The organism is Rurimicrobium arvi, assembly GCF_039540495.1.
Taxonomy (GTDB): Bacteria; Bacteroidota; Bacteroidia; order Chitinophagales; family Chitinophagaceae; genus Rurimicrobium; species Rurimicrobium arvi.
The window spans coordinates 57,672-288,357 of the sequence record NZ_BAABEZ010000001.1 but is presented as its reverse complement, the minus strand read 5'-3'; the positions used below and the strand labels follow the sequence as shown (position 1 = coordinate 288,357).

At 48.7% G+C, this 230,686-nt stretch carries 196 protein-coding genes and 2 tRNA genes (2 of these 198 only partly in view); 85 read left to right on the top strand and 113 right to left on the bottom strand.

The window, feature by feature from the left end:
* Window positions 1-1,152, bottom strand: the 5' portion of a protein-coding gene (metH, locus tag ABD846_RS01235; RefSeq protein ID WP_344821852.1) for a methionine synthase. The gene continues 1,539 nt to the left of window position 1, outside the view; the window shows 1,152 of its 2,691 coding nt (coding positions 1-1,152); it begins with the start codon at window positions 1,150-1,152; its stop codon lies off the left edge, out of view.
* Between the two features lie 81 nt (window positions 1,153-1,233).
* The gene (gene dcd / locus ABD846_RS01230; RefSeq protein ID WP_344821850.1) at window positions 1,234-1,770 is read right to left on the bottom strand and encodes a dCTP deaminase; all 537 of its coding nucleotides are present in this window, start codon (window positions 1,768-1,770) and stop codon (window positions 1,234-1,236) included.
* Window positions 1,771-1,914: 144 nt separating this feature from the next.
* Between dcd and ABD846_RS01225 the strand changes: the two genes are divergently transcribed.
* The 3 genes from ABD846_RS01225 to ABD846_RS01215 all read left to right on the top strand — a co-directional run bounded on the left by ABD846_RS01225 (window position 1,915) and on the right by ABD846_RS01215 (window position 3,386).
* Window positions 1,915-2,640, top strand: a complete 726-nt coding sequence (locus tag ABD846_RS01225) for a pyridoxine 5'-phosphate synthase (protein WP_344821848.1) — start codon at window positions 1,915-1,917, stop codon at window positions 2,638-2,640.
* On the top strand, window positions 2,641-2,937 hold the full coding sequence (locus ABD846_RS01220; RefSeq protein ID WP_344821846.1) for a helix-turn-helix domain-containing protein: 297 nt from the start codon (window positions 2,641-2,643) through the stop codon (window positions 2,935-2,937).
* A gap of 155 nt (window positions 2,938-3,092) precedes the next feature.
* Window positions 3,093-3,386, top strand: a complete 294-nt coding sequence (locus ABD846_RS01215; protein ID WP_344821844.1) for a hypothetical protein — start codon at window positions 3,093-3,095, stop codon at window positions 3,384-3,386.
* A 642-nt stretch (window positions 3,387-4,028) separates the two neighbouring features.
* Here the strand turns inward: ABD846_RS01215 and ABD846_RS01210 are convergent.
* The 3 genes from ABD846_RS01210 to ABD846_RS01200 form a co-directional block, all read right to left on the bottom strand.
* The gene (locus ABD846_RS01210) at window positions 4,029-5,192 is read right to left on the bottom strand and encodes a PepSY-associated TM helix domain-containing protein (protein WP_344821842.1); all 1,164 of its coding nucleotides are present in this window, start codon (window positions 5,190-5,192) and stop codon (window positions 4,029-4,031) included.
* Window positions 5,193-5,194: 2 nt separating this feature from the next.
* Window positions 5,195-7,591: a TonB-dependent siderophore receptor gene (locus ABD846_RS01205; RefSeq protein WP_344821840.1), complete on the bottom strand. Its 2,397-nt coding sequence runs from the start codon at window positions 7,589-7,591 to the stop codon at window positions 5,195-5,197.
* A 123-nt stretch (window positions 7,592-7,714) separates the two neighbouring features.
* Window positions 7,715-8,323: a sterol desaturase family protein gene (locus ABD846_RS01200; RefSeq protein WP_344821838.1), complete on the bottom strand. Its 609-nt coding sequence runs from the start codon at window positions 8,321-8,323 to the stop codon at window positions 7,715-7,717.
* A gap of 518 nt (window positions 8,324-8,841) precedes the next feature.
* On the opposite strand from ABD846_RS01200, the gene ABD846_RS01195 reads away from it, so the two are divergent.
* Entirely contained in the window at window positions 8,842-10,179 is a 1,338-nt protein-coding gene (locus tag ABD846_RS01195) for a chloride channel protein (RefSeq protein ID WP_344821836.1), read from the top strand.
* An 8-nt stretch (window positions 10,180-10,187) separates the two neighbouring features.
* Here the strand turns inward: ABD846_RS01195 and ABD846_RS01190 are convergent, their stop codons facing one another.
* The 8 genes from ABD846_RS01190 to ABD846_RS01155 form a co-directional block, all read right to left on the bottom strand.
* Window positions 10,188-10,946, bottom strand: coding sequence for a 4-hydroxy-tetrahydrodipicolinate reductase (locus ABD846_RS01190; protein WP_344821833.1), 759 nt, complete (start codon window positions 10,944-10,946; stop codon window positions 10,188-10,190).
* Window positions 10,947-11,158: 212 nt separating this feature from the next.
* Window positions 11,159-18,610, bottom strand: a complete 7,452-nt coding sequence (locus tag ABD846_RS01185; RefSeq protein WP_344821831.1) for a T9SS type A sorting domain-containing protein — start codon at window positions 18,608-18,610, stop codon at window positions 11,159-11,161.
* Between the two features lie 247 nt (window positions 18,611-18,857).
* Entirely contained in the window at window positions 18,858-20,018 is a 1,161-nt protein-coding gene (locus tag ABD846_RS01180) for a T9SS type A sorting domain-containing protein (RefSeq protein ID WP_344821829.1), read from the bottom strand.
* Window positions 20,019-20,052: 34 nt separating this feature from the next.
* Entirely contained in the window at window positions 20,053-20,211 is a 159-nt protein-coding gene (locus ABD846_RS01175) for a hypothetical protein (protein ID WP_344821827.1), read from the bottom strand.
* A 439-nt stretch (window positions 20,212-20,650) separates the two neighbouring features.
* Entirely contained in the window at window positions 20,651-21,466 is an 816-nt protein-coding gene (locus tag ABD846_RS01170; protein WP_344821824.1) for a hypothetical protein, read from the bottom strand.
* Window positions 21,467-21,676: 210 nt separating this feature from the next.
* Window positions 21,677-21,763 (bottom strand) — tRNA-Ser (locus ABD846_RS01165).
* A 14-nt stretch (window positions 21,764-21,777) separates the two neighbouring features.
* Window positions 21,778-22,575, bottom strand: a complete 798-nt coding sequence (locus tag ABD846_RS01160) for a TatD family hydrolase (RefSeq protein ID WP_344821822.1) — start codon at window positions 22,573-22,575, stop codon at window positions 21,778-21,780.
* A 14-nt stretch (window positions 22,576-22,589) separates the two neighbouring features.
* Window positions 22,590-23,261 carry a DUF4294 domain-containing protein gene (locus tag ABD846_RS01155; RefSeq protein ID WP_344821820.1) on the bottom strand — a complete coding sequence of 224 codons (672 nt, stop codon included), beginning with the start codon at window positions 23,259-23,261 and terminating at the stop codon, window positions 22,590-22,592.
* Between the two features lie 197 nt (window positions 23,262-23,458).
* On the opposite strand from ABD846_RS01155, the gene mscL reads away from it, so the two are divergent.
* Window positions 23,459-23,893: a large-conductance mechanosensitive channel protein MscL gene (mscL, locus tag ABD846_RS01150; RefSeq protein WP_344821818.1), complete on the top strand. Its 435-nt coding sequence runs from the start codon at window positions 23,459-23,461 to the stop codon at window positions 23,891-23,893.
* Window positions 23,894-23,963: 70 nt separating this feature from the next.
* Entirely contained in the window at window positions 23,964-24,707 is a 744-nt protein-coding gene (locus ABD846_RS01145; RefSeq protein WP_344821816.1) for a phosphoglycerol geranylgeranyltransferase, read from the top strand.
* Here ABD846_RS01145 and ABD846_RS01140 read toward each other — a convergent pair.
* Window positions 24,704-25,891, bottom strand: a complete 1,188-nt coding sequence (locus ABD846_RS01140; protein ID WP_344821814.1) for an exo-beta-N-acetylmuramidase NamZ family protein — start codon at window positions 25,889-25,891, stop codon at window positions 24,704-24,706. The genes ABD846_RS01145 and ABD846_RS01140 overlap by 4 nt on opposite strands.
* Before the next feature lie 84 nt (window positions 25,892-25,975).
* On the opposite strand from ABD846_RS01140, the gene ABD846_RS01135 reads away from it, so the two are divergent.
* Window positions 25,976-26,404, top strand: a complete 429-nt coding sequence (locus ABD846_RS01135) for an FKBP-type peptidyl-prolyl cis-trans isomerase (protein ID WP_344821812.1) — start codon at window positions 25,976-25,978, stop codon at window positions 26,402-26,404.
* 67 nt (window positions 26,405-26,471) lie between these two features.
* On the opposite strand, the gene ABD846_RS01130 is transcribed toward ABD846_RS01135, so the two are convergent.
* From ABD846_RS01130 to ABD846_RS01105, 6 genes are all read right to left on the bottom strand, one after another.
* On the bottom strand, window positions 26,472-26,867 hold the full coding sequence (locus ABD846_RS01130) for a hypothetical protein (protein WP_344821810.1): 396 nt from the start codon (window positions 26,865-26,867) through the stop codon (window positions 26,472-26,474).
* Window positions 26,868-26,942: 75 nt separating this feature from the next.
* On the bottom strand, window positions 26,943-28,112 hold the full coding sequence (locus tag ABD846_RS01125) for an efflux RND transporter periplasmic adaptor subunit (RefSeq protein ID WP_344821808.1): 1,170 nt from the start codon (window positions 28,110-28,112) through the stop codon (window positions 26,943-26,945).
* Between the two features lie 5 nt (window positions 28,113-28,117).
* A complete protein-coding gene (locus tag ABD846_RS01120; protein ID WP_344821806.1) occupies window positions 28,118-32,464 on the bottom strand; it encodes a CusA/CzcA family heavy metal efflux RND transporter in 4,347 nt (1,448 codons plus the stop codon).
* Window positions 32,465-32,588: 124 nt separating this feature from the next.
* A complete protein-coding gene (locus ABD846_RS01115; protein WP_344821805.1) occupies window positions 32,589-32,981 on the bottom strand; it encodes a hypothetical protein in 393 nt (130 codons plus the stop codon).
* 77 nt (window positions 32,982-33,058) lie between these two features.
* A complete protein-coding gene (locus tag ABD846_RS01110; RefSeq protein WP_344821804.1) occupies window positions 33,059-33,679 on the bottom strand; it encodes a carbonic anhydrase family protein in 621 nt (206 codons plus the stop codon).
* Between the two features lie 25 nt (window positions 33,680-33,704).
* The gene (locus ABD846_RS01105; protein ID WP_344821803.1) at window positions 33,705-34,595 is read right to left on the bottom strand and encodes a bestrophin family protein; all 891 of its coding nucleotides are present in this window, start codon (window positions 34,593-34,595) and stop codon (window positions 33,705-33,707) included.
* 146 nt (window positions 34,596-34,741) lie between these two features.
* Between ABD846_RS01105 and ABD846_RS01100 the strand changes: the two genes are divergently transcribed.
* Window positions 34,742-35,416 (top strand): TetR/AcrR family transcriptional regulator, encoded by a 675-nt coding sequence (locus tag ABD846_RS01100; RefSeq protein WP_344821802.1) that lies wholly within the window; start codon window positions 34,742-34,744, stop codon window positions 35,414-35,416.
* Window positions 35,417-35,514: 98 nt separating this feature from the next.
* On the opposite strand, the gene ABD846_RS01095 is transcribed toward ABD846_RS01100, so the two are convergent.
* Both ABD846_RS01095 and ABD846_RS01090 read right to left on the bottom strand, forming a co-directional pair.
* Window positions 35,515-36,120 carry a thioredoxin family protein gene (locus tag ABD846_RS01095; RefSeq protein ID WP_344821801.1) on the bottom strand — a complete coding sequence of 202 codons (606 nt, stop codon included), beginning with the start codon at window positions 36,118-36,120 and terminating at the stop codon, window positions 35,515-35,517.
* Window positions 36,121-36,122: 2 nt separating this feature from the next.
* Window positions 36,123-37,826, bottom strand: coding sequence for a multicopper oxidase domain-containing protein (locus tag ABD846_RS01090; protein WP_344821800.1), 1,704 nt, complete (start codon window positions 37,824-37,826; stop codon window positions 36,123-36,125).
* 169 nt (window positions 37,827-37,995) lie between these two features.
* Between ABD846_RS01090 and ABD846_RS01085 the strand changes: the two genes are divergently transcribed.
* The 4 genes from ABD846_RS01085 to ABD846_RS01070 all read left to right on the top strand — a co-directional run bounded on the left by ABD846_RS01085 (window position 37,996) and on the right by ABD846_RS01070 (window position 42,208).
* Window positions 37,996-39,876, top strand: coding sequence for a sensor histidine kinase (locus ABD846_RS01085; RefSeq protein ID WP_344821799.1), 1,881 nt, complete (start codon window positions 37,996-37,998; stop codon window positions 39,874-39,876).
* A complete protein-coding gene (locus tag ABD846_RS01080) occupies window positions 39,869-40,537 on the top strand; it encodes a response regulator (protein WP_344821798.1) in 669 nt (222 codons plus the stop codon). Before ABD846_RS01085 ends, ABD846_RS01080 begins: the two co-directional genes overlap by 8 nt.
* 119 nt (window positions 40,538-40,656) lie before the next feature.
* Window positions 40,657-41,196, top strand: a complete 540-nt coding sequence (locus tag ABD846_RS01075; protein ID WP_344821796.1) for a hypothetical protein — start codon at window positions 40,657-40,659, stop codon at window positions 41,194-41,196.
* A 268-nt stretch (window positions 41,197-41,464) separates the two neighbouring features.
* Window positions 41,465-42,208: a hypothetical protein gene (locus ABD846_RS01070; RefSeq protein ID WP_344821794.1), complete on the top strand. Its 744-nt coding sequence runs from the start codon at window positions 41,465-41,467 to the stop codon at window positions 42,206-42,208.
* Between the two features lie 222 nt (window positions 42,209-42,430).
* Here the strand turns inward: ABD846_RS01070 and ABD846_RS01065 are convergent, their stop codons facing one another.
* The 8 genes from ABD846_RS01065 to ABD846_RS01030 form a co-directional block, all read right to left on the bottom strand.
* Entirely contained in the window at window positions 42,431-43,201 is a 771-nt protein-coding gene (locus tag ABD846_RS01065; protein ID WP_344821792.1) for a metallophosphoesterase family protein, read from the bottom strand.
* Window positions 43,198-44,283 (bottom strand): ACR3 family arsenite efflux transporter, encoded by a 1,086-nt coding sequence (gene arsB, locus ABD846_RS01060; RefSeq protein ID WP_344821790.1) that lies wholly within the window; start codon window positions 44,281-44,283, stop codon window positions 43,198-43,200. Before arsB ends, ABD846_RS01065 begins: the two co-directional genes overlap by 4 nt.
* A gap of 16 nt (window positions 44,284-44,299) precedes the next feature.
* Window positions 44,300-45,148 (bottom strand): arsenite methyltransferase, encoded by an 849-nt coding sequence (locus ABD846_RS01055; protein WP_344821788.1) that lies wholly within the window; start codon window positions 45,146-45,148, stop codon window positions 44,300-44,302.
* 59 nt (window positions 45,149-45,207) lie between these two features.
* A complete protein-coding gene (locus ABD846_RS01050; RefSeq protein ID WP_344821786.1) occupies window positions 45,208-45,540 on the bottom strand; it encodes an ArsR/SmtB family transcription factor in 333 nt (110 codons plus the stop codon).
* Between the two features lie 170 nt (window positions 45,541-45,710).
* Window positions 45,711-45,965 carry a hypothetical protein gene (locus ABD846_RS01045; protein ID WP_344821784.1) on the bottom strand — a complete coding sequence of 85 codons (255 nt, stop codon included), beginning with the start codon at window positions 45,963-45,965 and terminating at the stop codon, window positions 45,711-45,713.
* A gap of 208 nt (window positions 45,966-46,173) precedes the next feature.
* Window positions 46,174-46,716 (bottom strand): DUF4142 domain-containing protein, encoded by a 543-nt coding sequence (locus tag ABD846_RS01040; RefSeq protein ID WP_344821782.1) that lies wholly within the window; start codon window positions 46,714-46,716, stop codon window positions 46,174-46,176.
* Window positions 46,717-46,741: 25 nt separating this feature from the next.
* Window positions 46,742-47,431 (bottom strand): YciE/YciF ferroxidase family protein, encoded by a 690-nt coding sequence (locus tag ABD846_RS01035; protein WP_344821780.1) that lies wholly within the window; start codon window positions 47,429-47,431, stop codon window positions 46,742-46,744.
* 74 nt (window positions 47,432-47,505) lie between these two features.
* The gene (locus ABD846_RS01030; RefSeq protein ID WP_344821778.1) at window positions 47,506-48,759 is read right to left on the bottom strand and encodes a KGG domain-containing protein; all 1,254 of its coding nucleotides are present in this window, start codon (window positions 48,757-48,759) and stop codon (window positions 47,506-47,508) included.
* Window positions 48,760-49,124: 365 nt separating this feature from the next.
* On the opposite strand from ABD846_RS01030, the gene ABD846_RS01025 reads away from it, so the two are divergent.
* Window positions 49,125-49,964: a 2OG-Fe(II) oxygenase gene (locus ABD846_RS01025; RefSeq protein WP_344821775.1), complete on the top strand. Its 840-nt coding sequence runs from the start codon at window positions 49,125-49,127 to the stop codon at window positions 49,962-49,964.
* A 10-nt stretch (window positions 49,965-49,974) separates the two neighbouring features.
* The gene (locus ABD846_RS01020; RefSeq protein ID WP_344821773.1) at window positions 49,975-50,724 is read left to right on the top strand and encodes a TylF/MycF/NovP-related O-methyltransferase; all 750 of its coding nucleotides are present in this window, start codon (window positions 49,975-49,977) and stop codon (window positions 50,722-50,724) included.
* Between the two features lie 70 nt (window positions 50,725-50,794).
* Here the strand turns inward: ABD846_RS01020 and ABD846_RS01015 are convergent, their stop codons facing one another.
* The 8 genes from ABD846_RS01015 to ABD846_RS00980 all read right to left on the bottom strand — a co-directional run bounded on the left by ABD846_RS01015 (window position 50,795) and on the right by ABD846_RS00980 (window position 60,228).
* On the bottom strand, window positions 50,795-51,961 hold the full coding sequence (locus ABD846_RS01015) for an acyltransferase family protein (RefSeq protein WP_344821771.1): 1,167 nt from the start codon (window positions 51,959-51,961) through the stop codon (window positions 50,795-50,797).
* A 78-nt stretch (window positions 51,962-52,039) separates the two neighbouring features.
* The gene (locus tag ABD846_RS01010) at window positions 52,040-54,487 is read right to left on the bottom strand and encodes a TonB-dependent receptor domain-containing protein (protein ID WP_344821769.1); all 2,448 of its coding nucleotides are present in this window, start codon (window positions 54,485-54,487) and stop codon (window positions 52,040-52,042) included.
* A gap of 71 nt (window positions 54,488-54,558) precedes the next feature.
* Window positions 54,559-55,845, bottom strand: coding sequence for a sensor histidine kinase (locus ABD846_RS01005; protein ID WP_344821767.1), 1,287 nt, complete (start codon window positions 55,843-55,845; stop codon window positions 54,559-54,561).
* A 1-nt stretch (window position 55,846) separates the two neighbouring features.
* Window positions 55,847-56,527 (bottom strand): response regulator transcription factor, encoded by a 681-nt coding sequence (locus ABD846_RS01000; protein ID WP_344821765.1) that lies wholly within the window; start codon window positions 56,525-56,527, stop codon window positions 55,847-55,849.
* Window positions 56,528-56,675: 148 nt separating this feature from the next.
* Entirely contained in the window at window positions 56,676-57,188 is a 513-nt protein-coding gene (locus tag ABD846_RS00995; protein ID WP_344821763.1) for a hypothetical protein, read from the bottom strand.
* 439 nt (window positions 57,189-57,627) lie between these two features.
* Window positions 57,628-57,786 carry a hypothetical protein gene (locus tag ABD846_RS00990; protein WP_344821761.1) on the bottom strand — a complete coding sequence of 53 codons (159 nt, stop codon included), beginning with the start codon at window positions 57,784-57,786 and terminating at the stop codon, window positions 57,628-57,630.
* A gap of 3 nt (window positions 57,787-57,789) precedes the next feature.
* A complete protein-coding gene (locus tag ABD846_RS00985) occupies window positions 57,790-58,269 on the bottom strand; it encodes a DUF6934 family protein (RefSeq protein WP_344821759.1) in 480 nt (159 codons plus the stop codon).
* Window positions 58,270-59,013: 744 nt separating this feature from the next.
* On the bottom strand, window positions 59,014-60,228 hold the full coding sequence (locus ABD846_RS00980; RefSeq protein ID WP_344821757.1) for an AbiH family protein: 1,215 nt from the start codon (window positions 60,226-60,228) through the stop codon (window positions 59,014-59,016).
* Window positions 60,229-60,318: 90 nt separating this feature from the next.
* Between ABD846_RS00980 and ABD846_RS00975 the strand changes: the two genes are divergently transcribed.
* Both ABD846_RS00975 and ABD846_RS00970 read left to right on the top strand, forming a co-directional pair.
* Window positions 60,319-61,191, top strand: coding sequence for a helix-turn-helix domain-containing protein (locus tag ABD846_RS00975; RefSeq protein ID WP_344821755.1), 873 nt, complete (start codon window positions 60,319-60,321; stop codon window positions 61,189-61,191).
* 85 nt (window positions 61,192-61,276) lie between these two features.
* Window positions 61,277-62,377, top strand: coding sequence for an FAD-dependent monooxygenase (locus ABD846_RS00970; RefSeq protein ID WP_344821753.1), 1,101 nt, complete (start codon window positions 61,277-61,279; stop codon window positions 62,375-62,377).
* On the opposite strand, the gene ABD846_RS00965 is transcribed toward ABD846_RS00970, so the two are convergent.
* From ABD846_RS00965 to ABD846_RS00945, 5 genes are all read right to left on the bottom strand, one after another.
* Window positions 62,374-63,291: a helix-turn-helix domain-containing protein gene (locus tag ABD846_RS00965; protein ID WP_344821751.1), complete on the bottom strand. Its 918-nt coding sequence runs from the start codon at window positions 63,289-63,291 to the stop codon at window positions 62,374-62,376. The genes ABD846_RS00970 and ABD846_RS00965 overlap by 4 nt on opposite strands.
* Window positions 63,292-63,361: 70 nt before the next feature.
* Window positions 63,362-64,225, bottom strand: a complete 864-nt coding sequence (locus tag ABD846_RS00960) for an SDR family NAD(P)-dependent oxidoreductase (RefSeq protein ID WP_344821749.1) — start codon at window positions 64,223-64,225, stop codon at window positions 63,362-63,364.
* Between the two features lie 119 nt (window positions 64,226-64,344).
* Entirely contained in the window at window positions 64,345-65,610 is a 1,266-nt protein-coding gene (locus ABD846_RS00955) for a type II toxin-antitoxin system HipA family toxin (protein WP_344821747.1), read from the bottom strand.
* Window positions 65,611-65,613: 3 nt separating this feature from the next.
* Window positions 65,614-65,877: a helix-turn-helix transcriptional regulator gene (locus ABD846_RS00950; RefSeq protein WP_344821745.1), complete on the bottom strand. Its 264-nt coding sequence runs from the start codon at window positions 65,875-65,877 to the stop codon at window positions 65,614-65,616.
* A gap of 84 nt (window positions 65,878-65,961) precedes the next feature.
* Complete coding sequence (locus ABD846_RS00945) at window positions 65,962-66,855, bottom strand: hypothetical protein (protein ID WP_344821743.1); 894 nt, start codon at window positions 66,853-66,855, stop codon at window positions 65,962-65,964.
* Window positions 66,856-66,973: 118 nt separating this feature from the next.
* Here ABD846_RS00945 and ABD846_RS00940 point away from each other — a divergent pair, with 118 nt between their 5' ends.
* Window positions 66,974-67,405 (top strand): hypothetical protein, encoded by a 432-nt coding sequence (locus ABD846_RS00940; RefSeq protein ID WP_344821741.1) that lies wholly within the window; start codon window positions 66,974-66,976, stop codon window positions 67,403-67,405.
* 111 nt (window positions 67,406-67,516) lie between these two features.
* Here the strand turns inward: ABD846_RS00940 and ABD846_RS00935 are convergent, their stop codons facing one another.
* The 3 genes from ABD846_RS00935 to ABD846_RS00925 all read right to left on the bottom strand — a co-directional run bounded on the left by ABD846_RS00935 (window position 67,517) and on the right by ABD846_RS00925 (window position 72,907).
* Entirely contained in the window at window positions 67,517-69,127 is a 1,611-nt protein-coding gene (locus ABD846_RS00935; protein WP_344821739.1) for a tail fiber domain-containing protein, read from the bottom strand.
* Window positions 69,128-69,276: 149 nt separating this feature from the next.
* Window positions 69,277-70,017, bottom strand: a complete 741-nt coding sequence (locus ABD846_RS00930) for a LytR/AlgR family response regulator transcription factor (protein WP_344821737.1) — start codon at window positions 70,015-70,017, stop codon at window positions 69,277-69,279.
* Window positions 69,983-72,907 carry a sensor histidine kinase gene (locus tag ABD846_RS00925; protein WP_344821735.1) on the bottom strand — a complete coding sequence of 975 codons (2,925 nt, stop codon included), beginning with the start codon at window positions 72,905-72,907 and terminating at the stop codon, window positions 69,983-69,985. Before ABD846_RS00925 ends, ABD846_RS00930 begins: the two co-directional genes overlap by 35 nt.
* 695 nt (window positions 72,908-73,602) lie before the next feature.
* Here ABD846_RS00925 and ABD846_RS00920 point away from each other — a divergent pair.
* Window positions 73,603-74,376, top strand: coding sequence for a hypothetical protein (locus tag ABD846_RS00920; protein WP_344821733.1), 774 nt, complete (start codon window positions 73,603-73,605; stop codon window positions 74,374-74,376).
* Window positions 74,377-74,846: 470 nt separating this feature from the next.
* Here ABD846_RS00920 and ABD846_RS00915 read toward each other — a convergent pair.
* Window positions 74,847-74,930, bottom strand: a tRNA-Leu gene (locus ABD846_RS00915).
* A gap of 88 nt (window positions 74,931-75,018) precedes the next feature.
* Here ABD846_RS00915 and ABD846_RS00910 point away from each other — a divergent pair.
* From ABD846_RS00910 to ABD846_RS00900, 3 genes are all read left to right on the top strand, one after another.
* On the top strand, window positions 75,019-76,059 hold the full coding sequence (locus ABD846_RS00910; protein WP_344821731.1) for a DUF3810 domain-containing protein: 1,041 nt from the start codon (window positions 75,019-75,021) through the stop codon (window positions 76,057-76,059).
* 76 nt (window positions 76,060-76,135) lie between these two features.
* Window positions 76,136-77,602 (top strand): MBOAT family O-acyltransferase, encoded by a 1,467-nt coding sequence (locus tag ABD846_RS00905; RefSeq protein WP_344821729.1) that lies wholly within the window; start codon window positions 76,136-76,138, stop codon window positions 77,600-77,602.
* 4 nt (window positions 77,603-77,606) lie between these two features.
* On the top strand, window positions 77,607-78,566 hold the full coding sequence (locus tag ABD846_RS00900) for an SGNH/GDSL hydrolase family protein (protein ID WP_344821727.1): 960 nt from the start codon (window positions 77,607-77,609) through the stop codon (window positions 78,564-78,566).
* Here the strand turns inward: ABD846_RS00900 and porU2 are convergent.
* The 5 genes from porU2 to ABD846_RS00875 form a co-directional block, all read right to left on the bottom strand.
* Complete coding sequence (gene porU2, locus ABD846_RS00895; protein WP_344821725.1) at window positions 78,563-83,677, bottom strand: putative type IX secretion system sortase PorU2; 5,115 nt, start codon at window positions 83,675-83,677, stop codon at window positions 78,563-78,565. The two genes, ABD846_RS00900 and porU2, sit on opposite strands and share 4 nt — an antisense overlap.
* Window positions 83,678-83,705: 28 nt before the next feature.
* The gene (locus ABD846_RS00890) at window positions 83,706-84,851 is read right to left on the bottom strand and encodes a putative type IX sorting system protein PorV2 (RefSeq protein WP_344821723.1); all 1,146 of its coding nucleotides are present in this window, start codon (window positions 84,849-84,851) and stop codon (window positions 83,706-83,708) included.
* Window positions 84,852-85,019: 168 nt separating this feature from the next.
* Window positions 85,020-85,478 carry a DUF1573 domain-containing protein gene (locus ABD846_RS00885; RefSeq protein ID WP_344821721.1) on the bottom strand — a complete coding sequence of 153 codons (459 nt, stop codon included), beginning with the start codon at window positions 85,476-85,478 and terminating at the stop codon, window positions 85,020-85,022.
* 44 nt (window positions 85,479-85,522) lie between these two features.
* Window positions 85,523-86,011, bottom strand: coding sequence for a DUF1573 domain-containing protein (locus ABD846_RS00880; protein ID WP_344821719.1), 489 nt, complete (start codon window positions 86,009-86,011; stop codon window positions 85,523-85,525).
* A 94-nt stretch (window positions 86,012-86,105) separates the two neighbouring features.
* Complete coding sequence (locus ABD846_RS00875) at window positions 86,106-86,579, bottom strand: DUF1573 domain-containing protein (protein ID WP_344821717.1); 474 nt, start codon at window positions 86,577-86,579, stop codon at window positions 86,106-86,108.
* A 164-nt stretch (window positions 86,580-86,743) separates the two neighbouring features.
* Here ABD846_RS00875 and ABD846_RS00870 point away from each other — a divergent pair, with 164 nt between their 5' ends.
* From ABD846_RS00870 to pyrH, 9 genes are all read left to right on the top strand, one after another.
* Window positions 86,744-88,162, top strand: a complete 1,419-nt coding sequence (locus tag ABD846_RS00870; RefSeq protein WP_344821715.1) for a CCA tRNA nucleotidyltransferase — start codon at window positions 86,744-86,746, stop codon at window positions 88,160-88,162.
* Window positions 88,163-88,230: 68 nt separating this feature from the next.
* Window positions 88,231-89,463 carry a hypothetical protein gene (locus tag ABD846_RS00865; protein ID WP_344821713.1) on the top strand — a complete coding sequence of 411 codons (1,233 nt, stop codon included), beginning with the start codon at window positions 88,231-88,233 and terminating at the stop codon, window positions 89,461-89,463.
* Window positions 89,464-89,465: 2 nt separating this feature from the next.
* Window positions 89,466-90,308 carry a hypothetical protein gene (locus ABD846_RS00860; RefSeq protein WP_344821711.1) on the top strand — a complete coding sequence of 281 codons (843 nt, stop codon included), beginning with the start codon at window positions 89,466-89,468 and terminating at the stop codon, window positions 90,306-90,308.
* Between the two features lie 12 nt (window positions 90,309-90,320).
* Entirely contained in the window at window positions 90,321-90,887 is a 567-nt protein-coding gene (locus ABD846_RS00855; RefSeq protein ID WP_344821709.1) for a T9SS type A sorting domain-containing protein, read from the top strand.
* Window positions 90,888-90,949: 62 nt separating this feature from the next.
* Window positions 90,950-91,633, top strand: a complete 684-nt coding sequence (ccsA, locus tag ABD846_RS00850; protein WP_344821707.1) for a cytochrome c biogenesis protein CcsA — start codon at window positions 90,950-90,952, stop codon at window positions 91,631-91,633.
* A 23-nt stretch (window positions 91,634-91,656) separates the two neighbouring features.
* Window positions 91,657-91,860: a CcmD family protein gene (locus ABD846_RS00845; protein WP_344821705.1), complete on the top strand. Its 204-nt coding sequence runs from the start codon at window positions 91,657-91,659 to the stop codon at window positions 91,858-91,860.
* A 29-nt stretch (window positions 91,861-91,889) separates the two neighbouring features.
* Entirely contained in the window at window positions 91,890-93,299 is a 1,410-nt protein-coding gene (locus tag ABD846_RS00840; protein WP_344821703.1) for a Glu/Leu/Phe/Val family dehydrogenase, read from the top strand.
* A 250-nt stretch (window positions 93,300-93,549) separates the two neighbouring features.
* The gene (gene gcvT, locus ABD846_RS00835) at window positions 93,550-94,635 is read left to right on the top strand and encodes a glycine cleavage system aminomethyltransferase GcvT (protein ID WP_344821701.1); all 1,086 of its coding nucleotides are present in this window, start codon (window positions 93,550-93,552) and stop codon (window positions 94,633-94,635) included.
* A 23-nt stretch (window positions 94,636-94,658) separates the two neighbouring features.
* On the top strand, window positions 94,659-95,369 hold the full coding sequence (gene pyrH, locus ABD846_RS00830; RefSeq protein ID WP_344821699.1) for a UMP kinase: 711 nt from the start codon (window positions 94,659-94,661) through the stop codon (window positions 95,367-95,369).
* 163 nt (window positions 95,370-95,532) lie between these two features.
* On the opposite strand, the gene ABD846_RS00825 is transcribed toward pyrH, so the two are convergent.
* The 7 genes from ABD846_RS00825 to ABD846_RS00795 form a co-directional block, all read right to left on the bottom strand.
* Window positions 95,533-98,319 carry a zinc-dependent metalloprotease gene (locus tag ABD846_RS00825; protein WP_344821697.1) on the bottom strand — a complete coding sequence of 929 codons (2,787 nt, stop codon included), beginning with the start codon at window positions 98,317-98,319 and terminating at the stop codon, window positions 95,533-95,535.
* Between the two features lie 104 nt (window positions 98,320-98,423).
* Window positions 98,424-99,269 (bottom strand): T9SS type A sorting domain-containing protein, encoded by an 846-nt coding sequence (locus tag ABD846_RS00820; RefSeq protein ID WP_344821695.1) that lies wholly within the window; start codon window positions 99,267-99,269, stop codon window positions 98,424-98,426.
* A 19-nt stretch (window positions 99,270-99,288) separates the two neighbouring features.
* Window positions 99,289-101,631, bottom strand: coding sequence for a hypothetical protein (locus ABD846_RS00815; RefSeq protein ID WP_344821693.1), 2,343 nt, complete (start codon window positions 101,629-101,631; stop codon window positions 99,289-99,291).
* Between the two features lie 101 nt (window positions 101,632-101,732).
* Window positions 101,733-102,986 (bottom strand): methionine adenosyltransferase, encoded by a 1,254-nt coding sequence (gene metK, locus ABD846_RS00810; RefSeq protein WP_344821692.1) that lies wholly within the window; start codon window positions 102,984-102,986, stop codon window positions 101,733-101,735.
* Window positions 102,987-103,129: 143 nt separating this feature from the next.
* Window positions 103,130-104,968 carry a glutamine--fructose-6-phosphate transaminase (isomerizing) gene (gene glmS / locus ABD846_RS00805; RefSeq protein WP_344821690.1) on the bottom strand — a complete coding sequence of 613 codons (1,839 nt, stop codon included), beginning with the start codon at window positions 104,966-104,968 and terminating at the stop codon, window positions 103,130-103,132.
* Between the two features lie 35 nt (window positions 104,969-105,003).
* Window positions 105,004-106,419 carry a DUF4270 family protein gene (locus tag ABD846_RS00800; RefSeq protein WP_344821688.1) on the bottom strand — a complete coding sequence of 472 codons (1,416 nt, stop codon included), beginning with the start codon at window positions 106,417-106,419 and terminating at the stop codon, window positions 105,004-105,006.
* A 36-nt stretch (window positions 106,420-106,455) separates the two neighbouring features.
* The gene (locus ABD846_RS00795; protein WP_344821686.1) at window positions 106,456-107,283 is read right to left on the bottom strand and encodes a glycogen/starch synthase; all 828 of its coding nucleotides are present in this window, start codon (window positions 107,281-107,283) and stop codon (window positions 106,456-106,458) included.
* A 121-nt stretch (window positions 107,284-107,404) separates the two neighbouring features.
* Here ABD846_RS00795 and panC point away from each other — a divergent pair, with 121 nt between their 5' ends.
* Together panC and ABD846_RS00785 are read left to right on the top strand one after the other, a co-directional pair.
* The gene (gene panC / locus ABD846_RS00790) at window positions 107,405-108,259 is read left to right on the top strand and encodes a pantoate--beta-alanine ligase (RefSeq protein WP_344821685.1); all 855 of its coding nucleotides are present in this window, start codon (window positions 107,405-107,407) and stop codon (window positions 108,257-108,259) included.
* A 6-nt stretch (window positions 108,260-108,265) separates the two neighbouring features.
* Window positions 108,266-108,766: a GNAT family N-acetyltransferase gene (locus ABD846_RS00785; RefSeq protein ID WP_344821683.1), complete on the top strand. Its 501-nt coding sequence runs from the start codon at window positions 108,266-108,268 to the stop codon at window positions 108,764-108,766.
* Window positions 108,767-108,768: 2 nt separating this feature from the next.
* On the opposite strand, the gene ABD846_RS00780 is transcribed toward ABD846_RS00785, so the two are convergent.
* Entirely contained in the window at window positions 108,769-109,398 is a 630-nt protein-coding gene (locus ABD846_RS00780; RefSeq protein WP_344821681.1) for a YiiX/YebB-like N1pC/P60 family cysteine hydrolase, read from the bottom strand.
* Window positions 109,399-109,503: 105 nt separating this feature from the next.
* Between ABD846_RS00780 and ABD846_RS00775 the strand changes: the two genes are divergently transcribed.
* From ABD846_RS00775 to ABD846_RS00755, 5 genes are all read left to right on the top strand, one after another.
* Window positions 109,504-109,848 carry a HesB/IscA family protein gene (locus ABD846_RS00775; protein WP_344821679.1) on the top strand — a complete coding sequence of 115 codons (345 nt, stop codon included), beginning with the start codon at window positions 109,504-109,506 and terminating at the stop codon, window positions 109,846-109,848.
* Window positions 109,848-110,513: a toxin-antitoxin system YwqK family antitoxin gene (locus tag ABD846_RS00770; RefSeq protein WP_344821677.1), complete on the top strand. Its 666-nt coding sequence runs from the start codon at window positions 109,848-109,850 to the stop codon at window positions 110,511-110,513. The genes ABD846_RS00775 and ABD846_RS00770 overlap by 1 nt, the downstream gene beginning before the upstream one ends.
* 99 nt (window positions 110,514-110,612) lie before the next feature.
* Window positions 110,613-112,547: a BatD family protein gene (locus ABD846_RS00765; RefSeq protein ID WP_344821676.1), complete on the top strand. Its 1,935-nt coding sequence runs from the start codon at window positions 110,613-110,615 to the stop codon at window positions 112,545-112,547.
* Window positions 112,544-113,311 (top strand): tetratricopeptide repeat protein, encoded by a 768-nt coding sequence (locus ABD846_RS00760; RefSeq protein ID WP_344821675.1) that lies wholly within the window; start codon window positions 112,544-112,546, stop codon window positions 113,309-113,311. The genes ABD846_RS00765 and ABD846_RS00760 overlap by 4 nt, the downstream gene beginning before the upstream one ends.
* 5 nt (window positions 113,312-113,316) lie before the next feature.
* Window positions 113,317-113,928 carry a polysaccharide deacetylase family protein gene (locus tag ABD846_RS00755; protein ID WP_344821673.1) on the top strand — a complete coding sequence of 204 codons (612 nt, stop codon included), beginning with the start codon at window positions 113,317-113,319 and terminating at the stop codon, window positions 113,926-113,928.
* A gap of 75 nt (window positions 113,929-114,003) precedes the next feature.
* On the opposite strand, the gene ABD846_RS00750 is transcribed toward ABD846_RS00755, so the two are convergent.
* Entirely contained in the window at window positions 114,004-117,081 is a 3,078-nt protein-coding gene (locus ABD846_RS00750) for a T9SS type A sorting domain-containing protein (RefSeq protein WP_344821671.1), read from the bottom strand.
* A gap of 146 nt (window positions 117,082-117,227) precedes the next feature.
* Here ABD846_RS00750 and ABD846_RS00745 point away from each other — a divergent pair, with 146 nt between their 5' ends.
* Genes ABD846_RS00745 through ABD846_RS00735 form a run of 3 tightly spaced genes read left to right on the top strand, consistent with a single transcriptional unit; the run spans window position 117,228 to window position 119,621 of the window.
* Entirely contained in the window at window positions 117,228-117,770 is a 543-nt protein-coding gene (locus ABD846_RS00745) for a hypothetical protein (RefSeq protein ID WP_344821670.1), read from the top strand.
* Complete coding sequence (locus tag ABD846_RS00740; RefSeq protein WP_344821669.1) at window positions 117,739-118,920, top strand: M20 metallopeptidase family protein; 1,182 nt, start codon at window positions 117,739-117,741, stop codon at window positions 118,918-118,920. Before ABD846_RS00745 ends, ABD846_RS00740 begins: the two co-directional genes overlap by 32 nt.
* A 2-nt stretch (window positions 118,921-118,922) precedes the next feature.
* Window positions 118,923-119,621: an SAM-dependent methyltransferase gene (locus ABD846_RS00735; protein WP_344821667.1), complete on the top strand. Its 699-nt coding sequence runs from the start codon at window positions 118,923-118,925 to the stop codon at window positions 119,619-119,621.
* 4 nt (window positions 119,622-119,625) lie between these two features.
* On the opposite strand, the gene ABD846_RS00730 is transcribed toward ABD846_RS00735, so the two are convergent.
* The 3 genes from ABD846_RS00730 to ABD846_RS00720 form a co-directional block, all read right to left on the bottom strand.
* The gene (locus ABD846_RS00730; protein ID WP_344821665.1) at window positions 119,626-121,083 is read right to left on the bottom strand and encodes a glycine--tRNA ligase; all 1,458 of its coding nucleotides are present in this window, start codon (window positions 121,081-121,083) and stop codon (window positions 119,626-119,628) included.
* A gap of 120 nt (window positions 121,084-121,203) precedes the next feature.
* The gene (locus tag ABD846_RS00725) at window positions 121,204-121,905 is read right to left on the bottom strand and encodes a DUF4397 domain-containing protein (RefSeq protein WP_344821664.1); all 702 of its coding nucleotides are present in this window, start codon (window positions 121,903-121,905) and stop codon (window positions 121,204-121,206) included.
* A 102-nt stretch (window positions 121,906-122,007) separates the two neighbouring features.
* A complete protein-coding gene (locus tag ABD846_RS00720) occupies window positions 122,008-123,102 on the bottom strand; it encodes a lipase family protein (protein ID WP_344821663.1) in 1,095 nt (364 codons plus the stop codon).
* Window positions 123,103-123,244: 142 nt separating this feature from the next.
* Between ABD846_RS00720 and purL the strand changes: the two genes are divergently transcribed.
* From purL to ABD846_RS00695, 5 genes are all read left to right on the top strand, one after another.
* Window positions 123,245-125,467: a phosphoribosylformylglycinamidine synthase subunit PurL gene (gene purL, locus ABD846_RS00715; protein WP_344821662.1), complete on the top strand. Its 2,223-nt coding sequence runs from the start codon at window positions 123,245-123,247 to the stop codon at window positions 125,465-125,467.
* 83 nt (window positions 125,468-125,550) lie between these two features.
* Window positions 125,551-126,546, top strand: a complete 996-nt coding sequence (locus ABD846_RS00710) for a tetratricopeptide repeat protein (RefSeq protein WP_344821660.1) — start codon at window positions 125,551-125,553, stop codon at window positions 126,544-126,546.
* Between the two features lie 38 nt (window positions 126,547-126,584).
* Window positions 126,585-127,337, top strand: a complete 753-nt coding sequence (locus ABD846_RS00705; protein ID WP_344821659.1) for a glycosyltransferase family 2 protein — start codon at window positions 126,585-126,587, stop codon at window positions 127,335-127,337.
* A gap of 1 nt (window position 127,338) precedes the next feature.
* On the top strand, window positions 127,339-128,568 hold the full coding sequence (locus tag ABD846_RS00700; protein WP_344821657.1) for a DEAD/DEAH box helicase: 1,230 nt from the start codon (window positions 127,339-127,341) through the stop codon (window positions 128,566-128,568).
* Entirely contained in the window at window positions 128,568-128,861 is a 294-nt protein-coding gene (locus ABD846_RS00695; RefSeq protein WP_344821656.1) for a rhodanese-like domain-containing protein, read from the top strand. The genes ABD846_RS00700 and ABD846_RS00695 overlap by 1 nt, the downstream gene beginning before the upstream one ends.
* Here ABD846_RS00695 and ABD846_RS00690 read toward each other — a convergent pair.
* The 3 genes from ABD846_RS00690 to ABD846_RS00680 all read right to left on the bottom strand — a co-directional run bounded on the left by ABD846_RS00690 (window position 128,858) and on the right by ABD846_RS00680 (window position 134,465).
* Window positions 128,858-132,619: an ATP-binding protein gene (locus tag ABD846_RS00690; RefSeq protein ID WP_344821655.1), complete on the bottom strand. Its 3,762-nt coding sequence runs from the start codon at window positions 132,617-132,619 to the stop codon at window positions 128,858-128,860. The two genes, ABD846_RS00695 and ABD846_RS00690, sit on opposite strands and share 4 nt — an antisense overlap.
* A gap of 8 nt (window positions 132,620-132,627) precedes the next feature.
* On the bottom strand, window positions 132,628-133,392 hold the full coding sequence (gene mazG / locus ABD846_RS00685; RefSeq protein ID WP_344821653.1) for a nucleoside triphosphate pyrophosphohydrolase: 765 nt from the start codon (window positions 133,390-133,392) through the stop codon (window positions 132,628-132,630).
* A 77-nt stretch (window positions 133,393-133,469) separates the two neighbouring features.
* On the bottom strand, window positions 133,470-134,465 hold the full coding sequence (locus ABD846_RS00680) for a Smr/MutS family protein (RefSeq protein WP_344821652.1): 996 nt from the start codon (window positions 134,463-134,465) through the stop codon (window positions 133,470-133,472).
* A gap of 414 nt (window positions 134,466-134,879) precedes the next feature.
* On the opposite strand from ABD846_RS00680, the gene ABD846_RS00675 reads away from it, so the two are divergent.
* The 5 genes from ABD846_RS00675 (at window position 134,880) to ABD846_RS00655 (ending at window position 138,613) form a co-directional block, all read left to right on the top strand.
* Window positions 134,880-135,875, top strand: coding sequence for an L-threonylcarbamoyladenylate synthase (locus ABD846_RS00675; RefSeq protein ID WP_344821651.1), 996 nt, complete (start codon window positions 134,880-134,882; stop codon window positions 135,873-135,875).
* A gap of 90 nt (window positions 135,876-135,965) precedes the next feature.
* Window positions 135,966-137,249: an NAD(P)/FAD-dependent oxidoreductase gene (locus ABD846_RS00670; protein ID WP_344821649.1), complete on the top strand. Its 1,284-nt coding sequence runs from the start codon at window positions 135,966-135,968 to the stop codon at window positions 137,247-137,249.
* A gap of 93 nt (window positions 137,250-137,342) precedes the next feature.
* Window positions 137,343-137,588, top strand: coding sequence for a hypothetical protein (locus ABD846_RS00665; protein ID WP_344821648.1), 246 nt, complete (start codon window positions 137,343-137,345; stop codon window positions 137,586-137,588).
* A 46-nt stretch (window positions 137,589-137,634) separates the two neighbouring features.
* Window positions 137,635-138,039, top strand: coding sequence for a hypothetical protein (locus tag ABD846_RS00660; protein WP_344821647.1), 405 nt, complete (start codon window positions 137,635-137,637; stop codon window positions 138,037-138,039).
* A 22-nt stretch (window positions 138,040-138,061) separates the two neighbouring features.
* Window positions 138,062-138,613 (top strand): ferritin, encoded by a 552-nt coding sequence (locus tag ABD846_RS00655; protein ID WP_344821645.1) that lies wholly within the window; start codon window positions 138,062-138,064, stop codon window positions 138,611-138,613.
* Here the strand turns inward: ABD846_RS00655 and ABD846_RS00650 are convergent, their stop codons facing one another.
* From ABD846_RS00650 to ABD846_RS00630, 5 genes are read right to left on the bottom strand one after another with little or no spacing between them, the layout of a single operon-like run.
* On the bottom strand, window positions 138,614-139,195 hold the full coding sequence (locus tag ABD846_RS00650) for a chemotaxis protein CheB (protein WP_344821644.1): 582 nt from the start codon (window positions 139,193-139,195) through the stop codon (window positions 138,614-138,616).
* The gene (locus ABD846_RS00645) at window positions 139,177-139,998 is read right to left on the bottom strand and encodes a CheR family methyltransferase (protein WP_344821642.1); all 822 of its coding nucleotides are present in this window, start codon (window positions 139,996-139,998) and stop codon (window positions 139,177-139,179) included. Before ABD846_RS00645 ends, ABD846_RS00650 begins: the two co-directional genes overlap by 19 nt.
* Entirely contained in the window at window positions 139,995-140,366 is a 372-nt protein-coding gene (locus tag ABD846_RS00640; RefSeq protein ID WP_344821641.1) for a response regulator, read from the bottom strand. Before ABD846_RS00640 ends, ABD846_RS00645 begins: the two co-directional genes overlap by 4 nt.
* A gap of 3 nt (window positions 140,367-140,369) precedes the next feature.
* Window positions 140,370-144,008, bottom strand: a complete 3,639-nt coding sequence (locus ABD846_RS00635; protein ID WP_344821639.1) for a response regulator — start codon at window positions 144,006-144,008, stop codon at window positions 140,370-140,372.
* Between the two features lie 13 nt (window positions 144,009-144,021).
* Window positions 144,022-145,584, bottom strand: coding sequence for an ATP-binding protein (locus tag ABD846_RS00630; protein ID WP_344821637.1), 1,563 nt, complete (start codon window positions 145,582-145,584; stop codon window positions 144,022-144,024).
* 394 nt (window positions 145,585-145,978) lie between these two features.
* Between ABD846_RS00630 and gyrB the strand changes: the two genes are divergently transcribed.
* Window positions 145,979-147,955: a DNA topoisomerase (ATP-hydrolyzing) subunit B gene (gene gyrB, locus ABD846_RS00625; protein WP_344821636.1), complete on the top strand. Its 1,977-nt coding sequence runs from the start codon at window positions 145,979-145,981 to the stop codon at window positions 147,953-147,955.
* Between the two features lie 135 nt (window positions 147,956-148,090).
* On the opposite strand, the gene tsf is transcribed toward gyrB, so the two are convergent.
* The 4 genes from tsf to rplM all read right to left on the bottom strand — a co-directional run bounded on the left by tsf (window position 148,091) and on the right by rplM (window position 150,872).
* Complete coding sequence (gene tsf, locus ABD846_RS00620) at window positions 148,091-148,930, bottom strand: translation elongation factor Ts (protein ID WP_344821634.1); 840 nt, start codon at window positions 148,928-148,930, stop codon at window positions 148,091-148,093.
* 112 nt (window positions 148,931-149,042) lie between these two features.
* Window positions 149,043-149,924, bottom strand: a complete 882-nt coding sequence (gene rpsB, locus ABD846_RS00615) for a 30S ribosomal protein S2 (RefSeq protein ID WP_344821632.1) — start codon at window positions 149,922-149,924, stop codon at window positions 149,043-149,045.
* Window positions 149,925-150,011: 87 nt separating this feature from the next.
* Window positions 150,012-150,401: a 30S ribosomal protein S9 gene (gene rpsI / locus ABD846_RS00610; RefSeq protein ID WP_344821631.1), complete on the bottom strand. Its 390-nt coding sequence runs from the start codon at window positions 150,399-150,401 to the stop codon at window positions 150,012-150,014.
* 30 nt (window positions 150,402-150,431) lie between these two features.
* Window positions 150,432-150,872: a 50S ribosomal protein L13 gene (rplM, locus tag ABD846_RS00605; protein WP_344821629.1), complete on the bottom strand. Its 441-nt coding sequence runs from the start codon at window positions 150,870-150,872 to the stop codon at window positions 150,432-150,434.
* A gap of 368 nt (window positions 150,873-151,240) precedes the next feature.
* On the opposite strand from rplM, the gene ABD846_RS00600 reads away from it, so the two are divergent.
* The 4 genes from ABD846_RS00600 (at window position 151,241) to ABD846_RS00585 (ending at window position 153,010) form a co-directional block, all read left to right on the top strand.
* Window positions 151,241-151,669, top strand: a complete 429-nt coding sequence (locus ABD846_RS00600) for a VOC family protein (RefSeq protein ID WP_344821628.1) — start codon at window positions 151,241-151,243, stop codon at window positions 151,667-151,669.
* Between the two features lie 37 nt (window positions 151,670-151,706).
* Window positions 151,707-152,120, top strand: a complete 414-nt coding sequence (locus ABD846_RS00595; protein ID WP_344821626.1) for an SRPBCC family protein — start codon at window positions 151,707-151,709, stop codon at window positions 152,118-152,120.
* 113 nt (window positions 152,121-152,233) lie between these two features.
* Complete coding sequence (locus ABD846_RS00590; RefSeq protein WP_344821624.1) at window positions 152,234-152,644, top strand: VOC family protein; 411 nt, start codon at window positions 152,234-152,236, stop codon at window positions 152,642-152,644.
* A gap of 18 nt (window positions 152,645-152,662) precedes the next feature.
* Window positions 152,663-153,010: a bleomycin resistance protein gene (locus ABD846_RS00585; RefSeq protein ID WP_344821623.1), complete on the top strand. Its 348-nt coding sequence runs from the start codon at window positions 152,663-152,665 to the stop codon at window positions 153,008-153,010.
* Between the two features lie 53 nt (window positions 153,011-153,063).
* On the opposite strand, the gene ABD846_RS00580 is transcribed toward ABD846_RS00585, so the two are convergent.
* Window positions 153,064-153,588 (bottom strand): hypothetical protein, encoded by a 525-nt coding sequence (locus ABD846_RS00580; RefSeq protein WP_344821621.1) that lies wholly within the window; start codon window positions 153,586-153,588, stop codon window positions 153,064-153,066.
* A gap of 113 nt (window positions 153,589-153,701) precedes the next feature.
* On the opposite strand from ABD846_RS00580, the gene ABD846_RS00575 reads away from it, so the two are divergent.
* Window positions 153,702-155,435 (top strand): VWA domain-containing protein, encoded by a 1,734-nt coding sequence (locus ABD846_RS00575; RefSeq protein ID WP_344821619.1) that lies wholly within the window; start codon window positions 153,702-153,704, stop codon window positions 155,433-155,435.
* Here the strand turns inward: ABD846_RS00575 and ABD846_RS00570 are convergent, their stop codons facing one another.
* The gene (locus tag ABD846_RS00570; RefSeq protein ID WP_344821617.1) at window positions 155,436-156,059 is read right to left on the bottom strand and encodes a WbqC family protein; all 624 of its coding nucleotides are present in this window, start codon (window positions 156,057-156,059) and stop codon (window positions 155,436-155,438) included.
* Window positions 156,060-156,106: 47 nt separating this feature from the next.
* Between ABD846_RS00570 and ABD846_RS00565 the strand changes: the two genes are divergently transcribed.
* From ABD846_RS00565 to tyrS, 5 genes are all read left to right on the top strand, one after another.
* Window positions 156,107-157,612: a GWxTD domain-containing protein gene (locus tag ABD846_RS00565; RefSeq protein WP_344821615.1), complete on the top strand. Its 1,506-nt coding sequence runs from the start codon at window positions 156,107-156,109 to the stop codon at window positions 157,610-157,612.
* A gap of 11 nt (window positions 157,613-157,623) precedes the next feature.
* Entirely contained in the window at window positions 157,624-158,400 is a 777-nt protein-coding gene (gene dapF, locus ABD846_RS00560) for a diaminopimelate epimerase (protein ID WP_344821613.1), read from the top strand.
* A gap of 140 nt (window positions 158,401-158,540) precedes the next feature.
* On the top strand, window positions 158,541-159,215 hold the full coding sequence (locus ABD846_RS00555) for a DUF4290 domain-containing protein (RefSeq protein WP_344821611.1): 675 nt from the start codon (window positions 158,541-158,543) through the stop codon (window positions 159,213-159,215).
* 35 nt (window positions 159,216-159,250) lie between these two features.
* Entirely contained in the window at window positions 159,251-160,558 is a 1,308-nt protein-coding gene (gene murA / locus ABD846_RS00550; RefSeq protein WP_344821609.1) for a UDP-N-acetylglucosamine 1-carboxyvinyltransferase, read from the top strand.
* A gap of 33 nt (window positions 160,559-160,591) precedes the next feature.
* Window positions 160,592-161,872, top strand: coding sequence for a tyrosine--tRNA ligase (gene tyrS, locus ABD846_RS00545; protein WP_344821607.1), 1,281 nt, complete (start codon window positions 160,592-160,594; stop codon window positions 161,870-161,872).
* A gap of 1 nt (window position 161,873) precedes the next feature.
* Here tyrS and ABD846_RS00540 read toward each other — a convergent pair whose 3' ends face one another.
* On the bottom strand, window positions 161,874-162,416 hold the full coding sequence (locus ABD846_RS00540) for a YfiT family bacillithiol transferase (RefSeq protein WP_344821605.1): 543 nt from the start codon (window positions 162,414-162,416) through the stop codon (window positions 161,874-161,876).
* 82 nt (window positions 162,417-162,498) lie between these two features.
* On the opposite strand from ABD846_RS00540, the gene ABD846_RS00535 reads away from it, so the two are divergent.
* A complete protein-coding gene (locus ABD846_RS00535) occupies window positions 162,499-162,906 on the top strand; it encodes a hypothetical protein (RefSeq protein WP_344821603.1) in 408 nt (135 codons plus the stop codon).
* Between the two features lie 66 nt (window positions 162,907-162,972).
* On the opposite strand, the gene fabD is transcribed toward ABD846_RS00535, so the two are convergent.
* Both fabD and ABD846_RS00525 read right to left on the bottom strand, forming a co-directional pair.
* Window positions 162,973-163,836, bottom strand: coding sequence for an ACP S-malonyltransferase (fabD, locus tag ABD846_RS00530; RefSeq protein WP_344821601.1), 864 nt, complete (start codon window positions 163,834-163,836; stop codon window positions 162,973-162,975).
* A gap of 85 nt (window positions 163,837-163,921) precedes the next feature.
* Window positions 163,922-165,049 (bottom strand): sensor histidine kinase, encoded by a 1,128-nt coding sequence (locus ABD846_RS00525; protein WP_344821599.1) that lies wholly within the window; start codon window positions 165,047-165,049, stop codon window positions 163,922-163,924.
* A 108-nt stretch (window positions 165,050-165,157) separates the two neighbouring features.
* On the opposite strand from ABD846_RS00525, the gene ABD846_RS00520 reads away from it, so the two are divergent.
* The 5 genes from ABD846_RS00520 to ABD846_RS00500 all read left to right on the top strand — a co-directional run bounded on the left by ABD846_RS00520 (window position 165,158) and on the right by ABD846_RS00500 (window position 170,676).
* Entirely contained in the window at window positions 165,158-165,376 is a 219-nt protein-coding gene (locus ABD846_RS00520) for a hypothetical protein (protein WP_344821597.1), read from the top strand.
* Between the two features lie 11 nt (window positions 165,377-165,387).
* On the top strand, window positions 165,388-166,443 hold the full coding sequence (locus ABD846_RS00515; RefSeq protein WP_344821595.1) for a glycosyltransferase family 2 protein: 1,056 nt from the start codon (window positions 165,388-165,390) through the stop codon (window positions 166,441-166,443).
* Between the two features lie 76 nt (window positions 166,444-166,519).
* Complete coding sequence (locus ABD846_RS00510) at window positions 166,520-167,293, top strand: tyrosine-protein phosphatase (protein WP_344821593.1); 774 nt, start codon at window positions 166,520-166,522, stop codon at window positions 167,291-167,293.
* Window positions 167,294-167,345: 52 nt separating this feature from the next.
* Window positions 167,346-168,155 carry a polysaccharide biosynthesis/export family protein gene (locus ABD846_RS00505; protein WP_344821591.1) on the top strand — a complete coding sequence of 270 codons (810 nt, stop codon included), beginning with the start codon at window positions 167,346-167,348 and terminating at the stop codon, window positions 168,153-168,155.
* 55 nt (window positions 168,156-168,210) lie between these two features.
* A complete protein-coding gene (locus ABD846_RS00500) occupies window positions 168,211-170,676 on the top strand; it encodes a GumC family protein (protein WP_344821589.1) in 2,466 nt (821 codons plus the stop codon).
* Between the two features lie 32 nt (window positions 170,677-170,708).
* Here the strand turns inward: ABD846_RS00500 and ABD846_RS00495 are convergent, their stop codons facing one another.
* Entirely contained in the window at window positions 170,709-171,014 is a 306-nt protein-coding gene (locus ABD846_RS00495) for an eCIS core domain-containing protein (RefSeq protein WP_344821587.1), read from the bottom strand.
* Window positions 171,011-171,691: a hexitol phosphatase HxpB gene (hxpB, locus tag ABD846_RS00490; protein ID WP_344821585.1), complete on the bottom strand. Its 681-nt coding sequence runs from the start codon at window positions 171,689-171,691 to the stop codon at window positions 171,011-171,013. The genes ABD846_RS00495 and hxpB overlap by 4 nt, the downstream gene beginning before the upstream one ends.
* A gap of 96 nt (window positions 171,692-171,787) precedes the next feature.
* Here hxpB and ABD846_RS00485 point away from each other — a divergent pair, with 96 nt between their 5' ends.
* From ABD846_RS00485 to ABD846_RS00470, 4 genes are all read left to right on the top strand, one after another.
* Window positions 171,788-173,167 carry a M16 family metallopeptidase gene (locus ABD846_RS00485; RefSeq protein WP_344821583.1) on the top strand — a complete coding sequence of 460 codons (1,380 nt, stop codon included), beginning with the start codon at window positions 171,788-171,790 and terminating at the stop codon, window positions 173,165-173,167.
* Window positions 173,168-173,216: 49 nt separating this feature from the next.
* Window positions 173,217-175,292, top strand: a complete 2,076-nt coding sequence (locus ABD846_RS00480; protein WP_344821581.1) for a M16 family metallopeptidase — start codon at window positions 173,217-173,219, stop codon at window positions 175,290-175,292.
* Window positions 175,293-175,467: 175 nt separating this feature from the next.
* Window positions 175,468-175,899, top strand: a complete 432-nt coding sequence (locus ABD846_RS00475; RefSeq protein WP_344821579.1) for a QcrA and Rieske domain-containing protein — start codon at window positions 175,468-175,470, stop codon at window positions 175,897-175,899.
* Window positions 175,900-175,922: 23 nt separating this feature from the next.
* Window positions 175,923-176,999 carry an imelysin family protein gene (locus ABD846_RS00470; RefSeq protein ID WP_344821577.1) on the top strand — a complete coding sequence of 359 codons (1,077 nt, stop codon included), beginning with the start codon at window positions 175,923-175,925 and terminating at the stop codon, window positions 176,997-176,999.
* Between the two features lie 88 nt (window positions 177,000-177,087).
* Here the strand turns inward: ABD846_RS00470 and ABD846_RS00465 are convergent, their stop codons facing one another.
* The 7 genes from ABD846_RS00465 to ABD846_RS00435 are packed head-to-tail and all read right to left on the bottom strand — an operon-like array spanning window position 177,088 to window position 182,509.
* A complete protein-coding gene (locus tag ABD846_RS00465; RefSeq protein ID WP_344821575.1) occupies window positions 177,088-177,786 on the bottom strand; it encodes a lycopene cyclase domain-containing protein in 699 nt (232 codons plus the stop codon).
* On the bottom strand, window positions 177,776-178,255 hold the full coding sequence (locus ABD846_RS00460; protein WP_344821573.1) for a sterol desaturase family protein: 480 nt from the start codon (window positions 178,253-178,255) through the stop codon (window positions 177,776-177,778). Before ABD846_RS00460 ends, ABD846_RS00465 begins: the two co-directional genes overlap by 11 nt.
* A complete protein-coding gene (gene idi, locus ABD846_RS00455) occupies window positions 178,252-178,761 on the bottom strand; it encodes an isopentenyl-diphosphate Delta-isomerase (RefSeq protein ID WP_344821571.1) in 510 nt (169 codons plus the stop codon). Before idi ends, ABD846_RS00460 begins: the two co-directional genes overlap by 4 nt.
* Window position 178,762: 1 nt before the next feature.
* On the bottom strand, window positions 178,763-179,281 hold the full coding sequence (locus ABD846_RS00450; protein ID WP_344821569.1) for a hypothetical protein: 519 nt from the start codon (window positions 179,279-179,281) through the stop codon (window positions 178,763-178,765).
* Window positions 179,278-180,114: a phytoene/squalene synthase family protein gene (locus ABD846_RS00445; protein WP_344821567.1), complete on the bottom strand. Its 837-nt coding sequence runs from the start codon at window positions 180,112-180,114 to the stop codon at window positions 179,278-179,280. The genes ABD846_RS00450 and ABD846_RS00445 overlap by 4 nt, the downstream gene beginning before the upstream one ends.
* On the bottom strand, window positions 180,098-181,594 hold the full coding sequence (locus ABD846_RS00440; RefSeq protein WP_344821565.1) for a phytoene desaturase family protein: 1,497 nt from the start codon (window positions 181,592-181,594) through the stop codon (window positions 180,098-180,100). Before ABD846_RS00440 ends, ABD846_RS00445 begins: the two co-directional genes overlap by 17 nt.
* A gap of 51 nt (window positions 181,595-181,645) precedes the next feature.
* Window positions 181,646-182,509: a MerR family transcriptional regulator gene (locus ABD846_RS00435; RefSeq protein ID WP_344821563.1), complete on the bottom strand. Its 864-nt coding sequence runs from the start codon at window positions 182,507-182,509 to the stop codon at window positions 181,646-181,648.
* Between the two features lie 117 nt (window positions 182,510-182,626).
* On the opposite strand from ABD846_RS00435, the gene ABD846_RS00430 reads away from it, so the two are divergent.
* Together ABD846_RS00430 and ABD846_RS00425 are read left to right on the top strand one after the other, a co-directional pair.
* Complete coding sequence (locus ABD846_RS00430; protein ID WP_344821561.1) at window positions 182,627-183,334, top strand: porin family protein; 708 nt, start codon at window positions 182,627-182,629, stop codon at window positions 183,332-183,334.
* A 76-nt stretch (window positions 183,335-183,410) separates the two neighbouring features.
* Window positions 183,411-183,818: an OsmC family protein gene (locus ABD846_RS00425; protein WP_344821560.1), complete on the top strand. Its 408-nt coding sequence runs from the start codon at window positions 183,411-183,413 to the stop codon at window positions 183,816-183,818.
* On the opposite strand, the gene ABD846_RS00420 is transcribed toward ABD846_RS00425, so the two are convergent.
* Together ABD846_RS00420 and ABD846_RS00415 are read right to left on the bottom strand one after the other, a co-directional pair.
* On the bottom strand, window positions 183,801-185,090 hold the full coding sequence (locus ABD846_RS00420) for a DUF2851 family protein (RefSeq protein WP_344821558.1): 1,290 nt from the start codon (window positions 185,088-185,090) through the stop codon (window positions 183,801-183,803). The genes ABD846_RS00425 and ABD846_RS00420 overlap by 18 nt on opposite strands.
* Window positions 185,091-185,144: 54 nt before the next feature.
* Window positions 185,145-185,978, bottom strand: a complete 834-nt coding sequence (locus tag ABD846_RS00415; RefSeq protein ID WP_344821556.1) for a glycosyltransferase family 2 protein — start codon at window positions 185,976-185,978, stop codon at window positions 185,145-185,147.
* Window positions 185,979-186,029: 51 nt separating this feature from the next.
* On the opposite strand from ABD846_RS00415, the gene ABD846_RS00410 reads away from it, so the two are divergent.
* Window positions 186,030-186,653 carry an L-threonylcarbamoyladenylate synthase gene (locus tag ABD846_RS00410; protein ID WP_344821554.1) on the top strand — a complete coding sequence of 208 codons (624 nt, stop codon included), beginning with the start codon at window positions 186,030-186,032 and terminating at the stop codon, window positions 186,651-186,653.
* Here ABD846_RS00410 and ABD846_RS00405 read toward each other — a convergent pair.
* The 10 genes from ABD846_RS00405 to lepA form a co-directional block, all read right to left on the bottom strand.
* Window positions 186,642-187,022 carry a hypothetical protein gene (locus ABD846_RS00405; RefSeq protein ID WP_344821552.1) on the bottom strand — a complete coding sequence of 127 codons (381 nt, stop codon included), beginning with the start codon at window positions 187,020-187,022 and terminating at the stop codon, window positions 186,642-186,644. The genes ABD846_RS00410 and ABD846_RS00405 overlap by 12 nt on opposite strands.
* A 9-nt stretch (window positions 187,023-187,031) precedes the next feature.
* Window positions 187,032-187,745, bottom strand: coding sequence for a nucleotidyltransferase family protein (locus tag ABD846_RS00400; protein WP_344821550.1), 714 nt, complete (start codon window positions 187,743-187,745; stop codon window positions 187,032-187,034).
* Between the two features lie 181 nt (window positions 187,746-187,926).
* Window positions 187,927-189,150, bottom strand: a complete 1,224-nt coding sequence (locus tag ABD846_RS00395; RefSeq protein WP_344821548.1) for an S-adenosylmethionine:tRNA ribosyltransferase-isomerase — start codon at window positions 189,148-189,150, stop codon at window positions 187,927-187,929.
* Between the two features lie 24 nt (window positions 189,151-189,174).
* Entirely contained in the window at window positions 189,175-190,575 is a 1,401-nt protein-coding gene (locus ABD846_RS00390) for a deoxyguanosinetriphosphate triphosphohydrolase (protein WP_344821546.1), read from the bottom strand.
* 82 nt (window positions 190,576-190,657) lie between these two features.
* On the bottom strand, window positions 190,658-191,323 hold the full coding sequence (locus ABD846_RS00385; protein WP_344821544.1) for a protein-L-isoaspartate(D-aspartate) O-methyltransferase: 666 nt from the start codon (window positions 191,321-191,323) through the stop codon (window positions 190,658-190,660).
* Between the two features lie 46 nt (window positions 191,324-191,369).
* Window positions 191,370-191,963, bottom strand: a complete 594-nt coding sequence (locus ABD846_RS00380; protein ID WP_344821542.1) for a DUF5683 domain-containing protein — start codon at window positions 191,961-191,963, stop codon at window positions 191,370-191,372.
* A gap of 20 nt (window positions 191,964-191,983) precedes the next feature.
* Window positions 191,984-192,874, bottom strand: coding sequence for a transglutaminase family protein (locus tag ABD846_RS00375; RefSeq protein WP_344821540.1), 891 nt, complete (start codon window positions 192,872-192,874; stop codon window positions 191,984-191,986).
* Window positions 192,875-192,876: 2 nt separating this feature from the next.
* Window positions 192,877-195,522, bottom strand: a complete 2,646-nt coding sequence (gene topA / locus ABD846_RS00370) for a type I DNA topoisomerase (protein WP_344821538.1) — start codon at window positions 195,520-195,522, stop codon at window positions 192,877-192,879.
* Window positions 195,523-195,725: 203 nt separating this feature from the next.
* The gene (locus tag ABD846_RS00365; RefSeq protein WP_344821536.1) at window positions 195,726-199,166 is read right to left on the bottom strand and encodes a pyruvate carboxylase; all 3,441 of its coding nucleotides are present in this window, start codon (window positions 199,164-199,166) and stop codon (window positions 195,726-195,728) included.
* Between the two features lie 169 nt (window positions 199,167-199,335).
* The gene (gene lepA, locus ABD846_RS00360) at window positions 199,336-201,132 is read right to left on the bottom strand and encodes a translation elongation factor 4 (protein ID WP_344821534.1); all 1,797 of its coding nucleotides are present in this window, start codon (window positions 201,130-201,132) and stop codon (window positions 199,336-199,338) included.
* 265 nt (window positions 201,133-201,397) lie between these two features.
* Here lepA and ABD846_RS00355 point away from each other — a divergent pair, with 265 nt between their 5' ends.
* Window positions 201,398-203,716: an efflux RND transporter permease subunit gene (locus tag ABD846_RS00355; RefSeq protein WP_344821532.1), complete on the top strand. Its 2,319-nt coding sequence runs from the start codon at window positions 201,398-201,400 to the stop codon at window positions 203,714-203,716.
* A 19-nt stretch (window positions 203,717-203,735) separates the two neighbouring features.
* On the opposite strand, the gene ABD846_RS00350 is transcribed toward ABD846_RS00355, so the two are convergent.
* From ABD846_RS00350 to ABD846_RS00320, 7 genes are all read right to left on the bottom strand, one after another.
* Window positions 203,736-204,626 (bottom strand): Ppx/GppA phosphatase family protein, encoded by an 891-nt coding sequence (locus tag ABD846_RS00350; protein WP_344821530.1) that lies wholly within the window; start codon window positions 204,624-204,626, stop codon window positions 203,736-203,738.
* The gene (ppk1, locus tag ABD846_RS00345; protein ID WP_344821528.1) at window positions 204,623-206,695 is read right to left on the bottom strand and encodes a polyphosphate kinase 1; all 2,073 of its coding nucleotides are present in this window, start codon (window positions 206,693-206,695) and stop codon (window positions 204,623-204,625) included. Before ppk1 ends, ABD846_RS00350 begins: the two co-directional genes overlap by 4 nt.
* Window positions 206,696-206,762: 67 nt before the next feature.
* Window positions 206,763-207,590 carry a hypothetical protein gene (locus tag ABD846_RS00340; RefSeq protein WP_344821527.1) on the bottom strand — a complete coding sequence of 276 codons (828 nt, stop codon included), beginning with the start codon at window positions 207,588-207,590 and terminating at the stop codon, window positions 206,763-206,765.
* Between the two features lie 84 nt (window positions 207,591-207,674).
* The gene (gene rfaE2, locus ABD846_RS00335; protein ID WP_344821526.1) at window positions 207,675-208,166 is read right to left on the bottom strand and encodes a D-glycero-beta-D-manno-heptose 1-phosphate adenylyltransferase; all 492 of its coding nucleotides are present in this window, start codon (window positions 208,164-208,166) and stop codon (window positions 207,675-207,677) included.
* Entirely contained in the window at window positions 208,132-209,151 is a 1,020-nt protein-coding gene (locus ABD846_RS00330; protein ID WP_344821525.1) for a lysylphosphatidylglycerol synthase transmembrane domain-containing protein, read from the bottom strand. Before ABD846_RS00330 ends, rfaE2 begins: the two co-directional genes overlap by 35 nt.
* A gap of 22 nt (window positions 209,152-209,173) precedes the next feature.
* Entirely contained in the window at window positions 209,174-209,518 is a 345-nt protein-coding gene (panD, locus tag ABD846_RS00325; RefSeq protein ID WP_344821521.1) for an aspartate 1-decarboxylase, read from the bottom strand.
* A gap of 77 nt (window positions 209,519-209,595) precedes the next feature.
* Window positions 209,596-210,498 (bottom strand): ribonuclease Z, encoded by a 903-nt coding sequence (locus ABD846_RS00320; RefSeq protein WP_344821519.1) that lies wholly within the window; start codon window positions 210,496-210,498, stop codon window positions 209,596-209,598.
* Between the two features lie 55 nt (window positions 210,499-210,553).
* Between ABD846_RS00320 and ABD846_RS00315 the strand changes: the two genes are divergently transcribed.
* Window positions 210,554-211,600 (top strand): cytochrome-c peroxidase, encoded by a 1,047-nt coding sequence (locus tag ABD846_RS00315; RefSeq protein ID WP_344821517.1) that lies wholly within the window; start codon window positions 210,554-210,556, stop codon window positions 211,598-211,600.
* A gap of 2 nt (window positions 211,601-211,602) precedes the next feature.
* Here the strand turns inward: ABD846_RS00315 and ABD846_RS00310 are convergent, their stop codons facing one another.
* Together ABD846_RS00310 and ligA are read right to left on the bottom strand one after the other, a co-directional pair.
* Window positions 211,603-212,628 carry a threonine aldolase family protein gene (locus tag ABD846_RS00310; protein WP_344821515.1) on the bottom strand — a complete coding sequence of 342 codons (1,026 nt, stop codon included), beginning with the start codon at window positions 212,626-212,628 and terminating at the stop codon, window positions 211,603-211,605.
* Window positions 212,629-212,650: 22 nt separating this feature from the next.
* A complete protein-coding gene (gene ligA, locus ABD846_RS00305; RefSeq protein ID WP_344821513.1) occupies window positions 212,651-214,759 on the bottom strand; it encodes an NAD-dependent DNA ligase LigA in 2,109 nt (702 codons plus the stop codon).
* 206 nt (window positions 214,760-214,965) lie between these two features.
* Here ligA and ABD846_RS00300 point away from each other — a divergent pair, with 206 nt between their 5' ends.
* Genes ABD846_RS00300 through ABD846_RS00285 form a run of 4 tightly spaced genes read left to right on the top strand, consistent with a single transcriptional unit; the run spans window position 214,966 to window position 223,062 of the window.
* On the top strand, window positions 214,966-217,311 hold the full coding sequence (locus ABD846_RS00300; protein ID WP_344821511.1) for a TonB-dependent receptor: 2,346 nt from the start codon (window positions 214,966-214,968) through the stop codon (window positions 217,309-217,311).
* 14 nt (window positions 217,312-217,325) lie between these two features.
* Window positions 217,326-220,394: a tetratricopeptide repeat protein gene (locus tag ABD846_RS00295; protein WP_344821509.1), complete on the top strand. Its 3,069-nt coding sequence runs from the start codon at window positions 217,326-217,328 to the stop codon at window positions 220,392-220,394.
* Window positions 220,394-222,025 carry a hypothetical protein gene (locus tag ABD846_RS00290; protein ID WP_344821507.1) on the top strand — a complete coding sequence of 544 codons (1,632 nt, stop codon included), beginning with the start codon at window positions 220,394-220,396 and terminating at the stop codon, window positions 222,023-222,025. Before ABD846_RS00295 ends, ABD846_RS00290 begins: the two co-directional genes overlap by 1 nt.
* 44 nt (window positions 222,026-222,069) lie before the next feature.
* Window positions 222,070-223,062, top strand: coding sequence for a hypothetical protein (locus ABD846_RS00285; protein WP_344821505.1), 993 nt, complete (start codon window positions 222,070-222,072; stop codon window positions 223,060-223,062).
* Window positions 223,063-223,113: 51 nt separating this feature from the next.
* Here the strand turns inward: ABD846_RS00285 and ABD846_RS00280 are convergent, their stop codons facing one another.
* Window positions 223,114-224,628 (bottom strand): GH3 auxin-responsive promoter family protein, encoded by a 1,515-nt coding sequence (locus tag ABD846_RS00280; protein ID WP_344821503.1) that lies wholly within the window; start codon window positions 224,626-224,628, stop codon window positions 223,114-223,116.
* An 80-nt stretch (window positions 224,629-224,708) separates the two neighbouring features.
* The gene (lptB, locus tag ABD846_RS00275) at window positions 224,709-225,551 is read right to left on the bottom strand and encodes an LPS export ABC transporter ATP-binding protein (protein WP_344821500.1); all 843 of its coding nucleotides are present in this window, start codon (window positions 225,549-225,551) and stop codon (window positions 224,709-224,711) included.
* A gap of 107 nt (window positions 225,552-225,658) precedes the next feature.
* On the opposite strand from lptB, the gene ABD846_RS00270 reads away from it, so the two are divergent.
* The 5 genes from ABD846_RS00270 to ABD846_RS00250 form a co-directional block, all read left to right on the top strand.
* On the top strand, window positions 225,659-226,372 hold the full coding sequence (locus ABD846_RS00270; protein WP_344821497.1) for an outer membrane beta-barrel protein: 714 nt from the start codon (window positions 225,659-225,661) through the stop codon (window positions 226,370-226,372).
* A 118-nt stretch (window positions 226,373-226,490) separates the two neighbouring features.
* Window positions 226,491-227,909, top strand: coding sequence for an oligosaccharide flippase family protein (locus ABD846_RS00265; RefSeq protein WP_344821495.1), 1,419 nt, complete (start codon window positions 226,491-226,493; stop codon window positions 227,907-227,909).
* Window positions 227,910-227,920: 11 nt separating this feature from the next.
* On the top strand, window positions 227,921-229,225 hold the full coding sequence (locus ABD846_RS00260; RefSeq protein WP_344821493.1) for a hypothetical protein: 1,305 nt from the start codon (window positions 227,921-227,923) through the stop codon (window positions 229,223-229,225).
* Window positions 229,226-229,278: 53 nt separating this feature from the next.
* Window positions 229,279-230,484 carry a glycosyltransferase family 4 protein gene (locus tag ABD846_RS00255; protein WP_344821490.1) on the top strand — a complete coding sequence of 402 codons (1,206 nt, stop codon included), beginning with the start codon at window positions 229,279-229,281 and terminating at the stop codon, window positions 230,482-230,484.
* Window positions 230,471-230,686, top strand: the start of a protein-coding gene (locus ABD846_RS00250) for a hypothetical protein (RefSeq protein WP_344821488.1). Its footprint extends 1,413 nt past the window's final position; the window shows 216 of its 1,629 coding nt (coding positions 1-216); it begins with the start codon at window positions 230,471-230,473; the stop codon falls past the right edge of the window. Before ABD846_RS00255 ends, ABD846_RS00250 begins: the two co-directional genes overlap by 14 nt.

Here is a 230,686-nt window from a genome sequence, read left to right as displayed (position 1 = left end):
CACCACCTGCGGCAGGAACATTTTCCCGGAACCGAACAGGTCTCCCACTACATTCATACCGTCCATCAACGGACCTTCGATCACATGCAGGGGACGCGGGTACTTCAGGCGCGCTTCTTCCGTATCCTGATCTATATAATCGGTGATACCATTTACCAGGGCATGCCTGAGCCTTTCCTCCACAGAAGAATGGCGCCAGGTTTCGTCCTTTACAGATTCTTTCGCAACGGCCTTTACCGTTTCAGCGAATGTCACCAGCCGTTCCGTTGCATCGGGCCGGCGGTTCAGCACCACATCCTCGCACAATTCACGCAGCTCGGGCTCTATCTGGTCGTATATCTGCAACTGACCCGCATTGACAATACCCATGTCCATACCCGCCTTGATGGCATGCAGCAGGAACACACTATGGATCGCTTCGCGCACATGGTCATTACCACGGAACGAGAAGGACACATTACTTACTCCTCCGCTCACTTTACACAGCGGCATTTTTTGCTTCACGATACGCGTGGCTTCGATAAAATCGACTGCGTAATTATTATGTTCTTCAATACCTGTCGCAATCGCGAAGATGTTCAGGTCGAAAATAATATCCTGCGGATCGAACCCAGCCTTTCCGGTGAGCAGCCCGTAAGCGCGTTCACAGATGTTCACCCGGCGTTCCAGAGTATCGGCCTGACCATCCTCGTCAAACGCCATTACGATCACCGCAGCTCCGAAGGAACGGCAGATACGCGCCTGTTGCAGAAATTTCGCTTCTCCTTCTTTCAGTGAAATAGAATTCACGATGCACTTACCCTGTACACATTTCAGACCGGCCTCAATGATCTCGAATTTAGACGAGTCGATCATGATCGGTATACGGGCGATGTCCGGTTCGCTCTGAAGCAGATTCAGGTAGGTGGTCATTGCCTGAACACCGTCGAGCAAGGCATCATCCATATTCACGTCCAGCACCTGGGCGCCGCCTTCCACCTGCTGCCGGGCAACAGAAAGCGCTTCTTCGTATTGATTTTCTTTAATAAGCCGTGCAAACTTCCTCGACCCGGTGACGTTGGTTCGTTCACCGACATTGACAAAGTTCGTCTCGGGGCGCAGCACGAGCGGCTCCAGGCCGCTCAGGCGCAGGAATGGATGAATTACAGACATGTTGGTTTGTATATACATTCAATGCTTGCTGCATTCCGGCAACAAGCATTGAGGTTACTTTATTAAACAGTATCGGTCGCCTTAGAACTTGTTCTTCCACATCATGCTCTCTACAGGGCGGATGGTGCGGTCGTTGTACTTGGCGTTTTGCTTTGTATTGTATTTGTTGATGATCTCACCATCCACAGGGAAGTAGATCAGCTGTCCGATGGGCATACCCGCATATACGCGCACGGGGTGCACACAGGATATCTCGAGTGTCCAGGTGTTACAAAAGCCTACATCACCCTTTCCGGCCGTAGCATGTATATCGATACCCAGACGCCCTGTGGAAGATTTCCCTTCAAGGAACGGCACATGCGCGTGGGTTTCAGTGTACTCTTCAGTAACTCCGAGATACAGCACACCCGGCTGCAGTACAAAGCCCTCTTCCGGTATATCGAAATGATCGATTTCGTTGTGCTTCTTTGCATCCAGCTCTTTGTCCCTGTAGGTAGCCAGATGCTTTCCGAGATGCACATCGTAGGAGTTGGTCCCGAGGAAGCTGCGATCGAAAGGCTGGATAACGATTGTGCCTTTTTCGATCTCCTCCAGGATCCTTTTATCAGAAAGTATCATAATAGTTTGCGAAAGATTGCGCAAATATACAGCCGGCACGCCTTAACTCAAGGCGCGGCGACTGCTGATTTTAGAAAAATATTAAAGCGTCGCGGTTTCCGGCCGTTCCGCTATTCCTGCCTATTTCAATACCTTTGTTGCGTTATGACGAAGCTTTCGGTAAACATCAACAAAATAGCCACCCTGCGCAACAGCCGCGGCGGCAACAACCCCAGCGTGTTACAGGCTGCAATTGATTGTCAGCAGTTTGGGGCAGACGGCATCACTGTTCACCCCCGTCCGGATGAGCGGCATATCCGCTACAGCGACGTCCGCGAAATGCGCTCTTATATCACCACAGAGCTGAACATCGAAGGAAATCCGACGGAAGATAAATTTGTGCAGCTGGTGCTCGAGACCAGGCCACATCAGGTTACGCTGGTTCCGGATGCATTGGATCAGCTTACCTCTAACCATGGATGGGACACGATCAGACATGTTACCTACCTGCGCGACATCGTCGGTGTATTCAAACAGGCGGGTATCCGGGTGTCGATTTTTGTAGATCCGGACCCGAAACTGGCGGCAGCAGCGGCTGATACCGGAACCGACCGCGTGGAACTGTATACCGAACATTACGCACAGCATTTTGCAGCCGATCCGCACGAAGCGATAAAAAACTATGTGCAGGCAGCGGGTGCAGCGGCAGATCAGGGACTCGCTCTGAATGCGGGCCATGATCTGGATCTTAAAAATCTGCGCTTTTTCGCCGAACATATTCCGGGACTGGCGGAAGTATCGATCGGCCATGCCCTGATCTCCGATGCCCTGTACTATGGTCTGCACAATACCATACAGATGTACCAGCGTTGTCTCAAACCTTTAGCATAAATGGCCAAACGCAAGCAACTGACCTTTGAGGAATTACTGGACCGTGAACTCGGAAGAGAGGGTACGGAAGGCAGGCAGGCTTTCGAGATGAAGGCCCGGTTGTTCGAGCTCAGTGAGATGATCAAGTCGGCGAGAAAGGAAGCGGGGATGACACAGCAACAACTTGCCGATAAAATCGGAAGTCAGAAAAGCTATATTTCGAGAATAGAGAACGGAGATTGCGACCTGCGCTACTCCACCCTTATACGCATCTTTGAAGATGCATTCGGCAAGAGCCTGAATATTGTGGCGGAATAAGCAACTTGGCTATATTCAATTACTCAACCCAAATCAACTATTTAATTTAGCGCTTAAAACCTAGCAGTACATTTGTCTTTTTTCTTCAGATTTTTGATACCCCCGTCGACTACTTAGCAAATATTAGTTTTAACCTCACAAATAATTTTCACTCTATGGAAGAAAAGCAATTTGATTTTACATTCAGTTTTTTAGGAACGGGCTACGAAGCGCGCTGTACAATAAGAGCCGGAAAGACAAAAGAAAATCATGAAGAATTGAAGTATTATGTAGACTTTGACGATTTGGAAGATTCCGGATTCTTTTTAGAAAATGAGCACCTGCTTAGCTATGATACAGTAAGAAAAATTTTAGTTTTCTCTGCTGTGCAGCCGTCGGAATTTGAGTTCGTCAATGCCATTACATCCGCAATAATAACGCTCGAGTTTCTAAACCCTTTAAATCAATAAATTAACTCTTTCACTTCATGAAAGATATCATGCATTTTTTTAGAGAAACGGATCTTAAAGGATGGCTGAGTATAGCAGCTATTATTATTTCTCTAGTGAACTTATACAGGTCGATCCGAGAAAAAAAGATTAATGTTGATGCTTCAGTCGAGATTGGAAATAATACTGTTGATCTCGTTATCTATAATAATTCGACGAGAAAAATTACTATCTCATATTTCAAAATATACTCATCGCGCTTTAGATGGCTTACTAAAAGGAACTACGCCCATACATGGTATGATGACGGGGAATCTCCTAAGTATCTAATTGCTCCTCACGAATACATTTCAATGAGATTTGAAGACGAATATTCTATAGGAGACAAATTCTTTTTTAGAGGTAAATTAAGAACCTACGTGACGGTTATTGTGGCTGGTAGAATAACTAGAACAATTAAGTTGTAAATCGGTTTCAAAAGTAAGCTGACTGCAAAAAACAAGTAATCATGAAACTTGTAAATCAATTTGTCATTTCGTAGAGTCTGCGCATATTTTTAGATATTAGGTCGCCTTCGAAGTCGAAAATTGAATTTATTTCAGTGAGCAATAACGCTCGCTTGTATAAAACAAATTAACTCTATTTGCTTTAATCTGCGCAACCCTATTTAGTATAAGGGACGTATTTTTTCTTTTTCCTGCGCCCCAGCCAGATCAGGAAACCGGTGACCGGGAGTCCTGCCGCGATCAATCCTGCGACAAATGCGATGATCTTCCCGGGTAATCCCCAGATGGCGCCTACATGAATATCGTAGTTCATGCCGATGAGCTTCTCGCCACGGTTCTTTGCCGCATAAGGCTTACTGTAGAGCAGCCGGCCGGAATACTGATCAAAACGCAGTTCATCGAAATGATAATACACTTCTTTCCCTGCATACGCAGATATGTCGTATACAGCGGTGCCGGAAAAGGGCATACTCACTCCTATCCTGTCTGCCTGCGGATACAAAGAGTCGGCATAATGAAATGAACGGTCGAGTGCATTTACCGTTACCACCTTGCCCGAATCGAGCGAACTGATCTCCTTATTCTCGGGTGCGGCGGTACTGAGCGCTGCACTTACGTACACCAGTTTCTGAAACCAGTCGAACGCCCATACCAATCCGGTTAAGGCAAGTATCGCCGTGAACAACAATCCGTAAAAGCCGGAAACATTATGCAGGTCGTAATTCACGCGTTTCCGGCCTGCACTCCATTTTACCCTGAAGCTTTTGTTGACATTGGTCTTATTCCACTTTTTGGGCCACCATAAAATCATCCCGGAGATCAGCATGATCACGAAGATCAGCGTTGCAATGCCTACTATGGGCTGTCCGTAGGGTGTGTTCAGCAGCAGGCTCCAATGCAGGTATTTGACGATGTTGAAAAATTCATACTTGTGATCCACCACGCCTGTCACCTCTGCGGTATAGGGGTTAATGAGCACGGAACGATAATATCTGATGGCACTGAAATAGGTAAGTGCATCAGGGTCTCCCGCTTTAAATGCTGAAAATTCCCAGGCTCTGTCCGGCTGCCGGTGCGCAACAAAAAAATTCAATGGCTGACCGCTGCCCAGTGCTGCCTGTGCCGCTTTTGTGAGACGGGATACAGGAAGAGGCCTGGCTGAAGCAGGCACTGTTACAAAATAAGTATCGTGGTGCACTGCTTCGGTGATCTCTTTCTGAAATACATATATGCAGCCGGTGAGCGCTACTATAAAAACAACCAGCCCGGACGATAGTCCGAGCCAGAGGTGTATTTTTCCTATTGCCTTCTTAAAGGTCATTGTCAGAATTTATAAGCAATCGTCAGGCGTATATTACGCGGTGCTTCTGCCTGGTAATAGTAGAAGCTGCCGTATCCGTAGTAGGATCCGCTGTAAAGGAATTTGTTCATCACGTTGAACATATTCGCAGTGATGCGTGTATTTCCTTTTTCCCAGAACAAGCCTGCGTCTACGCGCAGATAGTCCGGCAGTTGAGCCAATCCGCTCTGTCCCCATGTCCATGTATCCCGATCTTTCTGGTAGCTGATCCCGCCGCTTACACCTACGCCTTTCAGGAAGCCTTTCTGAACGCCATAGCTCAGCCAAGCGTTTATGTTGTGTTTTGCAAAACCCGGTATACGGTCATTTACCTTCATCGCGGTTACACCGGGAGTCACTTCCGTTACGCGCGCATCCGTGTAAGCATAGTTCGCTATGAGGTTCAGTCCTCTTACGATCTGGCCTTTGAGATCAAACTCCAGCCCCTGCGCACGTTTCTGGCCCAGTACGACAGAGAAGGATTCCCCGGCGGTATTCGCGGGATCGCCGGTGAGCTCGTTGTTTTTCAGAATGCGGTACACTGATACAGTTGTATTCCATTTACCATCAAACCAATCCTTTTTCAAGCCCGCTTCCATGTTATTACCGGTGATAGGTTTAACCTCTGCACCACTTCTGATGATTCCGGACTGTGGCGTAAATGCCTGGTCGTACAAAGCATAGACGCTGAAATCTCTCGTAACGGAAACGCTCAGGCCGATACGCGGTGTGAATTGCTTTGCCGTTTTGGCTGTGCCACCGTAAGAAGCCTGACTCACATCGGTATATCTTCCGGCCAGCGTCAGACGCACACGGTTATCGAGAAAACCAAGTTCGTCCTGTACATACACCGCGGAGTAACGCTGATCAATGTTTCCGTAAACAGCGCGGGTGGCAAGACTCTGACTGCGATCAAACACAGGATAACCATTGGCAGGAGCAGCGGCATTATTTGTGTAAATATTATAGCTTCCCGGAGTGTCCAGGTTGTGCGACTGATTCCAATCGGCCAGGTAATTCTTGTTACCCATATCCAATCCTGCAAGTATGCGGTGACGAACCGGGCCTGTGTGCACATCACCGTTCAGGAACACCTGTCCGAGTTTCATAGTCGACGCGGCATCCCAGATACTTACCGAACGAATCATATTTCCTGCGGAATCGACGCTGGAGGGCCACATGGACGATCCGATCTGGTTGTAGGAAAAGTAAGCGGCCTGCGCAGTAAGCTTCCAGTGATCGTCGATCTTGTGCTGAAAATTCAGAAAGGCACTGTGATCGTTGATTTTGGTCGGATCGAGTCCCGGACTCATGATGGAATAACCAACCGGGAATTCACCATATCCTTTCGGAGAGTATACGTAATAGCTACCCACGTTCGACATTTTTGCATGTTGCAGGGTGTATTCAAATGTCAGACTGGTTTTATCATCTATCTTATAGGTGATCACCGGTGCAATACTATAGCGGTCGTTGAATTCATAGGGGCGGAAAGAACCTTTGGTCTGATTCATCAGGTTAAGGCGATAAAGCACTTTCCCTTTTTTATCGAATTTACCATCAAGATCCACGGTCGCACGGTAGAGGTCAAAACTTCCGAGCGTTAATGAGGCCGAACCGTTAAAATCACTACCTGTAGGCTTCTTCGTCACCACGTTATACAGTCCGCTCGGATCGCCGTTTGCAAGCATAAACCCTGCAGGTCCTTTAACGAATTCAATATGATCCACAAAGCTCATGTCCTCGGTAAGCGGTCCCCATGCCGAATTCACTACGTTGAAGCCATTGCGGAATGCTGACAGCTGAGAACCACGAGCATTGATACGGGTGTACATATCCCCCCAGTGCTCGAGACGCGTAACACCGCTCACATTACGGATCACACCATCACTCATGCTTGTCACCTGCTGATCTTTCAGAGCTTCTGCCGATACCACCTGTACGTTCTGGGGAATTTCCAGCAAAGGTTCGTTCAGCCTGAGACTTTGTGAAGGCTTATCTGTTTTGTATTTATTGCGGGTGGATTGGATCACCACTTCATGGAGCAGCTGCTGTGCAGAAACATTCAGTTGCAGGGTTGTGCTGCTTGTTTTACCCGCCGCCACCAGCACGGATTCCGATACTTTCGCATAACCGGGAATGTCTACTTCCAGCATCCAGGTACCATCCGGTATGTTTTCAAAATTAAATGCGCCGCTGTTATCTGTTAACGCAGCCTTGTGCAGCGCTTTGATGATCACCTCGACATTTTCAGCCGGTCGCTTGTCTGCGGTAATTACGGTGCCTTTTATGCTTCCGGATTTATCTTCCGCACGAACGGACAAAGACACGCAGAGCATCAATGCGCATAATTGCAGGAATTTGGGTATTGCTTTATTCATCTTTCCGATTTTGCGCGCAAAACTCCGGCATCCGGAAAAGTCGGGCTTTCAGAATCGGGAAAATGTGTTTACAAAAAGAGGAATTAAGCAAAGCGTCATATAAACACGACGCGGTGCGTTGTGTTATTCGGAACGGAATACTTTGTCCCAAAGCACCGAACTCACGCCATATCGTTTGTGGTCGTCCTGATAATGATGGAGCATATGGTGTCGCTTCAGCTGTTTCCAGAATTCGGATTTAAAATTGTAATGGTGCATCGCATAGTGGCACATGTCATATGCGAGGTAGCCGGTTACAAATCCCGGAAAAAACGCGTAAAGGTGAGCCGGACTCAGCAACAACCCGAAGAGGAAATAGAATACCACTGCCAGCGGAAGGCTTGCCGAGGGCGGCATTACCAGTCTTTTGGTATCGTTCGGATAATCATGGTGCACACCATGAAAAATGAAGTGGACTCGTTCCATCAGTTTTCCTTTGGGCGTAAAATGAAAGACATAACGGTGTAACACGTATTCTGCCAGCGACCAGAGCAGGACTCCGAGAACGAAGTAGGATAATACTGTCCAGAACGGGGTTGCAAATTTCAACTGACCCTGGAAAAGAAAATATCCGATAATCGGAATGTAGATAAAAAGAGGAACGGAGAAATGCACTTTGGAAAGTGATTCAAGCAGATTACTGCGGAACATCCGCACAGATTCTTTTGAGTTGGAGACAAAATTCTTTGCCATACGGTTTGGTTGAGTCCTGTGAATAAAAGTGAGCTGAGCGAAGGCGGGTTTACCCTGCAAAAGTAGCATGCCGCCCATCGCAGATGCATTACAAAAAAACAGTATTAACACAGTGCTCACAATAACCGTGGATTGTGCTGATACTACTATAACACCTGCAAATAGTACACTTTCATGAGAGATAGCGTATTGTGCAACATATACCCGTGGCTTTGGGTGGATGCTTTACACAAAACATTAGGATATTATATGTTATTACCCATAGTAAACTTACCGCGACGACGGAAAGCGGACTGCCGTATTGCTTATGTACTGGTCTGGCGGGAATATGTTTTTAACGGCGCACTTTTCTCAACGAGTGAACCGCGCAAAAAAATTAAAAATGTCACTTATCGACACATTAGCGCAGTTGGCCTTTCATCATTGCATTTCGATAACAGATGCCGCGTCTATGAATACTACCTTTGCAGTTGTTCTTCAACCGTATATCAGCGGGCGTCTCCGCCAGTCAGTTAAAAATGTTCCACTATCTAGCCAGTAACATCAAGGCTTATCTGAATGCCGCATCTAACCGGCATCTTAAAAAGTCGATTCTGAATGCGCTCCCCTTCTGGGTGGGAGCCCTTCTGACAGGTCTTGTAGCTGTGGCCTACGCACGTTTGTTCGGTATGGCAGAAGCCGCCAGCATCTATCTGTTCAAAAAACTGCATTGGTATTTTTTACTTGTTACGCCGGCGACTTTTGTACTCGCCTGGTACCTGGTAAAGCGGTTTGCTCCGTTTGCACGGGGTTCGGGTATTCCACAAGTGAGCGCCGCCATTGCCTTATCTAACCCTAAGGATTATTCCAGGGTAAACCGGCTGCTCAGCATCCGGCTTGCGGTTACCAAGATCATCTCAAGCCTAACAATGGCCCTGGGGGGTGGCGTAATCGGGAGAGAAGGACCCACGATCCAGATTTCCGCATCCATATTCAAAGCGATCAATGAACGGCTGCCGGCATGGTACCCCCGTGTATCGCGTCAAAATATGATCATCACCGGTGCCGCAGCGGGACTTGCCTCTGCGTTCAATACTCCGCTGGGCGGTATTGTATTTGCGATCGAAGAGCTTACGACCACTCATTTCAGTTATTTCAAATCGGCGCTGCTCACAGGAGTTATCCTGGCAGGACTTACCGCACTCACGCTATTGGGACCTTATTTATATCTCGGCTATCCGCGACTGCAGGGATTGCATTCGGGAATCGTTGTAGGGGTGGTTTTTGTAGCATTACTTTCGGGAGCTGCTGCAGCGGTGATGGGACAGGCCATTTTATGGCTTACAGCGCGCAAGAAGCAGTTGCAGCGGCGGATTCCGGAATGGATCATTGTGGCATTTTTCGGATTGCTCATTGCCGCAACAGCTGTGCTGATCAATCCGGATGTGCTGGGTTCCGGCAAAGAGCTGATGATGCACGGGTTATTTTCTGCTGACAAAGACATCAGTTGGGAAACGCCGCTGCTGCGCTTTTTAGGTCCTGTGATTTCTTTTTCATCGGGTGCCGCAGGCGGCGTGTTTGCACCTGCTTTAAGCGCCGGATCCAGTATAGGAAATCTTACGGCACAGCTGTTCCATATAGGCGGGTCCGAAGCCAATCTGCTGATACTCGCGGGCATGACGGCCTTTCTTACAGGCATTACAAGAAGTCCGTTTACGTCGGCCATTCTTGTTATCGAAATGACGAACAGTCACAGTGTCATCTTTTACATCATGATCTCTGCGCTGGTAGCCAGTCTCATTGCCAAAATACTGGCCCGGCACCCGTTTTATGAGCACCTGAAAGACCAGTATCTGAGAGAGGTGGAACAGGATTAACTGCTCCCTTACGCGATCTGCTGCGCGAAGTAAGGTGCAAGCAGGTCTTCAAATTTGTAAAATCCGGCCGGTTTACCCGACAGGTGCCTTGCTGCGAACAACGCTCCGTTACCAAATGCTTCACGGGAAATAGATTCGTGAACAAGACGCACGGTCTGAAACGGAAAACCGAAGATTACCTCATGCTTACCTACAATTCCCCCCGCCCGGATGGAGTTGATCTTCTCATGCTCCAGTTCAAGCGCATTTGCAATCTTTACTGCGGTTCCGGATACACCCTGCTTATTGCTAAAATGTTCTTCCACAATCTCAATATCCACTTCCGGGGCAATCTTCTGAAGCAGGCGTGCAGAAAACAATAGGTAATTTACGCCGAGCGTGATATTGGGTGACCAGAAAACAGTGGTGAGCAAGGCAAGTTTCCGCAAAAAGCCGATCTCTTCGGAATTATAATGCGATATGGCCGATACAATGGTGATACCCCTTTCTGCGGCCTGGTCCCCATAAGTCCATATACCTTCAGAAGAGGAAAAATCGATAATGATATCCACCGGGTGCTGTTCCAGTAAAGTGTCCACATCAATTGAGGATGGTGAAAGAATGGTTGCGCGATCTGCAGATTCAATTCCGAGGAATTCGGATGCGGAACGATGATCAAGCGCGCTGCCGCGTCTGTAGATCCATTCGAGTGAACAATCTTTGGCTGCCAGGATAACTGATGCCACGGAACGACCCGTTTTGCCAAAACCCATCAATCCTACTTTCATAAGCAAGTCAAATTTAAAAGTGAGTAAATAGCCGCAGGACAACCAAAAGAAGTGTGCGTTGCACACAGAGATACTGAAAAATGGTTGCGGCGTGTGAACATCGCAAAGATACGGCTTTATTTCTTGAGGGTCTGACAGCCATCTCCGTGCATAAAAAAAAGCACCCGGCCTGTGCAGGCCGGGTGCTTCTGAAATCAGCAGTTTCAGACTGCCTATTTATTTGTCACCTTGGTAACACGCTGTTGAGCGATCTGCTGTATGCCCTCTTTATCGAGGATCACAAACATATACACACCATCTGCGAGTTTGCTCAGGTCTACTTCTTTTGTTTGCTGACTCTGGATGATCACACGACCACTCAGATCTTTCACCTGTACCTGGACAGGCATAGGGCTTGCGATGGTTACCTTGCCGCTGGTTGGGTTCGGGAACACTTTGATTTCCGCGTTACCCAGAGAAGATTGATCAATGCTCAACCAATCGTCCATAGCTTCAAGCGGTGTCGATTCACCTTCACAGTTGTTCGTAGCCGTAACACGTACTTTATACAAACCTTTCAATGTGATATCGTAGAAGCTGGCAGTACCTCCTGCGGCAGCAGGAATATCCAATCCGTTACGTATCCATTGATAAGTCGGGTAAGAGATCGTCGTTGTCAGTCGGTCTCCTGTACGTACAATTACCGGAACCGGTGAAGGCAGGATGTTCACGGTTATTGAAGAAGAGGTGGTTGCACATCCGTCTGCATTACGCACTTTAACGGAGTAAACACCACTGTTCTTAATCAGCACCGCGCTGTCGATCAGTCCGTAAACGGTAGTACCGCCGCGCATCCATTCGTAAGAGAATCCACCGGTACTGGCCTGCAGCAATATACCTTCGTTTTCACATGCGGTGGTCGTACCGCCTGGTACGGTGATCACTGCCGGAGGATTCGGTTTTACAACCATTTCCACGTTACGGCTTGCTGCCGCACAGGTAGAAGTTCCGTCGGAAGCCATCACACGGTAGTAGCCGCCTGTGGTCACCAGGTAAGTTGCGCTTGTGGCGCCAGGGATAGCAACGTTGTCTTTACGCCATTGGAACGTAACACCGGGTTTACTTGCAACCGCAGTCAGGAGCACGGAAGAACCGGCACAAAGAATGCTGTCTGCAGGCTTCGTAATGGTTACGGAATATCCGGGGTCATTAACGATCATTTTCACCTGGTTACTGTATGCAGGACAAGGAGACAAAGCAGAAGTTACTTTCACCATGTATGTTCCCGGTTCTGTTGCACCCAGATCGCTGAATTTCCATCCCGGAATAACAACGCTGTCCAGCATCCAGTCATAAACCGCTCCGGTGTAATTAGTCGCATTGAACTTCACCGTATCCCCGAGACAGTAAGTGATCGGTGTGGTGGAAGGAGCGACAGTAACGCTCGGATGCGGCGTCAGTTGCGGAATCTGGAACGCAGATGAATAAGCGGTATCATGTGTATTGTTACAGATTACTGCGAATTTGTACTCATAGCCTACGAGCGTGTCGGCAGCAATAGTAGTATCCACTGCACCCGCTATCACCGTCCATGGTGCCAACGGAGTAGAAAGATCGCGGCGCATCCAGAGGTATTTGATTCCTGGTACCAGACTGATTGTCGCACCGGTGTCGGTAAGCTGCAGGTAGGTCCCTTTACATTTACCCGTTCCCGAAGCCATGGAACTGCGGATGTTACCTGCCATAGGCGTACCATCACAAGGTGCATAGTTCAGGTTGATGTCATCGAAACCAACACCCGGATAAGCATAGGCACCTGAAGGAGAAACCGTTTTCTGGAATCCGATGTAGTAAGTGCCGGATGTACTTGGTTTGAACGTTGTGTCGAACTGTGCGTAAGTTCCGTTAGAAACCTGGCGCAACGCGAGCAGCGTGTTGGTCATACCTCCCACGGTCTGGGTTTTACCATATTTAACGGCCATACGGTTTTGTGTATAGCTGGAAGTGGAAATGTACCAGAAGCTCAGTTCATATTTGTAACGGGAATCCAAAGCCAATCCCGGGGTAAACCAGTAGTTGTCATCAGTTACAGTAGGGTAACCATAGGATGCCGTAGCATAATATCCGAGCATGTATCCGCCGATCAGGTAAGATTTACCGCCCGGTGTGTGGTTGGTAATCGGACTGATTGCACCTTTACGAACGCTCCAGATATAACCGTAAGTGGATCCGTAGCTCATACCCCAGTCGGTAGCTTCGGAACACAGTGGTTTCGTATCAAACGGTGTGGATTCGAAATCTTCGGTATAAGGAACAGAGAATGCTCCAACTTCCACGAGTACCGGACTGGTGGTATCCGTTATACCTGTAGCAGTACACTTAACAACTGCGCGGAACCAGGTATCGGTAAACAGAGGATCCGTTACGTAAGGAAGCGATGTTCCACCGGTTGTCGTCCACGGGCCGGTTGCTGAAGGAGCAGAAAGCCATTCGTAGGAAAGACCGGTAGCAAGTGTGGTACCGTCGAGATTAAGTGATGCAGATCCACCGGCAGAACAAACGTGTGCCGGATCGCTGTTGATCGTTCCCGCAACTACAGAAGAGGAACAAGGAGGTACTTCCTGCAGTCCGATATCGTCGATAGCGGTTCCGCCGTAGTAGTCGTACCCTGCCAATCCTGTTTTGATTCCGAAATAGAAATTACCGGAAGCAGTTGGAGTGAATTGCGCCTTGTACTGTTTGTACATGGTTGTTTTAATTCCGGTAAGATCAGGACCGAGCGCTGTCGTCATGGCAGCTTTTGTCTGTGCCGTACCATAGTATACGCCCAGGGTTGCAGCAACCGAAGGGTCATATCCGCTACGAACATACCAGAAACTGAATTGGTAAAGGCTGCCTGCCGTGAGCTTGATTGCCGGTGTGAACCAGTATTCATAAGCGCCGGAGTAATACAGCGGATAATATCCGGTAGACAGATAACGGCTTCCTCCCGGAGTATGGTTATCCATAGACGGAGCATACATCGGACTCAGCGGAGCACCGTAAGTGTACCAGTATGAGTAAGAACCCCAACCGTAAGTGTATCCCGCACAAGGAGCATTGGTTCCAGGTGCAACGGTCTCAAACGTTTCAATATAAGGAGGAATCACAACGCCTACATCTACTTTAATAGTGGAAGAGGCAACGGTGTCTCCCGTATAGCTACAGGTTACCACGCACTTGTACCAGGTTGTCGCACTGGCAGAAGTGGAATAGCCCGGGCTGGTGAGCAGGCCGCTTAAAGTAGTAAATCCGGACGTTGGTGACGTTGTGGAGGAATACCACTGATAGCGTAACCCGGCAGCCCTGGATGCCGTAGACATATCCATAGACAGACTCACAGCGCCGGCAGAACACAACATGGTAGGTGTTGCGGCAACAGTGCCTGCAACCGGTTTAGCCGTACATGGAGGTAACTGCTCGAGGTTGATATCGTCAATGGACGTTCCGTAATAGTTATATGTATTGTTGTTCATCTTGATACCTAAGTAGAAGGTACCTGTAGATGGTGCGACGAAACGGCCGATCAGCTGTTTGAAAGAAGAGCTGGAAGCAGTAAAGTCGGGAATGATCGCGGTAGTCATACCGGCAGAAGTCTGCGCCGTACCATAATACATACCGAGTATACAGGTTGCTCCGTAAGAAGACAGTGAATACCAGTAAGAGAATTCATACGTAGAGTCTTTCGTGAGCAGGATGCCCGGTGTAAACCAGTAGTTGGTTGCATAGCTGGAACTGTAATAGCTACCTACTGCATAACCTGCAGACAAGTGCATTACACCGCCCGGAGTGTGGTTGGTATTACCCGCATAATACGGATACGTGTCGCCCGCTCTGATACCCAGGTAATAATAGCTGCTTGCGGTGTTGGACCATCCGTAAGGTGAATAATACGAAGCGCAGGGTGTATTGTAGCTGGCTGTTGTACGTTCGAAATCCTCTTTATAGGGAGGAATCACATATCCTACATTCACCACTGCTGCTGTTGATGTGTCGGACAAACCTGTAGCCGAACACGTCACGATACAACGATAGTAATATCTGCCGGGTGTGGACAACGTAGGTGTCGTGTAATCTGCATATGTAGCGCTGGTACCGGTAGCTCCACCGAAGCCGCTTGTGGCGGATGTTGTGGAAACCTGCCATTGATAGGTAAGACCTGATGAAGCGGAGGTTCCGCTCAGGCGCAATACGCTGGTACCGGAACTGCAGATCATGGTATTGGTAGCGTCTGCTTTTCCGGCAGTTGGTCGTCCGGTGCAGGCGGCATTTTCAACCAGTGACATATCATCAAGCGCAATACCGGGGTAACAATAACCCTGCATATTTACTTTGATACCGATATAGTATGCAGCCGTGATAGGAGCCGTGAAGCTGCGGGAAAGCTTGCGGTAAGTTCCGTCGCTGGCCAGGATGTTGGTGTCCAGACCTCCGAGACGGTAAGTCATACCCGCCGCTGTCTGAGCCGTTCCGGCGTACAGACCGAGCTGAACCCAGGGTTGGTTATTATAGTCGGAACTATAACCGGATCCGCTGAACCACATGCTGAAATTATATGATTTACCCGCGGTCAGATTCATAGAAGGAGTAAACCAGTAGTTACCGGTAGTGGATGAATAATAACCTCCCAGGTAATAACCCGCATAGAGGAATTTCTTACCGCCTGTGGTATGATTCGCGATACCTGCGTAGGAACCGGTCATAGCAGCATCATACAGCCACCAGTAGGATGTAGAGCTCCAGGAACCGGTATAAGATGCACAAGGAATGTTGATACCGGCTTTAGCAGCTTCGAAGTCTTCGTAGTATGGTGGATTCAGCGGTGTGATCTTCACCTCTACAGAAGCTGAAACATCTGAATTAGGTGTCGGTATCAGACCGCAGGTAACGCGGCAACGATACTTTCTCGAAGTCGTAAGTGTAGGCGTTACGTAAGAAGGTAATGTTGCACCGGAGATGTCGTTCCATCCTGTGGAAGAAGAGTCCTGCCATTGGAAGGAAAGATCCGAAGCAAGAGAGGTACCGGAAAGACTTACTGTCGTAGATCCCGAACCGCAGATAACAGAAGGCGTTGCAACTGCTTTACCGGCTGTTGGCTTAGCCGAGCAGGGAGGCAATTGATCCACTCCGATATCATCGATCGCAAATCCGTAGTAACAGTAGTTTTTGTGGTTCACCTTAATACCGACATAGTAAGTACCTGTAGCCGGAGCGATGAATCCACGCTGGAACTTATCGTAGGTAGCTGTACTCAGTGCATCGATATAAATGGTGGTATCGTCCCCGGTTGTAATGGTCATTGCAGCAGCGTTCTGCGCTGTTCCTGCGTAGATGCCCATATCGGTCGGATAGGAAGAATAATAAATCGGATAATACGCACTGTTACTATACCAGTAAGACACATTATATGCTTTTCCGGCAGTAAGCGCGAGTCCTGGTGTGAACCAGTATTCTGCATTGCCGGTTCCGTAACCGAGGTAGTACCCTGCATGCAGGTAGTTCGTACCACCGGCAGTATGGTTTTTAATACCCGGTGCGTAAGTCGCATCGTAAGGAGAATTGGCCAGGTTCCAGTAGTAAGGGCGCGTATTCCAGTAGGTAGATCCTGCACAAGGCATATTTGTACCAGCTGTTCCGCTTTCAAAATCCTCAAGATAAGGAGGAGTAATCGGCGTCGTGATCACTTTCACCGTATCGGAGTAGGCAGAGAGACCGGAAGCCGTACAAGTGATCTTACAACGGAAATAGTAGGTGTTAGCTGCAGTAATCGAATAGGAACCGCTTAAAGTACTGATACCTGCCGATGAGAAAGAAGTAGGTGTACCGCTTGCCACTTCCCAGCTATAGCTCAGACCAGAGTATGCCGGAGTGGAAGACAAAGACAGTGTTGTGGATCCCGGAACGGAACAAATAGCGTTCGGGGAAACTGCTGCCTTGGAACCGACTTTCAGATCAGCCGCCGTAACAGCAGTAGAACATGCAGGCAGCTCGATCAGGTTAAAGTCGTCGAAAATACCTCCTCCGTAATAAGCGTAGGACATATTATCGCTTTTCGCAGCCATATAGTAGGTAGCGGTAGTGGTCGGTGTAAAGTCCACCACAGCCTGCTTGTAGGTATTATTAGCATCAACCCAGTCTGTCTTCAGCGCAGTCATGCCGGAAGGTGTCTGAGTGGTACCGTAATACATCCCGAAACGGATACCGGTTGTGGAGTAATATGAAGACACATACCCTGCAACCCGGTACCAGTAGGAATACCGGTAAGTCTTACCCGCTTCCAGCCTGATACCTGGTGTAAACCAGAATCCGGACTGACTCGAATAAGAACCCGTATAATACACATAATAACCTGCAACGAGATAGTTTGCACCTCCCGGAGTATGGTTAGAACCTGCATAAGGATCGTAAGTGGCACTGATCATTTTCCAGTAATCTGTACCGTAAGCAGAAGTAACGCCGGTACTGAACAGAGGAAATGCACCTGCACAGGTAGCATTGTTACCAGGAGTCAGACTTTCAAAAGTTTCACTGTAAGGTGGCAGCAGCGCTGTACCAACGGCAACGGCAACTTTCGTTGAGGTATCGGCAGAACCGCCTGCAGAGCAGGTAACCCAGCAACGGTAGTACAGAGTACGGCCCGTGGGAGGTATGTAAGAGTATGTTCCGGGATAGGTCGTTGCCGTACCCAGAGCGTTCCAGGTACCTGCAGCACCCGTAGAAGAAGTATCCCAGTGATAAGTGAGTGAAGAAGCTACCGTAGTACCGCCGGACAATGACAGCGATACGGGAACACCCGCACAGGCAGTTGTGGAAGACGCTACCGCCGTACCTGCCGTAGGCGTACCGGTACATGCGGGAGGATCGATGTTGAACTGCATGTACGGACGATACGACGTCGTTGAGCTCGTAAGCGACAATGTGGAAGGGGTGGAACTACCGGTATTGATCCAGTTGGTCCAGGTGGTGGACGCATTGTACTGGTAACCGACGTTGTATCCCGATCCGTATGCGTAAGAAAGATAATAGTATTCAAACTGGCCACTGGAAGAGCTTCTGCGATGGGTTACGATGATGCAGAGGTTACCGGTTCCCGAATACACGAACGGTGTGGTGAGTGTAACGGTTTGCCATCCGCTGGCAGTGCTGTTGGCAAAAGTACCGCGGAATACTTCCTGGAATCCGTCCAGTGACAAAGGTGAAGAAACCGCTTTTGTGGTTCCCACTTCTTTCATGAAGATGTAGGTGGAATCCAGCGTAAGCGAGGGGGAGGTACTTCCGGAATACTTATAAATGGCGTAGGAGTTGATGGTCCCAGCGATTCCGATTTCCGAAGCGCCGTAAATAGCGGCATTCGCTCCATATTTATAATAAGAATAAATACCGCTGTACGCGCTCGAGTACGTATACATGTCGCTCATGGTACTCGAACCGGGAGGCGAACCAAAAGTCTTTATGATGGCCTGCGCCTGTCGGGGCGTAAAGCCCGCTGCAAGGAATACAAGCAGCATAAAAGGAGCCAGCAGCGTCCTTCCGGAAAAAGACCGGCGGTGATCCGGTTTGCCGGGAGAACCCGAACACGCATGGCCCGGAAATGAGGGTCCGGTTTCGTTCCATGGAGGGGTTAATAGAGTTAATACTCGTTTCATAGGCTAAGTTTTCGTTAAATCCGAAAATACCACTATCATATAGATTTTAAAACCCATTTGTGGTAAACAGCATTTTTTGAGCGATAAACGACACCAAAAAGTGACGAACGGAGTTTATCCGCAAGCCTGCCATACAGCAGTTGGTTCTGTCAATCCGTAAAGAAATATAGGCAGATCCGTGCCGTCCGTATATGCAAAAAAGCCCGGGAACCATTGCGGCGCCCGGGCTTTACGAAAAGACATCGTATTATTTTATCACTTTAATCGGTTCCAGGTGCTGTCCGTCGCTGGTAATGCTTATAAAATAAACACCGGCGGGCCAATCTCTTGTATCAAGCGTACATATTCCCTCTTTCCCGTCGAAAGTCCTGCTAACATTTATGATTTCGCGTCCGTAAAGATTCGATACAGAAATGCCTCCGCTTCCCTGAAGGGTTGCAGGCAACTGTATATTCAACTGATCGGAAAACGGGTTTGGCTGCGCACTGATAGCATTGCCTTCTTCAAACGACAGCGTCTTCACGCCCAGGTAAGTCCGCTTTTTATCAAAGTCTACCTGTGATAAACGGTACATATTTTTTCCTGCTGAAGGTTTTGCATCGGTGTAAGAATAGTCATAACCAAAAGTGGTGTTCCCTTTGCTTTTCAGGGTTGCGAGCGTAGTATAATTTTTGCCGTCGCTGCTGCGTTCCACCAGGAACTGGTCGTTATTCTCCTCAACACCGGAGCGCCAGTTGATAAGTGCGGCGCTTCCGTTGCGGCTCACATTATAGCTGATAAGGGATACAGGTAGTACGGTACTGCTCGAACTTAAAGAATTACATTCCGTAGTGATCGAATAAGAACTGGAGGCGTTACGCGTACCGACAGCCGTACCATTTACCCCATCGCCTGCTGCAATACCCATAGTCCCGGTTCCACCAAATCCTGTAAGACTCGCCACAACCAGGCGAATTTCGTTTGTAGTTTCATACAGTTGGATCTCTCCGGTTATAACGTCGCTACCTCCTAGCTCCTGTACATTTTCATAATGCACGACGAATATGCGATTAGGGCTGGTACCGACTGTACCATAAAATAATTCTCCGGGATCGACAAACCAATCCAATTGCGTAAGACCAATAAACGGTTCGGAATATCCGGAAGGAATAACCCTTCCGGAACAGCAACCCGCATCAGACGAGGTACCCATCCAGATGAAACCATTGGTGGATAGTGTTGCACTGGTGTAAGCGGTTCCGTAAAAGTTGAAAGTAAAAGGCATTGATACCGTAGATATGTTATCATCGCCTGTAGGCCCTGCGGTACCGGACGACAAAAGCATACCTGAATAGGTACAGGAACTGGATTGCGCATAAACGCTGGCTACTCCTGTCACGAGGAACAGGCTCAGTAAAAGTTTTTTCATTTTATATGAATTATGGTAGGTATTGGTAAACAAATCAGATGCCGGAAATCAGCCGCTCAATCAGCTGAAGGCGGATTTCTATCGGGTAAAGCAATAATTCCTGTAGGGAGGGCCCTGAAGGGATGGAACCGGAAAGATTCAGGTTGGCGACAGCATTAAGCGGCCCCAGAAGCGTTTCATTTGATTTCGACATAACGGATTGGTTTGTGGCACTGTCCGGCATTACACCCTACAGATGATGCAAATGTATACAATTCAAAATAGTTTTCAAATATATTTTTTTAATAATAAAAATATATTTATACATAAAAATACAAGGATTGCTGGAATATTTTAGAATTCAATATAATACGGTTGGTTATATTATGCAATCACAGGTTACCACAAAAAGGCCCTGACGTAAGACTTTTAGAAAAACATTGTTGCCGGGAACGCCTGAGCCGGCGAAGCGGTGCGGGGATGGCGCAAGTGATCCCTTCTTTGCGGTCCTATTTTTTTCCGGACTTTGCAGAAACGATCTCCGTAAATTCCGGAAAACAAGAAACCCCGCCAGAAGCGTTTTTTTTTTATTTACTCAGCGAAGACGGGCGGAAATACGGTTTCTAAGGCAATAACTCTCAATCTAATAAGTGTCAAAGTAGTGGCTTCTGCTTTGATAGCGTATCCTTAGATGTAAACCGCGAATGTGGAGCTTTATATTTTCGAAATACCTGACAGTTCAATTCCTCCAGCCGAACAAGCACAAAATTTGAGTTATCGAACGTAGACAAAAATGCTAAACCTTCTGAAAAAGTGATTACCTTCAAAAACCTTGATTTAGAGGTCATTCTGACTGTTTTAGGCAGAGTCGCAGTTTCAACATAAAGTACGTCAAGATTAAGGTATACATCGTACGCATCACTCAATGCTGTTGTTGCCGTCTGTCCAGGAAGACAAAGTAAAAAAGTGAAAAGGTAAAATCTGCGTTGGTCTTTAACAAGAGAAGGAAAATTTTGCGAAAAAATCGTAACCGCGGAGAAACATACAAAATATACAATGGCAGGAGAAAAATTTGAGGGAGCGCCAAAACTCTCATACGCATAAGAAGGGCTCTCAATATAAGTCAGAAACCCTATTACAGACAAAAATAAAAATAACCGAACAAATATCTTGGCGAGCGTATTCTCCCAAGGCTTTTCAAAAATAGGTTTGTGCATAGGCTTACTAAGTACTTGGTAAATACCTCCGCCTTTCCCGAATATGAACAAAATAATAGTATAAAGAATAAAGTAAAAAACACCTATCAAAAAAGGTTTTGTAGCGTTTTTGTAGACATCTGTAACCGACATTAACGGGAAAGCATCTACATCTATAACAGTCCAGAAGACAAAATGATATACAACTGCACAGAAAACCAAATAGAACAATGAAAACCAAGCTGCGTTACGCAAATTTTCCGAAGTAAACATATTGATATCAATTAACGCTTATCATTTACTTACTAGCCAGCTTAATATCAAGTTTAATATAAATTGGCAATAAATAGGCTAGATATAACAATTGCCGTAAAGTTAGACAAATATATCAAATAAAAACAGCTACTACAAATGCTTATGTAATTCTGTTAATGGATGGATTACAACATAAAACCCCGCCAGAAGCGGGGTTTTATTTGTTAGCGGAGACGGGCGGATTCGAACCCCCGATACGGTTGCCCGTATACACACTTTCCAGGCGTGCTCCTTCAGCCACTCGGACACGTCTCCAGGTTGTCTGTTTTTCAAGACGGCTGCAAATGTAAGGAATCCATTTTTGTGTTACCAAATATTTTTTCTGCATTCTCAGAAGTGATCCTTGCCACATCCGCGAGACTCATTTCATATAATTCCGCCACTTTCTCTGCAATAAGCGGGATATAGGTGCTCTCGTTGCGCTTGCCGCGGTAAGGAACCGGCGCCAGATAAGGTGCATCCGTCTCCAGCACAATACTGCTGATCGGCACGGCTCTCAATACATCCGGCAGGATACTTTTTTTGAATGTTACTACACCTCCAATCCCGAGGTATCCGCCCATATCGCAGATACGCAATGCTTCTTCCACCGTGCCGCTGTAACAATGAAATACCGTAACGAGTGATCCGTTCTGTTTGCGCGCCACGATGTCTGAACATTCTTTGGTAGAAGAACGGCTGTGAATGATCACCGGCAAGCCCAACTCCATGGCCCAGTCGATCTGCTGCTCAAATGTCACTTTCTGTTCCTGCGCATGCGTCCTGTCCCAGTAAAAATCCAGCCCCACCTCCCCTACTGCAACATAGGGGCGCGTCTCCAGCTCCTGCTTTACGCGGGCAAGTTCTTCGCGGAAATTTTCTTTAACATAACACGGATGCAGCCCTGCCATAGGGAAACAATTGCCGGGGAAACGTGCTGCTATATCCAGCATGCCCTCCACGGTGCCGCTATCACAATTGGGCATATACATTTTATTTACGCCGGCAGCAAGCGCCCTGCGTATATGAGCATCCTGCGCTTCGATCGTCTCCTCGTCGTACAGATGGGTATGGGTATCAATAAACATAAGAAGGCGCAAAGTTAACTCCTTTTGGCCGCTGCGGCTGCATTGGCCTCGAGCTCCCGCACGATCTGCTCTATATCGTGATCGCGGCCTTCCGGCTCGTACTCCCGGCGCAGGTTGTTCCCGAACACCAGCGCGACACCCTGCCAAACCACAGCATTAAAGCCTCCTTTCACTTCGGATATAATATCAAAACAGTTGCGCCCCGTTTGCCGGTTGATCAGCTTTACCAGCACGATACCCTGGGATATGGTAAATTCCTGCAACTCTCCCTTGAAACGCTTGTTCAGCTCTTTCTCCAGGCCTTTCAGGTATTTCTTACGACCTTCTTTGGAAGGAATTGCGGCGAGCTTTTCATGTACGTCTTTCAGCAAATAGGCAGCTGTATTCGCATACGGGTATACTTTGTAAACGTTATACTTCAGGCGCGCATATTCCGCGTCGTACTTCGACTGCCGGCGCTCCTCTCTCCTGGCCTGCCGGCGCAGCCTTCGCCTGTCGGCCGGACTCAGATGTTCGTATATAAGCACCTCATTCAGGTACACGATCGGGAACGTATCGGTACCCACCACCACTGCAGGCAGCTTAATGCCATCCTCTTCCGTGTCCTGGGCATAAGCACCCGCACCACACAGGAGAAAAGCAAGACTAAGCAACAATAAACGGATGTACAAGGCTGTCTGTTTCACGGTCTATGCAAATTAAGCATTAGGCTATTCATAAAGGCGCATCTGATAAACAATTTAACAATGCGTCCGCCTGAGGATTTGGACCGGAAATGTACCGGGAAGATTAATCCTGCCGAATGAGAAGATCGAACTAATAATACGGTAATACCCTGTTTTTGACAATAAAGTATATTTTTACGCCCATAAAATTAGCTGCTATGGGATTTTTAAAAGAGTTCAGAGAATTTGCCGTTAAAGGAAACGTAGTTGACCTCGCTGTGGGTGTGATCATCGGTGGTGCATTCGGCAAAATTGTCACTTCACTGGTTTCGGACATTATGATGCCGTTGATCGGGACATTAACCGGCGGTGTTGACTTTAAAAAACTGAAATACGTGATCACTCCCGGCACACCGGAAATAGCCGCCACCGCCACCAGCCCTGCAGTTCCCGCGGTACCGGAGAATGCTATTCTTTACGGAAGCTTTATCCAGAATGTATTTGATTTCCTGATTATCGCACTGTGCATTTTTGCGATGGTGAAAGCCATCAACGCAATGAAACGCAAAGAGGAAGCAGCCCCGGCAGCTCCTCCGGCGCCTTCTCCTACAGAGACGCTGCTGACTGAAATCCGTGATTTGCTTAAAAAGTAATTGTATGTAGCAGGTGGCGGAAGTAATAAAACTTCCGCTGCCTCATTTTTGCGTACTTTCGCCAGACTTTATGAAGCCTTCAAAGGTTTATCAACAGATAGCAGCGCTGAAAAACGAGAAGCGGCACGGTTTTGCCGTACTGCTGGATCCCGACAAGATATCCTCCGGTAAGATGGAGCACTTCGCCCGGCTTTGCAACGACGCGGGCGTACACTTCGTATTCGTGGGTGGCAGTCTCGTACTGGACCATGAGATCAGCAAATGCATCCACATTTTTAAAGAGCACAGCTCTATTCCCGTGCTGCTGTTCCCGGGAAATCCTGCGCAGGTTTGCCGGGAGGCGGATGCACTTCTGTATCTGTCGCTGCTTTCCGGTCGCAATGCAGATCTGCTGATCGGCCAGCATGTGGTATCTGCACCAATGGTGAAAGGCAGCGGACTGGAAGTATTATCCACCGGGTATATGCTGATCGATGGCGGCGTGCCGACAACGGTTTCCTACATGAGTAACAGTCATCCGATACCGGCCGATAAATCCGATATAGCCCTATGTACCGCCTGGGCCGGGGAAATGCAGGGTAAGCATCTTATTTACATGGATGCCGGCAGCGGCGCACAAACGCCTATTTCAGCACAGATGATCCGTAAAGTAAGCAGCAACATCAGCATTCCGCTGATCATCGGTGGCGGTATTAAAACACCGGAAAAAGTAAGAGAGAACTGTGAAGCGGGCGCAGACCTGATCGTTGTGGGTAATGCGATTGAAAAAGAAGAATCGCTGATCCGCGAACTGGCGGCTGCCACGCGCATTTAATCTTTGTAGAGCAGGTACACTTCACGTATCGTCCTGAACCGATCCAGATTTTCTACCCAGGATTTTCTGATTTCTTCCTCGGAAATGCCTTGCTGGATCTGCTCCTTCAATTCCCTGTTACCGGCCAGCTTATCGAAAAAATCATTGAAGAAATGCTGCTTATCCTCGCTCCAGTTGTACGCGGTAAGCAGCGGTTTCAGGTCCAGACCTCCTTTTGTCATCTCGTAAGCTTCTTCCGTATTTGCAGCTACGAGCTGACCATAACATTTCTTATCCTCCCATAACGGGTGTTGCGCACCTTGCCTGCCTTTCGGTTCGAAATGATAGCGGCTTTTCGCTTTAAAACCGGGATGTCCCCATTGTTCAAACGGCTTGTCGGTGCCTCTGCCCACGCTCACTTCCGTACCCTCAAACAGGCATAAGCCGGGATACAGGTAAATAGCGGTCATGGATTTCAGATTGGGGGAGGGTGAAACGGGCAGCGCGTAGCGCGTTTTGTGTGTGTAATTTTCGCAGGGAATCACCTGCATAAACAGTTTTCCGGCATTCGGTATCCATCCCTCTCCACGCAGCATCATGGCGTATTCTCCGCAGGTCATTCCATACAGTACGGGTACCGGCTGCATTCCCACGAAAGAGCGCAGGGAGGTGTCCAGTACCGGTCCGTCTATGAGATGAGCATTCGGGTTAGGGCGATCGAGCACCATCAGGAAAACACCGCTTTCCGCACAGGCTTCCATTACGTATTGCAACGTGGAGATATACGTATAAAAACGCACGCCCACATCCTGCAGATCATATACCACTACATCAATCCCCTGCATCTGCTCCCGCGAGGGCTTTTTATTTTTGCCATACAGCGACACAACAGGCAGACCCGTTTTTGCATCGGTTGCATTGTCGATATGGGCACCTGCATCAGCTGTTCCACGGAACCCATGCTCCGGCACAAACACCGTGCGCACATCTATCTTCTCCTCTATGAGCTTATCGAGTAATGAAACGCCTTTCCATTCTGAAGTCTGATTGATAACCACAGCTACATGTTTACCACGCAAAGCAGGCAGGTATTCGCTGCTGCGCGCAATACCGGGCAACACATTTTCCTGTGCCGCTGCGGAAAATGATATTATGGCGCACACAATTACTTTCAAAACAAACCGGATAGGGGCTATCTTCCACATATGATTATTTAACATTGTATAAACCAGAAAATGAAACAGAGACACAATAATAAGCTTACCTTGTGGCCTTAACAAAAAAAGTATATGACACAAGTAAAAAATGGAGACCGTGTGCGCGTTCACTATCATGGCCGTTTAACGGATGGCAGCACTTTTGACACATCCGAAGGCAGACCGCCACTGGAATTCGAAGTGGGAAGCGGACAGGTAATTAAAGGTTTCGATGATGCATTACAAGGAATGAATGTAGGTGATAAAAAAACAGTAACGATCCCTGCGGCTGATGCATATGGCGAGTCTTCTCCCGAAAATGTTATCGCTTACCCGATTTCCGACTTTCCGGACGATATGCAGCCTGAAGTAGGAATGGAACTCCATATGAGCGATAACCAAGGCAATAATTTCCCTGTAGTGATCGCTGAAGTTCTTGAAGACTCTGTGATCCTCGATGCCAACCATCCGCTGGCAGGCAAAGATCTGACTTTCGATATTGAACTGGTAGAGATCATCTAAACCGATATACGGTACTATAAATAAAAAAACGTTGTCCGATGACAACGTTTTTTTTATTGGAGAAACATCAACGTAACTCATTCCAGCGTTCGCGTATGGTATCCGAACCCGGACCGCTGACGCTCTGCATCATTTCATTCCCCACATAACGTTTGAGTGATTCATACGCCAGCACACTCACATTACAATCCCTGATCAGCCGGTAGAATTGCGGGTCTGACTTATTCGCGTCCAGATACTGCCTGCTGAAGCCATATCCACCCGACGGAAGCGGAACAACGTGGTGAATCGCCTGCGCATCGCGCAGCAATACAGCTGCTTTAAGTGAATCTGAATACTCTGCCGCCGTTTCAAGCCGCACGATCATTTCGGACGCAAGCATGACGCTATTGGTACGCATCACCTTACGATTGCAGCTGCAGGCAATAACAATGCCTGCGACTACGATAAGCCACCTTCTCATTTTATATACGGTTGTTTCCTGTAATGTACGCACACAGGGTTCCGTATCATGCAAAGGATATCTTAAAAGAGCCGCTTACTCTTCCGGTTCTGCCGTATTTTTCAGTTTCATCAGCAGCGTATACGCATTTTTTGTCACCAGCTCTTTGCCTTCAAAGGCATCATGATTCACGATCTGAACGAAGCCGTTATCGGCTGTCCCGAGCTCAACTGCGTACATACGGAACACATTCTGTGCCTGCCGTACAAATACGAAATCCTTTCCTTCAAAATTCACAATGCTTTGCTCCGGAACCGCATAAGCGAGTGTTGCATGGGTAGCGATCTCCGCATTCATATACATACCGGGTAGTAAGCTACGGTCATATTGATCGAAATGACAATGCACTTCGGAAATACCGTCACTGCTGATGTCGCGACTGATCAGGATAATCTCCCCGGAATGCTTTTGTTCCGGGTTTGCATTGGTGTAAGCCACGAGCCGCTGACCGATGCTCAGACGCTCCACATCCTTTTCATAGACCTTCAGGTTTAAATGTATGTCCGAAGGATTGATCAGCTCGAACAGCACGTCTGAAGGCGTTACGTACTTCCCTATATTCACATTCACCTTACTCACAAAACCGTCGATGGGGCTGTAAACGGAAATACTTTTCGTAATGGTGTTTTCGTTCAGTCTTTCCGGGTTGATATTGATGAGCCGCAATTGCTGCGCAAGCGCCGTTGTTTGTATACGCAGGCTGTTACGCTCAGCCTGGGCCTGCTGCATCACTTTATCGCTGCTGGCCTGGCTTTGATTCAGATCCCGCTGACGCTCGAAATCCAGTTCGGAATACTGAAGTTTTGCTTTTGCCTGGAGATAATCCTGTTGGAGCTGCACGTAACGCGGATCTTCCATTACCGCAATCACCTCGCCTTTCCTCACCTGCATGCCGGGCAAAAGCTGAGAGGTTTTCAGATACCCACCCAGCGGAACACTGACAGATACAAGACTTTGCGGCGGAACATCGATTTTGCCATTGAGCCGCAATACAGTCGCGAGTTGCTGCTCACCGAGCACAGCGGTCTCAATACCTGCATTTTTGAGCTGCGCAGGAGTAAGCGTAATTACGTCACTGTCGTTTACGGGAACAGCCTTTTCCTCCGTAGCGGGATGGCGGCTGCAACCGAGCAGTTGCAGCGATAAAAACAATATTGCAATACGACAGCCTGCCGTAGTACCTGTAATTCTGAATATATTTTGCATGACTATTAATTGGTGGTTAAAAATTGCAGCTGAACAGCAAACTGATTCAGCTGGTATAGTGCGTCTGCGTAACTGCTGCGCACGCTGATGGCCTGGTTGATCAACATCACATATTCGAGGTAATTGATCTCTCCGTTGACGAACTGCCGCTGAGCGGTCTGCATAATCAGTGCTGCATTATTCAGTCCGGTTGTTTCATAATAGGCAACAGATTGCTGCTGCGTTTCGAAGTTCATCCTTAACTGTTCGGAACGGGTCTGCAGTTGTGACGCAACATTATCGCGCTCGAGAGTTGCAATCTGAACAGCACTATTCGCAGCTTTTATGCGGGCGACCTGCGCCATTGGAAAAAGCGGAACCGTTATGCCCAACTGCACCGAATGAAAACGGTCATAACCGTCATAGGTATTGTTATCCGGACCCACCCCTTTAAAACTGTTGTTATTGTATGCAACACTGAAGCCCGGTAACAAACGCGATTTTTCCAGCCGGTATTTCATGCCCGCAATGCGCAGTTGTTCATCAGCAGCAAGCAGTACAGGATTTTCCGTTGCCGGTACGGCGTCAACTGATCGCCTGATCGCGGTATTGCTGCCGATTGCTTTGTAAGCAATATCCGTATGCAGCAGGTAACGTAATTGCCATGAAGCGGAACTCAGTTCCCGGCGCACTTCCCGGAGTTGCACGGAAATCGAGGCCTGCTGATTTTCAGCTGTCGTCTTCTCGAGAACATTACTTTCACCCCTGCTCAGTCTTAAAGCCGCCTTGCGTGCGAAATCGTCATAGAGCGAATCCGCCTGCAACAGGAGAGCTTCCTTCTGCTGCCAGTACAGCAGTGCGTAGTAAGTGAGCATAACCGAGCGGCGCACTTCCCAGTCTTTGGTACGCACGCCCGTCTCGGCAAGTGATACTTCCTCCTGCAATACTTTTTTCTGCCGGTGATACACCGTTGGGAAAGCAACGCTTTGCATCACGCTGAAACGTGTATCGTTAAATGCACTGTTTACCTGACCGTAATCAACTGAGAAATTTGTCTGCGGCAGGTCGGCAGCTGAATGCAGCATGTGCTTCGCATATTCGGTCTTTAACCGTTCGGAACGAAGCGATAAATTCTGACGCGCCGCCATCGCCAGTGCAGAATCAAGGCTCAGCGGCACCTGCGCGTGCAGCGCTGTTACAGGGAAAGCAAGCAGCAACAGCAATAATACAGTCTTGGGAACGCGCGCAGCTTTGCGTGCGGAGCGTTGCTCCAGTAACAGGTATAACATAGGGAGTACAAAAAGTGTGAGGAACGTAGCGAGTATCAGTCCGCCGATCACCACCGTAGCCAACGGCCGCTGCACCTCCGCTCCGGCACCGTGACTCAACGCCATCGGGAGGAAGCCGAGCGACGCAACGCAAGCAGTCATTAGTACAGGCCGCAGTCTTGATTCCGCTCCTTCAGTGACCACACGGAGCAGGTTTTTACGGCCCGACTTCCGGAGGCGGTTAAATTCGGCGATCAGGACAATTCCGTTGAGCACCGCCACCCCGAACAATGCGATGAAGCCTACGCCTGCACTGATGGAGAACGGCATTCCGCGTGCAGCAAGCAGGAATACGCCCCCGATTGCAGAAAGCGGTATTGCAGTGTAGATCAGTAAACTTTCGCGGATTGAACCAAATGCAAAAAACAACAGGATAAAGATCAATACAAGCGATACAGGTACGGCGATTCCCAGTCGTGCTTTTGCTTCGTTCAGGTTTTCAAAGGAACCTCCATAAGTGACGTAATACCCCTCCGGAAGACGTATCTGCTTTTCCACCTTCGATTTCAGTTCTTCCACTATACTCTGCACATCCCGGCCTTTAACATTGAAGCCGACTATGATGCGCCTTCTTGCATTTTCACGCTGTATCTGGTTGGGACCCAACTGTACGGACACATCTGCCAGCTGCGACAACGGCACCTGTAAACCTGTCGGCGTAGACACAAGCAGCTGACGGATGTCTTCCACTCTTTGCCTTTTACGCGCATCCATACGCACCATCATATCAAAACGGCGCTCGCCCTCAAACACCAGGCCTGCGCTTTGACCCGCAAATGCGGCGTTCACCGTACGATTCACATCCGCGATGCTCAGATGATACTGGGCGATCATCGAACGATTGTAGCGGATCACCACCTGCGACATACCCGTAACCGGTTCGACATATAAGGCGGTAGCACCCTGAACGGTATTGGTCAGTCTACCGATACGGCCTGCAATTGCAGCAAGCGAATCCAGATTATCGCCAAACACCTTGATCACCACATCCTGTCTTGCTCCGGTCATCAGTTCGTTAAAGCGCATCTGAACCGGGAACTGAAAACTCACCGTAATACCCGGAACATCTTCCAGTGCTTTAGACATTTTCGCAGCAAGCTCCGGAAAGGTACCGGCCGACACCCATTCCTTTTTGTCTTTCAGGATGATCATCATATCGCCCGCTTCCATAGGCATCGGATCCGTCGGCACTTCACCACTACCCACCTTACTGACTACCTTGGTCACTTCAGGGAACCTCGTCTTAAGAATATGCGCCGCCTGTTGCATACTGTTCATAGTAGTTTCAAGGTTACTGCCGGTAAGCACGCGGGTTTCCACCGCAAAATCCCCTTCCTCAAGCGACGGGATAAATTCACCACCGAGATTCATCAGGATGACAAGCGCCGCAACAAACAGCAGCAATACAGCAGTGATGATTTTTCCGGGAATCCGCAATGCGTGGTGCAGCATCTTCTGGTAGGTCGCACCGATACGCCGCATCCATCTGTCTGAAAACGACTCCTTCCGATCGAGCTTACGGCTCAGCACCAGTGAGCTCATCATCGGAATGTAGGTAAGCGACAGTAAAAAGGCACCGAGCAATGCAAACGCAACCGTTTGCGCCATAGGCTTGAACATTTTGCCTTCAATTCCGCGCAGGCTCAATATCGGCAGGTAAACGATCAGGATAATGATCTGACCGAACACCGCGCTGTTCATCATTTTGCCGGCGGAACCCACAACCGTTTCGTTCATTTCGTCGCGGGACAGCAATTTAAGCTTCCGGTGCCGGGCATCCATATCCAGGTGATGCATTACCGACTCAACGATAATGACCGCACCATCGATGATCAGCCCGAAATCCAGCGCTCCGAGGCTCATCAGGTTGCCACTTACGCCAAACAGGTTCATCATACAGATCGCAAACAGCATGGCCAGCGGGATAACCGATGCCACCAACAAGCCGGCCCGTATATTGCCGAGGAACAATACCAGTACGAAAACCACGATCAATGCGCCCTCCATCAGATTCTGTTCCACTGTGCCGATCGCGTTATTCACCATTTTCGTACGATCCAGGAAAGGTTCAATCACCACTCCTTCAGGGAGCGTCTTCTGAATTTCCGCAACACGCTCTTTTACATTACGCACCACTTCGCTGCTGTTCTCGCCTTTGAGCATCATCACCACTGCACCCGACACCTCTCCCTGGTCATTATATCCCATAGCTCCGTACCGTGTGGCATAACCGATTTTCACATCGGCAACGTCCCGTATAAACAGCGGTACTGCCGATTGCCTGGAAGCAATCGCAATAGAACCGATATCCTCTATCGAACCTACCAACCCTTCGCTGCGTATAAATAATACCGTTGGTCCTTTCTCAATGTAGGCGCCCCCGGTGTTCTGATTGTTCGCTTCAAGCGCAGCAAACACATCCTGAACTGTTATGCCGTAAGCATTCAGCTTATCAGGCTGAATGGCGATCTCGTATTGCTTCAGCTTTCCGCCAAAGCTGCTCACTTCCGCCACTCCTTTCACACCAAGCAATTGCCGGCGCACGATCCAGTCCTGTATGGTACGCAGATCTGTAAGACTGTATTTACCTTCATATCCTTTCTTCGGACGGACGACATACTGATAGATCTCGCCCAGGCCGGTGGAAATAGGACCCAGCTGCGGCGTACCGATCCCCTGGGGAATCTGGCCCTGCACCTGCTGCAATCTTTCGGCAACCTGTTGTCTGGCCCAATAGATATCTATACCATCTTCAAAAACGATAGTAACAAGTGAAAGTCCGAAGCGCGAAAAGCTACGGATCTCTTTGAGGCCGGGAATATTGTTATTCGCCTGTTCAACGGGAAAGGTAACCAGCCGTTCTATATCATTTGCACCAAAAGACGGAGCAACAGTGATTACCTGCACCTGGTTATTCGTAATATCCGGTACTGCGTCTACCGGCAGACGCGTGGTCTGGTATATACCTACGATCACCAATGCAATGACCATCAGACCGATTATGAGTTTATTCCGTACGGAAAACCCGATAATTCTGTAAAGCATACATGTATTTATGTGATGAATAATAAAGACCTGCAGCAAACGGCATCAGAAGCGCGTTTTGCTGCAAAGCTTTTTGGAACCGGATATCCGCGCTGTAAGCGGACAGACCGGTCCTGTCAAAACATTATGCTACAGTTCGGGGCGGCTGCCAGATAAAAGACAGATATTGGGAAGACCAGGCTTCTTCTTTGGGAAACAGCATTTTTTGTTCCGGTGCAATAACCGGACGCGTGTGCAGCGTGATTTGCGCCGATGGAACGATGCAACCTACCCAGATCATCGGAGAATGGCTGAGCGTTTTGAAAGGTAGTTGCATATCGCGCTCGTAGTCGCTATCCTTCACATTCTGCTCCGTATAATGCATACAGAGAAACTGTATGAAGGTAACCTGGGGATTGCGTTGCCGGTGTTCGGCGAAATGCTCCATCAGTACCGGAAGCTTCATCAGCTCCAGCACCTGCACATGCGTGGACAGCAGATACACCGTGAAAAAAAATATGGCAACGAATCGCTTCACTCTTACAAAAATAGGAATTTCCGGATTACGGTATGATGTAAAAAAATATCCCGGCACCTGTGATGCCGGGATATTGCTTATGCGAATGTCACTTTTCCCGTTTCCACGTCGTACATCGCGCCGACGATACGGATAGTACCCTCCCGCTCCAGTTCGGCAATGATCGGACTTTCACGGCGGATGCGTTCTATAGTGAGGTTCACGTGAATATCAGTCACCTTCTTTACAAACGCTTCATTTTTGCCGTTGCGCTCTTCTTTAATACTGGTTTCCTGGAAAATAGCAGGTTGTATCTTATTGAGCAATGTAGTAAGGTTACCCATTTCCACATGGTTGCAGGCGCCTACAATTGCACCGCATTTGGTGTGCCCGAGTACGACGATGATTTTCGTGCCCACCACTTTTGTGGCAAACTCCATGCTGCCGAGGATATCTTCGTTCAGGATATTGCCCGCTATACGGATACTGAAGATGTCACCCAGTCCCTGATCGAAGATCAGTTCGGCAGAGGTACGGCTGTCGATACAACTCAGGATGGTTGCGAAAGGGAATTGTCCTTCCGATGTTTCATTCACCTGTTGCAGCAGGTTACGATTAGCCTTCAGGTTGTTTACAAACCGTTCGTTTCCTTCTTGCAGGATCTGCAACGCCATTTCCGGCGTGAGGTTTTGCTGTGTTTCTTTAGAATGTGTATGCATAAGTCAGGATTTTTAGAAGTGAAGGTCAAAGTGCGTAAAACGACTCGGGCGGATACGGATTCGGAATATCGTTATCGCCGATCAATTGTCTCAGGTTGATCTCTATATTGGTTGCAATGGTTGTCACCGCTGTATCGGTTGGGAGATTACTGAAGGGATCCTGCAGGTGCGTAGCGGATTTTTCCAGCAGAAAGAAGGCTCCGGATATTGCAACCAGCAGCGGCAGTTCGAAATAAGTGTCGATACCGTTCAGCGAAATAGCCAGTGTAACACAGAACAGATAAATCACCCAATGAAGGAAATGCCGGTAGGTCGTCGGGAACACAGTCGCTTTGATCCGTTCGCACATACCCATCGCATTGGAAAAATTGACCATCGTATTGTTGATCTGTACATGCGCAAACAACTCCAGCCGGCCCTCGCTCCGAAGCCGGAGCAGGTGCAGCGTATTCAGTTGCAGAATGGCCAGAGGCTTATTTGACTGACTACGCAGATGATTCATATCGTTTTCATCGAGGTAGCGTTCGAGACCCGGCATGGGGTCCAGACCGCGTAATGAATTGCCGAGGGCATAATTCCAGGCGATCTGGCGCAGGGTCAATTGCCGCACCGACGCTTCATCATCTTTTATAAAAGACTGAAGCTGCAATACGAAGCTCCGGCTTTCATTCACAATACTGCCCCATATCTTGCGTGCTTCCCACCATCGATCGTACGACTGATTCAGCTTAAAAGATAAAAGCACGGAAATCGCTGTTCCGATAAATGCAGGTATCGCGATGGGCATTTCCGGGATATATTTCCGGAACAGATGCGTGGCAAGGTTGGTGAGCAGACCGATGATCAATACATACATCACTTCTACCCTAACCTTTTTGAAAATATACCTGGCCGGAATGTGCGTATTCAATAACATATTATCCCCGATCGTTTCGGACAAAAGTAAGGGACGAAGAAGAAATAATAGTAATACTATTGTTAAGAATAACAAAACAATTATTAACAAAGCAAACGCTATTACAAGTAGGAATTACAGTTTATCTTTGTACAAAGGCCGCAGATATGGAATATCAGCTCAGTTTCAAAGTCAACAACAAAATATACTTAAGAGATCCGGAAAGCACGGAGCTGGGACGTCAGATCGTGAAAACAGCTATCGACCTGATTTACACTTTAGGATTTGAGCAATTCACTTTTAAGAAACTTGCGCTCGAACTTAAGAGCACTGAGGCGACCGTATACCGCTACTTCGAAAATAAACACCGCCTGCTTCTGTACATTCTGAATTGGTACTGGAGCTATATGGAATACCTGTTGGAAATGAAACTGCAGACTATTTCCAGCAAAAAAGAAAAACTGAAAGCGATCGTGGCCCTGCTCACGCACGAGCTGCCGGAAAGTGCTGGGCAATTCGACTACAATAAGAAATACCTGAATGAGATTGTGATTGCGGAAAGCAGTAAGGCTTACCTCACAAAAGAAGTGGCGGAGATCAATAAAAACGAAGTATTCAAACCCTATAAAGACCTTTGCGCGCGTATCGGCGAATGTATCAGCGATTTTAATCCCAAATACAAATTTCCCCGTTCCCTGAGCACAACACTCATCGAAGCCGCGCATCATCAGCAATTCTTCAGTGTAAACCTGCCGCGCCTGACGGACAATGCACAGGGAAGAAAACGTACCGACTTTGCATATGATTTCCTGCAGGACCTTTTATTTAAATCCCTCGCCTGATCCTGTTGAGTGGGTTGGCATTTCAATAATGCGTTTTCCCACAGCAACGATCGTGTAACTGCAGAAAGAGGTGAATGTCCGGGTATTGCGATTACCCGTCACTTACGGTAATTGATCTCACAGCCCAGCGACAGTCGCTCCGGTTGTGCAATGGTATCGCCCCTCAATAAGGCATCTACGGCCTGTGCGACAAAAGGAGCGGCTAGTTCCGGGTGCTGGCCGTTATTATCGATAGCACCCTGATACCGGATAATCCATTTGCTGTTCTCCCGCCATAATACAAACACCTGTGGTGTATGTGTGGCATGAAAAGCCGCCGCCACCTGCTGCGTGCGATCCTGCAGGTAGGAAAAATGATACTGCATTGATGCTGCAAAAACACGCATGCCCTCGAGCGTCTCCGTTTCGTACAATAAAGAGTCCATCGGATTGATCGCGATCAACGGCACCTTTAAAGGTGTATAGCGATCTGCAAGCGCATTGAAACGGTCTGTGTATAAACGCGCAAAAGGACAGTGATTGCAGGTAAACACCACAATCAGTCCTTTCGCGGAATCAAAATCATGCAACTGCACGATACGCCCGTCTGTGGCTGTCAGCGAAAAAGCAGGAGCCTCCTTACCCAGCATCACGATACGCTTTGGCTCTGTACGGAAAGATGCCATCAAAAGCAACGATAATATCGCGGTGCAGTAACGTTTCATCATCAGTTTTTGAAAAAAGTAGCGTTTGTTTTAGCCTTGGTCTTTTCGTCGGTGATCTGCATGATATATGTTCCCGGCGGGAGGCAGCTAATATCTATCCCCGCCGAAAGTTCCGGTCGCGGCAACATCATAAGCGTACGGCCGGCCATATCGATCACACTGATATAATAAACCTGGCTGCTGCCGTCCTGCGCCTTCAGGTAAATATGGTCGCCGGCGGGATTCGGATACAACGTATATCCCTTTGCCGGTAAAGATGCAGGGTCAATGCTGCTGGTGTTATTCACCACGAATTGCCCCATCATACCTCCATCTTCATGCAAAGCGATATGACAGTGGTACATAAACGGATGAATGGCATCTGCATAGTCTTCAAATCTGGCAATAAAGCGAACCGTCTGATTTGCCTTTACCAGGACCACATCCTTCCAGCCTGCCTGCTCGGCGGGTGGTGCAGCGCCGTTAATGCTCAGGATATTAAATGCCACATCGTGGATATGGAACGGATGGGCAAAAGTGGATGTGCTGGCAAGTTCCCATATCTCCGTATTATTGAGCGGAACCGTGTAGTTGATGTAATTTATATCGAACAACTTATGGTTCAGCAGAAAAGCCAGCGGCCCCGCACCCGGAGCTCCTGCGCTGTCCGTGATATTGATGGTACGGGTAACAGCTGCGGCAGATGCTGCGGGGAAAGTATTAACGGTCAATGCAGCAGGGATAGCGGTGACGGCAGGACTGCTTACAGGCCCGATATTCAGATGAAGCATGTTGAAATCTTTATGCCCGAGCGCATTGGCAAATAATCCGGTCGGAAAGCTTTCCCCGCCTGCTATCTGAGGCGTTAATGCAGCATTGTACGCTACGAGATTAACTGAAGTGCCGCTTTGTCCGTTACAGTTTACCAGCAGCTCAATGCGCTCACCGGGGGAGAGCAGGTAGCGGGTAAGCGGTACCGGTTTGTCCAACAGTCCGTCGTCGCTTGTGATAACGTAAAAAGTACGGTTATCGCTGAAGCCGATATTGTAAGAGCGTTCCGTTGCGCCATCCAGTATGCGCAGACGCACCACCTGCGCCGGTATTGTATATTCCGGTCGTACGGTTCCGTTCACCATCATTGTGTCGCCGTAAGGTGCGATCTGGAATTGATTCAATGCATCAAACTTCCTGTCGGTGAGCACCAGCGGAATATCGTCCACCCCATACCTGCGCGGCAACGCAAGCGCATCTTCAATGGCATCGCGTACGATGATAAGTCCGCCTATACCTTTGATGATCTGGGCTTCCGTCATCTCGTGCAGGTGCGGATGATACCAATAGGTACCGGCATTGTTGGTTACCTTCCAGTAAGGTTGCCATAAAGCACCCGGAGGCAATACCTGGTGCGGGCCGCCATCCATCACAGCCGGTAGGTGCATGCCATGCCAATGGAGGGTTGTGGAGTCATTCAGGAAGTTATGTACATTCATATGCACAGAGTCTCCCTTCCGGAATATAAGCGTCGGGCCCCAGAAACTACCGTTGATTCCGCCGGTTATGGTCTGGTTTCCGGCGACGATCTGTTGAAAAGTATCTCTGATATTCAGGTTGAATACCTTACCGGAAAGTGTGTCCGGTATACTCATAGGATTGTACTGGGCATGTACAAAATGGGACAGGCCCGTTTGCAGAAAAGCGAGGGAGAGCAAAAAAGAGAATTTCCTCATAAAGGCTGGATGATTTGTTTGCTTAAGACGATCTGTTGCCGTCATTCCCTCGCGATTAATAACAGATCTTGTGTTGTTCCGGCAAAACATGAATAAAAAACACATACACCATGCGCGATTTTTATTACATTGGCGGAATCTCCGCAAACCTTATCTGCCATAACCGTTCATGTTCCGCAATTACCTGCTGCTTTTTGTATTGTTTATTATTAGTGTATCTGCGCGGGCGCAGCATGCCGCTACTGTTACGGACAGTGCCGCATTGTTCCGCGAAAAAGCGCTGGCCTGCTCCAGAGCGGGCAAACCGGATTCCGGAATTTATTACAGCATGAAAGTGCTGCCGATTTTCGAACAGCGACAGGACCTGCGCCAGCTTTGCGAAACCGAATGGATACTCGCGGGCACGTATAATATGCTCAAGCAATACGAGCGGTCTTCCGTGTACTGCGAACGGGGAATCGAACATGCCGGAGCCTGCGGTGATTCCCTGCATCTTGCGTTGCTGTTGCTGACCAAATCGGCCAACCTTACGCACCCCAACCAGGGTCACGCTCCGAAAGAGGTATTGCAACTGAACAAAGATGCCTTCCGGATCTTTCAATTGCTGAAAGACACTGTACGGATGGCGCATGCGCTGTCTAATATCGGCGTGTACTTCGCTGAAGCAAAAGACGAAAAAAACTTCGACAGCGCAATCTTCTATTACAACCAATCGAACGAAATCAACCTGCAATACGGCCGCTTTCAGAACGCGGGTGTGGTCTATGACAACATCGCACGTTTGCTGATTCTCCAAAAGCGTTACCGGGAAGCCATTCCGTACGAAATGAAAGCTATGGACATCTCCGGGCGGACGCGCGACTTCGAAATGCTGAAAAAGAACTACCGGAAACTCATTACTATCTACGACTACCTGGATCAGACAGATTCCACAGAATATTACGTGGGGAAGTATGCAGCAGCAGTAGACTCCTTTTTCTCCGGACGGCTTACCAGTGCGCTCTCCGATGCCGAAGCGAAATACGAAACCCAGAAGAAACAAAACCGTATTGATGCCCTCACAAAAGACAATCTGATACAACTATTGAAGATCAGGAACCAGGACCTTGAAATCGATACGAAAGAATACCTGATACGCGATCAGCAACTGATGCTTTTGAATGACAGTCTCCAGCTGGCCAACCAGACGGAGTATCTGCAGATACAGGAACAAACAAATACGCTGCAACAGGAGCAATTGCGACGACTGAAGCAGGAAGCAATGATCAGGGATCTGGAACTGAGCAATCGGAAGCTTGAAGTGAACCGGAAAAATCTCGTGATAGGGTTGATGTCATTAAGCCTCTTCGCACTTGGAGCAACAGCCTATCTCTACTACCGATGGCTGCGCAGACGCAAGGAAACGCAATTACAGGACGCAATCGCCGCAGAACAGAAACGCGCGACAAGCGCTCTTTTTGAAGGGGAGCAGAAAGAGCGCATCCGTATTGCGAGAGATCTGCACGACAGCATCGGGCAACTTCTTTCGGCTGTGAAGATGCAGTTGTCTGCAATACCTTCCGGTAAGGAACATTACCGTACGTCCTTATTGCTTCTGGACAAAACCATATCTGAGGTACGTAGCATATCGCACAACCTGATCCCGGAAGAACTCAGCTTCGGTCTGATCAAAGCGGTACAGGAGCTGTGTTCCCAGCTGGAAGAAGCCGGGCAGCTTTCCGTGGTATTTTCATACAGCCACGGTCAACTGAAGATGGACGGGCACAAACATGCAGCATTGTCGTTGTACCGGATCATACAGGAGGTAACGGGCAATATGATCCGTCATGCTGCGGCAAGCGAACTGAAATTGAGCATTACTGAAACAGCGGACGAAACAACCGTTATCATCAGCGACAACGGTAAAGGATTTGATATCGCATCTTTGCAGCATACCTCTGGCATCGGATGGAAAAATATCCGCGCGAGAGTCTCACTGTTAAACGGTAATTTCACCCTGCAATCCGGCCCGGCCGGCACCCTGGTAAACATCCATATACCGCATGAGTAACCTGTCAGAAACCGCAACCAATATCATCATCGCCGACGATCACCAGCTGATCATCGACGGCATTGACAGCATGCTTCAGGGAGAAAAGAACTACCATATCTCTGCCACTGCTTCGAATGGTGCGGAGGCCCTGCAGCTTATCTCAGCCGACCCGTCGAGGTTTCAATTGCTGATCACCGACATCGACATGCCATTGATGAACGGTACGGAACTGTGCCGGAATGTAAAATCGCGCTATTCGCATCTGCCCGTACTGATGCTTTCCATGTACAGCAGTCAGCTGATGGTAAAAGAAGCCATTGCAGCAGAAGCGGACGGCTATATCCTGAAACAGGCAGGGAAAGAAGAATTGCTGCAGGCGTTGCACCGTATCACGAACGGCGGTACCTATTTCTCCCGCGAAATATTACCGGTCCTGTACAGCCAATACAAAAAAGAACAGCGCAAAGAAGCCGGAACAGCGGTGCTCTCGGCCCGCGAACGCGAAATCCTGCTGCTCATCGTCCAGGAACAAACCAGCGAAGATATTGCCCGCCAACTATCTATCAGTAAAAAAACAGTGGACAACCACAGAGCACATCTGCTTGAAAAAACAGGCTGTACGAGTACCGTCGGACTGGTCAAATATGCCATCAGGAACGGCTTTTACGATGCCCAATAGGTATTTATACCTATAAATTTGAGTATCCATCCCCATTGTCTGTTTACGCTCCAAATGCAAATTTTGCAAACGGAAGTAATTGTTACTTCCGTTTACATCCACTTATTTAAACAAACGACATGAAGCGTACAGCATTAGTAAGCGCAGTGTTGCTCGGCACCCTGATGAGCTCCTGCAAAAAAGAAACCAAAACCACTACGCCTCCCCCGGCCGGCGGAACACTCGGAACCCTCACCGCCGAAAATTATGGCTTTGACGGCGGACGCTCCGGAAAATTCTCTTCAACAAAAGCGGGATTCACACAGCAGTCGGCAGCAGGCGTAAGCACTTTTATGATCTCCGCCATTCGCGACGGCGGAAGCGAATCCATCACGATCGTACTGCTGCATGCTGTAAAGGACACCGGTGTGTACCAGATAGGATCTGACTATGACAACGGTGGTATCGAGATTATGAAAGATTACACAAAACCGGGTGACCTTACACAAACGTACTCGACCGACAACGATGGAAATACGATGCACGGCGGCGGAGAGATCCGTATCACAAAAGTGGACGGTTCCAACGTGGAAGGTACTTTCTATGCTGTAGGATTCAACAGTGCAGGTAAAGAAAGCTTCGCAGAACAAGGCAGCTTTAAAGGAACTATCTCTAAGTAATCGTTATCAGAAAAATACTGTCGCCTGCAGTATCGCAATCGGGGCTGCCGTTTCCGGGCGTCCGGCAGGCAGCATAAAAACAGCCCGGCGGCATATGCCCGCACGCTCTACCTTTAAACAAACACCGGCGCAAGCCAGGGCGTTCTTCTCTCCGAGGAACGCCTTTTATTTTTCCTGGAACTGCACAATAAAAATCAGACATGATAACTGCAGTGGGAAATACAATAATACTTTCCGGACTTCGTTTATTTCCCCAAACATCCACACCATGAGAAAACAAACGGTGCAGCTCACTGCTGCATGCATGCTCGTCGTGCTACACGGTGCACACGCACAATCCTGCACTTTTGGTATCGACGGCGGACTGAACCGGTCCACACAGCTGTTTTTCGATCCGCAGCATCCGCAGGATGGTACCACACAGCTGAATGGCTATACAGGCTGGCACGCCGGCGTCTTTGCTACAGCGAATCATTTATTCCGGAACAAGGTGCTGGATTTCTTCACCTACAGGGCACGCCTCAGCTACTTCCGGAAAGGTGCAGTACAACCCGCGCAGATATCCGATCCGTTTTATCCGATGGCTGCAAATGGGACCAGTCAGATCCCTAAGGTAGACGACGTGCGCATCAAAAATACGCTGGACTATATCAGTCTCGACCTCACGTTTCAGAAACACCTGTTGCATTTCGGTCACACCTCTTCCCTCTATCTGGAAGCAGGATTGGGAAACAATGTGCTCATACGGAGCGATATCAAAGCCGGAGCGATAGATCCTGTGCGTTTTTCCCCTCCTTACAACGAATACAACGACGGGAGACTCCGCAGGTATAATCTCACATGGATAGCAGGCGCCGGCATCAATCTTGAAAATAAATACAGCATTTACGCACAGTGTAATAAAGGTATTACCGCAGTGTATCACAGCAATACCTTGCGCGTGCGCGACTGGAGCTGGACCATCGGAGCGGGCATCACGATCGGGTCTGCTAAAACATCGCTGAAAAGCTGATCTGACTTCAATTGAAGTATATCGGCTAATTAAGCCCCTGCACCCTTTATCCCTGTTCAGGCCGTACAGTTTATGCATTATTCATGGCTAAGGCCTATACCATTAAAACACACCTGCCGATATACCTCAGTCTGAAAGCAGAGCCATTCATCACCACACCAAAAACAAAAAGAGCCCGGTATTCCTGCCGGGCTCTTGCATTAATCTATACCGAAGCTATCGCTAAATACCTGTACGCAGCATCTGCGCAAACGTAGCGGGTAGCACACTTTCCTCTATTCCTGAGGCAGCGCGTTCTACATCGTACTCAAAACGGCAAAACCTGACGACGATACTTCTGCCATCGTGTGTATCCGGTTCGCCGGTCAGATGAAGGATCGCGTAACATCCGCGCGGATCTCCGTCCTTTGGCTTTCCGACAGACCCTACATTGATCACGTGCAGGAATTTCCCGCTCCCTTCTCCGTCTTCGATCACACGATGATAAGGTTTATGGGTATGCCCTACGCACAGCACATCTGTGCCCGCATCACGCAGAATGCGCAACAGGCTTTTTTCATCGCGGTCTTCAAACAGATATTCGTTGATCCTGCGCGGACTTCCATGCGCCAGTAGTATCTGCAGTGGCTTTTCATTGAGTTGGAACCCGATCCTGATATGCGCGGGAAGCATCCGCAGATAAGCGCGTTCGGCCTCTCCGATCACAGCGTTTGTGTATGCAATGGATTTGCTCCCGTTGATCTTCTCCTCTTCTGATTTATAAGCGCAGCCGCAATCATCGCTGTTGCGTCCTACGCCGGAGTCGTAATTCCCGGCAATAACCGGAATGCCGCGGCGGCGTATTTCCTGCACCACCTCATTGGGCCAGACATTGTATCCGACAAGATCGCCGAGGCAATACACCGCATCAGGCGCCTGCTGTTCCATATCGCGGAACATAGCTTCCAGAGCCGGAAGGTTGGCGTGTATATCACTGAACAGCGCTATTTTCATACAGGGTAACTATTTGAATCGTTCGGATAAAAACGTTTGCGTAAACGGAAAGCAACATTTACGAGTGCAATAAGCGCAGGTACTTCTACAAGCGGACCTATCACGCCTGCAAATGCCTGCCCGCTGTTGATACCGAATACACCGATCGCCACTGCTATCGCGAGCTCAAAATTATTGCCGGCTGCCGTGAATGCGATAGACGCATTCCGCGAGTAATCAGCCCCGAGCCACTTACCTGCGACAAAGCTGACGAGGAACATGATTACAAAATAAACCAGCAGCGGCACAGCAATACGTAATACGTCAAGCGGCAATTGCACAATCAGACTGCCTTTGAGGCTGAACATAAGTACGATCGTCAGCAGCAATGCAACGAGTGTTACCGGTGCAATACGCGGTATAAACCGGGTGCGGTACCATTCTTCTCCACGGATGCGCACCAATATCAACCGGCTCAGAAAACCCGCCACAAACGGAACGCCCAGGTAAACGGCCACACTCTCTGCGATCTGCATCATGGATATGGAGACGGAGAAACCCTGTAGGCCAAGTACGGGTGGCAGCACCGTTATAAACAAATAGGCATAGAAGCTGTACAACAGCACCTGGAAAATACTGTTCAGTGCTACCAGTCCGGCTGCATACTCCCTGTTGCCCCCGGCGAGTTCATTCCATACGATCACCATAGCAATGCAGCGCGCGAGCCCGATAAGTATAAGCCCGGTCATGTAATCCGAATAATCGTGCAGGAACAAAACAGCAAGCGCAAACATCAGTATGGGCCCGACCACCCAGTTGAGCAGCAAAGAGACACCAAGCACACGTGTATTCCGGAAAACAGATCCTATTCCGGAGTAATTCACGCGGGCCAGCGGCGGATACATCATCAGTATCAGCCCGGCCGCGAGCGGAATATTAGTAGTGCCGCTCGAAAGCGATTGTATCTGCGCGGGAACGGCTGGTATCACATAACCGATAAAAATGCCGAGCGCCATTGCAAGGAATATCCACAACGTAAGGTATCGGTCCAGAAAGCTGAGCTTTTTTCTTTCGTGCGCAGGAGCGCAATTGTTTGCAGTCATGTACAGTCTTTATTTATCAGGAGCAACAATCGGGTCCGCAACAGGCGGCCTTTGCCTCAAGCGGCTTTTCCGCATACACGGTAATACTGAAAATTCCGGTGTCCCCGGATTTGAATGCCTCCGTTGCAGCGGGATCCAGGTACCGGCTGAGAATATCATCAGGAATCACAATAGCCTTTTCCTTCTGAATCGTAACAGACGAAAATCCGGTGTCAAGGATCATTCCCAGGTAAGCATCTTTCTGAACAGCACCAGCCACGCATCCCGCATACATTTCGGAGTCGGTACGGAGACCGTCCGGCAAATCGCCTTTCAGCACCACATCAGAAATAGAAAAATGACCTCCGGGCTTCAGCACACGGTAGATCTCGCGGATCACGGCTGCTTTGTTCGGCACAAGATTCAACACACAATTACTCACGATCACGTCGGCCATATTTGCCGTAACGGGCATATGCTCTATATCACCCTGCCGGAACTCTACATTTGCAAAACCCAGCTTCGCCGCATTAGCCCTCGCTTTCTCAATCATAGCAGGTGTGAAGTCAATTCCGATCACACGACCGTCTTCGCCTGTTTCCGCACGCGCCACAAAGCAATCATTGCCGGCACCGCTTCCGAGGTCTATCACCGTATCGCCTTTCTTAATACGGGCAAACTGTGTGGGTAACCCGCAACCCAGTCCCAGGTCTGCATCCGGTTCATAACCGTTCAGCGCCGCGTAATCATCGCTCATGATCTGGTACACTTCTGTACTGCAGCAGGTGGCGCCACAGCAGGACGCCTCATTGCTCGCTTTGTCCTGTAAGGCGATCTCGCTGTATTTCTGTTTTACGATCTCCTTTAATTCCTGTTCGGTTGGCATAGCATGTTTAATTTTAATTGTTTTATTGCAATATTGCGATTAATAGCAGCAAAAAAATATCAGCAGCACTTACCGTCTTTCAGGTCTACCTTTTTGAAGAAGCCTGAAAAAAAATCGCGGTAACGGTTCCACACTTCCGGGTTGATACAATAGCAAACATTCACACCTTCTATGCTGCCTTGTATAATACCCGCGAGTTTCAGTTCCTTCAGATGCTGGGACGTAGTTGCCTGGGCAAGTCCCAGTTCATCTACCAGATCTCCGCACACACAGGCATTTTTGCGCACCAGGTATTGCAGGATAGCAATACGTGCAGGATGAGCAATTGCTTTAGCCATCGCTGCCAGTTCATTTTGCTCCCGGGTAAACAGTGCTGATTTCGTCGCTCCCATTGTTTCTTTTCATCGCAATATTACGATGGATAATTTACACCACCAAATAATTTTAATGCTCGTTGAACTGCATGCATAAAAAAAACGGGGCGAGCTTTTACTGCTTTCCCCGTTTCCAGACTTACACAATGCACACCGTTTTGTACGTACAACAGGGTGTGCGGCACAGTCTAGCTCTTTGGCTTCTCATTCATACTGTGGCCTTCGGTCTTTACAATTTTATTGTAGATACCCAGCAACAGGAATGGTGCGGCCCACTGACCTACAAACAAAGCTGTATGATTGTGACGGCACGCTTTCAACACTGCCGAAACGCCCATAGCAGCTACGGCTGCAGCCAGGAATACGGTTGATGGAATTTTGGATGTTTGTCTTTCGATCATCTTGGTGGCAGAGCCTTCGGTATATGCTTTTTGCTGTTCCATAATATTTCGGTTTAAATGTGGTTCAATAATTTCAAGTTCGAAGTTCGGTAGTAGCCTTATGTGTACGCTTATAGCCTGCGATGGGCAGTTTTATATGATTTGCGGCAGCAGAGAAAAGGAATGGTTCCGGGAAAAACCCGGATCCATTCCGGACTCAACCTATAGAACACAAAAACCAGGAACTGCTTGCGGGCAATTCGTTAAGCAGTTATTTCTTTAAGCCATTCTCGATATCCTGAGCCATACGCAGGTGGTCGCGTAAAGTGGGAAGTTTTGCATTTGCCCAGCTTCTCAGTTCAGGATCGTCGCCTTTATCGGCTTCTTTCTGAAACAAGTCGATATCCTTTTTATGGTCTTCGACCATCATATGCATATATGCTTTATCGAAGTCGGCTCCCTTCTTATCACGGAGCTTATCCATATCTTTTTGTGAGTCTTTACCAGACATAGCATCGGGCGTAATGCCTTTACTGTGCGCGAGCGCCTCCAGCTCCTGATTGGCTTTGGAGTGGTCATCGATCATGCGCTGACCGAAGTCGCGCACCGCCTGTGAAGAGCCATTGCTTACGCCAAGGCGCCCCATGTCCACTTCCATCATACCACCCATAGAAGCTTTCATCACAAATTCGCGGTCTCCTTTGGAGCTGCTGTCGGTAACGACTGTTGCTGTGCCGTCTTTCATTTCTGCCGCCGCCATACAAGTGCCGGACAAACAAATAACCGATGCAGCGATGAACATTATCTTTTTCATAAATACTGTTTTTGAATGATTGCAATTAATTTTCGTCAGATTCGTCTTCATCTTCTTCAGCGTCATCCTCCATTCCGGCATCTTCATCAGTCTCGCCGTCAGCCATCGGGTTTACATCGGTTTCCGCTATATCCGTCAATTGTTGGTCGGTATCTTCTTCTTCCTGCAAGGTTTCATCCAGCAGCTGTGCAGCTTCATCATGACCGAGCGTCAATGCTACCTGTACCAGGCTTCCGTATGCCGCGATCTCATAATGTTCTATTTTCTGAGCGGAGATGATAATACCGGCGTCACGCGTCATGGATCCTTCCGGCGTCTCTTCGATGCATTTTTTGCCTTCTTTTACCAATGCTTCCATCACCGGGCATTTCACCGCTTCGGCTTCTTTGCCTATGGATTTAAACACTTTCTCCAGTCGCTTCACTTGTTTTTTCGTTACATGAAGATGATCTTCAAGTGCTTCTTTGAGTGATTCTGTGGTAGCCGCTTCGATCATTGCGGGCAAAGACTCCACGATGTGCTGTTCTGCCCAGTAAGTGTCTTTCAGAATATCTTCGAACAGTTTCTCGAACGGAGTATTTTCTGCTCCACCCGCCTGTTCCATCACAGCCGTTGCAGTAGCGCGGGCGGATTTACCAGTGGTATTGCGCTTGCCCGGGCCTGCTTTGCTATTTTGCGCAGCTTTTGATTTAGCCGCTGTTGTTGCTGATTTCATAATTTGACTTTTTTGATTCAGGTTAAAGAAAAACGGCAGCTACTTATTTCACTGCCGTTCTTGTTTCATTGCAATTAGCGTCTGCCGCCTCCGTGAGAAGCGAGTCCGCCCATGCGTGCAATACGCGTGCGTTCTGCTTTGCTCATAGATGCAAATCCTCTTTTGCTGGTGCCTCCGTTTCTTGAAGAAGAAGAGGACGAATTTCCACCGCGGCCGGAACTGTTTCCGCCACGACCAGAGGAGCTACCGCCACGTGAGGAAGACGAATTGTTTCCGCCACGACCGGAAGAACTGTTACCACCGCGTGAGCTGTTGCTGCGGGAAGAACTGCCGCCGGAGTTGCCACCGCGTGAAGAGCTTCCGCCGGAGTTACCACCGCGTGATGAACTGCCGCCCGAGTTACCGCCGCGTGATGAGCTGCTTCCGCCACGACCTGAAGAACTACCTCCGTTGCGACCTGAAGACATCATACCTCCGCGTGATGAAGAGGAACCACGTCCGGATGAGCTGTTACCACCGCGTGAGCTGTTGCCACGTGAAGAACCTCCGGAGTTGCCACCGCGTGAAGAGGAAGAACCCTGAGATCGACTGCCTGAAGAAGAGGAAGAATTACCACGTCCGCCGCCATGTGATGCACGACCACCTTTAGCAGCTATGCGACGTACTTCTTCACGATCCATGCTCGCAAAACCACGGCCTCCGCTGTTGCGTTGACCGCCACGGCCGGAAGAGGAAGAACTACCGCCGCGGGATGATCCACCACCACGGGATGATTCACCGCGTGAAGAACCACCGGAAGAAGATCCGCCGCGTCCGCCACGTGAAGAAGAGGAGGAAGAAGAACCGCCACGACCGCCGCCATGTGATGCGCGACCGCCTTTAGCAGCTATGCGACGAACCTCATCACGGTCCATGCCGGCAAATCCGCGTCCGCCGCCATTACCCTGACCACGTCCGGAGCGACCGCCACGGTTGTCGTCGTAATCTTCATCGTCATAGTCTTCATCATCGTAATCCTCGTCATCGTAATCTTCGTCATCATAGTCTTCATCATCTTCGTCTTCGTCGTCATAATCTTCGTCATCGTAATCATCATCGTCATAGTCTTCATCGTCATACTCATCGTATTCGTCGTATTGATCATAGTCATCATCTTCATAATCGTCCTGATCATCGTAGTCGTCCTGATCGTAATCTTCGTCGCGATCATAATTGTCGTCATTGTCGTTGTAGCGACGTCCCTGATTTGAATTGCTTCCTCCGCGGTTAGAGCTGTAGTTACGGCTGCTGTTCGAAGAACCACGGCCATTTCCTGATGGTTGTCTCATAAAATTATCGGTTTAGAATTAAAAATTAATTACAGTACAAAGAGACCTCAAAACGGTTTATGGCTTTTTCTCCGATGCGCTGCGGCAGTTTATATAATTCCCATTTGCCCGTAAAACACATCTGCAGCATGTTTTTCAGAAGCAGGAACAGCTAACACACAAGCGGCATAAAGCTGCTGAATGACCCATCAATTTTAAAAAAATAAAACACGGTTACTAACAGATCGTCCGCGCGCATCGTCAATCTTAATACACTACAATTTACTGTTGAGAAAAAAGCAGCAGACTATCTCATAGCCGGCTGAATCCGCTGAAAGCGGACGTGTTACACCCATACCTGACCGAATCAAAAACCATGAAAAATTATGTGCAATCCATTACTGTGTTCGCAAAAAGATCTTCCCATTCTCAGCCGGGATATGGACCTGAAAACGCTCGGAAAAACACTGGGAAAAACGTACCAGTCGGCCGATCCGGTCAGGCACGTGGTCATCGACAATTTCTTTGATCCGGATTTTCTGGAGCGCGTACTTCAGGAGTTCCCGGATATGGATAAGGCAAAAGAAGTACGGAGCTTTTCCAACACAAACGAGAAGAAAGCGATTACAAAGGGAGAGTCGCTGTTCGGGGAATGCTCCAAAAGACTGGCACGCTTTCTGAATGCCGAAGAAATGCTGGATTTTCTTCAGGAGCTTACCGGCATAAAAGAAACGCTGATACCCGATCCGCACTTTGCCGGCGGAGGATTTCATGCAACGAAGCCGGGAGGCTATCTGAAAATTCATGCAGACTTCAATAAGCATAACGATACGGGGTTGGACAGACGGGTGAACCTGCTGGTATTTTTAAACAAAGACTGGCAGGAAGGATACGGGGGGCACTTCGAATTCTGGGACAAAGAAATGAAACACTGCACAAGCCGTGTGCTGCCGGTATTTAACCGTGTAGTGATCTTCTCCACCACCAGTGATTCGTATCATGGTCACCCCGATCCCCTCACCTGTCCTGAGGATCGTAACCGCCGTTCGATGGCTATATACTACTACACGAATGGCCGACCGGACGAAGAACTTTCTCAGAACGGTTCCAAACACAACACGCTCTTTGTGGGACGAAGCGGGGTGCGTAAAGATGTAAGCAAATTCCGTGATCGTCTGCGGTTGTTCATCCCGCCTATCATCCTTCGCATCTTTAACAGGTTCTAAAAAACTTTTCATGAAAATACAACGAATCGTAAGCACGCTCAGCTTCAGTGTGGCGCGGCTGATGGGCACACCTTTCTACACCTGGGCGTCCATCCTGAAGAAACCCTATCACATACTGGTACCCGCCGCCACCTATGCTCCGTGGATTACCGACGATACATTCAGAGATCTGTACCGGAAAGTGAGACCTCATTCCCTCGTGAACCGTTACCAGGCTTGGGAACTCTGGTCACTTGTGGGACGCATGGAATCCATTCCCGGCGATATCCTCGAAGTGGGCGTATGGCGTGGCTCCACCAGTATACTGATGGGCAAAAAGCTGCAGATGCTGCAATCCAAAAAACGCATATGGGCCTGCGACACCTTCAGCGGTGTGGTAAAACAAAGCCGCGCCGATAATTTTTACGAGGGAGGCGAGCACGCCGATACTTCCGTACAGTTTGTGGCTGGCCTGATCCAAAGCTTTTCTGTGGATCGCATCACTTTGCTGAAAGGCATATTCCCGGAAGATACCGGCAGCGCAATTGAAGGTGAGCATTTCTCAATCTGCCATATTGATGTGGACACCTATCAGTCGGCGCTTGACGTTGTGAACTGGGTATGGCCGAGACTTGCCACGGGCGGTGTGATCGTCTTTAACGATTATGCGTTCGGTATCACCCGCGGAATAACGAAACTGGTAAATGAGCAGGCTTTATTACCGGGAAGGGTGATGATCCACAACCTCAACGGTAACGGCATACTGGTGAAAGTGCAATAGTGCCATACAGCAGATGGATGCGTGTTCCGCGGCTATAAAGGGAACAGCAGCACTATCTGAACATAAGCAATCAGCGTTGCAGCATACGCCCGCGCAAACGCATAAATGGTCGCTCTACCAATACGTGCAACACGCATGCTGCGGCTATAGACACAGCTGCACTGATCAGCAACAGCAATCCGGGGTTTAAGTCCTCTGCACCGGGAAACTGATGCGTAATGTGTATGATGCCTTTATGGGTAAGATATATGCTGTACGATATTGCCGCAATAAAAGCAGTGAAGCGTGCGCGGCAACGGTATAAGAAAGACGATGGAGATAAAGCGCTCAGCAGCACACAGCCATAGCCCAGCGCCACCAGCGGGAACCCCCATACGGAAGCCGTATAGCTCAAAGGGTCGACGCACACATGTGCCGCTGTTACCAGCACTGCAATACCCAGCACAAACATCAGGTTGCCATAGCGGCACAGTCGTTCGCGTACTGCGGGTACAAAATGCCAGACGGCTGCTACAGATACGCCTGCGAGCAAACCATCCAGCCGGTTGTAACTGGGGTAATATACATAGCGGTACCACTGCACGCCTGCATCTTCCTGCGCGGCATAGGGAAGGTAGCAGGACTGATAGCTGTAATGCCGCAGAGCGATCCCGCAAAACAGCAGCAGCAAAGGAAGCCAATAGGCCCTTTTGAAACGGTGAAGGCGCAGCAGCAACAGCAATACGGGCGGAAGCAGCAGGTAAAAATGTTCTTCCACGCACAGCGACCACGCATGTGAAAACGTACCGTAATGACGAAGATCGAGACCGAAGTTTTGTGTGAATGTGAGAAATTTCCAGAGCGGGGGTAATTGTTCTTTTTCACGGAAAAGCGGGACACAGAAATACAACGCGAGCGTGGCAAGATAAGCAGGGATGATGCGGAACACGCGCCTGATGAAAAAATCCCTTACACTGAAGTGGCCCGTGTCTGCAATCTGACGGAACAATCCGGAAGCAATGAGGTAGCCGCTCAGCACAAAAAACAGATCGACACCAGACCATCCAAATGCTGCGAAGCCCGGAAGCCAGGCCGGTTCGCCACCACTGAGGATAAAATAATGAAACAGGAACACATAGCATATAGCTGCTGCACGCAGGTGATCCAGCCCGTAGAGCTTCTGTTGTTGCGGAAATGATTGCACGGAATAACGTGGTTGAGCGGTAAGCGATCTGATTGTAATATCCCGTTTTTTCACGGAACTAAGTACCGCGTACTGTACTTTTTTTACCGATATGGGAAAGCCTCCCCGCAGTGGCTTAGCACGGCACTCCAATCAGAATTTATAGTTATACCCGATACGGATCACCTGCGTCTCATAATAGTCATCGCTGGTGTAGCGGAAGCCTACCCCGGTAACCTGTTTCCTGATCACCATGGTATTGAGCAGATCCGTGGCATTGATAAATAATTCGCCGCGGCCCTTCTGTATTTTCTTTTTGACGCCTGCATCCAATGTAAATCTCGCCCCCGTGCGTGCCTGCGGAACAATATCCGGTGCGAGGTAAACAGCTGTAAGCTGCGCGTCCACACCGTGTGCCAGATGGAACTTATTGTTCAGCTTCAGGTTACCGGAGAACATAGTCTGCATAGATGCCGAAAACGGCGTCGGTTGGGGATACTCGTTTACTACCGAAAAAGCATTGATCTGGTTGCGGTATACATTTCCGTTTACGCTTACCGAATAGGATTTGGAAATTTTCTGATCCCATACCAGTTCTGCACCTGTATTGTAGCTTTTGCCCGCATTCTGAAAAACAGCGTATACGAGCGTGCTTCCCGGTACAATAGCCGATATGCGCGTGATCGTACCGTCGGCAAAACGATGGTACGCAGCTCCGTATATATACCCCCCGTTCCAGGTATGCTTATAGCCGAGCTCCAGTGAATTGGTAAACTGCGGACGCAGGCCTGGATTTCCTACTTTGATGATTTCGGCATCATCATATTTCGGGAAGATGCGGATATCCACTTCCGCAGGCCTGTCTACCCTCCTGTTATAGCTAAAGGAAAGTCTGCCGTTATCACCCGTTTTATAAGCCAGCCGAAGGTTGGGGAAAGGCTGCGTGTAATTGTACCCGTCGCTTTTGTACGTATTATGTCCCGGATTCACATCGTATTGAATGCGCACATATTCGACACGCATACCCAGCTCCGCTTCCCACTCCGGTCGTTCTATCACGTAATTGCCATATACAGCCGGGATGAGTTCACGGTAGGTCGCCCATCCGCCGGCATTGCTGTCCAGCACGGAATTCTGACCGGGTATAAAGTGCATATCCGTGGGAATGTTCCGGTCGCGCAGCTTGACTCCCGCCTCGAACCGCCCGTATTGAAGCGGCCGTACATAATCCGCACTGAAGTCGTACACGCGTTCGTCGGAGAGCAGGCGGAAGGCATCCGTACCCGAGGAGCCAGTGAGATAGTTGTCGTAGTAATATTTTTCGTCTTCGCGGTGAAAGGTGTAATTAAAGCCCACATGCAGCAAATGCCCGGGCTGCCGGAACCGGTGTTGCAAAGAAGCAGTTCCCATCACGGTTGTTTTCAGCTCATCTTCCAGGAACTGCCAGAGCCTGATGCGCTGAGACATATCTCGGTTGAAAAAAGGTTCGTCTCCGTGATCCGTTATCTTTTCGCTTCCATAAAGTCCCGACACGGTAAGTGTGTTGAAGTCATTGATATTCCAGTCCACACCTGCTTTTGTATTCAGGAAGTTGGTGTTCCGGTTGCGTTTCAGCTGAGAATGAATGACGGTGCCATCGTCGTAGGTACGGGTCACAAATTCGTTCTTGTTCAGCGTTTGGGTATACAGGTTATCTGCCTGCAGGAATACATTTACCTTTTTGTGTCTGTAGTTCAGCGACAGCGAAGGATTGATCTTAGGTGTAATCGTGTACTGAGGGCGGATGGTGGGCAGGTTTTGCTTCTTTACCCAAAGAGCACCGGCCCCGGTCGTAAAACCAACTTTACCGTTCAGTCCTGCTTCGTCGCTTTTCTTCATGATGATATTGATGATCCCCGCATTCCCGTTAGCGTCGTATTTGGCCGAAGGGCTATTGATGATCTCGATCTTATCTATTGCCGACGCGGGGATATTATCCAGTCCATACTGCGTGCCGAATCCGGTGAGCGCAGTTTGTCTGCCGTCTATCAGCACCGCCACTTTGTCGCTTCCGCGCAGTTGTACTTTACCGTCCTGCACCGTAATTCCCGGGAGGTTCTGCATGCTTTGCAATACGGAAGCCCCTGCCTGACTGATATTGTCAGCAACGCTGTACGTCTTTTTATCCATCGCATTGCTTACAGGCACCTTTGTTCCGCTCACCTGTACCTCGCGCAATACTGCGCCACTTTCCTGCAAACCTGCGGCAGAAAGCTCCAGCACCGGAGAGAGACTTCCGACGAAAAGCGGCTGGTGCAGCGGTGTAAATCCCGGATAGGTATATTCAATCCTGTAGTTCCCCGGTTTGATACCAGACAGGGTAAAGCGTCCGCTCTCATCTGTGGTGGTACCGCTTACAAACACCGTATCGGCAGCCCGCTTCAGCACTACATATGCATAAGCGAGAATGGTCTTATCCGAACTGTTCTTCACCGTTCCTGAAATAGTAACTTCCTGCACCTGAGCCAGTGCAGATGTGCCTGATAGTGTCAGCACAGCAGTGATTATGCGCTTGCCGGCCTGTAGCAGACTGTTTATGCCGGTGCCATTATGCTTGTTCATGTCTTCGTCGCTTTATGGAAAGAAACCCGGAGACAAAGGTGACAGGTAATTTGGCAGAAATTCTGAACCTGCTACAGGAGCAGCGTGAAGTGGTGCATGCCGTCGGCATAACTGTAGCGTACATCGCGGTGATGGAAGTGGGCTATTTCCTTTACGATAGCCAGACCCAGACCATTGCCGCTATTATCTGCGTGCTGACTGGAGAACCGGCGGAACAACCCTTCGCTCTCCAATGCATGCATACCGGTATTGGCGATATCAAGGCTATTGCCGGTAAGGGTGATCACGATACTACCGCCCGCCGGAGTATAGCGCAGTGCATTCACAAGCAGATTATTGAGCAGGAGCTCCATCAGGTGGCGGCTCGCTCTTATATACCCCTCTGCGCTCATATTGCAGGTGAGCTCCAGCTGATGTGAGCGCAGGTGATCCTGCAACATAGCTGTCTGCTCATACACCATTCCGTTGAGGTGTATAACAGACATATCCGAGAACTGACCATTTTCTATTCTGGCGAGCAGCAACAGATTCCTGTTGATGCGGCTGCTCCGAGCGAGCGCACGATTCATATCTTCCGCAATAGCATACTGGCTTTGTGTAAGGTCTTTATCCTGCAACAGCATATCCACCTTGTTTTTCAGCACGGCCAGCGGTGTTTGCAGCTCGTGGGCGGCATTTTCCGTAAATTCCTTCTGGGCACGGTATACCGAAAGCGAATGAGAGACAAGCTCCTGTACACTTCGGTTCAGTTCGTCAAACTCAGCAATGTCTGTAGGAGCAAACTGTATTGCGGTTTCCTTTCCGAGATGAAACGCGCGCAACTGGTCCAGCGTATGATGGAAGGGTTGCCATACCCGGCGCGATAGCCGGCGCGTGAGCAACAGTATACCGCTCACAATGAGCAAAAAGAAAAAAGCAGTGGTGAGGGCTATGGCGGCTATTGTCTCCCGTGTTTCCTCTACATTGGTGGATACAGTGATGAGGTATGAAGCACCCTTTATCTCCACCCGTTTGCGCAGGCACCGGAACCTGTCCGGTTTTTGCTGAGGTGCATAACTGCGTAATTGTTCGAGGGTATATACCGAATCGGACACAGGCAAAGCGGCTGGCAACTTCTCAATATTGGTTCCGGGCTGTATCCTGTTCCACAATGCAACCCCTGAGTCCAGCTCCGCCGCAGACAAATGCATCCTGTTGAGGGAGTGCACCGTTTTGTCGGCAATTATCTCATTGTGTTCGTCCAGCTCAGAAAGCCATACGGTATCCACAACATAGTAGTACACCGGGATGCTCACCAGCAGCGAGAGCAACACCCAGATCACCAACGGCTTTGTTGTTTTGGCAAGTAATCGTTTCATATCAGCCAGGCATTTCCCATTTGTAGCCTGTTCCATAAACGGTTTTCAGGTAATTTTCGTAGCCGGCATCGATTAGCTTACGTTTCATATTCTTGATGTGTGCGTACACGAAATCGTGATCGTCGAGCATATCGGCTATGTCGCCCGAAAGATGTTCTGCAAGTGCACTTTTAGAGATCACCCGGTTGCGGTTGCCGATAAAATACAGCAGCAGGTCAAATTCCTTTTTCGTCAGCGCCACCACCTGCCCATGCACCTGTACAGATCTGGCAGGCAGGTCTATCCGCAGTTCATTGATCCGGATAATATTGTTGTTGGCAAACTGCTTGCGGCGTATCACCGAATACACCCTCGCCGCGAGCTCCGGAAGATGGAATGGCTTGGTAAGATAATCGTCTGCACCGGAGTGCAAACCCTGTATTTTATCGTCGAGTGCATCGCGCGCAGAAATGATGATCACGCCGTCGTTGCGTTGCTCGCTCCTGATCTCATCAAGCAGTTTCATACCGCTTCCGCCGGGCAGCATCATATCCAGGAGGATACAATCGTACCGGAACAGCTCCACTTTTTCAAGTCCTGCGTTATAAGACCCGGCAAAATCGCAGACATATCCCTGTGCAGACAGATAAGTGCCGATACTCTGTGAGAGTTCCGGCTCGTCTTCGATGATGAGCACTTTCATGCGCTAAAGTTCCGTATGAATTTGGAAGAAATTCTGAATTTGGTTTTTAAGGTGGATGTGTACCAGATTTGCCCCTGAGGCTATCATCTGTTGCAAAAAAAGAATGGAGGGCTGAGCCCCCCATTCCTGTGTAGTTTCAATTCACAAATTATTTAACCGGATTACTGGTCGCGTCCTCGTTAATGCTGTTGTCTTCCGCGCTGCTGCCCTGGCCGGAAAAACGCATGCTCAGCTGGCGGCGGGCTTCGTCGGCACCCGGCATTCCTGCCAGTGCGGCCGCTTCTGAAAGGCGGTACACGCTCAGAGCACTTACATAAGCTTCGTTACCGGCAAGCGTCATGGTATCCGTAATACGTTCGGTGAGCTGCCGACTGATGGTAGCCAGTTCGTCCAACTGCTGAAACAGGGTAAGATCGTAGCTCATGAAAGTGGGATTGAGAAAACCCGGGAAGAAAGAGGCGTTGTTGCGCAAAATCCGGAAAGCGTCTTCGGTAAATGCTTTGTTGGATACATTGATCTTTGGCAGCCGCTGCCGCTCGTCCGCAGTAAGCCCTACAAGCATGGGCATCAAAGCAGCTATCTGCTGAAAGAGCGACTTGATAGTAATGAGATTTCCTTCGTCGATTACCGCGTTTACACGGTTGGAGTTTACAAGAGCCATTTGATTATAGTTTAGCACTCTACTATGCAAGGATCGTGCCAGAATACCACATAACATACTGACTATCAGCTATTTTTCTATTGCACAATACGCAATAAGCGGATTTCCAGCGCGTGGTATTTGCACAGGGGGAACGCTATTTCCTACTTCTTTCGATATAAATGGGTTACTGTAACCGGAATGATTGATCCGCAAATTGCAGACGCAAAAGGAGATTGCTTCGACGCTCCTGCGCTCCCGGATGTGCGCGTCTCGCAAGGACGCATAAGGGCAGGCACTTCTCACCACAAAGCGAATCGCTCCAGCCGCCGATAGAACAATACCAATTAAAACGGCCTCCCATTGAGGAAGGCCGTCTGTTCATTTACAAATGATAGATTAATGCAAAAGAAATAGAGGGCCTATGCCCTCTATTTAATTGTTATTACAATCGTTAACCTTAATGTGCGTGTTGTAAAGAAGCGATTATAGCATTAACCCTATCAAGCTTGCTTGCAAATAATGGCTTTTTTGAAACGGGATCAAGTTTCTTATCTACTGTTATTTTAATTCCGAACTTTTCCCCAGCACCTTTTGGCTTTTTTATAGCGTTTTTCATTTTTTAAATGTTTTGAAGTTTTCTTTGAACTATAAATCCTACACAATTCTTATACTCAGCTTTTACATTAAAATGCTCTCGTTTAAGCAAACTTCCTTCAATGCCATCATTATACAATACAAATATATCGAAGTCTGAAACTATTTCATCATAATTTTTCGTTATCACCATTTTGTATAGCCTAGTTCTGGACGGTGTACTTCCTCCGAAGAATATATTTCTATTGGGATAGTTTGATGTATATTCATAAACCGATGCGGCTACAGTTGCTAATACTTTATCCCTGTCTCCATTTTTTGACTCAACTGTATCATCAACGTCATCGCTATCTGTTGCGTCACCAAAGGCTAAATTATATAATTCTGAATATTGAGTAGCAGAGAATGCAATCAGTTTCCTTATTACTCCATTATTCCCTTCACTGTAAAATTCATACAAATCTGATTCGCTAGATACATTTAAATCATATTTAGGGTAGTTCATTATTAGACCATTCAGGCAGATATAAAATATTTACAAAATTGAAAAATACTGGAAAAAAAATCTCTCAGGCTTTTTCTTTACAAATCCCAATTATATATATGCGGTGTATGGGTAGTTAAACACTACCAAGGAAGCTCAAATGTATGATATGACTTTATACGCTCCTATTTTTATTGCGATATTTGCAAGATTGGCGCAAATAGGCAGCAAATCCGGCACTATCAGATAAATTTTTCACCTGGTGGCGTGCTGTTTTCGGGTAAAGCATTCACTCCTGGCCAACACGCAAAGCATAGCGTATTCTTTTACACTACCCTATACCCCCACTTCGGAAGTCCCCCTCCTACTCCGGAACTAAGTCGGCTGAGTGCTGAACTGAGCTGACTGAGCGCTGAACTCCACCGGGGGACTTCCGAACTAAGACGGCCGAGTTGCAGACCCCACCCCGGGGACTTCCGAACTCAATTGGGTTTAGTTCCGAACCAGGCTGACGGAGTGCGGAACTGAGCTGACCCGGCTCTGTACCCCCGGGGGGTACTTCCGACCTAAACAGGGTTTAGCTCCGAACTAAGCGGGCTATGTTCCGCACTCCCCCGGTACACTTCGAAGCTGAGCGCCGTATGTTCCGGACTAAGACGGTTGAGTTATGAATAAAGCAAACTGTGTTCCAGGCCGCGGGCATCCGGCAATAGTAAAGTTGGAGTTAAGATATTTGGTCCACTTCACGGCCAACCTACTGGGCAATCATCCCCAACTATTATTTTGCGGCAGTATTGAACAGTATTCCTTATTAACGAGTTTATCTCTCATCATTTTTTTATCAGAAAAATGTCTGCTTATATTTCTGACCAGAAAACTAAAATCGTCTGCATCCTCATTTGGAAGAGGACGTTGTTTTTTGTGATAAAATATTTTTACGGAAGCACAGTTGTCGTGCTCAAAAATCGACTGCAGCAATGTTCTGTCTGATAAAGCGCAAGAGTGTCCCATAAGTTGTACCTGGAATGCATCGGAATCGATGAAATCAAATAACTTTTTATAGTTTGCTGAACGAGGATAATGAACTGATTTGATCAACTTTAAAAAGTCGTTATTGTTTAAATTTTCGAGCAGCTTATAATCGTCATCGTTTTCGTCCCCAAAGCCTAATATCGGCGTGTTGTTTGAATCATAGATATCTCCATGAATATGTACAACATTTGCATAGTCAGAACGATGTAAATAAGTCTTAACCGTAGGTGTATAATTAAAATTGAGAATTAAGGTATCTCTGAACGCCTGGCAAGGCATATTATGTAAAGATTCTTCTCGCCTGATATTGTGCTTACGCAAATTTTTTGCTGAAAATTCCCTGAGGAAATTGCCTTCTTGAGACTCATCTAAATAAGGGTTATCAAAAAGTTTACACATAGCTGATATGTTGTTAGCAATGTTACCTTCCGGAATAATCCTTCTGAGATACTCGCTAAACTCAAACAAGATTGCCTCGACATCGCGATTTAAAATTCTTATTCGGGTTGCTATATTTTTCTCTGGTGATTTAGCATCTCTAGCTAAAGCCTTTAACTTCCGATAATATGCAATTTCAAAATCCACCCAATTCTCAAGTGCCTGTTCACGACAAAGTGTCAGAAAAAAATAGTTTAAAAAAGTAATAGAGAAGGATGTTCCTTTAAAATTAATTTGACCTCCGCCACTATCGTAGAATTGAGTATTGAGCCGAAGAGCAAATTCTTTGCAAATATCTTCAAGTGAAGAATAACACTGCATCCGCATTTTACATTCCTCCGGAATATTTAAAGAAATAAACGGATGGTCAAGTGTATCGCAAAATGTCCTCCAAAAGTAATCCAGGAAATCCGAATACCTGGTTTTCAAATTATGAGCCAAATCAAAACCATTACCCACAATTATCAGTCTATTCACGGGATAGGTTGATTGCTCAGGCTTTACAGACATGTAAATCAGATTTAGTGATACCGCTAAAATATCAAAATAGATGTACATTTAAAACTCGCTTATCCGCTACCTTTCTCCTTCTGAACACCCATGCCCGTACGCTCCCGCAACATACCTGTAAACTCACTGACCGATGGCATCGGATCGGGAATCATGATAGACAGGTCTGTGATCAGCAAGGCTGATTTTGTATCGGCACAGCAATACGAGGAAGCCACACAGGCGCACCGCGATGAAGGACATACGTTCCACTTCCTCGAGCGTGGCGCTCTGGTGATGGAGATCGATTTCCGCGAACACCTTCTTAAAGCGCCCTGCATCGTGTATATGCATCCCAGCCAGGTGCACCGGATCCTTGATTTTAAAAACATCACGGTCTGCTCGCTGGCTATCGGCGATGATCAGCTGCACACAGGCTATGCAGCATTACTGGAACAGCTATCCCCTGCACTGCCGCTACGGCCGGGCAAAGCAGAACTTGCCATGCTGTCGGACATATGCGCGCTCTGCCTGCGTATTGCCGCGGACAAAGGAAACAGGCTGCACGATGCCCTGCTGCGCGACAGCTGCAATACGCTGGTGGCCTACATTGCATCCCTGCTCAGCAAACAAGACCGTCTCCAGGGCAATGCATCGCGGCAGACCCAGATAGCAAATTCCTTTAAACAGTTGCTGGACGAGCATTACAAAACGCTGAAACGGCCTGCGGCATATGCAGATATGCTGCACATCTCCGTACCGTATCTGAACGAGTGTGTGCGCCACGCCACCGGCCTGTCTGCTTCGCAGCAGATACAGGATCGCATTGTACTGGAAGCAAAGCGTCTGCTCTTCCACACCGGCAAATCGGTAAAGGAAATCGCATCTGAGCTCGGGTATACCGACTATCCCTATTTCTCGCGGTTGTTTACCAAAGCCACAGGCATGAGCGCGCTGACGTTCCGGAGCAAAAACCACGTTTAGTCCAATAACTACTTTCATTCGCTATTGTCGCAATCCGGGTAAAGGCAGACTTTTGCATCTGTGAACTTCCTGTTCCTGACTGCTTATGACACAACAAATAAAACGGGTGCTGATCTCCGGTGCAAGCTTTGCCGGACTTACCGCTGCCTATTGGATGAACCGCCTGGGCTACCAGGTAACCGTGGCGGAGACTGCACCATTCCTGAAGATGGGCGGCACCCCGGTGGATATAAAAGATGATACGGTGGACATTATGCGCCGCATGGGACTGCTGGATGCGATTAAAGCCAACAGGATCGGTCCCGAAAAATGGGAATTCAAGAATGCCGATGATGTAACGGAGCTGTGCCTGCAACTGGAAAAGAAACCGGACAATGAATTTGAGATAGAGCGCGATCTGCTGCTCCACATGCTGTACGACCTGGTGAAGGATGAGGTACGCTTCCTGTTCGGCAACAGCATCAGCACAATGACGGAAACCACGGATGGCATGGAGGTGCAGCTGCGCGACGGTATGCAGGAACAGTTCCACCTGGTACTGGGCTGCGATGGTGTGCACTCACCTGTGCGCAGGCTGTGGTTCGGACCGGAGGAGGACTTTGTGCATTTCCCGGGACAATATTTTGCCATCGCTATTGTAAACAAACTGCTGATACCGGAAGGGTGTTACCAACTGTATGCAGAACCGGATAAAGGTGTGGCTTTATATGCTTACAATAAAAAGACGGATATCATTTTTACGTTCCGGCCGGAGACGGAGATCAGCTACGACTTCCGCAACAGCGAACAACAGCAGCAGATCATCAGGGAGCAATTTGCCGGGGTACGCTGGCGTACGCCCGAGCTGTTGCAGGAACTGCTGCAATCCCGTTCGTTTTACTTCGACAGATTCTGCCAGGTGAAGATGGCTCGCTGGGCCAGAGGACGTGTGGTGCTGGCCGGAGATGCGGCCTATTGTGCTTCTCCGGCAGCGGGCATGGGCGGATCGCTCGCCATAATAGGCGCAACGGCGCTGTGTGATGCATTTGCAACGCACGGTGATGACCTGGCTGCGGTATTTGACGCATACGACAGGCAGTTGCGTCCCTTCATCGACCAGGTGCAGGCAGAAGCACTCCTTACGCTGGATAAGCTGCTGCCCCGAACGGAGGAAGAGATCCGCCTGCGGAATAACCAGGGCTTTTAGTTGAACTGCTGCCGGAATGCCAGCGGCGATTGCTGTGTTTTGTTCTTAAACAGTTTGCTGAACGACTGTGCATATTCAAAGCCGAGCGCATAAGCAACCTCACTCACCGAAAGACTGGTAACCGAAAGCATTTCCTTTGCCTTTTCTATAAGCTTGTCGTGTATATGCTGCTGTGCATTCTGCCCCGTAAGTGAGCGCAGCATGTCACTGAGATAGCTGGGGGATACATTCAGCTGCGTGGCCAGGTAAGCCACTGTGGGAACGCCTTTCCGCAACAGCATTTCATCGTTAAAATACCCGTTCAGCAGCTCCTCCATCCGCTGCAGCAGATCGCTGTGTACGGCTTTGCGTGTGAGAAACTGACGTTTGTAAAAGCGATTGGCAAAAGTGAAGAGCAGCTCCACCTGGGCAATCACCACATCCTGGCTGAAATCGTCGATACGGCTGTTCAGCTCTGTTTCTATCATCTTCATCAGGGAGAGAACCGTTTCGCGCTCTTCATCGGATAAGTGCAATGTCTCATCGGCAGCATATGAGAAGAATCCGTACTCTTTCATCTTTTTTGCAAGCGGATAACCCAGCAGAAAATCAGGGTGAATGAGCAGCGTATAGGAAGAGCAGGCGGCCAGCGATTCGTCGCTCACGCTTCCGAGTATCTGGTTGGGTGCGGCAAAAAGCAGGCCTCCGCCATCGAAGTCGTAGTAATGCTGCCCATAGCGTAGTTTACCGCCTACGGTTTCCTTGTAGGCGATCTTGTAGAAGTTGAGCACATGCGGTCCGCGCATGGCTTCAATATTGGCAGGTGCCCCCTTGACCATGCTGATGAGCGGATGCCGGGGTGCAGGCAACCCGAATATGCGGTGCGCGTCGGCTATAGATTTGAATTTGTAGCGGATACCTTCTTCCTTTTTCATGCTTCGCTTGCTTTTTTAAAACGCAGCCGTATCCGTATTGCGGAACGGCTGCGTTCTCCGGTTATCAAATTTAATGCGTCTGTGCGGCTTGCGGTGCTGTTCCCTGTGCAGCATCGGAAATTTCCTGCCAGGTTTCCCAGGTCTGCATACGGTCGGCATAAGCTTCCCGCACCCAGGGGAGATTGTGCTTCCCGAGGAAGAAACGCAGGGGCGGATTTTCTGCATCAACCACTGCAAACAGCGCTTCCGGCGTAGCTTCCGGATTGCCGCGCTCGAGCGTGCCCAGTTGACCGAAAAATTCGTTTTTGAACGTATCGTAAATGTCCATGCCTGCTGCAAACTTCAGCGACTCCTGGCTGCCGAATTCGGTGGCGTAAGCTCCGGGCTCAATAATGGTCACCTTAATGCCGAATTGTTTCACCTCCGCTGCAAGACTCTCGTGGATAGCTTCGAATGCCCATTTGGAGGAGCAGTAGTAGCCGATCACCGGCAACACCACATGACCCAGGTTACTGGACGTGCCCAGGATATGTCCGTATCCTTGCGCACGCAGCAGCGGCAGCGCTGCCTGTATCACCGCAACCGGCCCTAGCACATTGGTCTCGTACATGGCACGTATCTCTTCGGGGCTCGACTCTTCAATTGTACCCACAAGCGAATAGCCCGCATTATTGAGCACTATATCCAATCTGCCGAAATGTGTATGTGCTGCCGACACCGCTTCCCGCACCTGCTCATGATTCGTCACATCCAGTTCCAGCGTGAGCACCTGATCGCCGAAGCGTTCTTTCAGATCGGCAATGCTGCTGAGGCGGCGTGCTGAGGCGGCTACTTTATCTCCGCGCATAAGAGCTGCCATTGCCCATACACGACCGAATCCGCGGGACGAACCGGTAATGAACCATACCTTCTCCTGCCTGTTTTGTTGTGTCATAAATTTTATATTTTGATTGATTGAGGACACAAAGGTCCGCACGCTGCCTGCGCCGGCTGTGTGCAAAACGCGTGAAGATGTATCCAAAATGAGGATGTCCTTCCGGCAGTGGATTTCTGTTAAATAAAACGGGTAAAATGCTCCAGCATCGACCGGATGATGTGTTCCGGAACTCCCTGTTCGGCAACCTTTTGTTCCCAGAAAGAAATGGCATTCTGTACGTCGCTTACAATGCCTTTAAAATTGCGGATAGTATATCGCTCCGCAATCGCGGCAAGATCTCCGGACAGGATATTATTGCGTTTGCCATTCACGGACAATGCGCGTGAGCGGGTCTTTATATTCAGCTCGGGATTCAGCGAGTAGGTAAGATCGTAGGCCGGGGCGAGCTGCCAGCTATCGTTGGCTTCGTCGTAAATAAAGCTGTGGTTTTTCAGGTGATCGTCATGATTGGCGAATACGACATTGAACACCATCCGGCGGAACAACTGACTCATGTCTTTATGCGGACATTTTAAGAACAGCATGAGATCAAACAGTTGCTCATAAGCGGACACTTTGGGATCGGTGTAATCCCATCCGGTAAGTCCCGATGCGGTGAGCACATGTTTCTTCTTACCCTGCTGCCTGTCGAAACGCAGGGTTGCAAAGTGGCGTCCGTCTATCATACGCGAAGGCATCATATCGATACCCGCATGCAAAGCTGTAAGGTAGTATCCATATTCCACGGCTTCGCGACTGTAGCTGCTTTCGTTGTCTATCCCGAGCTTTACCAGGTAATGTTGATATGCGTCACTGACCACAATATCACCGGGGATGATTGCTCCCGTGGTCTTATGCTCGGCAATGAGGATCTTGGGTCGCATACCTCCGGCAGAAGTTCCTATCTTAAAAATATTCAGCAATGCCGCATGATTCAGCTGTGGTGCACCTGTCCGGCTTTTCTGGTCCAGCACCTGGCTTACAATACCGGCTATTTCGCCGATGTTGATGGTATCCCCGGCCGCAATGTTCTGCGCCGGGCGATACTCAAGCGCTCCCATACCCCTGTTGCCCACATAGGCCAGCTGTTCGAGCACCGAAATTTCGCTAAGCCTGCGATTGCTGCTTTCCATCCAGGTGCGGAAAATGATATTACCGAACAGATCGGGAAGCGAATCAGCAATCATCGGTGGCAATCCGCGGAACGTATCATTATTGTATTTGTCGAATACCTGCGTTTGCCGGATGCGCCGGAAGATCAGCGGAAACAACCGGGTGTATTGTTCGCTCGCCAGGAAACCGGCATTGTACTGAAAAAAAGAGCTGCCTTTATCGGGATCGAATCCCAGGCGGCCGATCTCGCGGTCGAAGCAGAATAACGTGATGAGGTTGTTCTTAGCCATAGATTAATAAAGGGATTGCTGGCTGTTGTTAGCCGTTTCGGAAGCGATGTAAGAACCGAACCCCTCCAGCAGTTCAAAATACTGCAGTACCTTCAGTAAAGTATCGATGGTGGGATTCTTCCCGGCTTCAAGATTTTGAATGGTGAGTCGCGATAAAGCCAACTGCTCCGCCAGCTGTTCCTGCGTAAGCCGTTCCCGCTCGCGTAACGTTCTGATCAGTTTGCCAATCGAAACCTTTACCTCTTTGATACCTGTTTGCTGAAGCACAATATGACTATTATAATATGCAAAATAGTCATTTTTTCACTAAAAAGTCTATTTTAACAGGCATAAAGTGAGTAAGGGAAGCCCCTAATAATCGCCTTTAAAGTCGAGACCATAACGTTCGCTCAGCGCACGGAGTTTTAGCTGGGTGGCAATACTGTATATGTAAACAGCCTTACGGTTGCGGTCCACTTCTGCGATATTATCTGAGCTCATACCAAAAGCGAGATTATACCGCTTTTTATAAAACGAGGTATCTGGTCCGGGCTTATCGGTATACAGCACGCCCGTGCGCGTCTGATTGAAACCATAGACATAATAAGCGCCTATCGGCTGCAAGCCTCCGGAGCGGATGGATTGGCTTATGTAAGGCTGCAATATCATAAAAGACCAGGGTTGATGTTTCAGTGTCGCAAGCAGCATCCCATTCTCCAGCTCGTCGTTTGTGCCGATAAGCCGCTCATCCGGGAAGCGTCCTTTACGCGCCAGATCAAGAATGCGATTGAAATTATCCGAAACAACCGCGGCAAATTCTTTTCTGTCATTTTTTGAATCCTGCTCTTTCCGGTAACGGCGCATAAATTCGGAACGTAAGGCCGTGTCAATAGATGCGTTGAATATTTTTCTGCCTGCCAGGTAAACGGAATCCGGACTCAGCGGTAAATGCAGGCCTATAAACCGGTTCTCACTGAGTGTCTTCCAGGGAACACCGGCGCGTGCGCAATGGTAATAGAAATAAGAAAAAGAAGCAGTGTCTGAAAACGCAGCGAGCTGGCAGGCGTTGAATGCATCACTCGCAAATACGCGGTCGTACTGGGAGAACAACTGCCTGTATTTATTTAAGGCGCCACCGAAATCTTCAGCCGCAATCAGCTCCTGTACGGTAAGCATCCCGCGGAAATAGCCGTTATAGTCCTGTTGTCCCAAACCCCGGAACGAAAGGAAAACAAATAGAGCAACCAGCGTAAGAAAACTTCTCATAGCAGTAAGATTTATTAAAATAACGCAGTGCGTTTCTCAGACTCCGGCATGAGAGGAGTATGCGCAAAAGGCGATCACTTTATAAAAATACGTATCTTGATTACAATTTCACCCACCTATGAAAAACGTATGCTACCTGCTTCTATGCAGTGCCCTGATGGCATCCTGCTGCAACAAACACATCGATTGCACTTTCAGCGAGGAACAGCCTGTTCAGTTTTCCGGATTTGACAAAACCGATCTGGATACGATCCTGGTAGTACGGTATCAACCGCGAACAAACTTTTCTGTCGTCGTGGATTCGAGCACCGTGGCGGCTATGGAAAACTACCTGACTTATCCTATCGTTGAACTGCAGGAACAGAAATACGCTTACAGGATTTTCGTGCCGGCTACCGGAAAAAATTACCGGATTGATAATTTTGCCTATACCGCGCAAAGCTGTGATAAATGTATCTGGAAGAAAAAGAAATATACAAACGCACTTTCTTCCTATACGCTGAACGAGGAGCGGAACATCGGTAACTACATCACGATTAAGAAAGGCTGATAAAAAAAACGATTTGCCCGGAAGCAAATCGTTTTAAACTCTTTATCGGATACCTCCTGCGGTGCAGGTCCTATTGCAGGTTGCGCTGCCGGAGTGTAGCGTGCGATAAGATCAGTGAGATGTGAGTACCATCTTTTTCGTTTCGTGGGGAACGCCGTTCAGCAGCAAAGTATACACATACATACCCGGCTGCATGCTTCCGCCGTCAATAGTAACAGAACCTGCCCGCTCTGCTCCCAGATCGTATAATTTCAGTTCTTTACCATTCAGATCATAAACGCCTATTGCGGCTGTTTTTGCGTCCGTGGGTAATTGGTAACTGATGGTAGTTGTCTGGGTAAACGGATTAGGGGTGTTCTGGGAAAGGAATGCGCCATTGATCGTTTGCTTCACTTCAGGAACAGCATTTGTGGCGCTGGTTGCGGCTGCCAGGTCTTTCCGCAGTTGCTCTATCTGCTCCTGTTGTTCCTTGATCGCAGCTGTGAGAACGGGGATCAGCATTGTGTAATTCACCGCTTTATATTCAAATCTGGTATTATCCTTTTCGGTTATTGCAAGTTGCTTTACCGCTTCCGGGAGTACCGTTTCCAATTCCTGGGCAATGAAACCATATTGCTTTTCTCCGGGTAGATTCAGAAACGCGTACTCGTCAGTACGGAAATGATAAGTAGAAGGTTTCAGCTTTGCGATTACACTTAATCCCTCGCTCAGCTGCTGTATGTCCTTTTTCAGTTTCTGATCTGAAAAAGGATAGAATGCATTAGCATAAACATCACCACGGGCATAAACGTTGCCGCTAAAAAATCCCGCATAGCAGTTTGCCTTGCTCCAAAGACTCACCGGAATTTCTCCGTAAACGCCATATACCGCATTCGGTGAAGCTAATCCGCTCCAGGCATATCCGTATACACCGTAAGCATTTGTACTATTCTGTCCCGATCCTCTTCCATGAACACCGTAGCATATTTTTCCTGCTCCTGTTGCATACACACCCGTTGCGTTGCCGTTAGATGTAACACTCTTTGCGTTCAATCCGGTTGCGTCTGCGTCTACCGTAACAATAGCACTCGTAACAATTCCATTTGTTTGCCCATGAATTTCTGCGCCGCTGGTATTTACATCTGAAACATCTGTACGGTTAACGAATAAACCTGTCTTAGCCCTGATTGCCGGAATAGTACCCGAGTTTGAGCTTTGAATATCCACCAGTGCATTTGTGACATTTCCTCTTACGCGGAATGAATTTACCAGAGTTGCAGCTGGGTCAACGTCCAGAAATCCCTGAACTTTTGTATCGCCGTTTACGGTCAGTTTATAAGTCGAAGTTCCCGGATTGAGGCCAATGCCAAAACTACCACCGCCTGTCACATACATCAGATTGGAAGAAGGAACCGCGGTGAGTGCATTATGAAATCCCAGTTTCAGACTCGAACCGTCCACGCGAAAATCTGCGCGGGTACCTGAAGTAGTCTGAACGGCCATTCCTTCCTCGAGATTAGGATTTTCAAACCGTACCATCCCTCCGCGGGCAGAACGAAACATTACGCCACCGGATACTACTTCAAATTTATTGCCCGAAAACGTGGGGACACTGCTTCCTACACCGACATAATCGCCGGAATTTGTAAGAAATGTATTTGAGCCCGAGCGCGTCCACATTTGAGCGCTGCCCAAAAGCGGCGTAAGCAATAAAACTGTAGCGAATAAATTTCTTCCTTTCATGATTATAATATTTTCCCCTACTCGTTGATTTGGCTTTTCGGGATTCCGCCTGCAATACTACCTGCATTGCAACAGCAAATATGGCCGGGGCAAGGAACGTAAAAAACAGGCAATTAACAGGTGTGCGCAAATACAACACGGTCGTGTCGCTAATGCAATAAGTGTTTCAGGAATTCATCCCTTTTGCGCGAAGCAACAGGTATATTACTGCCATCACTCATCACAACCATTCCGCCGCGCCCCCTGATATACTCTTTTACGCAGGCAAGGTTGATGAGGAATGAATGATGCACGCGGAAAAAACCATGCGGTAATAGTATCGCCTCGTACACCTGCAACGGTTTCGACACAAGGATCTTTTTGTTGTCCGTAAAAGAGCATTCGGTATAGGCACCTTTGGCTTCGCAACAGACAATCTGGCCAATATCAAAAAACACGAGTCCGTCCATGGTAGGCAAGCCGATGCGCTTACCATTCACTTCTCCGGAATCGGGCTTGGCTGCCGGCAGATTTTGCACCTGAGCGCTGGTAAGTGTAAGCTTGTTTACCGCCGCTATCAGTTCCGGCGGGTCCAGGGGTTTCAGCAGGTAGTCCTGCGCCGACCATTTTATTGCTTTGATCGCGAAATGGTCGTAGGCAGTGATGAATATCGTTTTGAATCTGATTTCCGGCAGCTGTCCCAACAGGTCAAAACCGGTACCCAGGCCCAACTCCACATCGAGAAACACAAGATCCGGGTCGTGCTCGTTTATCAGCAGGACGGCATCTTCGATGGTTGCCGCTTCGCCTGCAATAAAGATATTGGTGCAATACTTCGATATCATTGCACGCAATACACTCCTGGATCTTACTTCATCATCTATTATGAGTGTCTTCAGCATTGTCTTCATTCGTCTGTAATTGAAAAATATCTTTGATGAGTATCGTAACTCTGGTACCCACCTCATCTGCATCGCCATCCGACAGGTCCGCTATGGAGAGCTCAATATCAATTCCCATCCCTGAGCGAAAATAGTTGACGCGGTGCTCGGATAGCTTTGTACCGATGGAATCGGCGCGTTTACTGCTTATAGAACGCCTCACCCCTACTCCGTTGTCGGCGATATTACAGATAAGGTCTTTTCCGTTTAGGGTATAGGTTACGTTTATCTGTCCTCTTCTGCGCTTAATATTCCGAACACCATGGATAACCGCATTCTCGACAAATGGCTGTGACAGCAAAGAGGGTATTACCAGGTCGCGGATTTCCGGGGCAGACTCAAATGTAAAGTCGAAACATGCGTCGCACTTCTTCTGTTCCAGTTTCAGATACTGCACAAGAAAAGCGGTCTCTTCTGCAATCGTTATGAAGTCTTTCGCAGCGATATTCAGCCCCTTCCTTATCAGTCCGGCAAAACCCTGTAGCAACTCGATAGCATCTTCATTGCGGTTGTGATGCAGGTAGTCGCTGATAGCATTCATGGAGTTAAATACAAAATGAGGTTTGATCTGCGCTCTCAATGCTTCCAGCCTAGCTTTTGCGATGATACGGTTCTGCATGATCTGCGCTTTTGTTTTCCGCTTTGTGTAACGGTGATAAGCGATGAATAATCCACCGGCGATCAGCAACAGCAGTAGCGTAAGACTGCATTTAAACATCATCGTTTGCCACAATGCAGGTTTCACCGCAAAAGCGAACCGGTATGGCTTACTGCTATTCCCGCGTGTGTCCGCAGCCTTTACAACAAAAACGTACTTACCCGGTGGAAGATTTGTGTACGCAGCAGTATTGCCGGTGGTATGCTTCCACCTGTTATCAAAACTTTCCAGTTGATACAGATAGCTTATTTCTGCCGCGTAACGCAATGCCACGGTATTAAATGCCAGCTCCACCCCCACCGAGGAATAAGGAATGACGGTACCCTGCGTATCAGAGCGACGGTTGCTTCGCAGATCGGTGACGGAGACATCGGAAATGGTGTAGCGGACCGGATGCAGCGTGTCTGCTGTGGCATGATGTATTGCAAAGCCTTCGCAGGTTGCAATAAAGAGCGTATCGTGCAACAATTTAAGATCGTTTACTTCGGGGGATATAAGTCCATCGTCATGGTTCAGCATGCGGCTTTGATCGATGCGGTGCAGGTCATAATTGTACCGGATCAGCTGTACACCTTTATTCGTACCGATATAGACCCGTTCTTCCCGTGCCGCCAGTGCTTTTATCGTATTAGATGCGAGACTTTCGCTGCTGTTTCTTTTCAGTTGTGAAACAATGCGGCCATTCCGCAGCAGGTAAAGACCGTTATTTTGTGTGCCTGCCCATAGGTAATCCTTGCAGCAAACAAGTGCATTGATCTTGTATCCATCCAGCGCTTTCAGCTTTTGATACCCGGATGTATGTCCGTCTATCCGATACAGTCCGTCCATGCCGCCGAGCCAGTAATTGCCATGAATATCTGTGCATTGCGCGTAGATGCGACTGATCGGATACTCTGTCACTCGTTTTGTATTCAGACGATACAGCCAGTATTTCCATCCGCCCACTCCGACAACAGTATCATTCAACAGGCTGATTGATTTGTTTACGCCGGGGGCTTTCAGATAAGTGGCTTTATCACGCAACTGCAGGAAATTTTTTCGCGAAAGCAGGAATACTCCGTATTTGCCTGCGGAAGCAATATCCATCACAAAACCGTTGCTGCTGCTTTGCTCCACCATTATACTCCGCTCTTTCCGGAGGGTCTTTTTCGCATAGCAAACTAGCTCTGCCTGACCGGTGTTGTATCCCAGCCACAGTTTCTTACCCGGAACAGGCTCAAGTGCCGACACTACCGAAGAAGCCAGTCCATCGGCAATGGTGTAATTCACAAAATCCGGTGCGGGAATATAAAAGAGTCCGTTGTCACTGGAACTGAGCCAGACACCGCCCTCTGTATCGTCGCTTATGTAGTTGATGAAACCCGGAAGTGCAAACCGGTACTGTAACGACCATTGGCCATCACGTGTAAACAGGCAGCCTCCCTGCTGATCTTTATAGGTGATCCATATACCGTATTTATTTACGTGGACCTGATTGATGGATGCATCAAATCTTCTCGTGGCTATATACCGGAATCGCTTTTGTCCGTAAACAAAAATCTGAAGGGTTTTGCCCGAAACGGCATAGAGCAAGCCCTTGTAATAATACATCCGGGAATAGCTGGCCGGGTAACGTGTGAGCTGTTGCAAGAACCGAACAACAGTATCTTTTATCGTGAAGATGCTCCTCCCGTCGCTGAGGTAGCATAATCCGTCTTCCGTTTCCCAAACCCGTCCCGCATCAAACGGCAATTGCGTCCACACCGGGGCGTGACGGCCTCTGACAACAACGAGCGAGTGAAAGCCGGTCAGATAGGTTGTTTGGTTGCCGTCGCTATAGTATTGCTCAGACAGGTTGGCTGCTTTCAGTGAGTATCTTTTTACGGGCAGCGCTTTTTCAATAAAGGAAAGTGCATTATTTGCCGCGAACGAATGGATCCATATCCGGTTCGCATGATCATTGGTTACAAAAAGCACTTCATTATCCGGCAGACCGTTTTCGTAGTCGTAATTCTGAAAATGCCTGCCGTCAAAGCGACTTAGTCCGGATGTGGTGGCGATCCAGATATAGCCGTCTTTATCCTGGTGCGTCATGTACGCATGATTGCCAGCTAAACCGTCTTTTACGGTAAAATGCCGGTAACCTGCCGTCTGCGCGGATACAATACCCGGGCCTGCAACAAGCAGGAAACAGATAGATAAAAACTGTCGGAGCACATACATACCCGGCAAATAAAACACATTATCCGATCAGTTGTAAGTCGCTGACAGAAAAGAGAAAAATGTTTTTTTCTTCACCTATGGATAATGAGTAAAACTAAAAGAATGTGTGTGATTGCTGCTTATTGTATAACAGTGTGTAAGGTACCTTACCTGCGTGCCTGAAATACGGCATGCCACCGGTCGGATAAAAGTAATTTTTTAAAAACAAAAAAGGCCGTAGTGATCTCCGACCTTTTTTGGTGCCCAGGACTGGGTATCAAATAGAATCAATAAATTTTAATCCTCTAAAAAGTTTTCAAGATGCTTTATTCTGGAAACCATTTGATGGGGATGCGACAGGAGATAAACGCAGAAGCACCAGCATGAATGGTTGGAAATCGCAGTATTATCTTTTTTATTGATTATTATTGAAAAATAAAAAATAAAAATTGAAAAATCGATTTTAAGTTTTATGTTTGCTTATTAGAAAATTGTTGATCTAATTTAATTTACACTACTTAACAAGCTTAGGTTTAAGAAAGTAGAATGCTATGCTAGCTCGGCATTTTACTATTATTTCGCTAACCTTTCCATATTCCTGGATTTATAAGTAACAAAATTTTATCGGTCAATCTAAAAAACAACAATTTATAATTGGGAGTAACCATAGACATCCAATAGCCCATTTAAATAAAGGATGCAAAAATTTAAGTACCATGAAAAAAGTTTTTTTATCTGCATTAGCATTCGTAATTGCTGGATCATTAGTTTTTGTAGCGTGTAAAAAAGACAATACAACCACACAAAGTGTAAAGCCCCAAAGTACAAATTCTCAAAATTTAATGTTCACTACGCAGGGAGACATTCAATCTATTGGAACATCGATTGCAAGAACTACTATTAGCGTTGCTAGCGATCCAAATTTGCAGGCAATTTTAGCAACATCTTACGTTACTAATGCCCTGGCACTGGAAGGGTTTAATATAAACTCCAGCGCAGTTATTACAACATCTGTTGATCAGGTTACTGGGAACACAGTTTATTCCATTCCAGTGGAAACAGGAATAACCACATTAAAGGCGGGTCTAGTAATACAGCCTGTTAATGTGCCAGTTGGAATATATAAGGTATTTATTGCAAAAACCAGCACAGCTGGCGTACAAACGTCTCAAGTAAAAGTCATTGGTGACGTTTATTTCGATCCTTCAGGTATGGTAGGCGACGCTCATTGGAGAGGTTGTATGACCGCTGCTTGGAATGATGCTACAAGTGGATTGGATGGCGCAATTGCAGCGGCCCTTTTCCCCGAAATTGTTTTAGCCGCTTGCCTAATTTCATGCGCTAACGCTATTTCCGTTCCGTCATGTGTTACTACTGGTTCTGTACCAATGACAAAAGCACAAGCGTTACAATGTCTTTGTGATCTGGGACTTATTAATTGCTCTGCTACAGTTAGTGCGTCTACATACACTTTTGTGACTCCGTCATAATAGCATAGTATTTTCTAATTACATTTTAAATAATTCGATATGCGGTTGCTTTTCAGGTTTAGATTCCGTTTCTTAATAGGAGCAGTAATATTGTGCTTTGTTGGTTCAACGTTAAAAATCAATCATTACGACAATGCTTCTGCTTCATATATTGGCGCAATTTTTAACCTTACTGCATTTGTTTTTCTTGAATTGTATGGGGAAAACCGCTTTGGCAAAATACTATAAAAAATAAAACAGAGACTAATACCAGTGTAATAAAAAGAAGGATGACTAGTGCGTTATCCTTCTTTTTTTGTGTGCTGGTTCGAATCCAGCAGTGTGCCAGTAGCAATCCAGTAGAAAATGTGTGTCAAACCGTGTGTCAATTTTGTGTCAACAACACCGGTAAAAAGCGAAAAAAAGCGCTAATTTTTGACTTTAGGGCATGAAAAAAGCCTTGAAAATCAATGACTTTCAAGGCTTCTAGGTGCCCAGGACTGGATTCGAACCAGCACACCCTTGCAGGCGCTGCGACCTGAACACAGTGCGTCTACCAATTTCGCCACCTGGGCATTCAGGGAGTGCAAAGGTAATGCACTGATTCTGATTAAACAAACTTTTTTGAAAAAAATTTTTCCGCGCTTCATCCTAACTTGCTGCATGACCCGGAAAGCCCTGCTGATAAGGCAATTATCGATCACCCTCGCAACGCTGTTTGCCGTGCTCCTCCTGCAATGGACAACCGCCTACATAGCCATACCTTTCGCCGGCAGTATATTCATCCCGCTGCAACGCTTCCGCTGTTTCCTGCTGGGCCGTATTCCTTTCAGCGTCGGAGATGTTCTGTATGCAATAATGATCGCGTGGCTCCTGTGGAAGCTCATACGCTTTCTACGCCTGAAACAAAAAGACCGCTCCTGGTTGCTTGCCTTTATATCGCTTGCGCGGATCACGCTTGCATTTTATCTGCTGATCACCATACTCTGGGGTATTTTGTACGAACAGCCTAAGCTCAGCAAAAGCCTTTCCCTACCCGACCTGCATGAGATCAGCAATGAAGAACTGATTGCTTTCGATTCCGTCCTGATCGGCAGGCTCAACCATTATGAACCTCTGTTCCGGAAAACAGATGCAGCGCAATGCAGCCGGGAGCTTTCCGGCACTTATTTATCGATGCAGCGTCCGATGCGCGTTTCTGTCAAACCCAGCTTATTGGGCGAAGGACTTGCTTATTGGGGTGTGTCGGGCTATTATAACCCGTTTACCGGGGAAGCACAGGTAAATGCGCACGAACCTGATTTTATGTTGCCCTTCGTGGTGGCGCACGAAATGGCCCACCAAACCGGCATCGCTGCTGAAGATGATGCAAACCTGATGGCCTATATCGCCTGCGTGGAAAACGGAAGTGATCATGCACGCTTCTCCGCCTACTTCAATATCTGGCTGTACACGCACCGTAAAGTCCGCCGTATCGACAGCAATATCGCCACACGCCTGAAACTGCAATTGAACCAGGGCACCCTCAACCGTATCGATGTTCTGAAAAAAAGGGACGAGCATTTCCACACATGGCTGGACGATTGCAGCAGTATGCTGTTCGACCTGTATCTGAAAATGGGCAACCAGGAAGAAGGCATCTACAGCTACCGCAATGTGGCTTACTCCGCACTCGCCTGGGAAAAAGCAAAAGCGAAAAAATAATGATTACCTTGCGGGCAGGGCTGTTTCCCTCCCCAACCATAGACCTCACCACACAGGGCAATCCGGCACCATTATTATGTTGTTTAATTCTGTCGACTTCGCATTTTTCCTGCCTGTTGTTTATGCGCTGTACTGGTTTGCCTGCCGCAGACAGGTGCGCATACAGAATATCCTGCTGCTGATCGCGAGCTACTACTTCTATGGCAGCTGGGATCCGCGTTTTCTGCTGCTGCTGGCCTTCTCTACTTTCCTTGATTATTTTACCGGACTGAAAATATCCGATGCAGGAAATCAGAATGCAAAGAAGATCTGGCTGTGCATCAGTGTGGTGGTGAACGTAGGCTTTCTCGCTTTTTTCAAATACTATAATTTCTTCGCGGAGTCGTTTGCGTCGCTGCTCGGGACATTCGGACTGCAGGCGCATTTTCCGGTGCTGCAGATCATATTGCCGGTAGGTATTTCGTTCTATACCTTTCATGGTCTTTCGTACGTATTTGACATTTACCGGGGCAAAATAAATCCTACCCGCAATGTGGTGGACTATTCCTTATTTGTAAGCTTCTTTCCATTGCTGGTAGCCGGCCCTATAGAACGCGCTACCCACCTGCTGCCGCAGGTAGCGCAGCCCCGCCGCTGGAGCACAGAGAAGGCAGCAGACGGGCTACGGCAAATACTCTGGGGATTATTTAAAAAAGTATTGATCGCAGACAACTGCGCACAATACTCTTCCATGGTCTTCAACCATTACCAGCAATACGACGGCGGCGCCCTACTCGTGGCGGCCATCTGCTTTATGTTTGAGGTATACGGCGATTTTTCAGGCTACTCGGATATTGCGCTGGGCACAGCGCGTTTGTTCGGGATAGAACTGCTGCAAAACTTTTCCTATCCTTACTTCTCCCGCAGCATCTCCGAATTCTGGACGCGCTGGCATATCTCACTTTCGTCCTGGTTCCGGGATTACGTTTATATCCCTTTAGGAGGGGGACGTGAGGGTAAATGGAAGAAAGCAAGGAATGTATTCATAGTGTTTCTGCTGAGCGGATTCTGGCACGGGGCAAGCTTCAACAGGATATTCTGGGGCGGACTGCATGGCTTTTTTATGCTGCCGGGCATTTTCCTTGGCTGGGATAAGAAAACAGACAGCCATATAGTTGCGGCGGGAAAACTGTTTCCGTCACTGAAAGACTTCCTCTCCATAATTGCCACCTTTCTGTTGTGTACCCTTGCGTTGATTGTATTCCGGACCACTTCGCTGCACGATGCAGGCAACTATCTGAAAACAATAGCACGCGCCACATTATCGGGAGACATTTTTAAACAGGCTTTACTGTTCTGGCGCACTTCGGTTGGTATGACATTGCTGGGTCTGTTGTCTGTACTGATAGCGACGGAATGGATGAACAGAACACAGCGCTATGCACTGGAAGCAATGCCAAAGCAAATGCCGCGCACCGTTCGCTGGCTGATATACTTACTGATACTCGCCGCGTTGTTTTTGTTTGCGAACCGCAGCCGCCAATTTATCTATTTCCAATTCTGATCTCATGCGTTCATTCCATATCCGTCTGCTGCTGTTCGTCGCGATCGTATTTATTGCGGTCGTCTCGCTGGATCGATTCCTGGACGCGGGCATGAAAAAACTAAGGTATGATGATGCATCCGTATGGAATGACATTTACAGTGGTAAAGCCAGTGCTGATATCCTTGTATGCGGCTCTTCACGCGCCGCCACGCATATCGATGTCTCCGCCATTGAACAGGCAAGCGGATGCAGCTGCTATAACCTGGGTATGATGGGTCATAATTTCATCCTTGAAGAAGCCCGCTACAGGATCTATCGTCAGCACAATCAAAAGCCGCGACTCATCATCTTCTCCCTGGACTACGAGTCGTTGCAGATGCGCGCCGATCTGTTCAATCACACCCAGTTTATCGCCTACCTGAAAGACCCCATACTCAGTGAAGCGACAAAACATTATTCCGGATTTTCTGATTACGATTATAAGCTCCCGCTGCTGCGCTACGTGGGAGAACAGGAGCTCATCATACGACTGATCAAAGACAGGTTGCACCCGGAGCGCAATGTACCTGATCGCAGGAAAGGCTTTTACGGCCGGGATATGCACTGGGATAGAAATGTGGACCAGGTACTCGACACGCTGCAACCGTATGTGGTACATCCGGACAGCATTAGTCTGCATCGCTTCCGCAGTTTTATCGAATCGTGCCGCGCAGACAATATTCCGCTCATCTTTGTGCACACACCGGTTCATCCGGTGGGTCAGCAAAAGGTAAAGAACCGTGAGGCGATGATTGCCTTATACCGCAGATTCAGCAAAGAATACGCAATACCTTTCCTGGACTACGCCTCAGATACGATGTGCAGCAATAAGCAATATTTCATGAACAGCACACACCTGAACGCCCTGGGAGCATCCGTATTCACCCGCAAGCTGATCTCAGATCTGGAGGCAACACATTTACTGCTGCACTGCCGCCCCTAGCGCATGAGGTACATTTTGGCGTAGCCGTTCTTAAAGAACTTATCGGCCCCGCTGCTGCGGCGCTCCAGATCCTGTCCGTTAATGTTTGTCACAAAACGGTACAGATATACGCCATTACCGAGCAATTGTCCGTACTGATCACGGCCGTCCCATTTATATTCCGTGATATTGCGCCCGATATGAATGGGCCCGATCTCCTGCCGTGTGATCTCACGTACCACTTTACCCGTAACGGTGAGTATCTGTATTTTGAACTGGGTCGGAATTTCCGAACCGGTAAGTGTAAATACAAAGGCAGTTGACGTAGAGAATGGATTCGGATAATTGAGGAGCTGGGTGATCGTGGATTTGTTCACTACTTCAAAGCTGATGCTGTAATCATTGCCCTGTCCCGCTTCATTGCCGGAAGCATCTGAACCGGAAGCATACAGCTGATAGATACCGTCTTCCGTGTAAGAAGGTCTGTACTCGATATGTGCTTCGTTTTTCGAAGTGCTCATATCTGCGGGGACAAATTTACAAACGGAGCCATCGTAAGGAATTCTCCGGCGAACACCCGGCGCATCGGAAGGATACCGCACAAACAGTTTCATTGTGGAGGTATCGTTCAATGCCAGGTATTTATTTTCATCGCGCAGCAATACTTTGATAAACGGCTTCGATGAGACGATGTCCCTATCGAGGATATGGTACCCGTCGAAAGTAACATCCATGAGCGGATTATATTCGTCCACTTTTGTGTAGAACGGAATGTAGCCAAGGTTGTTCGGGTGGTATTGCTCAGGCTGGTCGTCGGAAGGGTTGGCTTCGACGAACAGGTAGTTGGCGCCAGGGAAAGATTTCGGATCGAAGCTGTAACGCAATTGTATCGTATCCGCTTCCGTTTTCATATCCCTGTAACGTACATCACCCAGTAAGCGGCTCACACCATTCCGGTCGATCACACGGTAGCGGACAAGCATGCTGTCCATCGGTATTTCGGTAAGATTCTCAATCGCTGTTCCGAACTGCACCTGTTCTCCCACATTAATACTATCCGTATTGGTGTAGTATACTGCAGGATTCAGCGCAGCCTCGGGTACCGGTGCATGCAATACACGCCAGTATTTCAGCTGTGGCGCCGTGTGGTAGAACGTATCGGTGGATGACCACTGCAACTTTAGCTTAGGATACACCGAAGCATCAATGAAAGAAAGGTCCTTCGTGCGGTCGGGTCCTTCGTACAATTGTGTTTCTGTTCCCGCAGCGTTGATGCCCGTGATCCGGACATTGCTGGTATCTGTAGCCGCCGTGGTATCGATGAGCGCATAAGCATCCCAAAGCAATGTGTTCCATTTTGAAGCAGGACCCACCACCACACTGTTCATGCGGCCTGTCGTGTATGTGATATTGAAGGTGTAATATTTGTCCAGGATATCGTTAATACCCTCCGCAAAATCCTGTTGCACAGGAAACGAACTGACACCCTTCTGGCAAATCATTGAAAAGACACGCAGCCTGTTGAAAGAGTCGATCTGATCGAAGCCGAGCTTACGCAATGCATGATACAGCGAGTTGCCCGATCCATAGGTAAGCGTGTCGTTCATCCAGGTATCTACATAATAGCCGCCCCATACGATGTATTTGATATTGTTACGGATCAGGATGTAGTTACCATTGGGAATACTGTCGAGGAAACGGCGCGCATTATCCCGCGACGCTGCAGTATTGATCGGGAAGTTGAAAGCCTGGTGGTTTACAGTGCCAAAACAGGGCGGCACACTTCCCTGCTTACCGGTATAGTTGTCCCAGGGCCGTCCGGCAGTACTGTCGAACACTAAAATCTGTATCGTTCCGGCGTTGTAACAATCATTCCGTTGGATATCCACTCCCTGCCAGTACACCCGGTTATTGTCGGATGTGGAGTAAGTATTGTAAGGCGGTGGCAATTCCATCACCGTATTCTTACTGCGTATCTGTATGGTGGAGGAAGGATACGAGAATGTGCGGTCAGGCCGGTACACCAGCGAATCGTAGTTGTTGTATTTGTATTGGAAGTAGTGCGATTGATTCCAGCCGTCGCTGCCATTTTTCAAATAAATAAAAGAACTGTTCGACCAGGAGAATATGCCATTGTTGGCGCTGCTGTCGATGCTCGATCGCCAGTAATACACCACGCTGTCGGTAAGTGTGATACCCGGTGACCATTTAATCACACCCCCTTTACTGTCTATCGTTGTAAAGCGCTTTTGCGGACTGTTGAATAATTCCGTCGTGTCGATTTCGATGCGGTATCTGGTAAGCTTTTTGAACGGATTCAGTGTGGATGCCTTCAGTGTAACCGCATCTTTATGTACGATACTGAAGTTATAAGGATATACCGGTACTACCGCATCGGAAAGAATCAGCACGTCGATGGACGCTGTATTGTTTGCTTCCGATATTTCGTCAAAGCGGCCGTCATAGTCGATAGTGAAACGATATTTGTTCACGCCCAGATCACGCGTTTTATCGATCGCAATCCAGAAACTCATTTTTTCAATCGCGGTGCGCATATTCAGCCGGATAATGCGATTCACGGTGGTGGTTCCGGAAGCGTCCGTATGCTCCACTTTAATCAGTACCGTATCCGATGTCACTTCCCCGATATTGTAGGCAGACAGGTTGATCTGGAACGAATCCATTGCCGTGGTAATAGCTGCAGGATTGGTTGAAATATATTCAGCTCCAAGATAAAAATCCGGTTTGAAGCTCGCGTTAGCGATACGTGTGGCAGGATCTCCCTGGAGGATCAGCGATTCCATATGTGTAAGCGCAAACGATGTGGTGCCGGCAACGTAAGGAACCGTATTCATGAAGCTGTCATGCGTGGCATGTATCTGCGTACCGATACTCTGTGCATAATTATCGCTGCCCATTTTGGTATACATAACGGGAATGTATGCACTGTGGATGTTGGTGTATCCCTGGTTGTTCGATGCGAATGCAGCTATAGAGCCACTGGACGGGGCTGCAATGTATACTTCTGTAATGGTTCTGTCCGTATTGCTGCGGAAGATCGAAGAAATATCACATCCGAAAGCTGTGAATACCGGGATCTTAGGTGCGGAATTAAAATTAGACGGGTCTTTGATATTGTAGTCCATTGAAGTGGAGCTTCCGTGTCCGTAATACGTAATCAGCGAAAGTCCTCCCGTAATGAGACTGTCGACTACCTTATCCTCGGCAGTGGTGGGTAATCCTTTTGTGTTTTTTGCAATAGTGGTCACTGTTGCCCCGGCCATCGGACGTTTTATGATCTCCGCGCAGGTATACAGGCATGGCAGCAAAACCGTCGATTGCAAACCGGCGGCTCCCAGCCCGTCTCCACCGGCGATCTGCAACACCTGCTTTTTCCAGAACTCGGTCGCAGGCGTCGGAAAAGCCGCCGGAGCCAATGCTGCTTCGTAAGTTGTCAGTTTATTCAGATAGGTAGCCAGTTCACCGGCATTGCGCACGCACAAGCGGCCGATGTTCATCTTCATGTGCCAGTTGCTCCGGTCCATTACAAACGCTACGTCCGAACCGGGCGATCCGAATGTAGGTACGATCGATTCGAACAAAGACGAAACAGAAGGTGTGTTACGAAACGACTGAAATACAGGATAGATCACCCCTTTACCTAAAAGCAGGATATTTTCCGGCCGGGTCGTCCAGTTCTTCAACGCATAATCTGCAAAGTGAACGATAGCGGAAGGGTGTGTGAAAATACCCCAGGCAAACTGGTCATATAACTCTTCGATGTCGGCTGCGACGACAGCGTGCCCGCCACCTGCAGCAGAATTACGATAACGTATATATTCCTGCAACTGGTCTTTTCCCGCATACGTCTTCCTGAGATTATTATGCGCAATGATGATGTAATCGCCCTGATTCGAAGCCTGCGAATAGTCGGTAAAATTCCGCTGACCTGCATATACCGGACTGAAAAGGGCCGTACTGCTTTGCGACCACAGCACACATTCCGCCTCCATAAGCGAAGCGTCTATATAAAAACGCGTCTTGCCGGAGACACTGATATCGCCGGTATAACTTTTGCCGTTTGTGATATCGAACAACAGGGGAGAAACGCCTCCGTGATCAAATCCGATAACTTCTATATACTGATTGGTACCGGATGCGGGAATATTCAGATGCGCGAAATTCTTTGCATTGAAGTTCCAGGTATGGGGATAAGTTACACTCCAGTATCCATAACCATAATTGTCTGAAAGTCCGGTCTCCGTGTGTGTAAAAGTAAGGGTGTTAGATGCGGAGAGGCTGTTGGCAGGCACATCAAAACTTACCTGCGCCGCGTCTGTAACGCCGTAATTAACTGAAAAGCGATTCGTTCCGTTAAACGCCACGGTAAGCTTGTGAACGGAATCCCGCGCCTGGGCAATAACTGCACTTTTCACCTTTGCAATCAGCGAAGCGTCGCCGTAAAAATCAGGAGTAGCCACAGGAATACTGGCGGCGACGGTGCTCAGGAAATTCTGCACCACATACCCCTCGCCCTGGTCGAACTGGGACGAGTAAAGAGGTGTGATCAAGGTTGAAGAATAATCAATAGGCGCGTTTGTTTTACCATTCCAGAATTCCTGGCGCCGGTTGTCGGAAATTGTCACGTAACAATAGGCAAGAGGGGTAGGTGGTGCGGGAGGTATTGCCGTGCTCATCAGCGTAAGCCGTTTGTGCAGCGAGCTGTTATCGATGGTAAGAAAATATGCCGCGGTATCGTCAAACAGACTCACATTCGGGTTCACATGTTTCGATGCCTGGAGATACAAAGGCTCGTCTAACAGACCGGTATTCGGCTGCGCATAAAATGCAATGTAATCGCCGGAGGAGAATGCGCCGGTTGCCGTTACGTATAAAGGAACTTCTTTCCCATCCCGGAAAACCAGGAATTCGCTGCCGTTTGCCGATGCGGGTATCCCTGCGGCATCCAGGTCTGCCTTTGTGATTTTACAAATGCCTTCTTTCCCTACCCGGAACTTCCAGTAGGTTTTGCTGAAATCGATCCATTCATTGCCATATTGTGCGGATGCAGCATAAGCGGAAAAAAGAAAGACCGGAAGCAGGTAGGGTATCAGCGTAAAAAAACGTCGCATGAAAAATTCCTTTTTATTTATTCAATAGTTATTGTGCGGCAGCATCGCTTTGCTGACCGCGCTTCTTGCTGATGTCCAGCCGAACCGAAATAATATGTGAGTACAGCGGATTGCTTTGTGTCTGCAGACTGGTGTAAGCATAATCGGCCACAAAAGCGCCGAACTTAAGTCCCACACCAAACGAAGGCTGGAACAACGTATAGCCGCGTTTATTGGCTGTGTCTTTATCATCCAGCACTTTCTGGATATTGCATACGCCGAGGCGGAAGAAAATCATCCTGTTGTAAGAAGCTTCGAGTCCGAAGCGCGGATCCACACTCAGGTTTTTGCCTTTTATCAGCACCGATCGTTTACCGTCTGTAGTGAGATCTGCGTTGACCTCCGTGAGCAGCTGGAATTTGGATTTCGGTTTGAAGAATTCATAACCCGCTCCGAAATTGAAACGGGGATTCATCACTTCGTATGATTTTACGGGAATTTCGTTACCCGTCTCGCCAAACACCTGCTTCTCCTTATCCGTCAGATTAAAGCTCCAGGTGGTATAGGTGGTCGTCACATCTTTTGCAGCGAGTCCGAAGCTCCAGCGACGATAACGCATCTGGAAGCCGAGATCGGCGCCCCCACCCCAGGCATTGGCCATAGAACCTATATTCCGGTAAATGATCTTTGCGTTTGCTCCGATACTGGTCTGTATTTCCTGATTTTTGAAAATCCTGAGTTGTTGCGCGTAGGAGAGCAGGCCCGCGTAATCCCCGGCAGAAATAGATTTCAGCTTAGATTCGTCAAAGGAGCCATCCGGCTGAATGTAGTCTATTGTGTACGGAATATCGTCTGTCGCAAACCGCAGGAACGAAAACCCGAAACAGCGCTTATGGTCTTTTGCAGGCATAGCAACCGAGAGGAAATCGTATTTAGCATTTCCTGAAAAGTATTCTGCGTGCATAGCGCCTACCTGAAACTGGTCTTCAATACGGACCAGCGCTGCGGGGTTCCAGTAACCGCTGGTAACATCGCTCACAGAAGCGGTCTGGGCGCCGCCCATCGCAAGCCCGCGTGCCCCCACTCCGATATTAAGGTATTCGTTCACGTAAATACGCGACTGCGCCGTTGCCTGTAAGGATATCCCGAGCAAAACAGCACCGAGCATAAATCCGCCGGATTTCATAATTCTCATTTTCAGTCTATTCATCAAACAAAAATGATGCCATAAATGGCAGGTAAATCATTTTAAAACCTTTCCTGCTTAAGGGCACAAAAATATAGCGTTTGAAAGAATATATAAGAGACGGGCAATAAAAAAACCGGAGCGTGAACTCCGGTTTTTCTTCTATGCGGTATTTTTTTACTTTCCTGCATCAGGAGCGGCAGCGGGAACCACTTCTCCTTTGATGTACAATTCATAACGCTCTTTTCCGTCAACCGGAGCAGCGTTTGAAGTGATGTATACGGATTTTGCGATCGGTCCTACACGTCCCTGAGTATTATAACGAACAGTGATCTTTCCGGTTTTTCCGGGAGCGATCGGTTCTTTATTCCACTCCGGTGTGGTACAGCCGCAGGATGCGTTTGCATTGCTGATGATCAATGGCTTTTTACCTGTGTTTTTAAACACGAATACGTGCTCCGCAACCGGGCCTTCCGGAATTTTTCCGAAGTCGTATGTATCGTTTTTGTCAACAAACTGGAATTTCGGGGCATTTTTGTCTACCGTTGCACCAGCCGGAGCGGCAACAGGATTCTGAGCGTTTGCCACACCCGCCATACCGATAGCGAAGCACAGGGATAAGATTACTTTTTTCATTTGCTATTTTTCGTTTTTTATTATGTGTTACTTAAAGAGGTGTACTAGTTTGTTTTGATCATCGAGTTGTTCTGAGGCAGCGAACCTGAAGGAGCTTTTTCTACCTCTCCTTTGATCGTAAGCACCTTAACACCGAAGTTAGTGTTAACGGTAATCGTTTTGGTAAAAGGAGACACGCGACCCTGAGTATTGTAAACAGCCTTGATCACTCCCTTTTTGCCCGGCAGCACCGGCTCTTTGGAATAAGAAGGTGTGGTACAGCCGCAGGATGCGCTTACATTGGAAATGATCAGCGGTTCCTTTCCTTTGTTTTCAAATTCAAATTCATGCTCCGCCTGAGGACCTTCCTGGATGGTTCCGAAATCGTGCAACGGATATTTAAAGAACATATCTTCCGGATGCTGTTTTACTTCCGGTGCGGGTGCGTTCGTCAATGGTTTTGCGGGAGCATCAGGGGTAACAACTGCTTTTTGTGCATATGCAGATGCGCCTGCTATAAGAATGAAAGCTGCTGAAAAGATTGCTTTTTTCATAAGGATCTGGTTTCAAAAGTGTTTAATGTCTACAAAAATAATTAACTGCCTGTCTATTTCTGTTATTTGGGCGTTAAAGCAATATTTATTAAGGTTATTGTTGCTTCCGCAGTACTATGCCCTTGATACGCAGCTGCACCTGGCTCTGTCCATCGGAATTAGAGGTTACATAAACGAACTTCTCGAAATTACCGGGATGATTTTCAGTATGATATGTAACAGAAATAGTGCCTTTTTCTCCGGGCAATATAGGTTCCTTGGAAAAGATCGGTGATGTGCATCCGCAATTGGCATTTGCATTCGAGATGATCAGGGGTGCTTTCCCCGTATTATGAAATTTAAATTCATAAGTAACATCCGGTCCTTCCGGTATCGTTCCGAAATCGTGGGTATTGTCCGGTTCAAAGAACGTGATTTTTGCTATACTGTTCTCCGAAGCAGAGGCCTGCTGCGGCCGTGCCGTTGCGGCGCCTGCCTCGCCATAGTGCTGGAACCCGAAAGGGTTTTGCGCTTTAACCTGCGTTCCTGCGCAAAGCGCAAAAGCAATAAGAAGTACTGTTTTATTCATAGTGGTTGTGTGTTTGTTGCTCAAAAATAACGTGGGAAATCCCTGTCTGCGGTTATTTTGTCGTTAAGAGCAGACGGGTAACATCGGCGTAACCTAATGAATTGTTATCCGGACAGGGCACCGCTCTCCCTGCCCTTCCGCCGTTTGCGTATATTTGCGCCCGTATGGATATTACGTGCTCCAAGGAAGAAAGAAACCTGCTGGAAAGGGTGGCCGCAGCCGCCGAAAAACTGAACACGGATGCCTACCTGATAGGAGGCTTCGTGAGAGACAAGTTTCTTGGACGCAGCAGTAAAGACGCAGATATCATGTGTATCGGCGACGGAATGGCGCTTGCCCAGGCCTTCGCAGAAAGCTTCTCACCCGCTCTTAAAGTTACTTTGTTTAAAAATTTCGGAACTGCACAGGTAAAGCTTCCCCAAGGCTTTGAAATAGAATTTGTCGGCGCCCGTAAAGAATCTTATGCAGCTCATTCCCGAAAACCAAAAGTGAGCGAGGGGACTTTACAGGACGACCAGAACCGACGCGATTTCACGATCAACGCAATGGCCGTGAGCCTGCGCCGCAGCAACTTCGGCAGTCTGATAGATCCGTTCAACGGTATTATGGACATGGAGCAGAAGCTGATCAGGACGCCATTAGAGCCGGATCAGACTTTTTCAGATGATCCGTTGCGCATGATGCGTGCGATCAGGTTCGCCGCACAATTACAGTTTACGATCCATCCGGACACTTTTGCGGCCATCCACAGGAACCGCAACCGGCTGTCTATTGTATCGCAGGAACGCATCACAACCGAACTCAATAAAATCATACAATCCAAAAAACCTTCCATCGGATTCGACCTGCTGTACAAAAGCGGATTGCTGGAAATATTCTTCCCGCAGATGATAGCACTTGCAGGCGTGGAAATAATCGAAGGAAAGGGACACAAAGACAATTTCTACCACACGCTGCAGGTACTCGATAACGTAGCTTACCGTAGCGACAAACTCTGGCTGCGCTGGGCAGCCATCCTGCACGATATCGCCAAACCGGCTACAAAGCGCTTCGAACCTCAGCACGGATGGACCTTTCACGGGCATGATGCTCTGGGACAAAAAATGTGCACGGGTATTTTCCGTAACCTGAAACTACCCATGACCGAACCGCTGAAGTATGTAGGCAAACTCGTGGCACTGCACCTGCGCCCGATCAGCCTTACTAAAGAAGAGATAACAGACTCGGCCATGCGCAGACTGCTGTTTGATGCGGGTGATGACCTGGAAGATCTGATGATCCTTTGTGAAAGCGACATTACTTCTAAAAACAAGTTCAAAGTGCGTCGCTATCTCGACAATTTCGCGCTGGTGAAAAAGCGCCTGCAGGAAGTGGAAGAAAGCGACAAAATCCGGAACTGGCAACCTCCGATCGGTGGTGATGTGGTGATGAAAGTATTCGGTCTGTCGCCCTGCCGCGAAGTAGGACTGATCAAAACAGCTGTCCGCGAAGCCATACTGGACGGTGAAGTGCCCAATAATTATGACGATGCTTACGCGTTCATGATACAAAAGGCTGCCGAACTGGGACTGAAGCCTGTTTGATAAGAATTGCGCCGCCATGTTGCTTGTTGTTTTTTTATTATGTAAATTCACAAAAAACAATATTGCGCATGAGACGGCTTTATTCGCTGCTCCTCGTTTGTGCCTGTGCAATGGGTACGAAAGGGTTGGCTCAGGATTTCCAATACCGGTTTGAAACCACGGAGGTAAAGTTCTCCGGCCCCGGCTCAATTGCCATCCGTGAGGACTCTCTCCAAACGGTTTACAGCACCGCACACTGGCGCAATACGGGGTTGCGGGAACCGGCAGGATTTGTAAGTGGTACCACCATGTATGCCAATGCCCAATTCCGGTTCAATTGCTCCGTGGCTCCCGATTCGCTGACTATACGCGGACTCGGAAACGACACAATCAATTTTCCGCCGCAAACTGTAGCCTTAAGCGCTGCTGCAGGTTATTTTACCTGCACGTACCCTCCCGCCCCGGCTTCCAAAATGTTCACCGCCGGTATCGTCAACTATTATGCTCCCTTCTCTATTTACTGGGAAATTTCCTTCGACCGCGGGGCTTCCTGGTTCCGGGCAGATACCACGGATCATAAGATCTATGTGACAAGATCCATGCCCCTTGCCGAAACAGCTAATTTTAAATATTTCCACACCTTGCTGGAGTTGAGCTGTAAAAATGCGAAGGGTGAGCGCACGGATACCGGCATCATCAAAAAATGCTGGAACGAATTCACCGATCAGATCGTACTCAATTATAAAGGTGATTCGCTGCACTATTACAAAACATTCAATACTTCCAATACCACATTGCCATTGTTGCTGAAATACAGGAACGCGCAATGCTACACGTTTGCGCAATTGTTCGCTTCACTTATGAAAATGCAGGGAGTGACGCGCACCAACAACTATGTGTATATCACCCCAAAAACAATCAGTGCCCCCTGCGGCGGAACGATCAACCGCTTCCTGGTAAAGAACTGGAAATTTAGCAGCAAATCTGATTCGGCGGCATGCCCTTCCTTCCCTTACCGGAATACCTACAGCGGAAGTTATATAACCGCAACGGGATATGTATTCACGACGGCCGATGTAACGGACCAGTCGGGTGTCGACGGTCAGTGCAACAAAAACCCTTCTTCCTTTTTCAACAATCACCAGATCACGAAATTCGACGGTGTTTATTACGATGCCTGCTACGGCATGACCTTCAGCTCTCTGAGTGATATAAAGACCAGGGCTTTCGACGGATGGGGCGTGCAGCGCTCCGCAGGATCCTACAATTTTACGAACGACATGAGCCTGGATGACCTGTCTGAAACCATCTCAACTTTTTAACCGTGCTGAACCGCAAACGCAACATATTATTATCCGGGTTGCTGGCATTATGCCTCTCTGCTGCTGCACAACAGCCGGAGCGTAAAGTGATTGTTGACAACGGACGCTTCTTTTATTTTACGGTGGATGAGGAAACGCAGCTGGCTCATATGCATTCGGCGGACACAAAACGCCGGTTTGCAGAAGCCGACGATCTGCTGATACCGGCAGGCCGCAGTACAGAAGATCCGCAAAATCCGCTTTGCTTCAGCCTGAGAGGCGATCAACTGATCACGATCAACTGGATACTGAACAGTAATAACAGCCGCTATGATGCCATCCGTAAAATAGATTTGCGGAACTGGCGTAAAAGCCGGCCGGACTGGGATATCGCCGCATGGGCAGAGGCTTCTTTTGTACAACCGGTGATAGCTCCCAACGAACCCTGGGAACAGCTGCTCCGCGACAACAACGTATTGACCGGCACTTATTTCGATCTGAATGCCCCGGACAGCAATCACCTGATCATGACGGTATGCAACAATCGCCAATTGCGTGTTTGCCGTTGGGATGGATTGAAATGGTCTGTTGCCGCCCCGATACCCTGCCCTTTCGACACCTGCTTTTCAGTCATTTACAATAATGGCAGCGTTGCATTGGTGGACGCATACGGCAGTGCATACCGTTACGATGCGAAACGAAACCAGCTGAAAAAGCTCAGAAAAAGTACAGCGACCACTGTCGTCCTGGTTGAGGACCATGACAGCGGGAAAACATACCTGATTCCGGCGCAAAGTCTGAACAGTACAAATCCCCGGTCGTTTGAATCTGTAATGCAGGAATCGGCACAGGAAATCACGTTTTAAACTGCTTTTGCTATGAACAATATTTTATTCCTTTTTGCGCTGCTTATCGCTGCTTCATCCGCCAGCGGCGCTAATCTTACAGCAACCGTTTCCCCGGCCGGTGCGGGTAAGAAGAACGGGAAGATCATCCTGCTTGTGACAGGCGGCAATGCTCCTTACACCTTCTCCTGGACGGGTCCGGCCGGATATTCCGCCGGCTGGCAGAACCCGGATTCGCTGGGAGCCGGCACCTACTGCGTCATGGTTACCGATCGCTTTTGCGGATCAGCCGAATTGTGCGTTACCGTTGATGAACGACCAAACAGCATCCGGGAAACGGCAGCGCCGGTGGCAGTAACGGTATACCCCAATCCGTTCAGCGACCGCATTCATATCCGGCTGGCCGGCACACCATCCGGCAGTGTGCAATTGCTGCTGATGGACGCTGCGGGGCGTGCGATCGCGAAAGAACAATTCAGCGGAGCAAACGAGTTCGACTGGACCATGCGCGGCAATCTGCCCGCCGGAATGTATTTCCTGGTGGTACAGCAGGCCGACGGACATAAGATGCATGTACCACTGATGCGATCGGGAGAATAATCTTAGCCCCTATCGTGCAGACAAGCGATTATCCATTACCTTTGGCAAAATTTTCAGTTTTTATGCGCCTAAGCTGGTGGAAACTGGTCTCGATTCCGATACTTTTCTATGTGCTCTTCGCGGGCTTACTCGCCGGAGTTCCCGCACGGGATATTCTCAACGAAACAATTCGCAATTTGTATTTCCACGTACCGATGTGGTTTACGATGATTGTGTTATTCGCCGCCTCCGCCATTTATTCCGTGAGGTACCTGCGCACCTTTAACCCGGTGTATGATAACCTCGCTTCGTCATTTGCTTATACCGGCATTTTCTTCAGTGTGCTGGGTATGATCACCGGCATGGAATGGGCGCAATACACCTGGGGCGCGGCCTGGAGCAATGATCCGAAACAATTGTGTACGGCCATCAGCATGCTTACTTATTTTGCCTACTGGATCCTGCGCAGCGGCATGAAAGATGCTGACAAACGCGCAAAGATCAGTGCGGTTTACAATATTTTCATCTTCGCGCTGCTGATCCCGCTCATCTTTGTATTGCCCCGCATGGTGGCATCACTGCATCCCGGGAACGGAGGTAACCCGGCATTCAGCAATTATGATCTCGACCACCGGATGCGGCTCGTGTTCTATCCCGCCGTTTTCGGATGGATCCTGCTGGGCTTCTGGATGAACAATCTGCTCGTTCGTGTACGGGCACTGACCGACGCGCATCTCGAGCGGGAAATGGATCTTATGAACGACTAATAATCAATCTATATCAGATTAGTATGAAAAAATATAGCACCTTATTATCTCTTTTGCTGTTGTTGATCATCAGCCTTCCGGCAAAAGCCCAGGAAATGGCCAGCGATATGCGCAGCAATGGTAAAATATACGTTGTGGTTTTTGTATTAGCGACTATATTTGCAGGAATTTTCGCGTTCCTGTTGTACCTGGAAAGGAAGATTAAAAAATTAGAAACGAAAAAGTAACATCTTAAACAAATCAAAAACAGTTAAACATGTCCGGAACTTATAGTTTTTTCCAGGGTGTTGAACGCAACTTCGATAAAGCTGCGGTTTACACTCGTTTTGAAAAAGGCATCCTCGAGCAGATCAAAGCTTGTAACTCCGTTTATCGCATGAAGTTTCCGGTACGTATCGGGGACAATGTAGAAGTAATTGAGGCTTATCGTGTACAACACTCCCATCACAAACTGCCTTGTAAAGGCGGTATCCGTTACAGCATGGATGTGAACCAGGACGAAGTAATGGCGCTGGCAGCTTTGATGACATATAAATGTGCGATCGTAAACGTTCCTTTCGGTGGTGCAAAAGGTGGTATCAAAATTGATCCTAAAAAATACACTCCGTTTGAACTGGAAAAAATCACCCGTCGTTATGCAACAGAACTGGTGAAGAAAAACTTCATCGGTGCCGGCATCGACGTTCCTGCTCCCGACTACGGAACAGGTGCACGTGAAATGAGCTGGATCGCGGACACATTCGCTACACTGAACCCCGGCGATATCAATGCTCTGGGCTGTGTTACCGGTAAACCGGTAAGTCAGGGCGGTGTTACCGGCCGTACGGAAGCAACCGGTCTGGGTATCTTCTACGGTGTACGCGAAGTGGTGAACGTTGCGGATGATATGAAGAAAGTAGGACTTACTCCGGGCATCGAAGGCAAACGCGTTGTTGTTCAGGGTCTGGGTAACGTAGGATACCATGCAGCGAAATTCTTCGCAGAAGCAGGCGCTATCCTGGTAGGTCTCGCAGAATTTGAAGGCGGTATCTACAGCGAAAAAGGTCTGAACCTCGAAGATGTTATGGCGCACCGTAAATCCACTGGCTCCATCCTCGGATTCCCGGGTGCTACCGATATCAAAAATAATGCTGATACACTTGAAGTGGATTGTGATATCCTGATCCCTGCAGCTCTGGAAGCTGTGATCACAGGAGAAAACGCTCCACGCATCAAAGCAAAAATCATCGGTGAAGGTGCAAACGGACCATTGACTCCGGATGCAGATGCGGTATTGAATGCCAAAGGTGTGATTGTTGTTCCGGATATGTACCTGAATGCAGGTGGTGTAACCGTTTCTTATTTCGAATGGTTGAAAAACCTGAGCCACGTACGTTTTGGCCGTCTGGACAAACGCTTCAGCGAAAACCAGAACGCCTCTATCCTGAATTCTTTCGAATCTATGATCGGTAAGAAACTGGGTGATGCTGAGCGTCGTCAGATCATGCATGGTCCGGACGAAGTAGACCTGGTTTACTCTGGTCTGGAAGATACAATGATCGGTTCTTATCATGAGATCCGCGAAGCATTGATGTCTTCCGGTGCAGCCGACCTGCGTACTGCAGCGTTTGTTGTAGCGATCAATAAAGTGGGTGTTGCTTACGAACAACTGGGTATCTTCCCATAGCAGTTATCGACTGATCTATATTACAAAGAGCTTGTCTTTTACAGACAGGCTCTTTTTTATTGACAGAACTAATGCAGACTAATGCCTTTGATAACGGAACAAATTGCCTTTTGTCTGATTGCCAAGTGCCGCGAAAAACGCCGGCGGCGGACATCCGAAATTTCTCTCCGTCGGTGATACTGCATTTATCGTTTGCAAAAGGTATATTTGCGCACAAAAAGTCGTTCCAAAATCTGTTCAACAAATAATAATGAAAAACACGCCATTTACTGCTACCCACATTGCTCTCGGCGCCAAAATGGCTGAGTTTGCAGGGTATAACATGCCGATCTCTTATTCAGGCATCAACGAAGAACATCATGCTGTGCGCAATAATGCCGGTGTGTTCGACGTAAGCCACATGGGCGAATTTATCCTGAAAGGCGAAAAGGCATTAGATCTGATTCAGCGCGTTACTTCAAATGATGCGTCCAAGCTCAGCGACGGAAAAGCGCAGTACTCCTGCCTGCCCAATAAAGATGGTGGTATTGTGGACGATCTGCTGGTGTATTGCATCGAAGCAAACAAAACCTATATGCTGGTAGTAAATGCTTCCAACATCGAAAAAGACTGGAACTGGATCAGCTCATTCAACACGGAAGGTGTGGAAATGCAGAACATTTCAGACCGCACAGGTCTCCTGGCAGTTCAGGGTCCGAATGCAGTGAAATATATGCAGGAGCTTACCGATATGGACATCACCAACCTGAAATATTACACCTTTGCCAAAGGTCGTTTTGCAGGCATAGACAACGTGATTGTGAGTGCTACCGGCTATACGGGCGCAGGTGGCGTTGAAATTTACTTTGAAGATAAAGACGATAATGCGGCCAAGATCTGGAACGAGATTTTCCGCGTAGGCGGACCTCAGGGCCTGAAACCGATAGGACTCGCAGCACGCGATACTTTGCGCCTCGAAAAAGGATTCTGCCTGTACGGAAACGATATCGATGATACCACATCCCCGCTGGAAGCAGGCCTCGGATGGATCACTAAATTCTCCAAAGAATTTACCAACAGCGCTGCACTCGAAGCACAGAAAAACAACGGTGTGAGCCGCAAGCTGGTAGGATTCGAAATGGTGGATAAAGGTATCCCTCGTCATGGCTACAAAATCATCGATGCAGATGGTAAAGAGATTGGCGTGGTGACATCAGGAACGCAGTCTCCTACCCTCGGTAAAGCAATCGGCATGGGCTATGTTACCAAAGAGCTGAGCAATGAAGGCTCCGAAGTATTTGTTCAGGTTCGCGACAAAGCGCTGAAGGCTGTTGTTGTCAAAATGCCATTTGCCTAACCCTTCTCTTTCCTTAGCACATTATGATACCGAAGTATAAAAGAATATTATTAAAACTCTCCGGAGAATCGCTCATGGGCGACCGGAATTTCGGGCTTGATCCGAAAATGCTGGCGCAATATGCAGATGATATTAAAGCAATTGTAGAGCTGGGCGTACAGGTATCTGTTGTAATCGGCGGTGGTAATATCTATCGCGGCATGAACGAAAGCGAAACCGGAATCGAACGGGCTCAGGGCGATTATATGGGCATGCTGGCTACCGTGATCAATGGTATGGCGCTGCAGGCGTCGCTGGAAAAATCCGGCGTAAAAACGCGCCTGATGAGTGCCATCAAAATGGAGCAGATTGCGGAACCCTATATCCGTCGCCGTGCTATCCGCCACCTGGAGAAAGACCGTGTGGTGATTTTTGCTGCAGGTACCGGAAACCCTTATTTTACCACGGATACAGCCGGCGCATTGCGTGCGGTAGAGATCCAGGCAGATGTGATCCTGAAGGGTACGCGTGTGGATGGTATTTATACGGCCGATCCTGAAAAAGATAAGACCGCTACCCGCTATGATGCACTCTCCTTTTCGGAAGCGATCAGCAAAGAGCTGAAGGTTATGGATATGACAGCCTTTACCTTATGCCAGGAAAATAAACTTCCGATCATTGTATTCGATATGAACAAACCGCGCAATCTGCTGGATGTCGTAAACGGCAAACCCGTAGGAACGATCGTTCAATAATTGCCGGCTTGAATGCTTCCGGATATTGCGGCGGAGCCAGAGATGGTTCCGCCGCTTTTTTATGCACCACACAGTTTACGATAACGGACAAAATGCAAACGGGCGCGCTTCCTGCGAAGCGCGCCCGTTTTTATTGATTAGATAAACTTACTAAAACGATCTGCTAGTAAACCACCAGTTTCTCTGTCTGGTTCAGTTCGTTATCACCTGTGATATGTACCATATACATTCCTTTTACAGCGATAGCAGATGCAGGGATCTCGATACGTCCGTTGCTGTTATCAATTTTCTGATCGATGCTGTAAACGAGTTTACCAGTGATATCCATTACCGCAACATGCACGTTGGCATTTGGTTTGCTGAACAGCACAAATGCATTCGACTGAGTTGGGTTTGGTGCAACAGAAGCCAGTTTAGAACCCAGGGCCATTTCATTTACGCTCAGCGGGTTGTTGCTGATGTTAATGCGATCCATGTAGAAGTTGTTACCTGAAGCATACATACCGCTTGTAGTTGTAAACGCGAACACACGTGAAGATGGTTTGTAACGGAAGCGGAAGAATACACGCGTGTCACGGATTTTGGTAGTTCCGGATACGAGATTGATGCTCATCGGTTTCCAATCGTTGTACACAGGGAAATATTCGCCGGTAGTGATCGGAACAGTTCCTACAGTTTGCATTTTAGCGCCACCCATTTTGTACAAGGTTTTCCAGGTTCCACCGCAATCTGTACTGTAAGCGATTTCCATACTGTCTTTCATGTACGCAGGGTTAGTAGTTGCATAAGCACCGGCATACATAAAGTTAAGGTTACCGTTTGTACCCAGATTGCTGAGATCAAATGCAGGGGAGAAGAAGTCGTCATAGTCTCCGCTCGGGTCTCCTACAATCACGTCTTTCAATGCGGTACGGTTATCGAAAGAGTGGTAACGGATACAGTACTGATCCCAATAGCCGTTATAATTTACCCACTCCCATTGGTAGCGGTTATTATAATAGTTGAATATAGGCCAGTTTTTATTCTCTGTTGTATCTCTGAATTCCTGGAAGTATCCGATAGGATCTTTTGTAGCAGGATCAGCAACATATACCCTGTCGGAGAAAGTGCTGCTTCCGTTTGCATTTGTAGCGGTAGCTGTAACAGTAGCCCAGCCTGTTTCCGCAAATTTCGTTGCCACAGTTCCTGTGCTGGAGGTAGTGGCTCCTATTGAAGCACTGTTTGTGAACGTCCAGTCAACAGAAGTCGGTGTTGCCTGCCATGAACGGTTCTGGAAACGGAACAGATAGCTGGCAGCATCATCCTTACACATAAAGTAAGTTCTATCACTTGTCTGAACACCTCCTGAAGTGGCAGCTCTTTCTACTGAAAATTCAGCAACCGGTTTCAGGTTCGGTGTATCGAAACATCCTGTTCTTACAGTTGTGTTGTACGGAGTGATCAGGCTGTCGCGATGAGCAGTGGAAGAAACGATGGCAGCACGCATACGCTGTGTCTGGCCGTACGTAAACATTTTGGAACAATAAGTGTAGTCCATTACGTTCTGCGCATTCGTTGTATCCGGATAGTCTACGAGGGAGTCATTATCATAGATCTTGAAGAATCCGTAAGTGATCTTGATTCCGTAGAAGAAATTATAGTAATTACCTGTTTGGTAATCATCGGCATTTTTCAACCAGAAAGTACCGTTCAGACCTTTAGGGAAGGTACGCAATGCAGTATATGATGTGTCGCGCCATGCTCCCGGATTCTGCAAAAAGAACAATTTGTAATTAGTTGCGGTATCGGCAGTCAACAAACGGAATTTACATGCTACTTTCTGTGCGGTATCTTTCGCTGTGGTTACTACATGTTGTGTATCTATCAATGTTCCGTTTTTGCTCAGACCGATGATATAGGTAGAACCGAGCGCAGCACTCGGGTAGAACGACAGACTGTCGATACGGGTGCGGGTACGGCATTTGAACGTAATACCTTTAGAAGTAGAGGTATCTTTCATCACAGCAAGAGAGTACACCGGGCTATCTGCGCGCTTGATGGAATCCAGACGCAGCTTGGCAACCGGCAGGAAATAAGTGATCAGACAGGAGTCATCATACAAATCAACAAGGTCAGAACAACCTCCTTCGGGATCATGACCTTTCGTAGGCGGTGTATCTTCTACCTCATCATCGCCACAGGCTACTTTCGGGTTGTTGGTTCCGCCCCAGGGATGATCCAGGTTCAGCTCATGTCCCAGTTCATGGGAGTAAGTATAATATACCTCGCTAACATATTCAGCTAATCCGATTACACCATCGTAATAAGGAATCACATCTCCGGTGGCAGGCTTATATGCATAAGCAGCAGCACTGTTATTGGCTGCGCTCATTTTAGATATCAGCCAGATGTTCATATAGTTGCTGGAAGGCCACTGATCGTACTTCGCAAAGTCTCCTCCGTTTCTGGTGATGTAATTTCGACGACGCGTCACTCCATTTGTAGGATTTCCCAAAGGGTCTTTAGTAGCGAGATGCCATACGATCCGGGCATTACCGATATAGCGCTTATTGCTGTTCGGAATAAAACCTTTGTACTGAGCCAGTACGCTTGCAGTATCCGCATTCATCTTATTGTACATCGTATTGATACGCGCAACACAAGCCTGAATTTCAGCGTCTGTAACATATTCTGCTCCATAATCGTGTATGATGTGGAATACCAGGGGCACATGGTACACAGTGGTGCCATCATCGTCTGTCGTACGGGCAAGCGAACCGAGGTCCATCTCCTTCATACGCGTTGCGATCTCCTCTTTCAATTGAGCATCCTTTATGAGAATTTCCGGATGCTCCTTTACCATTCTCTGATAAATGTCATCGGTTCCGCAAGGATTCACTGCCGATTGCGCATAACTCGCGGTCATGCACATGCCGGCTGCCGATAGGGTTAATAATAACTTCTTTATCATTTTCAAAAATATTTACCGTTAAATTTTCCTTTACAGTCTGCCAAAGGTAAACAAAAAAGGATGAGAATTAAAAAACTTCTTCCTCATCCTTTTATTGAATTTCCCTATTGTTTAACGAACGAAAAAGATGGATTACTGTCGGTTTTGCCCATCAGTTTTAAAATATAGGTGCCTGGCTGTAAACTACCCACTTTTAATCCCTTATCCTTAAGGCAGGAAACATCGGTTCCTGAAAGCAAAACTTTCCCTGAAACGTCTAATATGCTCCATTGCCTATAGTGATCAGCTTCAAACTTACCAGATATACGAAGTATATCTGAAACCGGATTAGGAGAGATAACAAATTTATCGTTTTGAGCGAAGGCAAAAACCGCGGAGCTAATATATTCCTCACCTGTTTTAGCGTATACTGCCAGCTTATATTCATCTTCTGCAGCAGCTTCGCCCCGGTACCAATTAAAATTTGTTTCAGTTACAAGCAACGGTGTTTCCGCAATTTTCACAAATACCGGATTCCCCTTACTTCTCCCTAACAAAACAAGGCGGAATGCATCATTTTGTGCAGCACTTGTCTTACAGGTTAAAGTGCCGGTTCCAAGAGTATTGTCCAGATGCAGCTCTCTGACGCTAAACGTATTCTCTTCAATTACAGCTACCTGTCTGTTTCCTTCCGCACCTGTAAACTCGTTTTGCACGTTAGCGACGATACGCGCATCAATATGCGATTGCGATTTATAAGCAGCCTTACCATCAGCATCTGCAACAAGTCGCATCAAACGCTTCCCTCCGCCCGATTCGGCATGGAAGTCCAGCATAGAGCCGGGATTCGCACCGGAAGTAACGATGTAATTAGTATCCAGAAAAACAAATGTACATGCACTGACAGATTGTGCCTGTAAAACGGGGCTGCAGCAAAGCAGCAATAATAAACTGTATAATAGCTTTTTCATAAAAGTATTTTTTAAAAATTTAGTGAGCACCTAAGGGAAGGGGAACATGCTTGGTTTCCTGAACCATATCGATAATGCGGAAGATACCACAAGAGCCATTCGCGATACCACATAATATATCACGACGACGGAGCAAATCGTTATAGCCAAACTTGGCCGGGTTTGCAGAGGCGTGGCTCGGATCATTGACGTAAAATAAACCCTCCATATTATCGTCCCCCGCATCTGAAGGATCATCGTCCTGGTATGTTGGGGAACCTTGTACTCCCCGGTAAGCAACCCCCGTAAGGAAAGCAGACACGCTTTGAAAATATCGCTTTCCCGACATGTCTGGATATAAATTTGTTTCAACATTAACAGGAACATCGGCTTCACCTTCGGTAGAATTATCAACGAATCTTAAAAGAGAACTTGGAGGAGTTGTGGGAGATTGCCAGTAATTAGCTGTTTCACCATTGCTCATTGTCCTGATATGCGTAAAGATTGTCTTCGTTTCTCCATTATGACAGCCCTCACAGGTATTTAGCGAAAGCTGATGCCTTAATTCCCATTTGGCAGGATCTGTATAAAGCGCAGACCCAACTCCAGTCGCATTAAGTGCGGGTGACCAATAATGTGAAAATTCTCCTACAACCAAGCCTGCACCTCCGGCCAGAAACGAACCCATATATGTATTGGGAAGATTATGATTTCCACGAAGTAATCCGCCCCGTACAGCGGGGTGAGTCATCCATGCAGCGAGATTTCGCCCGCTGGCTTCAAACGAGGCATCGGGGACACGCTCATAAATACATCCAGTCCAATCTACTCCTCTGGCAAAAAAATACTCTATTCCGCAACTTAGTGTAATTGCCTTGTTCAGGAAATTATTTGGAGTATTCGTAACAGGAACTTGCTTAAAAAGTCCAGTTGCAGCGTCAAGTTCAAATTGGCGGAATTCCCAATCAGAGTGCGTCCAACGAGTAAATTCGTGGGGATCTGGACTAACTCGGGGAAAGTCCGATTCGAAAAAGATTTTTTCATTAGTTCTAATCCTATTAACTGCACTGCCGTTTACTCTGCCGGGAGCAGCATTAGCCAGCGTTACATCATCCGTAATATCCTCTAAAGCTTCCAAATAAGCATTACCCCCTAAAGTCAAATCACTTAAATGAACCCATCTTTCCGCCAAGGATTTTAAACCGCAGCGCGTTGTTTCCACATTTCCATACTCAAAAATCACATTCATACCTTCCCAATCAATGAACCCTTCGAAGTCGATGGTTTTCGCGGCCCCAGCTGGTCTATTAGGATCAATCGCCTTTGGAACATTTCCCGTCGAATAATCAATAAGCGTGAATATAAAACGTGTTTCCCCACTATTGAGGATACTAGGATAATATAGTGTATTCTCCTTCAGGTCAATACGATTGACAATGGCGGTAAGCTTAAATGGAGCGTATTTACAAAGATTTTCCCCGGTTACTGCGGTTTGATCCCAGGCACTCTCCCAGTCCCAGTTAGATGCACTCTCGGCCCCCGCGGGAATCGTTGCGCCCGCCTTCCTCAGCCAGGGAGCGATTAACAATTCGAATACATCACCCCGCTTTTCCACCGTTTGATAATTGACGGTAATATCCTGGGTCCAGTTTTTTACCCAAGACTTCAGCAGGTTTTTCACCGGAATGCCGGTGGTGCCTGTCATATTCTTAAACATCTGTCCGAATGTCCATTTACCATCTATATTTCCGGTAGCCGTTGCGGGGTTATAAGTTCGTGCGATATTGGCAACCACAGACAGATCGGTTATAAACAGGGAGTTCTCGCGTTTAATTGTCTCGCAAAGTCGCACTTTAAACATGCCGGAGGGAATTTTGGCTGGCGTTCCTCCATCAAATACACCAACATCGAAATGTTCAATTTCCGTAATACGCTGGCCGGAATGACCCGTAAATTCAATAAATCCTCCATTGGCCGTGATTGCAGCATCCCGGGCAATCATTTCGGACCGGAAATTTGCAATATTCTCCAATACGAACGCTGAATAAATACCATCATGAGGTACATTGTCAGCATTTGTACCATTATCGAAGAAGGTAATTTTCTGTGTTGCAGAATCTCCCCAATAAATGTCCAGCGTGTCTGTTATGGTTTCAAAACAATAGCTTGAATCCAATGCCATACTCAAACGCATATTGTAGGTTGCGGGAGGATTGATTAGCTTCTGGACCCAGATATCGTTTATCTGAGGCGGGGTCTGCCTTAAGGTTAATGCTTGCGGATTGACGTCAAAAACCGTAGGCGGAGGCGGAGCCGACGATTGCATCACAAAAAATGCAGCGGTGATCATACCTACTGCAATTAACAGTTTAACTTTCTTCATTGATGATTGATTTAAGTGTGCCGCAAATAAATAAACCTTTTACGAGATAATCAAAAAAAAGCAAGTCTTTCGACTTGCTTTTCTACACAATAAGGTAAAAATTATTTAATCTTAAAAGCTTTCTTCACTTTTGCAACGTGATCCAGCTTTTCCCAGGTGAACAACTCCACTTTCATGGTCTTTGTTTTACCGTCTGCAGATCGGAATTGCTTGGAAACCACGCGGCTTTCACGTCCCATATGTCCGTAAGCCGCACATTCGCTGTACATCGGCTGACGCAGTTTCAGACGCTGCTCAATAAAATACGGTCTCATGTCAAAAACGGATTCCACCATTTTCGCAATTTCACCGTCAGACATGCCCACATTAGCAGTTCCGTAGGTATTGATATAAATACCCATCGGTTTTGCGACGCCGATAGCGTAAGATACCTGCACCAGTACTTCGCTGCAGACTCCGGCCGCAACCAGGTTCTTTGCAATATGGCGTGTCGCATAAGCGGCAGAACGGTCTACTTTGCTCGGATCTTTACCGGAGAAAGCTCCTCCTCCATGGGCTCCTTTCCCGCCGTATGTATCCACGATGATCTTACGACCCGTGAGACCAGTGTCTCCGTGCGGTCCGCCGATCACGAATTTACCGGTTGGATTGATATGATATTTGATCTTGTTATTGAACAGGCGCTTGTATTCCGGGTAAGATTTCATCACGCGCGGAATCAGGATATTGATCACGTCTTTGCGAATCTGATCCTGCATCGCCTTTTCAGAGGCAAAATCATCATGCTGCGTGGAGATTACGATCGTATCAATGCGCACCGGCTTATTGTCGTCGCTGTACTCGATCGTCACCTGGCTTTTGGCATCCGGGCGAAGGTATTTCATCAGCTTGCCTTCTTTGCGGATCGCACTCAGTTCCCTCAGCAGGAAGTGAGACATATCCAGTGCAAGCGGCATATAATTGCTTGTTTCGTTTGTGGCATATCCAAACATCATTCCCTGATCTCCGGCTCCCTGATCTTCTTTCTTTGCACGCTCCACACCCTGGTTGATATCGGCAGACTGCTCATGTATTGCGGACAAAACACCACAGGATTTTGCCTCGAACATGTAGTCACTTTTGGTGTAACCGATCTGTGCGATCACATCGCGCGCAATCTGCTGTACATCAATATAAGTTCTGGATTTCACTTCTCCCGCCAATACAACCTGGCCGGTAGTTACGAGGGTTTCACACGCGATCTTGGATTGCGGGTCCCAGGCGAGAAAATTGTCTACAAGCGCGTCGGAAATCTGGTCGGCAACTTTGTCCGGATGCCCTTCAGAAACGGATTCAGATGTGAATAGATATGGCATAAATTTTGTGAATAGTTGATATTGGAATTTTGTAATTCGCAAATGTAATGAAACAACGCGGGAATAGAATGGGCATACAAAAGAAAAAGAGCCGCATTTGTGGATAAAATGCGGCTCCTGCGTTCAGCGATGTGCTGAAATGATTATTCTACGGTAACTGACTTAGCCAGATTACGCGGCTGGTCTACGTTGCAGCCTCTCATAATAGCAATGTGATATGCCAGCAGCTGAAGCGGAACGATAGTCACCAATGGGGATATAACTTCGTCTACCTGCGGCACTTCGATACAATGGTCCGCCATAGCCTTGATCTGCGTATCGCCCTCGTTGACCACTGCAATTACTTTTCCTTTGCGGGCTTTTACTTCCTGGATATTGGAAACGATCTTCTCATAAGCGCTTACGTTGGTAGCGAGGAATACCACCGGCATTTCCTCGTCGATCAGCGCGATAGGCCCATGTTTCATCTCTGCAGCAGGATAACCTTCCGCATGGATGTAGGAGATCTCTTTCAGTTTCAATGCACCTTCCATCGCAACGGGATAGTTGTATCCGCGTCCGAGGTACAGGAAGTTTTTAGCATCTTTATACACCGCTGCAATCTCCCGGATCTGATCGTCCAGCTTCAGTACTTCACGGATCTTATTCGGCACAGACTCCAGTTCGTACAGTATCTGGCGCAGCTTGGATTGCGGTATCGCACCTTTTGACTGTGCAATCTGCAACGCGATCAGGATCAGGATTGATACCTGTGTGGAAAACGCTTTGGTGGATGCCACGCCGATTTCGGGGCCGGCATGTGTGTATGATCCGGCATGTGTGGCACGTGCAATAGACGAACCGATCACATTACAAATGCCGTAAACCAGCGCCTGGCGCTCTTTTGCAAGCTCAATGGCCGCCAGCGTATCTGCCGTTTCTCCGGATTGGGAAATGGCAATTACGAAATCAGATTCGCGAACGATCGGATTGCGGTAACGGAATTCGGAAGCATATTCCACTTCCACCGGTACGCGTGCCAGATCTTCGATAATATATTCCCCGAGCAGTCCGCTGTGCCACGATGTGCCGCAGGCGGTAATAACGAAGCGTTCCGCATTGGCTATACGTGCGCTGTACTCGGTAATGCCCCCCATTTTGATCCATCCGCCGGATGCGTTCATACGGCCGCGGAATGAGTCTTCAATAGCTTTGGGCTGTTCGTAAATTTCCTTCAGCATATAATGCTCGAAATCGCCCTTTTCAATTGCTTCCAGATTCATTTCGAGTGTCTGGATAGCGTGCGATTTCACTACATTACGCAGTGTTTTGACCATGTAGGTACCGTCGCGGTTGATCACGGCGATTTCCTCATCATCCAGATAAATAACGTTCTTGGTATATTCAATGATCGGGGATGCATCAGAACCGACGAAAAACTCGCCTTCGCCGATACCCAGTACCAGCGGACTGCCTTTACGTGCAGCGATCAGCTGATCAGGATTATGCGCATCCATCACCACAATTGCATAAGCGCCGATCACTTCAGCCAGGGCGATACGCACGGCTTCATCCAATGCCAGATTTTCCTGTTGCTGTATTTCCTGTATCAGGTTTACAAGCACTTCGGTATCTGTCTCAGAATTGAAATGATAGCCACGCTGTTTCAGTTCTTCTTTGATAGGACCGTAGTTTTCTATGATCCCGTTATGGATTACCGCGATATTTCCGTTATTGGAAACATGCGGATGTGCGTTTACGTCACAGGGTTCACCATGTGTAGCCCAGCGGGTATGTCCCATCCCGATGGTGGCTGCAAGCGGCTTGTCGGCAGCATATTGCTCCAATGCAGATACTTTTCCCTGCTTCTTGTAAACATGCATCTGCCCGTTCAGTAATGCTACTCCCGCGCTGTCATATCCGCGGTATTCCAGCCGCTTCAAACCTTTAATCAGAATCGGGTAAGCTTCTTTATTGCCAATGTAGGCGACAATTCCGCACATAGGTTAAACTATTGGTGTGTTTTGTAATAATATGATTATAGCTTGGTGTAGACAATATTCAGTTTCACCCGGTATTCCGGGCGACTGTAATTGCTTCCCGCCGTCGTCGTTCTGTACGCGCCATAGAATGTCTGCGTTCCATTTAAACGCAATCTAAGCTCTTTTCGCTGTTGAATAATCGCATCCTGCAATTCGCGGGGCAAATTAACCACATATTGATTGACCAGTACGCCTCCAAGTGAAACCTGACGCAGGTAGCCGTCAATAAAGGTGAGGGCGGAACTTGAAGTAAGCGGATACCGGTCGGCAATTGTACGCCTAACACCATATTCGTCGATAGAAACGGGGTATAAGCGTGCCGGAGGTGCGAAAACAGCATCCAGCGGCGATGCGATCTGGGTAATTACCAGTTCTGCTTTGTTTACCAGGCATTTAGGAAGGCCGGAGACTGTGGGCAGTGTAAGTTCGAGAGCGGCCCCGGGCTGGTTCTGTACGGCAATGGTAGCATCTGATACAGCCGTGGAGTTAAACAGCGCCTGCACAGGTGTTCCCGTATAATCGCGGGATACTTTTGCAAAATATCCGGTTTTGGTCTGACTGGCGGTAGGATCGTAAGGGAAAGAAGCAGTGAGCGTATCGGTAATATTTCCGCTTGAATTTTTTGTATGGTAGTACAGAACAATTCCTCCGCTCGTATAAATATCTGATCCTAAAAGGCTGAAGTACACAAGCGTATTGGAAGGCGTAATACCCTTCACATAGATCGCATTGAAAAAATCAAGGAAATTGGCGGTATTCGTATATTTATCTGTGCCCAGATTTCCGGTAAGATCGGAAAGGGTGCTCCCGTTTATTTTAAGCCTTATATGCGGCGCACGCTTTACCCCAGCTACCAGAGTGGAGTCGTACAGACTGCGGATCAGACCCGGCAGATATACCGTTTGCGAAGCCATAGGACTGGATTCCATTGATAAATCCCTGGAACTTGCATAATAAACGGTGTCGTAATAAATCTTTTCAGTACAGCGATATGCTTCAAATGTCTGGTAGCCTGCGCTGTTGGTGGTATCTCCGAATGAAAAACCGCTGTAAGGAAGCACGAGTACAGCTGAATCTACCTGATACACCGACTGGTCTAAAGTAAAATTATCCTGCGGCGGACGTACCTGGAAATAAAAAGAAGCCTGTGTTTTACCGAAGAACGGATCTGACTGGATGTTACCCGCCGGAACATAGACACTGTAGCCCGAAGCATATCCGCTTGTGGCCACCGAATCATCGTATACTGTTTTGGATTGTATGGTCAGCGTATCCGTTCCGAATACGGTGATATTATCCACTGCAGGCACCACTCCGGAAGGAATGACGGTATTTTCTTTGCACGAAGCAAAAAACAAGCCCGCAAACATTGCGGAAAGAAAATGTTTGGTCAGCTTTCTCGAAGGAAACAAGGCAAATAATTTAGCGCGAAGAAATAAAAAACAAAACTAAGAGTCTGTTAAGCTTTTATACAGATCCAGCAGTGAAGTAACGTCTTCCACCCAGGCAGGATCAAATGCAAGCACTTTTTTAGAGCGGCTCGGTTTTACTTCGTCCGTGATCTTTGCCGGCATTTTACGGTCGCCCATTACTACCACATCGGCATATTTTGCACCGCCGAGCGTGAGTGCAGTGTTGGTACGGTCTTTAAAAATCTCCAGGTCTTTCTCCTTGATCTCGTTGCTGATCAGCGCCTTACGCACAAACTGATCGCTCAGCTTTTCCTTGAACTGATCGGCCTGTGCGGTATACAATGTCTTCGTAAAACCAAATACCGGTTCTTTTTTGTAGGCGGTTTTCAGGAACAGCGGTACCAGTGAGGTCATCCAGCCGTGGCAATGGATCAGGTTTGGAGGCCAGCCGAATTTCTTCACGGTCTCCAGGGCGCTCTTGCAGAAGAACACCATCCTGTCGGCATTATCTTCAAAAAACTCATCATTCTCATCACGGAACACAAGCTTCCGTTTGAAATAATCGTCGTTATCCATGAAATACACCTGCAACCTTGCATTGGGCAAAGAAGCTACTTTGATGATCAACGGATAGTCGTCCTTATCAATGATGATATTGATACCGGAGAGGCGCACTACTTCATGCAGCTTATGCCTGCGTTCATTAATCACACCAAAACGTGGCATTATCACCCGAACTTCGATACCTGCTTCAAATGTTTTGATCGCAAGCTGATTGAGGATCTGAGCAAATTCAGAAAACTCGAGGTAAGGAGAAAGTTCATTGGCAACAATAAGGACACGCTTTTTTGTATCTACAGACATACTGACAATTTAGATGAAAGAAGTACCCTTTATGGAAAGGGCAGAATTTTAGGCTGCAAAATTACTAAAATATTAATTCAAAATTCTTTTATTTGCACCTGTCTATTCAAAAAGCCTGTTTATGATCATCTTCAAGACCATCCCAGAGTTGCGGCATTACCTGTCATCGAGAAAAGAAGCGGGACTGTCTGTCGGTTTTGTTCCTACAATGGGCGCCTTGCACAAAGGACACATTTCGCTGATTCACAAATCAAAAGAGGACGGGTGTTTTACCGTCTGTTCTATATTCGTAAATCCTGCACAGTTCAACGATCCTTCAGACTTTGAAAAATATCCGAGCACACTGCCGGAAGATATTTCATTGCTGGAATCGGCCGGATGCGACGTTTTATTCCTTCCTTCCAAAGAAGAAATGTATCCTCAGGGCATGGAAGCAGCTCCTTCTTATCATTTCGGAAGACTGGAAGAAGTGCTGGAAGGCGCGATGAGACCCGGCCACTTCGCGGGTGTGGGTAAAGTAATGTCGCTGTTGCTCCGTATCGTGGAGCCGGACGCGTTGTACATGGGTTCCAAAGATTACCAGCAATGCCTGGTTGTGCAGGACCTTTGCCGTCAGATGGGCCTGAAAGACCGTATCCGCTTTATCGCCTGCCCCACCAGCCGCGAACCGGACGGACTCGCCATGAGCTCTCGCAATCTGCGCCTGAGCGAATCGCAGCGGGCACGTGCGGGAATTATTTATCAGTGCCTCGTATCGTTGCAAAGCAAATTCGATTCAGGTGCCGACTTCGGTATTGTTCAGAAAGAGTGCCTCGAATTATTACAGGCTAAAGGATTTGAAACCGAATATGTAAGCATTGCCGATGCCGCTACGCTCGAACCGATGACGCAGTTCGATCCGAACAGGAAAACGGTAGCGCTCATAGCCGCTAAAATAGGGGCAATACGTCTGATCGACAACCTCAATTTAAATTAAGTATCCATGACCATTCAACTCCGGCCCTGGAATCTCAACGACCTGGACCGGCTCGTTACCCTCGCGAATCATCCCGACGTAGCAAGATTTATGTCGGACCTGTTTCCGCATCCCTATACACGGGAAGCAGGGGAAAAATTTATTCACTGGACCATTCAGAATTGTCCTTCCACGATTATGGCGATCATTGCGGATGATCAGGTTGCAGGCAGCATCGGCATCCATCCGCAGACAGACATACTGAGGACGAATGCTGAAATTGGCTATTGGCTGGGGAAAGATTACTGGGGAATGGGGATTATGTCTGAAGCGGTGCGCATGATGGTACCCGCAGGCTTCGAGGCATATCCGCAGATACAACGCATTTTCGGCCGCGTTTTTGGCGGCAACGCTGCGTCTGAACGCGTGCTTGAAAAAGCCGGATTTGTTCAGGAAGGTTTTTTCCGGGATACCCTTTGCAAAGCCGGCAGGCACTACGATGAACTGATCTACGCCATCAGGCGCTGAGTTTATTTCAACGGGAATACATCCAGGCGTTCAGACCGTGAAATGCCCCCCGGATTGATCCCGGGCTCCCCTTCCGGCGGAGCTTGTCCCAATTCCTTAAAATACTGTTCCCAGACGGGGAAAAACTGCTGTTTCCCCGGTTCGCGGAACGTCATGGGATTCAGTGTAAAAAAAGGCTTATTGCCGTTTGCTTTCCGGAATGCGTCGTATACAAGCTCCGAACAATAGAACTTATCCTCATCCATCCGGAACAAACCGTCATAGGGCTTTCCGATCTGCCTGCGGGCATAGCTTACCGCAGCGGAACCTATCTCTTCCGGATGCTCCCTGACACGGCCCAACCAGATCGTATTTTTGTTACGTGACCGGAACTGAGCCAGCGGAATCCGCTGCACTTTTACCCCGATCGCTTCGATGACCATTACGGAATCGCCCGAAATATCCACGATTCCGACATGCGAAAAGTGATGCCCCCCGAATCCCTGGGTGACCGCCTCGATCGCATCGCACATGCCGCCGCAGTCAAGATCCTGAAACAAAAGATCTCCCTTTCTCAGGGCGACTTCAGGCTGCGCAACTGCAGTACCGGCAAGCAACAGCACATACAGGCAACTAAAAAACAGACTTTTCATCGTCGCAATATTACGAAGATTTGCTGCGTATGATCAGGCCTTCACTTTTATCGATAGAGCGCTATCGTGGTTATGCTTATATTTGTGAAAGAATATTACTGAATAATGGATACGACTATCAATGCACCGGTGCAATTAACGGAAGGAGCGGTTTCTGAAATCAGAAGACTGATGAGTGAGGAAGGTTTTGATGCCACGCAGTACCTGCGCGTGGGCGTGAAAGGAGGCGGTTGCTCCGGAATGAGTTATGTACTGGGTTTCGATCAGAAAGAAGCGGATGATGATGTATTTGAAATAGAGGGCATCCCCGTGATCATGAAGCAGGCACATGGTATCTATCTTGTGGGTATCAGCATTCATTTCGAAGACGGACTCAATGCCCGCGGATTCACATTTAACAACCCGAATGCCAGCAGCACCTGTGGCTGTGGCACTTCATTCGCCGTTTAATGAACCTTACTGTTCTATATCGCTTCCTGACTGTTGTGATGACAGTGGCGGGCCTTTCTTATACAGGTTGGGCACAGTCGTCTGCTGCAACGGAAAAACCCGTTAATCAATATGACGGGAACGGTAAACAGGACGGTCTCTGGTATGTGAGCAATCCCGGAGGTAAAGGAGAGCCCGGTACCAGCATACTTGGTAACTACGATCACGGTGAGAAAACAGGCACCTGGTATATCAGCACGGATCATGGAGATATGATATCGATTGAAAACTTCAGGCATAACGTACGCGATGGAGAAGTGCAGTATTTCGAGGGAGGCAGGCTCACCACCGTGGGGCATTACCGAGGCCTGAATCCGAAAGTGGCATTGGATAGCTTTATGCTCACGGATCCGATTACCGGTGAGGAAAAACTGATGGTGGTACCTACGGAAAGGGGCAGCGTGCGGCACGGTATCTGGCGCTTTTACGACGATATGTCCGGCAAGCTCGTACGCGAAGAGCAATACCAGATGGATGAATTGATCGCGTCGCATGAGTTCCGTTATTCGTCTGCTGACAGCAGTTTTTACGAACAGCGCAACAAACATCTGCCACACAATGGCGGTAAATACGAGGGGCGTGTTTTCAGGCAGAAAAATCCCACCAAGTCCTTTCTGGACAATTAAATGAACTTTTCTTTTAACTCATTTTTAACCCGTTTACGCTTTCATAAGCGGGCACCCAAACTATTTTTGCCAGTCCCGGAACCAAATGCTTTTTTAGTCTTGAAACAGCGTTGCTTATTTTTATGCCTGCTACTGTTACCTTTTTGGGTAAGTGCACAGAATATTGTCTTTTCGGCAGAGGCGTCTCCTTCCACCGTAGGTGTAGACGATGTGGTGAAAGTGGTGTATATGCTGGAAAATATTCCGAACCTGCGGGGCGCTTCCGCTCCCGATTTCGGATCCTTTCAGGTGGTGAGCGGACCGTTCCAGTCGCAGAGTACGAATTACAGTTTTAATGGTGGCCAGCAGGTGCAGACGTCTTCTGTATCGCTTACATACGTTCTTAAGCCTTCACAGACAGGGACATTTACTATTGCGCCGATCATCGCGAAAGACGCCTCGGGTAAAACCTATCAATGTAATCCGCTGACGATCCGTGTTGTTCCGGGAAGTACCGCTCCGAAACAGCAGGCGCGCCAGCAACAGAATGCCGATCCGTTCGGTGGTTTTGACCCGTTCGATGATCCGTTCTTCGGAGGAGGCGGAAGCGATCCGTTCGCCGCTATTCAGCAACAACATGCAAGAATGCAGCAGCTGTTGCAGCAACTGCAGCAGCAGGCCCAGGGAATGAACCCGGGCGGTATGCCCAACCTGCCGAATGTGACGGAAAAAGATCTCGGTAAAAATGTCTTCGTAAAGGCAATTGTAGACAAAACAAAAGTACGCCTCGGCGAACAGGTGACGGTAACGTATAAAATGTACACCCTGATCCCGATGCAGGCTCAGTTGTCGAAACTACCCTCTCTTAACGGATTCTGGACCCAGGATTTTGAATTGCCCGCTGATCAGAAGCCCCAGCAGGAGATACTGAACGGCCAGCCATATCAGACATTCACGCTGAAAAAATCAGCGTTGTTCCCGCAACAAACAGGAAAGCTCACGCTGGACCCCGCCGAGATCAAAGGTGTGGCCAGAGTCGGAGACCGTTACAACCCCTATGGACGCGAGGTACAGTTTACGCTCAAAAGCACGCCTGTCCCGATAGAAGTGGTGCCATTACCTACGGAAAAACAACCGGCGGACTTCGGCGGCGCCGTGGGCAAATTTTCACTTTCCGCCAAGCTTGACAAGACACAGCTGAGCACTGATGATGTAGCCACGCTGACCCTGAACATTGCAGGAACGGGAAATCTGAAGCTGATAGAAGCGCCCGTATTAAAATTGCCGAACGGACTGGACGCCTACGAACCGCAGGCAACGGATACAATTACGAGTCGCAGTCTTACCATCAGCGGTAATAAAATATTCACCTATTCCATCGCGCCGCGCGTACCGGGGGATTATGAAATACCACCCATAAGCTTTTCGTTTTACGATCCTGCCACCAACACTTACACCACACTGAATACGCCTTCCTATAAACTGCAGGTGAGTCAGGGTAAAAACTACAAGAAAGACCAGGGTGTTGCGCAGATGCCGGGGGACATTCACCCTATACTGACCGCCACACCGGAATGGAAATCGGGCAGTAAGAGCATCATCTACAGTCCTGCCTACTGGTCGGTATATGCGTTGAGCATTGCCGGCCTGCTCGTTGTATTGTACCGTAAAAAGCAGCAGGATTCACTCCGGAGCAACACTGCTTTATTTAAAAAGAAAAATGCCAATAAGATCGCCCTGAAACGCATGAAAGCCGCGAAGGAGTTTATGGATCAGGGAAAGACTCCGGCATTCTACGAAGAAGTATCCAAAGCAATCTGGTTGTATTTGTCTGACAAGCTGCATATCCCGCTTTCAGGACTATCTAAAGAAACTGCCGCAGATGCGCTCGCATCGCGGAATATCAGCAGTTCTGTTTCAGAAAAGCTGGGTCGCATCATCGACGATTGCGAACTGTCTTTATACGCACCGAGCATAGCCGGACAACAGATGAACCAGACTTATACAGACGCTGTTGATCTGATCGGCTCACTTGAAGAAATGTTCAAAAAATGAAAAAGTTACTGATACTGATCTTTCTTTCACTGTTCGCGGGACGTGCAGAATCGGCAGATGTGCCGGCAGCGACGTTATGGCAACAGGGCAATACGGCTTATCAGCAAAAGAACTATGAGGCTTCCATAGCTGCTTACGAAGCTCTTCTGCGTCAGCAGCCTCATACTGCCGAGGTGTATTTCAATCTCGGTAATGCTTTCTACAGGAGCAATAAAGTTGCTGAGGCAGTGCTGCAATACGAGCGTGCACGTTTCTGCAATCCGTCTTTACAGGGCGTTGCCGACAATATCCTGCTGGCACAGCAGCGTATTCCGAATGCGTTGAAATCTTCAGAAGACATTTTCTTTGTGCGTTGGTGGCAATTACTCAGTGCCGGCAATAAAGCGGGAATGTGGGCTTTCCTCGGACTGGCAGTATTTCTTGCACTGCTCGGCTTTATCCTGATCGCGAACACCCGTAACAAATACCGTTCTTTCGCACCACAGGTATATCTCCTGGGCGGATTTACCCTGAGCATTCTGCTGCTGCTCGCTTTTACGTCGGCTCATAATGCAAGATCGACAGATAAAGCAGTTGTGATGAACAGCGCTGCAGTAATGGTTCCGGAGCCCGGGCAAACGAAAGGACAGATCATTATTCCTCAGGCAACTGTTGTGCATATGGGTGAAGCCCGCGGCCAATGGGTGGCGGTAGAGCTCCCGGACAGCAGAAGCGGCTGGATGTCTCTCTCCGATATAACACCTGTGCAAAACAACGGAAAGTAACGCTTATGTATTTCGTAAAACCTCCGGCACTGCTGAAGCGACTGTTCCCCGCGGACCTTACCTGGAGAAAAGAATCGCATGATACCGTATATCTGAGCTTCGACGACGGACCTCATCCGGTGGCGACGCCTTTTGTTCTGGATCAGCTGGATGCGTTCCATGCAAAAGCCACATTTTTTTGTATCGGCAAAAATGTTTCATTGCATCCGGATATTTACCACCGGATAGTTATTGGTGAACATTCCGTAGGTAACCATACGCAGAATCATCTGAATGGATGGAAAACTTCCACGGACATCTATCTCAAAAATGTACGCTCTGCCACCTCCACTATAGATTCCACACTGTTTCGTCCTCCTTACGGGAAAATAAAGAAAGCCCAGGCGGTGGCCATACAGAAACAAGGTTATGAGATTGTGATGTGGGACGTTCTGTGTGGGGATTTCGATACGAAGCTTTCCCCGGAACAATGCTGGCAAAACATACGCAGGCATCTCAGACCGGGTGCTATTGTGGTATTCCACGACAGCGCAAAGGCCTGGGAAAGGATGCGCTACGCTTTGCCGCTTACGCTTGACTATTGCCGCAGCCAGAACTGGAAGTTCGGTACGCTGTAGGCATGCCTGCAAAAAAACTGTTGTAACAAAAAAAGGCTGCCCGGAGGCAGCCTTTTCTATAGGATATCAGGTCCCTTATTCGACCTTAGATACTTTTTGTGTTGCAATTGTCCGGTTCTGATCATCGGCGAAGCGCACGATATAAACACCGGTAGCGAAGCTGCTCATATCAATTTCACTGAGATTTTTACCGCTGGTGAGCGTGCGGCCCTGCAGATCGGTAAGAGATACGGTCAGGCCTGCCGGAGCATCGATCACGAGACGATCTTTTGTCGGATTCGGGTAGATACGGATCTCATAGTTGCTCACCATAGATTCGTTCACGTTAGTGGAACTAAGATCAATTTCCGCACTGCGGCTGCAATTAGCTTCATTCGTAACAGTCACAGAATACTTGGCGTCACCGCTCATGGTAATGAAAGAGTCGGTAGCACCCGCTATAGGTGTACCGTTTTTATACCATTGGTAGCTTACACCACCGCCCACGTTTGCACTCAAACGCGTTCCCCACTGACGGATAACAGGAACAGGAGGACCGGCGATCACAAGAATTGAGAATCCCGGTGAAGTAGCGAAGCAGTGGTTTACAGGATCCTGCACTGTTACGGTATAATGTCCTTTTTTGGTGGCATATACAAACGTATCCGTTGCGCCCGGCACATACACTCCGTCGAGATACCACTGATAGCTGCTGAAGCCGGTTTGTGTGGCCAGCATGGTTGTATCTCCTTCACAGAAGAAGGTGTTGCCGTAAGGATGAACATAGAATGACCTTACATATTTCACGGTAATGGTAACATCGGCGGATGTATTCACGCAACCTTTGGAATCGGTAATGCGAACGGAATAGTCTCCGGCTGCAGTTGCATGGTAGGGGTTGTACACAACACCGGTCATGTCCACACCACCCTTGCGCCACTGATAGGCATAACCAGCGGAGGCGGATGCCGTAAGGATTGCCTCACTGCCATCACAGATATCGGGTCCGCCAGTCACTACCACGTTATTGTTCGGCAGTGGGTTTACTACCACGTTGATAGGTGAACTGTATGCGACGCAACCGGCAGCATTCTTCACCTTAAGACGGTAAGCACCTGATGCTGCTGCAGTGTAGGTAGTAGCGGTTTCACCGGCTATGTCGGTATTGGATTCCTGCCATTGCAAAGACAATCCTGACGCCGCAGTACCGGTTAGCGTTACAGAACCGCCCTGGCAGAATTCAGTAGGACCGCCTGCGGCAATTGTCGGTACGGCAGGCGCAATCACCGACACATCGAGTGTTGCAGAGATATCACTGCAGCCCGTGGTGGTATTGGTAACCTTTACAGAATAAATTCCTGTTGCTTTAGCTACATAAGTGTTGGTATTGGGAGCCCCCATAGACACTCCACTTTCGCGCCAGTCGTAATTCACGCCGCTGCCTGCAGTTGCTGTAATGGTGATACTGTCGCCGTTACAGAAGCTGATCGTACCGGACGGTGTGATCGAAGCCACAGGTAACGGATTTTCGGTAACGGTAACGGAGTTGCTTATTTTACTGCAGCTGCCCAGTGTGGCAGTCAGGGTGTAAGTGGATGGAGCAGATACAGTATAGGAATTGGAGGTAGCTCCGGATATTGTTCCGCCGGTATTAGCCCATTGATAAGAAACACCGCTTACGGAAGTGGTGCTCAATACAAGGCTTCCGCCTGCACAATAAGAGGTACGTCCGGAAGGACCGGATATAACCGGAGTTGCCGGTGTAGGGTTCACCGTTACAGTGATACCGGTTGAAGTATTTACACAGCCCGTAGTGGTATTCGTAACCTTTACACGGTAAGTTCCAGCGGTAGATGCAATATAGCTCGCGCTTGTAGCTCCGCTGATATCCGTTGTACCGCTCTGCCACTGATAAGACAAACCGGTGCCGGTATTGGCAGACAGTGTTACGCTCAGCCCATCGCAGAATGTAGTAGGGCCTAGCGCCGTAACGGTAGCAGTTGGCAAAGGATTCACGGTAACATTGATCGGGTTGCTGAATACACCTGCACAGGAGCTGGTGGAAACGCGAACCGTATAAACGCCCGTTGACGTTGCGGAGTAGGACGTGGTGGTGATACCGGTATTGGTGGCATCTTTAAACCAGTTGTATGTAACGCCGGGGAGTGTTGTTGTGCTGAGTGTAACGGAACCGCCCAGGCAGAATGTGGTGTCGGAACCCGGAGCGATAGTGGTAGGATTCAGTACATAAACCGTAAAACCGGCAGTAGTATCACTTTGGCCGCTCAATGTGCAGATCGAAACGAGGCGGTAGTCTTTATTGACAGTTGCGGAAGTGGTCAGCGAAGCGAATGTATCCGCAACACCCATATTCGCGTAAGAGCCGCTGCCCGCATTGCGTGACTGCCACTGGTAGTGCATGCCGGTACCCACAGTGAGGCCGGTTGCATTCAGGGTAAAAGACGTAGCGGTACAAACTGCAGTGGAAGGACCTGTCACCGTACCGGTGTTCGGCTTGCCTGCGCAGGTGGCATCAACGGTCAACTGTATGTTCGGGCGCTTAACGGAAGTAGTGGTAAATGAAGAACCCAGCGCGGAGGTTCCGTAATAATATGCAGACACCGAGCCGCTGGTTGTGCTGCAGGTGTACACTGGGAAGGCGGTTGTACCTGTTTCCGCCGTCGTTTTCACAATGACGATATCGAGGTAGTTACTGCCGCCGGAGTAGGTCATGATATCGGAAGCCGCCGTCGAAAGGTTGACGGTAGTCCATCCGCTGGTCATGGAATTATCTATATAACTACTGTTGTACACCCGCTTGTAGCCCGTCGGAAAACCGGAAGGCACAGCCGTGGTAAGCGTGGACGAAGTAGTCTCGCGCATGTAAATGGTTATGTAGTTGATGCTCGTAGACGTGGATCCGGAATACTTCTGGAAACCGAGCGCTGTGATGGTTCCCGTGGCTCCGATCTCGGAGGAGGAAAACAGCATACGCGCCGCAGAGTAGGAAGTCCTTCTGTTTGTCGGGGTAAAACTGGAAGTGTCTGTTCCGGGAGTTGACGGAATCGTGATTACCGTCCCGAATGCATCACTGAATCCGAGCAGCACCAGAAGCGGCGCCACGAGCGAAAACAGGAACTTTCCCGAAAGTTTCGGAGTAGATATTAGGGTCATGAGTAAAAATTTGAGTTGTAAAATAAGAATTTTTTAATAATTATACAACGGAAAAGGCAGATTTCAGACAAAAAAGGTTTCAGGTGCGAACTGTTAGCGAAGCGTACTTTCTTGTCTATATTTGCAGCGTCGATCCTCTGTATAAAATGAATGTCAGCCGAATAAGTTTTTATCCATCAGCAGCAGTTCTGATCCTCCTTCTGGCAGGATTTAGTCCCACGTGCCTGTATGCCCAGGGAAAAGGTACTGATAATGAGGATGAAGCATTGCCCGCAGTTGCGATGCACTGTGATCCGCGTGTTGAGATACTGGCTCACTTTTCGGAATCTGCAAAACCGGCTGCGCCGGGCAATGCTGCCGGCGCCGGGCTCAGAAGAGGTTCTGTGTCGGGCTCCATCCGGTCGGCACATGGATTCAGGATCATTATTTATTCAGGTATCGACCGCAATAAGGCTACCAGCACCAAAGTGGATTTTATGCGCCGCTATCCCGGCATCCGGGTATATATGTCATATGCGCTCCCGCAATACCGCGTAAAGGTGGGCGACTTCCTTTCACGCGGCGAAGCATCCGGTCTGTATCTGCAGCTGAATAAACAATATTCTCCCTGCATGATTGTACCGGATATCGTAGAAATAAATACATTCCGCAGAAACAATGATCCAGCAAATACGTCAAAGGAGCCGTGAGTTATCCGGCGAGATCCGCTCTATCCGCCAGCATATACACCAGCATCCCGAACTTTCCTTTGAGGAGTTTGAGACCGCAAAATATGTCGCGGCAAAGCTGGACGCGTTAGGAATCGATTATCAGAGCGGCGTTGCAGGAACCGGAATTGTAGCTGTGATCCGGGGGCGTCAGCCGGAATCCCGTTGTCTTGCCATACGTGCGGAACTCGATGCCCTGCCCATAAAAGAACTGAATGAGGTAAGCTATAAATCCATTAATGAGGGCATCATGCACGCATGCGGCCATGACGTTCATACCGCATGCCTGCTGGGCGTAGCGCAGATAATGCACGAACTCCGGGATCAGTTCAGCGGAACACTCAAACTTATTTTTCAACCCGGGGAAGAAATGCACCCGGGGGGCGGCTCGCTGATGATTGAAGCGGGTGTGCTGGAAAATCCGAAAATAGATGCCATACTTGCGTTACATGTATATCCGCATCTGCCGGCAGGTGTGGTGGGATTCCGTTCCGGTCAGTATATGGCCAGCACAGACGAGATCCACATAAAGATAACCGGTAAGGGCGGTCATGCGGCCCTGCCCCACCAGACGATAGACCCGATTGCGATTGCTGCGGAGACGATCGTTGCCCTGCAGCAGGTAGTGTCGCGCAGAAGCAACCCGATCAGTCCTTCCGTGCTGAGCTTCGGGAAGATTGCAGGCGGAACAGTCAACAATGTAATACCGGACGAAGTGGAACTTGCGGGCACACTGCGTACCATGGATGAACAATGGCGTGCTGAAGCCCACAAGCTTATCAGAAACGTGACCCATAACATTTCGGAAGCGTTCGGAGCACAGGCGCATATAGATATTCCCAAGGGATACCCCTCTTTATATAACGATCCGGTGCTGACAGCTCAGATCGGGGGTTTCGCTGAAGCGTTTCTCGGTAAGGATCAGGTGCGTGAATTATCATTGAGAATGACCGCCGACGATTTTGCTTTTTACAGTCAGTCCGTTCCCGGATGTTATTTCAGACTCGGCACGAATACCAATAATGCCGCGCATACCGTATCCGTTCATAATGCCCGCTTCGATATCGATGAGTCGGCGCTGGAAACAGGTGTAGGCGTAATGAGCTTTGCAGCATTTTCTTACCTTCAGTAAAGATGAAAGGCAAACTGTATATGATTCCGGTACCCATCAGCGAAGAGGGTGTGCATACGTTATCCCCGGAGATAGCAATCCATTGTGGCCGGATAAAACACTTCTTCGTGGAACACCTGCGTGAAGCACGGCGTTTCCTGAAATCGGTGGATAAAAGTATTGATATTGACAGCTGCTCATTTTCCGAGATGAATGAGCACCAGGTACCGGACATTGCATTGCTGCTGCGCTGGCTGCGTGAAGGACTGGAGATAGGTGTATTAAGCGATGCAGGCTGCCCCGGCATAGCAGATCCGGGGGCAATACTTGCCGAAGCAGCCCAGCAGAAAGGATTCCGGGTAATACCGCTGGTAGGGCCCAGCTCTGTTTTACTCGCCCTGATGGCTTCCGGGATGAACGGCCAAAGCTTCGCATTCAATGGCTATCTTCCCGTAAAAGAACCAGGGAGAGCCAAACGCATCAAGGAACTTGAGTCCAGATCGGCGATCGAAAACCAGACACAGCTGTTCATAGAAACACCTTACCGCAACAATCAGCTCCTGAAAGACCTGATCAAAACCTGCAAAGGGGAAACACGGCTGTGCATTGCGCTCGACATCACCGCTCCGAACGAAAATATCCGCACCCGCACAATCAGGGAATGGGAAAAAGAAAACCCCGAACTGCCGAAACAGCCGGGGATATTTTTACTGATGGCTTAAGCGCCTACAATACCTGCAGACTTTTCATCACGATATGCTTTACTTCAGACATCGGCACGCGCTCCTGCTGCATGCTGTCGCGATGACGTATCGTAACCGTACCATCTTCCTTAGACTGGTGATCGACGGTCACGCAGAACGGCGTACCGATCGCATCCTGGCGGCGGTAACGCTTTCCGATCGCATCTTTCTCTTCATAAAAACAGCGGAATAAAGGACGGCATTCTTTCATCAGCTCATCTGCCAGTTCAGGCAATCCGTCTTTCTTCGTAAGCGGGAACACCGCCAGTTTTACGGGTGCGAGGAACGCCGGCAGCTTCAGCACCACACGGTCGTCTTTCTTTTCTTCTGTACTCAGATCTTCTATCGTATAGGCTTCACTCAACAGCATCATCACCGTACGATCCAATCCGATAGAGGTTTCCACTACATACGGAATGTAGTTGCCGTAAGCTTTCCCGTTTTCGTCGAGATCCGCATCGAAATACTGCATTTTCTTGCGACTGTATTCCTGGTGGCTTTTCAGGTCGAAATCCGTGCGGCTATGGACACCTTCCACTTCCTTAAAGCCCATCGGGAAATCATATTCTATATCGCAGGCTGCATCTGCATAGTGTGCCAGTTTCACATGATCGTGGAAACGGTAACGGTCGGGGCTGATGCCCAGGCTCAGATGCCATTTCATGCGTTGTTCCTTCCAGTATTCGTACCACTGCTTCTGCGTGCCGGGACGTACGAAAAACTGCATTTCCATCTGTTCGAATTCCCGCATACGGAAAATAAATCCGCGTGCAACGATCTCATTCCGGAACGCCTTGCCTGTCTGCGCAATGCCGAACGGTATTTTCATCCTGCCTGATTTCTGCACATTCAGGAAATTCACAAAAATTCCCTGAGCCGTTTCCGGACGCAGGTACACTTTATTTTCGTCGGGATCATCGGATGCAACGGCTCCGAACTCGGTTGCAAACATCAGGTTGAACTGACGCACATCCGTCCAGTTGGCTGTGCCGCTGATACCGCACTTGATTTTTTCTGTTTCGATCAGTTGCTTCAGTCCGGCAAAGTCATCGGCTGCGAGCAACGCATCCATACGCGCAAGCAAATCTTTTGCTTTTTCCGCATCCAGTGTTTCGGCAAATCCTTCGATCAGGTGATCCACACGATAGCGCTTTTTGCTGTCCTTGTTGTCGATCATCGGATCGGAGAAGTTATCCACGTGGCCGCTGGCTTTCCATACGGTAGGATGCATGAATATAGCCGCGTCTATGCCAACGATATTATCGTGCATCTGCGTCATGCTGCGCCACCAGTAGTCGCGTATATTGCGTTTCAGTTCCACGCCGTTCTGACCGTAGTCATACACCGCGCCTAAGCCTTCATAAATTTCTGAGGAAGGAAATACAAAGCCATACTCTTTGCAATGGCCGATAATATCCTGCAATTTGTTCTCGTTTGCCATATTCGGTAGTCTGCGCGCAAAGATAACGGAGCAGATAGTTTTTAAACAGAAAAATATAAGCCGGGTAACACAAAAAAGCCCCGGAATATCCGGGGCCTGTTATTATATTTTGAGTAAACACTATTCCTGGTTCGTGGCAACCTGCGTCTGCAGCGCCTGTTTGCCGGTACCGTCGATGAATCCCTGCAGGATCACGGTATAAGCTTTACCCGCATTCATCACTTTCAGCGGAATATCGAGCCACATCGTGTCCATGTCTCCGAGCATGTAACGCACTTTCCATTTGTAATCTCCCGGCATCATCTCACGGAAAGAAGTCACATCGCGGAAGAACATATTACCGAATATGGTTGACGAGTCGGCAGCCATCACGAGGTCGGCACGACGCAGCGTATCCGGACACAGGTTGATGAAACGCAGATGGGCGCGGGTTTTCGAAAGGCTGTCGAGTTTGTCATTTACAAGTAAAGAACTCTTCTTACTGAAGGAATCCACCAGGAACAGGGAGAAAGATTGGTTCACTGCAAGGTTGGCAGGAATCCGGTAAGCAACCGTATCGACGGAATCGAGCCGGTACGTGGTCATCAGCAGGTTACGGTTACCTGCCTCGATATTGAGATAACCGGTATTCGCACCGTACAGCAACACATACGGACCCACGATCGTGGAATCGGACTGTACATTGAATCCCGGAGCATCCGGACTCATATTAAAGACGTTCAGCTTTGCGTATTGCTTGGGAGCCTCGTCTTTTTTACAAGACCAGAATAAAGCGCTGCAAGACAATACCGCCATTGCCGCCATCTTCAATTGCTTTTTCATTCCCGAAAGAGTTTGTTTTGTTTAAAATTCAAATATACACACAGAATGCATCTGTGTTTGTGCACAATAGTAATAGAAATTGCTGAAAACTGCAAATCCTGCTCAGGGACGGTAGCGCGAGAGCAGGTAAAGGTAGGGTGCGTGCAGATGATGCACAAACACAGCTGTGTCGCTATCCGGGAACCTGCGGTAATAGGCTGAATCCGGCATCAGCACCACATAGTTACCGGCACGCGTATAGTCCATGCCTGTTTCATACACCGGCGTCCGGAACGATTGCAATGATTTCCGCACTATTTTTCCTGCCGTTCGGGCCAGGTACCTTCGGTAGATCTTCTCTGCCTTACGCGTACTCTTATCCAGTCGCCGGTAAGCATGCGCCAGCGCCCAGCGAACAGGTACTTTCTGCTTTCTGATCACGCTGCCCGCCCCGGCAAACGGATTGGTCTTATTGAAATCTCTGATCGTCTGTATGGATACAGGAGTCTCCGGTACCCAGTCGGCTGCATTCACCACATTGAACGCCCATCCTCCACGCGTAAGATTTTCGTAATCATATGCAAAGTATAGGTTCCCGGGCTTTGGCCCCGCACTGGCATAGCTTTTGATACGCATCCCGGCAAAAGCGCCGCTTTGCTGCATCATGCGCAGCTGGGCCGTGAGCAGGTAAGTGAGCGCGCCGCCCTGACTGTGTCCGATGATGCTCAGGTCTCTCACGCCTGCACGATAGCATGAATCCAGCCTGGGAAGGATTTCGCGCGACAGAAATCCGAGGCTCAGCAACCATCCGACATGTACGGTGGCGCGAGGATGCTGTGCCAGCCGGTAATCAAAACGGAAACTGTCGCTTACCTGTACCGATCCGTTTGCCGGTACCATTCCTGCGTAAAAATTAGCCAACCAGCTGAGTGCGGCGGCGGTGGTACCCCTCAGACTGATCACAGCCGACTGCTGCGGTCCGCCCCAGAGCTCCCAGAGATTGTCGAGTCCCACAGGAGCCGAGCGGTAAACAAGCTGATGTGTCGCCGGCTTGGGTATGTGTTTGTAATAGTCAGGACTCAGCGCTCCGGTACGTGCGGATATATACATCAGTTCTGCGTACTCCCCCGCATCAAAACCTGCCCGCAGGGGCAGCGTCTGCGCCAGCGAAAACATCGGCAAAAGTGCTGCAATACAATATAAAAGAACGCGTTTCATATAAATGCCGGAGTTTAAGAACGAACAAATACAAAAATGCGCTATTTTCTTTACAGGCCGTTTTATTTTTCCTCAGCCGGGTCGGGAAGATCGGTCAAAATAAACCGCACGCAATTTTTAATCCGCCTATAAACTCCTACTTTTGCGGCTCATTCAGTATACACAAATGGAAGCTACACTCGACCAAGCCATCAAACTCGGCCTCCGCGAAGACGAATTTGAAGCCATCAAGAATATCCTGGGACGCACACCCAATTTTACCGAAACCGCTATGTACTCGGTAATGTGGAGTGAGCACTGCAGCTATAAAAACTCCATTAAATGGCTGAAAACCCTTCCCCGGGAAGGCGGACGCCTGCTGGTAAAAGCCGGAGAGGAAAATGCCGGACTCGTGGACATCGGCGACGGACTCGGTTGCGTATTCAAGATCGAATCCCATAACCACCCTTCTGCCATCGAGCCCTTCCAGGGAGCTGCCACCGGCGTAGGCGGTATACACCGCGATATCTTCACCATGGGCGCCCGTCCGATCGCATCACTCAACTCGCTGCGCTTCGGGAAGCTCGACAATCCAAAAACGAAATGGTTGCTGAAAGGCGTGGTAAAAGGCATCGGTCATTATGGTAACTGCTTCGGCGTACCTACCGTGGGCGGTGAGATCTATTTTGAAAACTGCTACCAGACAAATCCGCTCGTGAACGCCATGAGCGTGGGTGTGGTGAAAGCCGGCGAAACAGCTTCTGCCACTTCTTACGGCGCAGGCAACCCGGTATTTATTGTGGGCGCTTCTACCGGTAAAGACGGTATCGGCGGTGCGTCTTTCGCTTCCGCAGACATTACCGAGAACAGTGCGGAGTCTTTACCCGCTGTGCAGGTAGGAGACCCGTTTGAAGAGAAAAAGCTGCTGGAAGCCTGCCTGGAACTTATGCAGACTAAAGCAGTGATCGGTATGCAGGATATGGGAGCAGCGGGCATTACCTGCTCTACCAGCGAAATGAGCGCCAAAGGCGAACATGGCATGATCATCCACCTGGATAAAGTGCCTACGCGCCAGCATAATATGAAACCCTGGGAAATGCTGCTCAGCGAAAGCCAGGAACGCATGCTCGTTGTGGTTGAAAAAGGCCGCGAAGCCGATGTACAGCGCATCTTCGATAAATGGGATATCCACTGTGTGAACATCGGAGAGGTAACCACCGATAAGCATCTGAAATATTACATGAACGGTGAACTGATCGCCGATGTACCGGCAGAAAGCCTCGTACTGGGCGGCGGTGCTCCCGTATATACCCGCGAATACTCCGAACCGGCTTACCTGAAAGATATAGCCGCGTTCGACCTGTCTGCCGTAACCACTCCTTCCGACCTGAAACAGGCTGCTATGGAGCTCGTACAGTTACCCTCCATTGCCTCCAAACGCTGGGTATACGATCAGTACGACAGCATGGTGGGAACCGGAACCACTCAGACAAACGAACCGAGCGATGCCCCTGTGGTACGTGTGCACGGATCTGAGAAGGCACTGGCAATGACAACAGACTGCAACAGCCGTTACGTATTCGCCGACCCGTATAAAGGTGCCATGATCGCCGTGAGCGAGGCTGCCCGTAATATCGTGTGCAGCGGCGGTGAGCCTGTGGGCGTTACAAACTGTCTGAACTTCGGTAATCCTTACAATCCTGAAGTTTACTACCAGTTTGTTCATGCGATCAAAGGAATGGGCGATGCCTGTCTCCAATTCAATACCCCGGTAACAGGCGGTAACGTAAGCTTTTACAATCAGAGCGAGGACGGACCTGTTTACCCGACTCCAACGATCGGAATGGTGGGCGTACTGGATTCGCTGGATCAGAAAATGACTATGTTCTTCAGAAATCCCGGCGACAGCATTTACCTGATCGGTACGCAGCGTAACGACCTGAACTGCTCGGAATACCTGCATCATATCTGTGGTGTGAACATCAGCCCCGCTCCGCACTTTGAACTGAGCGAAGAGGCAATGATCCAGAATGCTGTTGCAAAAATGATCAGCCGTAAGCTGATCCTGTCTGCACACGATGTTTCCGAAGGCGGATTGTTTACCACCCTGCTTGAAAGCGGCATGAAGAACAATCTCGGATTTGAGATCAGCACAGATGCCAACCTGCGTAAGGATGCGTTCCTGTTCGGGGAAGCACAAAGCCGCGTAGTGGTAAGTGTGAATCCTACCATTCAGGCTGTTTTTGAAGCAGAACTGCAGGATACGCCATTCGTGAAGCTCGGTACGGTAACCGCAAACGGAAATATCCGCATTGACGGTGATGACTGGGGTTATATGGCCGACTGGAAAAACGCCTACGATACCGCGATCGAAAAAATGTTATAATCATTCTTATCCTACGTTCCTGCAGCCGGTTCTTTTATGAGCCGGCTGTTTTATTTTAGCAGCAGTAACAGACCAGTCTTATCATGATCCATTGCCGTAAATACATATCGCAGATCCGGAATCTGTGCATTATCCTGCTCCTTCCGTTGCTGTCTCTGAAGGCGTTTGCACAGGCCCCGTCTGAAGAGGACTACCGGAAGCTGTCCGCATTTCTGGAAGCAGGCAAAGGAATAGACGGGCTCAATTATCTCGAAAAACTGATGCGCCAACCCAAACCGGAGGTAACGCTATTTTTGTACAAGAGTTCGTTTGAGGATGCAAGAGGCGACCGCAGGGCAGCAATCGATGTACTCCTGTACGCATTCAAACTTTACCCTAAAAACGACACTCTGCTCAATCAGGTCGGGTATATGTACCGGCACAGCGGCGAACTCGATTCAGCAAAATACTTCTACACGAAGGCGCTGGCAGTGGCGGATTCAAAGGAAGACAGTCTGATAATTGAATCCAATACTGCGGCATTACTGCTGGACAAACAAATGGGAAAAGAAGCGATACAAATGCTCCGGGAGCTGATCGTGCGTTACGGCGATAGCATGTCGCTCCTGTCCAACCTCGCAATGGCCTACTCCATCTCCGGCAAGCCAGACTCCGCAACTCTAATCCTCCGCAATCTGGTAACGCGTTACCCGGACGAAATCATCATCTACAATAATATCGGTATGACGCTCATCGATCAGGAGCGATACCAGGATGCCTACGAAATTCTCAACCAGGGACGCCTGCAACAACCGGACAATGCATATATTCTGAACAATTTCGGGTATGTGCAGATGAAACTGAAAGACTATAAGAATGCACTGATCAACATCAACAAGTCGATTGCGCTCTATGGCTCAAATCCGTACGCTTACCGCAACCGTGCGCTGCTGTTCCTCGAAACGGGTATGCGTTATGAAGGTTGCAGGGATTTAAAAGCGGCGGAGCAGCTGGGATTTGCCACGTACTACGGCGATGAGGTAGCCAGATTGATACAACAGCACTGCAAAGACGAGCAGCCGGCCAGAGAAAAGCAGTAAACCTATATCCATTAAAAGAAATTACCTTTGCACGGCTTATGTTTAACGGCAAAAAAGTAGTAGTGGTGCTGCCCGCTTATAAAGCAGCGAAAACACTGGAGCGTACATATCGGGAAATTCCTTTCGATATTGTGGATGACGTGGTGCTCGTGGACGACCATAGTCCGGACGACACCGTAGCCGAAGCGCAGAAACTGGGCATACGGCATATCATCATCCACCAGACCAACAAAGGCTACGGAGGCAACCAGAAAAGTTGTTATTCCAAGGCCGTGGAGCTGGGAGCAGATATAGTGATCATGCTGCATCCCGATTACCAGTATACACCTAAGCTTATACATGCTATGGTGTCTATTATCGGAAACGATCTGTACCCTGTGGTGTTCGGGTCGCGCATACTGGGCAAGGGTGCCCTCAAAGGCGGAATGCCGATGTATAAGTATATCGCGAACCGCTTCCTCACCCTGTTTCAGAATATACTGATCAATCAGAAACTCAGCGAATACCATACCGGGTACCGTGCTTTCAGCGGAGAGGTGATCCGGTCCATAGATTTTACTTACAACAGCGACGATTTCGTATTCGACAATGAAATGATCTCTCAGATATTCATGAACGGATTTGAGATCGGTGAGGTAACCTGCCCCACCAAATATTTTGAGGAAGCTTCCAGCATCAACTTTAAACGCAGTGCCCAGTACGGGCTCGGCGTGCTGCGGGTTTCACTCACCCATTTTTTACACAAAAGCGGATTGCTGAAAAGCAAGCTGTACCAAAAAAAACACGCATAACGTGACTTTCGAAGATTTTGAGTTGGACTACGACCTGCTGGACGGGATCGATGCAATGGGATACCGTAACGCCACACCCATTCAGGAAGCGGCGATTCCACTGATCCTGCAGCATAAAGACCTCATTGCCTGCGCACAGACCGGCACCGGTAAAACAGCAGCTTTCGTATTGCCGATCCTGCACAAGATCATCACCACTGAGGTGAAGCATATCAATACGCTCGTACTGGTACCCACGCGCGAGCTTGCCCAGCAGATCGATCAGCAGATTGAAGCAATGGCCTACTATATCGAAGTCAGTTCCATTGCGGTGTACGGTGGTAACGATGGCGTTACCTGGGAACAACAGAAGCGCGCACTCAAAAAAGGTGCGGACATCATTATCGCTACTCCGGGCCGCCTGATCTCGCTCATCAACATGAAAGCGATTGACTTCAGTCAGCTCCAGCACCTGGTGCTTGATGAAGCAGACCGTATGCTTGACATGGGATTTTCCGAAGATATTGACAGGATCGTGAAGGAATTGCCGGAAAACAGGCAAACGCTCCTGTTCTCTGCCACGATGCCGCCCAAGATCCGCAACCTCGCGCATAAAATCCTGAAGCATCCCGAGCAGATCAATATTGCGATCTCCAAGCCCGCAGAAGGCATCATACAACAGGTATATTTTGCACACGATTCCCAGAAAGAAGCATTGCTCAAGCAGATACTCGGCAGCGGGCAATACAAGAGCATCATCGTATTTGCGAGCACCAAAGAGAAGGTGAAATCCGTATACCAGATGCTGCGCCGAACCGATATGACCACTGCAGCATTCCACTCCGATCTGAAACAGGAGGAGCGCGAGCAGATCATGCAGCAGTTCAAGAATAAAAATATTTCGGTACTGGTGGGCACCGACGTACTGTCGCGCGGAATAGATGTGACCGGTATCGACCTTGTGCTCAACTACGATGTGCCACCCGACCCGGAAGATTATATCCACCGCATCGGACGTACGGCGCGCGCAGCTACTACAGGCACCGCCATCACTTTTGTGAACGAAAAAGACATGTACCGTCTTGCCGCTATCGAAAAACTGATGGAACGCCGTATTGACCCGGTACCGCTGCCGGAGGTGCTCGGGAAAGGTCCGGAATACAGACCGGATGCGAAACCGCAGCGTCATAGCAACAATAAACGTTCCTTTCATAAAAAGCCCGGAAACTGGCCCCATAAAAAATCATCCTGATGCATTCGGTAACGCTTCAAACCCTGGAGGACTGGAACCGTGAAGGACGGCCCTACCTGCTGATCGATGTGCGGGAAACCTTTGAGCATGAAGCGGACAATATCGGCGGAAAGAACATTCCTATGGATGCGCTCTCCGGCGCCGCCGAACGTCTCCCTAAAGATGCAGATATCGTGCTGTACTGTGCGAAGGGCATCCGAAGCGTGATTGCAATCCAAAGACTGCAGTCCAAAGGATTTTCACGCCTGTACAACCTCAGCGGTGGTATGGCTGCTATCCGCGGCAGTTACTAACCCAGCGGCAATTCGATAAAGAAAGTGGTTCCTTCACCGGATACCGATTCAAAGCGGATGGTTCCGCCCCACAGCTCGATGATCTTTTTGGTCATCGCAAGGCCCAGTCCGGTGCCGGAGCTTTTTGTAGTAAAATACGGATCGAATATCTTATCCTTCACATTTTCCGGGATACCGCTTCCATTGTCTTTTACGATCACGGAAATGGATTCCAGATCTTCTGAAAACGACAGCCTGATATCAATCTGCCCGTGCCGTTCATCTGCCGGAAGCATGGCCTCCGCAGCATTCTGCACGATATTTGTGAATATGCGCAGCATCTGGCTGTGATCGGCAAATACGATCACCTGACCTTCAGGAAACGAATGGGTAACAGTCAGATCCTTATTGCCGCTGAACAACAGCACAATACGCTCCAGCATGCTCTTGATGTCGATGCGCTCTGTTTTGTTCTCCGGCATTTTCGCGAAGTTGGAAAATTCCGATGCGATATAGTTCAGGTTGTCGATCTGCTCAATAATAGAGCTGGATACGCGTTTGGTAAGATTGATGATATCCGGGTGATTGGAATTGATCGCCTGCTGCAGGTACTGAATATTCAGCTTCATAGGCGTAAGCGGATTCTTGATCTCATGGGCTACCTGCTGCGCCATTTCACGCCATGCGCTCTGGCGCTCATCCAGCACCAGCGAACGGGCGTTGCGCTCCACAGTCGCCACCATCTTGTTGTATTCGTTCACCAGCAATCCGATCTCATCATCGTAAGGCCAGTGGATAAGCTCGTTACTTTTGAGGTTTACATTCCGCAGGCTGTTTGCCACGAGGTTGAGTGAACGCGTAAGTGTGTTGATGAACAGGAAGGTGATCACACTTGATATGAGCAACAGGATCGTATAAATGTTCAGCAGGGTGGTGATAAGACTCATGATCTGCTCATCCAGACGCTTCTTGGTGTAGAAAGACGGGATGTTCAGGAAGCCCACAGCCTTACCATGGTCGTCGCTGATCACCGCATATCCGGCCGTATAGACCAGCGAACCGATCTGTTCCTGCTGCAGGTATTCCGTCATACCATTCTTGTGCAGCTCCTGGAAAGCGATCGGCGATATGAGCGGATCCAGCACATTCTGCAGGTAGATTTTTTCCTGCGTGGTGAACACCATACGGCCGTTCATCCCGAATATATTGATGTCGATCTTTTGCTGCTGCGCGATACTGGTAAGGAAGTAGGCCAGCTCTTCATTTTGTGCCAGCTCATGCTCCAGCGTTCGGGCAGTATCGATCACTTTCTGATTGCTGAGGTATTCGTTCACTGCTTCAGATACATTGGTGAGCGTACCTTTCAGGTTTTCAAGACTGTTGCTCTGGTAGCGGTTGGTCAGGAAGATCACAGTTGAAAGGCCTATCACGAAAAACGATACGGCTGTGAAGCCCAATGCAAAATACTTCACGCGCACGCTCATACTTGCGTTGTAAACCGTGGTGGCGGGCTTGTTGAATAGCCAGATTTTAGCGAGTGTTTTCGTCCAGCTTTCAAGCGTGAACAGGACCAGCGAGATGCCAAACAGGAATGAGAACAGCGTGAGCATTCCTAGCAGCAGATTATTGCGGTAGGCCACCAGGTACACTACATTCGGGGCAGCGCGGTAATACAGCATGGAGTAATCTCCCTGCTGCCGCACGACGTACGACTGTTCAAAATGCTGTGAAGGCAGGCGGTAATCGAAATTATAATCCCCTGCACGCGTAGAGAGTTTCCCGTTTATATAGATCGCATAATCATAGTTTACCTCTTTATCGCTCGCAAAATCGGTCTGGTCTTTCAGCAAACGCGGATACAAAGACAGCACAATATTCTGCTTAAGCCGGAAATTCACCGCCAGGTAACCCAGCAATGCGTGCAGACTGTCTTTGCGTATCGGTACCAAAGCAAGATAGGAACCGCGCTCGCTGCTGTCTGCACGGAAATACAGGTAGGGATTCAGTGTGGGTGAACTATGTCCTTTTATTTTCGTAAAGCTGTCCAGCGGTACAGATGCACCGGGAATCAGCGGTGCACCCGACTGATCGAAGAGGTAAACATCCAATCCGTAACGGGTGAAATAAATATCAGAATTGAAAAGCTTGAAGTGTTTATACAGATCGGCAATCGTAACTGAATCCCTGTTTACGAGCCATTGCTGCAGCACCGTGTCGGCGGAAATTTTACGCTGCACTTCATCGAACCGGATCTCCATTTCGGTATCCTGCATGCGCGCGAGCCGCTCTGCAAAAGCCAGCCGGGTAATGTTCTGCTCTTTCTGGTCGATGAACAACTTAAAGCATACGGCAAACAGGATGCTGAAATAAACACTGATAAAAATGAGAGAAAACAAGCTTGAATTATAGTGCTGTCCCTTAGCTGAGCGTATATCCAGGAAATAGATATACCCGAGCGCCCACAATGCGGCAAAAATATCAAACCAGAATTGGAGTTGCGAAGGGCGTATCCAGGGATGATGAGCGCCAAGAAAAAAATAATGCAGCATCAGACACATGATGCTTACAATGAAGATCAGCACGTATTTTTCACGCGGCTGCACCAGCACACCCAATATGTAGTTGCCGCAATACAGTATGTACATGAACGCGCGTGCCAGCAGCACACATATTACCAGCGCGAGGATTGTGAACTGATCGGTTGCGCGCACTGTATTTGTATCGAAAGAAATATCCGAGTCGAAAATCATCGACTGGTGCAGGTACTGGATATAAATAGCCAGGAATGTGATCACCATGATCATGAGCACTGTCAGCAGCCAGCGGAACCGGTGCAGCTTCGCCGCAATCATATCCTTGTCATATGTGTGCATGGTGGCATGCAGGAAATACAGTACCCAGAAAAATCCGCACACATGTATGAGCAGGTGACCGAACGAAGGTAAAAAAGTACTGCTTGCATACAACCTCGGCGAAAACAATTCCAGATTGCCTAAATGGAAAGGGAGACCGGCTTTGAAAATCAGACCGGAAACAATCGTAAGCAACAGCAACAGGGTACCCGCTCCGAGCAATGCATTGTAGATACGGGCCAGGTGCAGCGCCATCAGGTGCAGCGTCACCACCGTCATCAGTACAGCCAGCAGGCAAAGACAGATAATGCGGCCACCGGGCACAAACGGTTTGATGTCTTCCTTATTGATCTTTATATGGAACAGGGGCAGGCCATCCGTACCCCGTACAGGCGTAAAGCCACTCTTTGCCGTAAGCGAAAGCTGGGAGGATTCAGGAATATCTTCTGACGCAAAAAAACCGGAATGCAGGTATTCATTACTGGTCTCAAAACGGCGGAACACCGGAATCACGAGATTCATTCTGCGCGAAGGGTAAGCTGCCTTGCCAAAACTCTGGTACAGGAACAGCAGGTTATCTTCCTGAATAGCCTGCAGGTTGGGCAGAAACGAAGTGGTCTTCACCGGGAAGTCGTTCCGCGACCAGAACAAGAGCCCCGAAGAATCGTATATACGCACCACAATGCCACGTGCATTCAGTTGCGTGAGCTCCTTTTCCGAAAGGGTATTGGTCCAGAGTCTTTTGGTGAACTGGTGATTGCGCAGCAATGCAGCTACGGACTGCTCTTTATCCAGGATATCTTTTTGCAGCAGCGCGGTAAGCGACTGCGGCTCCAGCTTTTTCCGCTCCGTTACAAACGTGTACGAAGCCAGTATCCATAGTACCACACTCGTAAGCGCACATATCAGAATGGCATTCCGTTTCATATTCCGTTTCATTTGTCGCTGCGCTTGGCTTCATTCCACAACGCGTCCATTTCAGCCAGGTTCATAGAACGGATATCCTTACCCATTCTGTCGGCAGCCTCCTCAATATAGCGAAACCTGCGAATAAATTTACGATTGGTCTTTTCGAGTGCTTCTTCGGGGTCCACGCCTGCAAAACGCGCGTAGTTGATCATTGCAAAAAACAGGTCACCTATCTCCTCTTCTATATGCTCTTTGTTTCCCGAAGCTACTGCTTCATCCATCTCCCGTAGTTCTTCAGCCACTTTATCCCGCACTTCCTCTATACGTTTCCATTCAAAACCGATCTGCGCCGACTTTTCCTGTATGCGCAATGCTTTGATCAGCGCCGGCATTGATGCAGGCACACCCGATAACACGGATTGCTTGCCTTCCGATTTTTTGATCTGCTCCCAGTTACGGCGCACATCTGCCTCGTCGTTTACGGAAATAACGGAATAAATATGGGGATGCCGGTGGATCAGCTTATTGCAGATACCCTCGATCACATCGGGCATGGCAAACTGTCCCTGCTCAGATGCGATGCGGCAATAGAAAACAATATGAAGCAGTATATCTCCTAGCTCTTCGCGGATATCGTCCCAGCGTTCGCCGGACAGTGCATCTGTCAATTCGTAAAGCTCTTCAATGGTCTGCGGCCTCAGGCTCTGCAGCGTCTGCTTTTTGTCCCAGGGACAGCGCTCACGCAATTCATCCAGAATAGACAACAGCCGGCTCAGTGATTGTGCGTACAAATTATATAGGTTAGACAGTTTGGGGAAAAATGAGACTTCCGCGCAAGATAGCTAAAAACCTGATGAAAACATATAATCTATAGGTATTTAAAATGGACGAGCGTAGCGCCGAATCCGTATCCGGCCTGCCATCCATCTTCGATCCTGTCTACCCATTCGGTTGCTTTGAGCAGCTTATGCACTTCCTGTCGCAACACACCTTTTCCAAGCCCGTGCACGATAAGCATCCGGTCCTGCCTGTTGGTAAGAGCAATGCGCAGATAGCGCTTCAGTTCGGCAAGTTGTATATCCAGCATTTCTGTATTGCTGAGTCCTTTTGTGTCCGGCATCAGTTGCTCTATGTGCAGATCCAGCTCATAGCGGGGAATGTCCTGTATCGAGCGGAGCGCGCGCGGTAGTTGCGGTACGGGACGATCGCGTTGTGGCTGTGGTGCGGTTGCTTTGAGCACATCAAATCCGCGCAGCAGTGTGATACGGAAAGTGGGGCTATTGCTGGCCAGCAACTCATTGATATATTCAAACAGCTTTACGGGGCGGATCTTTAGCTGCTCTTGGTAGGGAGCCAGCTGCGGTGCATCGTCGGGACGTATATCCCAGCTGAAGCGCGGTGCTTCCTGCATCGTTTCCCATGAAAGATGATGCAGGTACAGATCGGTGAATGGCTGCAGCATACCGGTGTAGCTGAACAGGTGTTCTTCCGCTGTCCTCACTTCATAGGTAACCCGGATACGATGGGCAGTTTCATTAGCGAGGTACAGTTTCAGCTGCACTACGCGTTCTTCCATATCTACAATACGGAATTCCGGCAGAAAGGTAAAGTGGATGCCGGACACTACTTTCGCAGGCTGCTCCCGCAGAGGTTCTGCAGGAATCTGCTCGCGGAGCACTTTTTTCTTTTCCTGGTTCTTTTGCGTGAACCAGCGCAGGTAGGGATGATCGATCTCATCCAGGTAAATGGGGAATATGGTTCCGTTTACCGATACCTCCGCCATTTGTCCGTCCAGCAGCGAGACGATATAGCCTTCCTCGCCGCTGCGCCTGATCACCATTTTGTCTCCCACCGAAAATTTCATGGTGACAAAAATAAGAAGCGTATTCCAGAGTATAGGGGGCTAACCCTGATAATAGGCAAGCGTACCCCTGGAGGTAGGCAGGCCTACCCTTCAGGTATGGCGGGCCTACCTCTGATAATAGGTGAGCGTACCCCTGGAGATAGGCAAGCCTACCCTTCAGGTATAGCGGGCCTACCCCTTATAATAGGTGGGCCTACCCCTGATAATAGGCGGGCGTACCCCTGGAGATTGGCAAGCCTACCCTTCAGGTATGGCGGGCCTACCCCCGGTAACAGGCAAGCGTACCTTTAGTATATGACGGGGCATATCCCTAAGCACAAAAGCCCGGTACTGCCCGATACGGAGCGCACGCTCCTGGGAAGGTATCTTATAACTGCTTTTCCCACTGGTAAAATCAGGGTATCTTTGCGGCTCATGTATACGGAAACAGGTACGGACATACAACGGGCGGCGACGTTGCTCCGGCAGGGAGCATTGGTGGCTATTCCCACCGAGACCGTCTACGGGCTTGCCGGAAACGGCCTGAACCCGGCTGCCGTGTCGGAGATATTCGCAGTAAAGGAGCGCCCGTTCTTCAACCCGCTGATCCTGCATATTCCCGACTGGCAGAGCGCATCACTGTACGCAGCGGCCATTCCCGAAGCAGCTCATAAACTTGCAGCTGCACTCTGTCCCGGTCCCCTTACCTTTCTGCTACCCAAAAAAGAGATTGTTCCCGACCTGGTCACGGCAGGAAGTCCCCTTGTGGCGCTGCGCGTACCGGCCCATCCGCTTACCCGCTCTTTACTGTCACTGCTCGATTTTCCTCTGGCTGCCCCCAGCGCCAATCCTTTCGGCTATGTGAGTCCCACAAGCGCACAGCACGTGATAGACAACCTGGGCCGAAAAATCCCCTATATACTTGACGGCGGACCTTCCAGCGTAGGCGTGGAAAGCACAATTGTAGGATTTGAGGAACCGGGGAAAATACAATTATACCGTCTCGGCGGAATTGCAGTGGAAACGCTGAGCGCCATCTCCGGGGCGGAAGTTACGGATGTGCGCAGCCATGCGGTTGCCTCCGGACCTCAGGGCCCCGGTATGCTGAAATCCCATTACGCCACGCATGCGGCGTTATACATAGGCAATGTGCGCGAACTCGCGTTGCAATTCCCGCATCAGAGGATCGCAAGTATACAGTTCCGCGATACTTACCCCGGTCTGCCCGGCGTACGGCAGTTTGTGCTTTCGCCCTCCGGCAGCCTCAATGAAGCAGCGGCTCAGCTGTTTGCGGTGATGCGTGCTATCGATGACGCAGGGTTTGATGTGATTGTCGCGGAACACTTCCCGGAAACAGGCCTGGGGCCCGCTATCAATGATCGCCTGAACAGGGCTCAGGCAATGCACAAGCCCGGCACACGGCTATCTTAATGCTTTGCTAAAGGCATTTTACACGCTGAACCGTTCTGCTAACTTGCAGTTGCGCAGGACCTGAAAACAGTTTCCCCTGCGTACAGGCTTATGAAAGTAGTCATCGTTGGCGGAGGATTTGCAGGCATGAATCTTGCCAAATCCCTGAGCGGAAAACAGGGTATCCATGTGGTGATTGTAGACAAGAATAATTACCATTTCTTCCCGCCGCTTATTTACCAGGTAGCCACTGCATTTATCGAACCTTCGAATATCAGCTACCCCTTCCGGAAAATGTTCCAGGACAGCGACAACATCCGTTTTGTGAACGGCAAACTGTTGCGTGTGAATACGGAACAGAATATCCTGGAAACAGACAGCTGCGATATATCCTATGACGTGCTGGTAATCGCCACAGGTACAGAGACCAATTACTTTGGTATGGACCAGGTGCGGGAACATGCGCTGCCAATGAAAACAATAGACGATGCGCTGAACCTGCGCAACCAATTGCTGCTGAATCTGGAACATGCCACACGCACGCGCGATGCGGAAGAACTGCAACGGCTCACAACGGTGGTAATAGCCGGTGGCGGCCCTACCGGCGTGGAGATAGCAGGAATGATGGCGGAGATGAACCGGCACATTGTCAGCAAAGATTACCCGGAACTGAACCGCAATATGGGCGGCATTTACCTGATTGATGCAGCGCCGGTACTGCTTGGGCCCATGAGTGTGAAAGCACAGCAGGAAGCCCTGAAAACGCTGCAATCCCTGGGTGTAAAGATCATGCTGAATGTTGCAGTGAAAGGATACGAAAACGAGACGGTCGTGTTGTCTGACGGAACCAGCATCAAAACCGCGAACCTGATCTGGGCTTCCGGTGTGATCGCGAGCGCAGCACCAGGTCTGCCGGAAAATGCCACCACACGCGGCCGGCGGATTATTGTGGATGCCTACAACAAAGTGGTCGACACGAAGAATGTATATGCAATAGGTGATGTCTGCTTTCAGTCTGCAGATCCCGCCTACCCCAACGGTCACCCCCAACTTGCACAGGTAGCGATACAGCAGGGAAAAAACCTGGCCCTGAACCTTGCGCGCATGCTATCCGGCAGAACCGATCTGAAGGCATTCCGCTATAAAAACAAAGGCAGCATGGCCATTATCTCGAAGTTCAAGGCCGTGGTGGATCTTCCGCGCGGTTTCTTTAAAGGATTTTTTGCCTGGCTCACCTGGTTGTTTATCCATATTATTCCTATTGCAGGATTCCGCAATAAGGTAAAACTCGCGCTGAACTGGTTCTGGAGCTTTATCACGAACGACCCTACCCTGAGGCTGATCATCCGTCCCAATAAGGATCTTGCGGGCAGGCACGAGAAAGAAATAGACTGACACATCGGAATCATATAAGGCTATATGCATTTCGTGTAACAGTAGCAACCCGATGGAATTGCATTTTTGTACGGAACTTTAAAATGAACGATCATGAAGAACTTACCATTAATTCAGAAAAAAAGCGCAGGCTTGCCCTGGCTGGCCGTTGCAGGAGCAGCAGCAATTGTAGGCGGAGCTATCTGGCTCGGTAAACGTTACCGCGATCAGCGTACCGCGTCTGACGAACATAACCGCGAATCGCACCCCGCTTCCGGACATGCGCACCGCAACCACTTCCGTAAGTCGGCTGCAAAAGGCAATATCAGCCGCATCACGCATAACCATGATATGCTGTAATTGATTATTTTTAGGTGGACCATAATCCATTTAAAAAACTCAGTCTATGAAAAAAATATTCCTCTTCGCGGCGCTGCTGGGCGGTGCCAATCACTTGTATGCGCAGGATAAAAATGCGCTTGCAAAAGATGTGTTTGAACCACTTCGTCAAAACACCACACGTGTGGTAATGGACGACGACCCAAAAAGCTACGTGTTGCAGCATCCTGTGATGCAGCAGGATGCGGAACTGATAACCATACAATCCGGCGAAAAAACGATTAATGTCTCTCTACGGGATGTTTCCAGAATGACGCTCGAAAATTATGGTGTCGTATTTTCCAACCGCGATCAGGAAGTGACTTTCTATATGGACCTGAAACATAATCCCGCACTGCGTGAGCGTATCCGTGATGCCTTCGGAGCTTATACCGAAGAGCGGGACAGGAAGCGCTATACAGTGCGGGAATAATCATCCCAACCAAACAATCTTTATGAACACAAAACGCCTTTCCGACAGCATCGAAAAAGCGCTGAACGGACAACTGACCAAAGAAGCACAGGCTGCCGAAGTGTATCTTTCCTACGGTACCTGGGCTGATGAGAATGGGTATTCCGGCATTGCAAACTTCCTGTATCGTCATGCTTCCGAAGAACGCAATCACATGATGAAAGTGCTGGAATATATCCAGAACCGCGGTGGCCGGGCGCGCATTACGGCGATTCCAGCCCCGGGTCCCGATCCGCAGTCAATACAAGACTGCTTCGAAAAAGTGTTTCAGCATGAGGTGGATAATACCACTGCCATATATGCGATTGCGCAGATGAGCATGCAGGAGCAGGATTGGGCAACCTGGAACTTCATGCAATGGTTTGTGAAGGAGCAGGTAGAGGAAGAAACACTGGCACTGCAATTACTCGACCGCATTAAAATAGCGGGTGGCAAAAATGCACAGGATGATGCATTGCTGCAACTGGACAGAGAGCTGAAGGATAAACCTGATGATGCTGCTGCACCGGAAACCGCTACTGCTGATAATCCGTAATCACAGGTGCTTCCTGCTGTTTAAAAAACTAAGTATTTCTGAAGGCTGCATTTCGATCATGGCTGCTCCATTGTCGATTGCAGCCTTCGGCATAAGCGGCAGTTCCGCGCTGTCCGGCGTCTGCGCAATTGTATAGGCACCCTCCTTACGCGCAAACAACATGCCTTCAGAGCCATCGGCATTTGCACCGGAAAGCAGGATGCATGTAAGCCTGCTGCCGTATACCATGGCGGCAGACTCGAAAGAGACGTCGATACTCGGCCTGCTGTAAAGGATACGTTCAGAATCGTCCAGCGAAAGCGTACCATCGGACTCGAACAGCAGATGGTAGTCGCCGGGACTTACGTAGATCACGCCGGGCCAGATACGATCCTTTTCTTCAACGTCGCGCACAGGCAGATTCGTCCGCTGCTTCAGCAGTTGCGTGAGCACGGTTTCGCTGGTAGCTTTGCGATGCAGGACAAGTATGATGGCGGCCTGTACATCCGGGCGCAAAGCGGGTAATATCTGCAGCAGCACATCCAGGCTACCCGCTGAACCGCCGATAAGCACCAGATCTTCTACTAATATTCCTTTCTCCATATACGTTCTTTTTGCTGTTGTTTGTAGCGTTGTTGCAGGCCGGAAAACTTGAGCGTTTCCTTGGTGCCCAGCGCCAGGAAGCCCAGGCGTTCCAGACTGGCATCGAACAGATCCAGTACACGCTCCTGCAGACCGCGGTCGAAATAGATCAGCACATTGCGGCAGAGAATCAGCTGAAATTCATTGAAAGAGCCGTCCGACACGAGGTTATGCGTGGCGCATATCATTTTCTCCTTCAGTTCGTCGCGGAAAATCACGCGATCGTATTGCGCCGTATAATAGGATGAGAAATCCTGAGTACCACCGGCCATGCGGTAATTCTCGGAGTATTCCCGCATGCGTATCAGCGGAAAAATACCGCTGCGCGTTTTCTCCACCACATCCGGATTAATGTCGGTTGCATAGATCAGGGATTTGTGCAGGAGTCCGCTTTCCTTCAGGAGGATCGCCATTGAGTACACTTCCTCCCCTGTGGCGCAGCCTGCATGCCAGATACGGATAAAGGGCCGCATGGCGATTTCCGGGAAAACCGTAGTACGCAGGTAATTATAGAAAAGCGGGTCGCGGAACATTTCGGTAACGTTCACGGTCACTTCTTCAATAAAGCGCTTGAGGTAATCCGGGTGTCGCCGCAGATGATTACGGAACGCAGCAAAGTCCTCAAAGCGGTCGAGGCTGATCAGACGGTTGATGCGCCTGATGATCGATGCTTTTGAGTATTCGCTGAAATCGTAGCCATACAGACGCATGATATCATCCAGCAACTCCTTTACCTGTGCGTCGTTTACTTTTAGTTCAATCAATCCACTTGTTTTATATGAGCTGAGAGCACCAGCATCAGTTTGTCCACATCAATAGGTTTGGATATGTAGTCGTCGGCACCGGCGGCCAGGCATTTTTCCCGGTCTCCGATCATCGCCTGCGCCGTCACGGCTATCACCGGTGCTGCAGAACATGCCTTCAGTAAGGGGATCGCTTCGTAGCCGTCCATTTCCGGCATCATCATATCCAGCAGCACGATGTCTATGTCCGGATGATTCTCCAGAAGTGCTATTCCCTGTTGAGCGCTCACCGCGGTATAACAGGTAAATCCTCTTACCTGCAGGGTTGCAGACAAGGCGAATATATTACGCACATCATCGTCTATAATCAGAATAGTTCCTGAATACATGTATTATGACCTTTTATAAGTTCCGTAATCGTAAAGCCATACCCGCAACAGCGAGAGCAGCTGATCCACATCCACCGGTTTGGTGATATAATCCGAAGCACCAGCGCTGATACATTTTTCCCGATCGCCGGTCATCGCTTTCGCAGTAACGGCTATTACCGGCAGATGTTTCCAGTCGGGATGCTTGCGTATCTCGCGCGCCGTTTCGTAACCGTCCATCTGCGGCATCATCATATCCAGCAATACCACATCAATTTTTTTATTCCGCTGCAGTTGCGCGAGCGCCTCTTTACCGTCTATCGCCGAAACCACGGTCATTTCCATCTGCTCCAGCGATTTGGTGAGCGAGAATATATTCCTTACATCATCGTCTACCACCAGTACGGTTTTATCTTTAAGCACATCGTTGAGCGAACCCAGTCTGCGGGCAGATTGTTTGTCACCCCCACCCTGCTGCTCAGATACAAGATGCAGGAATATCGATACCTCGTCCAGAATGCGCTGGTAGGAATGCGCAGTCTTCACCACTATGGAATCCGCGTATCGTTTGATGCGCTGTTCCTCCGCCAGAGAAAGACTTTTACCGGTGAATACGATAATCGGCAGTCCCTCAAATTCGGGATTATTCTTCAGTGTTTCCAGCGTTTCGTAAGCCGTATTGTCCGGGATACCCATATCCAGTATCACACAGTCGGCTTCACTGCGAAGCGCATCAATACTGTCTGAAACATTGTTCTTGATCTCGGATTGTATCGAGAACGATTCAAGGAAATAAGCGAGTGCCTGTGCGTGCATCTTATTGTCTTCCACAATGAGCACCTTCCGGTGATCCCGGCTCAGCACATCCTCAATCCTGCGGAACATCTCCTGCATCTGCTCAGTGGCGAGCGGCTTGTCGATGAAGTCTACAGCGCCTTTGATCAGCGTTTCGCGGCGCAGGGAATGCGACGACATCACATGCACCGGGATATGCCGTACAAGCGGGTCTTCTTTCAGCTCCTCCATTACCTGGAAGCCGCTTTTCACGGGCAGCTGAATATCCAGCAGGATACCTTTTGGCTGATATTCCCGTGCCATGTTCAGGGCTTCATCCCCACGCACACAGACAATACCTTTATATCCTTTGTTGCGCGTGAAAGCCAGCAAGGCCTGTGCAAAGGGAACGTCGTCTTCTACGATGAGGATGCTGCGGTCGGAAGGTTTGAGTTCATCACGGTCATCCGGTATACGTTCAGGGATAGATTCACTGAGATACCTGTTGGCAACCTCCGGTTCAGCGTTACGGCGTTTTGCCGGAACTGCAACCATTGACGGATCAGACAGTGAAGATGCCATATCCTGGTAAGGCCTGTAGCTTACCGGTATGATGAGTATAAACGTACTTCCCTCCTGCGGCTTGCTGTCGAGCTGGATGTCTCCTCCCAGCAAGCGGCTTAGTTCTTTACTGATGGAGAGACCCAGACCCGTGCCGCCAAACTTGCGACGTGTGGAACCGTCTGCCTGCTGGAATGCTTCAAAGATCATCCGTTGCTTTTCTTCCGGAATGCCGATACCGGTATCGATCACGTAGAAAGCAATGTTGCCTTTAGGAGCCGGAGCGATTTTCAGCGTTACGGAACCTTTCTGTGTAAACTTCAGCGCGTTTGCGATGAGGTTGCGCAGTATCTGCTCCAGGCGCAGCTTATCCGTCTCTACTGTCGACGGCAGCTGCTCTTCCATAATAATATCAAAACTGAGTCCTTTGTCTCTGGCTACCGGGGCGAACAGGCTGGTCATATCGCGGCCTATACCCTCGAGCGATACGGGCACCACCTCCAGGTCCATTTTACCCGCCTCGATTTTAGACAGGTCCAGGATCTCATCGATTAGCGTGAGCAATCCCGCGCCCGAACTCTGAATCACGCGTGCATATTCCACCTGGTTTGCATTCAGGCTGCCATCCGCATTCTCCGTGAGCAAGCGGCTCAGCAACAGAATAGAGTTGAGCGGAGTGCGCAGTTCGTGCGACATATTGGCGAGGAATTCCGATTTGTATTTCGTGCTTTGCTCCAGTTCCGCCGCTTTTTTCACAACTTCCCGGTTGCGTTCGAGTATGGTCTGGTTGCGCTCTTCGAGCAGATGCGCACGTGCTTCCAGCTCAAGGTTAGCTTCGTTCAGCTCCTCCTGCTGCACTTTGAGTTCTTCTTCAGACGCCTGCAGCTTTTCTGTCTGTGCTTCCAGCTCTGCATTGATATTTTCGAGTTCGTTATGCTGTGCGAGCAACTCCTCTGATTGTGCCTGTGTCTCCTCCAGTAATTCCTGCAGGCGCTCATAGCTTAATGCTGCGTTCACGGCAACACCGATATTATGGGCGTTCAACTCCAGCAATTGGAGCGATAAGTCATCCGGTTCGCGCAGCAACCCGAGTTCGATCACTGCAAGCACATTATCTTCAAACACCACAGGCAAAGCGACTATATATGTGGCATGCGTATTGCCCAGCGTGGAGGCTACCTGTAAATAACCGGGAGGCAAAGGACCTGTCACGAACATTTTTTTGTCGGCGATTGCCTGGCCTGCAAGACCTGTTCCGGACGCGATTTCTTCCGGCATATCCGATTGTGCAAAACCGGCGCGCAGACGATAACGCATGTTCTTATCCAGCACGTAGGCAGCACCCACCGGGGCCTGAAGCAGGGAAGCAAGTGTGTTGAGCACACGACCGGCAATTGATTCGATGATGCGTTCACCCCGCATCGCATCGGCAAGCTTCACGGTTCCGGATTGCAGCCAGTCCTTATTTTTCAGCTCGCGGAAACTGTTGTCCAGCGCGCAGATCATATTGTTCAAAGCAACTGATATCCTACCCAGGTCATCTCCACCTTCATCGCTGCTGCGCGCGGAGTAATCTCCTTCTGCAACATGGCTTGTCACCGACTCGATTGCGGCAATACGTTTTTTAGTTTCAATAAATTTTGCCTCGTCTTCTCGCTGGCGCTGCATACGCTCTTCCAGATCGTTCTTGATGCGGAAATAAGCCATCACCGAAATCAGTACAGAGAGCACAGCTGCCAGCACAACCATCACCGGGGTGAATGTTGTATATCGGTCCTGCGTGGAAAGGCGTTGATCGAGCTTTTGCTTTTCTTCTTCACGTACTGCGTTCAGCTGCCCCCTCAGTTCCTCCATGATCTCGTTACCGCGGTTGATATCGTTTTTTGCGGTTTGCCCGATATCCGCAATCGAAACATGCGCGTCTGTCACCATACTGATGACCTTCTGCATCTGCTTGAACCGTTCGTCTATCAGCAGGCGCAGGCGATCCAGGTTACGCTGCTGTACCTCATTATCCGAAGTAAGCGATTTGAGATCACGCCATTGACCTAATATTTTATCATAACGGCCGTTATAAGCGTCCAGGTAACGTTTTTCTTCCGTAAGCAGATAGCCCCTTTGTGCCGCTTCCGCATCTTTCAGATTTGAGAACAGCCGTTCGGTATTTACAATTACCTCGTTGGTATGATTCACCCATTGGGAGGATTCGATCAGCTTCCGGTTGGAGTAGAAAGATGCGAGAGAGCTCAACACCAGCAGCGTTACGGATATCGAGAATACCACGCGCAGCTGTCGTGCCACGGAAGAAGTCAACTTTTTTCGTTCCATTCAATAAAATGCTTTAGATATGGGTATCCCCGTTTTGCGTTACAGGCAGACTGATGATAAAAGTGGCACCTTCGCCTTCTGCACTGCGTGCAGTGATGGTACCCCCGTGTTTTTCAATGATCTTTTTCACGATAGCCAGCCCTATGCCTGTCCCTTCATATTCTTCTTTTGCATTGAGGCGCTGGAATATGGTAAATATTTTGTCGAGGTATTGTTCGTCGAAACCGATGCCGTTGTCCCTGACATAAATATGGCAGAAAGTTCTTCCGGAAGCATCTTTATACTCCTCCCCGCTGATGCTGATGCGTGGAGGTGTACCGGGCACGGAGAATTTAAGCGCATTGCTGATGAGGTTCTGGAACACCTGGCGGATCTGACCGGCCACGCACTCCACCTCTGGCAGTGGCTGTATGTCCAGCACCGCACCCTTGTCTTTAATAGAGAATTCCAGATCGATCAGTATCTCTTCTATAAGTTCATTCAGATTGGTGCGCTGAAACAGCGATTTGATAGACAATCGTGAATAACTCAGCAAGTCTGAAATGAGACTGCTCATCCTGCGGGATGCGTCGATCACACGATCCATATAAGTCAGTGCATCTCCGCCTTCCACCAGGCAGCGCTCACGGATGCGATTGCTGTAGATCTGTATTTTGCGTAATGGTTCCTGCAGATCGTGCGAGGCCACGGAAGCGAACTGCTGCAATTCATGGTTGCTCAATTCCAGCTCGGCATTTTTCTGCATCAGCTCTTTCGTGCGTTCGCGCACCTTGGTATCCAGCTCATCATGCGCGTCTTTCTGTTCCTGGATATCGGTAAAGGTGCCCACCCACTTCACTACGGACTTTCCCTGAATCAGCGGGATCATTCGCAGCAGGTGATACCGGAATGTACCGGTAGCCAGATGCCGTAAACGTATTTCGCTCACAAACGGTTCATCCTGCTTTGTCGCATGATCCATTTCCTCCTTCAGTCTTTGGTCGTCCGGATGCACTTCCGGAAATGCTGTCTTCGACGCGGAATATTCAAACCATCGTTCGTTCACAAATTCCAGCACGCCATCGGGAGTGACCGTAAATACGATCTGGGGGAAAGAGCGGATCAGCGTCTGTTGTTCCGCCGAAAGGCGCTTGAGATTTTTTTCGGTTTGCCTGCGCACTTCAACTTCCTGCGTGAGCGAAGCTTTTGTGCGCACCAGTTCTCTGTGCTGCTCGGAAAGCCGGTACAGGGTTTTGACCTTAAGTATGAAAATATCCGGATCTACCGGTTTGGTCACATAGTCTACTGCTCCGGAAGCATATCCGCGTGTGATAAACCGCTTTTCGATATTTACGGCTGAAAGGAAAATAATAGGAATATCGCGTCCCCTCTGGGTGCCCGCAAGGGCTTCTGCCACTTCAAATCCGTCCATACCCGGCATTTGTACGTCCAGGATAATCAGCGCATAATCTTTCCGAAGCACCTTCAGCAGGGCTTCTTCACCGGAATGCGCTTCATCCACGGGAAAATGGCTCTGTTCGAGCACTTTTTTCAGCGAAAAAATATTCTCCGACTTATCGTCGACGATCAGGATCATGAATGACAAACGTTTAAGAGCGGGGCAGATACACATCTTCCCGCTCCGGAAAACAAAAGAAGCATAATTAAAGCGGGCAGGTTTACACAATTTTGCGGATGCCTTACATAATTTCCATCTGAAGGCATTGTCATGCTGTAAACAGCTCTTGTACGGAAGAAACTTTCCACACAAAAAACGAGTTTATCAACATCCGCCGTATCACGACCGGAATGCCTTGAAAATAATTGGAAAAGCAAGCTTTTTTCGGTATTTTTGTATATCTTCCAAAGACGCCGTGCTTCGCTGTCAGCAAGCATTTCAACGGTCCGGAACCGTTTATGCGGACGAACAGCCGACCGTTCCGTGGCCGTAAAGGAAAAACCACTTAATACACTAAGCTTTTAAAAAAATAATGAGTAGCGAAAACGAAGTTTTGAACGCCCCGGCCCCATCTTATGGTGCCGATAGTATCCAGGTACTGGAAGGATTGGAAGCGGTTCGAAAACGTCCCGCCATGTATATCGGTGATATCGGGGTAAAAGGCCTGCATCACCTGGTGTACGAGGTAGTGGATAACTCTATTGATGAGGCGCTTGCCGGATATTGTAAAAATATCACCGTTACCATTCATGAAGATAACTCCATTTCCGTGCAGGACGATGGCCGCGGTATCCCTACGGGTATACATGCCAAAGAAGGCCGCTCGGCACTGGAAGTGGTAATGACGGTGCTGCATGCGGGCGGTAAATTTGATAAAGACTCCTACAAAGTATCCGGCGGCCTGCACGGTGTTGGTGTGAGCTGTGTGAATGCATTGAGCAGCCATATGCATACTACCGTTACCCGCGACGGCAAGATCTTTGAGCAGGAATACAAATGCGGCGTGCCGCAATACCCGGTTCGCGAAATAGGTACAACCGATAAACGCGGCACCTTACAGCATTTCTGGCCCGACCAGTCTATCTTTAAAGAGTTTGTTTACGTGCGCGACATTCTTGCAGGTCGTCTGCGCGAATTGTCTTTCCTGAACAAGGGTATCCGCATCTCGCTGATTGATGAGCGTGAGAAAGATGAGCAGGGCAATAATGTAGCGGAAGAGTTTTACAGCGTAGGTGGTATTGTTGAATTTGTGCAGATGCTCGATCAGAACGGCAAACGCGACCCGCTGCTCCCCGCTCCTATATGGGTGGAAACACATGACGAGGAAACAAACGTGGCCGTGGAAGTGGCTATGAGCTACAACAGCTCATTCAACGAGCATATCTTCTCTTACGTTAATAATATCAATACAATCGAAGGCGGAACGCACGTAGCCGGTTTCCGCCGGGCGATCACCCGCGTATTCAAAGCATACGGCGATAAGAACAAACTTTTCGAAAAAGCGAAAGTGGAGATCACCGGAGACGACTTCCGTGAAGGACTCAGCGCGATTATCTCGGTGAAAGTTCCTGAACCACAGTTTGAAGGCCAGACCAAAACAAAACTCGGTAACAATGACGTGATGGGCGTGGTGGATGTGTCTATGAGCCGTGTGCTGGACGCATATCTTGAAGAACACCCCAAAGAAGCCAAACTGATCATCGATAAAGTGATCCTGGCGGCGCAGGCGCGTGCTGCTGCACGTAAAGCCCGTGAAATGGTACAGCGCAAAAGCGTGCTGAGCGGAGGCGGAATGCCCGGCAAACTCGCAGACTGCTCTGAAAAAGATCCGGAACAATGTGAGCTTTACCTGGTGGAAGGGGACTCGGCCGGTGGTACCGCCAAACAAGGCCGCGACCGTCACTTCCAGGCGATCCTTCCGCTGCGCGGTAAGATCCTGAACGTGGAGAAAGCACAGGAGCACAAAATATACGAGAATGAGGAGATCAAAAACATGTTCACCGCGCTGGGCGTCACGATCGGCACTCCCGAAGATCCGAAAGCACTGAACCTGTCCAAACTCCGCTATCATAAGATCATTATCATGACCGATGCCGACGTGGACGGTTCCCATATCGCCACGCTGATCCTTACTTTCTTCTTCCGTTACATGAACGGACTGGTGCAACAGGGTTATGTATATCTTGCGCAACCGCCGTTGTACCTTGTGAAAAAAGGGAAAGAAGAAATTTATGCGTGGAACGAAGAAGACCGCAAACGTGAGGTAACGCGTCTCGGAAACGGGAAAGAGGATTCTGTAACGATCCAGCGCTATAAAGGTCTTGGAGAAATGAATGCCGAACAGTTGTGGAGTACCACCATGAACCCTGAAACACGCTCGCTGAAGCAGGTAACTATCGACAGCGCCGCAGAAGCAGACCGCATCTTTGCGATGCTGATGGGTGACGATGTACAACCCCGCCGCGAGTTCATTGAAAGTCATGCCAAATACGCGAATATCGACGTATAAGCACCAATTCTTCTTTTTGCCTTGTGTCGGCTGCCTTCCGTTTGAGGCAGCCGATTTTTTCTGACTTTACGGAACATAAAAAAGACCGCTGTCTTTACAGACAGCGGTCTTTTACCAGGATTTCCGGGACACAGACTATCCTCCGATAGCCACACGGCTGAAGGCAACCACTTCCAGTCCGGATTCAACGGATTTCACATATTCGGCAACAGTTTTGCTGTTGTCTTTTACGAAAGCCTGATGAACCAGTGTGTTTTCTTTGAAGAATTTATTCAGTTTTCCTGCAGCGATTTTCTCAGCCATGTCAGCAGGTTTACCTTCTGCCATGATCTGCTCAACAGCAATCGCTTTTTCGCGTGCGATTGTTTCTTCGGAAATAGTAGATTCGTTCAGACCCAGCGGGTTCATTGCAGCAATCTGCATAGCCACGTCTTTACCTGCAGCGATCACGTTATCGTTAGCTGCTTTGTTCAGACCTACCAGTACACCGATACGGTAGTTACCGTGGATGTAAGGAACGACTGCTTCCGCATTCACCTGCTCATAGCGGGTAATGTCGATTTTCTCACCGATTTTAGCAACCATTTCCAGCAGTTTTTCGCCTACTGTAGCTCCCTGCATCGGCAATGCTTTGATTGCATCGATATCAGCAGCTTTGTTTTCAAGTGCGAGTTCAGCCAATTCCAGACCGAATTTCATAAAGTCTTCGTTCTTAGAAACGAAGTCAGTCTCAGCACTCAGGGTGAGAATGATACCGTAGGTACCGGCAGGGTTTGCTTTAGCGATAACCACACCTTCTTTCGCATCACGGTCGCTACGGTTTGCAGCTACTTTCTGTCCTTTTGCACGCAGGTAATCGATCGCTTTTTCGAAATCACCATCGCTCTCCATCAGTGCCTTGCGGCAGTCCATCATTCCGGCGCCTGTTTGCTGGCGCAATTTGTTTACATCTGAAGCTGTTATTGTAACACTCATTTGTTTATAATTTTTTAATAAAGCGGTTTGTATAAATTAGTTGAAAGCCCTGATTAAAGGGCTTTCAACAACAATATTTAAAAAATCGGGCAGAGCCTCCGGGAGCTGAGCATTAAGCACGGCCGCCACGGGGAGCACCTGTACGGCTACGTCCGCCGCTTCCTGCGTTAGGACCGCGACCACGACCAGCGCCGCCGCCACGACGTTCGTTGTTCTTATCATCTTCCTCGTTGATCTCGAGTCCGCGGGAAGCAGTTGCTTCTTCTTCATTAGCATCCTCTTCACCGTTCTCTTTAGCCTGGCTACGCTCCTGCAGACCTTCCATGATAGCAGCAGTGATGTAGTTGGTAATGATAGCGATAGATTTCGTAGCATCGTCATTCGCAGGAACAGCGAAATCCACTTTAGAAGGATCAGAGTTTGTATCTACCATAGCGAAGGTAGAGATACCCAGACGTTTTGCTTCTGCCAGCGCAATGTGCTCGTGGCTGATGTCTACGATGAACAATGCTGCAGGGATACGGCCCATCTGAGCGATACCACCGAGTACTTTTTCCATTTTGTCTTTGCTGCGGCTCAGGGTCAGGCGCTCTTTTTTAGTAACGCTGTCCATGGTACCGTCATCCAGCATTTTCTGGATGCTCTGCATTTTCTTTACGCTCTTACGGATTGTCTGGAAGTTCGTGAGCATACCACCCAACCAACGTTCAGTAACATAAGGCATGTTTACGGATGTTGCTGCTTCAGCTACGATTTCTTTAGCTTGTTTTTTAGTAGCAACGAACATGATTTTCTTACCACTCTTAGCAACTGCTTTCAGCGCGGCAGCAGTTTCCTGCAGACCATCGATGGTTTTGTTCAGATCGATAATGTGGATGCCGTTTTTTTCAGCAAAAATGTACGGCAACATTTTGGGATTCCACTTTTTCTTCAGGTGACCAAAGTGAACGCCTGCTTCCAAAAGTTGCTGGTGAAGACTTTTATTTTCTTCCATTGTCTGGATAATTGAATGAAGTTTGAAAAAAATATTTTTAAATCTTGGTACCGGATGCAGCCAAGCAGGCTGCATCCACGCATCATATTAACGTTTAGAGAACTGGAAGCTACGACGGGCTTTACGTTTACCGAATTTCTTACGTTCAACAGAGCGGGGATCGCGCATCAGCAGACCGGCATGTTTCAATGCAGGGCGATAATCCGGATTCAACTCACACAATACGCGGGCAATACCCATTTTGATGGCCTCAGCCTGTCCTTTCGGACCACCACCAGCAACAGTGACAACGATATCAAATGAATCTGTAGCCTCGATTGTCTTCAGCGGAAGCTCAACCTGATTTTGCAGATACATGATCGGGAAGTAAGCTTTGTATTCTTTTTCGTTTACCGTGATGGCTCCGTTTCCTTTGCTCAGGTATACGCGAGCTACGGCTTCTTTACGGCGACCAACGGCGTTTTTTTGCTTTTCCATTTATTTATAAAATGTCTTTTTGTTGGTAAATTATTTTAATTCTTTAGGTTGCTGTGCAGCGTGAGGATGTGCAGCCTCTTCATATACGAACAGTTTTTTCGCCATTGCACGACCCAGACGGTTTTTAGGCAGCATACCTTTTACCGCGCGCTCGATCATCAGGTTAGGACGACGTGCCACCAGGTTTTTAGCGCTCTCGATCTTCTGACCACCAGGATGACCGGAGAATGTCTGATATTCTTTATCCTCCATTTTGTTACCGGTCAGTTGTACTTTACCGGAGTTTACAACGATTACATAGTCTCCGCAATCGAAGTGAGGAGTGTAGTAAGGCTTGTTTTTACCGCGCAGTGTGTGCGCAATTTTTGTAGCCATGCGGCCCAATGTCTGATTGGTAGCATCTACAACGTACCAGTCGCGCACAACGATTTGCTCGTTTGCCGATTTGGTTTTGAAGCTTAAGTGTCTCATTATCTTGTGAATAAAAAAAATGCGTTGAATCGATAACCTTTTCTGCAGCAGCCGTTCCAGATCGGGAAGAAGTACAGCAGGAAAAGGGAGCGCAAAGGTAAACCGACAATATATCTCTACCAAAGAATTTATAAACTTTTTTTGATCAACGTCTGCAAATATCTGATTTTCAATAAAAAAATTGCTCAGAATTTTACACCTGCTATCCCGTTTTATTAAAATCACCTTGCTGCAACTACGTGCGGGCACCTTTAATTGTAATGTCCGGCCCTTCCGTTTGCAAAAAAACTGTATACATTTGAGTACAGAGGTATATCCGGGAATAACCCCGGTTTTAATCGATTCTATTTTTAAAAATATCCGCTCTTATGGCTACCGTTAATATTTATCTTACTTACAATGGCAACTGCGAAGCGGCCTTCAACTTTTACAGATCCGTGTTCGGCGGCGAATTCTCCTTTTTCAGTCGCTTCAAGGATATGCCCTCCGAATCCGGCACGTCTAAAACCGAAGACGCGGAAAAAATAATGCATGTGTGTCTGCCCATCAGCAAGGAAACAATGCTCATGGCAAGCGATGTGGGCAGCGAATGGGCCGCACAATTTAAAGAGGGCAACAACTGCGCCATTTCCATTAACGCCGGTTCACGCGAAGAGGCCGATCGCCTGTTCAACGGACTTTCTGCGGGCGGACAGGTAACGATGCCTATCGATAATACTTTCTGGGGCGCCTATTTTGGCATGTTCACCGACCGCTTCGGGGTTAACTGGATGGTGAATTTTGATGCGCAACCATAACTCCTGCCTTCACTCTTTTATTATAAAACCAACAACTATGAACAATAAAATTCATATCCAGGCCAGCATTGCAGCCGACAGAAAGAAAGCATGGGATGCTTACACGCTTCCCGAGCACATTACAAAATGGAACTTTGCCTCACCCGACTGGCACTGCCCTTCGGCGCGAAATGATATGAGGCCCGGAGGCACCTACGTTGCGCGTATGGAAGCAAAAGACGGCAGCTTTGGCTTTGATTTTGAAGCTGTTTATACCGATGTGCAGGAAGGAAAAGGATTCAGCTACAAGCTGGGAGATGACCGGACAGTAGACGTTCGCTTTACAGAATCAGGTGACCAAACGCTTGTGGATGTGCACTTCGATCCGGAAAATCAGAATCCTCAGGAAATGCAGCAACAGGGCTGGCAGGCAATTCTGAATAACTATAAAGCTTATACGGAATCGCTGTGATACGTAAGTGGATTATGAGGCTTCTTTTTAAAAAAGCATACCTTACAATAATGCTGACGGGTAGCATTGTATATGCACCCGCAGCATTGCGCGCACAAACGAGGGGAAAACAAATGAACACGGCTGACAAACAAGCACAGTCTGCGGGCAAAATGCACCTGGGCGCATTTTCCATGAGCCTGAGCGTAAAAAACCTGGATTCATCCAGGCAGTTTTATGAGCAACTGGGTTTTAGCGTCTTCGCAGGCAGCATGCAGCAAAACTACCTGATCATGAAAAACGGTAATGCGCTGATCGGTTTGTTCCAGGGAATGTTTAAGGGAAATATCCTCACGTTCAATCCGGGTTGGGACGAAAATGCCCGGAATATGGAACCGTTCGACGACATACGGCAGATACAAAAGAAGTTGAAAGAGGCCGGCTTGCACCTCAGCAGCGAAGCAGACGAAAAAACAAGCGGTCCGGCCAGTCTTATGCTGACCGACCCGGATGGCAACCTGATCCTTTTAGACCAGCATCGTTAAAAAATGAATTCCCTTTTTATGCTGACAGACATACATCCCAAGCTTCCGATGCGTGATATGGAGGCAACCGTCACTTTTTATGCAGATCGCTTAGGCTTTTCCGTTACCGGGCGCTACACGGAATACCTGATCCTGCGCAAAGATGCCGTGGAACTGCATTTTTTCAGTTTCCCGGGCCTTGACCCGGAAAATAATTACGGACAGGTATATATACGCGTACAGGACATTGACAGCTGGTATACCCGGGTACAGTCGCAGGTGAGTATTCATCCGAACGCCCCCCTGCAGCAAAAGCCGTGGGGCCTGAAAGAATTTGCTATACTGGATCCGGATAATAACCTGCTAACTTTCGGTTCGCTTTGCTGAGCCTGAAGCCATGGATGATACTGCTTACTGATCAGCAGCAATACGGATACAGACTACCGGCTCCAATTGATAAAACCGATATCCTCCACCGGTTTCCCGTTTTGCGTACTTCCTTTTACGATAAATGTGTACCGGCCTTCCGGGAAGGAATCTGATGCCTGCAGGAAAACAGCGGGTACGGATACTCCGTTCATATTGTCGCGACGCAGTACAAACTCTTCTCTGAGTAAATTGGTCCCGGCAGCAATAAATCCCTCCCGTAAAGCGAGATCGGATGTGCAGTAAAGGACAAGCCGGTTACTGTCCAGCTGATCTTCCAGGCAATTTACCTCATTCTTATAGCGGCAATGCCTCGTTCCTTTTTTTTCGCTGACAATGCGTTCCAGGCGGATTTCGGCAAGTGCATAGGGGTCTTTCAGGTCGATTGTGGTGTCCGTGATATCAAAAGCTGCCCCGTTCGTTTCGTAGATATAATCGCAGCCGGAGCAATTGCCGCAGGACACAAAAGCGGCCGTAACAACAATAAATAAAGCAGCGGCAAACAGTATTTTCAGAAAGCGGAAAGGGCAGATACTCATGTGTGAAGGCATTAACGCGGTAAGAACGGCATGTTAAAAACTATTAAAACTAAAGTTCGTAATATTTTATCAGAAAAATTCCCGACTATTTTTGCGGGATAACAAACCCTGATATGCTTCGTTTTCAACACTCCTCTTATCTGACGGCTTTAGTGCTGATTCCGGTATTGATTGCCCTGTTTGTTGCGCTCCTGCTGTGGCGTCGCAAAAAACTGGAGCAGATAGGTATGGTGGAAAATGTAAAAAGTCAGTTGCTCGGATATATACCGGCCCGCGATACCCTGAAGTTTATATTAATGGCAACCGCCCTTGTGCTGGTAATTATCGGCTGTGCCAATCTGCAGAAAGGCGGCTCCACCGAAACAGTACAACGCAAAGGGGTGGACGTAATGATCGCGCTGGACCTTAGTAAAAGTATGCTCGCAAAGGATATCCAACCCGACCGCCTGACGCGGGCAAAACAACTGATTGAGCGGCTTACCGACAAGATGAGCAACGATCGTGTAGGACTGGTGATCTTTGCCGGCCGCAGCTACCTGCAGGTTCCGCTCACAATCGACTACAGCGCACTGAAGCTGATCCTGCAAACTGTAACACCCGACATGATACCGACTCAGGGCACCGTTATCGGGGATGCGGTAAAACTTTGTAATGCTTCGTTCAGCAGTAAAGAGCGGAAATTCAAGAGCATCGTACTGATCTCCGATGGCGAAGATCATGATGAAACGGCTATTGCCGCGGTAAAAGAAGCCACCGAGCAGGGCGCAGTGATTCATACGGTCGGAATCGGATCTCCCCAGGGTGCACCCCTCTTCGACCCTGCCACAAATGCGCCCAAACTGGATGAACAGGGCAATCAGGTGATCACAAAACTCAACGAGGAAGAATTAAAAAGCATAGCAGCGGCAGGCAATGGCACTTACACCCTGCTCGGCAATACAGATGCAGCCGCCGGTAAAATCATTGATGCCGTAAATAGTATGGAACAGCGAAACCTCGGAGCGGTGGTGTTTGCCAACTACACCAGCTATTTTCAATATTTCCTGTTCGCGGGACTGTTGCTGCTGATCGCAGAATGGTTGCTGCCCGGTGCACGCCGGCTGCAGGCGCGCAATACGGGTAAGCTTGCTGCAATACTTCTGGCAGTACTGTTAAGCGGCAATACCGGTTACGCGCAATCGGCGAAAGCGCTGATCGCTTCCGGCAACAAACTATATGAGCAAAAAAAATACGATGCCGCCGCAAAGGGCTATATGATGGCCATACAGAAAGATACGGGCCTGGCGAACACCGGTGCATATAACCTGGGTAATGCACTGTACCAGCAAAAGAAAATGGACGACGCGCGTAAAGCATTTGAGCTGGCAGCAAAAAAATCAAAAGACACAAAAGATTACGCAAACGCCAATTACAACACCGGCAATACGTATATGAGCGAACGCAAATGGGAAGACGCGATCACCGCTTACAAAAATGCGCTTCGCAAAAATCCACAGGACGCCGATGCCAAATACAACCTCTCTTACGCCCAGCAAATGCTGAAGAAAGAAGGAGGAGGCGGTAAAGACAAAAACAAAGACAAGAACAAAGACGACAAAAAAGATCAGAAAGACCAGAAGAAAAACGGCGATCAGGATAAAAAAGAACAGCAGCAGCAACAGCAGAATCAGGGTCAGAACGGAGACAAGAAAGAGGAGCAGGAACAGCAGCCGCAACCCCAGCCCAGCAAACTGAGCGAGAAGCAGGCAGAGCAGATCCTGAATGCATTGCAGCAGGAAGAAAAGAAACTCCAGGATAAAAATAAAAAGCGCCTGGGTACTCCGGTAAAAATGGAAAAAGACTGGTAATTACCGCAATAACAGGCTTCGGGCAGCAGGCCCTTCGTTAAACAGGATATCCAGCAGGCTCAGATTGGGCAGGAAACCGGCTCTGTCTTCAAATACCTGATAATAGCGCAGCGAATCAGCTCCGAAGTGACCTTCGTAATCTTTGCACAGAAAGTCGCCTCTCAGATCGGCACCGCCTTCCGGTAACAATGAGATATATTCCCTGCTTTCCCGGAAAACGGGTGCAATACCCAGGCAGGAAGCCAGCGCATGTACAGAAGCGACATTAAAGTCGTAAAGCTGCTCATACGTGTTAACAAACAGGTGTTCCAGCATCGGTGCATAGAACTCGAAATACGGAGATCTGTTATAAGCGCTCTGCAATGTACGCCAGTGTCTTATCTGCCATTTATCACGAGGGTCGGTAAGTACGTCCCGCATCGGCCGGCGTTGCTGCCTGCCCTCGGCAACAGGGATACTCAGAGTGATCACTCCGTCGGGGCCCGCAATCAGATAGCGGTTGCGGAAACTCATTTTCTGAAAATGTTCTCCGGCGTCCAGTATGATCTCCGTTGCCTTCAGACAATTCTTCCACCAATACAGATTCGGGAAAGGCAATACCGGACATACCACAAAAAATGACATAAAAAGCGGATAAAACTGTTTTAAGTACCTTGCAAAAAATTGTACCGATGCGTGTTCGCGGATTTCTGATGACTTTGGGACTGCTCCTTGCGGGATTGCCACTCTGGGCCATACAGGTTACAGTAAGCCATGCAACGTTCTACACCAACGACAGCAACGGACGCACCGCAAATATAACACTGAGTTGGCGGGCAGCCGCATCTAACCTGCACTACACCACCGACCAAGCAGGGAAATGGGTCACGACGCTGCAATGTATCCTCCGCTGGTCGGACCATACAGGCATACTTGCCGAAAAAGTGTTTAAGGTAAACACACCGGAACGCAGCAGTCAGGAAGAAGCGCGCAACCAGATCATCGGCGACCAGTACGCCTATACAATGCCCCCGGGCAAATATCATGTTGAACTGATCCTGTTTGAAATGAAAAAACAGGGAGAACTGTTTCAATATACCGACTCCATTATCATACCGCCTTTTGCTGAAGACAGTCTCCGCCTTTCCTCCGTTGAATTGCTCGATACCAGCTGGGAAGCAGTGTCAGACGTGGTGTATGCACGCAACAACAGAATCGACATTCCTTTGGCCTCAGATTTTGTGGATGACACCAAAACATACCTGCATTTCTATTACGAAACGTATCGCGGCAATAATTTTAAAGGGAAATCGGGACCGTATTTTATAAAAACGTACATCTCCACCAAACCGTATGGATCACCCGTAATCGGCTATGAAAAAGCAGATTCCCTGACCGGGAACGAACGTGATATCCACTATGGGGAATTTCCCATCGAAAACCTGAGTTCCGGCAACTATTACCTGAACGTGGTGATCGCAGATAAGTACAGCTGGGTGCAGGATAAGCAGTGCATTTTCTTTCAGCGCTTCAATACCCGGAAGAAAGAAGTGAAGAATGTGGAAAATATCAGCGCTCCGACCACACTCGAAAAAGAGCCGGACAGTAACGGTGTAACACACGTATTTGATCTCACCACCACGTTTGTGGGGAAGTATACTCCCGTACAGGTGAAGGCAATCCTGCGCATGCTGTCGCTCATTGCCGACCCCGGCGAAAATCTGATCATCAACGGCTTCCTGAGCAAACCGGATGAGCTTTACAGTAAATATTTCATTTACAACTTCTGGGAAAAGCGCAATAAGAAAGATCCGGGAAAGGCATGGCTGGATTACGCCGAAAAAATAAAAGAAGTCAACCGTATTTTTTCCAATGGCCGCATTCCGGGTTATATGACCGACAGGGGCCGCATCTATATTCAGTACGGGAAACCGAACGACCGTATCATCGTCAACAACGAGAATGGTTCCAACCCGTATGAAGTATGGCAGTATTATTCTTCCGAAAAAACAGGCCTGGACGGGTTATTTTTGTTTTATAAACCAGCGCGGACATTATCCGGATATCAGCTGCTGCACTCCACATTCCCCGACGAGAAGCGCAACCCGAACTGGCGTTCGTTTCTTTACCTGAATAACCTTACGAGCGGCTACAACAACGAAAATTCGCAGGCAGAGCAACTAATCGGCAATAAATAAGCATACGCACTATGATCCCATTCAGCAAATACCAGGGTACCGGCAACGATTTTGTACTGATCGACAACCGTGAGCTGCATATCTCGCTCACCACGGAGCAGATCGCGTTTATGTGTCATCGCCGTTTCGGGATAGGCGCGGATGGGTTGATGCTGCTCGAAAAAGCTACGGGCTTCGATTTCCGTATGGTGTATTTCAACTCAGACGGAAATGAAAGTACGATGTGCGGAAATGGCGGACGCTGCATCACCGCATTTGCGCGGGACCTGGGTATTATCACCGGGCATGCACACTTTATTGCAATCGATGGCGCGCACGAAGCTACTGTGCTGTCTGATGGTGATATTGCCCTGCATATGAACAATGTGCAGGATGTACAACATTTCGCAGACCACGCGATATTGAATACCGGTTCGCCGCACTATGTGGAGTGGGTGGAAGATGTGGCAGCCGTGGATGTTTTTGAGCGGGGAAAACATATCCGTTATGACGCCGCATTCGCGCCGGGAGGAACAAATGTGAACTTTGTGCAGCGGGACGGAACAATGTTGAAAGTACGCACCTACGAACGGGGTGTGGAAGATGAAACATACAGTTGCGGCACCGGGGTCACTGCTGCCGCGATCGCTGCGTCAGGAAATGCCACCGGCGCATTCAGCACCGACATAGCTACTCCGGGCGGCAAACTGAATGTATCCTTTATAAAGGACAGCGCAGCAAGCGCCACGGGCGTGGTACTCACGGGGCCGGCACGTCATGTGTTTTCCGGGCACATTTCACTGGGCTGAAAGTAATTGCCATTTCCCTTATATTTGCGGTATCGGAAAAATCCGGTTTCCGGCGGGCCTTCCGTTGCCCTGCCGCTCAACCACCCTCCTGTTGACAGTACCGCTTTCCGTCTTTACTTTTTAATCAGACAAATTTATTTATGGAATATAATAGTTCCCGCGGCAGACTATTGATGCCGCAATACGGACGTAATGTCCAGAAAATGGTGGAATACCTGCTCACCATAGACGATCGAGAAAAACGACTTCAGCAGGCGCGCCTGGTGATAGAGCTGATGAGTCTGCTTACTCCCCATCTGAAAACGATGGAAGATTACGAGCACAAGCTCTGGGACCATTTGCACCAGATGACCGACTATCGCCTGGATGTGGACGGACCTTTTCCTCCGCCTACAGAGGAGCAGCTGACGCGCAGACCTGATCCGTTGCCTTACCCGCAATCCCCGATCAAACACCGTCACCTCGGCAAAAACCTGCAGACCCTCATCAATAAAGCCTTGAAGGACGATCCGGAAAAGCGCCAGGGATACGCGCAATCCGTAGGTTATTATATGAAGCTGGCATATAACAACTGGCATAAGGAAGCGGTGCATGACGATATGGTGCGCAGCGAACTTACTGTTCTCACGGATGGCGAACTGCGCTATGAAGCGAGCGGATACAAAGTACCTTTCGATCCGCGCTCCAACTTCCAGGGAGGCAATAAAAACAACAATTACAAGAAGGGTAAAAACCGTAAAAACGGGAACAACGGAAATAACGGTAACAATGGAAATGGTAAGAATAATAAAAACCGGAATTTCAAAAACAAATAAACCTTCATCGTACATTTATAGAAACCACCAGTATCATGAGTTCATTTGAAATCCGCGGGGGGCGCAGGCTTCAGGGCGAGATCGCACCACAGGGCGCCAAAAATGAAGCGCTGCAGGTGTTGTGCGCTGCGCTGCTTACCGATCAGCCGGTCACCTTCAGCAATGTGCCGGACATCCTCGATGTGAATATGCTGCTGGAGCTACTCGGCGACATGGGCGTACGCGTCACGAAGGATGCACCGAACACATTTACCCTTCAGGCTTCAGAGGTAAACCTGGAATATTTCTCGGGGCAGACGTTTCAACGGAAATCAGGAAAACTGCGCGGGGCAGTGATGCTGGCGGGCCCTTTGCTGGCGCGTTTCGGCAAAGCCCTGATACCCCAGCCTGGCGGAGATAAGATCGGCCGCCGCCGCCTCGACACACACATACGTGGTTTTGAAAAGCTGGGAGCTGCTTTCCACTTTGATACGGACAAAAATATATTCTCTCTGGAATGTGATCACCTCAGCGGCACTTTCCTGCACATGGACGAGCCTTCCGTTACCGGAACGGCAAATGTGCTGATGGCTGCAGTAATGGCCCGGGGGACAACCCAGATATACAACGCCGCCTGTGAGCCTTACCTGCAACAGCTCTGCCGGATGCTGAACAAGATGGGCGCACGGATCAGTGGCATTGGCTCCAACCTGCTGACCATTGAAGGGGTAACGCAGCTCGGAGGTTGCGATCACCACCTGCTTGCAGACATGATCGAAGTAGGCTCGTTCATCGGTATGGCTGCGATGACTCAGAGCGAGATAACCATCAAAAACGCTGATGTCGCACATCTGGGAAATATCCCCGAAACATTTCAGCAATTAGGTATTGAACTGGAAATACGCGGCAATGACATCTATATACCGACACAGGAAAATTACCGCATCCGGCGCTTTATCGACGGATCCATCCTGACGGTGTATGACCATCCCTGGCCGGGATTCACACCGGACCTGCTCAGCATTGTGCTGGTGACTGCCACGCAGGCAAAGGGAACAGTGCTGGTGCATCAGAAGATGTTTGAAAGCCGTCTTTTCTTCGTGGACAAACTGATTGAAATGGGTGCACAGATCGTACTGTGTGATCCGCATCGCGCAGTGGTGATCGGACTGAACCGCGATATCAACCTCCGTGGTATAACAATGGTATCGCCCGATATCCGTGCAGGGGTCGCTTTGCTGATCGCCGCATTGTCTGCAGAGGGAAAAAGTATTATTCAGAACATCGAACAGATCGATCGCGGCTACGAACGCATTGACGAGCGCCTGAACGCGCTGGGAGCGGATATCCGCCGGGTAGACTAATCAAATCAATTAAAAAGCGTACATCATTTACAAATGACATTTATACAGGAATTACAAGAGCGCGGTCTGGTGCAGGACATCATCCCGGGCACCGAAGAGTTATTAGAAAAAGGAATGGTATCGGCTTACATCGGCTTCGACCCTACCGCAGAAAGCCTGCATGTGGGCAGCTTATTGCCGATTACCCTGCTGATGCGTTTACAGAAAGCGGGCCACAAACCTTACGCACTCGTGGGCGGTGCTACCGGTATGATCGGAGATCCTTCCGGCAAATCGGCCGAGCGCAATCTGCTCGACAAGGAAACACTCGAGCGTAACTGTGACGGCATCCGCAAACAGTTGTCCCGTTTCCTGGATTTCAGCGGTAGCACAGCAAATGCTGCAGTACTCGTGAACAATTACGATTGGTTTAAGAATTTCTCTTTCCTCGATTTTATCCGTGACACCGGAAAACTGGTTACCGTCAATTACATGATGGCCAAGGATTCCGTGAAGAAGCGTATGGAAACAGGACTTTCGTTTACGGAATTTACGTACCAGCTTATACAGGGTTACGACTTCCTGCATCTGAGCGAGCACCATAATGTTCAATTACAGATGGGTGGCGCCGATCAGTGGGGTAATATCACTACCGGTACGGAGCTTATCCGCAAGAAAGGAGATAAAGAAGCATTTGCCTTCACCAGTCCGCTCATCACAAAATCTGACGGATCCAAATTCGGAAAATCGGAAGGCGGAAATATCTGGCTCGATGCAAACCTGACATCGCCCTATCAATTCTATCAGTTCTGGCTGAAGCTGCCGGATGCTGAAGCTGAGAAGCTGAGCTTTATTTATTCATTCAAGCCACTGGAAGCGATACGCGCTCTGGTGTCAGAACACCAGGCAGCGCCGCACTTGCGTCTGCTGCAAAAAGCACTGGCGGAAGAAATGACCATAATGGTACACAGTGTGGAAGACCTGTTGTTCGCACAGAAAGCCTCCGAAATATTATTCAGCAACAGTGCAGTGGAAGCTTTAAAATCCCTTTCAGAAAAACAGTTGCTCGAAGTGATGGACGGCGTACCGCAGGTAAATGCTTCGCTGAGTTCGTTGCAGGGCGAAGGAGCGGTACTGATCGATTTCCTTGCGGAGAACGGAGTATATCCGAGCAAAGGGGAAGCGCGTAAAGCGATACAGGCAAATGCGCTGAGCATCAACAAGGAAAAGGTATCAGGTGTTGATACACGCATCACTACAGGCCTGCTGCTGAACGGCAAATATATGCTGCTCCAAAAAGGGAAGTCCAATTATACACTCGCGATATTCGCTTAGATCAGAGCCATTCCATCCGGCTTCTGAACGATCTGATCTGCATGGCATGGTGACGACCATGCCATGCGTATTTCAGGGCTACCTCCCAGATCGCAACGTATTCTTCGCTTTCCGGATGATAGAATCTGCGCAGGCGTTGTTCCGGACTGAGTGACGCCAGCAGCACCGCCCAGCGGTGATGCAGCGCATGGAGCATCGTGATGGAATAATTATGCGGCACGAGCAGTACGTCGTTTGTTTCCGCCCAGAGATCCTGGTCATACGGTTTTATCACCGGATCGTTTTCGGTTAGTGCAAGCTTGCAGCGGATATATGCATTCATATGACTGTCTGCCAGATGATGAATGATCTGCTGGATGCTCCATCCCCCATCGCGGTAGGGCATCCGCAATTGTTCCTCGTCCAGATTTTCGACACAGGCATCCAATATTCGCGGCAGCACTTTTATTTCCCGGATCGCATCTTCAAACGCGGTCACATCAAGTGTTTCGGGTGCGGCAAAACGCCCCACCGGGTATATCCATTCTTCCGGAACTGTTTGCATAATAAGGGATTGAACTGCGAAAGTAACAAGCGGCGACAGGCAGGAAAAATATTTTATTTTTGGGTAAAAATCAGATAGCCTCATGAAACCGATGCTCCTGCGAATGAGTTTTTGCAGTTTATGCTTTTGCGCTGCCTGCGGCAGCTCTGCCACCCCACTGTCTTACGTAGCTGAACAACAGGCCCCTACTGTAGCCCCGGAAATAGAACCGGCGGTTACGCTAACGGATACGCTCCCTGCCGCTCAGGACACCCTTAAAGATACCGCAACGGCTACGCCGGAGCCGGTAACGGCGGCAACGGACGATACCACAAAAAAAGAGGCAAAGAAATTTGCTGAAAAGGTAAAGACCGAAAGCAATAAGGCAGCCCAGGATATAAAGCAGGCTGCCAAAACGGCTGCGGAAACAGTAAAAAAAGAAGCGCATAAAGCTTCAGACGCCGTGAAACAAGCCGCCTCAGATGCCAAAAAGGATCTGAAGAAAAAATAAATCCACTTTATGAAGAAAGCCGCTTCCAAAGAAGGAAGCGGCTTTTTAATGTGCATACCTGAAGAGTTACAATCCCGGAGCGATCTTCTTCACAAGTCCCTGCAATACATTGCCCGGACCTACTTCCGTAAATTGCGTAGCTCCGTCGGCCACCATATTTTTTACGGATTGTGTCCAGCGCACGGGTGCAGTCAGTTGTTTGATCAGATTCTGGCGGATATGCGCCGGATCGGTATAAGGCAATGCATCCACGTTCTGGTAAACGGGACAAACAGGTGTATTGAATTGTGTAGCTTCGATGGCAGCCTGCAATTCCTCCTGGGCCGGAGCCATCAGCGGAGAATGGAAAGCCCCCCCTACCTGCAATACGAGCGCGCGCTTCGCTCCGGCTGCTTTCAGTTTTTCACATGCAAGTGCGATACCGGCATTGCTACCGCTGATCACCAGCTGACCCGGACAGTTATAATTTGCGGCAACCACCACTTCGTCTGTTATTGTTGCACATACCTGCTCCACCACGGCATCTTCCAGACCTAAAACTGCAGCCATCGTGGAAGGATTCATTTCACATGCACGCTGCATGGCAGCCGCACGTTGCGCTACGAGCCGCAGTCCGTCTGCAAAGGCAAGCGTTTTATTAGCCACCAGCGCAGAAAATTCTCCTAAAGAATGACCGGCAACCATATCAGGACGATATTCGGGATTACACAGGAACTGTACTACGGAATGGAGAAAAACAGCGGGCTGTGTAACTTTCGTTTGTTTGAGTTCTTCGTCGGTGCCCGAGAACATCACATCAGTAATGCGAAAGCCCAGGATCTCATTCGCCTGCTCAAACAATTCTTTTGCCTGCGCATGTTCTTCATACAGGTTTTTTCCCATTCCGGAGAACTGTGCGCCCTGTCCGGGGAAAATAAATGCGTGCTTCATAGAGTAATATTTAAACAATGTATTGTTTCCGGCGCGAAGATAGTCCGCGCCGGAAATCCGGCAAAGTTTGTTTTATGTAAACCTGTCAGGCTTTAGGTAGTACGATCCGGAAAGTGGTGCCTTTCTTCACCTCGGACTGTTTTACTGCGATAGTACCATCATGGTAATTTTCTATAATCCTGCGTGCGAGTGAAAGCCCCAGTCCCCAGCCGCGCTTTTTGGTAGTGAAGCCCGGCTGAAATACCCGGGCGATCTGATGTTTGGGAATCCCTTTACCGGTATCAGAAACATCGATCAGCACAGTTGTATCCGTTTCTTCAAGCAGGATGCGGATATTCCCCACACCCTCCATTGCATCCAGCGCGTTACGGATCAGGTTTTCGATCACCCAGTCGAACAAAGCCCCGCTTACGTTCGCCTCCACATCGTCAGCATTGGTCGCGAAACTGATACGCACTTTTCCGGGTGCGCGCTTTTGCATATAGCTGACCATTTCCTGCAGCCGGGGCACGAGGTTCTCAACCTGACGTTTCGGCTCACTGCCCACCTTACTGAACCGGTCGGCTACCAGCTTCAGCCTGTCCACATCTTTCTGCATTTCCGCGACATAATCGTTGTCGGGAAGTTCCTCGCGGATGATTTCCATCCATCCTTCGATTGACGAAATCGGCGTTCCCAGCTGATGGGCTGTTTCTTTGGAAAGACCTACCCATACCTGATTCTGTATGGAGCGGTGAGCCGTTCCGATGGAGATCACCACCACCACCAGAAAGAGCGCAATGATTGCAAGCTGGGCATAGGGGAAATAACGCAGGCTGGTAAGCAGATTCGATTCTCCATAATAAATCAACACGCTTCCGAATTCGAATTGCACGCGTATGGGTGGATTCTGCTTGCGGAATTCTTCCATTTTCTTTTTGAGAAAACCGGGAACATCTTTTACGCCGCTGGTATCCAGCCCTTTCAGATCCTGGATATGGCCCGCCTCATCGGTAATAATGCGCGGAATGGTGCTGTCCTGTGTGATAATATTGGTAGCCAGGCTGATCTCCTCGTCGTTGGGAGCAATCGCAATGTATTTAACCCCTTCGGCAAACAGCGCGACACGCTTCCGTTCTTCCACGGCAAGACGCGAGGCAAGGCGGCCGGTAAAAAAGAGCGAAGCCCCTACAATACAGATAGCTGTGAGCACAAGCAGGGACCTCCAGTTCAAAAATTGTCGCAGATTCATCACGGGACTGAAGAAACGAAATTGTTTTAAAACTATTGTGGTTTTGAACGTTTAATTTTTATCTTTGTCGGCGCAAATTAAAAGATCGTAATGGATACGCAACACAACTATCAGGAGCACGAAATTGCAAACGAAGCGGATATTGAATACAGCAAACCTTCAAAATCAAGATTTTTGTTTTTGTTGTTCTTCTTTGGCTTCTTTATTTTCTGCTGGTCCGGATGTTATAAATTATATGAACATCGCTTCCAGAAAAACGACGATATCAAAGTTCCGGATAATACCCTTTACGAACCCAAGTACAAGTAATTCTTGTATAAATGCTTATCACCGCTCAGGACACGGCCGTTGTCATATTGAGCTACAACGGCAAAAAGTGGCACGAGCTGTTTCTACCTTTAATTGTAGCTGAAGCACCGTCGGGCTACTCAGTAGTAGTCGTAGACAATGCTTCGACAGACGATACCGCCGATTATATAAGGACACACTTCCCCGGTGTGTCCCTTTTGCAGATAGCAGTGAACAAAGGTTTCGCGCATGGCTATGCCGAAGCCTTAAAGCAAATAAGCAGCAAATACTATGTCCTGCTCAGCGCAGACTTTGAAGTAACACCCGGCTGGTTCCCTCCCCTGCATCAGGCTATGGAGCAACATCCGCAGATGGCTGCCTGCCAACCTAAAATCCGCTATTACCGCGAACGCGAAAAATTTGAATATGCCGGGGCTGCCGGTGGTTTTAAAGATACTTTCGGCTATATGTTCTGCCGCGGCCGCGTGCTGGACGAGATCGAATCCGATCAGGGTCAATACGACGATAACGTGGAAATATTCTGGGCTTCGGGCGGTTGTCTTTTTGTTCGTGCAGAACTGTATCATAAAGTCGGCGGACTGGACGACGAGTTTTACGCGCATCAGGAAGAGATTGATCTCTGCTGGCGGCTGCAGAATGCAGGATATACGGTAGGCTATATCGGCTCTTCCACAGTGTATCATGTAGGCGGTAGCGTTATCAGCTACGGAAGCCCTCAGAAACTTTTTTATAATTTCCGGAACAGCCTCATCATTCTGCTGAAAAATGAACCATTGCGCCGGCTGGTATGGTTGTTCCCCGTAAGACTCGTCCTGGACGGCGTGGCCGGCCTGCACTTTATGATGCAGGGCAAATTCCGGGAATGTTTTACTGTTATCAAAGCGCATTTTAATTTTTACGGGTCACTCGGCAAATGGATGAAACACCGCCGTCAGGCACGCCGCCTGGTATCCGCACAACCAGTGAAAAGATCTGTATATAAAGGGAGCATCGTATGGCAATATTTCATTAAGAAAACCCGCAGGTTTTCCGAACTGAATTGGAAGCCTCAGCCATTAAAGCCGTAAATAGAGCGAAACAGCCGCTGATACTATTATCAGTCGTAACTTTTAATTTTGATCAAAACACTTTTAGTGATTGGCTATGTTTTCGTTTTTTAAGAAGAAGAAAGGTCCCGAACCACAGATTATCCCCACTTACCACGTCGCCGACCTGTCGTTCCTGGGCGGGGACATGCATAGTCATCTCGTTCCCGGCATCGACGACGGTTCGCAGTCGCTGGAAGACAGCGTCCATTTTATACGTAGCCTGCGGGAAATGGGTATCCGGGATTTTATCACCACCCCCCATATTCACGGGGAAATGTATGATAACGATACCGTTAAGGTACAACGGACTTTCGAGCCGCTGCGCGAATACCTGAAGCTGCATCACCCGGACATGCGTATTCAGACGTCTGCCGAATATTTCCTGGACTCCTATTTTCTGAGCGACGTACTCCCTAAAGGGCTGATGCCTTTCGGTGACAATCAGGTACTCGTTGAGGTGAGCATGGCAGGATGGAACCGGCAATTCAATGAAATTATTTTTGCTGTACAGGCAAATGGGTATAAACCGATTCTCGCGCATCCGGAGCGATACATTTACGAAACGGACATACAGGTTTTCGAAAATCTGAAGAATAAGGGTGTTTCCCTGCAGCTGAACCTGCTGTCGATTATCGGGTATTATGGCCGTTCTATTAAAATAAATGCCGATAAAATGCTGGAAGCCGGCCTGTACGACTACTGCGGAACCGACCTCCACCATCAGCGGCACCTGGACCGTATAAGGATGTTACCCACTGAGCATCAGGAAACACTGTGGCGCCTGAGTGAATACGGATTCCGTAATCGCGAACTATTCCGGCATCTGTAACTCATTTATCATCATTTATTTTAACTTTGCGCAAGTCAAAATCAAGCTTCGAATGACCAAACGCACCCTCTTTTCTCTGTCAGCAATCCTGCTGTTTGCAGCATCGTGCAGTACGCCCAAAAAAACGATCTACTTCCTGACTTCAGATCAACCGGATCCGACAGTGGAAACTGTGGCCACGCAACCCAAGCCGGAAGTGCTGATCACCGCTGACGATATTGTAGCCATCAATGTAAGCAGCTTCGATGCGTTCAGTCAGAAAATAGACCCGGTAAGCATCTTTAATGACGGCGGAATCCCGTATTCACTGGCCGCCAACGGATCGAACGGAGCCACCGCCAAAGGTTATCTTGTTGATCCGGAAGGATATGTTGATTTCCCGGTTGTGGGAAAAATCAAAATCGGAGGACTTACCCCTCTGCAGGCAAAGGAGATGATGTCGCAGAAGCTTGTCGCCTACGTGAAGTCACCCGTGGTGGAAGTGCGTATTCTTAATTTTAAAGTAAACATGCTGGGAGAAGTCGGCCGTGTAGGACCCATTCTCGCGCCGAATCACCGGATCAATATTCTCGAAGCACTTGCCGCAGCGGGCGATATCCCGATTACCGGCCGCAAAGATAATGTGACAGTAATACGCGAGAAAAACGGCAAACAGGAATTCGGCCATATCAACCTGAACAGCAAAACCGTATTCAGCAGTCCGTATTTTTACCTGCAGAAGAACGATGTCGTATATGTGGAACCCAACCGTCTGAAACGTCAGCAAACCAACGAATTCATTTCTTTCTACCTTCCGGCCCTGTCGACTTTTATCGGGGCAGCCTTATCCGTATATGGAATTGTACAGCTAACCAAGAAATAATTAACGATCAGAAAGAACCGGTTTACCGGCAAACAAAAAGCTCGATATTTTCATTATGGATAAAATCTCCACCAACCCTTCAGGTGTACAAAGCACCATTAAGGATCAGCTGAACCAGAATTTCGATTTCAGACGATTTATTGCATCAATAGCGAGTAACTGGTACATCGTTGCGCTCAGTGTCATTATCTCCCTCGGAGCAGGTTTTCTGTACCTCCGTTATACAACTCCGCTCTATAAAGTAAAAAGCTCCCTGCTCCTGGAAGGATCTTCCGATATGAATGGTTCCGGCTCCCAGGCAGGCACCTCCGTACTGAAGAAAATCGGTATACAGGATGAAGGGGTGAACATGTTCAATGAGATCATGTTGCTGAAATCCCAGGATCTTGTACGTGATGTTGTGGACTCGCTGGAACTGAACGTACACTATTGGGTAAAAGGCAAAGTGAAAGAAACCGAAATTTATGAAGAAAGCCCGATTTTTTTGCGCTTCGATTCCACTGGCTACCTCGGCAACGCAGATGAACTGGTTGTAAAGCAGGCAAAATCGGCTGATGGCGCCGTAAATGAAGGTCAGTTTGACGTAACCTGGGGCGAAAATACCGCTAAGGTGTCGTTCGATACCTGGACCAAATATCCTTTCGGCCGCTTTAAAATTGAATATTCCACCCAACCTACGGTTAACAAAGGATACCTTGCCATACCGATCAAAATCCGCATATTCAATTATTCGCAGGAAGTAAACCGCATCCTGACGTCGCTGATGGTGTATCCTACGGACGGAAGAACGAGTATGCTGGAAATCTCCACTACCGATAACCTGCCGAAACGCTCCATTGACTTTATCAACGTACTTATTGCAAAATACCACGAAGACGAATTGTCCAACGCAGTATTGAGCGCCAATAAAACCCGCGAGTTTATAGACAAGCGCCAGGCAGAGCTGGCTGATCAGCTGAAAGGCGTGGATTCCAAAGTGGAAGGTATCAAGATCAGCAACAACCTGATTGATGTCGAAACCCAGGGCGGTGCTTATGTTCAGGGCAAAGAAGAATCACAGCAAAAGATCAGTGAGATTATCCAGGAGCGCCAGACTTTATTTGAAGTGCGTTCACAGATCTCCAATCTTTCGGAAAATTTCTACCCTATCATTTCGGCCGCTACGGTAAAAGATCCGATGCTCAGCGAGATGATCCGCAGGTATAACCAGGTTGCTCAGAAAATCGAGATCGAAAACCAGCCGCCGCAAAACCCGGGTCGTGTGCGTGATGAGGCAGAAGCCACCGGCTTACGCAAAAGCATCATCGAATCCATTGCGAAAAATGAAGGTGCGATCAATGCTGCCCTGCAAGGCGCTTATCAGAATGCATCCAAGTACAGCGGACTGATCAATACGATTCCCCGGCTGGACCGCTCGATCAATGACGTAAAACGCGAGTATGACGTATTGCAGAGCATGTACCTTACCCTGTTCCAGAAAGGTCTGGAAAATGAGATTGCACTGAATGCCGCTTCAGCACGCTCCAAACTTATTGTACAGCCTTATGCGCTGAGCACTCCGGAAAAACCGGTCTCCAAGAACATTTACATCTTCACTTTCTTCTTCGGTCTGCTGATTCCATGGATGGGCTTTGCAGTGAAGGAATTGCTGAATAATAAGGTAATGAATGAAACGGATATCGAAGCAATCACCGATATTCCGATCCTGGGCTCTATCAATAAGGCTCCGGAGGGGATGGAAGTGGTTATCGGTCCCAGCATCCGTACCGGTATTGCGGAACAATTCCGCCTGTTACGTACCAACCTGGAGTTTATGGCCGTGAACGATAACAAGAAAACGATCCTGGTTACCTCCAGCGTGAGCGGTGAGGGTAAAACGTTTATCTCTATCAACCTGGGCCTTACTCTGGCATTGACGCACAAGAAAGTACTGGTAATGGAATTTGACCTCCGTAAGCCCAAGATCTCCGAGCGTCTGAACCTGGAACGCGATGGCGGTATCAGTGCCTACCTTGCAGGTGTGGTAAATGACATCAACAAAGTGATCAAGCCGTCCGGATTACATGGCAATCTCTTTATAGCCAACTGTGGTGCAGTACCCCCCAACCCGGGAGAGCTGATCCTGCTGCCGAGGAACAAGCAAATGCTTCAGGAGCTCAGCGAGATTTTTGATGTGATCATTATCGATACCGCTCCGGTGGGAATGGTGTCCGATGCCACTATTCTGGCGAAATATTCCGGAGTGAATGTATTCGTAACCCGCCAGGGAAATACGATCAAGGGGCAGGTGAAAATGCTGGATATGCTCTACCACGACGGCAAAATCAAGAATCCCGCCATTATCTTCAACAGTGTGGAACGTAGCAAGAAATACGGATATGGTTATGGTTACGGATATGGATATGGCTACGGCTACGGCTATGGTGGCGACACAAGCGGTGGCGGTTATTACGAAGATGATAACCAGCTCAGCGCAGGCAAAAAGATCAAAGATATCTTCCGCCGTAAAAAGAACGATTAACGAAATGGCCCCTTTCCGGGGCCATTTTTCATTTATGCTTTTTCCGCTGCACGTGCTTCGCGCTCAAAACGGTTGTTGTGATAACCGTGACGCATGGTTTCAATGATATACAATAACAGGAAACGCAGCAAACCATACCTGCGGTACTGAGCTACGTGTGCCAGTTCATGGCGCAGCCAGCGTTCGTTGGAAAGGAATTCTGATCGGGAAGCTCCGTACAGGTGGATCGTATTGCCGATCACCATAGCGACAGAGGCTACCTTCAGTCTGCGCGCCGCCAGCTTTGCCAGCCGGGAATGTTCCCTGATCTTTACGCCCGGAGGCAGCGCCTGTATCATGACAGCATATAATCGTAGTGAAACTCTTCAAGGCTGTGCAGACGCTCATCGGCGATCGCAAAGCGCGGATCATCGAAATGTGCGGGATCGGGAACCGCAATCACCTTCATGCGCGCCGCTTTACCGGACACCATCCCGTTGAACGAGTCTTCAAATACGATACACTGTAAAGGATTACTGCGTAAGCGTTCTGCGCAATGCAGGTAAACAGCCGGATGTGGTTTTCCGAAACCCACTTCATCTGCGGAACAAAGCACATCGAAATAATGTTCCAGTTCAAAATAGCTGATCAGTTCATGGAGCATACGTCTCGGAGAAGAGGTAGCCACACCCATGCGCACCCCGCGCTCCCGGAATTGTCGTAATAACGGCAATACTCCCGGCATTACACGCCCCTCCGATTTGGATAAAGCAATAATATCTTCGATCACCTCGTCCGATACCTGCTGCACACTGGCACCCTGCCAGGGATACTTCACCGCCCAGTAAGCTACTACCTCATATATTTTCAAACCCGTGGTTTCCTTAAACTGATAGGGCTTTACCGGGATCTCATGGCGCTCGGAAACGGTCTTCATACTTTTGGTCCAGAGGGGTTCGGTGTCCAGCAGCAGTCCGTCCATATCGAAAATTGCGGTATCTCTCATCGCTTCGGTAAAATTTCGGCAAATATCCATAATCGGCGGGTGAACTTTAGGGGGAAATCAAAAAAAAACCGCGCCGCTTGGGCCTAATGATCTAATTTCGCTGCACAAAAAAGAAACACAAATCTTATGAAGTTAAAAGCTTTTTATGCACTTGCAATGGGCGCCTCAGTACTGAGCGTTCAGGCAAATGCTCAAGCAAAAGCCGCTCCTGCCAAACCGGCAGCAACTGCGGCTGCCTCACAGGGAAGAATCAAGTTTACAGAGTATGATCTGCCCAACGGCCTGCATGTAATCCTGCACGAAGACCATGCCACGCCGATCGTTACCGTATCCGTGATGTACCACGTAGGATCCAAGAATGAAGATCCGAAACGTACCGGTTTTGCTCACTTCTTCGAGCATCTGCTGTTTGAAGGAAGCGAAAATATCGGCCGTGGTGAATATATGAAACTGGTTCAGGCAAACGGAGGTCAGCTGAATGCAAATACTTCCCAGGACCGAACTTTCTATTTTGAGACTTTACCATCCAACCAGCTGGAACTTGCCCTGTGGATGGAGTCTGAGCGTATGCTGCACGCGAAAATCGACACCGTAGGTGTGGAGACGCAGCGTAAAGTGGTAAAAGAAGAAAAGAAACAATCTTTCGACAACCGTCCTTACGGCCAGTTGCTGAACGTGGTATTTGAAAACCTCTACACGACGCATCCTTACCGCTGGACGCCGATCGGTAAAGAGCAATATATCGACGAAGCGAAGATCACTGAGTTCATGAACTTCTATAAAACGTTCTATGTACCGAACAATGCGGTACTGGTGATCGGTGGAGACCTGACCGTTGATCAGACAAAAGCGCTGATCGAGAAATATTTCGGAGATATCCCTAAAGGCACACAGGCCATTCCGCGCCCAACCGAAGTGGAACCCGCTCAGACAGCTGAAAAACGTGTGAACTTCTACGATAACGTTCAGCTGCCTGCTGTGATCATGGCTTACCATGGTGCCGCAATGGGAACTGACGATTATTACGCACTGCAACTGCTGAACCAGCTGCTGTCTCAGGGAAAAAGCTCCCGGTTCCAGAAGGAAATCGTGGACAAACAACAGAAAGCCCTGGCAGTAGGTGCATTTGCGCTTCCGAATGAAGATCCGGGCGCTGTAATGATGTTCGGTATCGCGAATATGGGCGTACAACCGGAAGACCTGGAAAAAGCAATGGACGCAGAGATCGAGAAAGTGGTATCCACCCCGCTCACCGATGTTGAATACAAAAAACTGATGAACCAGGCTGAGAACGACTTTATCAGTCAGAACAGCCGCGTAGCCGGTATCGTGGAAAATCTGGCAACAGATTATACCTACTTCCACAATGCGAACCTGATCAATACGGAACTGGACAAATACACTAAGATCACGAAAGAAGATCTGCAACGCGTTGCAAAAAAATACCTCGTGAAATCCAACCGACTGGTAGTGTATTATCTGCCTAAAGCAAACGAGAAAAAATAATTGTTCCCGAAAAACAACGTTCGTTTTACCAAAAACAAAAAGAAATTCAATGAAAAAGATAACCTGTTCTATATTGGCTTTGTCTCTGGCCATCGTTGCCGGAGCACAAACGTTAGACCGTAGCCAGCGGCCTAAACCGGGCCCTGCTCCGGAGATCAAACTGGGCAAAACAGAAACATTCACCCTGCCCAACGGTCTGAAAGTATTTGTTGTGGAAAACCACAAGCTTCCTACTGTTTCTTTCTCTATCCAACTTGATATCCGCCAGGAACTGCAAGGCAGCATGACCGGTTACAGTGATTTCGTGGGAGAATTGCTGACCAGCGGTACAAAGACACGCAGCAAAGAAAAGCTCAATGAAGACATCGACTACATCGGCGCGAGCATTTCTGCCAATGCAGAAGGCGTGTTTGCTTTCGGTCTGAAAAAGAACATGAACAAAATACTGGAACTGATGAGCGATGTAACGCTGAATTCAGACTTCCAGCAAAAAGAACTGGACAAACTTAAAACCCAGGCTTTGTCCGGTCTTGAGACCAGCAAGAACGATCCCGATGCGATGATGGCTAATGTAAGTAAAGTGCTCAATTACACCACCAACCACCCTTACGGAGAAGTGGAAACTGAAGCTACTATCAATGCCATCACACTGGAGCGTTGTAAAAGCTATTACCAGACGTATTTCCGCCCGAACGTAGCGTACATGGCTGTGGTGGGAGACATTACCGCGGCTGAAGTAAAACCGTTACTGACGAAATACTTCGGTGCCTGGGAGAAAAAAGACGTACCGGTAGCCGTTTACAGTCCGGTTGAAGCACCGCTGTCTCCGAAAGTGGCATTCGTTCCGCGTGAGGGAGCCGTACAAAGCGTGATCAGCATCACTTCGCCGATCGAACTGAAACCGGGCGGACAGGATGAATTCGCGGCAAAAGTTGCGAATACCGTATTGGGCGGCGGATCTCAGGGTCGTCTGTTCCTGAATCTGCGTGAAAAACACGCATGGACTTACGGATCCTATTCCAGCCTGAATACAGACATTCTCGTCGGCAATTTTGAGGCAGAAGCGAAAGCGCGTAACCCTGTTACAGACAGTTCTATTGCAGAGATTATTGCAGAAATGAACCGCCTGAAAACAGAAAGCGTGGATAAGGAATCACTGCAGAATACCATCAACTATATCGGTGGAAACTTTGCTATTTCCCTCGAGTCCCCTCAACGTATCGCGCAGATGGCGATCAATATTCAACGCTACAAGCTGCCGGCGGACTACTATCAGAATTACCTGAAAAACCTCAGTGCCGTTACAGCATCTGATGTTCAGACTGCTGCTCAGAAGTATATGGATCCTGCACACATGAACATCATCATTGTGGGCAGCAAAGACGAAGTAGCTGCGAAAGTGGCACGCTTCGCCAAAAACAATAAGATCACCTATTACGACAACTACGGTAATATCATCGTTCCTTCCGAAACAAAATCCGCTGGTAACGTAAAAGCTGAAGACGTACTGAAAAAATATGCAGATGCGATCGGTGGTGAAAAAGCCATCAACAACCTGAAGGATATTAAGATGATCCGTAAAGGATCCATGCAGGGATCTGAAATCACGATTGCAACCTACATGAAAGGCAACAACAAGCTGAAAAATGTAGTAACGGCAAACGCCAACGGTCAGATATTCACGATCCAGCGCATGGTGCTGAACGGCGACAAAGGAACCAAAGAAGGCGGCGGACAGGGAGCAAGCGCTATGAACGCCGAAGAAATCGCGGAAGCGAAAGAGCAGGCGGATATGCAGGCGGAACTGCACCCGGCGCAGTATGGTTCCACATACGCCGTGAAAGGCATTGTAAAACTGAATGATAAAGATGCTTACTGGGTGGAAGAAACCAATAAGAAAGGAGAAAAATCTTCTTCTTACTACGAGGTGGAAACAGGATACCTGGTGAAGAAAGCTGAAGCGGGCGACGCTGATGGTCCCGGACAGATCATCGAATTCGGAAACTATAAAGAAGTTCCCGGAACAGGTTATAAAGTGCCTTACACTATGAAATTGATGGGCGGAGAATTTACGATCCAGACCGTTGAGGTGAATAAAGGTATACCGGATAAAGAATTTGAATAAGATTCGATTCGTAACGATACAAGCCGCTCCCTTACAGGAGCGGCTTTTGTTTTGGGAACAAGCGTGGTGCGAAAAACAAAAAGCTGCGGAAAACACGCTGAAAAGCATTATTTTTTGTGTATTGTATTTTGCAATTTGTATTTTGCAGCATCGGATTGTAATATTATAGCTACAGATGCACAGAAGAGTCTTCCTCAGAAAGAGTTGTCAGGCCTGTCTGCTGACTGCGGCAGGAATCGTACTCCCGCAGTTTGCAATACCTGCTTCCGCTAAAAAGCGTAAGGTATTCCGTGCGGTATGCAACGAACAAAAACAAGTGATCATTCCTGCTGCGCTATTTGAAGACAGCACCCTGCAGATCGTTTCCGTTAAGGACTGGACTTATGATCTGGCTGTGCACAGTAAAGAAGATGGAAGTTTTGATGTATTTTTACTCAAGTGTACGCACCATGATAATGAGCTGGAAATTACGGAAGATGGATTCCTCTGTAATCGCCACGGAAGCAGGTTTGACAAGACCGGTGCGGTAACAGAAGGCCCGGCCGGAAAGCCACTGGAACAGTTCCCGGCTGTGCGTTCGGAAGATCAGATTATTATTACCACTTAAAAACAATTATAAACGACATATCAATGAAAGGTACATTACTCCTGCTGGCAGGCGCCACCATACTGACCGTTTCTTCCTGCAAGAAGGAAAGAAAGGAGGATCCTGTTCTGGATTTCAACGGCAAGCAATCTGCAATGCTGACCACTTTTGCAGACAATATTGCCACACAGAGTTATAACGACATCAATAATGCAGCCACCGATCTGCAAGCCTCTATTGAAGCGCTTTATTCCGTTCGCGATAACAATTCACTTACGGAAGCACAGATCAGATGGAAAACGCTCAGGGACATCTGGGAGCAGACAGAAGCTTACTACACATTCGGACCGGGTAAAGACAGCAGATACAACGATCAGATCGACACCTGGCCTACAAGCGCTTATTCTTTGGACAGTCTGCTGGAAAAAACCGGCTATGACCTTTCTGTCTCTGAATTGCAGAAGCTGCCCTCCTCCTTCCGCGGATTACACGCTATGGAATGGGTATTGTTCGGTAAAGACGGCATGAAAAATGCTTCCAATATCACAGGGCGCCAGGGCGACTATATGCGCTCACTTGCGGCTGATCTGAAAAGCAATTGCCAGGCACTCTATTTTGCCTGGAGTACTGCCCCCACCAACTATGCAATTACTGTGAAAAACGCCGGTAACGGCAGTGAGGCGTATAAAACCAAACAGGCTGCGATACTGACGATGGTCGATGCATTGAGCAGTCTTTGCGGGAATATCAGCGACTATAAACTGGAGTTGCCGTTCATCCTTGCCGACTCGAACAGCGTTGAATCTCCGTATGCAGATTACTCCGTTACGGACATCAAGAATAATCTGCTGGGCCTGCGTAATGTGTATCAGGGTAAATACCGCGCCTATACCGGTGTGGGACTTACCGATCTCGTAAAAGAGAAAAACCAGTCGCTGGATAACAAGATACTCCAGCGTATCGACAGTTCTATTATCGCTGCAAATGCATTTACCGTTAGCCTCGACAAATCCATTTTTGTTCAACGCTCTAATATCGGAGCACTGATGGTTGCCGTGGATTCATTGCAGTCTACGGTGAAAAACGACCTTAGAAATTTTGTGCTGGATAACATCAAGTAACTACTTAAACTACTAATCAAAAGGCCTCCGCATAAAAAACGGAGGCCTTTTGCTATGTAAAAATCTGATCTCTATGCTTACGCATTATTCAGGGCTGAGCGCGTTTCCGCAGGTATTCATAACCACCTACGTTCATCAGCAATAAAAGCATCCCGTAAAAAATATCTTCAACAGGTATCGTGAGGATTCGGATACCCAGATTCCGCTCATTATTGTACCATACCACCACCCTGCCCAGGAAACTGCCCGTAAGCACCCCATTCGACAGTACGAAGGGGATCAGTATAAAAAGATACGTTACCAGGAATAAGGCCAGGAAATCAACCTTCCGTACCAAGAGAAATAAAGAGTATGCCGCGAGTAATATGAACGTTACCGAAGTGTACCATTGTGCCGGGTGCCCGAACGCCAGCAAAAACAGCACCACGGCCTGAAGCAGGAAAAAAGCAGCAGCCAGCCGGTACTGACCACGCAAACGCGGCAGGAACAGTCCGAAGCAGTGATAACTGAAAACCGAAGCATAAGGAATACATAAGAAGAACAGGAACTCTTCTACCGGCATTCCAAACAAAAACGGACCCAGCACATATGCATGATTAAATCCCCATACACCCCAACCTGTGAACAGTCCATCCCAAATGAGAAAAAAAGAAGCCGTCAGAAGACAAGGCAATAAAAAATAACGCCATTGCCTGTAAAACCGGAGCAACGGATGAAAAGAAAACAGGAAAGGAACAAGAATACAGAACAGATCTACCAACAGGTAAGTCAGGTGCTCAGGAATCATTGCGGGATGTATTTAATGCTTCCCTGAAATATTTCATCGGCACCCACAACATACCGAAACACTCTCCTTCTCCCTTTCCCAGATGCTTGTGGTGTATCTTATGCGCTTTGCGCAGAGCGCGGAAATAGAAGTTATCCGTTCGCGTAAACAGCCGGAAACGCTGATGAATAAAAATGTCGTGTACAAGAAAGTAGGCGAGGCCGTACAGTGTGATCCCCACACCGATAAAGATCATGAAAAAAAACCCATCCACAAAGGTGCCTATAAGGAAGAAGAACATGGACAGCGCCGCGAAGATCAGGAAAAATGCATCATTCCATTCGAAAAAATGCGTGTGATCTTTATTGTGGTGGTCGTCGTGCAGAAACCAGCCGAATCCGTGCATAACATATTTATGGGTCAGCCACGTAACTCCTTCCATCAATACAAACGTGAGCAGCGTAATGCCCGCATACATCAAAACATTCATGATCTGGCAATTTTAATCCGGTCAAATAACAGCTTAAACCATTCGGTGTAAGCTTCTGGTGTGTGTTTCATCTGCGACTCGATATCGGATAGTGAAAGGTAAGAATAATTCATTACCTCTTCCGGGTTGGGTTCCGGCAACTCGTCGGACTCTGCGAAATAAATATGATCGTATTCATATTCCGTCAGCTCATGATCGAGTTCTGCCCGGTATAAAAAGGGGAACTGATAATTGAGCGACGCGCTAAGCCCCATTTCTTCTTTCAGCCGGCGCAAAGCAGCCGTGGCATGCGCTTCCTGCGGACGCGGATGCGTACAACAGGTATTCGTCCATAAAGCACCCGAGTGATATTTATGAGCCGCCCTTTGCTGCAGCAGGAGTTCTCCCCTTGAATTGAATACGAAAACGGAAACTGCTCTATGCAGGTGTGCACCTTTGTGTGCAGCAAGCTTTTCCATGGCTCCGAGCGCATTATCTCTTTCGTCTACTAATTGTACATATTCCATACTACAGCGTTTTGAGCAGTTTTATTTCCGATGTCTCGCAGATATTGCTTTGCAGCAGATAGGCTTTCATACTGCGGTTCAGCGCAGCAGTGTCATTGCCTATCTGCGACTGGTCCTGCAGATAGCGGATCAGCATCCGTTTATCCGTATTGATGGATGATTTATATCCAAGCAGGGAAGGTGTGTTTACCTGTGTGCAGAAACGCATGAAGCGCAGTTCCGCATTCACAGGATCTTTGCGGATTGCAGCTTCCAGTTGATCTCTGCCTTTTACGAAGTGCTGCCACTTGGAAGTAGGGAGTAACACATAACGACACATCAGCAGATCGGCCATTGCACGGAATCCATTGAGCAACGCCTCATCCGTATCGGATATCGACCGTGTCTCTTTGAGAAAACGACGGGCAGCTTCACCGGAGTGCGCAGCTTCATCAAGCAGCTGACGCAGATACGTCGCGCTCTGAGCAGAAGCAGTTACACTCGCCAGGCAGCATAGTATGAAAGCTACCAGCCCCCTCATAACATTCCGAGACTGTGTTTTACGTAAGATCCTGCAAGCAGGCTTACTTTCCGGTAATTATTGATGCGGATGCGCTCACGCATAATACTGTGAAATGACAGTGACTTGATTTTCGAAAAGAGCGCCTTATAATACACAAAGGCTACATACACACCAAAGCGGGAAGAGGCAGGCAACTGGCGAATGCCTTCCAGCGCTGCATCAAAATCAGCTTCAATCTCCCGCTCAATAGCCACTTTCTCGGCTTCAGAAAAAGCGTTGAAATCAACCATCGGGAAATAGGTTCTGCCAAGTTCTTTGTAGTCCGCACGCAGATCACGCAGGAAATTCACCTTCTGAAACGCCGCACCGAGCCGCATTGCGGACGGCTTCAGTCGTTCGTATAAAGCCGCGTCATTTTCGGTGAATACGCGAAGGCACATCAGTCCCACCACTTCTGCCGAACCAAGAATATATTGTTTGTACGATGCCGTATTGTGCTCCACGCGGTCCAGATCCATCTCCATACTATCCAGGAAACAGTCGATCAGATCGGTCTCGATACCATATTGGTTAACGACAGCCTGAAAGCTGTTGAGCACGGGATTCGTGCTGATACCTCTTTCAAGCGCGGTGTATGTTTCCGAACGGAATTCCTGTAACAATTCCTTTTTCGGATATCCGTGAAATGAATCGACAATTTCGTCGGCAACACGCACAAAACCATAAATATTGCAGATAGGTGCATGAAAGCGGCTGTGCAGACAGTGGATACCGAGCGAAAAACTCGTGCTGTAAGACCGGGTAATTGTTTTACTGACCTTTTGCGATACAGTGTCAAAGAGTTGTTTCATAGTCACGATTTTTTAGGAGGTATTGGTTAACTTGGTGCGCTGCCAACCTTCCGGATATAAGAGAAGGTGGTACTCCCGGACCCGGAACTGTCAGCTGACCGGCATAAAAAAGATTCTGAACACGCTTGTTACGGAGAGACGGCTTGAGTACTGCAGTCTGCGAAAGAGTATTTGCCAGACCGTAGGCATTCCCTCCGTAAGCATTGTAATCCTTTACAAAATCATTTACGGAATAACTTCTTTTGTAGATGATATCGTCTTTAAAACTATCGCCGCTATAGCGCTCCATCCGTTCGATCAGCCGATCGAAATATTCATCCCGAACGGATTCCGAGTCTTCCAGTCCGGTCGCCACCGGCACCAGGATAAACAGGTTCTCCATCTCTTCAGGCGCTACGGAATCGTCTGTTTTAGACGGGCAACATACGTAGAACAGCGGGTCTTTAGGCCAGCGCTTCTCACGGTAAATCTCGCGGGCGTGCAACGCAAAATCAGTATCGAAATACAGGTTGTGGTGAAAGAGGCCTTTAATTTTGCGTTTCACGCCCACGTAGAAAATAAGACAGGAAGGAGCAAATGTTTTGCCCGACCAGTATTTTTCAGAATAGTTGCGCAGATGCTCGGGCAACAGCCTTTGCTCCACATGATGGTAATCCGCTGCGCCCACTACAGCGTCGGTATCGAATAATCCGCGCGAGGTATGGATTCCGGAAGCTTTTCCGTTCTGCACATGAATACCGGTGACTTCGGTTTCAAGATGGATATTTACACCCAGTTCCTCACAAAGCTGCCGCATTCCGTCTATCACTTTCAGCATTCCCCCCACCGGATAATAAGTGCCCTGAACCAGCGCAGAGTAGTTCATCAGCGTATATAGTGCAGGTATACTGTCGGGCATTGCGCCCAGGAATAAAACAGGAAATTCCAGCAACGCTATCAGACGCGGGTCTTTGAAAAATGAACGTACATATGATTGTACGGAGGTGAACATATGTGTTCTCGAAACTCCCTTTAGTACGTCCCAGGTTGCATACTCGAGCCAGGAAAATGCGGGTTTATACACCAGCTTCTTCATTCCCACCTCATATTTGAATGCCGCTTCGTCGAGAAAACGCCGCAGTTTCAGCGCACTTCCTTTCTCAATCTGTTCAAAAACCGAGTACAATTGCGTGACATCAGCAGGAACCTCGAGCACATCATCTTTACCAAAAATGATCTGGAAACCGGGATCCAGCTTCTTCAGCTGGTAATAGTCGGATGTGTGTTTTCCAAAGGACTGGAAAAACTGCTCAAACACATCCGGCATCCAGTACCAACTCGGGCCCATATCAAATACGAAGCCGTTATGTACAAAAGCCCTGGCACGGCCCCCGATCTGCGCATTCTTTTCAAAAATGTGCACATCGTTGCCCCCCGCCGCTGCGAAAGCCGCTGCTGCAAGTCCGCTGAACCCACTGCCGATGACAGAAACTTTGTTCATTTTGTTTAACCTTTAAGGCAAATATATTAAACAAAGCGATGCAAAAGTACCCTAGATGAACATTAGGATTTCTTTAGGTTCTTTTAAAACGCTGCAATAAAGGAGTGATTCCAGATAGGCTGTTCTTGCCGGATTGCCGGTGACGAGCAGTTTGACTGTACCTTTTGATTCGGCAACAAGCGACTGAAGCTGCTGCATAAACCGCTCGTATGCATCTGCGGTGAGCATGGTGAATACCACCTGTGGCTTTATTTTGCGGAGCATAAAAGACAAATCGTCCAGCGGTACACTTTGTCCGAGGTTGATCACTCTTGCACCGTAAGACCGCAACAGGAATTCGGCGACAAGCAAGCCCAGTTCGTGCCATTCTCCTTCAGGAAGAAACAGTAAAAAAGTTTTGCTGTTGCCTGAAAGCGGCAGCCTGTCGATCATCGAAAGCAAGCGCCTGCGTACAAGACCGGAAGCGAAATGCTCCTGTACGGGTCTCGCCTCGCTTATGCGCCACAGCAGGCCCACTTTGGCCAGAAAAGGGTATACCACATCCCGGATCGCATCCTCGGGCCGCATGGCAGTGAATAATGATTCCAGCGTGTCCCCGAAAAGACCTTCATCGAAATCGATCATCGCCTTAACAAGTTCCCGGATGTAAAATTCCCCGTCTGCGGGGGCGGCATCCAGCATTTCCTGTTTGATCTCATTTGCCGACATGGACGCAACGGCTGATATCTTATGTCCACGGTCTAACAGTGAAACTACGTTCAGTAATTTCTTCAGCTGGGCATCATCATAATACCGGATATTCGTCCCGGTCCGGAACGGATTGATCAGGTTATAGCGCTTTTCCCAAATTCTTATGGTATGTGCTTTGACCCCGGACAGGCGGGCCAGGTCACTTATCTGGTAAAACCCTTCCACGGACAGATTATTTTGCCATAAAAGTAATTCCGTTCAAGAATTTCAACAATAATTTTAAAAAACCGATTTGCTGTATTAAATTGGCACCGGTTTACAGTATTGTTAAATGTTTTTTCTATGAGAAAATGGATGATTGCCGCTGCCCTCATGGCAGCTAGTTTTTCTGATTCGCAGGCACAGGGCGTGGAACTTTCCTACGGTCTGAAGGGCGGATATGGCAGATCTACCATGCGCGCTCCACGCAGAGCGGATATTACCAACGTTTCCGGCTATTACACGTTCAATAGTGAGTTTTACCTGGATATCGCGTTCACCGAACACTTCAGCATTCAGCCCGGACTTGGTGTAACGGGCCGTGGTGCTAAGATCAATGTATTGCAGGAGGAAGCGTCCACCACTACAACGTTTTATAAATACCAGAGCAACCCGATCTATCTGGAGCTTCCGGTAAATTTCATCGCCAAAATACCGATCGGAGACATATTTGACAAGTGCAATGTGATTCTGGGTGGCGGACCTTATGTTGCCTATGGCATCGCCGGCAAACAAAAATTAAGCGGTAAATTCCTCGGAAAGTCATTCTCATCCGAAGATAACATCACTTTCAGCAACGACGACCAGCCGGTAAACAGCAATAACTTTTACGGAGAAATCAAGAAATTTGACTTTGGGTTGAATGCGATTGCAGGAGTGGAATACCATTGGGTGACGCTTAACATCGGCTATGCTTACGGCGCTGTTAACATCAATCCCGGAGCCAACCTTACGCCGATCGACCGGATGAAGAACCGTTCCTGGTACGGATCGGTAGGGGTAAAATTCTAAACGATTGCTTAACCATATTATTCATCAGGATGTTTCAACTTTGCAGTTGAAACATCTTTTTTTTATACTCAATCCTATGACATCAACAGTAATCTATACAGGCGAACTGCGTACGCAAATGACTCATCTGCAATCAGGAACAGTGGTGGAAACGGATGCTCCGGTAGACAACAACGGAAAGGGTGAACGTTTCTCCCCTACCGATATAGTGGCTACGGCACTTGCATCATGCATGCTTACGATTATCGGTATTGCTGCGCGTACACATGGCTTTTCCATTGACGGTACTTCCTGCGATGTGGAAAAAATCATGGCAGCCAATCCCCGCAGGATCGGCGCGGTACATATCAAGATGCGCTTCCCGGAAGATCAGTCGTACGATGAAAAAACGCGCGCTATTATCGAAAAAGCGGCACTTACCTGTCCGGTTATCGAAAGTCTGCACCCAGACTGCAAAAAAGAGGTGTCATTTATCTGGCCATAGGCGCAACAGCGATTGCCCGACAGAACAGTTCAGACATTGCTTACGGCTGCAATAATGATGATACAGTTCGAGCAATGCCTGGCTTTCGGCTGCGTTATCCGGTTTCCAGCCCCGTTGTTCCCATTCCGATATAACAGCGTTCCGTTCCGGTTCCAGTCCTTCCAGCAAGGCTATTGATTGCGCCACATAGTCGTCCGATTCATGCTGCGCTCCGTACATAAAGCGTACGGGGGCCACCGTATTGGTAATGATATTGGCAATACTGTCTCCACCGAGGCTCCTGCTGCGTGGCTTTTGCTGTTCCTGATCTCCGAAACGGAAATGCCTGTCCCAGTATTCCGAAGCACTGACACCTTCAAATAAAGCCGTCAGCTCTTTCAGATCCGAGTATGCGACGATCTGCTGGAAAAGGTGAAAAGACTGGTGTACCAGTGCCGCGAATTGCGCGATACGGATCGTAGGAAAATTTGCGGGCCGCAAGCGCATAAACTTCCATAAATGAACAGGCATCGGTTCCAGACGGTATTTCCGTCTCAGGTATTCATATTCCTGTCTGAGGCGGAAGGGGTATTCCTCATTAAATTCAGCGGAAAGAAATCCCGCCTGTCCGAATAACAGTGCTTCCAGCTGAAATAGCTGATCGTGGTGCCTGCCGAGTATTACAAGCGGTATGGATTGCGCCAGCCGGAGAAAAGGAGCGGCATTTGTCCTGAATCCGAAATTCTCGGCCATCCGCCAGTATAACAGCATACGCCAGTCTCCATTGGTTTGCTGCAATAGTGTATCCCAGGCACGGAAACGCGATTCCCATCTTTCGGCGAGCAGTCTTGTAAGCCATGCCTTTTTCACGAGATTGTTTACATTGCCGAGCATATGCCCGCAGGGAATTCCGGAGAGACTTTCATGAAGAAAACGGTATCGGGTGATGATTGCGGCGGGCACGTGCGGGGCCAGCACCAGAACAGGTATGGACGCGGGAAGTGAGCCTGGTGCATCATCTTCCCAAACCACATGCAGAATGATGCGTTCATATGCTTTATCCCGCTGGTGGCCATGCGCAAACCAGTCGGAGGACCGGATGTGTAATTCCACATGCCCCACCAGCATCGTGTTACCGATACGGATACGTGCTTCCTCAAAATCGGGACCGGAATGCCGGTTGCGGATACCTGGATTGATAATCGTGAGCGGTTCGCCCAAAGTGGTCCTGAGTGCTTCCGGCCGGTATAAAGAATACTGCCAGAGCGACTGCATGAAATATTCGTCTGTCATTTTTAGTTCGTCTGTGAACTAAAAACAGCAAAAACAATGCCAATGTCTGCTTGCCTACCAGATCTTTCTTTTAAGCCAGGCGCGCCATTGCTCCCGGCGCAACAGTCTTTCGTCCGGCGCCGGTAAAGAACCGGCAAATGCAGTTCCCCTGCGTATAAATAATTTGTTGAAAGTCGATTGATTGATCCCCCATTTCATCAGGAATTGACGACGACCATCGTTCTTGACGATCCTGCCGGTACTTTTAGCCTGGAAATGATATACCCGCGCATCGGCAACACCTACAAAATACCGGCAACCCACATGCCACATCTTCATCGCAAAATCGTCGTCGCTGCTCATACCGGGACTGAACTCCACGCTGTAACCGCCAACCAGGTGCCAGTAATCCCGGTGCACCAGCGCCGGTGGCCATGCAGAACCGTTCCAATCGTGCTTGGGTAAGGAGGCAAATTCCCGCAGCAATCTTGGCTCTTCGAACCCTGCAAGATCGGCGCCGAAAGACGCGTGGATCACACATGGGTTACCTGTATCGCGCGGTTCGATCATTGTAGCGGAAACCATGAAACAATTGTCAGGAAAAGTCCGGATCCTGCGCAGCAATGCTTCGTCCCATCCGGGACAAACGTACATGTCGTCATTCATGTAAACGATGTAATCACGGGTAGCGAGCGCGGCCGCCTGATTCACAGCCGTGCAGATACCGATATTCTCTGCGGAAAACGTATGGTCAATACCCTGATCCACGGCCCAGGTGAGCGACCCGTCCGATCCGTCGTTGATGTGCAGTATCACCTGGTGTGTGAAAGCCGAATTTTTACGGATACTTTCCACACACAACTTCAGGTACGTTAAATTGTTCCAGGTGGGGATAATAATACTGAACATAATGCTGCGATTGCCGACACGAATGTATAATTTTATAGTAACGAAACAGTCATGATCAGCTACATTTACCCGGATAATCCACAGGAACGCAATATCAGGATGGCGGTGGACATACTGCGTAAAGGCGGCGTGATCATTTATCCGACAGATACGGTGTACGCATTGGGTTGCGACATATACAATGCGGATGCCATCACGCGCATCTGCCGGATCAAAAACCTCGATCCGAAAAAAGCGCAGTTTACGTTTGTGTGTAACGATCTGAGTCATCTGAGCCAATACTCCAAAGCGATGGATACGCCGGTGTTCCGCATGCTCAAAAGAGCGCTTCCCGGGCCATACACATTCATACTTGAAGCCAGCAAACAGGTTCCCAAAAACCTGAAGACAAAAAAAGACACTGTGGGCATCCGCGTACCGGATAACCTGATCACGCAATTACTGGTGAAGGAACTGGGGCATCCGATTATGAGTGTCTCGTTGCCTATGGAAGGACTGGACCAGGAGTATTACACTGACCCGGAATGGATTCACGAAAAATACCAGAAGCTTGTAGATCTGGTAATCGACAGCGGAGTAGGCGGCGTTTCGGTATCTACCATCATCGATTGCACGAGCGGCATACCAGAGCTGATCCGCGAAGGTGCCGGAGAATGGGAGTCGCTACTTGCCTGAATCGGGCTTCAGCGTATACATTACACCCGTACGGGAACTGGAATCGATAGAAACCCAGGAACCGAATATCATATTGGCAGTCGTATCCCATTCAAATTCGTATACACCGGAAAAGCGCCCCTGGCCGATTTCGCGCATGGTATATACATAACCGCGCTCGCTGGAATGCCGTTTGCCGCTCATTTCGAGATGCTGACCTTTGTGATCGCTTTCTCCCTTTACGGTACTGTCGTCTAATTGTTTGATTGACAATAGCAGCGGAGACCCGGCAAAATCTCCTGAAAAATAGGTAGCGTCCGGATCGCGAGGAGCAGATCCGCAGGAACAAAATAACAAGGCCGGTAAAAGGGCGAGTGTGCTTACTTTCATAGAAATCGGTTAAGAAAAAAGTGATGCTGCTTTTTCCAGGCTTTCGGGCTTACCTACATCGAGCAACAGGTCTCCGGTATGGTCCAGCCCGCAGATCGTATGATCGGCAGCCAGATCCAAGTAAGCATCTACAATGGAAAACTTACCGGTCCGGGTAATGTGTTTGAAAATATCCGTGTGCAGCACATGAATACCGCTGAACGCAAATTCGGTAAGCGGTTCTGAACGCCGTGCCAGCTTCAGTTCTTCCGATACACGGTTCTTCCATCCGCATAGTTGCATCTGGTCGTCGAACAGCAGCTGACGTGAGGAGTTGCGTTGCATGACGGCGAGCGCTGCCAGTGATTTCCGTTCCGCGGCGAGGCGAATCAGACGGGGCAATTCAAAATCTGTCAGTATATCCACATTCATCATCACAAAATACTCTCCGGAAAAAAAATGGGCCGCATGCATCAGTCCGCCGCCGGTTTCGAGCACAAATTCCCGCTCATCGGATATCCGGTATTTCAGACCAAACCCGTTATTCTGCTGCAGAGAGGCCTCTATCTGGTCTGCAAAATGATGCACATTCACGATTACTTCCGTGATACCGAACCGACGCAGATAAGCAATATTATGCTCCAGCAGCGGCTTGCCATTTACGGGAGCTAAAGCTTTAGGATGCTTATCCGTAAAGGGTTTCAAACGGGTGCCCAGTCCGGCGGACAGTAAAAACGCTTTCAATTCGGTCTATTTTAAAAAATTTGTGAATCAGCACTCATTTGAATTTAACAACTTTTTGCAAATAATCATACGGCTGTTAGCGTATTTTTACACTATAGTCCTGAAAATAATCTCACTTAAATAGTTTGTTTTAGTTTAAAGGTAGAGCCTTTGTAGAGTTTCGTCTTTGCAGAGGCCTTTTTTATGTCCCTGCAATATTAATCAGACAACCGTCTCCGTAACTCAGAAAGCGGAACTGATGCTCCAGTGCATATTCATATAATTCCTTCCAATCGTCTCCGATCAGTGCGGCGATCAGCAACAGCAATGTGGAACCGGGCTGGTGAAAGTTGGTGACCAGCTGCTTTACAACCCTCACGCGGTATCCGGGTGCGATCAGTATCTGCGTACGGGTAGAGAGGCGTCCGTCGGTACACGAAGCGTGCAGATACGCCAGCAGGGCCTGCAACGCGTCTGAAACAGGTACATCCTGCGGTAATGTGTAGGCATCCCACTGCTCAACGGCATTTGCATTCCAGTTCACCGGAATATGGTGCAGCAATTTCACACCGATCCAATACAACGATTCCAGACAGCGCAAAGATGTGGTGCCCACAGCGGCTCTTGCGGGTGCGGCTATCAGCTTTTCTACAAAAGCAGTGTCAATCTCAATCCATTCCGCATGCATCTCATGATCGCCGATGTGCTCCGTCTTTACCTGCTTGAAAGTACCCGCCCCTACGTGCAGTGTAATATATTCGCGGGTTACCTGCTTCGCATCGAAACTCCGGAATATACCCTCCGTGAAATGAAGTCCGGCAGTGGGAGCAGCCACGCTACCCTCTTCTTTTGCATAGATCGTCTGGTAACGTTCTTTATCATCGTCCTTTACCTCGCGCTGCATATACGGGGGCAACGGTACTTTCCCGAACAGTTGCAGCACCTCCGCAAAGCTCATACTTTCGGGCGTCCAGCTCAGTTTCACGGTAAAGTATCCTTCACCGCGCCCGATAAGCAGGGCGCTTAACCGCACACCTGCCGCTTCGTCGTACAACGATAATTCCTGTCCGTCTTTCCATTTTGCCGCACCTCCGATCAGGCAACGCCAATACACGGAGCCATTCTGGTTTAAAGCAGTGTTTATGTCCGCATACCGGCTATCCGGCTCAAGGCAGAATACTTCGATCCGAGCACCGGTCTCTTTGTAAAACAAAAGGCGTACATGTACCACGCGGGTCTGGTTGAACACCACCATCGTACCCGGTTCGATGTAAGCGGCAATATTGCGGTAAATATCTTCCGACAATGCTCCGTTGCGATATACCAGCAAACGGGAAGCATCCCGGTCTTCAAGCGGGAACTGCGCGATCCGGTCTTCCGGCAGATCGTAGGTAAAATCTTCTATACGCAACGCTTTAGGGTGCATACCTGGTGCTTTTCATTTTAAGTGTTAACCGAATGGGGCAATACGGATGCCCTGCATCTTCTGGTAAAGATCCGTGGCAAACAGATCCGTCATTCCGGAGATAAAATCGACAACCGACTGAACATTCTGATATAAATCACCTCCGGAATCGTCGACCGGAAACTGCTTCGGAATCAGCAGCAATAATTTCTCCGATCGTGAGTCTTTTGGGTTCAGCGCCGCACGGACAAAGGCATGTAGCAGATAGCCGATAATATTGAATCCGCTCAGTTCAATTTCAACAACCGAACGGTGATTATAGATATTTTTGTACGAGTAGTCGTTGATTCTTTTGATCAGCGCAGCCTCATCTGCGGGCAGACAAGACAGCAGATCTTTATCCAGGGCACCGGCAAGCAGTTCCGGTTCTTTATCCATGAATATATTTACGAGGCGATTCACCATCATACCGATCCAGGTAGCGCGTATATACTGCGCCTGCTGGTTCGGGTCCAGTATCTTAGCCAGTGTTTCCTCCACGCGTGTCCGTGCATGATAGTCCTCGGTATCGCGGAAGAAGGGCAGCAATAACTCTTTAAAGGTATCAAGTGATACAATACCCAATCTGTGTGCGTCTTCCAGGTCGATAACACGGTAGCAGATGTCGTCTGCGGCTTCCACCAGGTATACAAACGGGTGTCTCGCATACACATCCTCCTGTAAGCGTGTAATACCCAGCTCTTCTGCAATTGCGTGGTACGTTCCGCGCTCGGAATCGAAGAACCCGGATTTTTTCCCTGCTATGCCCGGGAATTTTTTAAAACCCTGGGCGGAGGAGCATGGGTATTTTACAATAGATGCGAGCGTGGTGTAGGTAAGCCTGTACCCGCCTTTTTCCATTTCTGAAAAATGATGAGTAAGCACACGCAGCGCGTTGCTGTTCCCTTCAAACTGCTGAAAGTCGGCCAGCTGATCAGGACTAAGTTCCTGTTCGAAGCGGGATTTAACGGGTTCCGGAAGATTGCGGAAATACTCGCGTATTGCATCTTCCCCGGAATGTCCGAAGGGAGGGTTACCGATATCATGCGCAAGACAGGCAGCGCTGATCACATAGGCAAGTTCGTGACGGTAGAATTCCTGAAACGATTCGCCCGCATCGCGGTAGCGCGCTGCAATCTTTTCGCCGGCCAGTTTCCCGAGGGAACGGCCTACTGAAGCCACTTCCAGGCTGTGGGTAAGACGGTTGTGCACGAATACGGGACCTGGAAGCGGGAATACCTGCGTTTTATTCTGCAGCCGGCGGAATGCGGAAGAGAAAATGATACGGTCGTAGTCTCTCATGTAAGAGTTTCTCGAGCGATCTTCATTCGCTTCACGCTTTACGGTGTCGCCTGTTCTTGCCGGGCTGTATAGCCGACGCCAGTCCATTAAATTGTTTGCTTGCATAGATTCCTTCATCCACGGCAGTCAGCCCTGCATGAAACAGACTGCAAATTACTGCAATTAGCCAGTACCGCAAGGCAGGTATTTATTTGTTTTTACCTTCGAGCATCGGGACGAAATCGAATGCCCCGAGATCGTCGGCCTTCAGTTTGTGATCGATTTCTTTGGTGATACGCAGCATACGCTGGCCTGAAGAATCGCCCACAGGAATAACAAGAATGCCTCCCGGCTTCAGTTGCTGTGTGAGCGCATCGGGCACATAGGGAGCGCCGGCTGTCACGATCACTTTATCGAATGGCGCATAAGAAGGTAAACCTGCATAACCATCTCCGTAAAAACGTTTGATACTCGGATATTTTCTTATGTAGGAGAATTTACCCACGTGATCATACAGCGCGCGCTGACGTTCTATCGTAAACACCTGGGCACCCAGTTCTGCCAGCACGCAGGATTGATATGCGGAACCCGTGCCGATTTCCAGCACTTTGTCGAACTTTTTGATCTCCAGCAACTCTGTCTGGTAGGCAACGGTAAATGGATGGGAAATGGTTTGCTGAGCAAGGATCTGGAATGCGCGGTTTTCGTACGCAATGTGCTGAAAAGCGGTGTCCAGGAAAAAATGCCTGGGTACCGCATTGATTGCCGCCAATACCCGTTCGTCTCTGATTCCTTTATCGCGCAGCGTCTGAACCAGCTGTGCGCGCCGTCCTTTGTGTAAATATGAATCTTCCGGAAGATTGCTTTGTAGCATAGGGGCAAAAATAGAAGTTGCCTGCCCAATAAAAAAACGCGGACACTTATTTTCTTAATTGCACTGCAAGCGAAAGCCCGGCGCCCCCCATCAGCGGGTTGAAATCCGGTCGTATATTCAGACTAAGGTCTTTTGAAATGTCGAAGTTTTTCAGATGCGCTCCGGCTATTGCTTCGATGATCTGCACCGTATAGGCAAGCGAGGCGTAGAGGATCATCATGTCGCGGTTCTGCCTCGCCTGGTCCTGGTATTGTTTAATACCTGCAGTAGTGAGGACGCCTTTGAATTCATCGTTGCTGGTCTGCTCGTTCACCAGCCGGGAGATATACGCTTTACGGTAGCGCTGATAATCATTGTTGTGTTTGATCGCAAAATATACCGGTGTACCCATCACTGCATACACGATCGGCATTTTCCAGTACTGACGGTTGTACAGCTGCCCGAAGCCGGGAATCAGCGCAGAATACAGGCCGGCCCTTTTGGCATCAGGTTGGAATTTCTTTTTTACCGGTACCAGCGTATCCTTCACCGCAGCAGTTTCCATCTTTGGCGGAATCGTCATCGTATCCGTATCCTGCGCAAACGCCGGAGACAGACCGATACAAAGGAGAAACAACAATATCTTGAGGCTACGTACCATAAAGCAGCGCAAAGGTAGGATTATTCGTCTTCTGCCGGTGGATTTACAATGTTGATCAGCGTTTCGATCTCGTCGGCTTTTTCGTCCATTTGGTTCAGCCGGTAGCAACGCTGCAATTCTTCCATCAGGCGGACGATCACCGCTCTTGAATTCAGGGGTTGGAAATAACGGTCTTCCTTACTGTTCAGATTCAGCCGCTCTATGTATACATCCACGTCGTGCTGGGTGTAAATCATCCCGTTCTGCGGGTCTATATAAAAGCTGTTCTGCTTGCGCGAAGAGTTATCAAGTGTATAGAAATGCTGGAGATTATCCACATATGCCAGCAAAAACTGACGCGGCACTGCCGTTGCAAAAACCGGAATGTCCAACAGCTCGGAGAGCGCTACATACAGAATACCGAGCGTATAAGAGTTGCCGTTCTTACTTTCCAGCACACGATTGATGAAAAACCGGTCCGGTACATTCTCGGTCAGCTCATGTCCTTTCAGCTTGTAGTAATTGTAAAGAATGCCGTTGAACACATCCACTTTCTCCAGGGGAGTCAGGTAATTATTGAGCTCGAGCCACAGGTTTCTGCGGATCTTATCAAACTGGGTGAGCAGGAACGGGACGTTGAGTTCCGGATACTGGTATTTAGATACGAGGATTGCTCCACGCAATAATTCGGGATTGCTTGCCGAGGCCCAGGTGCGGAGCTCGCTCTGCACATCCTGGAACTGAACGCGGTGTATCAGCTGTGAAATACGGTCCTGTACTTCATCATCCTCAGTTGTCTCCCAAAGGTATTCGAGGCCGGGAATAATTTCCTTTCCGAAGTGCAGCAGTTTATCGGCAACCGTATTGAACACCTCATCATCCGGATCGTCGATCAGCCGGAACAGCGCCTGTATTTCTTTTTCGGGAAGCACTCTTACTCTTTCGTTTTTTTGGTAGCTACTGCTTTCTTCTTAGGTGTTGCGGAAGCGGCTTTTTTCGCTGCGGCCTTTTTCACCGTCACTTTTTTGGTTGCTCCGGTGGCTGCTGCTTTTTTAACGGCTGCTTTCTTTGTTTTCTTTTCAAATGCGTCCGGGATCTGATCCGTGATCATTTTTTTCACCTCTTCCAAAGATAGCGCACGCAGGTCATCCTCGGTATATTTTTCTCCTGCTTCGTTGCGCCCGAGTTTCAGCATCAGTTTGCCAAAACGGATGAACGGGCCCCAGCGGCCATTTTCGAGAGCAATCTTATCGGATTCCCATTGCTGAATATAGCGGTTCGCCTCTTTTTCCAGCTTTTTGGAGATCAGCTCATCGATATCATTCTGGGAAAGATTGTCGAAATTGTAAGCTCTGGGTACATTGATGAACAGATCGCCCCATTTCAGGAAGGGTCCGAAACGCCCTTTCCCCTTACTTACGGGTTCTCCTTTATAATAACCGATCGGTGCATCTGCCTGCTGCTTTTCATTGATGATTTCGATCGCCCGGTCCATATCCACGCTCAGCGGATCTTCGCCTTTAGGAATTGAGATGAACTGCTCATCCCATTTTACATAAGGCCCGAAACGGCCGGCGCCGATCACCACTTCCTTATCCTGGTACAAACCAAGGCTCAGCGGAAGTTTGAACAAGTCCATTGCTTCGTCAAACGTGATGGTCTCGATACTCTGATTTGTTTTGATCGTTGCGAATTTCGGTTTTTCTTCATCTTCGATATTACCGATCTGCACCATCGGACCAAAGCGTCCGAGGCGGGCAACCACTGGCTTTCCGCTTCCCGGATCGGTACCGAGTACGCGTTCTCCTTTAATACGACCCGCCGTCTCCATGGTATGTTCCACCTGGTGATGGAACGGCTTGTAGAAGTCGCCGATCATTTTATTCCAGATGACTTTTCCATTGGCGATTTCGTCAAACTCTTCTTCTATCTTGGCGGTAAAACCGTAATCCATGATGCGTTCGAAGTTTTCGGAAAGGAAGTCTGTGACCACCATTCCCAGATCGCTCGGGAACAATTTATTTTTCTCTGCTCCGGTATTTTCCTCGGCAGTGTGCTGTGATATCCTGTTATCTGCGTGCAGGGTAAGCGTACCGAACTGGCGTTTGACACCTTCCTTATCGCGCTTCTCCACATAACCGCGCTGTTGTATCGTGCTGATCGTGGGCGCATATGTGGAAGGACGGCCGATTCCCAGTTCTTCCAGCTTTTTCACCAGCGATGCCTCCGTGTAGCGCGGTGCAGGACGGCTGAAACGCTGTGTGGCTTTCATCTCCACAAAAGGCAATTGCTGTCCTTGCTTTAACGGAGGCAACATGCCATTATGCTCATCAGATTCGGCATCATCATCTTTGTCTTCCATATATACCTTCAGGAAACCATCAAACATCAGCACCTCGCCGCTTGCGGTCAGCTGTTCGCGGTTGGTGGAGATATCGATCTTCGCAACGGTACGCTCAAATGCTGCGTCTGCCATCTGGGAAGCCATGGTTCTTTTCCAGATCAGTTCATACAGGCGGGCGGCATCGCTTTCTTCCACGTGCATGAGTTCCATATCGGTCGGGCGGATGGCTTCATGCGCTTCCTGAGCCGATTCGTTTTTGGTCTGGTACTTTCTTCTTTTATGATACTGATCTCCGTAGATTTTCTTTATCGCAACTTCAGCTCCTTCCAATGCAGTCTCCGACAGGTTCACGGAGTCGGTACGCATGTAGGTAATATATCCGTTCTCGTAGAGGCTCTGAGCCAGGCGCATCGTACGTGCTACCGGATAGCCGAGTTTACGGCCAGCCTCCTGCTGCAGCGTAGATGTGGTAAACGGCGCTGCCGGGGTACGTTTAGCCGGCTTTACCTGGATATCGCTTACATTATATGCTGCATCCACACAGGATTGCAGGAACGCATGCGCGCTCTGCTCATCCGCAAGCTTTTCCGGTCCGGCGGCTTTGAACAGCACTTCCCGGCCATTGATGTCCTGGGCTTTAAACCAGGCTTCCACCTTATATACAGAGGCTACTTTAAAGTGATTGATCTCACGTTCGCGCTCTACTATAAGTTTCACCGCCACAGACTGCACACGGCCGGCAGAAAGATTTTTCTGCATGCTCATCTTGCGCCAGAGTATCGGTGATATCTCAAAACCCACAAGTCTGTCCAGCACGCGACGCGCCTGCTGTGCGTTCACAAGGTTCATATCCACCGTACGCGGTGTTTCTATCGCCTTACGGATCGCAGGCTTTGTGATCTCGTGGAATACAATACGTTTGGTTGTTGCAGGGTTCAGTCCCATCTCATCACAGAGATGCCAGCTGATCGCCTCCCCTTCACGGTCCTCATCCGTTGCAAGCCACACTTCCTGACTTTTCCTGGCAAGACTTTTCAGTTCGCTGACCACTTTTGTTTTATCGGGAGAAACCGTGTATTTGGGCTTAAACCCGTTATGTACGTCGATCCCCATGTCTTCCTTCACCAGGTCGCGGATATGTCCAAAGCATGATTTCACCTGGAAGTCTGATCCCAGGATCTTTTCAATGGTTTTGGCCTTTGCCGGCGACTCAACTATCAACAGATTTTTAGCCATCTTTTCGTTAGATATATTATAAGTACGGATCGCCTTTTATGGTAAAAAAAGCAATCCGTGGGGTGCAATAATAGAAATTTTTGTTTGAAACAAAGTCAAAAAAAAATTACGGGCTCCTCAAAAGCCTTACCTGTCAGGCATTTCAGCATGTTTTTAAAAGAAAACGGGGTTCGTGTGTCAAAAACGAACCCCGTAAACAGGTTTTATTTCATAATCACCACCAGATCTCCGGTATTTACCAGTGTCCCTTCAGACAATATGATCTCTTCAATTTCACCATCGTTCACTGCTGCCACATTGGTCTCCATTTTCATCGCCTCGATGACGAACAGGGGTTGATTCTTTCGGACCTTATCCCCTTTGCGTACAAGTATTTTAGATAACAATCCCTGCAATGGCACTGCCACGTGTGCGCTGTTACCGCTTTCCGCTTTCCTGTTCTCCCTGCGCTCCACCTTTACCGAGCGATCCATCACTTCTATCGCTCTTGCCTGACCGTTCAGTTTAAAGAATACCGTTCGCGCGCCCTGTTCGTTTACCGGACCAATACCGGATAAACGGATCAGGAGGGTCTTACCCGGTGCGATCTCAACCGTGATATCTTCCCGCAGCTTCAGTCCGTAGAAAAACACAAGCGTCGGCACTACGGAAACATCCCCGTATTCACGGTAAAATTTCAGGTAGTCTTCGTACACCTTCGGATAAAACTTATAAGAAAGGAAGTCTGTTTCTTCGAGGTCCTGTCCGAATTTTTCACGGAATGCAGCGAACTCCGCATCAAAGTCAATTGGTGCAAGGTGTTTGTTCGGACGGTCGGTGAATGCTTCTTTGCCTTTCAGCACGATTTCCTGCAATTGTTTCGGGAACCCCCCGGTAGGCTGACCGATCTCTCCTTTGAAAAACTGCTGCACGGATTCCGGGAATGAAATGCCTGCACCTTTTTCGAAAATATCTTCTTCGGTAATATTGTTGGCTACCATGAACTGGGCCATATCACCGACCACCTTAGAGCTCGGCGTCACTTTTACGATGTCACCGAACAAGCGGTTCACCGTAGTGTACATCTTTTTGATGTCGTCGAACTTATCACCGAGTCCCAGCGCGATCGCCTGAGGTTTCAGATTGGAATACTGGCCGCCCGGTATTTCATTTTCAAATACCTCAGCAGTACCCGCTTTCAGACCGGATTCAAACGGGTAATAATACTCACGTACATCTTCCCAGTAATTGGAGTGTTTGTTCAACGCCTCCATATCATAAGTATTTTCGCGTTTATGAAAACGCATCATTTCCACTACGGAATTAAAGTTAGGTTGCGATGTAAGTCCGGAAAGTGATCCCAGAGCACAATCCACCACATCAACGCCAGCTTCGATCGCCATCAGGTAAGTTGCAGGTTGCAGCGAAGAAGTATCGTGCGTATGCAGGTGTATCGGGATGTTCACGGTCTCTTTAAGTGCAGTGATCAGCTCTTTTGCGGCGTAAGGCTTCAGCAGACCCGACATGTCTTTGATCGCAAGGATATGCGCACCCGCATTCTCGAGATCTTTCGCCATGCGCAGGTAATAGTTCAGATCGTATTTGGTCTTCGACGGATCGAGAATATCTCCCGTATAACACATCGCCGCTTCGGCGATACCTCCGGTGTGTTTCCGCACCATTTCTATGCAGGGCGTGATATTCTCCATCCAGTTCAGCGAGTCGAAAATACGGAATACGTCTACTCCTGTTTCCCAGCTTTTGCTGATGAAGCGTTCGATCAGGTTGTCCGGGTAAGCTGCGTAGCCTACGCCGTTCACGCCGCGGATCAGCATCTGCAGGAGGATATTCGGAATAGCCTTTCGCAGCTGTGCGAGTCGCTTCCAGGGATCTTCATTCAGGAAACGCATGCATACATCGAAAGTGGCACCACCCCACACTTCCATACTGAAAGTCTGGGGATGCTGACGCGCAAAGGCTTCCGCCACTTTGAGCATATCATAGCTGCGCATGCGGGTAGCGAGCAAAGACTGATGCGCATCCCGCAATGTGGTGTCTGTATAATAGATTTTCTGTTCGCTGCGCAGCCATTGTGCGAAAGCATCAGGTCCCATTTCGGTGAGCATATCTTTCGTGCCTTTCGGAAAAGAATCCTGCTGTGAAGCATAAGGGATCACGGGTGTCTGAAAGACTTTCGTGTCGTCTTTTACTTTTACGTCCGGATTACCGTTTACCGTAACATCGGCAAGGAAACGCAACATCTTCGTACCGCGGTCCTGACGCTCAATAAAAGAAAACAGTTCAGGATGGCTCTGTATAAAGCCCACCGTTGCATCACCGCTGATGAACCGGGGATGCGTGATCAGGTTTTCGAGGAATGGAATATTGTTTTTCACACCGCGGATACGGAACTCGCGCAGGGCGCGGAACATCTTTTGCGAAGCGTCTTTCAGCGAATTACCCTGGGTGCTCACCTTTACGAGCATGGAGTCGAAAAACGGACTGATTTTCATACCTGCGTAGGTACTTCCCTCATCCAGCCGTACACCAAAACCCGCAGCATTACGGTAAGTTACAAGTGTGCCATAATCAGGTTTAAAATCTTTAGCCGGGTCTTCGGTGGTGATACGGCACTGGATGGCAAATCCGTTCTTCGGGATATGTTGCTGGTCGCCCAATCCGATCTCGGGATCGGACAAGCGATAACCGGAAGCGACAAATAACTGGGTTTTGATCAGGTCAATACCCGTGATCATTTCTGTCACCGTATGCTCAACCTGGATACGCGGATTCACCTCGATGAAATAAATACGCTGCGCTGCATCTACCAGGAATTCTACCGTGCCGAGGTTATTATAATTTACTGCGGAAGCAATGTCCAGTGCATAACGATACAGTTTTTCTCGTGTATCGTCGCTGAGACCCAGAGAAGGCGCAACCTCCACCACTTTCTGGAAACGGCGTTGTACGGAGCAGTCGCGCTCATACAGGTGTACGATATTACCGAAGCTATCGGCTGCAATCTGCACCTCGATATGTTTGGGATCGGGCACGAATTTCTCCAGGAATACGGTATCGTCGCCAAAAGCGTTCTTAGCTTCGCTGCGTGCTTCGGGATAGGCCCGGCGCAGTTGTTCTTCGTCGTGCACCACGCGCATACCGCGGCCACCACCGCCGGCAGCGGCTTTCAGCATCAGCGGGTAGCCGATGCGTGACGCTTCAGACAAAGCGGTCTCCAGCGAAGAAAGTTCCGCCTGGTTGCTTTCGATGATCGGTACCTGCGCTTTACGCGCCACTTCTTTTGCCGTCACTTTATCTCCCAAAGCGGCCATTACTTCCGGTTTCGGGCCTACGAAGATGATACCGTTGTCAGCGCATGCCTGCGCGAACCGTGGGTTTTCCGACAGGAAACCGTAACCGGGATGTATGGCATCGGCGCCACATTTCCTGGCAATCGCAATGATCTCATCGATATTCAGATAAGGCTTCAGCGGCTCGTCCTGGCGGCCTACCTGGTACGCTTCGTCCGCCTTGTAGCGATGCAGGGAATAACGGTCTTCATACGTATAGATGGCAACGGTCTGGATATTCAGCTCGGTTGCGGCACGTGAGATACGGATGGAAATTTCGCCACGGTTAGCGATCAGTAATTTTTTGATTACCATTGAATATGCGGGATTAGAGATTTTCGGTCGGTTTCAAAACAAAAATAATAAGGTGCTCAGGCTGCGCTGCACGAAGTTTGGTAACTGGTATATACGCGGCGAAAAAGCATGCAAAAGAAAAGCGGATCGAGTAGATCCGCTTGTATATATATGTTAATGTTCAAACACACTATTCGTCGAGTTTCAACACTGCCAGGAAAGCTTCTTGCGGAACTTCTACACTTCCTATCTGGCGCATCCGTTTTTTCCCTTCTTTCTGCTTTTCCAGCAGCTTACGTTTACGGGAGATATCTCCGCCGTAACACTTGGCGGTAACATCTTTACGCATAGCCGATATATTCTCGCGCGCCACGATCTTCGCACCTACGGCGGCCTGGATCGCGATCAGGAATTGCTGGCGCGGAAGTAATTCCTTCAGTTTCGCACAGAGTTTGCGCCCGAAGTCCTGTACACGGCTGCGATGGATCAACGCACTCAAGGCATCCAAAGGTTCGGCGTTCAGCAGGATATCCATTTTCACGATATCGGAAAGACGATAGTCGATAGGTGTGTAATCGAAAGACGCATAGCCGCGTGTGCTGGACTTCAGTTTATCATAGAAGTCGAATACGATCTCGGCCATCGGCATCTCGAAAGTGAGCTCCACACGTGTGGGTGTGAGGTAGTTCTGATTCATGAGCATGCCACGTTTACCGAGACATAACGTCATGATATTACCGATATATTCTGGTGTGCTGATGATCTGTGCGCGGATAAACGGTTCCTCGATACGGTCCAGACGCGTCGGCTCCGGCATTTCTGTCGGGTTGTTCACGATGATGCGTACATTCTTCTCTCTCTGCGTGTATGCATGGAAACTAACGTTCGGTACCGTGGTGATCACCGTCTGCTTGAATTCGCGTTCGAGCCGCTCCTGGATGATCTCCATGTGCAGCATTCCGAGGAATCCGCAGCGGAAACCAAATCCCAGCGCCTGTGAGGTTTCTGTTTCAAAGGTGAGGGAAGCATCATTCAGCTGCAGCTTTTCCATACACTCACGCAACTCTTCGAAATCGTCGGTCTCTACGGGGAAGATACCTGCGAATACCATCGGCTTCACATCTTCAAACCCGTCGATGGCCTCTTTTGCTTCATTATTTACGAGTGTGATCGTATCCCCTACTTTTACCTCTTTTGCATTTTTGATACCGGTGATCACATATCCTACGTCTCCTGCGAGTACCTCTTTCTTGGGCGTCATTGTAAGCTTGAGGATACCTACCTCATCTGCTTCATACTCGCCCTGCGTATTGATAAATTTGATCTTGTCGCCCTTGCGGATCGCTCCGTTCATTACGCGGTAGTAAATGATGATTCCGCGGAAAGGATTGAATACGGAATCGAAGATCAGTGCCTGAAGCGGTGCCTGTACATCCCCTTTGGGAGCAGGTATACGTGTGATAATTGCCTCCAGGATCTCTTCGATACCGATGCCACTTTTCCCTGAAGCCAGGATAATATCCTCCGGTTTGCATCCGATCAGATCCACGATCTGGTCGGTTACCTCTGGGATCATCGCACCCTCCATGTCAATTTTATTGATCACGGGTATGATCTCAAGGTCGTTATCCAGGGCAAGGTACAGGTTGGAAATGGTTTGCGCCTGTATCCCCTGTGATGCGTCCACGAGCAGCAATGCGCCCTCACAGGCCGCCAGCGCGCGCGACACCTCATAGGAGAAGTCTACGTGACCGGGCGTGTCGATCAGGTTCAGTGTATATTGTTCTCCTTTAAACTGGTAATTGATCTGAATTGCATGGCTTTTGATGGTGATTCCTTTCTCACGCTCCAAATCCATGTCATCCAGCACCTGCGCCTGCATATCCCTTTCGGAAATAGTCTTCGTATGCTCCAGCAACCTGTCGGCCAGGGTGCTTTTACCATGGTCGATATGGGCGATAATACAAAAATTACGAATGTTTTTCATCTGTTCAAATCAGACGCGAAAGTACGATAAAGCCGCCACTTATAGGACGAAAGAGCCTATGAATTAATATAAAATGTGACCGTTATCTTAATCTTTCGTTCAATTGCCGCATGTGGGCTGTTTACGGTCTGCGAAAAAACTGAATTACCTTACCTTCGCCCCCTTTAAAACCAATTTTCAATAGAGCATGTGGCACCGTATTGCAGCCTTTGTCATTAGTTTTCGTATCTACCTTTTAACAGCGCTTCTGGCGGTAACTGCCTTTATGGGTTACCAGGCCAGCAAGGTGCAGGTAAGCTATGATTCTACCGGCGCGATCCCGACAGACAATCCGAAATACCAGGAGTACCAGGAATTCAAGAAGCAGTTCGGGCAGGACGGCACCATGATGGTGATCGGCGTGCAGACGGATAAATTCTTTGAACCTGAATTCCTTAAAGCGTATGCACAGCTGGTGAATCAGCTGCAGCATGCTTATGCGATCGATAATATCCTGAGTATCCCCACCGCCATCAACCTCGTGAAAGATACGCTGAACGACAAACTGAAGGTGGAAAAGCTGGATGAAGTGCTCGCACAGCAGGGTGTTGAAGCGTTTAAGAACGAATTCCTCAACCTCCCTTTCTACAAAGGTCTGCTGTATAACCCTGAGACACATGCCTACATGATGGCGTTGTATATCAACAAAGATGTGCTCGCGTCCAAAGGCCGTAAGCGTGTGATCGCAGAAGTGACTGCGCTCGGAGATGCTTTTGCGGCAGCACAGAATGTGGAAGTGTATTACTCAGGTCTTCCCTATATCCGCACGCAGATCGGCAACAAGATCGAGAATGAAATGCGTTTGTTCCTCGGATTATCTTTCCTGCTCACCGCGGTGATCCTGTTTCTGTTCTTCCGTTCGTTCAGCGCTGTGCTGGCGTCTATGGTCACAGTAGCCGTAGGTGTTATCTGGAGCGTGGGCTCCATGACGTTGCTTGGATACCAGATTACGATGCTTACCGCGCTGATCCCGCCACTGATCGTTGTGATCGGGATTCCGAACTGTGTATACTTCCTGAATAAATACCATACCGAGCATCACAAGCATGGCAACAAGACAAAATCCCTGCTGCGCATGGTTGACCGTATGGGCATCGTAACCCTGTTCACCAACCTCACAGCAGCAATCGGTTTCGGCGTGTTCTTCTTCACAAAAAGCAAGGTATTGAAGGAATTCGGACTGGTAGCCGGTATTAATATCATGGGGCTGTTCCTGATCTCGCTGGTATTCCTGCCTGCATTGTTCAGCTACCTGCCTGCTCCGAAAAGCAAGCATACCAATTACCTCGAGAGCAACTGGCTTACCAGAATCCTGTCCACACTCAACAACTGGGTATTCAACCGCCGCAAGCTCATTTACCTGATCTCCGCAGCTGTTACGGTATTCTCGCTGATAGGGGTTGCCAGGCTGCGCACGGTTGGCTACGTGGTAGATGATCTTCCTAAAAAGGATAAGATTTATACCGATCTGAAATTTTTTGAAAAACATTTTCACGGGGTGATGCCGCTGGAAATCGTGATTGATTCGAAGCGTAAAAACGGTGCTGTTTCCTTACCGACCATTCAGAAAATAGATGAACTCAGCGCAAAACTGGCCGGCTTTAAAGAACTCGGGCATCCACTTTCCTTCGTGGATGGCGTGAAATTTGCACGCCAGGCGTATTACGATGGGGACAGCACGAGCTATGGCGTGCCCAATATGATGGATGGCGCATTCATTCAGCCCTACCTGCGCGCAAAATCCAATCCGCAGGCCAATGGTAAAAAAGATCAGTTTGCGCAGCTGCTCACCACCTTCATGGATAGCACCAAACAGAAGACGCGCGTGAGCATCAATATGGAGGACGTGGGTTCCGTGAAACTGCCGATCCTGCTCGACAGCATCCGGCCGATCACCTATGCATTGTTCGATACAAGCCGCTACAATGTTACGTTTACCGGATCAAGCATCATCTTCCTGGAGGGTAGCAAATTTATCATCAACAGTCTGCGCGACAGTCTGATCCTGGCGTTTATCATGATCTTCGGATGCATGGTGGCGCTGTTTTACTCCTGGAGAATTTTATTTATCTCTTTCACCGTAAACATTATTCCGCTGCTGGCCACCGCCGGAATCATGGGATGGATGGATATTCCGATCAAACCGTCGACAGTACTGGTATTCAGTGTGGCATTGGGCATTACGATCGATGTGACCATCCGTTTCCTCGTGAGCTATAAGCACGAACTGAAAATGTATAAGGATGATGTGGCTGCGACTGTGCGCCATACCATATTCGATACGGGATTGAGCATTATCTACACCTCGCTGATCCTGATTGCAGGTTTCGGTGTGTTTATCCTGTCTAATTTCGACGGAACGAAGTCACTTGGTTTTCTTACCTCCATGACATTGCTGCTTGCAATGATCACGAACCTCACGCTGCAGCCTGCAATGCTTCTGTGGCTGAATAAAGCAGGTCGCGGTAAAAAGAAAATTCATTCTTCCCAATGGCTGGAACTCGACGACACCGATGAGGATGATGCAAAGAAACAACACGACTAAAAAAGGAAACGGGCAGCTTTTATAAAGACTGCCCGTTTTTTTGTGCGTATTGCATCCGGATGAGTCCATCAGCCAGACCGATACGTGGCACGTAAATTTCATCGGCGCGGCACCACCGCATTACTGCGATATATATCTGCAAAGCCGGTACGATTACATCCGCACGATCGGCCCGGAAATTATACAGATGCATCCTTTCCTCAACGGTGGACGCACTCAGTTCCCGGTAATAATCTTTCAGTACTTCAAGCGGTAAGGGCTTTCCTTCCTTCTTCTTCGAAAGCGAAAATATCTTGTTGATATTGCCTCCGCTGCCAATTGCGCAAAGCGAAGGATAACCGGCAGTATACGTTTTGATATACCACTTCATGTGTTCCCACTGCTCCTCTGTAACAGACTTATTCAGCAACCTTATGGTGCCGATATTAAACGATTCCTTGAATACGATACGGTTATCGGCAAATAAAGTGACTTCCGTGCTGCCGCCGCCCACGTCAATGTACAAACTGGGTTTGTTATCACCGAGATTTTCGGCGATATGCGTTTCGTATAATATGCTCGCCTCTTCCTGACCGCCTATGATTTCGATCCGGATACCCGTTTCTTTTTCGATGTTGCGGATGATCTCCTGACCATTCGTTGCATCTCTCATGGCCGAAGTAGCGCAGGCGCGGTAGTGCTCCACCTTATAGATATCCATCAGCAGCTTATAGGCCTTCATGGTATCGACCATCTGCTTTTGTTTTTCCGGGGAGATAAAGCCGTTTTCGAATACATCAAACCCCAGGCGCAGCGGTATACGAAGCAGTGTCAATTTTGTATAATCAACTCCTCCTCCCTTATACGGAACGGCCTCTGAGATGAGCAGGCGGGCTGCGTTGGAACCAATATCAATTGCGGCGAGAATCAATTGTTCGACTTATTGAAAAGATAACGGTAAGTTTCTTCCTGAGAACGGATCAATGGTTCGTTCTCTTCCGATGCAACATACAAATTATCCTGATTATTGTCGAGAATTCTTGTCTTAATATTACCGGCAAGCTGAATTTTAAGGATCTCAATCAACTCTTTCTGCAGTTTCGGATCGGTAACGGGGCATGCCGCTTCCACCCTGTGGTCCAGGTTGCGCACCATCCAATCCGCGGAAGAAATAAATACTTTGGGCTTTCCACCATTATTGAATACGAATACGCGTGCATGTTCGAGGTACTCGTCGATGATACTGATAGCCTTAATATTCTTTTTGTAGGTTTTATGCTGCGTGATCAGACAGCAGATACTTCGGATGATCAGGTTAACCTCCACTCCCGCGATAGCCGCCTGTTGCAGCTTCTCGACAAGAGGTTTGTCCACCAGGCTGTTCAGCTTTACGATCAGCGAAGCAGGTTTCTTCTTCTTTGCCAGTTCTATTTCTTTATCGATGAGCGCCATAAAGTAACTGCGCATGGTCACCGGTGCCACGGGTAATGTTTTGCAGGTACGCAATTCCGCAAGATTAACCTTAGGCTTTTCAAGGCAGTTGAACACTTTATTTATGTCGGCCAGTATACTGCGATTGGACGTAAGCAGACAGTGGTCTCCGTAATATGCTGCGGTAGACTCATTGAGGTTTCCGGTGGATACAAACCCATAGTACTTTGTATTATTGGTTTCCCGACGTTTGATCACGCACAGTTTGGCATGTACTTTCATATCCGGCACACCCAGGATCACTTTCACACCTTCTTCCTCGAGTATTGCTTTCCACGTAAGGTTCGCTTCTTCATCGAAACGTGCGCGCAGTTCCAGCATTACCGTCACCTGTTTCCCGTTACGTACGGCATTCACAAGTGCATTTACCACTTTAGATTCTTTAGCCAGCCGGTAACAGGTAATTTTAATGCTCTGCACAAACGGATCAATAGCTGCTTCCCTCAGGAATTCGATCACCGAATCGAACGAGTGATACGGGAAATGCAGCATCACGTCCTGGTGATCCAGCAACTGCATGATACGCAAAGGCTGCTTCAGCTGCGGGTGCGTGAACGGTTTCGGACGGGTCGGCAGGTTACTGAATACCGACGCGGGAAAGTCCATAAAGTCTTTAAAGTTATGGATGCGCCCGCCGGGAATCAGGTTGTCTTTTTTTGTCAGACCAAGCCGCTTGCTCAGGAAATCCAGCAAACCCAGGTCAAGGTTCCGGTCGAAAACGAAGCGGGTTGTTTTGCCCTTCTTACGGTCTTTGATCTGCTTTTCCAGCTTTTCGATCAATGAAGTCTGCACATCGTTATCAGCTTCGAGTTCCGCATCGCGGGTTACTTTTATGATATAACCGCTGAACTCATCGAAGCCAAACGGAGCAAACAGTGCACCCAGATTGAAGCGGATGATATCTTCCAGCAGGATAATGTCGGTGGTATGCTCTTCGGAAGGTATAATGATGAAGCGCGGCAGTACTTTCGTAGGAATTTCGATCAGTGCATAACGGCGCAGTTTCCGGTTTCCTTTATTGCCCAGCACACAAGCCAGGTAAATAGATTTATCCCGCAGCAAAGGCATCTGCGGAATGCTTTCTATCATCAGCGGAACGATCTGGGAACTTACTTTGTCGGTATAATATTTACGTATAAAATCTTCCTGCTGCAGAGAAAGCTGTTGCTCATTTTTGATGAATATCTGCTGCTGTGCGAGCTCGCGTATGATCTGCTGATACGTATTGTCAAAATCATTCTGCTGGAGTATCACCGTTTGCTGTATCTGCCGGAGAATACCTTCCGGGTTGGCTTCCAGATGCACTTTGGCCGCCTTGCCGAGACGTACCATCTTATTGAGTGTAGCGACCCTGACTCTGAAAAACTCGTCCAGATTATTCGAAAAAATCCCCAGGAACCGCAAACGCTCATACACAGATACCGTCGGGTCTTTTGCTTCCTGTAATACGCGCTCATTAAAAGCCAGCCAGCTCAGGTCCCTTACGATCGGTTCTTTAATCTTCTTCATAATATTGGATGATGCGCTGCGAATGTAATAGGCGGGAATTTATTTCTATATTAAATTTTGGTTACGGTCACTCTTTCAGTTTCAATTTGACCTTCGCTTCCTGTCCGGATTTGAGATAGGATACCACTGCATAATGGGCGCCGCCGTCAATGATCGATATACGTGCAGAATTAGGAGGTTTGGTTCCTTCATTGATTGCTTTTATGCGCACCACATTCTGTCCTTTTTTAAGATTCAGCAGGATACGGTGCTTTTCAGAAGTGATTTCAAAAGGAGCAGCTACCGTTTCACCGTTCAGGGAAACGGACAGCGAATCGTGGTCATTTTCGCCTCCGTCCCACAGTTCTATCGCTACCTGCGCGGAACCAACGGTGAAATCCTGAGAAATGAAACTTGTAACAACTTTGGTTGCATTGGTATCCTTGGAGCCATCCGGCTTCATAAACACAACAGCATTGGCAGGTATATTGAGGCGGATACTTCCGTTGCCACATATCTTGTTTTGTTTGTCCCTGCCCACGAAATATCCCTTCAGCACTTTTAAATCGTGCATTTTCATTGCCGCGTTTACAAAACAGAAATTTTGTTCGGATGATTTAGTGGACAGCAGTGTCTTTTCGGTAAGCATCATGCCGCCTTTCTCCTTGGAGAACTGAACGGTAACTGATGATTTTGTTTCGTTGGGACCACTTTCGTCCAGCACGCTGTAGCCAAGCCATTTTGTACCTTCCTGCCCAACCACCACTTTGTAATTGTAACGTTCAGATCCGGTTACATTCAGTACCCCTGAAAACCTGAGTGAATCATTTCCGGCAGCCTGCAACGGTACCGGGGAGATCGATAAAAGCAGCAATAATAGTAAGATCCCGGCGTAAGTTCCCTTTAAGTATACCATATAGCGAAACTACTACAAACGGTAAGAATAAGGAAATCAGTTGCCGCGTTTTAGCATTCCTTACAGACCTGAGCCGGATGAGATTTATAAACTGCGGATAATATCAATGAGCCCGGTAGTTGAATATCCGCTTACAAACGGAATCACCGCCACTTTACCGCCGCGCGCAGACACTTCCTTCGCACCTACTATAGTATCGAAGGTATAATCACCGCCTTTCACCAGCACATCCGGCCGGAGCGCTTCTATGAGCGTGAGGGGAGTATCTTCATCAAATAACACCACCATATCCACGCAGAGCAGCGATGCCACCTGGAACGCGCGATCCTGCTGTGTATTTACAGGCCGCTTTTCGCCTTTGAGCTTTTTCACCGAAGCGTCGGTGTTGATGCCCACGATAAGGATATTACCTTCATCTGCTGCCTTTGCCAGCAAATCCAGATGACCGTGATGCAGGATATCGAAGCAACCGTTGGTAAAAACGATCTTCTTTCCGCGAACGCGTTGCGCGTTTACGGCTGTAACAGCTTCGGGAAGGGCTTTAATTTTTTGCCGGATCCACTGGAGTTTGCTCATGGCGTGCACGATTATAAAGAGGAAGCACAAAAAGTGCAATTAAACCAAAGACAAGAATGATCAGCGTCTGGGCCAGCCAGGATATCCATCCGAACGCCAGCGCAAAAGATGCGGGTACTGCATACAGCATAGACAATACGAGCTGTAACGCCTGCGGATAAGCTCCGAGCCCGCCCGGTGTGACGATCATACCGAGGCTTCCGAAAACGAGTACGGACAGTGCGGCCCCGATGGTCAGTCCTTCAGTGGCAGGCAATCCCCAGAAACCGAGTACGATCAGGAACAGGTAAGAGCCCCAGATCAGGAATGTATAGCCCAGGAATGCGCCACGGCGTTTCAGCGTGAGAATAGAGCCAACCCCTTCAGCAAGCCCTTTGATGAACTTACCGATCTTGCCGTCCTTATTCCTGCGGTATATAAATACCAGTCCGCCGATAAGCGCCAGCAGACCTGCTATACCTGCTGCGACCAGCAGGGGGAGGTTTTTACCGGCGAGCTGTCCGGACAGATGTTGCAGGTAAGCGGTTACCACATCCATCTGCACCAGAAAGGTGAGTACGCATATCAGCAGAAGGCAAACCATATCGAAAGCCCTTTCTGCAACGATAGTACCGATCAGCTTATCGGCCGGTTCATTTTCATACTTTGCCATAACCGTACATTTAGCCACCTCACCCATACGCGGGATCAGCAGGTTGGTTATGTACCCGATAAAGACGGCGCCGGTGATATTCAGAACAGAAGGACGGATGTTCAGCGATTCAAGCATCAGCTTCCATCGCAGCGCCCTGAAAAAATGTGAGAGGAACCCGACAATGACGATCGGGATAAAGATCCACCAGCGCTGGCTCACCTGGTCTACGGAAGCACGCAGGTCGGCCATGTCGGCAGGTGTAAGCTGCTTGTATTGCCCGTAAATCAATGCGAATCCTAAACCGAAAAAAACAGCATACTGAATTAAAAGCAGGACGGTTTTCTTGTTCATGGCAGCATTTTAGGCAATAAGATTACAATTGATTGTCCGGCTTTGGAAATACCACCACCGGCTTATGTTGTTTTGCCAGTTCAAAATCCATCTGGCAATAAGACATGATGATCAGCGTATCTCCAACAGAAACTCTACGCGCCGCAGGTCCGTTCAGGCAGATCATACCGCTTCCGCGCGTACCCTTGATCACATAAGTTTCGATGCGTTCTCCGTTTTCCAGCACCACGATCTGAACTTTCTCATGCTCAATGATATTGGCAGCATCCATCAGATTTTCGTCAATGGTAATGCTTCCGACGTAATGCAGATTCGCCTCGGTCACTTTAGCGTGATGAATCTTTGATTTTAATATTTCTATTTGCATTGCGCCGCAAAGGTAATCAGCCTGCCTGATATATCGGTATTACAGCTCAGGCAATTCGTTAATTTTAAATACATACCTCAGATCACAAATTCGTCTCCCTCTGACGTTGCATACGATTCGGAGAACACGGCTCTTGCTTCTTCCTGAAAATCATCTACATACCTGTATTTTGATGAGTAATGGCCCAGCAGAAGCTTTTTCACTCCTGCCTTCTTTGCGAACTCCGCCGCCTGAGCTGCCGTTGCATGAAAGCGGGCAGCAGCTCTTTCCGCATCTGCATTCAGGTAGGTGCTCTCGTGGTAGAGCAGATCCACATGCGTCACCGCATCCAGAAAAGACTCAGTATAAATAGTATCTGCACAGTAGGCGTACACTTTGTCGGGCTTGCCTTCTGTAGTAACCCACTCGTTCCGGATAATTGCTCCGGATTTGGTTTCATAATCCGCCCCGCTTTTCAGCTGTTTGTAATAAGCGGCCGGTATTTCATAATGGCGGCATCGTTCGGGAAGCACTTTCCGTCCTTTGGATTTTTCCGTCACTTTCAGTCCGCAGCAGAAAATACGATGCTCCACGGGAAAGCTCTCCAGCCGTATTGCAGGTGTATCCAATAATACCGATCTACCTGCGGGCAGCGGTACAAATGTGAGCTCGTAAGACAATTTGGTGAATGCAACATCGAGTATGGCCTCCCAGATAGGTTTCAGTTCAGCAGGAGCAAAAAGCGTGAGCGGTACGGTACGCCCGAGCAGACTCATCGAATTCAGGAATCCGGGTAACCCGAAGTAGTGGTCGCCATGAAGATGGCTGATAAAAATGTAGCGGATGCGGTGCCAGCTGACATTATGCTTCCGGAGTAATATCTGCGCGCCCTCGCCGCAATCGATCATAATGGAAATGCCTCCGATATCCGCGATCTGACAGGTAGGATAGCGGTCATAAGCCGGAAGCGCCGAATTATTTCCCAATATCTTCAGGTTCATCTGGGTAAATTATCGGCCAAGCTACTTCGCTTTTACGTAATTTTGAAATCCGTCTATGAAAAGGTATCTTAAAGCTATAATGGTAACAGCCCTGGGTTGTATGGGTTTGTTTGCAGCCTGTAAAAAGGATGCGGCTATTCCGGAATATCCCGGGAACGCATCCTGGGATATTAGTTTTTCCGTTCCGCAGGGATGGCCTTCTCCTTATTACGCATTTAAAGATAATCAGCTGACCAAAGCAGGTTTTATGCTCGGACGTAAGCTGTTCTACGATACGCGCTTATCCAAAGACAGTTCCACCTCCTGCGGAAGCTGCCACCAGTCTTTCGCCGCGTTTTCGCAAACCGGTCATAATGTAAGCCATGGTGTCAACGGGTTGCTGGGCAACCGCAATTCCCCTGCGCTATTCAACCTGAACTGGAATACTTCATTCATGTGGGACGGTGGTGTTAATCATATCGAGGTACAACCGACTGCGCCGATCACTAACCCGGTGGAAATGGATGAAACCCTGGACAATGTGATGAATAAGCTGAAGGCCGATGCCGAATACCATAAAATGTTTATCGCAGCTTTCGGAACGGACGAAATTACTTCCCAGCGTATGCTTAAGGCCCTTGCTCAATTTATGGGCTCGATGGTCTCCGACAATGCCAAATACGACAAAGTACAGCGCGGACAGGCGCAGTTCTCAGCTGAAGAAGCGGCAGGACTCACTGTTTTCGAAAGCAAATGTGCCAGCTGCCATCCGGCTCCGCTCTTTACCGATCATAGTTTCCGGAACGTAGGTATCAAACCGGGTATAAACAACGACAGCGGTCGCGCCCACATCACGCTGTCCCCCGACGACCTGTATAAGTTCAGAGTCCCCAGCCTGCGGAACCTCAGCTATACGGCACCCTATCTGCACGATGGCCGTTTTGAAACAATAGATCAGGTACTGGATCAGATGGAGAGCGGCATTTATGTCAGCCCATCGCTGGATCCGCTCGTGAAAGACGGTCTGAAGCTATCTGCCGCGGAGCGCAGTAATCTGAAAGCGTTCCTCAAAACGCTCGACGACGAAACATTCGTCAGCGACAAGCGGTTTGCAGAACAATAGGCTTAGCCTGCAATCTGTGCAACAAGCGCAACAAAAGCATCGACCTCTTCTTTTTGCGTATCCCAGGCACACATGAGCCGAACTTCGTTGATGTCTTCACGCCATACGTAAAAAGGAGTATGCTGCATCAGCACTTCATTCCACGATTCAGGGATACACGCAAATACTACATTCGCCTGCACAGGCCTTGTGACCTTCACCTGCCCGGCTGTCTGCAGACATTGCTGCAGGTATTGCGCCATCTGATTCGCATGACACGCGCCACGCAACCAGAGCTGATGCTGCAGCATCGCAATGAACTGGGCCGCTATAAACCGTGTCTTCGAGGCAAGCTGCATCGATTGCTTATGCTTATAATGGAGCAAAGGTTTCAGGTCGGGATGAAATGCCAGCACTGCTTCACCATACATCATACCTGATTTTGTCCCCCCAAGCGAAAGAATATCCACTCCGGATTCACGCACAAATTCCTCCGGGCTGCATTGCAGCGATGCAAGCGCATTGAACAGGCGCGAACCGTCGATATGCAGGTATACATTATGCTGCCGGCATACAGCGCTGATCGCCTTCAACTCTTCCAGCGTGTAAACCGTTCCGTATTCGGTGCTCTGCGTAAGCGACACCATCGCTATCTGGGGAAAATGCATGTCTCCTTTACGGATCAGGCGCGCAGCTATTGTCTGCGGTTCCAGCTTTCCTTCCGCGTTTGTCGGCAGCGCAAAAAAACGGCAGCCGGTAAACGTTTCCGGGGCGGAAGACTCATCGTTACAGATGTGCGAAATATCGGCGCATAAAACCGAGTTGAAAGATTGGGTGCATGCGCTTACACTGAGCACATTCGCTCCGGTGCCATTGAATACGTAACGCACCATCGGATCATTCCCGAAAATATCGGCGAAGAGCTGATTGCAGGAAGCCGTAACCGGATCGTTGCCGTATGAGGAAGCATGTTCCTTATTGGCTGCCAGAATCGCTTCAATAACCTCGGGCAATACGCCGGCATAATTGTCACTTGCAAAAGATTTCATAGTATAATACAGAACTTATGGATCAGGAATTTGCGGATGTTTCCAGCATGCGGATGAATTCTTCTTCAGTCAGGATGATAACCGTACCGAGCTTCTTGGCCTTTTCGAGCTTGGAGCCGGCATCTGCGCCGACTACCAGGTAGTTAAGCTTGGAACTCACACCACCCAGTATCTGCGCTCCCAGCGCTTCAGCTTTCGCTTCGGCGTCGCTCCGCTTCATCTGCGACAGGGTGCCGGTAAACAGGAATGTCTTTCCGCTGAAAGCTCCTTCCTGCTGCAATACAGCGGATTGTGTATTGATCATATTCACCCCTGCATCGGCCAGTGCCTGAATACTTTCCCGGTTATCATGCGATGCGAAAAAATGAGCAAGCGACGCGGCCACCTTCGGGCCGATATCTTCGATACGGATAAACTGCTCTTCTGTCCAGCTGTAGAAATCACGCAGATCGGTGACCTTTCGGGCCAGATTCTTTGCAGTCGTTTCACCCACATGGCGGATGCCCAGACCGAATATAAGCCGGTTCAGAGGTTGCTCACGCGATGCATCGACCGCCGCCCGAAGATTGCTTACCGACTTATCCTTGAATCCTTCTAGCGCTGCAACCTGGGTCCAGTCGATCCGGTACAGATCCGGTACCGAGCGGATCAGCTCCAGTTCGAAGAACCGCGCCACATTCGATTCACCCATACCCCTGATGTCCATCGCATCCTTGCTGCAATAGTGGAGAATACGCTCGACGGCCTGCGCCTTACAGGCAAAATTAATGCAACGCCATACAGCCTCATCTTCCGGCCGTTCCAGCATCTCTCCGCAAACGGGACAGTGAGTGGGAAACAGAATCTCCTGCTCGGTCCCATCCCGCAGATCGGGTAACGCCTTAACGATGTAGGGGATTACGTCACCCGCGCGCTCGACGAGCACCGTATCGCCGATATGGATATCTTTCTCACGCACCACATCTTCATTAAAAAGCGATATGGAAGAAACGGTTGCGCCACCTATATTCACGGGGTCTATTTTTGCAACCGGTGTAACGGAACCTGTTCTGCCGACCTGAAATTCCACTGCGCGCAATTTGCTGGTGGCCTGCCTGGCTTTGAATTTATACGCAACCGCCCATCGCGGGTGATGCGCTGTCATGCCCATGCGCTCCTGCTGCGCAAAATCGTTTACTTTAATTACAAGCCCATCTATTTCATAAGGCAGTTCATCCCTTTTTGTCTCGAAATCCGCACAAAAGCCGATCACCCCATCTATGTCCGTAAACAACCTCATCTCCTTCACGGGTGTGGGGAAACCCAGTTCCTGCAGCCATTTCAGCGAATCGTAGTGCGTATGCAGTGAAGCGGGTGTACCGGCTCCGCCCAGCAGACTGTAATCACTGATATGATACAGCACTGCAGATAATTTTCTTTTAGCAACTTCAGCCGGATCGAGCATACGCAAAGTACCGGATGCCGCGTTACGCGGATTAGCCAGCGGAGCCAGGCCTTCAGACGCACGCTGGCGGTTCAGGCCCGCAAATGTTTCCTTATGGATCACCACTTCACCGCGGATTTCCAGCTGGCGCACGCCTCCCGTCGCAAATGCCGCACTAAGCGGTATGGATTTGATCTGTTTTACATTATTGGTGATCTCTTCGCCCGAAACCCCGTCACCGCGGGTAGCAGCGCGCGAAAGGCGATCCGCTTCATATATTAGTGATATGCTGGCGCCGTCATACTTAGGCTCAACACAGTAAGTGATCGATTCCCCGGCGATAGCGGTTTCACAACGCCGCGCCCAGTCACGCAGATCATCCGCATTATAGGTATTGTCCAGACTCAGCATCGGAACCAGATGTGCGACAGTGGGTAAACGTTCAGACAAACCCAGCGCCACGCGTTGGGTCGGAGAATCGTCCATTAGCCATTCCGGGTGCGCCGCTTCCATTGACCTGAGCAGCGCAAAAAGGCGGTCATACTCTTCATCTGCGAAAACGGGATCACTTTCCACGTAATATTTCCAATCGGCAAAACGGATAATCTCTTTCAGATGCGTCACTAAAATTTCGGAAGCATCAGGAGATGAGTTCAGGATAGATTTAGCCTGATCAAATATGCGCTTCTGCGCTTCTGCTGGGAACATGGAACTGATTCTTTAAAACAGCAGCAAAGATGCAGGATTATCTACTTACGAGTTTGGCTTTTTTACCACAAAACACCCTGTATCGCACTAAACACTGTGCTCCGGCGTTATTAACTTTGTTTTTACAGCCTGAAACCCTAAATCCTTATCTTTGGCTGTCAATTTTTTAATTAAAAAAGCGCCCGGTTTCAAACGGGCTATTTTGTATGCGCAAAATTTTATCCATTGCGACAATAGCAACATTGTCTGTTTCCCATTATGCAGTAGCCCAATCCGGCGCTACCGGTATCATTAAAGGATTCGTTTATGAGCGGGCCACGGGCGAACCTCTGAGCTTCTCCAACATATTCGTGCAAGGCTCCAAACTCGGCGCACAATCCGACGAGAACGGATACTTCACCATTTCCCAGCTGCCCGCAGGCACCTATACCCTCATGACCACGTCTTTCGGGTACGACACGGTATTCACCACCATCAAACTGGCTGCCGGTGATGTCGAATCCAAAAAAATCTACCTCACCAATAAAGGGCTTGAGCTGAAAGCAGTTAACGTTTCCGGCAGAAAGATCCAGAAAATGACAAGGGTGAATATCGGTACGACCACTATCACACCTAAAGAAATTAAATTATTACCCAGTTCGGGCGGAGAACCGGATATCGCGCAGTTCCTTCAGGTAACACCGGGCGTAACGTTCACCGGTGACCAGGGAGGCCAGTTGTATATCCGCGGAGGATCTCCGGCACAAACCGGTATTCTGCTGGATGGTGTGACGATCTATAATCCGTTCCACTCTATCGGCCTGTACTCTGTTTTCGAAACGGATGCGATCCGCTCCGCAGATGTGATCACAGCCGGCTTCAATGCTACCTATGGTAACCGCAGTTCCGCTATCCTCGATATCCATACAAAAGACGGAAACAACCAGCGCCTTTCCGGTGTACTCTCTGCCTCACCTATTATGGTGCGCGGAATGCTGGAAGGCCCGCTGGCAAAACAAAAAAGCGACGATGGAAGCAGCTCCACATTCCTGCTTTCTGTGAAACACAGCTACCTGGATCAATCTTCGAAAGCCCTTTACAGCGGACTCGGAGACGAATTTAAAAACGGACTCCCCTACTCGTTCACGGATGCCTATGGTAAGGTAACTTTCAGCGGCGGTAACGGATCTAAGCTGAACCTCTTCGGGTTTAACTTTAACGATAAAGCGTCTGTACTGAACAGCGCAGGTGCAGCGAATGCCACATTCAACTGGAAATCTTACGGTGGCGGTACCACATTCGTCGTATCTCCTGCCGGTTCTTCCTCACTCATCAATGGTAAGTTCGCTTATTCGAAATACAGCATTGATGCGAACGAGGTGAATTTCAGCCCACGCTCCAGCTCCATCAGCAGCTTCGAGGCGGGTATCAACTTCACCTATTTCTTCCCTAAATACAGCACGCTGAACTATGGAATTGAAGTAGGCGGACAAAATACGAAGCTCGATTACACAAACTCTATCGGCGCGACCACCAACTTCGACCGTAACAATACCACTGCATCCGCATTCTTCGTATATAAAAAGATATTCGATCAGCGCTTCATCCTCGAGCCAAGCGTTCGTCTGCAGTACTACTCTTCCCAGAATAAATTCTCTCCGGAACCAAGGCTGAACATGAAGTTCAACGTAAACAGCAATCTGCGCTTCAAAGCCGCAGCAGGACTGTATTCCCAGAATATTGTGGGACTGAAATCAGATCGCGATGTAGTGAACTATTTCACCGGTTTTGTACTGAGTCCGGATCAGAAGATCATGAATACGGACAGGGAATATACGGCTACAAACCTGGAGCGTGCACAGCATGCGGTTGCAGGCGTGGAGTTCGACGTGAAAAATCTGGAATTTAATATCGAACCCTGGTATAAAAACTTCTCGCAGATCATTCAACTGAACAGAACTAAAGGTGTAAACCCCATCAATACAGGGGACTTCCAGGCCGACCATGGAAAAGCTGCAGGTATCGACTTCTCCGTTAAATATACGGTGGGACGCATTTACCTGTGGGGTGTGGTTTCTTATCAGAAGATCACCTATACCACACGCCTGGAGAATTATGACACTACCTACACCACACAGGCGTATCCTCCTCCATTCGACCGTCGTGTGAATGTAAACCTTGTGGGAGCGTACACTGCCGGCAAGAAAAAAGACTGGGAAATTTCCGCACGTTTCAACTTCGGTTCTCCGTTCCCATTCACGCAGACCCAAGGCTTCAACGAGCAGGTAAACATTACCGGAAACGGACTCGCATCTAATCCTGTTACCCAGAACGGAAGTATCAACACCATTTATTCGACTACTATCAATGGCGGCCGTCTGACGGATTATCACCGCCTGGATCTGTCCGTGAAAAAAATATTCAAGGTAGGACGCTACTCGAGCATCGAATCGACAGTTGCGGTTACCAACGTTTACGATCGTAATAATATTTTTTACGTAAACCGTCTTGACAATAAAGTGTATTACCAGCTGCCGGTATTCCCGAGTATGAATCTGAGCTGGAGATTTTAATGAACTAAAGAATTATGAGCGTTACTTCAAAGGATACACCCGGCCTGAAAAGTATTGCTGTTCTGGCATATGCATTGTGTACCGCGCAACTCGCGTCGGGGCAGCTGCATATGCCTTACAATGGCTATAACTCCTGGTTACATCAGTCGGAACTGCTGCTGGATCAGAAACTCTACGGCGCCGCTGCATTTTCCGCACAGCAACATCTGGATGCACGCGTTGCGCTGTATATGAAAGACGACCCGATACTGAATACAGACCGGGCCCGTTATCTGAAAGCCATAGCGCTGCTCTCTTCCGGAACTACCAGCGAAGCAGATTCCGCTTTTATATCCGAGGCGTACCGGGAACGCGTAGCGCTTGCTAGAGCAAGAGCATTGTTTCATGCACAGAAATGGGCGGCATCGGCAGAAGCCTATAAACAGGCGGGCATCGATAATCTCAGCAATAAAGAAGTAGCCTCTTCCAAATTTGAAAGAGCTTACGCGCTCTTCAACGATCATCAGTTCGAGGAGGCAGAAAGCATTCTCTCCTCTGTAAAAGATGTGGAAGGTCCGTACAGCGCACCCGCACATTATTATTACGGACTGCTTGCGTATAACCGCGGCAGATTTGACGATGCATTGAAAAGCTTCAGTAAGATCGAACAGATGGATGCATACAAGGGAGTTGTACCCTATTACATTGCAGAGATCCGTTATTTCCAGGGACAGACCGGGGCTGCGCTGCAAAAAGCGCGTGAGGAAATGTCCAGGCCGACTCCTTCTTTCTACGACAACGAATTTCATTTACTGGCAGCTCAGTGTTTGTTCGAACAGGAGCAATACGAACAGGCCTTACCGTATTTTGAATACTATTACGCGAAATCCGATCAGATACGCAAACAGGATCTTTACGAGATGGCTTACTCCTACTACAGGGTAAAATCATTCTCAAAAGCAATTGAACCATTCCGCCAGCTCAGCAGCAGCCAGGATAGCCTGGGTCAGACAGCGATGTACTTCCTGGGTGACTGCTTCCTGCAAACTGACGACAAAAGAGGCGCGAAAAACGCATTTGCACTGGCTGGTTCGATGGATTATAACAGGTCGATTGCAGAGCACGCGATTTTACTTTCCGGTAAACTGGCGTTTGAACTCGGATACACTGCAGAAGGTATCGCACAGATGCAGAAGCTGCTTGGTGATTACCCTGACGGTGAAGACCGCAAGGAAGCTACAGATGTATTGTCCGCGCAATTATTGCAATCCGGCAATTACGAAGAAGCATATAATACTTTACAACAAACTCCGAATGCCGATCCTGCACTCATTCAGCGTGCGGCCTATAGCTTGGCGCTAAAGCAGCTGCAGCAAAAACGCTATTCCAATGCTGCAAGCCTGTTGGATGCTGCCATTGAAAAAGGCGTACCCGATGAATACCTCGCCGCGGCTCATTTCTGGAGAAGCGAAGTTGCGTATCAGCTGAAGAATTATGAAGACGCGATACAACATGGCACTGCTTTCCTGCAAACGAATAGTACCGGTGTAAAAGCTATTGCGCCGAACGTAACGGTGCAGCACGCGCTGATCACCATGGGTTATGCGGCTTTGCATACCGGCGATTACAACGGGTCTGCCAAATATTTTGCCCAGGCACAGAATAAAAATGCAGCGGAAGGATTTTCACAGAAGCTGGCTTCAGACGCGGCTTTACGGGAAGCGGATGCGTCTTTCCTGGCAAAAGATTATGCCAGGGCGATCGCCTTGTACGATAAGCTCATTGCTGCAAAAGGGGCTGAAGCAGATTATGCGCTGTTCCAGAAAAGTACGCTGCTCGGACTTCAGGGCAAAACAACCGAACAGGCAGATATCCTGTTGCAGATCGTAGCACAGCGCAACCCGGTATCCCAATACCTCCCGGAAGCACATTATGCTCTGGGCGACCTGTTGCTGGATGCCAATAAATTTGAAGATGCTATCAGTCATTTCGAGAAGATCACCGATCAGAATGCACCGCACCTTGCATCCAAAGCACTGGTAAAAATCGCATTTGCTTACCAGGAAGCGGAAAATACTTCCAAAGCAATCGAGACCTACCAGGCCGTGATCAGGAAATATCCTGCTTCCGAAGAAAAGCAGGCCGCCCTCGACGGATTGAAATCACTGTATATAAGTACCAACAAACCGGATGCTTATCTGAAATTTCTGAAGGAAAACAACCTGAATACCGATAGCGGCAATGCAGGAGACACGGATTCTTTGTACTATCAGGCAGAGGAAACTCAGTATGTGGCCGGTAAATACGCGGAAGCTACTGCCGCCATGCATAAATATCTGGAGCGCTATCCGAACGGATTGTTCAGTACTAAAGCACACTATTACGGTGGTGAAGCCTATTACCAGCTGAAGCAGTATGACTCTGCTCTTACGCATTTTGACAAAGTGCTGGGCAGCGGCTGGAGCGACTTTACGGAGCCATCTGCGCAACGTGCGGCCGGCATTGCCTATACGCAGGGCAATTATACTGCTTCAGGCAGGTATTACGCCCAATTGCGCAATATTGCGGAAAGCAAAAATGAACTGGCGGTTGCGTACCGCGGTATGATGTTCAGCGCAGACAGGATGTCAGATGGTCTTGCCGCCAATTATGCAGACACCCTGCTTACGCTTCCCGAGATTGATGAAGAAATGAAGATGGAAGCAATGCTGATCAAAGGCAATGCAGCAATCCGGAAAGAAAATTTTGAAGAAGCCGCATCTCTGCTGCAACAGGTTGCTGCATCTAAAAATATAGAGACCGCTGCCGAAGCGCAGTATCAGATGGCCAGGCTGCCATTACTGCAAAAGAAAACCGCAGCAGCCGAAAGTGCGGTGACGGAAGCGATCCGCGCCACGTCCGGAAGCAGTTACTGGAACACTAAATGCTATCTGCTGATGGCCGACGTATTCATCGCACAGAAAGATTATTTTAATGCAAAAGCCACTTTGCAGAGTATCATCCGGAATGTAAAAAATGAGAGCCTGCGTCAGGATGCCACACGCAAACTGGACGAGGTAAAGTTGTTGGAAAAAGGCAAAAGTAAACTTAAGGAAGGCGAATAATGATGAACCGTAAACAGTTATTATCCTTCGGGTTATTGGCTACGGCCATACCGGCAGCGCAGGCGCAGACCGAAGCGGACACTACGATCCGTGCCACAAGAATTGAGATCACACAGATATACAAGCCCAAGGTGAAGCAGGCCGATAAGGAGAGCCTTGTACCTGTACTACCGCCACGCTCACGCACAACACCCCGTTTTGATTACCAGGTGCCTCAGTATTCACCTGCCTACACCTATAAGCCGTCGCCTCTACAGCCTCTGGCTTTGCTGAACGATTCGGCAGGTGGTGGATTCAGGCATTACCTGAAAGCGGGAATCGGCAATCGTCACAGCATACTGCTGGAAGGAGGAACTGATATCCTGCAGGGTCGCTACTTCAATGCACAGCTTTTCGGGGGATTACTCAGTCAGAAAAGTTCACTGGCTTATCAGCAGCAACTGCTTGCGGATATCGATGGAAAAGGAACTTACAGAAAGGGCAATACTGCTGCGGATATCGACCTGAACATATTGCACCGGAACTTTTACCAGTATGGCTATAACCACGATGCGTATCCGTCTAAAGTGCCAGCCAAACAGACGCTGAGCGGCGCGGGCCTGCTACTCAATGTTCGCCATGGCAACGACACGAACAACTGGGCACCGGAAGTAAGGGTACGACTTTCCTATTATTCGGGAAGCCGCATCAATAATGAAAATACCGGAGGCGCCGGCATTTTCGCGAACCGGTATTTTTCCTCCGAACAGCTTCGCCTCAGCTTCGGTGCGGAGGCCGTGGGGACGCAGGTATCCACCGATACCTATTCGGCAGGCAACAGTTACGCTTACCTGAGCGCCGGGGCCGTATACAACAGCGGCGACTGGACACTACGGGGCTTTATCCGCCCTGCAATAGGACAACACGGCAATAGCTGGCTGTTGCAGGACCTTTCGGTGAAGAGACAGTTCCGAAGCAGCGGAACAACGCTGGAACTCGGATCTATAGGTGCTATTCAGCAGAATACCTATAAGGATTTGTTCCTGACCAATCCATTTATTTCGACTTTTACTACACAGCAAAGTCACTCCAACGAATTCTTTATCAACGCATCACAAAAAATAGGAAAACATATTTCTGCCGAAGCACGCGGTTCTTTCTGGAAATATGAAAATCTGGCATCATTTTTGAACGGATTTCCGGGTGAAGGGGAAAAAATGTACACTGTTTATCTTCCCCGTGTCACCGCAGTCTCTCTCCAGGGAAGTCTGCGTTACCAGATTGCCGACCAGATTTCTGTAGGAGCCCAGGTATATCTCTTCCGGTATACGAAAGTTTCTTACGACAATAAGGTGTGGCAAACCCCCAATACACGTATAAACGGAGACCTGCTCTGGCATCCAATCAATAAACTGAGTATCACTGCGTATATGGCGTATGTGGGCGGTAATTTTGCGGTCGATTCCACCGCTATAACCCGCAAACTGAAAGCTTATGCCGATGTAGGCGTGGGAGCCGAATGGAACATTGTAAAAAACATTTCGTTATTTGCGAACGTAAATAACCTGCTCAACAATAAATATGAGCGCTGGCTTGGTTACCAGGCGTATGGCATCAATGTGATCGGAGGCCTGCGTGTAAAATTTAAATAGAAGCATCCGCGGATGCTCAGACACATTAAAAGAGTAAACAAATTATGGACGTAGCTAAATACATAGCGCTTTTTCTGTTGAAGAATAAATATTGCCATTTACAGGCATTAGGCAATCTGGAAATCAGAAAATCGTCCTCTGTAAACAACGGTAGAGATCTCACCGGCCGTATGTTCATCGCCAGGCTGGAGCAGGTCGGTTCCATAGACGATCAGCTTCCGCTGTTCATCGCTGTTCAGGAAAAGATTTCCGTTTCGCGCGCATCGGCTCTCGTAGCTGATTTTGTTACTTACAGTAAGAGCCAGCTGCAATCCGGCGCTACGATCACCATTCCCGGCATTGGTAAATACACCATGAAAAACGGGAAAATGCATTTCGAACTCGATAGCTATTTCTCGCTACCGGAGCAAAACATTCCGCTTTCCTTTTTTAACAGCGGTGCACCGATTCTCACTGCGGATGCAGATCAGGCAGCAACTTCCGATACCGAAACACCGAAAGATACGGTGGAAACATTCCAGCAGTACAATAATTACAACGCACCTCCTAAAATAAACTGGAATGCCATCGGCTTCTGGGGGCTGGCGGTACTGATCCTGTTAAGCATTGTTGCGGGAGTGCTGAAGTACACAGTATTTAAGGACGATGTACCGTCGACGGTAATGGTTGCTGCAAATGATATACATGTAGATAGCAGCAGCCTGTTGAGTCCTGCCATGATCGACTCCAATATGCATGCTTCCGACTCTGTACAGACTGCAGATTCTGCGAAAACTCCGGATAGCGCGCAGGCCGTTGCTCCGGCCGCTACTCCCGGCTCCTACCGGTTTATCCTGAAAAAATACCATAGCCTTCCGCAGGCAGAGAAAAAAAGCAAACAACTGCTTTCGTATGGTTATCCTGTAAGCGTAATCTCCGTCAACGATACCCTCCATTACGTGGTGGAGGAACTGAAAGTATCTGCTGCCGATACCACTAAGCTCAAAGATTCCTTTACACGCTGGCTGAATCCGTCAGGTGTGGAAATAATGAGATAACGATCAGGAAATTTATGCGTAGTTTGCTGATGCCGATTGCGGCAGGAAGTTCTATTGTGTATAAGCCAGCAATTCTTCCAGGATAGTCCTGCTGTTGCTCAGGCGCGGAACCTTGTGCTGTCCGCCCAGTTTATTTTTATGCTTCAGCCATGCCGCAAACCCACCTGCGGGCATACGGTGTACAACAGGCATGCGCAGTGCAATATCCTTATGCCGCTTTGCTTCGTAATCTGAATTAACCTGTTGCAGTGCCTTATCCATCTCACCGGTGAATACTTCAAGCGGACAGGGCAGGTATTCAAATTCAATCACCCATTCATGGGTCCCGTTAGTATTTCCGGTCATAAATACCGGGGCTGCGCTGTAATCATTGACAATTGCACCGGTGGCTTTGCTGGCACGCGCTATCGCTTCATCCGCATTATCCACGATCACTTCCTCACCAAACGCATTCAGGAAAAATGAAGTCCGGCCGCTTACTTTAATGCGGTAAGGAGCAAGACTCACAAACTGGATGGTGTCGCCTATGATATAACGCCACAAACCCGTATTGGTGCTTACAACGATCGCATAATTGATCCCGGTCTTTACTTCTTTCAGGGTATGCACAACGGGTTTATCTTTTCCGAATTCATCCATTGGAATAAACTCGAAGAAAATACCGTGATTCAGCAGCAGCAGCATTCCTGCCTCGCTGTCATCAGTATCCTGGATCGCGAAGAAACCCTCGGATGCGTTATACGATTCAACGTATTTCATATCGTCGGAAGGAATGAACTGGCGGAACTGTTCGCGGTAAGGCTTAAAGCTCACCCCTCCATGAATGTACAATTCAAGGTTGGGCCATACTTCCAGCATATTTTTAGCGCCGGTGATCTCCAGGATACGTTTAAACAGCACGATCGTCCAGGTGGGGACGCCGGTAATGAATGTCACATTCTCCTGAATGGTGCTGCGTGCAATTTTCTCAATTTTCTCCTCCCACTCGTCCATCAGTGCGATGGAAAGATCCGGTGTGCGCCATACCTGTGCGGTCCAGGGCATATTCTGCATCATCACAGCCGACAGGTCTCCATAGAAAGAATCTTCGCTGAGCTGGTTCAGTTGATGACTGCCGCCGATCACCAGGCATTTTCCCGAAGTGATCCGCGATTCCGGGTGACGGGCCAGATACAGTGCAATAGCATCTTTGCCGCCTTTGAAATGATTATCGTCAAGTGTCTCGCGGGACACAGGGATGAACTTACTTTTGTCGGAAGTGGTTCCGCTGCTTTTGGCAAACCAGGTGATCTCCGACGGCCACAATATATTCTGCTCTCCCTGAAGAATACGTTGTATGTAGGGTTTCAGCGAGTCGTAGTTATTCAGCGGCACAGCCTGCTGGAAATCGCGCATGCTGTTCAGATGCTGGAAGTCGTACTTTTTACCGTATTCAGTGAACTGGGCAGAGCTGATCAGATCGTGAAATACCTGCTTTTGCGTATCGATGGGATTGAGCATGAAATTATCGATCACGCCGGAGCGTAACTTCAGGAAACTTTTAATTGCCGGACTCAATAATCCCATAATACGTTTTAAATAGCGGCGGGTGCCAAACCACAAAAATAATGCCGGGAAGCATAGTTAGTGTGAAAAGACACGATTTTTTAATGATCTACCGAATAGTTTTTTCTTTTCAGTTCAAAGTGTTTACCCAGATATACGCGGCGCACGGTCTCATCGGCAGCCAATTCCTCTGCAGTACCGGCTTTCAGTATAGAGCCTTCGAAAAGAAGGTAGGCACGGTCGGTAATCGATAATGTTTCCTGAACGTTGTGATCGGTTATCAGAATTCCGATGTTTTTATATTTCAGTCGCGCCACAATGGACTGGATATCTTCCACCGCGATCGGATCGATACCTGCGAAAGGCTCATCAAGCAGAATGAATTTAGGGTCCACAGCCAGCGCACGTGCGATTTCCGTACGGCGTCTTTCGCCGCCGCTCAATACATCACCGGGACTTTTGCGTACATGTGTCAGACGGAATTCTTCAAGCAATGCGTCTCTCTTCTTCAATTGCTCTGCTTTTGAAAGCTTTGTCAGTTCCAATACCGCGCCGATATTATCTTCCACAGATAATTTGCGGAACACGGAAGCTTCCTGCGGCAGATAACCGATGCCCTTCTGCGCACGCTTGAACATCGGGAGTTTGGTTATGTCCTCGTCGTCGAGAAATACCAGGCCCTCATCAGGTTTCACAATCCCGACAACCATATAGAATGAAGTGGTTTTGCCGGCTCCGTTAGGACCGAGCAGGCCCACAACCTCACCCTGGTTTACCTCAAAAGACACGTTATTTACGACGGTTCTTTTGCCATATTTTTTGATCAAATTGCGCGTCTGGATCTTCAATTTTGGAGATTTTTCTGAACGCGTAAAGATAGAATATTTTCCGCCCACATAGCCGGGTATTACGGAAACGCGCGTGGATAAAGGGTTTGAGCGCATATTCCGGAATATTTATTATGACAGAAACAATATCAAAAAACTTGCCGAAAAACTTGCACCGTATTTTTATTGTATTACATTTGTGCACAAATAAATTAACAACTTCTATGAAAAAATTATTCCTTTCTTTGTTAGCATGTGGCAGCATAGCGGCGGCTAACGCACAAGCCGGAAGCTGGCTTCTTTATGGACAAGCGGGAGTTTCAGCACAGTCTTACGATGGAGTAAACGTTGCAGCAGGTACAGCGAATTCAATTCACTGGTATGCTACGCCTGGCTTCGGTTACCAATTCGACAACCATTGGACACTCGGTCTGTATGCTCAGTACAACAACGCTGGTTCTAAAGCAACAGCAACCGGTTCTCCTTGGATCAGAACTAACGACTGGGAAGTTGGTGTTTTCACTCGTTACACTGAAAACCTGAACAAAATATTTGCTATTTACGGTCAGGTGAACGTAGGTTTCAACCACGGTAACACAACTCTGGACGGTAGCGTTATCACAAACTCTCGCTACAATGGTTTCTCTATTGGTTTCACTCCAGCAATCACTGCTAACGTTCACAAAGGTCTTGCTCTGACCTTCGGTATCGGTGGCCTGGGTTACACGAACCACGCTTACGAAAACCAAAACAACTCTAACGGTAATTTCAACATTTCTTTCGGTCAGCAAATCAGCTGGGGCATTCAGAAAAACTTCGGTGGTCACAATCGTCGCATTCACCGCGAGCCAGGTTCTGATCGTCACATGAAAAACTGGAGAGATGACGATGGTGATGAGCCACGTAAATCACGCAAAAGCGACGATAACGACGAATAGTCTGAATCGTTTCACAGCATAAAGAACCGGCCATCTTCTATATGGCCGGTTTTTTTATTGTATTTTCCCGCCAGTCGCTCCGCTTTTACACACCCCTACTGTATTTTTGCCCCTTAGCATGGCCAACAAATTATTCAGAGATCTATCCGCCAATACCGTTCAGACCGGTATTACGCAGTTGTCAGGCCTGCTTATCTTCTACCTGCTTTCGCGATTCATTCCCAAAGATCAGTTCGGTGATTTCCAATGGACAACAGCAGTGGGCTCCACGCTGATCACCATTGGCTCCCTGGGACTGGATATGGTACTTGTGAAGCGCATTGCCGCCGGAAATAAACCGGTACGTATAGCAGGCATTCACTTTTTCCATACGTTGATCGTATCAACGGTGGTATTGGCGGGTTTGTTGCTGACACTTTTTCTGTTTCCCCACCTGCAATTGCTGCACCCGCTGTTTCTGCTGATCGTACTTCAGCAGGCTTTGGGCAATATTGCCAATTCCTTTAAGTTTTCGCTTACGGGATTTCAGTCTTTCCGCCAGCTGGCCATCATTTCCATCCTGTTTAACCTCGGAAAAGCGGGCATCATAGCAGGTCTATTCTTCTCTCACACACTTTCCGTTCGTAATGTGGCGCTGGGCTTCCTGGTTGCATCACTGATCGAACTCGCTGGCGGCTACGCTTACCTGCACCGGAAACTGCGCGGAAAGCTGAGACCCGTTTATGCACCGCGTACCTACCGGTCGTTTGTATCGGAATCCCTTCCGCAACTGGGCGTGGTATTGTTCGACTCAGCACTCGCGCGCATCGACTGGATTCTATTAGGTATTTTCAGCACCACATCAGTAACGGCAGAATATACTTTTGCCTACAAATTCTTCGAACTGAGCAAATTGCCGCTTTTGATACTCGCGCCGGTCCTGCTTACAAGACTGTCAGCCCTCACGTCTCAGTCGGGTATATTGCCCGAAGGCCAGAAAACACAGATCAATCAGTTTGTACGCCTCGAAATCGCGCTGTCTTTCTGCATCCCTATTGTGCTGGCATGTATATGGACTCCTTTTATCGACAAACTTACAGACGGCAAATTCGGTGCCGTTAACCAGCTGAACTTTGAGCTGCTTGCACTATGCGTACCGCTTCATTTCGCGGTTAACTTTCTGTGGACTCTGGCTTTTGTCCAGGGAAAACTCAGAACGATTATGTATATCACGATCATCAGCTCTTTACTGAACCTGGGCTTGAACGCTATCCTGATTCCTCAGCTTGGCGGAACAGGCGCTGCTATTGCTTTTCTTGCCAGCAGTATTTTCCAGGTTGCGGCCTATTACTTCACCACCGACCAGTCACAGCTGAAATTGCATCCAGGAAGTATGCTGTGGCAGTTCGTGCTGTCTATTGTCTCCGTAAAAGCCGGAATGTACCTTACCGGATCGGCGTATGTTGCGGCTCTTGTGGCCTTCGTTGTATATGTGACGGGTTCCGTCGTTTCCGGTCAGTTGCCTCTGCAACAATTAAAAGCACTGAAAAGAAATTAAGCTGAACGCCTATGAAAAAAAGCGTATTGCAAAAATCCGTACTCGCCTTCCTCATGATACTGGGAGCGGCATTTACGTTTAGCGCGGCCTATCCCGGCTTTATGAGTCCGGATTCACTGGACCAGTATCAGCAGGCTTTGTCGGGAAAATATACCGATTGGCATCCTCCGGTAATGGCCTGGATCTGGCATCAGTTGCTATGCTTACATAATGGCCCCCAGCCGATGCTGCTACTGAATACTTTGCTGTTCTGGGGCGCCGTGGCAATAATTGCATTTCGTATACGCAATTTTGCGCTCAGCCTTGTTTTCACGTTATGCAGCTTTGCCCCCTGTTTGCTTAATTTCCTCGGTGTGATATGGAAGGATAGTCTGCTGCTGAGCCTGTTGTTTTTGCTTACCGCACTGCTGTACCATCTTTCCGATAAGCCACTTAAGCCGTTTTACAGGGCAATCGCCGTCCTTTTTGTAACCTGTCTGTGTCTGCTCGCAATACTTATCCGGTATAATGCAGCGGCGGCTGTGGCACCGCTATTGGGTGCCCTGATGTATTACCAGTACCCGTCAAAATCCCTCTGGAAGCCTCTGTTATACGCATTCGGACTGACCGGCGTGCTCTGGCTGGCCGCAGAAAAAATCAATACGAACTTATGTAAGGGGAAAAGTATGCATCCGGAGCAGCAATTGATGGTGTACGACCTGATGGGTGTGGCAAGTGCGACACACAAAAATATATTTCCGGAATATCTGAAAAACAAACTCACCTTAGACAAGCTGCCGAAAGTGTACTATCCGTGCGATGGCGCGCTGTTTGTGATCTTTAATATGGGTTGTACCGCGTCTTCTGAAGCTCAGTTCGAAGCCCTGAGCCATTGCTGGCGAAATCAGGTTTTGCATCACCCTGTTCACGTGATAAGACACAAAAAGCGATCGTTTATGTGTCTTATCAGAGAGAGCAGTCTGAAAACCTTTCCCTTTATACACCCCAATCCTTATGGCTTTCATGTTAATACTGATAATCCCGCTTACCGGTTGTTTATCCGTTACACGGAAAACCGTTTCGCATATAAGCTATACAGTGCATGGATCTACCTCGCGATCTGCGTTGTGGTATGTTGCGCATCACTGGTACGACTACTCTATCAGAAAGTAACATCTGCGGCGCTCCCATCGTGCATTTCCCTGTCCGGATTGCTGTATTGTCTGGCATACTTCTTCCTGAGCCCGTGTAACGATCTGAGATATAACTACTGGACATACGGCGCGGGATTCCTGGGTGCTGTTCTTTTAATCAATTCCTTCTTACGTCAAAAATGACTTGTCCTTTTTAGAACGTAATTTTGGAGCCCCGAACCTATACGAAGACACACATGAATATCCTTTTTATCTGCGACGAATACCCGCCGGGCCTCACAGGAGGCATCGGAATTATCACACAGTCGCTTGCGAAGGAAATGGTGCGGCAGGGACATACGGTACATGTAGCAGGTTTGTATGCTCATGACTATGGTGGAGCAAGTTACTATGAAGATGAAGGGGTGCATGTGTGGAAAGTATTTTACGGATGGCGTATGCCCGCTATACCGCTGCTGTACAGCGCCCAGCGCAAACTGCCCGGTGCACTGAAGCGCATCCTGTTTGCAAAAAGCGATTTCAAACGCTATACACGCTTTATAGAAGAGCTTATTAATAAATACAAAATCGATATCGTTGAACATCCGGACTGGGTGAGCTATGCGTATCATATGGGGCTGAAAAACCCGGTGCTTCCCGGATTGAGCATACCGGTGCTTCTGAAGTTTCACGGATCGCAGAGTTATATGAGCGATGTGCTGCACACAAAACTCAGATGGCAGGACGCACGCACAGACAGGCAGTTGATAGAAAGAGCAGACGCATTGTCCGCTGTAAGCGCATTTGCGGCCGGCATCAATAAAAAGCTGTTCGACCTGCAACAGACAATTTCGGTGCTATATAACGGTATCCGTCTTCCGGAACGCCCCACCCTGCCCCGTGATAAGCGGACAGTGCTGTTTGCCGGTTCGCTGGTGCCGAATAAAGGGGTGTTCCAACTCGTAAAAGCGTGGCCCCTGGTACTGCGCGAGGTTCCGGATGCAAAACTGATCATTCTGGGTAAAGGCAACCAGGAACCATTGAAACAAATGCTCTCTGATGAAACGTTACGCAGTGTTGTGTTCCGGGGTCATCAGCCACGTGAAGTATTGCTGCAGCATATGCGCACCGCTACACTAAGCCTGCTGCCTTCCTTTACGGAAACTTTCGGGCTGGTCGCCATCGAATCAATGAGTAATTATTGTCCGACCATATTTACGAAACGCACCTGCGGTCCTGAAATTATCCGGGACGGAGCAGAAGGATTGCTCGTGGATCCCGATAATATTGAGGAAATTGCGCGCAAAACAATATTGTTGTTAACAGACGAACAGCTCCGGGACGAGCTGGCAATAAAAGGTCGCGCAAAAGTTGAGCAACTGTTCGACATCAGCAAATGTGCCGCCGACCATATTCAATTATACACCAGAGTGACGGGAAACTATAAAAATGAGCAACGCTAATAAGATAAAACAGGTATTGACCGGGTGGTATCGTCAGCTGGACGTGCCGTTGCTGCTGTTGTTGTGCACGATCACCTATTCCAGTCTGCTGGTGAAATTTGCGGGCCTGGTACTTGCTTTTGTACTGCGCCCCGATTTCCGTTTTAAAGCAGGAAAGGGCAGGCTTCCGCTGTTTTATCCGGCAATGATCGTTATCGGGCTT

Bases quoted from the DNA above. Each gene is read 5' to 3' on its own strand.
- ABD846_RS00460 (WP_344821573.1), bottom strand. From the start codon at position 178,255: ATGAATGTTTTGATGTATGCGGGCATTACGCTGCTCACGTTTGTATTG.
- ABD846_RS00980 (WP_344821757.1), bottom strand. From the start codon at position 60,228: ATGTCTGTAAAGCCTGAGCAATCAACCTATCCCGTGAATAGACTGATA.
- ABD846_RS00480 (WP_344821581.1), top strand. From the start codon at position 173,217: ATGAAAAAGATAACCTGTTCTATATTGGCTTTGTCTCTGGCCATCGTT.
- ABD846_RS01180 (WP_344821829.1), bottom strand. From the start codon at position 20,018: ATGAAAAAACTTTTACTGAGCCTGTTCCTCGTGACAGGAGTAGCCAGC.
- ABD846_RS00465 (WP_344821575.1), bottom strand. From the start codon at position 177,786: ATGATTCCTGAGCACCTGACTTACCTGTTGGTAGATCTGTTCTGTATT.
- ABD846_RS00430 (WP_344821561.1), top strand. From the start codon at position 182,627: ATGAGAAAATGGATGATTGCCGCTGCCCTCATGGCAGCTAGTTTTTCT.
- ABD846_RS00865 (WP_344821713.1), top strand. From the start codon at position 88,231: ATGAGACGGCTTTATTCGCTGCTCCTCGTTTGTGCCTGTGCAATGGGT.
- ABD846_RS00710 (WP_344821660.1), top strand. From the start codon at position 125,551: ATGATCCATTGCCGTAAATACATATCGCAGATCCGGAATCTGTGCATT.
- ABD846_RS00600 (WP_344821628.1), top strand. From the start codon at position 151,241: ATGGCTACCGTTAATATTTATCTTACTTACAATGGCAACTGCGAAGCG.
- ABD846_RS00540 (WP_344821605.1), bottom strand. From the start codon at position 162,416: ATGCAAACAGTTCCGGAAGAATGGATATACCCGGTGGGGCGTTTTGCC.
- ABD846_RS00675 (WP_344821651.1), top strand. From the start codon at position 134,880: ATGTATACGGAAACAGGTACGGACATACAACGGGCGGCGACGTTGCTC.
- ABD846_RS01185 (WP_344821831.1), bottom strand. From the start codon at position 18,610: ATGAAACGAGTATTAACTCTATTAACCCCTCCATGGAACGAAACCGGA.
- ABD846_RS00960 (WP_344821749.1), bottom strand. From the start codon at position 64,225: ATGACACAACAAAACAGGCAGGAGAAGGTATGGTTCATTACCGGTTCG.
- tsf (WP_344821634.1), bottom strand. From the start codon at position 148,930: ATGAGTGTTACAATAACAGCTTCAGATGTAAACAAATTGCGCCAGCAA.
- ABD846_RS01105 (WP_344821803.1), bottom strand. From the start codon at position 34,595: ATGTTATTGAATACGCACATTCCGGCCAGGTATATTTTCAAAAAGGTT.
- murA (WP_344821609.1), top strand. From the start codon at position 159,251: ATGAGTTCATTTGAAATCCGCGGGGGGCGCAGGCTTCAGGGCGAGATC.
- ABD846_RS00485 (WP_344821583.1), top strand. From the start codon at position 171,788: ATGAAGTTAAAAGCTTTTTATGCACTTGCAATGGGCGCCTCAGTACTG.
- ABD846_RS00785 (WP_344821683.1), top strand. From the start codon at position 108,266: ATGACCATTCAACTCCGGCCCTGGAATCTCAACGACCTGGACCGGCTC.
- ABD846_RS01010 (WP_344821769.1), bottom strand. From the start codon at position 54,487: ATGAACAAGCATAATGGCACCGGCATAAACAGTCTGCTACAGGCCGGC.
- ABD846_RS00995 (WP_344821763.1), bottom strand. From the start codon at position 57,188: ATGGCTCTTGTAAACTCCAACCGTGTAAACGCGGTAATCGACGAAGGA.
- ccsA (WP_344821707.1), top strand. From the start codon at position 90,950: ATGCGCCTAAGCTGGTGGAAACTGGTCTCGATTCCGATACTTTTCTAT.
- ABD846_RS00650 (WP_344821644.1), bottom strand. From the start codon at position 139,195: ATGGAGAAAGGAATATTAGTAGAAGATCTGGTGCTTATCGGCGGTTCA.
- ppk1 (WP_344821528.1), bottom strand. From the start codon at position 206,695: ATGAAGAAGATTAAAGAACCGATCGTAAGGGACCTGAGCTGGCTGGCT.
- rfaE2 (WP_344821526.1), bottom strand. From the start codon at position 208,166: ATGAGCAAACTCCAGTGGATCCGGCAAAAAATTAAAGCCCTTCCCGAA.
- ABD846_RS00740 (WP_344821669.1), top strand. From the start codon at position 117,739: ATGATCCAGCAAATACGTCAAAGGAGCCGTGAGTTATCCGGCGAGATC.
- ABD846_RS01125 (WP_344821808.1), bottom strand. From the start codon at position 28,112: ATGCAAAATATATTCAGAATTACAGGTACTACGGCAGGCTGTCGTATT.
- ABD846_RS00910 (WP_344821731.1), top strand. From the start codon at position 75,019: ATGACCCGGAAAGCCCTGCTGATAAGGCAATTATCGATCACCCTCGCA.
- tyrS (WP_344821607.1), top strand. From the start codon at position 160,592: ATGACATTTATACAGGAATTACAAGAGCGCGGTCTGGTGCAGGACATC.
- ABD846_RS00475 (WP_344821579.1), top strand. From the start codon at position 175,468: ATGCACAGAAGAGTCTTCCTCAGAAAGAGTTGTCAGGCCTGTCTGCTG.
- ABD846_RS00855 (WP_344821709.1), top strand. From the start codon at position 90,321: ATGAACAATATTTTATTCCTTTTTGCGCTGCTTATCGCTGCTTCATCC.
- ABD846_RS00775 (WP_344821679.1), top strand. From the start codon at position 109,504: ATGGATACGACTATCAATGCACCGGTGCAATTAACGGAAGGAGCGGTT.
- ABD846_RS01225 (WP_344821848.1), top strand. From the start codon at position 1,915: ATGACGAAGCTTTCGGTAAACATCAACAAAATAGCCACCCTGCGCAAC.
- ABD846_RS00725 (WP_344821664.1), bottom strand. From the start codon at position 121,905: ATGAAAAAGCAATTGAAGATGGCGGCAATGGCGGTATTGTCTTGCAGC.
- ABD846_RS01190 (WP_344821833.1), bottom strand. From the start codon at position 10,946: ATGAAAGTAGGATTGATGGGTTTTGGCAAAACGGGTCGTTCCGTGGCA.
- ABD846_RS00295 (WP_344821509.1), top strand. From the start codon at position 217,326: ATGAGCGTTACTTCAAAGGATACACCCGGCCTGAAAAGTATTGCTGTT.
- ABD846_RS00500 (WP_344821589.1), top strand. From the start codon at position 168,211: ATGGATAAAATCTCCACCAACCCTTCAGGTGTACAAAGCACCATTAAG.
- ABD846_RS00565 (WP_344821615.1), top strand. From the start codon at position 156,107: ATGCGTGTTCGCGGATTTCTGATGACTTTGGGACTGCTCCTTGCGGGA.
- ABD846_RS00815 (WP_344821693.1), bottom strand. From the start codon at position 101,631: ATGAAGAAAGTTAAACTGTTAATTGCAGTAGGTATGATCACCGCTGCA.
- ABD846_RS00660 (WP_344821647.1), top strand. From the start codon at position 137,635: ATGAAAAAAATATTCCTCTTCGCGGCGCTGCTGGGCGGTGCCAATCAC.
- lptB (WP_344821500.1), bottom strand. From the start codon at position 225,551: ATGCGCTCAAACCCTTTATCCACGCGCGTTTCCGTAATACCCGGCTAT.
- ABD846_RS00730 (WP_344821665.1), bottom strand. From the start codon at position 121,083: ATGGCAAACGAGAACAAATTGCAGGATATTATCGGCCATTGCAAAGAG.
- ABD846_RS01005 (WP_344821767.1), bottom strand. From the start codon at position 55,845: ATGAAACGATTACTTGCCAAAACAACAAAGCCGTTGGTGATCTGGGTG.
- ABD846_RS00385 (WP_344821544.1), bottom strand. From the start codon at position 191,323: ATGCTACAAAGCAATCTTCCGGAAGATTCATATTTACACAAAGGACGG.
- ABD846_RS00745 (WP_344821670.1), top strand. From the start codon at position 117,228: ATGAATGTCAGCCGAATAAGTTTTTATCCATCAGCAGCAGTTCTGATC.
- ABD846_RS01110 (WP_344821804.1), bottom strand. From the start codon at position 33,679: ATGCATACACATTCTAAAGAAACACAGCAAAACCTCACGCCGGAAATG.
- ABD846_RS00885 (WP_344821721.1), bottom strand. From the start codon at position 85,478: ATGAAAAAAGTAATCTTATCCCTGTGCTTCGCTATCGGTATGGCGGGT.
- ABD846_RS00255 (WP_344821490.1), top strand. From the start codon at position 229,279: ATGAATATCCTTTTTATCTGCGACGAATACCCGCCGGGCCTCACAGGA.
- ABD846_RS00575 (WP_344821619.1), top strand. From the start codon at position 153,702: ATGCTTCGTTTTCAACACTCCTCTTATCTGACGGCTTTAGTGCTGATT.
- ABD846_RS00355 (WP_344821532.1), top strand. From the start codon at position 201,398: ATGGGTTACCAGGCCAGCAAGGTGCAGGTAAGCTATGATTCTACCGGC.
- ABD846_RS01045 (WP_344821784.1), bottom strand. From the start codon at position 45,965: ATGGAACAGCAAAAAGCATATACCGAAGGCTCTGCCACCAAGATGATC.
- ABD846_RS00630 (WP_344821637.1), bottom strand. From the start codon at position 145,584: ATGATCCTGATCGTCGACGATAAGTCGGAGAATATTTTTTCGCTGAAA.
- ABD846_RS01140 (WP_344821814.1), bottom strand. From the start codon at position 25,891: ATGTGGAAGATAGCCCCTATCCGGTTTGTTTTGAAAGTAATTGTGTGC.
- ABD846_RS00705 (WP_344821659.1), top strand. From the start codon at position 126,585: ATGTTTAACGGCAAAAAAGTAGTAGTGGTGCTGCCCGCTTATAAAGCA.
- ABD846_RS00750 (WP_344821671.1), bottom strand. From the start codon at position 117,081: ATGACCCTAATATCTACTCCGAAACTTTCGGGAAAGTTCCTGTTTTCG.
- ABD846_RS00900 (WP_344821727.1), top strand. From the start codon at position 77,607: ATGCGTTCATTCCATATCCGTCTGCTGCTGTTCGTCGCGATCGTATTT.
- ABD846_RS01215 (WP_344821844.1), top strand. From the start codon at position 3,093: ATGGAAGAAAAGCAATTTGATTTTACATTCAGTTTTTTAGGAACGGGC.
- ABD846_RS01020 (WP_344821773.1), top strand. From the start codon at position 49,975: ATGAAAATACAACGAATCGTAAGCACGCTCAGCTTCAGTGTGGCGCGG.
- ABD846_RS00890 (WP_344821723.1), bottom strand. From the start codon at position 84,851: ATGAGAATTATGAAATCCGGCGGATTTATGCTCGGTGCTGTTTTGCTC.
- ABD846_RS01130 (WP_344821810.1), bottom strand. From the start codon at position 26,867: ATGAGAAGGTGGCTTATCGTAGTCGCAGGCATTGTTATTGCCTGCAGC.
- idi (WP_344821571.1), bottom strand. From the start codon at position 178,761: ATGGAATATGTACAATTAGTAGACGAAAGAGATAATGCGCTCGGAGCC.
- ABD846_RS01085 (WP_344821799.1), top strand. From the start codon at position 37,996: ATGTTCCGCAATTACCTGCTGCTTTTTGTATTGTTTATTATTAGTGTA.
- ABD846_RS00820 (WP_344821695.1), bottom strand. From the start codon at position 99,269: ATGAAAAAGCTATTATACAGTTTATTATTGCTGCTTTGCTGCAGCCCC.
- ABD846_RS00845 (WP_344821705.1), top strand. From the start codon at position 91,657: ATGAAAAAATATAGCACCTTATTATCTCTTTTGCTGTTGTTGATCATC.
- ABD846_RS00595 (WP_344821626.1), top strand. From the start codon at position 151,707: ATGAACAATAAAATTCATATCCAGGCCAGCATTGCAGCCGACAGAAAG.
- dapF (WP_344821613.1), top strand. From the start codon at position 157,624: ATGATCCCATTCAGCAAATACCAGGGTACCGGCAACGATTTTGTACTG.
- mscL (WP_344821818.1), top strand. From the start codon at position 23,459: ATGGGATTTTTAAAAGAGTTCAGAGAATTTGCCGTTAAAGGAAACGTA.
- ABD846_RS01080 (WP_344821798.1), top strand. From the start codon at position 39,869: ATGAGTAACCTGTCAGAAACCGCAACCAATATCATCATCGCCGACGAT.
- ABD846_RS01000 (WP_344821765.1), bottom strand. From the start codon at position 56,527: ATGAAAGTGCTCATCATCGAAGACGAGCCGGAACTCTCACAGAGTATC.
- ABD846_RS01210 (WP_344821842.1), bottom strand. From the start codon at position 5,192: ATGACCTTTAAGAAGGCAATAGGAAAAATACACCTCTGGCTCGGACTA.
- ABD846_RS00440 (WP_344821565.1), bottom strand. From the start codon at position 181,594: ATGAACAAAGTTTCTGTCATCGGCAGTGGGTTCAGCGGACTTGCAGCA.
- ABD846_RS00985 (WP_344821759.1), bottom strand. From the start codon at position 58,269: ATGAACTACCCTAAATATGATTTAAATGTATCTAGCGAATCAGATTTG.
- ABD846_RS00365 (WP_344821536.1), bottom strand. From the start codon at position 199,166: ATGGTAATCAAAAAATTACTGATCGCTAACCGTGGCGAAATTTCCATC.
- porU2 (WP_344821725.1), bottom strand. From the start codon at position 83,677: ATGCGACGTTTTTTTACGCTGATACCCTACCTGCTTCCGGTCTTTCTT.
- ABD846_RS00975 (WP_344821755.1), top strand. From the start codon at position 60,319: ATGCCCGTACGCTCCCGCAACATACCTGTAAACTCACTGACCGATGGC.
- ABD846_RS00670 (WP_344821649.1), top strand. From the start codon at position 135,966: ATGAAAGTAGTCATCGTTGGCGGAGGATTTGCAGGCATGAATCTTGCC.
- ABD846_RS00425 (WP_344821560.1), top strand. From the start codon at position 183,411: ATGACATCAACAGTAATCTATACAGGCGAACTGCGTACGCAAATGACT.
- ABD846_RS00965 (WP_344821751.1), bottom strand. From the start codon at position 63,291: ATGAAAAAGGAAGAAGGTATCCGCTACAAATTCAAATCTATAGCCGAC.
- lepA (WP_344821534.1), bottom strand. From the start codon at position 201,132: ATGAAAAACATTCGTAATTTTTGTATTATCGCCCATATCGACCATGGT.
- ABD846_RS00380 (WP_344821542.1), bottom strand. From the start codon at position 191,963: ATGGTACGTAGCCTCAAGATATTGTTGTTTCTCCTTTGTATCGGTCTG.
- ABD846_RS01065 (WP_344821792.1), bottom strand. From the start codon at position 43,201: ATGAAAATAGCGCTGTTCAGTGATATACACGCCAACCTTCCGGCTCTG.
- ABD846_RS00470 (WP_344821577.1), top strand. From the start codon at position 175,923: ATGAAAGGTACATTACTCCTGCTGGCAGGCGCCACCATACTGACCGTT.
- ABD846_RS00285 (WP_344821505.1), top strand. From the start codon at position 222,070: ATGGACGTAGCTAAATACATAGCGCTTTTTCTGTTGAAGAATAAATAT.
- ABD846_RS00655 (WP_344821645.1), top strand. From the start codon at position 138,062: ATGAACACAAAACGCCTTTCCGACAGCATCGAAAAAGCGCTGAACGGA.
- ABD846_RS00640 (WP_344821641.1), bottom strand. From the start codon at position 140,366: ATGTATTCAGGAACTATTCTGATTATAGACGATGATGTGCGTAATATA.
- ABD846_RS00270 (WP_344821497.1), top strand. From the start codon at position 225,659: ATGAAAAAATTATTCCTTTCTTTGTTAGCATGTGGCAGCATAGCGGCG.
- ABD846_RS00570 (WP_344821617.1), bottom strand. From the start codon at position 156,059: ATGTCATTTTTTGTGGTATGTCCGGTATTGCCTTTCCCGAATCTGTAT.
- ABD846_RS01040 (WP_344821782.1), bottom strand. From the start codon at position 46,716: ATGAAAAAGATAATGTTCATCGCTGCATCGGTTATTTGTTTGTCCGGC.
- ABD846_RS00535 (WP_344821603.1), top strand. From the start codon at position 162,499: ATGAAACCGATGCTCCTGCGAATGAGTTTTTGCAGTTTATGCTTTTGC.
- ABD846_RS00290 (WP_344821507.1), top strand. From the start codon at position 220,394: ATGATGAACCGTAAACAGTTATTATCCTTCGGGTTATTGGCTACGGCC.
- ABD846_RS00580 (WP_344821621.1), bottom strand. From the start codon at position 153,588: ATGAGTATCTGCCCTTTCCGCTTTCTGAAAATACTGTTTGCCGCTGCT.
- ABD846_RS00695 (WP_344821656.1), top strand. From the start codon at position 128,568: ATGCATTCGGTAACGCTTCAAACCCTGGAGGACTGGAACCGTGAAGGA.
- ABD846_RS00590 (WP_344821624.1), top strand. From the start codon at position 152,234: ATGAACACGGCTGACAAACAAGCACAGTCTGCGGGCAAAATGCACCTG.
- ABD846_RS00930 (WP_344821737.1), bottom strand. From the start codon at position 70,017: ATGAAGACAATGCTGAAGACACTCATAATAGATGATGAAGTAAGATCC.
- ABD846_RS00635 (WP_344821639.1), bottom strand. From the start codon at position 144,008: ATGGAACGAAAAAAGTTGACTTCTTCCGTGGCACGACAGCTGCGCGTG.
- ABD846_RS01135 (WP_344821812.1), top strand. From the start codon at position 25,976: ATGACACAAGTAAAAAATGGAGACCGTGTGCGCGTTCACTATCATGGC.
- ABD846_RS00735 (WP_344821667.1), top strand. From the start codon at position 118,923: ATGAAAGGCAAACTGTATATGATTCCGGTACCCATCAGCGAAGAGGGT.
- rpsI (WP_344821631.1), bottom strand. From the start codon at position 150,401: ATGGAAAAGCAAAAAAACGCCGTTGGTCGCCGTAAAGAAGCCGTAGCT.
- ABD846_RS00495 (WP_344821587.1), bottom strand. From the start codon at position 171,014: ATGATACAGGCGCTGCCTCCGGGCGTAAAGATCAGGGAACATTCCCGG.
- ABD846_RS00450 (WP_344821569.1), bottom strand. From the start codon at position 179,281: ATGAGGGGGCTGGTAGCTTTCATACTATGCTGCCTGGCGAGTGTAACT.
- hxpB (WP_344821585.1), bottom strand. From the start codon at position 171,691: ATGGATATTTGCCGAAATTTTACCGAAGCGATGAGAGATACCGCAATT.
- ABD846_RS00405 (WP_344821552.1), bottom strand. From the start codon at position 187,022: ATGAAAGTAAGCACACTCGCCCTTTTACCGGCCTTGTTATTTTGTTCC.
- ABD846_RS01030 (WP_344821778.1), bottom strand. From the start codon at position 48,759: ATGAGACAACCATCAGGAAATGGCCGTGGTTCTTCGAACAGCAGCCGT.
- ABD846_RS00970 (WP_344821753.1), top strand. From the start codon at position 61,277: ATGACACAACAAATAAAACGGGTGCTGATCTCCGGTGCAAGCTTTGCC.
- ligA (WP_344821513.1), bottom strand. From the start codon at position 214,759: ATGTTCCCAGCAGAAGCGCAGAAGCGCATATTTGATCAGGCTAAATCT.
- ABD846_RS01145 (WP_344821816.1), top strand. From the start codon at position 23,964: ATGAAGCCTTCAAAGGTTTATCAACAGATAGCAGCGCTGAAAAACGAG.
- ABD846_RS00665 (WP_344821648.1), top strand. From the start codon at position 137,343: ATGAAGAACTTACCATTAATTCAGAAAAAAAGCGCAGGCTTGCCCTGG.
- ABD846_RS00945 (WP_344821743.1), bottom strand. From the start codon at position 66,855: ATGAGAAGTTTTCTTACGCTGGTTGCTCTATTTGTTTTCCTTTCGTTC.
- ABD846_RS01100 (WP_344821802.1), top strand. From the start codon at position 34,742: ATGGAATATCAGCTCAGTTTCAAAGTCAACAACAAAATATACTTAAGA.
- ABD846_RS00260 (WP_344821493.1), top strand. From the start codon at position 227,921: ATGAAAAAAAGCGTATTGCAAAAATCCGTACTCGCCTTCCTCATGATA.
- ABD846_RS00265 (WP_344821495.1), top strand. From the start codon at position 226,491: ATGGCCAACAAATTATTCAGAGATCTATCCGCCAATACCGTTCAGACC.
- ABD846_RS00320 (WP_344821519.1), bottom strand. From the start codon at position 210,498: ATGAACCTGAAGATATTGGGAAATAATTCGGCGCTTCCGGCTTATGAC.
- ABD846_RS00780 (WP_344821681.1), bottom strand. From the start codon at position 109,398: ATGAAAAGTCTGTTTTTTAGTTGCCTGTATGTGCTGTTGCTTGCCGGT.
- ABD846_RS01170 (WP_344821824.1), bottom strand. From the start codon at position 21,466: ATGTTTACTTCGGAAAATTTGCGTAACGCAGCTTGGTTTTCATTGTTC.
- ABD846_RS00940 (WP_344821741.1), top strand. From the start codon at position 66,974: ATGAAAAACGTATGCTACCTGCTTCTATGCAGTGCCCTGATGGCATCC.
- ABD846_RS01090 (WP_344821800.1), bottom strand. From the start codon at position 37,826: ATGAGGAAATTCTCTTTTTTGCTCTCCCTCGCTTTTCTGCAAACGGGC.
- ABD846_RS00395 (WP_344821548.1), bottom strand. From the start codon at position 189,150: ATGCACCCTAAAGCGTTGCGTATAGAAGATTTTACCTACGATCTGCCG.
- dcd (WP_344821850.1), bottom strand. From the start codon at position 1,770: ATGATACTTTCTGATAAAAGGATCCTGGAGGAGATCGAAAAAGGCACA.
- ABD846_RS00340 (WP_344821527.1), bottom strand. From the start codon at position 207,590: ATGGTATACTTAAAGGGAACTTACGCCGGGATCTTACTATTATTGCTG.
- ABD846_RS00925 (WP_344821735.1), bottom strand. From the start codon at position 72,907: ATGTATGTGCTCCGACAGTTTTTATCTATCTGTTTCCTGCTTGTTGCA.
- ABD846_RS00690 (WP_344821655.1), bottom strand. From the start codon at position 132,619: ATGAAACGGAATGCCATTCTGATATGTGCGCTTACGAGTGTGGTACTA.
- ABD846_RS01220 (WP_344821846.1), top strand. From the start codon at position 2,641: ATGGCCAAACGCAAGCAACTGACCTTTGAGGAATTACTGGACCGTGAA.
- ABD846_RS00920 (WP_344821733.1), top strand. From the start codon at position 73,603: ATGAAAAAAGTTTTTTTATCTGCATTAGCATTCGTAATTGCTGGATCA.
- pyrH (WP_344821699.1), top strand. From the start codon at position 94,659: ATGATACCGAAGTATAAAAGAATATTATTAAAACTCTCCGGAGAATCG.
- ABD846_RS00880 (WP_344821719.1), bottom strand. From the start codon at position 86,011: ATGAAAAAAGCAATCTTTTCAGCAGCTTTCATTCTTATAGCAGGCGCA.
- ABD846_RS01160 (WP_344821822.1), bottom strand. From the start codon at position 22,575: ATGTTTATTGATACCCATACCCATCTGTACGACGAGGAGACGATCGAA.
- ABD846_RS00680 (WP_344821652.1), bottom strand. From the start codon at position 134,465: ATGAAATTTTCGGTGGGAGACAAAATGGTGATCAGGCGCAGCGGCGAG.
- ABD846_RS00515 (WP_344821595.1), top strand. From the start codon at position 165,388: ATGCTTATCACCGCTCAGGACACGGCCGTTGTCATATTGAGCTACAAC.
- panD (WP_344821521.1), bottom strand. From the start codon at position 209,518: ATGCAAATAGAAATATTAAAATCAAAGATTCATCACGCTAAAGTGACC.
- ABD846_RS01055 (WP_344821788.1), bottom strand. From the start codon at position 45,148: ATGCCAACCGAACAGGAATTAAAGGAGATCGTAAAACAGAAATACAGC.
- ABD846_RS00585 (WP_344821623.1), top strand. From the start codon at position 152,663: ATGCTGACAGACATACATCCCAAGCTTCCGATGCGTGATATGGAGGCA.
- gcvT (WP_344821701.1), top strand. From the start codon at position 93,550: ATGAAAAACACGCCATTTACTGCTACCCACATTGCTCTCGGCGCCAAA.
- ABD846_RS00990 (WP_344821761.1), bottom strand. From the start codon at position 57,786: ATGAAAAACGCTATAAAAAAGCCAAAAGGTGCTGGGGAAAAGTTCGGA.
- ABD846_RS00505 (WP_344821591.1), top strand. From the start codon at position 167,346: ATGACCAAACGCACCCTCTTTTCTCTGTCAGCAATCCTGCTGTTTGCA.
- ABD846_RS00315 (WP_344821517.1), top strand. From the start codon at position 210,554: ATGAAAAGGTATCTTAAAGCTATAATGGTAACAGCCCTGGGTTGTATG.
- fabD (WP_344821601.1), bottom strand. From the start codon at position 163,836: ATGAAGCACGCATTTATTTTCCCCGGACAGGGCGCACAGTTCTCCGGA.
- ABD846_RS00755 (WP_344821673.1), top strand. From the start codon at position 113,317: ATGTATTTCGTAAAACCTCCGGCACTGCTGAAGCGACTGTTCCCCGCG.
- ABD846_RS00905 (WP_344821729.1), top strand. From the start codon at position 76,136: ATGTTGTTTAATTCTGTCGACTTCGCATTTTTCCTGCCTGTTGTTTAT.
- ABD846_RS00410 (WP_344821554.1), top strand. From the start codon at position 186,030: ATGATCAGCTACATTTACCCGGATAATCCACAGGAACGCAATATCAGG.
- ABD846_RS01070 (WP_344821794.1), top strand. From the start codon at position 41,465: ATGAGAAAACAAACGGTGCAGCTCACTGCTGCATGCATGCTCGTCGTG.
- ABD846_RS00825 (WP_344821697.1), bottom strand. From the start codon at position 98,319: ATGATAAAGAAGTTATTATTAACCCTATCGGCAGCCGGCATGTGCATG.
- ABD846_RS00330 (WP_344821525.1), bottom strand. From the start codon at position 209,151: ATGAACAAGAAAACCGTCCTGCTTTTAATTCAGTATGCTGTTTTTTTC.
- ABD846_RS01195 (WP_344821836.1), top strand. From the start codon at position 8,842: ATGTTCCACTATCTAGCCAGTAACATCAAGGCTTATCTGAATGCCGCA.
- ABD846_RS01200 (WP_344821838.1), bottom strand. From the start codon at position 8,323: ATGGCAAAGAATTTTGTCTCCAACTCAAAAGAATCTGTGCGGATGTTC.
- ABD846_RS00510 (WP_344821593.1), top strand. From the start codon at position 166,520: ATGTTTTCGTTTTTTAAGAAGAAGAAAGGTCCCGAACCACAGATTATC.
- ABD846_RS00840 (WP_344821703.1), top strand. From the start codon at position 91,890: ATGTCCGGAACTTATAGTTTTTTCCAGGGTGTTGAACGCAACTTCGAT.
- ABD846_RS00795 (WP_344821686.1), bottom strand. From the start codon at position 107,283: ATGTCTGTAGATACAAAAAAGCGTGTCCTTATTGTTGCCAATGAACTT.
- ABD846_RS01205 (WP_344821840.1), bottom strand. From the start codon at position 7,591: ATGAATAAAGCAATACCCAAATTCCTGCAATTATGCGCATTGATGCTC.
- ABD846_RS01175 (WP_344821827.1), bottom strand. From the start codon at position 20,211: ATGTCGAAATCAAATGAAACGCTTCTGGGGCCGCTTAATGCTGTCGCC.
- ABD846_RS00520 (WP_344821597.1), top strand. From the start codon at position 165,158: ATGGATACGCAACACAACTATCAGGAGCACGAAATTGCAAACGAAGCG.
- ABD846_RS00415 (WP_344821556.1), bottom strand. From the start codon at position 185,978: ATGTTCAGTATTATTATCCCCACCTGGAACAATTTAACGTACCTGAAG.
- ABD846_RS00300 (WP_344821511.1), top strand. From the start codon at position 214,966: ATGCGCAAAATTTTATCCATTGCGACAATAGCAACATTGTCTGTTTCC.
- ABD846_RS00955 (WP_344821747.1), bottom strand. From the start codon at position 65,610: ATGGCTAAGAACAACCTCATCACGTTATTCTGCTTCGACCGCGAGATC.
- ABD846_RS00420 (WP_344821558.1), bottom strand. From the start codon at position 185,090: ATGACAGACGAATATTTCATGCAGTCGCTCTGGCAGTATTCTTTATAC.
- ABD846_RS00555 (WP_344821611.1), top strand. From the start codon at position 158,541: ATGGAATATAATAGTTCCCGCGGCAGACTATTGATGCCGCAATACGGA.
- ABD846_RS01075 (WP_344821796.1), top strand. From the start codon at position 40,657: ATGAAGCGTACAGCATTAGTAAGCGCAGTGTTGCTCGGCACCCTGATG.
- metK (WP_344821692.1), bottom strand. From the start codon at position 102,986: ATGCCATATCTATTCACATCTGAATCCGTTTCTGAAGGGCATCCGGAC.
- ABD846_RS00310 (WP_344821515.1), bottom strand. From the start codon at position 212,628: ATGAAATCTTTTGCAAGTGACAATTATGCCGGCGTATTGCCCGAGGTT.
- ABD846_RS00390 (WP_344821546.1), bottom strand. From the start codon at position 190,575: ATGCAAGCAAACAATTTAATGGACTGGCGTCGGCTATACAGCCCGGCA.
- ABD846_RS00760 (WP_344821675.1), top strand. From the start codon at position 112,544: ATGAAAAAGTTACTGATACTGATCTTTCTTTCACTGTTCGCGGGACGT.
- ABD846_RS00935 (WP_344821739.1), bottom strand. From the start codon at position 69,127: ATGAAAGGAAGAAATTTATTCGCTACAGTTTTATTGCTTACGCCGCTT.
- ABD846_RS00770 (WP_344821677.1), top strand. From the start codon at position 109,848: ATGAACCTTACTGTTCTATATCGCTTCCTGACTGTTGTGATGACAGTG.
- topA (WP_344821538.1), bottom strand. From the start codon at position 195,522: ATGGCTAAAAATCTGTTGATAGTTGAGTCGCCGGCAAAGGCCAAAACC.
- arsB (WP_344821790.1), bottom strand. From the start codon at position 44,283: ATGACTGCAAACAATTGCGCTCCTGCGCACGAAAGAAAAAAGCTCAGC.
- glmS (WP_344821690.1), bottom strand. From the start codon at position 104,968: ATGTGCGGAATTGTCGCCTACATTGGCAATAAAGAAGCTTACCCGATT.
- ABD846_RS00720 (WP_344821663.1), bottom strand. From the start codon at position 123,102: ATGAAACGCGTTCTTTTATATTGTATTGCAGCACTTTTGCCGATGTTT.
- gyrB (WP_344821636.1), top strand. From the start codon at position 145,979: ATGAGTAGCGAAAACGAAGTTTTGAACGCCCCGGCCCCATCTTATGGT.
- ABD846_RS01025 (WP_344821775.1), top strand. From the start codon at position 49,125: ATGTGCAATCCATTACTGTGTTCGCAAAAAGATCTTCCCATTCTCAGC.
- rpsB (WP_344821632.1), bottom strand. From the start codon at position 149,924: ATGGAAGAAAATAAAAGTCTTCACCAGCAACTTTTGGAAGCAGGCGTT.
- panC (WP_344821685.1), top strand. From the start codon at position 107,405: ATGATCATCTTCAAGACCATCCCAGAGTTGCGGCATTACCTGTCATCG.
- ABD846_RS00445 (WP_344821567.1), bottom strand. From the start codon at position 180,114: ATGAAACAACTCTTTGACACTGTATCGCAAAAGGTCAGTAAAACAATT.
- ABD846_RS00875 (WP_344821717.1), bottom strand. From the start codon at position 86,579: ATGAATAAAACAGTACTTCTTATTGCTTTTGCGCTTTGCGCAGGAACG.
- rplM (WP_344821629.1), bottom strand. From the start codon at position 150,872: ATGAGACACTTAAGCTTCAAAACCAAATCGGCAAACGAGCAAATCGTT.
- ABD846_RS00280 (WP_344821503.1), bottom strand. From the start codon at position 224,628: ATGGGATTATTGAGTCCGGCAATTAAAAGTTTCCTGAAGTTACGCTCC.
- ABD846_RS01120 (WP_344821806.1), bottom strand. From the start codon at position 32,464: ATGCTTTACAGAATTATCGGGTTTTCCGTACGGAATAAACTCATAATC.
- ABD846_RS01095 (WP_344821801.1), bottom strand. From the start codon at position 36,120: ATGAAACGTTACTGCACCGCGATATTATCGTTGCTTTTGATGGCATCT.
- ABD846_RS01050 (WP_344821786.1), bottom strand. From the start codon at position 45,540: ATGGGAGCGACGAAATCAGCACTGTTTACCCGGGAGCAAAATGAACTG.
- ABD846_RS01035 (WP_344821780.1), bottom strand. From the start codon at position 47,431: ATGAAATCAGCAACAACAGCGGCTAAATCAAAAGCTGCGCAAAATAGC.
- ABD846_RS00870 (WP_344821715.1), top strand. From the start codon at position 86,744: ATGGATATTACGTGCTCCAAGGAAGAAAGAAACCTGCTGGAAAGGGTG.